This window comes from Parapedobacter sp. ISTM3, from assembly GCF_016533505.1.
In the GTDB taxonomy this organism is placed as follows: Bacteria; Bacteroidota; Bacteroidia; order Sphingobacteriales; family Sphingobacteriaceae; genus Parapedobacter; species Parapedobacter luteus.
In genome coordinates this window covers 1-184,079 of record NZ_JAENGN010000010.1, presented here as the reverse complement: position 1 = coordinate 184,079, position 184,079 = coordinate 1, and the positions used below count along the sequence as shown (strand labels likewise).

The following is a 184,079-nucleotide window of genomic DNA, read 5'->3' as shown; positions in this document are numbered from 1 at the left end:
ATTGCTATCGCAGTCCTTACCGTCAGTAGGCAAGCCATCCGGGCAGCAGTGGCCAATCCGGTGGATAGTTTGAGGGATGAGTGACGGGTAGGTTGCCACCCGGCATGGAAAAACCATCCATCACCACAATCACATACACGGCATTGATAGCATAGTTCCATGCTGCGCGCCTGCCCTTCGGCGCCTGATCGGCTATCAGCTTGCTCGAATAATAGAATGTCTGTGTGAGGGAAAAATGTACAATTGGAAGTGCCTTTTGTATATTCCGCCGCCCCGTACACTGCCCTAACTTTGTTCCATCAAAATCAAACATCGATTAAAGAAAGGAAACAAGTTATGAAACGCAAAGCACAAGCCGTTTGGAACGGCACTATCAAAGAAGGAAACGGACACCTGACATCCGCCAGTACCGTGCTGAACCGCACGCCCTATTCCTTCAACAGTCGGTTTGCCGATGGCGTCGGCACGAATCCCGAAGAGCTGCTGGCTGCGGCCCATGCCGGATGTTTTACCATGAAACTCAGCCTGGATCTCACACAGGCCGGCTATCCTCCCGAAGAACTGGTCACGTCAGCTACCGTAACGCTGGACAACGGTAAAATCACGCAATCGCTGCTGGAGCTGAAAGCCCATGTCCCAAAAATCAGCGAAGCCGCATTTCAGGAAATTGCCAGAAATGCCGAAAAAACCTGTCCGGTGAGTCAGGCATTCAGCTTTCAAATCATTCTCCAGGCACAGTTGGTTGCGTCATAGGCTATTCCGCCATTTTAACGCAAACAACGTGAAACACTCCACGTTTATTTAACATCACTGTTCATTAATTTTTTAGCCATGAGCACAATAGCAACAGCGCAAGAAAGACCTTACAAAGGCGAACAAGATCCACAGATTTTTACGGAAGTCCGATCATTCTTGAATGAACTCAATTCAGGCGACGGGAAACCTATTGAACAACTCAGCCCTGAAGATGCTCGCCAGGTATTGGCCGACGCACAGCAATCCGTAACGGTTGATTATTCGGGCATCGAAGAATCCGAACGCCCCATTTCTCAAAACGGCCATGAGGTAACGATCCATATCGCCAAACCCCATGGTGCAAAGGAAAATGCTCCTGTCTTCATTTTCATCCACGGCGGCGGCTGGGTACTGGGCGACTATCCTACGCACCGACGGCTGGTGCGCGACCTGGTGGTCCATAGTGGAGCGGTAGCCGTATTTCCTGACTATTCACCATCTCCTGAAGCCAAATATCCCATGGCCATCAATGAAATCTATGCCGTATTGCAATGGGTGGCGGACCATGGAGGCGAAATCGGCGTCGACGGAAAAAACCTCGCTGTAGTGGGCAACAGTGTGGGCGGCAATATGAGTGCCGTCATGGCGCTGATGGCTAAAAAGCAACATGGACCACAAATCAAACTTCAGGTGCTGCTCTGGCCGGTGACCGATGCCGACTTTGAAAACGAATCATACCACCGGTATGCCGAAGGCCGGTTCCTCACCAGAAACATGATGAAATGGTTTTGGGATAACTACCTCCCCGACACGGCCAAACGTACCGAAATCTATGCCTCCCCCCTGCAAGCCACGTTGGAAGAGCTGCGCGGACTACCCCCGGCACTGATACAGACGGCTGAAAACGATGTCCTGCGTGACGAGGGTGAAGCCTATGCCAGAAGGTTAAACGAAGCCGGCGTACCGGTGACATTGACGCGCTACGGCGGATTGATTCACGATTACGGCTTGCTCAACCCCATTGCCGATATACCTGCGGTACAGACGGCTATCCTGCAAGCTGCAGCCTTTATTAAGGCTACGCTGAAGCCGTAAAATGATGCCACCAATCCGTCTTCGGCAGTAACCGGTCTAATCGTCTAAAGTTGCGCTAAAAGATAGGGCAACTTTTTTATTGCTCATCACCTGTCCGCTATTGAACAGCAGGTGTCCGATATCGGACACCTTGACAGCAACAATCCCAATAAAACACTGACATACAGAAACTTATATTTTTGGCGCAAAATATGTCTACGTTTTCTTGCGAGGGACTAACACACCGGGTACCTGCACCTGCGTGGGGCGGTCAATAAGGGGTGAGAACAAAAATAAAAAAGGTAAACACATGATACAAAAGTATGATTAAGAACTATTTCAAAACCGCCTGGCGAAACTTGAGAAAGAACCGGATGTTCACTACGTTGAACGTTATCGGACTCGCTCTCGGCTTAACCGGATTTATGCTGATCGCCGGATATGTACTGGACGAGTTGAGTTATGACCGCTTCCATGCTCATGCGGATCGCATCGTGCGGGCCAATACGCACATCAAAATCGGGGAGAGCAAGCTTGAAATGGCTCGTACAAGCGACATGATGGGGCCAGTTCTTCACGACGAATATCCAGAAGTGGAAGCCTTTGCTCGGCTCTACAACTCATCGGGATCAAAACTTATGAAGAAAGGCGACCGTTGGATCAACGAGGCCCGTGTAGCACATGTCGACTCTACATTCTTCCGTTTATTTTCCTATCAAGCATTGCAAGGAGACCTCGCCCATGCACTGGATGCTCCCAATAGCGTAGTCTTAACCCGGTCGGCGGCAAAACGCTACTTCAACGCCGTCGATGTCGTCGGTAAAACCTTGGAAACCGATGATGCTGGAAGCACGGTATACCAAGTGACCGGCGTCATCGAAGACATGCCGAGAAACAGTCATTTTAACTATGATTTCCTGTTTTCAATGGAAAATGCCGAATACGGGGACTGGGGAGCTTTTCTCTCGCATAATTTTACCACGTACTTGTTGTTGAGAAGTGCGGCCGATCGCCCGGTCTTGGAGGAGCACTTGGCGCATTATGTTCAGAAATATTGCCTTCCCGCGGCAAAACAGTTCATGGAGTTATCCAGCATGGAAGAATTCAGGAAACAGGGGAATGTATTCTATTATGATGTGACACCGATTACTGATATTCATCTCCATTCGAATCTCATGGGAGAGCTCAGTCCCAACGGTAGTATGCAATATGTGTATATTTTCGGCGCGGTCTCTGCTTTTATCCTGCTGATCGCCTGCATAAACTTCATGAATTTGTCCACCGCCAGGTCGGCCAACCGGGCGAAGGATGTGGGCGTCCGCAAAATATTGGGGTCGTCAAGAGCCGGTGTAGCCGGGCAATTTTTAGCCGAATCCTTATTGCTGGCATTTGGGGCTACGCTGATTGCGGTAGGCATCGTCATACTGGTTACTCCCCTATTTAATGAATTATCGGGCAAAGCATTCAGGGCGAGCGATTTTTTGACCATCAAGACATTGCCTTTGATTATCCTGTTAGCATTATTCGTCGGGATATTGGCAGGCTACTATCCTGCGGCCTACCTCTCTCGGTTCAATCCGCTCGGGGCACTAAAATCCCGTGCGATTGTTTCATCCGGAAAAAGCCCATTAAGGAGCGGCTTGGTGGTTTTTCAGTTTGCCACATCCATTGTGCTGATTGTCGGTACATTGATCGTCACGGCACAGCTACGGTATATCCAGCATAAAAAACTGGGCTATGACCGTGAAAATATGGTCGTAATCGGTGATTTCAACGTGCTTGGAAATCAAGCCAAAGCGTTCCGTGAAGAAATCTTAAAATTACCGGGTGTCAAGGCGGCTACCATCAGCGGCTACCTACCTGTCTCCAGTTCGAGCCGAAGTGACAACTCGTTTTCGAGCGAATCCGTAATGTCGGCTACCAATTCGGTTTCGATGCAAACCTGGCGTGTAGACGATCAGTATCTGCCTACATTCGGTTTGGAGCTGGTATCCGGACGCAACTTTTCTGCGGCCCGGCCTGCTGATTCTGCTGCTGTCATCTTAAATGAAACCGCAGCTAAACATTTCGGCTACGGCAATGACGCCATCGGCAAGAAAATATACTTCACGTTCGGCGGTGATGTACAATCATACGATATCATTGGCGTGGTGAAAGATTTTAATTTCGAATCGCTACGCGACCCCGTGACGCCACTTGGCTTTTTCTTGGCTAATCACCCTGCGCAAGCGGCATTCAAAGTTGAGACCGCCAACCTTCCCACGCTGCTCAGCCGGATGGAAGACACCTGGAATAAGATGGCGCCAGGGTTTCCTTTCTCCTACCAGTTTCTGGACGACGCGTTTGACAACATGTACCGGACTGAACGCCGTGTAGGCCAGTTGAGCCTGGCTTTTGCAGGGATGGCCATCGTTATTGCCTGCCTGGGTTTATTTGGCCTCGCAGCATTTATGGCTGAACAACGCACCAAGGAAATCGGCATCCGCAAGGTACTGGGGGCTTCTGTGACAGGATTAATCCGCTTGCTTTCCTTCGATTTTCTGAAATTGGTTGGAATCGCCATCATCCTGGCTATTCCGGTGGCATGGTGGGCGATGAGCCAATGGCTGGAAGATTTTGCCTACCGCATTGAAATCAAATGGTGGATGTTTGCTGCGGCTGGGTTGGTGGCGGTGCTCATCGCCTTACTCACCGTAAGCGGACAGGCGATAAGGGCTGCACTGACCAATCCGGTGGATTCGTTGCGGGACGAGTGATGGTGAGTGGTGAGTGGTGAGTGGTGTTTTATGCCCATTGCAGCCATGGCTGGATCCGTGGCGCTCTGCTAACGTCTCCTAGGCCCTGGCTGCAACGGGCATAAAACCGTGGAGGCGGAAGAAGGGATCCGGCAGGCTCCGCTGACGTCTCCCAGGTACTCGCTGCAACGGGCATAAAACCGTGGAGGCTGAGGAAGGGATCCGACAGGCTCCGCTGACGTCTCCCAGATACTCGCTGCAACGGCATAAAACAGCGGAGATGAAAGGAAGGTATGGATGGCGAGTGACGGCAGTAGATAGCGATAAGATAAAGAAACAAGGATAAAGAGGTACGTACATTGTGTAGGTTAATCAGCAGTAACGCCAGACCACCGATCACAGAATACTCAAAGTATGATAAAGAACTATTTCAAAACCGCATTTCGCCAGCTTTGGCGCAACAAATTCTTTTCGCTATTGACCATGCTGGGGCTGTCCATCGGTATCAGTGCGGCATTGGTGATTTCCTTGATCGTTTATTATGAATTCAGCTTCGATATGTTCCTGCCGTATAAGGAACGGATTTACCGCGTGGTGATCGACGCCAACTTCAATGGCGTGGAAGGACATAGTGTAGGCGTGCCTGCACCCTTGGGAAGCGCGATATCGACCGAGCTCACCGGCGTCGAGCAAACTGTTCCTGTATTCCAGTTTCAAGGGGATGCGACTGCCTATGTACGCGTAGACGAGGACATAACTGATAAGCCCGGGGAGTTTAAAAAACAGCAACAGATTGTTTTCACCAACAACGACTACTTTCGGTTGCTCGATTACAATTGGATCGCCGGTGAACATTCAGCTGCCATCGGGCAGCCATATACCGTCGTCTTGACAGAAAGCCGCGCACGCCTTTATTTTCCAACATTGCCACCCGCTGAAGCCATCGGCAGACAGCTTACGTATAACGACCTGGCCGTGACCGTATCCGGTATTGTCCGTGATTTGGACCAACCCACGGATTTCACCGGCAAGGAATTTATTGCCGTCGCGACCATCGAGGCGTCCCCATTAAAAGATAACTTTATGATGGCAGTGTGGGACGACTGGATGGCGTATTCACAGCTGTACATCAAGCTGGAGGAAGGCCATACGGCGATAGCTATCCAAAAGCAATTAAACACGTTGTATCGGAGCCATAATACGGTATCGGGAAGAGACATCACGCTTACCCTCCAGCCCTTGCGTGATGTCCACTTCAATCCTCGCTATCCAAATATCGGCGGGCGCATCGCCGAAAAATCCACCTTATATGGGCTGATGACCGCCGCGGCCTTCTTGTTGTTATTAGGGAGCATCAATTTCATCAACCTGACCACCGCACAAGCCTCGCAACGTGCCAAAGAAATCGGTATCCGTAAAACACTAGGCAGTTCCAAAACACAGCTAATCTATCAATTTCTTGGTGAGACGGTGCTGGTAACCGTCATCTCCACCTTATTCTCGATCCTGCTGGTGCCGCTTATCCTCCGCTTGTTTGCTGCCTTCGTCCCTCCGGGGTTAAATGCTGGTTTTATGATGCAACCGGGATATCTGGCGCTTCTTGCCCTGCTCGTTTTAGTCGTGGGAGTCCTGTCAGGATGCTATCCGGCGCTGATACTTTCCCGCTATCGGCCTACGGCAACCTTAAGAAACCAGGTGTCTTCCCGAACAGGACAATCCCGGCAAGCCACCATACGCCGAATATTGACCGTATCTCAATTTGTGGTCGCTCAATTTTTTATCCTCGCCACGGTCGTTGTGACCAAACAAATCGATTATTCATTGCAGGCCGATATGGGATTCGACAAGGAAGCCGTGATCAAATTCGACACGCCGAGGGAGCAGGAGCAAAAACGGACCACATTATTGCACACCATCCAATCCATCCCGGGCGTTGAGCTGGTGAGTACCGGTTTTTTTGCGCCTGCCGATCAAGGGATGTCGTTTACCAACGTTTCCTACCACAACGGGAAAGAGGAGCTAAAGCCCACCACACAGATTCGATGGGGCGACGAAAATTACCTCGATGTTTACCGGATTGAACTGGTTGCTGGCCGTAATGTACTGCCCGGCGATTCCACCAGGGAGCTGCTCGTTAACGAGCAGTTTGTAAAAACGATCGGCTTCCAACACCCCGAAGCCGCGTTGGGTGTATCCTTGAACTGGAATGGACAGCCGGTACCTATCGTGGGTGTGATGAAAGATTTTCATCATCAATCCACCCGGGCAATGATCGGTCCGCTGCTGTTTGAAAAAAACAGCGGTTCGACTTTCCATGTCAGACTCAAACCCAACGGCGATGGCCAGTCGTGGCATGAAGCCCTGACCCAAATCCACAAGGCTTACAGGCAAGCTTACCCTGGCGAGGACTTTAACTACCAATTCGTTGATGATATGGTTGCGCAGTTTTACGAGCGGGAACAGGCCACGGCAGGTTTATTGGGCTGGGCGATGTCGCTTTCCATACTCATCAGTTGCTTGGGCTTGCTGGGGCTGGCAACGTATACAGTCAACGTACGGACGAAGGAAATCGGCATCCGCAAGGTGTTAGGTGCAACGGTAACGGGCATTGTGCGTCTTCTATCCGGAGATGTCGTAAAACTCGTATTGATTGCCATCGTCATCGCATCACCAATTGCATGGTGGGCCATGAATAATTGGCTGGAGAATTTCGCTTACCATATCGACCTCCAGTGGTGGATGTTCGCCGGAGCAGGGTTGGCTGCCATCATTTTCGCCCTGCTTACTGTAAGTGGGCAAGCCATACGGGCGGCAGTAGCAAACCCGGTTGATTCGCTGCGCGACGAGTGATGGTGAGTGGTGAGTGGTGTTTTTATGCCCATTGCAGCCATGACTGGATCCGTGGCGCTCCGCTGACGTCTCCTAGGCCCTGGCTGCAATGGGCATAAAACCGTGGAGGCGGAGGAAGGGATCCGGCAGGCTCCGCTGACGTCTCCTAGGCCCTGGCTGCAACGGGCATAAAACCGTGGAGGCGGAGGAAGGGATCCGGCAGGCTCCGCTGACGTCTCCTAGGCCCTGGCTGCAGCGGGCATAAAACCGTGGAGGCGGAGGAAGGGATCCGGCAGAATCCGCTGACGTCTCGCAGATACTCGCTGCAACGGCATAAAACAGCGGCGATGAAAGGAAGTTGTGGGGGGTGAGTGACGACAGTAGACAGCGATGAGATAAAGGAACATGGATAAAGAGGTAGGTACATTTATAAAGATTGATCGGTAATAACGACCAATAACAGAACACTGAAAAAATGATAAAGAACCATTTTAAAATCGCTTGGCGCAACATTAAGCGCAATAAGTCCTACGCATCAATCAATGTGCTTGGTCTTTCGTTGGGCATCGCCAGTGCCCTGCTTATTTTCGTGATGATAAGCTACCATTTCAGTTTCGACAACTTTCATTCGCAGCCGGATCGCATTTTCCGCCTGGTCACGGAATGGCATGACGATGGTATAAACCGCTCGGCTGGGGTGCCGCGGCCATTGGGTAAGGCCTACCGCGAGGATTTCAGCTTCTCCGAATACACCGCACGGAAGGTCGATTACCGCCGCGTGATGGTTGCCGTGCCGGAGGCAGGTGATGAAAAACGGTTCGTTGAAGAAACCGGCGTCGCCTATACCGAGCCGGAATTTTTTGCCATCTTTAACTTCCCGTTGTTGCGCGGCGACAGCAGCACAATCCTCCGGCAGCCCAACGAGATTGTTCTCACCGAGCGAATAGCAAAAAAATATTTTGACGAGGCCGATCCCATAGGCAAAACACTACGAATCAACAACCGGACCGACTATGTGGTGAAAGGTGTCCTTCGGGATTTCCCGGTCAATACGGACCTCAATCAGGAAATCTTTGCATCGTACCATGAGTTGCTCAGTGATGGTATGGACACCAATTGGCTGGGTGTCTATTCAGGTTCCAAATGCTATACCCGATTAAAAGATGGCGTAACCGCAGAACAGGTCACCAAAGCGTTGACCGGGCTTTCACACCGCATTTATGAGGGCCGGGATAAAGACATCTGGCAATTTAAGTTACAACCCTTAAGCGACATTCATTTCAATCCAGATTTCGATGGTTATGTCAATAAAAACTACCTATGGGCATTGCTTATCATCGGCTTGTTCCTCATCGTGACCGCGGCCATCAACTTTACCAATTTAGCCACTGCCCAGGCTATCAACCGCGCCAAGGAAATCGGCGTGCGCAAGGTATTGGGAAGCAACCGCAAGCAGCTTTTCTGGCAGTTTATCGCCGAAACGGCTATCATCACGCTGATTGCGCTGGCCTTTGCTTACGGTTTGGCGCTTGCCATCCTGCCCGGCGTCAATGGATTGCTTGGCACCGAAGTACAATTGCGCCTGTTCAGCAATTGGCAGTTGCCGCTGTTCCTGGCAACTATTGCTGTATTCGTGGTCTTCCTGTCGGGCTCCTATCCGGGATTTGTTTTGGCAGGCTTCAGACCTGTACAGGCCTTGCGCAGCAAAATTACCCAGCGCGAAATCGGTGGATTCTCGTTACGGCGGGTGCTGGTCATCGGGCAATTTGCTATCTCCCAGGTACTGATTATCGGCACACTCATCATCGCCAGCCAAATCCGCTACACGCGGGAAACCGATTTGGGATTTGATAAGGAGGCCATCGTAAACCTACCCATACCCGACGCCGGAAATGCGGCGAAGATGAAGACATTGCAGCATCGGCTTTCAGCTATCAACGGTGTGAAACATGTATCGCTCAATTTTCAGCCTCCGGCTTCCGGCTCCAACAACTCCACCGATATCCGCTACGACAACCGGCCAGACACCGAACGGTGGAGCATCAATATGAAATTTGCCGACGACAGGTACCTATCCACGTTCAACATCCCACTGGTAGCCGGCCGGAATTTCTTTCCGTCCGACACCATTAAGGAGTTTCTGGTCAACGAGACCTTTGTTAAAAACCTCAACCTCGCCTCGGCCGAGCAAGTTATCGGCAAACGCATCGCCGTCAATGGCGATGAAAACCAAGGTACGATCGTGGGAGTAGTGAAGGATTTCCATAATTATTCGCTCCACAGCGAGAAAGACGCGATATGCATCATGCCGTCAACGACCAACTATTTCAATTGTTCCATTAAACTCCACGGGCAGCAGCTGGCATCTTCCATGGCTGCATTTGAACGGCTGTGGAAAGAAACGTACTCTGACTATGTATATTCTTATGGGTTTCTCGACGAATCCATTGCCGAATTTTACGAACTGGACAACATCATGCTCAACCTCATCCAAGGTTTCGCCCTTGTGGCTATCTTAATCGGTTGCCTCGGATTATATGGATTAATAGCATTCATGGCGTTGCATAAAACCAAAGAAATCGGTGTCCGGAAAGTACTGGGTGCCACAGTGCCGCAGATTCTCTGGCTCTTCGGCCGTGAGTTTGCCAAGCTGTTGGTGATTGCTTTCGTTATAGCCGCGCCGATAGCTTGGTTGGGCATGGATAGGTATTTAGCGGACTTCTCCTACCGGATAACCGTCGGGCCGGGTATCTTTTTTACCGCCATCGGCATCACGTTGGCCATTGCAGCGCTGACCGTAGCATACCGATCGGTTCGGGCCGCTGTGGCCAATCCGGTAGCAAGCTTGAGGAGCGAATGATGAGTGGTGGGTAAGAGGTGCCGCTGTCCGCAACTGGACAATAGGTGTTCGATATCGAACACCCACCAAGGCTGACTTCGGCACAACCAACTTATAATCAAACCGGTATAAGTTTGGCGCAATAACTGTTTGCGGTATGGAGAATAAATAATTTGTCTTCGATAGGCAGTAAGCCTAAAGCCTATTACATAAAGCGAAAGGGAAAAATGATAAAAAATTACCTTAAAACCACCCTCCGCCACCTTTGGCGCAATCGCCTCTTCACGGTATTGAATGTGTTGGGCCTCGCCATCGGCATCAGCGCATGCTGGATTGTGTACCGCATGGTGGATTACGAATTGAGCTTTGATAAAGCGCATCCCGATGCGGAGCGTGTCTATCAAATCGTGGGGCGCTTCAAGGCGGATGGGCAAGAAAGTGGCTTCGGCGGCGTTCCGCTGCCTTTGGCTCCAACGTTAACCGAAGGGATTTCGGGCGTTGAGTTGGTGGTACCGATATACAATCAATACATCGAAACGCTTACCGTACCGGCTATGGAAGGCCTGCCGGAGAAAAAAGTGGAAGGCCCACAAGTCGTGGCCACACAATCCAGCTATTTCGATCTGGTACCGCACCGCTGGCTGGCGGGCAGCAAGCTGACCGCCCTCGATGCGCCGGATAAGGTGGTCCTCACCGAATCGCGCGCCACGGAATATTTTCCCGGCCTAAAGCCTGAAAACATCATCGGCAAAACGCTGATGTACGATACCGTAGTGCGCACGATAACGGGCGTGATAGCCGATCTGGACTACCCAAGCAGTTTTGAGGAAAAGGAGTTTATCGCGGTACCCGCCACCGAATGGACGTCTGATAATTGGATAGGGTCAAACTCCGACCACATCGTCTTCGTCAAGGTGGTTCAAGGAGGATCCATTCGTCCGATTGTGGATTTCGCCACGGAAACACGGCTGGAATTTGCAGGGGAAGCACAAAGGGAGTATGGGTTTGAGGCGTGGTTTGATGCCGTCCCGCTCACCGAGAAGCACTTTGCTGCCGAGTATGCCACAGGCTCCCGGTCGGCCAGCATGAACACGCTTTATGGGTTGATGGGGATCAGTTTCTTCCTATTGGTGCTGGCCTGCATCAATTACGTCAACCTGAGCACGGCTCAGATGCCGCAGCGCGCCCGGGAAATCGGCATCCGCAAGACGCTCGGCGGCACACCGCGCGCACTTATTGGCAATTTCCTTGTAGAAACATCCGCTATCGCCGTTGTTGCCCTGCTGTTGGCCATCCCGCTCACCAGTTTGTTCATGGCTGTCTTTCCTGAATTTATTCCGGAAGGCCTGGGGGATTTCAAGAACCACACCGGATTAGCGCTATTCCTGCTCACGCTGCTTGCCGCCATCACCCTTGCAGCCGGCCTTTACCCTGCCTGGCTCATCACGAAAGTACAAACCGTAAAAGTGCTGAAAGGGCAGGGAGGAAAGATGATCGTCGGCGCGCGACTTAACTTCAGGAAAGCACTCATTGTCTTTCAGTTTGTCATCGCACAGGCATTTATCGTCAGCGCGCTCATCATCGGGCAGCAACTCAATTACACACTGGATAAAGATCTCGGTTTCACGCACGACGCCGTGGTAAATATCCCGATGCCCTATCGCTCGGATCAGGGTGCGGATATCGACCCGTTCATTTATAAACGAACGCTTACCCAACGCCCCGAAATAGCGGGCATTGCCCTGGGCCATGAACCGCTGAATAACAACCATTTTGGGACAGACCTTCGTTATACGGCCGACACGGGTGAAGTGCGGGTGAACATGCCCCGCAAGTACATCGATGCAGATTACCTCGGTCTTTATCAAATGGAACTGCTGGCAGGCACCAACATCCAGCAGACCGATACGCTCCGGGATATCGTCATCAATGACGCCGCCCGCAAGGCATTCGGTTTCAAAACCCCGCAGGCTGCCGTCGGCCAGATCCTAACCCTGCAGAATAAACAATACCCCATCGTGGGAGTGATCGCCGATTTCCACCAAAAGGACCTCCATGTACAAATCGAACCCATCGCCTTGGTCACCTCCAACCGGAGAAGTAACCTCCAGACGTTCCATATAAAGCTTCCGGCTGACCGCTCCCAATGGAAAAAGGCTTTCGCCGTAATGGAACAGGAATGGAAAACCATCTACCCCAATGCACCTTTTGACTACCGATTCAACGATGAACGGATAAAGGGGCTGTATGAGTCCGAATACCGGATGGCTAAACTCGTCAGACTGGCCACAGGCGTCACCGTCCTTGTCAGCTGCCTTGGCCTGTTCGGCCTCGCTACGCTTACCGCCTTCCAGCGCACCAAGGAAATCGGTATCCGCAAGGTGCTGGGAGCTACCGTAACGGGTATCGTTGGCCTGCTATCGAAAGATTTTGTCAAGCTGGTGTTTATCGCTATTGCCATCGCCTCCCCAATCGCCTGGTGGGCGATGAACAAATGGCTGGAAGATTTTGCCTACCGCATCGATATCCAGTGGTGGATGTTTGCGGTGGCCGGGCTGGCAGCGGTGGCGATTGCGCTGCTCACGGTAAGCTGGCAAGCGATACGGGCGGCGGTGGCCAATCCGGTGGAGTCGCTGCGTGACGAGTGACAGCGAGTGCTTCGCTGGCTGCAGCAAGCAAAAACAAGGAAGAAGGGACAAGGATGAAGGATAAAAATTAACTATTTTTAACGATAACAGACCGCTAAAAATGATAAAGAATTACATCAAAATCGCTTGGCGCAACCTTTGGAAAAACAAAAGCGCCACCACCATCAATCTCGTAGGGCTGATCACAGGAATGAGCTGCTGCCTGCTCATGGTGCTCTACATCCAGCATGAGTTGAGCTACGACAAATTTCAGGAGAATGGCGACCGCATAGCCCGCGTCATTATGGAATACCGCATCGGCGACACCGAGCCACGCAAGGGGAATTATACCAGTACGAAGGTGTTACCGGCCTTTAAACGGCAATTTCCGGAAGTGGAAAGCGGTGTCCGGATGTCCGGCGGCAACGCGCTGGTCAAGGTCAGCGATGATTTATACAATGAAACCCGCTTTCTTTTTGCCGATTCCACCTTTTTTTCCGTGTTTTCGTCCTTCCCGCTCAAGGAAGGGACGCCCGAAGATGTCCTGAATGCACCGAACAAGGTGGTGCTTTCAGCCGCTACGGCCAAGCGCTATTTTAAAGACGCGGATCCTGTGGGAAAGACTATTCAGGTGGGCCCCAGCCAAATGGATTACCTGGTCTCGGGCGTAGCCGAAGATTGCCCTTCTAACTCGCAGATTAAGTTTGACTTTCTGGCCTCCTTTTCCAGCCTTGGCCCGGCGCAGGAGGAAACGTATTGGAATGCCAATTATACCACTTACCTGCTCCTGAATGGCCCGTCGTCCTTCGCCCCGCTGCAGCAGAAGATCAGTGCATTCATGAAACAGGAGATGGCCAGCGAGGCAAGCGTTTCCCTCAATTTCGAACTGGAGCCTTATACGCGAGTCCACCTCTACTCGCCACATGATGGTTTTGAACCCACTAGCAACATCATGTACTTGTATATCGCCGGCGGTGTCGCATTGCTTATTTTATTGATTGCCTGCTTTACCTACATCAACCTGAGCACAGCACGTTCGCTGGAACGGGCGAAGGAGGTCGGTATACGTAAAGTAGCCGGAGCTTACCGACACCAGCTGTTCGGGCAATTTATCGGAGAGTCTGCCTTACTGACAACCCTGGCATTGCTGCTGAGCATCGGCGTCGTAGGACTGGCTTTACCGGCATTCAATGCGCTTGCTGACAGAAGCCTCGCGTTTACCGCATTGTTCCAGCCTGCGATCATAGCGAGCATGGTGGCCATGGTGCTTTGCATTTCGCTCTTGGCGGGAAGCTATCCGGCATTCGTGCTTTCCGGCTTCCAATCCATCCGGGTGCTGAAGGGTGCATTCCACCGTACCGGCTCAGGTGTGTGGCTCAAGCAGTCGTTGATTGTCTTCCAGTTTGTGATTTCGGTATTCCTGATTATTGCCACCCTCATCATGCAGGGACAGCTGCAGTATATTCAACAGAAAAAACTTGGCTATGACCGCGAGCATGTCGTCATCCTGCGCGCTGACCAGAAAATACTGGAGAAAATGGAGTTGGTCAAGGCCGAGCTCAAACAGCATCCCAATGTGCTGGCCACTTCGTTTGCTTACGAAACACCGGTCAACATTCGCGGAGGTTATTCCATGTACAGCGGCAACATGACGCCTGAGCAGGCCGTCGCCGTAACGGCCAACCCAATTGACGAGGAATACATACGGGCCACCGGCCTGGAGCTGATAGCCGGGGAAGACCTTACCATGCAGGATATAAAAGACGCCGCTCCGAAGGATGATTCCAAAAGTTATTTCCATTACATCCTCAATGAATCGGCCGCCCGGCAAATGGGCTGGTCGGCAGAAGAAGCCATCGGTAAGCGGCTTTTCCTCGATCCGTCCCGACCGGGGGAAGTAAAGGGCGTGGTACGGGATTTCCATTTTGCTTCGTTGCATACACCCATTGAACCGTTGGTGTTGTTTCCCGGCGGCTGGTCCAATACGCTGATCATTAAGACCGCGGGCAACAACCTGGCAGGTACCCTTTCGTTTTTGGAAGCCAAGTGGCGCGAGCTTGCTCCACACCGGCCATTTAGCTATCAGTTTATGGACGAGGCGTACACCAATCTTTACGCAAGCGAACTGCGTATTGGCAAGGTTTTCCAAACGTTTGCCCTCATTACGATTTTATTGGCCTGCTTGGGGCTGTTTGGGCTTTCTGCCTATACCGTGCAACAGAAGCGGAAGGAGATCGGCATCCGTAAGGTACTGGGTGCATCGGTGTCGGGCATCGTGGCACTGCTGTCCAAGGACTTCGTCAAGCTGGTATTGATAGCCGTGATCATTGCTTCGCCCATCGCGTGGTGGGCCATGAACAATTGGCTGGAGGATTTTGCCTATCGGATCGACATCGCCTGGTGGATGTTTGGCATCGCAGGGATACTGGCTGTGGGCATTGCCTTGTTTACGATTAGCTGGCAGGCGGTGCAGGCTGCAACCTCGAATCCGGTGGATAGTCTGAGGGATGAATAGTGTTTTAAGCACATTGCAGCCACGACTGGATCCGTGGCGCTTCGCTAACTCTCCCGGGCCCTGGCTGCAATGGGCTTAAAACCGTAGAGGGAAAGGGAACGACGGGATCAGTGGCGCTTCCACTAACTCTCCCAGGCCCTTGCTGCAACGGGTAAAAACAGCGGGGATGGAAGGAGGAGTTTGGAACGAGTAATGTCAGTGAAGTGTTTTTCGGCAGTAAGGTACAAAGCGAAAGAAAAAAATGATAAAGAACTATTTTAAAACTGCGTGGCGAAATCTTTGGAAAAACAAGCGCTATTCCGCCACCAATATTGTCGGACTGGCAATCGGCATGGCGGCCGTACTCATCATCACGCTATGGGTGCAGAACCAGCTGCAATATGACAACTTTTATCCACATAAGAGCGACATCTATAAACTGTGGAATCGCTATGCGGAAGAGGGAAATGTAAGTGTTTATGACGTTACAGCCGGACCTGCTGCTGTTGCGTTAAAAGAAGAATATCCCGAAGTGGAATACGCCGCACGCATGTATTGGTCCACTGACCGCCTTTTCGCCTACGGCGATAAGCGCATCAAATCCAAAGGAAATGAGGTCGATCCTTCCTTTTTGCAGCTATTTGGTTTTCCGTTGGCCAGTGGCACGGTGATAAACGCGTTGGATGGCCAAAATAGCATTGTCCTGACACAGCAACTGGCTAAAAGCTTATTCGGCGATGATGACCCACTTGAAAAAGTCGTAAGGCTGGATGACGAAGAGCCTTATAAAGTTACCGCTGTGCTTCAAGATCTCCCTAGCCATACCGATTTCGATTTCACCTACCTGATACCCCTCGAGAAGACAAACATATACCGAAACAACTGGAATACAAATACATACTACACGTACATACGATTGCGTGCTGGCACGGATGCAGACGCTTTCAACGACAAGATAGCGCCGCTTGTCCGTAAGCATGCACCGGATCGGGAGTTCAGTTCCATATTCCTTTATCCGATGTCCAAGATGCATCTTTATTCCCGCTTTGAGAATGGTGTTCCGGTTGGCGGGAAAATCGAAGAAGTCCGCCTGGTCGTAGCAATAGGTTTGTTGATATTGCTTATCGCCTGCATTAACTTCGTCAATCTAAGTACAGCGAGAAGCCAGAAAAGAGCCAAAGAGGTTGGCGTACGCAAGGTCGTGGGAGCCGGAAAAATCAACCTTATCGGACAGTTTCTGACGGAATCCGTCATGATCGCCATCATAGCCGGAATACTTGCCGTTGTATTTGCTTTTATGGCAATACCACTGTTCAACCAGCTATTGGACAAACCGCTTTCTTTCGCGGGTGCCAGCCCATTCCTATGGTTAAGCCTGCTGGGTTTTGTCCTTGGCACGGGATTGTTGGCTGGGATTTATCCCGCATGCTTCCTCTCATCATTCCAGCCGATCAAAACGTTAAAGGGTATTGCAAAAAAGAACAACTACATACTGAATCTGCGTGAGTTATTGGTGGTCCTGCAGTTTGGTATCGCTGTAGTACTGATTGTGGCCACGCTGATCATACGCCTTCAAATCCGCCACGCCAGTGAGCGCAATGTTGGTTATACGACGTCCCAACTGCTCGAAATCCCGATAGAAGGGGACGCCCTTAAGAACTACGAAGCGATAAAAGTTGAACTGCTGCGTAGCGGGGCTGCCACAGGAGTGACACGCACGGGATGGTCAATCACGATGAATGCGTCGTCCTCCAGCGGTAGTTTTTCATGGGAAGGCGCCACGCCCGAACAGGAAAAAAACATGTCCTTTGAGCTTTTCCGCGCCGAAAGCGACTTCGTTAAAACCTTAGGTTTGACGCTCGTCGATGGCCGCGATCTGGACCTTGCCCGTTTACCGGCAGATAGCAGTTCCGTGATGCTAAACGAAGCTGCCATTAGGACCATGGGGCTTGAAAATCCCATTGGGAAATACCTAAAATGGGGTAACACCAGCCATACCATTGTAGGCGTATTCAATGATTTCATCAGTGGCTCTCCTTACCGCGATGTGACGCCCTTGTTGGTGTCTGCTTCTAAAAACTGGATGCTCAACATGGTTGTTCGCACAGATGAGCATCGCTCCATGCAAGAGAACCTTCAAACCATCGAAGGTATCTTGAAAAGATTCAATCCGGCGTATCCTTTCAGCTACCATTTTGTCGATCAGCGGTATGCCGAGAAATTCAAGGATCAGGAACAGATGGCGTCGTTGTCTTTTATCTTTTCATTACTGGCTATTTCGATTTCCTGTTTGGGCCTATTAGGTCTTTCATCCTACATTGCGGAAACACGCACCAAGGAAATTGGCATCCGCAAGGTGCTGGGTGCATCGGTGTCAGGCATTGTGGGTCTACTGTCAAAAGACTTTGTCAAACTCGTGCTGATAGCCGTGGTCATTGCTTCGCCCATCGCGTGGTGGGCGATGAATAATTGGCTGGAAGATTTTGTCTACCGCATAGACATCGAGTGGTGGATGTTTGGCATCGCAGGGATACTGGCTGTAGGCATTGCCTTGTTTACGATTAGCTGGCAGGCCATCCAAGCGGCTGTAGCCAATCCGGTGGATAGTCTGAGGGATGAATAGTGTTTTAAGCCCATTGCAGCCACGACTGGATCGGTGGCGCTTCGCTAACGTCTCCTAGGCCTTGGCTGCAACGGGCTTAAAAGCGTAGAGGGAAAGGAAAAGTTGAGCTTGGTGCAGAGAAAAAAGACGAAGATAAAGGATTGATGACATTGAAACAAAAGAAATGATAACGACTTATCTAAAAATCACTTGGCGCAATTTGATGAAGAAAAAAGGATTTTCTTTCATCAACATTCTCGGCCTGACCATCGGCATTACCGTGTGCCTGATGATTTTCGTTTATATCGTAAACGAATTCAGTGTAGACCGGTTCCACGCCAATAATGACCGGATTTACCGCGTAATGCGAGGGATGGCGATGGACGGACGCGAAACGAGCGTGGCTTACCTTTCGGGGCCGTATGCGCCGGCTTTGCTGAATGATTTCGGCGATGAAATCGAAGAAGCTGTGCGGGTGGCCCCAACAAAAGGCCTGGTCACCATTGATGACCGCTCGTTCCGGGAGCGGCGGATCTACGGTGTCGATTCCAATTTTTTCAACCTGTTTTCTTTCCCGCTGATACTGGGCGATGCAGCGACGGCCCTCAGTAACCCCTCCAGCGTCGTACTCACAGAAAGCACGGCCAAGAAGTATTTCGGAAGCGCGGATGAGGCAATGGGCCAGTTGATTGAGCTCGACAAGTCCCTCCCGCTGACGGTCACCGCCGTTGCCGGAGATGTGCCGTCCAATTCGCATCTCGAATTCGACCTCCTTGTTCCTTTGGCAAATTACCATGATGCGGGCGTCATGAACGTGTGGATCAACAACGGGCTGTATACATACATAAGGCTTGCACCAGGGGCCACGGAAGCCCAACTCGAAAGCCGGTTCCCTCAGTTCATGGAGAAATACATGGGAGAAAACATGCGGGAATACGGTTATCGGTTTTCGCTTTCGCTTACACCGCTGAAGGATGTTTATTTTGAACGTTCCACTTTTGACGAAGCAAAGCATGGCGACAAAACGGTGGTTTACATCTTCATTTCCGTCGCCCTCTTGATTTTGCTGATCGGTTGCATTAATTACGTAAACCTTTCCGTCGTTCGGTCAGTCGATCGGTCCAAGGAAGTTGGCCTACGGAAAGTGTTGGGGGCTATGCGCAACGGGCTCGCTTGGCAATTTATCGGGGAATCGGTATTCCTGACCCTCATTTCTTGCGTACTGTCGGTGGTTTTGCTATGGCTGTTGATGCCTGGCTATAACCTGCTGCTGGGCTATCCGCTGACCGTTCAGTGGGCATCTTGGCCTATTTGGACGTTTCTTATCGGCGTAGTGTTCGTTGTCGGCCTCCTGGCCGGTGGCTATCCTGCCTTTTTTCTTTCCTCTTTTTCGCCCATACAGGCGCTCAAAGGCAAACTGCGCGTCGGAAAGAGCGGTGTGGTATTCCGGGAGGGATTGGTTATATTCCAGTTCTCTATCTCGATTTTCCTCATCATCGGCACCCTTGTTATCGCGAAGCAACTGCACTATATCAAAAACAAAGAGCTCGGCTATCATGCTGAGCAAACCGTTATCCTGCGCATCGACAATGACGACTTTTATAGAAACCGGAACCTATTCAAAAACACCCTTGAAAGAGCAAGCTCGGTGACTTCGGTTTCCCTCATGTCTGGTGAACCCGGTGGCTATTTCGATGGGCAGATGTTTGAAGTGGAGGGCCGGGCCGAAAAATGGCACAGCCGATCCGAATTCACTGATTTCGAATTTGTGGAAACACTGGACTTGACCGTCATCGCCGGCCGGGATTTTTCTCCCGAATACGCTACGGACAGCACCGCAGCCGTGCTGATCAACCGTACGGCTGCTGCGAGTTTAGGATGGACCCCGGAACAAGCCCTCGGCAAATGGATGAGGAATACCGTACGTGACAGTGAACGCAGACAGGTAGTGGGCGTGGTGGAAGACTTCAACTTCCTGTCGCTCAAAGAAAACATCGAACCGCTGGTCATTGCTCCTATGCCCGATCATCGCGTGGCGCTGGTCAAGACGACCCGAGGGAACATCGCGCAAAACTTGGCTACGATTAAGGAGGCGTATGAACGCGCTGCGCCGGGATACCCCTTTGTATACGAATTTCTCGACCAGCAGTTCGACGAGCTGTACAGGAACGACCTGAGGCAACAACGGCTACTGACCATTTTTGCGGGCTTGGCAATTTTCATAGCCTGCCTAGGGCTGTTTGGGCTGGCTTCCTTCACTGCCGTGAAACGTTTCAAGGAAATCGGCGTGAGGAAGGTACTGGGCTCATCGGCAAGCGGCATTGTCGTGTTGCTTACCAAGGGACTGCTACGGCCGGTACTCATCGCCACGTGCATCGTTATCCCCCTCAGCTACCTGGCGATGAGCCAATGGCTGCAAGACTTTGCTTACAAAACTACGCTAGACTGGTGGGTGTTCGTATCGGCGGCCGTTGTGACATTCGGCATCGCATTGGCCACCGTGGGATTCCAGGCATTGAAAGCCGCACGGGCCAATCCTGTTGACTCGCTTCGGGATGAGTAATTGATGGAATAAAGGTATATAATTTTACCTTTTTGTAAACGAAGATCCGCCGGCAGGCCATCCGGGCGGCTGTAGCCAATCCGGTGGATAGTCTGAGGGATGAGTAAGGCATGGCGTTTTGACGGCTATCCGAAAGCATACCAGACTTCTGGATACAAACAACCGACTTTTGAATACGTTTATACCATGGGGGCAACGCAACTTTGCAACAATGGTTTTTAACGCACTCAAAAGATGAACGTCACATTGATTACAGGTGCTTCGGGTGGAATCGGCGAAGCATTGGCCAGCAGACTGGCTGCACGGAAACACAACCTGTTGCTTGTAGCCCGGAATGCCGGAAAGCTCGAACAGCAATGCAGGCAGTTTGCCCAAGCGTACGGAATATCGGCCCAATACATTGCTGCCGACCTCTCAAAAGCAGGAGCACCACAACAGGTATTTGAGGAGGCTCAGGCACGGGGCCTCGAAGTAGACATGCTGATCAACAATGCCGGCATTGGTTCGGGGGGAGCGTTTTCCGAACTTCTATTAAAGGACGAACTTGCCTTGTTGCAGTTGAACAACGCGTCGCTGGTCGCGATGACGCACCTCTTCCTACTGCCGATGCAAGCGCGCGGTAGCGGAACCATCATCAACGTGGCGTCCATGGCGGCATTTATCCCATTTCCCTACATGGCCACGTATGCCGCAAGCAAGGCCTTCGTACGTTCGTTTACCCAAGCCATCACGGAAGAGTGCAAGCCATACGGCATCCACGTGATGCTGCTATGCCCTGGACTGACCCGGACCAATTTCAATCGAGCGGCAGGCATCGAAAACAACGAGAAGAGCAAAGGATTGAACATCGAATACAGCAGCACGACGCAAACGCCGGAACAAGTGGCCGACGAGGCGATCCGGGCATTGGATCGAAAAAAGCACGTCATCGTATCCGGCAGGATGAATCGCCTTGCCGCCAACCTTTCGGCACTGCTGCCTAATGCGATCGTCGCAAGGGGCTTCGCCAGATCGTATCGCAAAAGAACGGGAAAATAATATATAACTTTGATGCGCTCAGCGCCTGTAAAAAATACTCGCCCCATGGATACCTTACACCTCCAATCAATCAACCAGCTTCACCAACTCTCCGGTATCAGCAAGTCGAAGCACCCGCTGTTCAGCATCGTCCGTTTTGAAGACTTGCGGAAGATTGAAACCAACCGCCGCACCCGGCTGATGACGGGGCTATACCAAATAACGATGAAGAAAGCATGTCCCTGCAAAATGCAATACGGTCAAACCCCGTTCGACTTTGACGAAGGTGTGATAGCCTGCTTTGCTCCCCGGCAGGTGTACATCATCGACAAGGATTTCGCGTTCGCCACGTCGGGATGGCAATTGTCCATTCATCCGGACTTTCTACGGATGCATCCCTTAGCGACCAAAATGAAGTCTTACGGTTTTTTTGATTACAACGTCAATGAGGCGTTGATCCTCTCAGAAGACGAACAGCAAACTATCGAGACGATTTTCGGGCAGATTGAAAAAGAGTACCGCTTGCCCATCGATCAGTTCAGCCGGGAAGTCGTGCTGGCGGGCATCGAACTTCTTCTCACCTATTGCAACCGCTTTTACCACCGGCAATTCATTACCAGAAGCACAAACGCCAACGAGCTGCTGAGTAAAGTCGAGCGGATATTGGATGACCATTTCAGCAATGCAACTGATGGCACATTGCCAACCGCCAGTTACCTGGCGGCCAGATTGAACCGATCCACCAAATACTTGAGCGACTGCCTGAAGCGGCTCACCGGACAGACCGCGCAGCAGCTGATCCACAACAAATTGATCGAACACGCCAAAGACATTCTCACGACCACCGAATTGTCAGTAAGCGAAATCGCCTATCAGCTGGGGTTTGAATATCCGCAATCGTTCAGCAAACTGTTCAAAAGCAAAACCGACCAGACCCCGCTCGCTTACCGCCAATCATTTAACTGATAAATTCATTACGGAAGCCGTCACCAGCTCCTCATCAGCGGGAGTTAATCCGACCGAATCTTCGTGATGCCGCTAAAGCAAAACCTTTACGCGGCAGTGCTGTTATCCTTTCCTGTACATGAAAGGACAATACGCTCAGCAGAACATACTTCGCAACGACGTGCACGACCCGCCGACGGGCAAAGGAAAGGCCAAAATGCTCGGGCCGGGAATCATCTGGATGGTTTCGTCCATCGGCACCGGACAAATCCTTTTTACACCGCGCATCGCCGCACGGTACGAATATTCATTGCTCTGGATGTCTATCCTGGTTGCTGTAGCGCTCTTCTTCATCATCCGGGAAGTCGGGCGGTTTACCGTGGTGAGCGGCAGAAGCATTACGAATGGGCTGCAAGATCTCCCCAGGGGGAACAAATGGGGAATCTGGTTGATGAACGTGCCGCAGCTGGCCTTGGTGCCTTTGGTTGTCGCCGGAGCGGCTGCGCTGCTGGGGAGCGTATTAGCCATGATATGGGAAACGGATATCATGGTTTATGCGCTTATTTTTATCATCGGCTGCGGTCTATTGGTATTAAGCGGCTCATACTCGGCGGTGGAAAAGGGAGCGATAATCCTCGCAGCCCTGCTGATAGTCATTTCAGCAGTCACCGCCATCCGCGTATTGTCATCGCCCGGCGACTTGGCAGCCGGATTGGCCCCCTCGATCCCGGACGATTTTGAAATGACCTTCGTCATGCCGTGGGTGGGATTCTTTTTAGCCGGAGCCTCGGGCATCTTATGGTATTCTTATTGGGTAGGGGACAAAGAATTCGGGGGCACGCCCAACGACCGCTCAGAGACGGTCGAGGTCAACGAAGACGTGGATGATGACCGGGAAAAATTGGCGAAAGTAACGCTATGGATGCGATCGCTTGGCCTCACCAGCGGAACCGGGATCCTGTTGGGCACCTTGGTAAACGTCGCTTTCATGATATTGGGTGCCGAATTGCTCGCCAGCGAGGATGACCTTCCCGAAGGGGCGGATGTCGTTGAAAAACTTACGCAGTCGCTCGAAGGCGTCTGGGGCCCGGCAGGCTATTGGGCCTTTTTGGTCTGCGTTGCCATAGCGCTGGGCAGCAGCATTCTTGCCAATCAGGATGGTGGTGGAAGGATGTTTTCCGATGCAGCCCGTTTGCTTTTCCAACGGCCGAACAACTACCTTTCCAACCGTAATAATGTCAGTAAATTTTTCATTGTCACCGTCGGCATGGTGATACCTTTGCTGATTTACATCATTGAACGCGACCCGGTAAAAATCCTCTCGCTTGCCGGAATCATCTCCGCGATACAGATTCCGGTCATTGTCTTTTTCACCTTTTACCTCAACAAAAAGCTGCTTCCTAAAATCTGCCAGCCCAGTGCACTGTCATCCGGTATCCTCCTATGCGCCGGACTCTTTTACAGTGCGCTTGCCATCATCCAGGTGGTTGACTTCTTTTAGCAGCCAAACCAGCCGTATGTTCGTGTATTTTTTTATTTTAGTAAATAAAATCGGAAATACATGACCAAGCGCCGATCACTCCTATCAAAAATCACCCAACTTTGGTTAGTGAACTACGTCTTTCTCTTCATTGCCACCTCCCAATTTTCTTTTTCGTTCGGCTTTTTCGAGCGATTCATCGAATGGTTCGGGATGGCCATACTGGGGCTGGAAAAAGTCGAAAAAATACACCGTACGGGCAGTGGCGATACGTTGTACGATTATGTGGTCATCATATGCTGCGTCATTTTCTCGTTGATCATCGCTATGGCTGTGTCGGCGATCAAGCGGCGCAAGGACAATTTCGATGAACTCTACCAGTTTACCATAGTGATTGCGCGGTATTTCGTTGCGTACACCATGGTGGTTTATGGCTTTGCCAAAGTATTCGAGGGGCAATTTGCTTCGCCGGGATATTTTAGGCTTGAACAGAAAGTAGGCGACATGTCGCCCATGGGGCTCGTGTGGACATTTATGGGCGTCTCCAGGTCTTACACGGTTGTTTCCGGCCTCCTGGAGTTGACAGGAGGCGTGCTCTTGTTCTGGCGGCGGACCAAAACATTGGGCGCGCTTTTCAGCATGATCGTGATGCTGAATGTAGCGTTTTTGAACTTCTTCTATGATGTGCCGGTCAAGATTTTTTCGTCGCACATCATCTTCCTGTGTTTATTCATCTTGTCTTACGACTTGAAGCCGCTTATCGACTTTTTTGTGTTTCATAGACCAACCCGTCTCCCCTATGCGCTTTACAGACCCCAGAAGCGCTGGAAATTGGTCACCACGCGGGTCATCAAGTATGCTTTTATCTGCGGCAGCATTGTACTGAGTTGTGTGCAAATGTGGTATACGCTAAAAAAAGAGCGGGTGCCCCATGAGGGGGCTTACCTCATTGACACCTTTGTGCTGGATGGTGACTCCATCCTGCAGCACCGGCCGGAAACGGACACGCTGGGCTGGAGCAAAATACTCATTTCGTCAAACCACCACTTCAACTACCTGGACAATGCCGGCAACCGGAAATACTTGGAAACGAAAACCGACACACTGACGAAAACCATCTCCCTATACAGGAACGGCAAACACGCGGGAGGGTTGGTATATAGCTTCCAACAGGATTCCGCCACGTTTACGGGACGTTTCGAAGGCCGGGACATTTACATTAAAAGTCTGCGGAAGCAAAAAAAGGATTACTCGCTTATCAATCGCGGCTTCCATTGGATAAATGACTACCCGCCAAATTGGTAAGCCGGCCGGGAATATCAACTCGGCCAGGCCCTAACGCCAGTTAGCTGATTTTTCAGCAGCAACGCATCGCGGCAAAAAAGCAAGGCTGCTGTAGCAAACGCGTGCCGCACTGCGTTTATAGGTATATCAAACAAACGCATACCAAATGACCAAGAGAACAGCTATCTTCCTGACCATCATTGTCGGCCTTTTCCTATGTGCTTCATGCGAGAAGGGCCAAATCGAACACGAAAATCGTTTCGAACGGAGCTATGAGGCATGGTTAGCCTTCAAGACCGCATCGGGCAACACATACCGCTACGAGGTATCTGGCGGCACATGGGCGGGCTCATCGTGGCTTACCTCCATTACCGTCAGGCAAGGCCGGGTGGTACAGCGGGATTTCCACTACACCGTTTTCAATGATGTGCGTATGCCGGAGGGTGGCTGGGCGACCATGCCCGTGGAGGAACTTCTGACCCAGTTGGGCCTATCCGCGGACGATTTCGTTGAACGGGAAGGCGAGCCATTCCATCAGGCGCTGCAGTGGACGGAAACCGAGTTTGAGCTGGGTACGCACGAACGGACACCGGCGAGCGGCATCCAGACGCTCGACGAGGTCTACCACATGGCGCGGACCGAGTGGCTGAAAAAACGTGCCGATGCTTCGGTATCTTTCGAAGCGAAAAACGATGGTTTGATTTCCTCAGCAGGCTTCTGGCCAAATGGCTGCATGGATGATTGCTTCACCGGTATCTCCATCCGGTCAATTACGGCGATTGATTAGGCGGCCGCCTCAGGAAAAGTCCCTTTGAGGTTTGATTGCCGCAGAGGTATCAATCAGATATTCCACTGCATTTGCTATGTAATTCGGTTAGCTGTTTGTCCAGTTCAACATCTATTTAATCACCAGATCTTCCGGATTTTGCTTGCAAGGCCACAATGTATGGATGACAACTGCATCGTCGATGAATTCATAAAAGAGAATGTAGTCAGAAACAATCAATCCCCTAACACCTTCAATAGAAGTCTTGATTCCCAGTTGTGGATGTTTGAGCAGTAAACGGGTGTTTTTAGTGAAAAGCTTATAGAGTTTTGTCGAGTAGGCTGTACTTTGGCTCCGTTCGGCATAAAACTCCATGATTTCGAAGAGTTTCCTCCGCGCCTTATGCGACCATATTATCTTCTTTTTCGCCATGCATCGTATTCGGTATCCAAGTCATCCTGGTCAACAAACCGGCCTCCCGCGATATCCTCGCGGGAAGCTTGGATTTCCTGCACCTGCGCTTGGATAAGGTTGATTGCTTGGGTTTCCGTTTTCGCATCCAAAATAGTTTTAATGGCTTCAAGAAACTGTACGTCGTCGATCTCAGCAATCCGATGAATCAACATATCCTTTAATTCCAGCGTACTCATAACGAAAAACGTTTATTACCTATCCAACACAAACTTAGATAAATTCCTTCTTATATGCAATTTAATCGCATTGCATATAAAAGGAATTTATCGGTCTCTCCTCTGCCATTGAGAGACAGCTTTTATAGAGGAAATATAGTACAAAATTGTCAAACCGTAAAATGGCTATTGTTCCATCTCATCTGCACTTGGCCCATAGCTTCCCGGTATGGGGATATCCAAGAGGCGCAAAAAAACGCCCAGTTGCGCCCGGTGGTGAATGGTTTGGGCAAAGGCGTGGCGAACCATCCCGTACTTCGTGGTATCCAGGTACACGGCGTCCCCGCCACGCATCACCCAAGGTTTGTCAAGCGCAGCTTCCGGCAAGCGTTGCAGCGCGGCCTTTCCGGCTTGATAGGATTTTTCGAACAAAGCCAATAACTCGGTGGTATTGGCAATGGAGGTAGGCTGATAGGCTCCCTCATTGAAATCCAGCTCGTCCTGATCCACGGCCAGCGCATACCATGAAGGAATTTCGGCCAAATGCGTAGCCAATTGTTTCAGTGTCATGCTTTTGGGGTGCGGAGCCCAATCGAATCGATCTTCCGGCACGAGTGCCAGCATCTTGCGGGTTATCGCTCCTTCGGTTTCCAGTTCGGTCAACAGTTCTTTAATGATATCCATCTTCATACATGTTTGTTGTTATTGAGGCAAATCTACCCACCTCCACTGACAGCCCTATGGCAGCGCGAAACAGCAAATTTAAACCAGTTCGGATTATTTCAGTATCTTGCCTCCCCAAGAAGGAAAACCATGCTGACGTTAGCAAATTTTGAGGATAAGGTAACCAAAGCTGCGTTAAAAGCCGGAAGGCTGATCGCTCAACGGGATGATTTCGATGAACTGGTCGAATACGAACAGGGTGCGTGGCTGGCCTTGGTCCGCGACCAGGATGTCTATCAGGTGGATATTATTTTGCGGGGCGATGCCATCGCCGTCCATGAATGCCAATGCGCCGACGGAAACAAATTGTGCAGGCATAAGGTTGCGGTATGGCTTGAGCTCCGCAGGCAAAAAGGTATCGCCGCCGGGGAACGCAGCCAAAAAACCACAGCCCCCAAGAAGCGCCGGAACCTCAAAAAGCTGGTGCAGGATGTCAGCCTGGAAGAGTTCCGCCAGTTTGTGCTGGACTATGCCGCCCGCCAAAAGGGGTTCAAAGCGGATTTTGAATTGTATTTCGCTGGCCGCGAAGGCAGCGTGGATGCAGGCCAGCACTACGCGGACGCAGCAAAAAAAATCGTCCAGAAATACACCCGCCGGGGGTTCATCGACTACCGGGCATCCGGCAGACTGGCCAAGGAACTGGGCAAACTCGCCTCGGACGGGAAGCAGTTGCTGGAAAGAGGGAATATGCGCGATGCGTACGCTTTGGTATCAGGGACCCTGCCAGCGGCAATGGGTGCCATCACGAAAAGCGATGATTCCAGCGGTTACCTCGGCACGGCTATTCACCTGTTGCTCGACTTACTGGAAAGCCTTTCGGCATCGCCCTTGGCGCCCATCGACCTCAAACAGGAGCTTTTCCGCCTGGTGAATCAGGAACTGCGCAACCCCATTTACCACGAGTACGGCGATTTCTATCCCCGGGCATTCGAGGTATTCAAACAACTGGCCTTACTGTTTGGTGAGCATGACGCTTTCCTGGGGCATGTGGACGAACAATTGCCGCTGGCTGCGGGTTACATAACGGATTACTTGCGGTCTTTCCTACTAACGGCAAAAATAGATTACCTGACGGAAATTGGCCAAGCGAGTGAGGCTGAGCGGCTGCTCAATGAACACCTGAACTTACCTGCCGTGCGGGTGAGAAAGCTCGAACGGGTACTGGCGACAAACGACTTCAAGCAAGCCAAGGCATTGATAGCCGAAGGCATCGCGTTGGCTGAGGCTGCACGGCATCCCGGCGTGACGTCTATCTGGGAAAAGCAGCTGCTCCGGGTAGCCCAATTGGAAAACGATCTGCCCGCCATCCGCCAGCAGGCCAAGAAACTCGCGCTGGACGGCCGCGGGCTATCGCCCGAGCACTACCACGCATGGAAGGCAACCTACCCGCCCGATGAGTGGACGGCGGTTATCAACGAACATATCGAAGCGGTGACCCGGAAGGCTACCGAACAGTGGATGGCCATGCCCGCGCATTACCGCACGGAAGCCCCGCTGCTGCTCATCCCGCTGGGCCGTATTTTTATTGAGGAGGAATACTGGGACCGCCTCCTGCTTGCCGTGCAGCAGGAAAACCGCCTGGATACCACCACCGAATACCATGAAGCTTTGCTGCCGTGGTATCCGGACGAGCTCTTGGAACTCTACATCCACCAATTGGAGGAGTTTGCCGACCAGGCCGGTAACCGCCGTCAATATCAGCAGTTAGTGGGTCTCATGTTGAAAGTAGCTGAAGACATCCCCGCAGGGAAGCCCCGCATAGCCGAGCTGGTGCAGGTGCTGTACCGACGTTACAGTTTCCGCAGGGCCTTGCAGGATGAACTGGTGAAACTGCTATCCGCCATCGGTTGATGAGGGACCGCCACAGACAACCCATGCGCAACGAATAGTCGATGGCGACGATGTACCACCGGTATCATGCATCACGGCATGGGCAGATCATGATGTTTACCGATTCTTGGGGTTGATGGCTTGCTCATCTATCCCGATACCGACAGAATTGACTACAAGCTGTTGGTAAATTAATTGCAGGAACTTATTGAAAAGGTGACGCGGATGAAAGAAATTGTGGAGCGGATTTGCACCGAAAAAGTCACATCAATTAGACGGTGAGTCATTTAATTTTTAGTAGCTTCGTGCTAAAGCAATGGAATATGGAGGCAATTATGATTCATCCGGAAAATGCCGAACAACTCAAGACCGTTAAATCAGTTTTGAAGGCGTTGAAGGTTCCTTTCGAACCGCAGTTCAGTACATTGCCGGATCATGTTATGGCCAGCATCGATAGAGGAATGGAGCAAGCTGCCCAAGGCAGAACCATTGGACTGGAGGCGTTCAAAAAGAAACATTTTTTGAAACGATAAGGTCAACAAGCTAGCTTGAACTAATACTAAACCAACCTAATGCAATACACACTCCGATTTACTCCCGAGGCGGAGGATACGTACGATTCACTATCATCACAATTAATTGATACACCACCCTGAATGGCCAGGGCGTTCTGTTCATTCACATCCACGTATAGCTACGGAGCTTGATGCTAACTCCGAGCGAGCTCCTACTGGACTTGAACTGGACTCGTACTGGCGCGGCCAGTACGAGTCCAGTTCAAGTCCAGTAGGAGTGCCGTACAAGTCCAGTCTGAGCTCCGAAGCCAAGCCAAGACGTGCAGCTTCACACTTTTTAACATCTACGCATCGATTTACCGGGTAGATTTGTATGTATGATCAGGAACTACCTCATAATCGCTTGGCGAAACTTATACAAGCACAAGCTACATTCGCTCATCCATATTGTAGGCCTGTCCACAGGGGTAGCTGCCTGCCTGCTGATTTTCTTGTTTGTACGCTATGAACTGACCTACGACCAGCACAACGAACACTGCGAGCGGATTGCACGGATAACAACCACGCTGCACACGCCCGAATCGGACAACCTGTCACTTGCGACTACTCCTTATCCCCTTGCAGACGCTCTGTTGCGGGAATATCCGGAGGTGGAAAACGTCGTACGCCTCGAAACGTCGCCCGCCACGGTAACCTACAAAAACGAGCTGATTACCGAAGCGGGTTTTTACCAAGCCGACCAAAGTATCTTCTCGATCTTTTCCTTTTCGGTCATAGCCGGAGCTGAAAAAGATGCCCTGACCAAGCCCAATCAGCTTGTCATCACCGAGCGTATAGCAAAGAAGTATTTCGGCTCAGCGGAAGAAGCCGTGGGAAACGTCCTGGTATCCGGCCAACAGCCCCTGCACGTCACGGCTGTGGTGGCCGACCTGCCCGCTAACTCCGATATCCGCATTGAGGGGCTGCTTTCGGCCAACTTCTCGGAAGTGACCAGTTGGATGGAAGATGATTTTCCGGTGTATACGTTTGTGCTTTTTAACGAAAAGCTTGACCTGCGGGGATTTGAACAAAAAGTGCAACGATTGGCCAAGCAATATGTACAGCCTGAGCTGGACGAGATGGGCGCCGTAGACTACCATGCCCGCTTCCTCGTGGAATCACTCGCTGACGTGCATTTCAGCAAAGGCAAACTACTGGACACGCCCAAAGGCAACAAACAATTCAACTACGTATTTTCGGTGTTGGCGCTTGTCATCCTAGTGATTGCACTCCTGAACTATATCAACCTGGCTACGGCGAAAGCGTCGGAACGAGGAAAAGAAGTAGGCATCCGTAAGGTTGCCGGTGCACGTCCGCTGGAGCTCGTCCGCCAATTTGTAATCGAATCATTTTTACTGATTGGGGTGGCATGGGCAGTGGCTATCGGGCTTATGCTGCTGTCCATTCCTTATGTCAATTTGTTGCTGGGCACGCAACTCTCCTTCCATTGGCAAGATCATGCCGTGTTTTTAGCTGGAACATTTATCGCAACCACCTTTTTCACATCGCTTTACCCAGCGTTCGCACTGGCTGGCTACCGCCCCGTTGATGTGCTGAAAGGAAACAGGAAAATCAGTTTAAAAGGGATATCGTTGCGTAAGGGTACCGTGGTCGTACAGTTTGCTGCCGCAATCGTATTGACCATCGGCACGTTGGTGGTACACCAGCAGGTGCAATACATCGCGAATGCCAACCAAGCGTTCAACACCAACCAAGTGGTCAGCATACGCGTTCCTACAGATGACGTGGACCGAAGTAACGTGAATGGCTTTTACGAAGCGCTCTGCCAACTGCCCGCGGTACAATCCATCACATCAGGAAACGGTGTGCAAGGCGAAGATGTGGCGCTGGCAACCACCTTGGCCAGCAATAATGGGGAGCAACGTCATCTGTTCTGCAATTATTTCTTTATCGATGCCGATTTCATTCCCTTTTTCCAGGTCCAGTTGCTGGAAGGCAGAAATTTATCAGATAGTCTCCCGACCGACAGAGAGGCCGCCTTTCTTGTGAATGAAGCGTTTGTACATGCCATGGGATGGTCCAACGCCAGCGCGATTGGCCAGCCCGTGGAAGGGTTTGACCGTAAGGGGAAAGTAGTCGGAGTGGTCGAAAACTTCTTTTACAAATCGATGCATAACCTCGTAGAACCGCTGGCGATGATTTACCACACCGGCGCCCCGTGGTTTATCTCCGTAAAAATATCGCCCAGCAACCTTCCGAAGGTAAAATTGCTATGGCAGCGTTTATTCCCCGACAAGGTATTTGACTACACGTTTCTGGATGAGGCCTATGCCGCTCAATACCGCAAAGACACCGTTACGATGTACCTATTTAGTTGTTTCACGGCTTTGGCTATCCTGATCGCCTGCCTTGGTCTATACGGGCTGGTGTCAATGATGACGGCCAGGCGTACAAAGGAAATCGGTATCCGAAAAGTACTGGGCGCGTCCGTGCGAGGCATCGTGAGCCTGCTGTCCAAAGATTTTGTGATGCTGGTGTTAGTGGCCGTAGCCACGGCCTGCCCCATTGCATGGTGGGCGATGGATAAATGGCTGGAGAATTTTGCTTACCGCATCGATATCCAGTGGTGGATGTTCGCTGCGGCAGGTGTGGCAGCCGTGGTGATTACGCTGCTTACCGTATGCGGACAGGCAGTGCGGGCGGCGACGGCCAATCCGGTGGAATGTTTGAGGGATGAGTGAAGTTCGGCCGCCGGCCTTCAAAATAACTCAGCTGGATTTATCGCCAAAAACGCTTCCCATGGAATACCAGAAGCACCCACCAGCAAGACTTTATCCGGATTAACGGCTTTCCGGAATGCAGGCATACTCGTCCCTGTTTGCGTTTTACCGCTTTTAACTTCGATTCCAATCACTTTCCCACGACGTTCCAACACAAAGTCAACTTCGTGACCACCCTCCCGCCAATAATGTACGTTATAACCTCCTGAATAGGCGCTATTGATCAAATGGGTACCCACGGCCGATTCGACCATATGTCCCCATTTATCCGGAAGCTGGCGGACTTCGCCAAACTGTTCGTCCCGCTGCGCACTGATTAGGGCCGTATTGTGTACCTGGAATTTGGGGCTGGACGACCGCTTACGGATCAGTTTTGGATCAAACTTCTCCAAGCCGCCGAGCAAACCAGCCGTATTCAGCAAGTCCAAGTAGTGTGCCAAAGTCGTCGTGTTACCGGCATCGACGAGCTGCCCCAAGATCTTGGAATAGGCCATAATTTTTCCGGAATACAGACATCCAAGTTCAAACAGCCGTTTCATTAAGGCGGGCTTATCCACGCGGGTCAACATCAGAATGTCCCGTGAAATGCTTGTCTCAATCAGCGAATCGTGCACATACCGTTTCCAACGATCCTCGTCATCGGTCAGCACAGCAGCACCCGGATACCCGCCGAACCATACATAGGTCGATGCATCCCAACCAAATGCATCCTGCATCTCCCCAAAAGACCAGTGGCCAAGGTAAGACGTTTCAAACCTACCCGCCAACGATTCTGTCAGGCCTTGTTGTAATAAGAGCCGAGAAGACCCCAACAGGATTACCTTGATATTCCGTTGCTCACGGGTATCCGTATCCCATAGTAGTTTGACCGTCTCACTCCAGTTTGACACTTTCTGAATCTCATCAATGACTAATAAAAACTCGTCAGCTTCCTGTTGAAGCATCATTAACCTCGCAGCCTCCCATTGTTGCTCCAGCCAAGTGATGCCTGCAGCCGGCACCGCATCGGCCGTAACAAAATGAAAGGGGTACGTGTATCCTGTCGTCAATTGACTGACCAGTGTCGTTTTTCCTACCTGACGCGGCCCCATAATCACTTGAATAAACCTGCGCGGCTCATTTATCCTTGATTTAAGCACTTGTAAATAAGGCCTTTCAAACATATCTTGGAATTAACTCAATATAATGAGTAAAATTACTCAATACATTGAGTAATTACAACATCCGCTGATTAAAAAAAATCCGAGCAACCGCGGCAGCCTCACTTGGTCCATACAAGTTGCGACTGCGTTGGAAAATCAAGCAGATTATTTTTTCACAGAAGCGGACATTAATCTGAAAATTACCCATATCTGCCAATTCAGCCTTTATCAAAAAAGACTTATCCGGCATCCACGTGGACATCAGGATGTACAGGTTATCGCCGGTTACGGACAACGGGTGGAAGTAAGAACTGTACAAAAGTCTCGCCCGCCATCGGCCTTCCCGTCACCCGGGGCGATACGGCTGACATTACGGATGAAAAAAACCTAACGATTGTCAATATTCAGGGAGGTTCATTAGACACGTTTCCATCTCGGTAATGTGCAGTCAGCACCAATTTGAACGCCTCGGGATCAGACGTTTGGATGGCGTATGTCAACACGTAGGATGATTCAAGCTCTCGGCGATAACTACCAATCAAATAGCCCTGTTTAGAATAATTGATCTAAAGTTTTAATGATTTCTCATTTTTTTTATCAATATTTACCGCCAGAATACTCACGCAGCAATTATAAACAAATGTATCGTCAAAAATCAAGTTAACCACCTTAATTCAGTGATTTCGTTTTTCATTATTTTGTAGATAGAATGGTTTTGAGGATTTATCTTCGAAGTGGTTCAACTCTTTTTCGTTAAAGACAAGCAGTCCAAAAGACATTTAGGGTAGACTAACAACAATTAGAATCTAATGAACTGCAAGTACACAACTTACAAAAACAGGAAAAAGAAAGTTGCATTATGCCATTTATTCCTACCAACAGACAAGGCTTCCCAGCCGGCTCAGTTCAGGCGATGGGGTCTCAATGGCGTTTTTTGTTTGTTGACATAGCGAGTATAATACTGTTAAAAGCTTAAATCAGTTAAATAGAATATTCATAGAGATAACCAAACTCCATTATGACCGCATTTCAAGAGCCGGACGATAACAGAGCGCTATTGCTTAGACTGAAGGAGGGTGATGAGGGGGCATTTGAAATCATTTATCGTAAATATAGCATGCGGGTATTCACCTATATCCTGAGGTTAGTCAAGAGCCAAGAATCAGCAGAAGACGTCCTGCAAGAAGTGTTCGTTAAGGCCTGGCAAAGCCACACAACTATCGATCCTGCAAAGAATTACCAGTCTTTTTTATTTACCGTAGCAAAGCATACCGTCTATAATTTTATCCGAAAGACCTCCTTAGAAACCCAAATCGCCGCTTATATCGCATCGCAAACTTCAGAACTCTATCAGCATGTTGAAGAGCATCTTTACTTCAGTGAAAGTAAAGACGCGATACAACGTGCCATAGATTGCCTCCCGCCTAGACGAAAGGAAGTCTATATTCGCTGCAAAATCCAAGGGCTCAGTTATCAGTCCGTAGCTGAAGAGTTCGGCTGTAGCGTCGCAGTTGTAAACGCCCACATCGTTAAAGCAACCAAGGCGATAAAAAGCCACATAGGACTCACCCAGCAAACCATCCTACTCGCTGTCTCGTTAGCACTTATTTCATAAAAAATCGCAACGGAGGTAATGACTACGGTGTGTGCCGTGTATTACATAAAAAGCCGTTGTGAAAAGAGACGAATTAATCGAATTATTTTATAAATACAGACATAACCAATGTTCTGCGGAAGATGTCAAAAGACTGATACAGTATATTAAAAGTGATCATGACCAGGAGTTTGTTCAGCGTCTTTTAGATAGTGCTTCTAACGATGGATTTTCAAATGCTGAAATTAGTGATCCACTTATCCAAAAATCGCTCAATCAAGTTTTTTTTAAAATACAAAAACATAAGAATAAGCCCACTACCGTCCCTTTTTATCGTAAGCGACCAATTCAATGGAGCGCTGCAGTTCTTTTGATTGGTATGTTTTTCACGATTTGGTATGTTGGCAGAAATCCCATTGTAGAGGCTCCCAGAATCGTTGATTTAGAAACACACGATATCGCACCGGGAGGGAATCGTGCAAAACTGACGTTAGCGGATGGCCGAACGATTACCTTGAGTGAAGAACAAACTGGTATTGTTATTGGCAAAGAGCTTATAACTTATACTGACGATAAAAACGCACCCCCGTTATGGCGCCAATCTAATGTCACTGACGGAGCGGCAGAATTAGCTATTACTACGCCGCCGGGCGGCACCTATAGGGTTACGTTAGAAGATGGCACAAATGTTTGGCTCAATGCATCTTCAACGCTGACCTACCCTTTACACTTTTCCGAAGAGGCGCGGTATGTGAAGCTTTCAGGAGAAGGGTATTTTGACGTACAACCTGATCCGAATACCCCCTTTTTTGTAGAAACCGGAAACCAAGTGATAAAGGTATTGGGCACCGAGTTTAATGTGATGGCTTATCCTGATGACGAGGAAGTTAAAACCACACTGGTAGAAGGCTCTGTAGAATTATGGACCGGAAGTCGTGTTACATCGCTAAAGCCTAGCGAACAAAGTTCTTTTAGTAGGGACGGAATCCATATTCGAAGCGTGAATGTAGAGACATATGTGGGATGGAAAAAAGGAGAATTTGTCTTTAGTGGCGCGCAATTTCAGGAGGCGATGAAGCAACTGGGGCGTTGGTATGATATAGCTGTTGTCTACGACGGAGAGGTGCCCGTAACCCAATTTTACGGCAGCTTTAGCCGAGATTTGCCCTTATCCGCTACATTGGAAATTTTAAAAGAGGCAAATATAAACTTTTCTGTCCATCAAACAGGCGATAGAAAACAGCTCATAGTCAAGTCGCAAAAGAAATATAAACTCGATTAAATTGACACAAGTATTACATTAAAAATGGAGGTTCTATGACAATGAAGAAAGCGTAGCCTTTTGAAATGTAAAACTAACATACAAAAAAACCGGAAAGTGTTGGTACCACAATCCGGCAATGTTTGTGTGTTAGTTAACGCTACCAACTTTAATAGAGATAGTTGAATGAAATCAGTTAAATTATAACACCAAACACCACAAAATTATGATTTTTTATCCAGGTGTCAAATGCCCATTTTGGCGATTGGCTAGCCGATTATTATTCGTGATGAAACTTTCCGTTTTTTTGACTTTGATAACGGTACTACAGTTGACCGCTGGGAGCAAGGCCCAAACCATAACCCTTACCGTAATTAATAAACCGCTTACCCAGGTGATGGAAGAGATCAAGAAGCAAAGCGGTTATCATTTTTTCCTACATGGGGAAGATTTAGCGCACATGCCGATAAATGCATCATTCCGTAACATAGACTTGCAAGATGCGATGAATGCGCTCACGCAGAATCGAGGTATTGAATGGTCAATCAAAAGCCAGGTGATCATCCTTCGGGCTGCGGTGCCCAACGAGATTCCTAAATCCACTGCCGATTCTGAGATTGGGCCGCAACAACGCACTATAACGGGAAGGGTTACCGATGAGCGGGGTATGCCGCTCCCAAGTGTTACGGTGAAATTTGCAGGTACGACGATAGAGACAGCGACAGATGATGAAGGCAATTATCAACTCCTTGATTCGTATGATGCGAAGATGGTCGTGTTTTCCTTACTAGGTTATGAGACATCAGAACAACTGATCGGAAACCGATTAATAATTAACGTCCAGATGAAACCCTCATTAAGCGATTTGGATGAGATAGTCGTCATCGGATATGGAGCGCAAAAGCGGGAGATGGTCACCAGTTCTATTGCAACGGTCAAATCAGACGAGTTTAACAAGGGCGTAATCAGCGACCCGTTGACCCTCATAGCCGGCAAGGTCTCCGGCTTGTCAATTACGCGACCCAACGGCGCAGATCCAAACGCAGAAGCTGACTTTTCGCTACGGGGGGCCGTGTCTGTGGAGGGAAACCCCCAGCCATTAATCGTTATAGATGGGGTGCCAGGGGCGGATATTCGCTCCATTGCTCCGGGAGATATAGAGTCTTTCGATGTGTTGCGCGATGGCTCGGCAGGCGCTATTTATGGGTCGAGGGCCAACGCAGGAGTAATCATCATCACCACAAAAAGAGGAATTCCCGGTGCTACACGGGTGAGTTACTCAGGATACGCATCCACCGAGACCATTGCAAAGAAATATGATGTGCTCACGGGCAACGACTTCAGACAGCAGCTCATCGCATTGGGCGGCGATATCAGCGCCCGCGATAAAGGCAGTGACACCGATTGGTTTGAACAATTGACACGCACGCCCACCAACCACGGGCACAATCTATCACTAAGCGGGGGATATAACAAAACCACATTCAATGCCACGCTAAATTATCAAAAATTCGAAGGGATTGATCTAGCAACAAGGCGTGAACTCATCAACGGTCGCCTGCAACTGAACACGAAAGCGCTTGACGACAAGCTCGACTTTTCGCTGATGCTTGCCAACTCATACGAAGACAAATCCTTTGCTCATTACTATGGTTTTGGTCAGGCGCTTAAAATAAACCCCACTTATCCGGTTTACGATGAAAACGGTGACTATTTCGAGTCTCCAGAATTTGGCGATCAATGGAACCCATTGGCAGACACCCGGCTTACCACCAATGACCAAAAAGAAAAACGGCTCCTGGGCACGGTAAACCTAAAATATGCAATATTGCCCTCGCTAACCGCCGGAGTCAATTATTCGCTGACCAAAACCGATTTGCTGGGAGGCAGCTATACCAATACTGCGTTACGGTGGATGCAGACCAGCGGTTTGAACGGACAGGCTTCCCGCAGCGTAGATAATACCACAAATAATATTTTGGAGACCACACTGGCGTTTACCGAAGATTTCGACGATCATCACGTAAACGCGGTAATAGGGTATTCCTATCAAAATGAGTTCAATGAAGGGGTAGGCGCCGGAAACAACAACTTTCTGACCGACGTCTATCTCTACTATAATCTCGGCGCTGGGGGTGCATTATTCAATTATACTCCCGGAGCGCAGCGTGGAGGTGTTTTTGTAAGCAGTTATGCGCAAGAGCAGACCTTGCTTTCTTATTTTGCCCGTGTTATTTATGATTATAAAGATCGTTACCTGCTAAACGGTTCGATAAGACGGGAAGGTGCGTCCAAATTTGGGGATGACCATAAGTGGGGAACGTTCTGGGCATTATCGGGTGGATGGATTCTCAGCCGCGAAGCATTTATGGACGGTGTTGACGTTGTCAAAAACCTGAAGGTGAGGGCTGGTTATGGAGTGACCGGCAACCAACATAGCTTACAGCCCTATCAGTCGTTGGCCACAATCGGTCGACTCGGACGTGCTTACTTAGGTATACCCGGCAGTGGCTATTGGCTGGACACGTACGGGCCTGATATTAATTCCAATCCCGATCTCCGGTGGGAGACCAAAAAAGAATTAAATGTCGGTGTCGATTTCACCTTGTTCAACAATGGATGGTTGAACGGCGCTTTTGATTATTACAATCGGAAAATCAGTGCGTTGGTAGGCAATTATTACGCGCAAGTACCCGCCGCTATTTGGCCGCTGATATTTGCCAATGCCGGCGAACTGGTCAATGAAGGTTTGGAACTCACACTAAATGGAGCACTTATCAAAAACGAATCATTTGATTGGCAGTTGACATTGGTAAGCGCGTATAACCGCAATGAGGTCACATCAATCACCAGCGAACAGTTTCAGGGCACAGCCCATGATGTTTCCGACATTGGTATCGGAAACATCCAACGGATCGTGAACGGTCAACCCATAGGTGTCTACTACGGTAGGCGGTATGCAGGTTTAACGGATGACGGTAAGTGGCTTTTTCTGAATCGTGCCGGTGAGTCAGTCACCGCAGATCAGATCAGCGGCGATGACTATGCTTATTTGGGTAACAGCATTCCGAAATTCAATTTATCGCTTACCAATAACATCACGTACAAAAGGTTTGACCTTTCGGTGTTGCTTCGTAGTGCATTGGGATTCAGCGCAGTCAATGCCAACCGTATTTTCCATGAAAACCGGACAGCATTTCCCAGCAGCAACGTATTGCGAACAGCATTCGACTCTCCACTGAATGATGCGCCACTTTTTTCAGACTACTACCTGGAAAACGGCAGCTACCTGAAAATCGATAACGTGACGCTTGGTTATTCCATCCCGGTCAGAGCAAATTCGTATCTACAAAGACTAAGGGTATCGGCCACGGCAATGAACCTTTTCACCATCACTGGCTTTTCAGGAATGGATCCGGAATTAGGCATTAATACATTCAACTATCCCGGTATCGAACAAAATTCCAACTACTATCCGCGTACGCGCAGTTTCACTTTCGGAGTGGCCGCTGATTTCTAATACCATAACAAGAATAGTCATGAACCATCATGATTTATTCAATCACACAGAGGAATGAATAAATCTGATAGCTTCATCACCTTAAAAACAAATTATATACTGATGAAAACTGCAATAGTTAAAAAATGCGGCTTTTTCGCCGCAGCTACGATAACCTTGATGTACATGTCGTCATGCAGTGAGCTGGATGAGAAAGTATACAGTAAAGACACATCATCCAATTTTTATTCAACACCCGGTCAAATCATAGCTGCTTGGAACCTGCCTTACAGCTTTTTGCAAGGGATAACCTATAGTGTGCATTTCGCAATGGAGGAATTCCCAACGGATGAGGCGGCTGCAACGACCAAGTCTGGCCAAGGCTATGAAAACGGTACGTGGGAACGCTTTCACAAGCACACCTGGACATCGCAAGAACCGTTTATCAAGTATGAGTGGAGTAATATTTTTCAGGGAATCGGCTATTGCAACAGTTTTCTGGACGCAATGGAAGACAGGGATCTGAGTAAATTTCAGCTGCCCGTTAGCAAAGAGCAGATGGTTGCGGAAGTCAGGCTGATGAGGGCGTTCTACTATTATTGGGCGATCAATGCCTTTGGAAACGTACCTATCGTAACACAGGTGGGGATACCGTCGAGTCCACAGACGACACCTCGGGCTGAAGTTTTCGAATTTATCGAAACCGAAATCTTGCAAAATATCGATCAGCTTGGAGAGAAAGGCGATCCGATGTGGTATGGACACTTCACACGATCTGCAGCCAGGGCGCTACTCGCCAAATTGTATCTGAATGCCGAAGTTTTCTCGGGGACGCCCCGCTGGGAAGATTGCATCGCCCAGTGCGATGCCCTTATCAATGATGGTTTTTATTCACTCGATGAGACATGGGATGCTCCTTTCATGGCATATAACGATAACAGCTCAGAAAATATCTTTGTAGTCGTATATGATGCCAATAATGCACCGGGATTCAACGCGCACGAACAGCAGCTGCATTCCGCTCATAACCAAACATATAACCTGTTATACTGGCCTTGGAATAAAATTGTCACCCAGGAGTCGTTTTACAGGCTGTACGGTGAAAACGACTTCCGTATTAAGCAATGGCTGGTAGGCCCCCAATATTATACCGGAAACGGCCAACAGCAACCAATTTATGGGTGGGACGGCCAGCCCCTGGTCATCACACCAGAGATCACCCGATTTGTCAATATGGCAGGAGGCGACGGTCAGGGCGTGCGTAATATCAAATACGAAATAGAAACCGGTGTTCAAGCTAATATGAACAATGATCTGGTCATCTATCGCCTCTCGGATATTTATTTCATGAAGGCCGAGTGTATCATGCGGCTAAATAACGGCGTTGCCACAGCAGAAGCGGTCGATCTCATCAATGAAGTAAGGGCACGGAGTTTTGCCGGCGGCGATCCCGATGCATCTTATACCATCGCCACACTGACGATGGACGAGCTGCTGGACGAACGCGGACGCGAATTTGCGTACGAGATGAAACGCAGGGAAGATCTGATACGTTTCGGCAGGTTCACTGATGCCTGGTGGGAGAAAGCAGCGAGCGACAAAACAAAGCAGTTATATCCAATCCCACTTGAGATCTTGACAACAAATCCGGGCTTGGTACAAAATGACGGCTATTGAGCGCATAATTAACTGAATAACTAACTAACTGAATAATCATTATTGCATGCATCAGCACATCAAATCTTGTTTCTGTATTGCCCTATTTGGCGTCTTTTTTTTGTTTATGAATTCCTGTTCGGAAGGCACCAGGCCGGATTTTAATGGTTGGAAGGTCGCCGGCGGGAATGCGACATTAAACAAATACTCCACGCTTGACCAGATTGACACAACCAATGTACACTTGCTTGAAATCGCATGGCAGTATCATACCGGCGATGCGGACACGGCTGCGCATTCACAGATCCAATGCAACCCCATCGTTGTCGATGGCATATTATACGGCACTTCGCCGCAGCTGAAATTGTTTGCCATTGACGCCGGTACGGGCGAGGAAAAATGGACCTATTCACCTTTTGAAACGATCGAGGGCGACCGCGAGAGTCATTTTGGACTCAACAACAACCGAGGGGTTGCCTATTGGACCGATGGCAAAGGAACCGGACGGATATTTTACGGTGCCGGACCTTTCTTGCATGCGGTTGACGCCGAAACCGGTAAACCGGTTGAAACGTTTGGTGTCAATGGCAAGAAAGATTTGCATGACGGTCTTGGAGAGGAATTTGCCGATCTGTTCATTACCAACACGTCTCCGCCTTCGATTTATAAAAATCTAGTGCTCTCCGGTACCCGAGTATCAGAAGCCATGGATGCAGCCCCCGGGCATATCCGGGCATACGATGTACATACCGGAGAAATCAAGTGGATGTTTCGTACCATACCCCGCGCAGGGGAGCCTGGGTCAGAGACCTGGGACGATCAGGAGGTACTGAAATGGACCGGTGGGGGCAATAACTGGATGGGGATGACCGTCGATCACGAGCGCGGAATCGCCTTTGTGCCCACTGGATCGGCCGCGATGGATTTCTATGGAGGCAAACGTACCGGCTCAAACCTGTATACTGACTGTTTATTGGCGCTTGATGCCGCTACCGGCAAGTTACTTTGGCATTTCCAATACATCCACCATAATACGTGGGACTGGGACCCTTCGTCCGCACCAGTACTTGTGACGGTCAAGCATGATGGCAAAGACATTGATGCCGTAGCGCAAACCACCAAAACAGGCTTTGTTTTTGTCTTCAATCGCGAAACCGGCGAATCACTTTTCCCGATAGCGGAAATGCCGGTTGATACGGATACCGAATTGGAGGGCGAAAAGCTGTGGCCTACCCAACCGTTTCCGCAGAAGCCCGCTCCTTTTGTCCGCCAGTCATTTACCGAAAAGGACATCAATCCCCACTTATCCAAGGAGGAGTACGAAGATGTACGACAGCGGCTTTCATCCTACAAAACCGGAAAAATGTTTCTGCCCCAATCTAAACAGGGTACCGTTATCTTTCCTGGATTCGATGGCGGCGCTGAGTGGGGCGGACCGGCAGTGGATCCCACCACGGGTATTCTCTATGTCAACGCAAATGAGATGGCATGGATATTGGAAATGTGGGAAGCCGACGAGGAAGAACAGCAAACCCGTACTTATAAAGAGGCCGGACAGGCCCTTTATCAGCAAAACTGCATGTCCTGCCATGGAGCGGACCGCAAAGGTAGCGGCAACTATCCAACGCTGATTGATATCGGTGCTCGTTATGATACCAAGACATTTACCGAATTCATCGAGGTGGGCCGGGGAATGATGCCGGCATTCCGGCATCTCGGGGGCGAGGAGAAGGAAGCAATTGCTGCTTACGTGCTAAACCTGCACGATGATCTCAAAAAGCCCTTTCAAAGAAAAGAGGCCTCGCCGATAGAGGCGTTTCGCAAGCTCCCTTACAACATCTCGGGGTATAATAAATTTTTAAGTAAAGCGGGGAATCCGGCCATTGCGCCACCATGGGGTACGCTGAGCGCCATCAACTTGCATACCGGCGAACTGGTGTGGAAAACGGTACTTGGCGAAGAAGCTTGGCTCAAATCGCAGGGCGTGGAGGTGACCGGTACGGAAAACTATGGCGGCCCCGCCGTTACCAAGGGCGGTCTCTTGTTTATCGGTGCCACCAAGGACGGCAAGTTCAGGGCCTTCAATAAGCGTACGGGCGAGTTGCTCTGGGAAACCACACTGCCGAATGCGGCCTTTGCCACGCCGGCAGTTTACGATATAGGGGGCAAACAATTTGTCGTGATCGCTTGTGGTGGTGGCAAGCTGGGCACGAAATCCGGTGACTCATACGTTGCGTTTGCTTTGCCGGATAATGTAATGAAACAATAGCATGGGATTACTTCACCGTCAGAGCCGCAGGGCGTTTATCCGTTCAACAGCAATGCTGTCGGGAGCGATGCTGTCGCAACCCCTGCTTTCAGCCGCGGCTAAAGGTCAGAAGACCGTATTGAGTGGGCATCTATGGGTATACGCAAGCCGGTTCCCGCCGGACTGGGATTGTACGCCGATTCTTGACGAAGTGTTCAGCGAACTGAGTAGTGCAGGCCTGCAGGGTGTAGAACTCATGGAGTCCGTCCTCCGGCGGGATGATGCCGTTCCCCGGCTAAAAGCGTTGGTTAGCAAGTATACGCTTCCCGTTACAGGCACCTCGTATTATGCCGACATGTGGGATGCCTCGCAGCGACAGCGAATACTGGAAGATATGGAGATTGTCGTCATGCGTCTTGCGAAATTAAAGGCTGCGCATATAGGATTGTCGGTGGGTGATGCCGGCCGCCGAAAGACGGACCACGAGCTGGACGCCCAGGCGCAGGTACTGGGTGACGTGCTCGATATCTGCAAGCGCCACGGCGTACAGCCCAACATGCATAATCATACCGTAGAGCTGATGGATGACGGGCGTGATCTGAAGGAGATGATACGCCGGGTACCCGACCTCAAACTAGGGCCGGATATCAACTGGCTGATACGGGCGGGCGTAGACCCCGTTGCTTTTATCTACGAGCATGGGCATAAAATCACATACCTGCACCTGCGCGACCAAGACAGCACCGGGCGATGGACCGAAGCAGTAGGCGACGGCGTGACCGATTTCCCCGCAATTGCCAATGCATTGCGCGAGGTGGGATTCACAGGAGATGCCGCAATAGAGCTTGCGTTTGAGGGCACACCCACCGCGCCGGTTAAAACCAGCTGGGCACGGAGCCGCCGGTATGTGAAGTCGATTTTTAATTGGTAGTAGAAAATGAATATGAACATAACAGGAGATAAGGAAGGCCGGTCAATTAGCGTACCCCAAGTGAATGTAGGCGCCAAGGACAACGTTTACGATGCCATTGTAATCGGATCAGGAATTTCGGGAGGATGGGCCGCAAAAGAACTGTGTGAGAAAGGACTTAAGACATTGGTGTTGGAACGAGGCCGAAATGTTGAGCATGTCAAGGACTACCCAACGGCCTACCATAATCCATGGGAGCTTCCCCACCGCGGTTACGTGCCGCAGAAGGTGCTGGAGGAAAATCCGATAGCCAGCAGCTGCTATGCCTTCAACGAATCCACAGCACATTTCTTTGTGAAGGATAAGGAGCAGCCCTATACGCAGGTCAAGCCGTTTGACTGGATACGTGGTTACCAAGTAGGAGGCAAGTCGTTGTTGTGGGGGCGGTGGACGCAGCGGTGGAGTGATCTGGACTTTGAGGCCAACGCCAGGGATGGCATTGCCATAGATTGGCCCATACGTTATAAAGACATTGCGCCTTGGTATTCCTACGTAGAACGTTTTGTTGGGATCAGCGGCAACCGGGATGGTATTCCCCATCTACCTGATGGCGAATTTCTGCCACCGATGGAAATGAATATTGTGGAGAAGCACTTGAAAAGACGCATAGAGGAAACATACCGAGACAGACACGTCATCATATCCCGGACGGCCAATTTGACAAAAGGCCTGCACGGCCGGGGGCCGTGCCAGTACCGTGATCTTTGCGCACGTGGATGTCCGTTCGCCGGCTACTTCAGCAGTAATTCGGCCACGCTTCCGGCTGCTGCGGCCACGGGAAACTTGACACTGAGACCATTTGCTGTTGTCCATTCATTGATCTATGACGATGAGCGGCAGCGCGCTACAGGTGTACGGATTATTGATGCCGAAACAAAAGAAACATTTGCGTATTATGCCAAGGTCATCTTTATAAACGCAGGTACACTCAATACTACCTTGCTGCTAATGAATTCCATCTCTTCGCGGTTTCCAAATGGCTTTGGAAACGATAGCGGTGTGCTGGGACATTACCTGATGGACCACAATTACCGTGGACATGTAGAGGGGCAGTTTCATGGGTTTCAGGACCGTTACTACTACGGCAGAAGACCAACTGGGATTTATATACCCCGGTTTCGTAACGTGGGTAACGATGTTCAGCAACGCTACATACGTGGTTTTGCTTTCGCTGCCGGCGTGACGCGCAGAAGTGGCAATGTCCGGGAAGATTCAATCGGAGCGGCATACAAAGATTCACTTACTGAGCCGGGCGTCTGGGATGTTTGGATGAACGGAATGGGGGAGTGCCTGCCAGATTACGATAACTGCGTTACGATGAGCCCTACGAGAACAGACATGTGGGGCATGCCAGAACTCGAAATTGATTGCGAATACAAGACAAATGAGTTGGCCATGCTGGATGACATCCTGAATTCAGGGAGTGAGATGCTCGAAGCAGCAGGTTTTTCCAATGTATATGCATACGACTCGAATCAGCATCCCGGACAAGGCATCCATGAAATGGGGACTGCCCGGATGGGGCGCGATCCGAAGACCTCGTTTTTAAACAGCAATAACCAGCTGTGGGCTTCGCCAAATGTATTTATTACGGATGGTGCTTGCATGACCTCAAGCGCTTGCCAGAACCCCTCCTTGACCTATATGGCGCTAACCGCTCGCGCGGTGGACTTTGCAACGTCCGAGCTGAAAAAAGGAAATATTTAAACATAGATACAATCATGAAAAATCTAAGCACCTATCACGTTGGTTTACTGCTTATGTGTATTACGGGCATGGGATGGTTATTCGCTGGATGCGATGGGAAATCAGGAGGTTCTGATGCACCGCTGGTGGTGTTCGTAACGGGAGATCATGAATACAGTAGCGAATTGACGATGCCGCTGATTGCTGCTGAACTTGAAAAAAACTATGCTATGCGGACATTGGTGTTGAAGTCCCATCCGGATCACAATGCCGAAGAGGATATACCTGGCCTTGAGCAACTTCAGGATGCCGATTTGGCGGTTTTCTTCCTGCGTTGGCGGCGCCTACCGGCTGAGCAGTTGAAGCACATTGAGGACTATCTGACGTCCAAGCGCCCGGTGATCGGCTTTCGCACGTCCACACACGCATTTAACTATCCGGTGGGCCATCCACTCGAAAAATGGAATGCGTTCGGTGAACTTGCATTTAATGCACCTCCGGGGTGGGAAGGCGCAGCCAACCACGTTCATTACGGACACCGTTCGAGCACAGATGTGCGTGTGATACCAGCGGCCCGAGATAACCCGCTCTTGATGGGAGTCGATTCGTTGTTTCATGTACGATCGTGGCTTTACAACGTGCTGCCCCAATACCCGGTAGCCGGTTCGCAATGGCTGTTAATGGGCCGGGCAGTTGACCCGGAAGACGAAGCAGTGGATAATCCGGTGGCTTGGACGGGTGTCAATTCCTTTGGCGGTAAGCTTTTTATGACTACGCTTGGCCACCCGGAGGACTTTGATGTTTCAGCGGTTCAACGGCTGGTTGTCAATGCCGTGCATTGGGGCTTAGGCAGGCCCGTACCCGAAACGTGGGCTGGCCCATTTGCTATGAATGTGACGTACGATTCGCACGAATAAGTCCTCGCCGCATTTTATACCGCAAAAGCAATGAACTAATTACAAATTATTATAAACTAATGCTAAAGAAACTACTTGATAGATTCGCTTCATGCCGGTACCTATACACGCCAGCACGTGGCCCTCTTTATATAATACTCCTATTGGTATCTGTTGGCCCCAATTTTGGTTTTTGCAATTCGATCACCATCAACAAAGAAAATGCCGTTGTCTGGTTGCCCAAGCAAGACATCTATGGCTATGCGGAAGGTTTCGGGGGTGCAGACCTCACCGTACACCACAATGATTCATCATTTACCATAAGGGCTTTACCCGATGGCACGTTTTCGTTCCTCGTAGAAGTCGTGGAACGAAGCGTTATCTCCGTGTCGGCTCACAAAGATGGCCAGACCTATCGCTCTGATGCACTGGTGCTCAAGCTTGGCTATGCACCTTTTCCGTTGGTCCGCCCGGTAGCTCAGGTAAGGGGTGATACGGTGATCTTAAGTGCGGAAGTCATCGAATCTTTCCCAACACCGGTTTCTTACCGTTGGGAGGCTGCATCCGGCAATCCTGCTACCTGTGCCATCTACAGCGCACACGACGGCGAGGCGAAGGTGCGTATACCGGATCATTTGGGAAATTATTATTTCAATCTATGGGCGATACGCGGTAACGATTCGTTGCGTTTCCAGACCTATGTCACTCGAAATGCTGACGGCATCGCTGCATTTGAATTATTTAAGACCAAGCCTGCGTGGCTGGAGCAGGCGATTGTCTATCAGGTTACCCCTTCCGCTTTTACCGAAGGGGGAAGCCTGGCGGATGTTACTGCGAAGCTGGACGAGATCGCCCATTTGGGGATCAATACGATTTTGCTTCAACCGGTGTTCTCCACCCACGATGGCGGCCAAGGGTATGACATCATTGACTATTTTTCAGTACGCGATGATATCGGCGGTGAAAGCCAGCTGCAGCAGTTCATTGCCCAGGCCAAGAAAAGGAAAATGAGGATAGTACTGGATTTTGTTCCGAACCATACATCCGTGCACCATCCGTATGCACAGGATGCAATTACCCACGGTGAACGTTCACATTATTATACGTTTTACCAGCGCGAGATGGATGGTGCGCTCTACGGATCGAATTACCACCGCGATCCAAACGGATTTATCTATTATTTCTGGGAGGGCATGATCAACTTGAACTACCATAATCCCGAGGTACAGCGGTGGATGATAGCCGCTTGTACCCATTGGGTGCGCATGTTTGATATTGACGGTTACCGTTTCGACGCCATCTGGGGCATAGCCGCGCGCAATCCCGACTTTCCGAAACGCCTGGTTGCTGCACTGAAGAGCGTCAAACCCGATCTGTTGTGTCTCGCCGAAGACAAAGCATCAGTAAAAGAACCGTTCCAAATGGGGTATGATGCCGCATATGACTGGACGACAGATACCAGCTGGGTATCCCAGTGGTCATGGGAAACAAATCATCACGAGCGCCGCAGCCAAACGGTGTTCAACTACCCCACTGAAAACAGGAGGACAACGCTTTTGAGGAATGCGCTGTTTAATCAAAAAATGTATGGGCCGACAGTCCGGTTTCTTGAAAACAATGATCTGCCATCATTTTTGTCTTCCCACAATCTGGAACAGACGAAAATGGCAGCAGCCTTGCTGTTTTCATTGCCGGGAATTCCAATGGTTTACAATGGGCAAGAAATTGGAAATCTTAACCACCCATATGATGATAAACCGATTTTCCGTTTGGGATGCACCATCAGCAAGTTGGACAGCGTGGGGTTGTTTCCATTTTATACCAAGCTCGCCAAGTTGCGGACAGAACATGCCGTGTTGCGAAGCGAAAATATGAGGGAATGGGACCCTTCGCATGTAGCAAGCCTATTGTGTATTTATCGGTGGACAGATACACAACACGCTTTTACGATAGTTAACCCACATGAAAACGCTTCCGCATTCCAATTTGAAATCGATGCATTAACGTCTATTGCAGACAACGCCGGCAACCTCAGCTTGATAGATCTAATGACCGACGAACGCTTTACTTCGATAGAAGGTAACGATAGCCGATTTTTGAATATACCGATACCCGGCTATACTACCAGGATATTATATCTTTCCAAATAAGCGAATTGATTTATTCCTTTAACAAAACAAATGATCATCGGTTGGCCGATGTTAAAGAAATAGCAATCATTACGTTACATGATTTATAACGTATCATACCGGCTTGATGGTTTTTCTTACCGCTCTACAGGTTTATTTCTACCCAACATCTATGGTGGCATAACTATCCCTGTAGACAGCCGTAAGGGGATATTAGTTAGCCTTTACAACCTTCCCCAGACACCCCGCCCCCTTTTGGACGGGATGGCCGTAGCAAAGCCCGGATAAACGAACTCACGCTTAACGTGGCAACCAAATTGCGTGCGGATGAGCTTTACCTGATTGCCAAAGCCATTGATATGGACCCGTGCGAGCTGCTCACACTTTTATACGGCCACTTGACCTTGATACCACAAGTGGATTAGAAGGACGAGCGTTTCATTGGGCAGTGCACGAAAGATTGACGTCGTACTTGCGAATTACGTGATAATATGTTATTTTGCACGTAAATCAAAATTATTTCAATCACAAGTTAGGTTACCGTGGATTCGCTGAGGGATGAATAAAGGGAAGCATGAAGTTAGCGATATATTTGATACACATTTAAAATGGCTGTTTTCCGCCCCCTAAAACTCCCTGCTCTCAGTCTCCTCCACCGAAGGGTCGTTTACCTGACCGAGAAACAAGATAAGCCCGGTCTCCATCTCACGGATGGCAAACAGGAATGGCCGGTCAACTAAGAACGGGTATACGGATGGAGCAGAAGAATAGGTATTCATTTCGACGGCGGTGACAGCTGCGGCTTCTGTTCCTTCCTCATTTACTTCGACAAAGGTTTTGTGCAGTACCCGATTGATGTAGAGCGGTTCACTGCTTATTCCCGAAAAATCAGCTAAACCGCGTATGAAAGCGATGCCCATACCCATGTCCGTTAATTCGTTTTTAAGCTCGTTCTCATAGCTGAACTTGAATTTCGGGAGCGCTAACTGGGCCTTTCGAGGCTGGAAGCCAGAAATTAATGCGTTCCAAGTACCTGTCTCCATTAACTTTTCCGCCACTTGCGATGGGGTACGCTCACCCCGGGGCTTAAGTACAACCATGCTGTATTTCTTATTGCCGTACGGTAGTTCAATGGCCTCAACGTCTTCCGTTGCCGAGATATTGAACGTATGCTCTATCTGCATAAAATCCGTATTCAATGGGGAGGCGTCCGGTCTTCTGAATTCACGTTTTTGTGTGTTCGCTTTGTCAAAGCGCTGTTCCCAAGCACCTTTGAAGTACAGGGCGTTGATGAGATACATCACGGCAGCCGCCGGAATGGGGCCGTCTATGATGGTCGGTATCTTTTCCTTGGTTTTATTGCTCACCCAGTCGTTGATCACGTTGGAGGCATTGGGGTCATTAAAATCCAATGCAGCGACCTCTGCTTTATAAATGGCACGGTTTATTTCCTTGAAATCAGGAAACACACTGAAATCCCTGTGATGCCAAATAGAGTTAGCGATTTCCAAGGTAGTTTTCGGATCAAGCGCGGGCAAATCAGCTATTAACTTTTGGTAATACCCGTTAATTTCTTCGGTGGTCAGGCTTCCAAACTTCAATACGTTTTCGATTGTTTTGCGCGTCTCCCCGGCAGCGCCGCTATTGGTCATGGCCAGGGCCATGCTGATGCTTAGCGGCGAGAGTAGAGCATTTTCATCGCTATTCAAATCTGCAGTTGCCGTGCGAAACAGCTCGAAAGTAAACAGGTTGTCGTTTCCGGCCCTTTCCAGTTCCGTAGCGGTCAATATTAAATCTTTGCCCGGCCCTAATTGATCTGAATCGGCTTTGTCGCAAGCCGTGAGACCAAATATACCAATAGCCGAGAGGACGGTGTAATGGGTAATCAAGCGATTCATAATGGTGTCGTTTTTTCAGGAGACGAGTCCGGGCAGCAAAACGCTACAGGTGGTATTGCATTGATGAATCTCCTTTTCGCACTTACTTTTGAACACACGGTGTCCGTTTCTGAACGGAAGGTGTTCGATATCGAACACTTTGCAACAGCGAACACCTAATTAGTTATCTGACTATTAATACGTTATTGTTTTGGCGCAGTAACTGCGTTTGAAAGCCTGAAGACATCTGCTGAAAGTTCGGGTGTCAAGGGTAAAAGCGCTAAGAATAAGGACAGGCCAGTCTGACGGCTAAGTACAATTGTATACGCTATAGGCTGTAACCGACATACCTAAAGCAAGAAAAAATGATCAAACACCACCTCAAAACCGCATGGCGTACGATGGGCAAAGACAAGACCTACGCCACCATCAATATTCTTGGGCTCACCATCGGCCTTGCGGCCTGCATGCTGGTCTTTACCGTGGTGATTGACGAATTGTCGTATGATAAGTTTTGGAGCCGGTCCGATGATTTGTACACCGCCTATGAAGATCGGAAAATGGGTGATGGCTTATACCAAAAACATCCCCATACGACCGCCCGGCTTGGCAAAGCCTTGAAAGACAATTTTCCAGAGGTAGAACAGTTTTCCGAAATCTCGGCCCGCGAACAACGCTTCCGCATCGGCCCGGAAAACCCAGATGGCATTCTTGCAAGGGTACTGGAAGCCGATACCAATGCCCTTGCGATGTTTGACTTCGAATCCGTCGACGGTCGCCTGCCAACCTTCGTATCCGGGCAAAAGAACTTACTAATTACCGAAAGTTTCCGCGACAGGCACTTCAATGGCCAGGATCCCACCGGGCAAATCATCGACGATGTACCCTCATGGAGTGACGAAAAGGAATCCTTCCTCATCACGGGGGTCATTAAAGACATTCCCCAGAATACGCACCTCCGTGCAGACGCCATCGCACTCACCAAACCCACCAGCACCCAATTAAGCAAAGACGGGGTTTGGGGAGGCCAAAAGGTGTACTACCTACTCAAGCCCGGAACGGATGTACAGGCATTTACCCAAAAAATGAATGATTGGGTACAGCAATATATCGACAATCCGAAACAAAAGGAAAAAGTATTCGGTTTGCAACCGCTCACTGAGATTTATCTCAACTCGGATCACGACAGCAATATCGCCGTAAAGGGCAACCGCAATACCATCTATATCCTCACTGGGGTGGGTGCCTTACTCCTACTTATCGCCTGTATCAACTTCGTGAACCTAAGCACCGCGCGGGCGATGAAACGGCTCAAAGAGACGGGCGTACGCAAAATCCTTGGTGCACAACGTGGCCAACTGGCGGGGCAGTTCCTTACGGAATCGCTCCTGTTTTTCTTGGTAAGCACGCTACTGGCTATTGGACTGTATGCACTGGGGCTGCCCGTAGTGGAAAGCTTCATCGGACACCCGTTGGTGTCTTCGATGCTGACCAATCCGGGAATCTTTGGTGCTGCATTGCTGCTCATTTTCTTTATCAGTATCATTACCGGCGCCTACCCCGCCTGGTTATTGTCCGGCTTCAACCCTTCGAACACCTTGAGAGGCAGACTCTTCCAGGGCACCATTGTCAGTGCAGGCAGTCTGCGGAAGGCACTCGTGGTGATTCAATTTGCTATCGCTGTGGTGGTATTGATAGCACTGCTGGTCGTAACGAACCAGGTAAATTACTTAGCCAATAAGCCGATTGGTTACGATAAGGAGAACCTGTTGCATATTGGTCGCCGTACTTGGGAAGGTAAAGGGGAAACGTTCAAAACCGAACTAAAAAAGCTGCCCGGCATCGAAGCCGCTAGCATCGCCAGTTGGAGCCCAGTAGACGGTAGCGGCTCCTTCTACTATACTTCGTTTTATCACCCCCTAAAAGACAATGAAAAAATAGACGTACACTTCATTGTTGCCGATTTCGACTTTGCGTCGACCCTTGGTTTCGAACTGCAGCGCGGCCGACACTTAGATGCCGCTTACGGAACAGACGCTTATGACATGGAAGCGTCCTGGCAGATGGACAGTCTCGAACTAAGCCAATATGTCAACTCACGTTCGGCACTCGTCACGGCGTCTGCGGCCAAAATGCTCGGCATTCAGGAATTGGGTATGCCCATCCCTAAACTGGGCTATCCGCCCGTGGGCGTTCTCCAAGACTTCCACCGCGAATCCCTACACCATGCGCTTGGCCCGGTATTTATCCTCGGCGGACAAAATCCTGATTACGCAATGATGTTCATCCGCACCACGCCCGGTATGGAAAAGCAGGCGCAGGAATCGCTCATGAAGCTATGGCGGGAAATCTATCCAAATCGACTGTTGGATGCCCAATGGGTGGCGGATATCCTCGACAGGCAATACGAGGCCGAGCAGAAACAGCAAACGCTGTTTTCTTTCTTCAGCGGACTGATGCTGTTCCTTTCGGCCATGGGCGTATTCGGCCTGATTGTGCATGCCACACAACAGCGCGTAAAAGAAATCGGTGTCCGTAAGGTGCTGGGCGCTTCGGTAGCCGGTATCGTGCGGTTGCTTTCCACGGATTTCGTCAAACTTGTACTGATCGCCGTAGTGGTGGGCTCACCCATCGCATGGTGGGCGATGAACAAATGGCTGGAAGACTTTGCCTACCGCATCGAGATCCAGTGGTGGATGTTTGCTGCGGCGGGTGCAGTGGCTGTAACTATTGCACTATTTACCGTAAGCTGGCAGGCTGTGCGGGCGGCGTTGGCGAATCCGGTGGACTCGCTGAGGGATGAGTAATTTTAAGTCGGAAATCAGAAAGTCTAATATCTGTTGTCTGTCGTCTAATGGCTAAACAATGATACGAAATTACCTCAAAACCGCTTGGCGTACGATGGTCAAGGACAAGACCTACGCCACCATCAATATCCTCGGGCTCACCATTGGCCTTGCGGCCTGCATGCTGGTCTTTACCGTGGTCATCGATGAGCTGTCTTACGATAAGTTTTGGAGCAGGGCCGATGACCTATACAAGGTAAATAGCTCCAATAAAATGGCCGATGGCTTATACCAAAAGAATCGCTATACCCCGTTGGGATTAGCGTATATGTTGAAAGAACGTTTTCCGGAAATGGAGCAATTTGCCACCATCAATTCTTCGGAAGCACGTCTGCGGATTCGTAATGACGATCTGGACGGCATCGCGTTAACCGTAATAGATACCGATACAAATGCTTTGGAGATGTTTGATTTCCAAGTGGTATCCGGTCAACTCACCCCATTCGTAGCCGGACAAAAGAACCTGGTGATTACCGAAAGCTTCCGTGATCGGCACTTCAAGGGTGAAGAACCCATCGGCAAAATTATTGAGGATGTGCCTACTTGGAGCAAAAGCCCAACGTCTTACCTCATAACGGCAGTTATTAAAGACATTCCCCAAAACACGCACCTAAGGGCCGATGCTATTGCATTGACAAGACCCCCAGCGGATAACGGCGAACTGACCAAAAAGGGTATTCGGGGCGGACGCAATATCTACTACATGCTTAAGCCCGGGACGGATGCAGTAGCTTTTAATGACAAAATCAACAGCTGGTTTCGGGATTTTATGGAAAATCCGAATGAAAAGAAAAATGTCTCATTTGAATTGCAGCCCGTTACTGAAATATACCTTGATTCGGACTTCGACAGTGAACTCACCGTACGGGGCAACCGCAACACCATCTATATCCTCACTGGGGTGGGTGCCTTACTCCTACTTATCGCCTGTATCAACTTCGTGAACCTCAGCACCGCACGGGCAATGAAACGGCTCAAAGAGACGGGTGTACGCAAAATCCTTGGCGCCCAGCGCAGCCAATTGGTGGGGCAATTCCTCACCGAATCGCTCCTGTTTTTCTCCGTCAGCACCATATTGGCCGTCGGCCTGTACAGATTGGCTTTGCCGGTGATCGAAAGCTTCATCGGGCACGGGCTTGCTCATTCGTTACTGGCCAACGTCGGTACATTTGGCGTTACGTTGGCACTTGTTTTTGCCATGAGTATCGTTACCGGAGCCTATCCCGCTTGGTTGCTTTCGGGCTTCAACCCATCGAACACCTTGCGCGGGAAATTATTCCAAGACCGCATCGTCAGCGCGGGCGGTATGCGGAAGGCATTGGTGGTGGTCCAATTCACTATCGCCATCGTGGTGCTGGTGGCGTTACTGGTGGTCAGGTATCAAGTCGACTATTTAGCCGACAAACCACTCGGCTACGACAAGGAAAATCTCCTGCATATTGGCGTTCGCAATTGGGAGGGCAAAGGCGAAACGTTCAAAACCGAGTTAAAAAAGCTACCGGGCATTGAGGCCGCCAGCATTGCCGGATGGAGCCCGGTGGATGGAGCCGTCACGTTCAGAATGCTCCCATTTGATCACCCCCTAAAAGACGACGAGAAAATCGAGATACAATGTATTGTTGCCGATTTCGACTTTGTGCAAACGCTGGGTTTCAAACTCCAAGAGGGGCGACACCTGAATGCCGCTTATGCAACGGATGCTTTTGAACTAAATGCTACCTGGCAAATGGACAGTCTTGAACGTCATCAGTATATCAATTCACGCGCTGTACTGATTACGGCGTCTACTGCCGAAATGCTCGGTGTTCAGGAACTGGGCGTACCCATCCCTAAACTTGGCTACCCGCCCGTGGGCATTCTCCAGGACTTCCACCGGGAATCCCTACACCATGCGCTTGGACCGGTATTCATCCTGGGAGAACAGAACCCCGATTACACCCGGATGTTCATCCGCACCACGCCCGGTATGGAAAAGCAGGCGCAGGAATCGCTCATGAAGCTATGGCGGAAAATCTATCCAAACCGCCTCTTGGACGCCCAATGGGTGACGGATATCCTCGACAAGCAATATGAAGCCGAGCAGAAACAGCAAACGCTGTTTTCCTTTTTCAGCGGACTGATGCTGTTCCTTTCGGCCATGGGGGTATTCGGATTAGTCGTACATGCCGCCCAGCAACGCGTAAAAGAAATCGGTATCCGTAAAGTGCTGGGGGCCTCCGTTTCAAGCATTATGCGGTTGCTCTCGGCTGACTTCGTGAAGTTGGTACTGGTCGCCGTTGTCATCGCCTCCCCCATTGTATGGTGGGCGATGAACAAGTGGCTGGAAGACTTTGCCTACCGCATCGATATTCAGTGGTGGATGTTTGCTGCCGCGGGGCTGGCGGCCGTGGTGATTGCGTTAGCGACGGTAAGCTGGCAAGCGCTCCGGGCGGCAGCGGCTAATCCGGTGGATAGCCTGCGGGATGAGTGAAGGAAAAAATAGCGGTAGGTATTTCTTGACAACTTGACAAGAAATACCATATCTTTGTTGTATGGAGACTATGGCAGTCGGTGAATTCAAGGCACATTTCGCAAAAGTGCTTGAGCAGGTTAAATCGGGAGTAGGATTTGCGGTGACTTATGGACGCAAAAAAGAAATTGTGGGTTATTTCCTTCCGGAGTCACAAGTCACTAAATCTGCACGCAAGCTGGGATTGTTGGAAGGAAAGGCGAAGGCCGTGTTTAAACCCGATTATAAAATGACAGAAGAAGAGCTGCTCGGATAAGTTACCTTCTGGATTCGCATACGTTCATTTGGGCGGTATTGGACCGCAAAAAACTTTCGGCCAAGGTTTCCCGTTTGTTGGAAGACGCCACTAACCGTGTATTTATCAGCTCGGTGAGCTTTTGGGAACTTTCATTGAAACATAGGTTGGGCAAGCTCGACCTAATAGGGGTTTCCCCGGAGGAGCTGCCGATAATAGCCCAGGAAAGCGGCTTTGAGTTTCTTCCGCTCATCCCATCAGAAGCCGCAGGATATCATCTTCTGAAAGCCGACTGGCATCGGGATCCTTTTGATCGGATGCTTATCTGGCAAGCGATTACCCATGACTTAACCTTGCTGAGCAAAGACAATACCATCAGTCAATACCGATCTGTTGGATTAAAGCAACTATGGTAACTCGTTAATCAAACCGAGCAATTCCTGCCCACTTTCGAACAATTGGTGTTCGATATCGAACACTAATGCCACACAACATACCAATAAAACACTAACCATCAATCAGTTGAATTTATGGCGCAGAAAATGTACTGCGTCACCTATCATATTGATTCGTATATACAAAACTGACGGCTATTTGCGCAGCGCAGGCCAATCCGGTGGATAGCCTGCGGGATGAATAAGGAAAAAAAACAGAAGAAACAAATCAATTGTGCAAGATGACCAACCCATTTAAAATTGCATTCAGGAACCTACGGAAACGGAAACTATTTTCGTTTATCAATGTCACGGGACTGACATTGGGACTAGCCTTTGCGGGCATCATCGGCGTGTACGTATTCGAGCAGCTCCGCGTAGACCGTACGCAGCCGGAAAACCTCTACCGCGTTATCACCGCCTACACGTCCAAAACCACCGAAGGCCATTTCCAGACGGTAGGCCGCGCGCTTATACCGACCATCGCGCGGGATGTCCCCGAAGTGGAATATGTGGTACCGCTGATGAACGCCAATGAATTTTCCATTACCCAAGCTAATGAACGCTATTTCGACCGTATCGCCTATGCGGGCGACCAATTCTTAATGGCTTTCCGTTTTCCTGTATTACATGGTGACAAACACACGGCCCTTGCAACGCCCTATTCCGCTGTACTGACCGCCCCTATGGCCGAAAAGTATTTCGGCAAGACCGACGTGGTGGGCGAAACGCTGGTGCTGAGTGATACCATCCCCTGCACGATCACGGCGGTATTGCAGGAGCTACCACCCTCACACGTGGATTTCGACGTGCTGCTCTCCTTCAGCACCTGGGCACAACAGGGCGACATGGAACCTTGGTTTGTCTGGGACATGAATTGCTATGTACGTCTGAAAGATGGCACTGATGCCCAGGCGGCAGCGCGGAAGATCGCTGCACTTTCCATGCAATACAATGGCGATGAATACCGCAGCAATGGCTACGATGTAGGGCATGAACTGGAGCCGGTGCGTTCCATATACCTACACTCACCGGTCTCCGGTTTTAACCGGGCAAAAGGCAATGCCACGCAGTTGTATATCTTCGGCGCCATAGGGCTGGCACTGTTGCTGCTGGCTTGTGTCAATTTCATCAACCTGACCACAGCTTTCCAAGCCGACCGCGGAAAGGAAGTTGGCGTAAGGAAAACCCTTGGCGCGCCCATGGCTTCGCTCATTGGACAGTTCATGGCGGAAACCTTTTTGGTGGTATTGCTGGCCGCCGTACTAGCCATCGGACTCATGGCGCTTTTGCTGCCGGTGGTATCCGAAATCTCTGGCCAGCCGCTTTCCCTGCGTGTGCTCGTGCAGCCCCGCATCATTGGCGGAGGCCTCCTGCTCATCCTGTTTACTACACTCGTGGCTGGCGGCTACCCCTCATGGCTGCTGTCCAAACTGCGGCCCGTGGCATCCATCAAGAGCCAACGCCCCACCGGCGGCAAAGGTATCAGCCTCCGGCAAGCACTGGTGGTTTTCCAATTCACGGTCTCACTCGCGTTGGTGATGGCCACATTGGTGGCCGCTAAGCAGCTTGCTTATATCCAAAACAAGGAACTGGGATTCCAACGCGGCGGCGTGGCCGTAATCAGCCTGGCCAATACACCGTTCAAGGAAGTGATAACGAACTACGAAAGCATCAAGCATGACCTATCGCAGGTGGCTGGTGTTTCGGCCATCACGGCATCTGCAGCATTGCCAGGCAGAAGTGGGTGGAATGGCCAGTTGGTGCGGCCCGAGGGATTCAGCCAGGATAAAAGCCTTACCATGGAAGTCATCCCATCTGACCCCGACTATGTGAAAACGTTGGGCATTACCATCCGGGCGGGAAGGGACTTTTCCCCGTTGCACGCCACGGATGCGACCAACGGTGTACTCATCAACGAGGCCGCCTGTCGGCTCATCGGCTGGAAGCCGGAAGAAGCCATCGGAAAAAAAATCAATACCGCCGGGCGGGAAGATGGGCAAATCGTGGGCGTGATGGCCGACTACCACCAACACGGCCTGCAGGAGGCCATCAATCCCATCGTGGTGTTCAACGCACCGTATGCTTACAACTATATTGCGGTAGCTACTCAGGGGGAGTCCATCAAGGCAACTATGGACGGCATCGCCCGTTATTGGGAGTCGCGCTTCCCAGGCTATCCACTCAACTACGTCATGCTGGATGAAGACATCGACCGGCAATACCGCCAGGAACGGCATGTGGCGCGCGTCATCTCCCTCTTTTCGGCGCTCACCATCGCCATCGCCGCGTTGGGCCTGTTTGGCCTGATCACCTACATCGTGATGCAAAAGAAAAAGGAAATCGGTATCCGCAAGGTGCTGGGCGCTTCGGCGCAGGGCATCGTAGGCCTGCTGTCCCGGGATTTCGTTAAGCTGGTACTCATTGCCGTGGTCATTGCTTCGCCCATCGCATGGTGGACAATGAACAATTGGCTGGAGGGTTTTGCCTACCGCATCGAGATCCAGTGGTGGATGTTTGCTGCCGCGGGGCTGGCGGCCGTAGTCATTGCCCTGCTCACGGTAAGCTGGCAGGCTGTGCGGGCAGCGGTAGCCAATCCAGTGGACTCGCTGAGGGATGAGTGACTGGTAAATAGTGATGGGTGGTCGGAGACCGGCCGGTGGTCAGTGAAAAAGAAGTAAGATAGGAGAATAAAGACGTTTAAAAATGATAACGAATTATTTCAAAACAGCATTCCGCCACATCGAGAAGAATAAGTTAATCACCGCGATTAACATTTTGAGCCTATCCATTGGCATCTGTGCCACATTGGTCATCTTCCTGATGATTCGCTATGACTACAGTTTCGATAAGCACCTGCCGCACGGCGACCGCGTGTACCGGGTTGTGAGTGACGGCGGTTTCAAAAGTCCAGCCGTACTGGTTCCACTGGTTCGCACGATGGAAGAAGAGGTCAGCGGACTGGAGGCGGTGGCGCCGCTTTTCCAAATCCACGACGCGAAGATAAAGGCGGAGCAAAAGGGACAAAAGGGACAGGATAACCTACGGGTCTTTCCAAAAGAAGAAGGGCTCATCTTCACCAACAAAAACTATTTTACCATCTATCCCCACCAATGGCTCGCCGGGAATGTGCAGTACCTAACGCAGCCCAACCAAGTCGTACTAAGCGAAGCATATTTCCAGCGCTATTTCCCACAGACGCCCGTAACGGAATCCATTGGCAAAACCATCCTATACGCCGACAGCATACCCTTGCAAATTGCCGGAGTGGTCGCCGAAATGAAAGAAAACTCAGATTTCAAATATAACGGCTATATATCCACGGCTACCATTTCGGCCAGCGAAAGCTTAAAGAAATTCCACAGTTGGGACTCATGGGGCAACTACAATGATAGCTACCAATGCCTTGTACTCCTCTCCCTCGGCACCAAGCCCGCAACCGTGGAAAAAAGCATTGCCAAGGTCGTTTCCCGGCACGCGAAGGCCCCTGCCGGAACCCCGAAAGACCAATTCGCCCTGCAACCTTTGAACGATGTACACTTCAATACGGAGTTCAATTACGAGGCTGTCAAACCCGCCACTTTACGGAATCTCGTCCTATTGGCGGTTTTCCTTTTGGCACTGGGTGCCATCAACTTCATTAACCTTTCCACGGCACAATCCATCGAACGCGCCAAAGAAATCGGCGTCCGCAAAACCCTGGGCAGTAAGAAAAGCAGTTTGATTGGGCAGTTTTTAATGGAAACATTGGTTGTTGCCGGCTTTGCCACACTATTATCTGTACTGTTACTCCCGATATTGCTGCATGCCTTTGAAGGGTTCATGCCCAAGGGATTTTCAGCGAACAGTATTCCGCTTTTGCCGACGGTGGCGTTTCTGCTTATCCAGCTCATAATTGTCACGCTGTTGGCGGGTTTTTACCCCGCCTGGATCATGACGGGCTATGCGCCGATCCTGGCGCTAAAAAATCAAGTGTCCGGCAATTCCAACCTTTCCCGTAGCGCGTGGATACGGAAAGGACTGACCCTATTCCAGTTTGTATTGGCGCAGGTCTTCCTGATAGCCGTTCTTTTTGTCAGCAAGCAAATCAATTTCGCCACGCAGATGGATATGGGTTTCCGTAAGGATGCCATTATTAATTTCTATATCCCGGACTTTAACCGTGCGAACAAGGGCGATGTACTCAAAAACAAGCTGATGGAAATCCCCGAAATAAAGGCGGTTAGTTTCGGCAACCAATCGCCCGCGTTCCAGGGTTCGATGTACTCCCGGTTTCATTACGATGCTTCTTTGAAAGAAGATAAGCAGCTTTCATTCGATATCCGGCACGGCGACGAAAACTACATCCATGTCTATGACATCCCCTTGGTCGCCGGACGGAATGTCCGTGTATTGGATTCTACATACGAGGCATTGGTCAACGAGAAGATGCTTCCGTTGATGGAAGTCGATTCGCCGGAAGAAGCCATCGGCAAAACCTTTAATGACGGAAAATATACGGTTGTCGGCGTGATGAAAGACTTTAACATTGCTTCAGCCCATCACGAAATCCGTCCCGCGATGTATTGGAGCCGCAAAGGGGGCTACGTCATGCACGTTGCCTTAGACCAAATGCATCCCACCACGTGGAAAGCAGGCATAGCCAAGATGGAAAAAGCTTTCCTGGAAGTTTACCCCGAAGAGCCATTTGAATATCGGTTCTTGGATGAGACCATCCAGGGCTTCTACCAAACGGAGCTCAAACTGTCCAAATTACTAAACTGGGCTGTTGGGCTCTCCATCACTATAGCATCGCTTGGTCTGTTTGGCTTGGCACTTTTCACGGCAAACCAACGCACCAAGGAAATCGGCATCCGAAAGGTCCTGGGCGCTTCTGTGGCACAAATCATCATCTTACTGACCAAAAACCTGGTATCGCTGGTGGTGGTAGCCTGCTTGATTGCTATCCCCGTAGCTTACTATTTTATGCACAAGTGGCTGGAGGATTTTGCGTATAAGACACCACTCAACTGGTGGGTATTTGCGGTTGCCGCAATGGGCTTGCTCATCGTAGCCGTAGCGGTATTGGCCGCCAAGACATTTTATGCCGCCAGGGCTAATCCGGTGCATTCGCTTAGGGATGAGTAATGGGTGGTGGGTGGTCAGTAATGGGTGGAAAAAGAGAAAGTTACAGGAACAGAGATCGAGGAACAACGATAAATGAATAAAGACGTATAAACGACTACAGGCAATAACGGCAGGTCACCGGACACTGTTCATTCGCCACCGAACACTAAAAAAATGAAGCGTAACCTGAAAATCGCCTTTCGCACGCTGCTGAAAGGAAAGCTGTACACCATCATCAATATTTTAGGGCTTACGTTAGGCTTGACGTCTTGCCTGCTGATCGGTGCGGTCGTATTTGACGAACTATCTTATGATACCCATTGGAGCCATTCGAAAAACCTGTACAGGCTACTCTCCATCCGAGAGAACAGTGGAGATTACAGCCAAAAGGGAGGAACCGTATTTGCTACGCTTGCTCCAACTTTAAAGCATCAGTTTCCGGAAGTGGTAGATTACAGCGAAATCTACCCCGCACCCATCCACCTGAAAATCGACAAAGCAGGTCCAGTACCGCTCAAAGCGACAATGCTCCATGCGGATAGTGCCGTCATGCAGTTGCTTGACATCCGGCTCCTTTCCCATCAGGACCTGACGCCGAGCCGCGACATCAAGAAAATTGTTATCTCCGAACAATTCAGCAACACCCATTTTTCGGGCACCAATCCCTTGGGTAAGCGTATCTACGATGTACCACAATATGACGAACCCAATGAATATGTCATAGCAGGAGTAATGAAAGACCTGCCGCCGAATACTCACCTACGCGCGGATGCGCTTTTGCTGCATGAACGCACCGAGCAGGAACTGACGAACGGCGGCCGCGGTGCGCATTATGCAAGGCACTACGTCCTGCTGCGCGATGGAACCGACCCAACGGAATTTGAGCGGAAGATCAATGCCTGGTACCGGGATATCCCCGAGAACGACAAGGGATTGCAGTTCGGGTTACAGCCCATGGAAGACATCTACCTGAAAACCGATTTCCCCGCTTACCAATTGGTTAAAGGCAACATAAGACACAGTTATATCTTCATGGCGGTTGCGGCCATGCTGCTTTTGATTGCCTGTATCAACTACATCAACTTAAGTACAGCGCGCGCCAGCAGTCGGCTAAAGACAACAGGCGTCCATAAAATATTGGGTGCATCGCGACGCCAAATCATGGGACAGTCATTGATTGAATCGCTGCTCACGTTCAGTGCAGCGGGGCTAATCGCCTGCTTATGTTATCAGCTCGTGCTTCCTTCATTGCAGCATTTCATCGGACATCCGCTGGCATTCCGTTTCGGTGCGGGCTGGCCCTACCTCACCGCAGCTTTTTTGGTTTTCTTGCTGATTTGTCTGTTTAGCGGCCTATATCCTGCGTGGCTTGTATCCGGATTCCGCGCAGTAGGGAGCATCAACCAGGTATTGAAAGAACGAAGCACGAACCAAAAGGGGTTGCGCGAAGCACTGGTGGTCACACAGTTTGCCCTATCCATCGGTATCCTGGTAGCGCTGTTTGTCGTACAGCACCAGGTAGACTTCCTGAAAAACAAGGATGTAGGCTTCGATACGGAAGGGCTGCTTAGCCTCAATCACGTATCGTGGGACAATAAAGCCAGCGTGTTGAAAGCTGAGTTGGCGCAACACCCCGACATCCTCTCAGCGAGCTTTAGCACGTGGCTGCCAACCGATGGCGCGGGCTACATGACCAGGCTCATTGACGACCCGCGTGACCCAGGAAATAAAACCGACCTCTGGTATATCGCAGGCGATCCGGATATGGCTCAAACCCTAGGCCTGCGGCTGAAGGAAGGGCGCTTCCTGAACGGATCGAAGCCCGGCGATGCTATTGAGGCGACAGACTTGGATGCAGCGTTCAATAGCATACGCCCCTGCCTAATAACGGCCAGCACCGCACATATGCTCGGCATAACACAATTGAACGTACCGCTGCATGAAGCCAAGATCATACCCGTGGGCATCATTGACGATTTCAACAGCGAGTCGCTGCATAACGCCACGGTACCCACCGTGATCGTCGGGCAGCGAAATCCCTCGTACGGCGCGTTGCTCATTCGCAGTCGGCCGGGAACATCCCAGCGTGTCATGCGGTCTGTAGCGGCCACCTGGAAAAGCCTTTACCCAGACAAATTAATCGACATGCAGATCGTCAGGGAAACGTTGGCGAAACAATACGAAGCGGAGGAAAAACTCCAGGAAATATTTGGCGGATTTAGCCTCCTCACCATGCTTTTGGCGGCATTGGGCGTATTTGGACTTGTGGTACATGCCACCAGTTTGCGCGTAAAAGAAATCGGTATCCGTAAAGTGCTGGGGGCCTCCGTTTCAAGCATTATGCGGTTGCTCTCGGCTGACTTCGTGAAGTTGGTACTGGTCGCCGTTGTCATCGCCTCCCCCATTGCATGGTGGGCGATGAACAAGTGGCTGGAGGGTTTTGCCTACCGCATCGAGATCCAGTGGTGGATGTTTGCTGCGGCGGGTGCAGTGGCTGTAACTATTGCGCTATTTACCGTAAGCTGGCAGGCTGTGCGGGCAGCAACAGCCAATCCGGTGGATAGTTTAAGGGACGAATAGTTTTTGCTATATAAAGACAGGCATTTTCATCATAAGGCACGATCCAAAGCAAATAAAAAACATGAACATGAACGATCTCAAGCTCACCCTCCGCCACCTGTGGCGTAACCGACTGTTTACAGCGTTAAATATCCTGGGGCTGGCCATCGGCATCAGCGCGTGCTGGGTCATTTACCGGATCATTGATCATGAATTCAGCTACGATGCCAACCTACCGAATAGTGACCGCATTTATAAGGTGATCAGCGCATTCAGCCGAGAAGGCAGGGAATCAAGGATGGGCGGGGTGTCGGCGCCGCTGTATCAGGGCATCGAAGAAGAGCTCGCGGGGGTGCAGCATGTGGTGCCGGTATTCGGCCAATGGGTAAGCAGCGTTGAAATCAAGCGGCAAAACCAGGCCGCTTTTATCCAGGAAGACCCAAGTGACATTGTAGCCACCAATGCTTCTTATTTCAAGATGCTTCCGTACACCTGGCTGGCCGGTGATAAGCATACGGCATTGGATGCCCCGGAAAGCGTGGTACTCACCCAAAGCCGGGCAACCATATACTTCCCGGATATCCAAACGGAGGACATGCTTCATCGGACCATCACCTACTGCGGGCAGGATACTGTGGTGCGCACGGTTACGGGAATAGTGGCCGATTATTTTACGCCCTCGGAGTTTACGGCACAAGAGTTTGTCGTACTGCCGAGAGTGGCCTATGATACCTACGTATGGACCAACACCAACGGGAGCGACCGGCTTTACCTGCAACTCCAGGGCGGCGTGGATGTTCGCACCAAGCTGGATCAGATCAACGAACTGGATGCGAGGCATTGGAAAGCCTTTGAAGATGAACGGAAAAGCGGGGGGAATGCCAATATTCCCCCCCGGATACGGTCATATGAACTCCTGCCCATCAGGGACGTCCATTTTTCGACCAACGTGTCTGATGGTGCAAACGTAAGCAAAACCAGTAAACCCGTGCTATATGGACTGCTCGGTATCGGGGCGTTCCTGCTCATCCTCGCCTGCATCAACTACATCAACATGAGCGTTGCACAAATCCCGCAACGTGGCAAAGAAATCGGCGTGCGGAAAACGCTCGGCGGCGGCTCCCGGCAACTGATCGGCCAGTTTCTCAGTGAGACGTTGCTGACGGCCTTGATTGCCTCAGTAATGGCTTTCGGCCTCGGCCGCCTGGCGTTCTGGCTGCTGGACGACATCATCCCCGCTGGCGTCACAGCGGCAGACAACATCTTCCTGTTCACGGGATTTATGCTGGGCCTGGTGCTCCTGACCACCCTGCTGGCCGGGCTATATCCCAGCTGGCTGATTACCAAAGTAAAGACGGTAGATGTATTCAAAAACTTCTTCGCGTCTCCATCAGTCCATCGCTTCAGCCTACAGAAGGTCCTCATTGTGTTCCAGTTTACCATTGCACTGATATTCATCATCTGTACCATTATTGTCGGGGCGCAGCTCCGGCATACCATGAAGGCCGACATGGGTTTTGATAAAGACGCCACCGTGCTGGTAAACGTGCCGTGGAAATACCTCTCCGACCCGCGCTACCAGGACAAGCAGTTTACGCTGTTGAACGAGCTCCGGAACCTGCCGGGGGTTGATCAGGTAGCCATGGGTACCGCCCCGCTGTCATCGGGCTATTCGTCCAGCCCTTTCGGGTATACGCCCCAAGGTGAGGCCCCCGTGGAAATCATCAGTTTCAAAAAGACCATCGATACGGCTTATCTGGCGTTGTACCGGATGGAGCTGCTGGCGGGCCGGAACATCCGTGCCTCGGACACCACTTCCGAGTATATCATCAACGAAACCGCAGCCCGGGCCTTCGGTTTCACCACTCCTGAAGAAGCCCTCGGGCAATTCATCGGCCAGCGGGGAAACAGTAAATACCCCGTTGTCGGTGTTGTCAAGGATTTTCACACGCAGGACTTTTACACATCGATTACGCCGACAGTGCTGTCGACCTATAAAGGAGATCTTTCTTCATTCAACATTAAACTGGATGGCCACGATCCTGCACGGTGGCAGGCCACATTGAAGCGGATCGGCGAAAAATGGGCGCAGTTTTATCCTGCCGATACTTATCAGTACCGTTTTTATGATGAAATGCTGGAAGCGATGTACAAGCAGGAACGGCAGATCGGAAAACTCATCAACCTGGCAACGGCGATCACCATTCTTATCAGCTGCTTAGGCCTTTTCGGCCTGGCTACGCTCACTGCTTTCCAGCGCACGAAGGAAATCGGCATCCGGAAAGTGCTGGGAGCAACGGTGTCGGGCATTGTAGGGTTGCTTTCCAAAGATTTTGTCAAATTGGTTTTGATAGCCGTGGTCATTGCTTCGCCCATGGCATGGTGGGCAATGAACAATTGGCTGGAGGGTTTTGCCTACCGCATCGAGATCCAGTGGTGGATGTTCGCGGCAGCGGGATTGGTGGCCGTAGTCATTGCGCTGTTCACCGTGAGCTGGCAGGCGATACGGGCGGCGATCGCCAATCCGGTGGATTCATTGAGGGATGAATGACTTTTTGCTATGATAAAGAACTATTTCAAAATCGCATTTCGCAACCTTTGGCGTTACAAAGCGTATTCGCTCTTAAATATTTCCGGGCTATCCATCGGTCTGTTATCAAGCATCCTGATACTGCTATGGGTTGCCAACGAACGGAGCTACGACCGTTTCCACGAAAACGCGTCGAAAATCTACCGGATTACAAGCAGTCTATCCGAAGACTTCAGGGCTGCAGTGGCGCCTCCCCCGCTTGCTCCGGAGCTGCTCGAAAAGCTGCCCGCTGTCGACAATTACTTGCGGTTTAGCCATCCGGTAAAGTACACGTTTGAACATGAGGGCAATCGCTTTGAGGAAAAAGGGGGCTTTTACGTCGACAGTACATTCTGGGACTTTTTTTCATTCGCATTGGTAGACGGAGAAAAACAACACTCGTTCAACATGCCAAACGCCATCCTGATCACAGAAAGCATGGCCAGAAAGTATTTCGGGCATACCGAGGTCGTTGGCCAATCCTTGATACAGGAAAATAAACGGCCGTTGACCATCACGGCAGTACTCGCCGACCTTCCCAGCAACTCCCACCTGCAATTCGACTACCTGCTCCCGATGGAACAGATCGAACACGACAGCTGGATGCACGATGCGAAACAGGATTGGCGGAATTTTGTCAACTATGCATACCTCAAGATGGATGACTCGTTTGTCCATACTGAAGCTTCCGTTGATCATATCGAGCGGCAAGTACAGGAAATCTTCTGGGCACACGTGGATGGCTCGATGCTAAAAACAACGTTCAAACTTCAGCCATTGGGCGACATCCACTTGCACTCCACCAACCTGCAGGTAGACTTGGCAGGACGTAGCAACAGCCGGTATGTGGATACCCTGTTCATGGTCGCGGTCTTCATGCTGGTCGTTGCGTGCATCAATTTCATGAATCTCTCCACGGCGCGATCGGCCCGCCGGGCAAAGGAAGTAGGACTAAGGAAAGTCGTTGGTGCCGAACGGGTGCAACTCATCGCCCAGTTCATGGGTGAGTCACTCCTGATCACGTTCGTGTCTCTTTTCATTGCAATAGGGTTGGTGTGGTTGGCATTGCCCGGCTTCAATACACTCATCGGCAAGACGTTGGAAATCCGCCTGTTTGATATCAACATATTAGCCGCTATGTTAGGCATCGCGCTGCTCACGGGATTGATCTCGGGAAGTTATCCGGCTTTGTACCTATCGGGCTTTGTCCCTGCGAGCGTACTCAAAGGCGCGCCGACTGCGGGCAAAAATGGTCATGCCGTGTTTAGAAACACGTTGGTGGTTGTGCAGTTTGTCGTGTCCATATTCCTCTTGGTTGGAACAATCGTCATCTATAAACAGCTCAGCTTTGTGAAGAACCGAAACCTTGGTTTTGACAAATCCAACCTGGTCTATGTAGAAATGAACGGTGAAGTGTGGGGTAAGCAGGCTGCCTACAAAGATGCATTGGCCAACCATCCGCTAACATCGGATTTCACCGTCATTGATATGCTGCCATCGAATCTGAAAAGCGGCACCGTAGACTTTCAATACGAGGGAAAGGATCCCGATTCGGAGCTGATTGTGCCCATGATGGACGTAGGGGAGAACTTTATCGAGGTATTTGATATGGAAATGGTGGCAGGGCGGCCTTTCTCCAAACAACACAACGACTCGAGCAATTACATCATCAATGAAAAATTGGCGGGCATTATCGGATATGCTCCTGAAGAGGCGATCGGCAAGCCGTTCGCTTTATGGGGGAACAAAGGGCAGATCATCGGGGTGGTGAAGGACTTCAATTTCAAGCCCGCTACCCAAGCCATCGAACCCCTGATACTTTCTTATAACAATTGGGGCGGAATGTTCGTGGTCAAGGCAAAACCACAGCAACTGGAGGCTACCCTTAGCGCATTGGAGAAAATCAACGCTGATATCAATCCCAATTTCCCTTTTTCGTACGGGTTTGTTGACCAGGAGTTGGACAAACTATACGAAAGTGAACACCGGCTGAGCAACCTGTTTTACCTATTTGCCGCGTTGGGTGTTTTTATTTCCTGCCTTGGCCTATACGGGTTATCTGCTTTCATGGCCGAAAAACGCATCAAGGAAATAGGCATCCGTAAGGTATTAGGGTCGTCGGTCACTGGCATAGTCTATTTGCTGACAAAAAATTTCATCGGCTTGTTGGCTTTGGCCGTGGCCATCTCGATTCCCTTGGCATGGTACGGTGCATCCAAGTGGTTGGATAGCTTTGCCTATCGGATCGACATCAACTGGACGATTTTCGGCGTAGCAGCTTGCTTGGCTTTCATCGTCGCGCTGGTGACTGTCAGTTATGAATCCATCAAAGCTGCAACGGCCAATCCGGTGGATTCGTTGAGGGATGAGTGATTGGTGACGGCCGGCCAGCGGTGAGTGATGGATTGCCGTTGGCTGGTGAGAACGGAGAACGATACTGGAACAACGGGCGAAGGAACAAGGATAAATGAACAAAGACGTTTGCGACTAATGACGAACAACGGCAGGTCACGGAACACTGTTCATTGACCACCGAACACTGAACACTGAATAAAATGATCAAGAATTATTTCACAATCGCCCTGCGAAATCTCTGGAGGACCAGGGGCTACAGCGCACTCAACGTTTTCGGCCTTGCCGTGGGCATAGCCGCGGCATCGCTTATTTTCCTTTGGATTGCCGACGAAATGGGATACGACAACCATTTTCTCGACAAGGAACATATCTACATCACCAAATCAAAACAGGGCGGGGATGCCCACTCCGGCCTCTTAGGTCCGGCAATGAAGGCCGATATCCCCGGAATCAAACACGTTGCACGGGCAAATTGGAGGGGCTCATATTTATTCACGGTAGGCGACAACGGCATTTACCAGAACGGTCACATTGCCGACCCCGAATTTATGGATATTTTCTCTTTGGAATTTGTAGAAGGCAGCAAGGCCACGGCCATGGATAGCCCTAATGACCTGGTCATCTCGCAATCTGCCGCCAAACGTCTCTTCGGCGACGTGCCCGCACTTGGCAAATCGGTGCGCGTCAACGGGAAGGAGGACTATATGGTCTCCGGCGTGGTAAAAGACTTGCCTACCAACAGCACGATCCAGTTTGACTGGCTTGTGCCATTCGAAACGTTTGAAAAAGAAAACGCCTGGGTAAGGGATTGGCGCAATGCCGTGGTCATGACTTATGTCCGGCTGGAACCCACAGCAGCTATAGCTGACGTAAACCGCATGCTCAATGATTTGGTCTCGCGTAAAACAGGTAATGCCGATGCTGGCAATTTCCTCTATCCGATGGAGCGCTTGCGGCTGTACAATAGTTTCGACGAGGAGGGCAACGAACAGGAAGGCCGCATGAAGTATGTCCGGCTGTTTAGCCTGATTGCGTGGGTGGTACTGGTGATTGCCTGCATCAATTTCATGAACCTTGCCACCGCACGTTCTGAAAAACGCGCCAAGGAAGTCAGCATGCGCAAGGTCGTCGGTGCATCAAAAGTCTCGCTCATCGGCCGTTTTCTGGGAGAGTCAATTATCCTGGCGGCGATAGCCGGCTTGCTGGCGATTGGACTCATTTTTTTAACTATCGGCGCGTTCAACAGCCTGGTCGAGAAGGAATTGGTGGTCGACCTGCTTAAACCCTCTCACCGCTACTTTCTCATCAGCATCGTTTTGGCCTGCGGCATCCTGTCGGGCATATATCCCGCATTTTACCTTTCCGCATTCAATCCGATAACGACGCTGAAAGGGGCCAAACAAAATGTGGGCGCGACAGGGTTTATACGGCGTGGGTTGGTGATATTGCAATATACCGCCTCGATTACACTCATCATCTGCACGGTCGTCATCTTCCAGCAGATCCAGCATGTGAAAGGCCGCGACCTGGGGTTTGAACGCAGCCAGGTGGTCACCGTGCCGTTACGTGGTGAAATGACCAAGCGCTACGATGCCATTAAACAACAACTCATGGCCACGGGTAATGTGGAAAGTATCGGGTTGAGCAGCGGAAGCGTCCTTCATATCGGGGTACGGACCGGCATGGACTGGGCAGGGAAGGACCCAAACGAACAGGTGACGTTGTACTACCAATGGGCCGATGATGGTTTTATCCCGACGATGGGCATGGAACTGGCGGATGGCCGTAACTTCCGGCCAGGGATGCTGGGCGACAGCAGCAGTATCATCATCAATGAAGCTTTCGCTAAACATATAAGCCCTGACGGCAAGGCCGCCGGGAAAACGGTATATTGGGACGGCGATCCGTACCTCGTCGCCGGGGTGGTGAAAGACTTTATATACAATGATGTTTATGCGCCTGCGGCACCGGTTTTCTTCCGTCCTTTTAACCTATCGGGAGGGCTATTGAACATCAAGACGAGTGTGGGTGCGGATCTCCCGAAAACCGTTTCCCAGATTGAAGAAATCATGAAGGTGAATAATCCGGGTTACCCGTTCGAATATGGTTTTCTGGATGAACAGTTCAATGAGATATTCAAGTCCGAGATGCTTATCCAGAAACTGGCGGGCGTATTTGCCATGCTGTCCATCATCATCTCCTGCCTCGGCCTGTTCGGCCTCGCGGCTTTCACTGCCGAACGGCGTACCAAGGAGATGGGCATCCGCAAGGTGCTCGGTGCATCCGTTGCGTCCTTGGTGGGATTGCTCAACCGTGAATTTGTCGTGCTCGTACTGATTTCGTGCACCGTGGCATTTTCGGTCGCGTGGTGGGTCATGAGCGATTGGCTGGGCAACTACCAATACCGCACCGACCTGCATTGGTGGGTGTTCGGGCTGGCAGGTGTGGGTGCACTGCTTATTGCCCTTGTTACCGTGAGTTCGCAGGCCGTCAGGGCGGCACTTGCCAATCCTGTGGAATCATTGCGCGATGAGTGATGAAATGGGATAAAGAATAGGAAAACCATCCGCCAAAGCGGATAGCTAAAATCTCAAAAAGTAAACAAAATGCTTACAAACCACTTCAAAATCGCCTGGCGCAACCTCGTGCGGGGCAAGGTATTTTCTGCCATCAACATTATGGGCCTAGCCCTTGGGTTAACCGCCTTTCTCTTGCTTGCGCTATACGTAAACGACGAGCTGAATTATGATCGCTTCCATGAAAAGGCCGATCGGATTTACCGGGTGTCCCGGGAGTTCCTGTCCGACGATGGGTCGACAAGCCTGCACCTGGCCCAGCTGGCCCCACCTTATGGGCCGTTAATTGCGCAGGATTTCCCCGAAATAGAACGCGTAGTGCGGACGCTGCAGACGAGTGCAACCATTCGGTACGGCGAAAACGTGTTCAACGAAGATCGGATATTTTTTGCCGAGGATGGCTTCTTTGACGTTTTCACCGTGGATGTGACCCGAGGGGATGCCCATACGGCCCTGAAAGATCCGTATACTATACTCATGTCGGCTCCCACGGCCAAAAAATATTTCGGCGACACGGATCCTGTAGGTAAGACCGTGCGTGTAAACAACCAGGCGGAATTCATGGTATCGGGGGTATTCGCCTCCCTGCCGTCCCAGTCGACCATGCACCCTGATATGCTGATATCGTTCGCTACACTGAACGACGAGGCCATCTACGGCACGGAGAACCTTCGGACCAACTGGGGCAATAATGCCTTCAACACCTACCTGCTGCTCCCTGAAGGGTACACCCCCCAGCGATTAATCGATGCCTTTCCGGCCTTTCAGGACAAACATATGGGCGAACATACGTCGAAGTATTCGTTATTGCACCTGATGAAGCTAACGGACATCCACCTACATTCGCATACCGACTCGGAAATCGAACCTACATCGGATATCCGGTACGTATATTTCTTTTCGGCCATCGCGCTTTTCATCCTCATCATCGCCTGCATTAATTACATGAACCTCACCACGGCCCGTTCGGCCAAGCGGGCCAAAGAGGTGGGCATGCGCAAGGTGGTGGGCGCCCTACGCGGCCAACTAATTCGGCAGTTTCTGGCCGAATCGCTCTTGTACACGATTATTGCCACTGCGCTGTCGGTTGCGTTGGTGGCGATTGGCTTGCCGTTGCTGAATGACCTTTCGGGGAAGAGCCTTTCCTTTGCGGAGGTGCTGACACCTACCTTTGCGTTGGTCCTCCTGGGCATCTCGGCGTTTACCGCACTGGTGGCGGGCAGCTACCCTGCTTTTTTCCTCACGGCTTTCCAGCCCATCAAGGTGTTCAAGGGCAAAGTGGCTACGGATGTCAAGAAAGGCGTGCTGCAGCAGGTACTCGTCACCGTTCAGTTTTCCATAGCCGTGCTGCTGATTAGCTGCACCATCATTGTATACCAACAGATGCAACATATACAAGATTTCAAGCTGGGCTACTCCAAGGAACAGGTGGTGCTGATGCCTGCTGCCGGCGACTCAACGTCCTTTGCGTCCTTCAGGCAGCAGTTGCTCCAGCATAACACCGTTATGGATATCGGCCGTTCTTCACGCATCCCCACCAGCAGGTTGCTGGACGGCCAGGGGGCCTCGGTAACGCGGGGCGGCGAGCTGGCACCGGTAGGTGCCATCATCAAGGGATTGGCCATCGATGAACGGTTTATTCCTACCTACCAAATCGAGCTAGCGGCTGGGCGCAATTTCTCCAATGCGCGTCCGTCTGACCGAACCGGCGCCTTCCTGCTCAACGAAGCGGCTGTAAAAATGCTGGGATGGGCTACTCCCGAGGAGGCCATTGGGAACACGTTTGCCTATGGCGACGCGAAGGGTACGATTATCGGCGTGACCAAAAATTTCCATTTTGAATCGCTGCACCAGCAGGTGGTGCCGTTGACGATGGGTATGCAGACGGCGGGCTATTCCTGGTGGACAGTTCGTCTCACGGAGGGTGACGCCAGAACCGCCCTGAGCCATCTGGAAGCCGTCTGGAAAGCCCACTTTCCGGACAACCCCTTCCGCTATGAATTTCTGGACGACCGGTTCGGCGCGCTGTACGAGCGGGAACAGACACAGCAACTGCTTTTCGGTATTTTCGCCGGTATCGCCATCTTTATCTCATGCCTGGGGCTTTTGGGACTATCCATGTACATAGCCGAACTGCGCACCAAGGAAATCGGCATTCGCAAGGTGCTGGGCGCTTCTGTAAGCAGTGTCGTGCAATTGCTCTCGAAAGATTTCCTTAAGCTGGTGTTTTTTGCCATCGGCATCGCGGCCCCTCTGGCTTGGTGGCTCATGAACAAGTGGCTGGAAGATTTTGCCTACCGTATCGACGCCCAGTGGTGGATGTTTGCCATGGCCGGAGCCGTGGCCGTGGTGATTGCATTGGCGACAGTTAGCTGGCAGGCCATCCGCGCAGCGGTGGCCAATCCGGTGGACAGCCTTAGGGATGAATGATTTTTGCAATAAGCCAGAAAGATGATCAAGAACTATTTCAAAACCACATTGCGCCACCTCTGGCGCAACCGTCTCTTTACCGCATTGAATATGCTGGGCCTCGCCATCGGCATCAGTGCCTGCTGGATGATTTACCGCATCGTTGACCACGAGTTCAGCTATGATGCTAAATTACCCAATAAGGAAAACATCTATCAAGTCATCTCCGCTTTTTCCAGCGATAGCAAGATGGGTGGGGTGGGCGCGCCACTGTACCAGGGGATACGCGCGGAAATCCCGGGATTGGAACAGGTGGTCCCCGTATTTTACCAATGGGTGAACAGCGCTGAAATCAAACGTGATGACAATGAAATTTTTGTAAAGGAAGATCCGCAAAAGGTGATCGCCACGGATGTTTCTTATTTTAACATGCTGCCGTATACGTGGCTTGCGGGAGACAAGGCAACAGCGCTGAATGCACCGGGAAATGTGGTGCTTACCCAAAGCCGGGCCAAAGAGTATTTCCCAGGAGCCAATCCGGAGCACATCGTGGGCCAAACCATCCAGTATTACGGACGGGATACCGTGCGGCGGACCGTAACCGGCGTGGTGGCCGATTACGACATGCCTTCCGAATTTACCGCGCAGGAGTTTTTTGCTTTGCGTGAGCAAACGTACGAAATGTATATGTGGACCAACACCAACGGCAGTGATAAACTTTTCCTGCAACTCAAACCGGAAACGGATGTGGAAGCCACATTGCAACTGATCAACGAGCTTGATACGCGGCATTGGAGAGCTTTTGCGGAAGAACGGGGAAGTGAGCTGCAACGGGGTAAAACCTATGAGCTGCTGCCCGTAAATGACATTCATTTCGCGACCGGTGTAAGCGACTATTTCGGTGTCCCCAAGACGAGCAAGCCGGTGCTGTACGGCCTGGTCGGTATCGGCGCCTTTCTGCTGATCCTCGCCTGCATCAACTACATCAACATGAGCGTGGCGCAGATTCCTGTGCGGGCGAAGGAGATAGGCGTACGGAAGACGCTTGGCGGAGGCCGGTCGCACCTGATCGCCCAGTTTCTAAGTGAAACAGCGGTAACCGCTTTTATCGCCTCCATCCTTGCTTTCGCGTTCAGCCGATTGGGGTTTGTGGTATTGGATGACATCATTCCGGCAGGCGCGACACCCTACGGTGGCGTTTTGCTATTTTTTGTCTTCACGCTCGGCGTGGTGTTGTTCATCACCGTGTGCGCCGGCCTCTACCCGAGTTGGCTCATTGCGAAGGTAAAAACCGTCGTCGTCTTGAAAAATTCCAAACTGAGCGCACTGCCGGGCCGGTTCAGCCTGCAAAAAGTGCTGATTGTTTTCCAGTTTTTCATTGCGCTGGTCTTTATCACGTGTACGATTATCGTCGGTGCGCAATTGCGTCATACACTGAAAGCCGATATGGGGTTCAACAAAGACGCTATTGTGCTGGTGAGTGTCCCCTGGAAATACGTGAGCGATCCACGCTACCGCGACAAGCAATTCACGTTATTGGGCGAGCTCCGGAACATCCCGGGGGTCGAAAATGCTGCATTGGGAACAATTCCGCTCGCTCCGGGAGGTTCATTTGCGCCGTTTCAGCATGACGCCGCCGGAGAGCATATGGTGGAAAGGAAATGGATAGACTCGGCCTACCTGGGTTTGTACGGGATGGAACTGCTGGCCGGGCGCAACATCCGCCAGACTGACACCGTCAGTGAATACATCATCAACGAGTCTGCTGCCAGACTCTTTGGCTTCGCCACGCCTCAGGATGCCATCGGCCAGCCATTTGCGCAACGAGGCAACAGCCAGCACGCCATCGTAGGGGTGGTGAAAGATTTCCATACGCTGGATTTTTATACACCGATCGGGCCACTGGCATTGATGTCGGAAAAAAGCCAGCTGTATACGTTCAACATCAAGCTGAACGGCCGGAGTCCGGGGCAATGGCAGGCAACGCTAAATGCCGTGGCGGAGCAATGGAGCAGTTTTTATCCGGCCCATTCGTTTCAATACCGCTTCTATGACGAAGCACTGCAGGCGCTGTACCAGCAGGAACGGCAGATCGCCAAACTGATCAACCTGGCCACGGCAATTGCGATCTTTGTCAGCTGTCTTGGCCTGTTTGGCCTGGCTACGCTCACGGCCTTCCAACGCACCAAAGAAATCGGTATCCGCAAGGTTCTGGGCGCGTCCGTAGCAAGTATCGTCCGATTATTTTCGCTGGACTACGTAAAACTGATTGCCATTGCGCTGGTGATCGCTTCACCCCTTGCCTGGTGGGCGATGAGTGAATGGCTGGAGGATTTTGCCTACCGAATCGACATCGCGTGGTGGATGTTTGCCTTGGCTGGTTTGTCCGCAATAGTGATTGCCCTACTCACGGTGAGCTGGCAAGTGATACGGGCGGCCGTGGCCAATCCTGTGGATGCACTGCGGGATGAATAAATGGGTCGGCAGCGACGATTTATCTTCACCATGAAGGCTTTATCGGCTCTCCTTGCATATTGTCGAAAAACGCCGAACCCGTAGCAATATCCCTTTAGCTTTGCTAAAAATGGATACGATAATGAAAAAGAAAGCTATTGACTCGCCCAGCGATTATATGGAGATGTTTGCGCGCTTGGCTGAAGCACGTGCGTCCATGCATAAGCAACAGGAGGCATCAGCGATGCCCAAGCACGATGTCCCCGTTAAGCAAATCAACGCAGAGCGGTTCCACGACTTCCCGCCATTGGAAGCTCATTTATTTTCTTTGCTTGCCCTCGACTAGATGAGACACTTCATAAACGTCTTGGCTTCGTTGGCGAGGGCGACGAAACCGGTTTGGGCTGGCCTCTGCCTATTGCTGCCCCTTTTTGCCGTGACCGGGTACGGGCAAACGAAGGAACAGGGCACCAGGGGAAACTATCCTATGCAAATTGACCTCCCCTTGCTGGATATGCCTTTCCAACGGGATGCGACACTGGCCGGGGAACTGTTTGATAGCTACTCCATGCAGCAGGCACTTGCCGTAACCCAGAACCTGCACCGTGTAAACTACCACTTCAACAACAAGCTCTGGCACGGCATCATCCGCCCTGACAGCAAACGGAAGCATGTGTATAACCGCATTGCTGCCAATGTTACTTCGGGGTTGGTTGACTATGTATTCACTTATTACGGGGTGGTATTTTCAGCCCAATGGCTGCATGAGGAGTTTCATCGAGCCGGATTGACCATACGGGGCCTTTCCTCGTACGACGAAACGTATAACCGCCTCAACGGTGGATTGGCCAACGGCTCCGTAAGCCGCGTAAAAGACGAAGACCTCATCCGGATGAAAAAAGATGCTCCCCAAGAGTTGGTACGCAGTTTTGCTGCTGGAATCGAAAGTGAATTTTTACTGTTACGGGGGCTGCAAAAGGATAATTTTTTCGGTGGCGCTAAGCATGCTAACATTGCACTGAACATCCTACTGACAAAGCACGCCATCGACTATGTAAACCAGTTCAAACGGATCGGCTACAATGCGAGCATCGACAGTATGAACGCTCATGGGCTGGCGGTGGCCGACCGCGACTTCGTGGGATGGGACTTTACGCCGTGGGTGTACGACCTGCACCGCCCGGACGAACCATATGAAGCACGGGGACGGCACCCGAGCGGGGTGGGAATAGACCGCGCTATCAAAACGACGGCGCTGACCGGCGAAGAACTCCGGTATTTGAAGCGAATGGGCAATCTGCAATACCTCAACTTCGTCTCACCCTTCCTGATCGGCATTAACCGCATCCGGTTAAATGACCAGACCGCATTCAACGTTGCGGTAAGGCACTACCTCAATTCGTTTGGATATGACCTGACGGCCGACTTTTTTATCGACCACCGGGATAAACAATATCTCTTCAGCCTGCATGGGTACCGCAATAAACATCGCTTACTACCGGGCATTGAGATGGAACGGAGCCCTCATGCGTTTGACCTAATGGGTGACGACCGCTTATTACTGCAGCCGATGGCAATGCTGTGGCTGCAACCAGGTGAATTTTATGACCGTAGGGCTAGGCCGGGCGGACTGCTGCGGTTGCAGGGGGCTTATTCGCTTGGCAACACCTGGCGTGTGGTCGCTACGGCCGAAGCCAAAACCGCGGGCTGGGTGGCGGGCAATCCTTACCTCGACGCGAAAGCGAGCCTCCGCCTCGGGATAGCGGCCTTTTTCCATGCCAACAACAGGCGCACTACAGTGTTGATGTGATGCGTATCGCTTCGAATCCGGGTGGTCGTCCAGCCAATATTACGAGGCGTCTTTATCCACCAGTCAGAAATTTGGCCAAGATACGTTTCAGTTCAGCAATATCGCCGAATTGCCGCATCAGCCGATCGAGATAATCCGCAGGCACACGCTGATAGGTTTGAACATGCTGGGCTTCGGACCAACCCTGTTTTGCCGTCTCGAATGCTGCGGGATGGCTTCGGTGCAGGTTGGTAAATGCGGCAGCCATCTGCTCCTGCTCCGCATCAGAAAACCGGCTACTCACCAACACCGGACCCAGCGGTATCTCCGGAGATTTCCAGACCAGCCGGATAGGGCGATTGGTGGTATCGCGCACAAAATCGGCATAAGCAATGCTACCGATTGCGCCAAGATCGGCTTTGCCCATGGCTACTTGCCCGGCTGCGGCCTGATGGGTGCCGCCGTATACCACCGTCTTGAATTGCTGCTCGGGGTACGCGATGCCCAAGGCAGATAGTGCCATACGCGGCACCAGGTTGCCTGAGGTGGAGCCTTCGCTGACCAACAGCAGCGAAAGTTCGGAAGCATAACGCACGATATCGGCCGAGTCAGCTATAAGACCGCCCTGCGGTGCGATGAAAATGCAGCGGTAATTGTCTCCCACGCCACCCGTGGGTGGCTGCCACACGACCAACGGCGGCATGCCTGTCGCAGCCGCGGAATCGGCCGCCAGCAGCAGGTACCCGAACGTATTGATAAATGCCAGGTCCACTTCATCCCGCTGGATGGCATCCACCAACTCGCGGACGCCTGCGTAGCTGGCCACCTTTGCGGTCTGGCCGATGGCTGCGGCGACGACATTAGCCGCCGGACGGATGTTGTTCTCCCGGCTGTTGCCGGCATATTGATAGGTTGCGACGCGCAATTGGGCGATCCCCTGCATGGGGGTTAAACACCACAACAGAAACAGTAGGTGACTAATCCGTGACATGTAACAAATCTTCAATGACATCCTTGCGGTTCCCACCGCCATAATTGGAAAACAGCACGACAGCCATCTGCCGGTCGGGAAAATAAATCAGATTGGCATCTACGCCCAGCGAGCTGCCATTCATCCCGTAACCGGAAAACGGTCCCACTTTCCACAGCTCGATACCCAAGCCATATCCGCAATCATCGCAACCAGGAGCTTCAGCAATCGTGGTCATCGCCTCCAGCGACGGCGCGCTTAGCAACCGGCCGTCAAACAGGGCTTGGCTGAAAGTGAGCAGATCTGCCGCCGTGCTGATAATGCCGGCGGCAGGATCACCGTCGCCGTCGGCCGCATCCCAACGTGTGACGTCATAGATGCGGTTTCCACTGCGATTATATCCCCGGGCGACATTGGGGTCGGCTCGCCTGGCCAGGTAGGTATCCACAAGCCCCAAGGGCACGAATACTTGTTCCTGCAGGTTTTCAGCAAACGGCTTGTCCGTAGCGGCTTCCACCATCCACTCCAGCACCCAATATCCGGCATTGCTGTAATAAGTGCTGCTTCCGGGGGGATGTTTAAGCGGCTTGCCATAAATAAACTGCTGCAGGCGTTGCCGTGTGGTGAGATCTGCAAAATAACCCGGATTATTGATCAATCCCAGCTGGTAGTTCATGTCATCATCGGTAGGGTGTCCTAATCCGCTGGTATGGTTCAGCAGCTGCCGGATGGTTATTTCATCTGCCCGGGGAAGCTGGCCGCGCAATCCAGGCAGGTGCGTAGTGATCTTGTCGTCCAGCCCGAGCAGCCCGGCCTCCGCCAGCTTTAGGACAACAGTGGCTGTAAACAGCTTGGTAACGCTACCGATCCGAAACGGTGTACAGGCATCCATCGCCGACTGATGGGCCAGGTTGCTGTATCCCGCTGCGCCTACCCAAGGGGCTTGGCCGATTTGCTTGACACCGACAATACTTCCGGGTGCTGCCGTCTGTTCTTGATATGTATGTAGCAGCTGGCTATACTGCTGGTGCTGGGGATGGTTGGTGTATCGTGCCGAGCATGGGCTGTAATCCGGCAGCGGAATCTCTTCCTGCTGGCAGGACATAACCCCCAACACCGTACAAGCGACCATCCTCCATGAGTTAAACCGTCGGATATTCATTATAGGCTATTCATTTTTAAGCCGACCTGAAAAAGCTGGTGCGGCAGGATGGTGGAACTGGAATTAATGAATGGCGAATCGACATAAAATCCGTAGCTGGCATAAGGCACAAATTTCCCGAACCGATGGCCATAGCTGGCGGCGGCGGCCCCGACCCATTTTCCCTGGAATATCTTTGCGTGATAATGGCCTCCGCCGGTACGATAGACGGGGCTGGCAGGGCGGAATAGGTTATATCCCCCGCCTACGCCTAAGCTGACGACGGCGTTCCCGTGTACATACTTAGGGCCAAATTGCGTGGTCAACATGTTGCTCGTGCCGAACGATCGGTTCGTTGAAAGTGCATAATCTACCGAATGGAAAAAGGCGATACGTCCCCGACTGCCATAATGATATTCTGCGCCGATTTGTATTCCGGGATTAATGCCGTACTTGAAGCCGGAAACTCCGGGCAAGGCAATCTGTTCCATGAACAGTCCGACCTTCAGCCAGACTCCCCTTTGGGACATTGCTTGACCTGAAGCCCCTGTGCCGCTGATCAAGCAAGCCAGTACAGAGGCTGTCATTACCCGGATGCAGCGGCTTATGCGGTGATATCTCATCGTATTAAATCATTCCGGTTATAACGATGCCGAGATTTGCTTACTTGTAAGGCTCCAGCGCCGCGACCAATTCGCGGTAGTCTTTTCGCGTCAGCCCCGGCCCATCGGTAATTTCCCATAGCGCACCCTGAATCAGCGTATAGATAAGCTGCCACTCGGGAGTTTCATAATCTTCGTCGAAGAGTTCCTGCGGATTGTAATGCTGGGTAAGCCGTAGCTTGGGGTAGTCTTTCAGCAAATCCAGCAGCTTGCGGATGTTCGGGTCTGTGGTGACCACGCCGGGTTCGTACATATCCTTACCGATGGGATAGTCCTGCGTGTCCCACTGCTGGTTTTCTTCCCACGGGAAGGCCATGGAATAGTTGAGGCACCCCAAGCCGAGGTACACGGTGGTGGTGTCTGCGGGCGTGCTTACGTCTACATAGGTGGGCGGCACCTGGAGACGCACAGTGGATGTGAGGATACCGTTCTGCGTGCGTCCTTCGTGTTTGAACAGGCAAATGAGCCCTCCCGGTATCTCAACGGTCACCGTTACATTCAAGCGGTTAATAAAATTTACGTCTGCATAAAACGTGTTCAGGCTGCCGTGCAGCAGTCCGAGGTCCGGATTGAACGGCTTGTCCGGCCGGGCTACCACCTCGATGCCTTCGGGCAGCTGCCAGGGCGTCCCTGCGGGAATGCCTTCCGTATCGCCGAATCCCGGCTGGTCTTTCGATGAAGGGATGACGATATCCCAATCGTTTCCCTCTTCCAGTGGATCAGGCAAGTCTGGCCCCTCCCCTTTGCTGCACCCTGCCAGCAGCAACAGTACCAAAAGATAATGCGGCACCCTATTCATCTTCATTAACGTAATCATGCTATTTTACAATTTGATAAATTCTACCCTTCTGTTTTGTGCGCGGCCCGCTGCGGTTTGGTTGTCAGCTACCGGCTCCACCTCGCCCTTGCCACTGGCTTCCAGCCGGGCGCCGTCTATTTGGTGCTGGGCCTGCAGCGCTTCTTTCACCGCGGCAGCTCTCCGCTCACTCAGCGCCTGGTTGGCGGCGTCGTCACCCACGGCATCGGTATGGCCCACAATGTGAACACGGATATCCGGGTGCTGCGTAAGCACCGCAGCGATGGATTTGAGCACCCCGGCGGATTCAGGCTTGATGGTGGCCGAACCGGTGTCAAACAAAATGCCTGTGGTGCTGAACCTGCCCTCTTCTACCAGCTTGTGCCGGGTATCTGGCAATCCCCTGGCTATTTTGATGTTGCCGACGTATACGCCTATCTGTTCGTCTTCATACGGGCTGCTGCCCAGTTGGAAAAACAATTGGTTGAGCTGGCCATCTTTCGGAATGCCCTTGGGTACATCGTATAACTTCTCGCCATCCACCCAGAGGCGCAGCCGCTCCTTTTGCACCTGAATCGCCACGTGCGATGATTTGCCGTACCAGCTGCGGGCGACCTTGTTCTTGTTAGGCGGACTGTAAAAGTGGCGGGTATACTTCTCATAACTCTCCAGCATCAGGTTGGCGGCATCCGACAACGGCGATATTTCCAAGTAAAATGACTTGTCGCCCTTCGGGTCGGACAGCAGCTTGTTGGCGGTTGTCGACTCGGCCCCGGATGCCAACAGACCAAGTTTGAATGAGGGAGGCAGCCAGCCCTTGAAATCAATTTGCAGCACCATGTCAAACTCCACCGTAAAATCGGGCCCGAATGCCTGCTCGTTGTCCGTCAATACCACGGTGCGCTGCGCCATGCGCAGCCATTGGCCCCGCAGTCCATCCAGCGAGACCACCACCGAGCTGCCGTTGCTGTTCCATCCGGTTGGCAATTCGCCGATGGCCTCCCCGCTGAAGTCGTTGGCGTACAATACCGAGTCACCAGGCACGAAATCGTACCTGCTGAAGGCGTGGATGGCAGTCTGCTTGTTGGCAGCCGTATCCGGCCCGGGCGCAGCGGATGCGCCGTCTGTTCCGGGGGTATTTCCATCCGGCTTAGCCGTTGCCGATTCGATGGCTTTATCCATCCCTTTCGATACCGCCTTGTCGGTCTCGTTCAATACTTTCTGGGTGGCGGTCTGCTCCGCTCTGTTCTTTATTTTGTTCAGGATAGACTGGGCCTGTATAGGAAGGGGCATGATGCCGAATACGATTCCTATAGCTGCGGCAATCGCCGCTGTTGTTCGTTGTAAACACTTCATAACACGGATCATTAATCGGCACAAAGTTACCTCCGCTGCCTTATCGCCTTTGTCCGTTTCGATGAACAGCAATATAGCGGCATGAATGCACCATAGCTTCGACGAAAGTCATGGGATTTTCTATCGCGGTTTAAAGCGGTTCATCGGCGCTATCGGCGATTCGTCGAAAGTGTTGTTCAGTAAAGACAAAAACCGGCGATACTTGCGCCAAAAATTGATCATGGAACGACATAAAACATCCTTGCTCACCTTGGCCGGGTACCTAACACTTGTGTTGGCTTTGTCTTGCAACAAGGATACCCCTGCGCCGGCAGATGATGAGGCGCCGCCGGTTTTCGGCGAACCGGTAACCAAGCCAAAAGGTCAACCTTCGGCCAGTGCCGCTTCAGCGATTATCGGGCCCGCTGGTGGCGTTCTGCAATATGAGCAAGCTGTACGGCTGGAGGTTCCGCCCGAAGCGGTGGCGCAGCCGACTACCTTTGCCATCCAGCCCATTAGCAACACGCTGGACGATGGTTCTGCTGCACAAGCGTTTAGACTCATGCCGGAAGGTGTCCATTTCAAGAAACCCATCAAGATATCTTTCCCGTATATACCCGGCAATGGCGACAACCCGACAGCCCGCATGGTGGCTTTCCAACGGAATGACGGTATATGGTGTGGCGTGCCTACGGCACTCGATGCGCAACAGGGCCTATTGACGGTAGAAACGAACCACTTCAGCGACTGGGTGTGGTTCGATATGCTGTCGCTACGTCAGGACAAAGAAACCGCACGGGCGGGAGAAACGGTGAACCTCAAGCTGATGGAACAGGTGCTTGGCGCATTGATGCCCGCAAGTACAATCGATAGTGTGCCATTGGCCGCGATGGACGACATTGGTTTTTCAAAGGATGTCACGGTAAGCGGCTGGCGGATTGTGTCTGGCCCCGGCACGCTGGAACCGAAACTCAACACCAATCTGTTGCTCGGCGACGCCATTTACACCGCCCCTACAACCGTCAACGAAGCAGCGAACGTGGAAATCCAGGTGGAGGTGGAAAGCAGGAACGGTTACATCAGCGACCCCACCGCCCCCAACGGCCGGCGTAAGCTGGGCAAAATGATCCTCTTGACAACCATCCGCCTGATGCCCGAAAACTTCGTGCAGCTCAAGCTAAACGGTGCCGAACAAGACTTCGCTCATTTAGGCAATGCCCGCGTGGTAAACGGCACGCTGTACATCCGCACGCACAACGAGCAGATAAACCTGACCTTGCAGTGCAACGGCGCCGGACGGGGCACGTATCCCGGTGGGTTTGGAAATGGCCAGTCGCTCTTTTCGCTGACCAGATCCCAGGGACAGACCCGCCGCAGCTTCGCCAATTTCTATCGCTCATGTGATACCAACAAAGAGGTCTTCAACGGCTCGGCCGTCATCAGTACGGTGGAGGATTATGTCGAAGGAACGTTTACGGGCAACCTGTATCCGGTTGACCACCAAAGCTGTGATCTTCCGGAAGCAACGGCCGTGGAGTTTAAATTCAGAATTAAACGTAGTTGATAATTTTTAAAAAAGATAACCACCATGAAACAAATGAGCACGCAGATGAAATGGACTTTCTTTGTGCTGACATTCAGCTTTGTCATTCAACTATTTACCAACTGCTCAAAGGCCAACGATGGCCCCGAAGGAGATGACGATGGCACGCCACAGCCCGGCTACCTGACCGGAACGGTGAAAGACCAGGCGGGCAACCCGCTGCAAGGCGTGCATATCCTTGTGGACCACAGCATTTTTTTCAATTCGAATCTCTCGACATATACCGATGCTGAGGGCAGGTATAAAATTAAGTTACCCAACGGTTCCTGGTATGCTTTTGCTATGCATGACGTCAGCTACCAAGGCAATACGTTTTCATTGTACCTCCACCCGGAGAATCCGGCTGGATTTGGCGCGGAAGGCGGTGTCCGCAACTTTGTATGGAAGCTTTCGGGTACCATGCCACAACCGCTATCGGGTATTTACGGAGGATGGGTGACCATTGACAATTTCCCCGGAGTGTACATAGAGGAAACGGCAATTGACTTTGTCTTTACGCCGGTAGGCCCGCTCATTGACGGCAGCGCGGGGGAAGTCATACGCCGCCGTGCGGAAGATGCACATAACATCAAGGATATTCCCATCGGTCGCTACCAACTTACCGCCACTTACGAAGGGCGGCCCGTAAAATTCAGGGCGTGGAACTCGGACGCGGAATTCCGTGAAACGTACGATCTGCAGTTCAAGCCGCAAATCGCTGAACAATGCGACAATTGCGCGATGGTGGAATACTATTGGGAACCACTATAAGATTAGCGACTTGATGGGATTCATGTAGTGCTTGCCGACACTGATTTCCTGGCCGTTTTCCATAACCAGGTATAGCTTACCAATGTCCCGGTAGCAGGCATCGATACGTTCTATATTGACAATAAACGACCGATGCACGCGGACAAATAGCGCGGGGTCGAGCTTCCGCTCGATAGACCCGATACCTGATGAGCTCAGGAATTCCCCTTGCTCCGTGAACACCACGGTGTAGTCGCCGGCGGCTTTGAAGTACCTCACGTCATTCACGGCAATACGCCGCAAACGCCCACCATCTTCCACAAAAAGGTTTTTTGGATAAGGGTAAGAAGCAAACGTATGGTCCGGCAGCCTATCCGCCGGAGGGCGGCTAACCACTTTTTGCAGGGCAGCATCGAGCCGCGCGGCGCCGTAGGGTTTCAACAGGTAATCCAGCGCTTGATGGTCAAACGCCCGCAGGGCATGGGATTCGTTGCGGGCCGTGAAGATGATCTTGGGTAAATGGTCGGCCTGCTGTATCAGATCAAACGCTCTTTCCCCTCCGAGCTGTACATCAAGAAAAAGTACATCCGGCTCCAGCGCATTGACATAGCGGATGGTCTCGTAGGGGCTACCGCACTCGCCAACCACACGAAATCCGGGACGGCCGCCGATATGTTGCCGGATTTGCTGGCGGCATACCGGCTCGGGGTCGGCAATTAAAATGGTGTTCATGTTATCCTCCTTTTTTCAAATGCTACGTGCGGTGCTCGTAGCGCACCGCAGGCACACAAAAGTAAGCGGCAGGCCTTGCGCAATTCATCGAAGTTATGCGATAAAGCGCATTTACGTAGTACTACGCAAGCCCGTCAAGCGTCTTCGCCGCCACGCAAACGGCCAGTGTAACATTCCGCATCGTTCTATCGTCTACTCTGCGTATTTTTACGGAAATGACTGACTAACCATGAAACAGCTTAGCTTTCTGTGCTTTTTGATTTTCGTACTTGCCAGTACCAAGGGACAGGTAGCACAACAGGATACGGCCAGGGTGTTCCAGCTTATTGAAGCTGCTAACGAAAAACAACAGCAGGGGCTGGCCGATGCTGCGGAAAGGGATTTCCGCAAAGCGGGAGAATTAGCGAAGCGGCTGAATTTCGACCGTGGACTTCTGATGTTTGCGGGCTACTATTGTGTATTTCTTTACCACCAAATCCGGTACGAGGAGGCGATGACAATGGCTGAATTGCAATTGGAAGTAAGTGAACGCATAGGCGATAAGCAACGCATAGGATATGCCTACAACAACATATCCCTGCAACACCAAGCACAGGGGAAGTTGCAGCAAGCCGCCGAGTCTTTGATGAAAGCACTGGAAATTTCGTCGGAAATCGAAAGCCCCACCCCTCGCGATCTCTCGGATCGCCGGAAATACTACAACAACCTCAGTTCGCTGCTGCTGGATATGAACGATCTGAAGAAGGGTAAGGAATATGCCGTGAAAGCGCTCGAAATCGCTGAGCAGCTGCAAGACACCTTGGCTATCGGATGGAGCCTGATAAACCTACTGGTAGCCGAAGCGATGGCCGGTGAGCTGGCTGACGCGGAGAAACATGGCATGCAATTGCTGGCCGTCGGCCAATCGCAGGGCGACGCCGAGATGGAGCTGAAAGCTTACAATAACCTCGGCGATATCTATCGTATGCAAAAACGGTATCCACTCGCGCTGGAAACCTTTAAAAAAGCCCAGCGGCTTCTGGCCAAAGCGCCTCCCGGCAACGAAGTGTATATCCTCATGGGCATTTCCTCGGTGTACAACGGCATGAAGCAATACGGCCAAGCCAATACGTATTTCGATCGCGCACGTATGCTGGCCGAACGGGAACTAGCCAAACCTCAGCTTATTGAACTGTACCTTTCGGGCGCGGAAATCAAGGAAGCTATGGGTAACTATAAAGAAGCGCTCGCGCTTCGGAAGCAGTATGAACAAATCAACGATTCGCTACGCAATCAGGAAACCCACAATGCCATACAGGAGCTCGAAGTGAAGTACCAGACATCCGAGAAAGAGAAGGCGCTTGCTGAACGCGACCTGCAAATCAGCAAACAGCGCGGCGAACTGGAACGCAAGAATAAGTGGGTGATTTTATCTGTCTCCCTGGTTGCAATATCGGTCCTGTTATGGGTATTCAACCGTCTAATCAGCCGACAGAAACGGAAAACTGAGGCGACGGAGCAGGCCAACCGCCTGCTGGAAGCGCAACTGCGCGGTGAAGAAAAGGAGCGGGCGCGCACCGCCCGCGAACTGCACGATGGCGTCGCCAGCATCTTGTCCGCGGCTAAACTCCACATTAACGCAAGGCCGGGAGGAGACACCAAAACCGACCTACTCGTGGGGCAGCTGATCGAAACCGCCGTACAGGAAATCCGCAACCTCTCCCACAACCTGGCTCCGGAACGGGTACTTAACGACGGGTTTGAGCAGGCCGTGCAGGAGTTTTGCAGGCGTGTGAACCATCCGGGGTTGCAACTGGAGTGTTATGTGGCAGGGGTACTCCCGAAACTGGATAAAGACGCCGAGCTCTTGCTATACCGAATCATCCAGGAAGCCGTGACCAATATCGTGAAGCATGCCGAAGCCACCGAAGGTATCGTGCAGCTCGTGGGCGACGGCCCACGGCTCTCCATCACCATTGAAGACAACGGCAGGGGATTTGAGCCGGATGCCTCGAAAAGCACCGGCCTGGGACTGAAAAACCTCGCCTCCAGAATACAATTACTGAAAGGCAGCCACGAAGTACGTTCCGCACCCGGAAAAGGGACGTCCATCTACATCGAAATTGATGCGGCTACTGCGATGCAACTTACAGATACCGGATTGGAAACGCACTTTTCCGGATAACGCAATCTTCCGTAGTGATACGGATACGACAGCGCGATAATTGCTTTAAATTTGCATAAAACTTTAGGAGATATGCACTTATGATTACCATTGGAATCGTGGACGACCACTCGCTGATCATCAGCGGACTGGCCCATATGCTGAGTGATCAGCCGGATTGCCCTATCCTGTTTACCGCCGGCAATGGCAAACAGCTCGTCGCCGAATTGGAGCGCCAGCTGCCGGATGTCTTGTTGCTTGACATCGAATTGCCGGACAGTAATGGGATTGAGTTATGTGCAGAAATCTTGAAAAAATACCCTGCCTTGCCGATTATTGCGCTCACAAACCATGACGAGGTCGTTTACGTCAGGAAGATGATACGCAGCGGTGCAAAGGGCTACTTGCTCAAAGGAACCGACAAACAGAACCTCCTGAATGCCATCCAGGCGGTATACAACGGCCAGCAATTTTTAGACCGCCAGATTGAACAGGCCATCTTGCAGCAAGCCATCTCGGGCAAACGGCCATCAACAATCATTAAACTAACCAAGCGGGAGAACGAAATTCTGGCGTTAATAGCCAATGAGTATTCCAATCAGGAAATCGCTGATAAGCTGTTTCTAAGCGTGCGCACGGTGGAGTCGCATCGGCACAGCCTTAATCAGAAGCTGAACATCAAAAACCCAGCAGGCTTGGTCAAGGAAGCGTATCTACGCGGGCTGATTTAGCTTTACTTCTGGCCGAGGGTCTTCCGTATCCGGCTGAGGCTATCCTGATGAATGCCCAATAATGAAGCAATATATTTTAAAGGAACCTGCTGGATGACCTCCGGCTGTTCGGCCATGATTTTTTGATAACGTTCTTCCGCAGTCATGCACACCGCATCGATTTGGCTATCTTGTATCCAATTGAGCAGCCTATCCATAATTGCCAGCTCCATGTCGTACATTCGGGGAATCCGCTGCTTCATCGCCTCTACACCGGGCCTATCCCACACCAACACATCGATATCGGTGAGCGATTCCAACGCACAGGAGGACAGCTCGCCATTCAGCAAGTATAGCGGGGTAGACAGGAAATCATTCACCGAGACGATACCCAGTGTGTAATCCACGCCGTTGTGTAGCCGGTACAAACGGGCAATGCCGCTGTTCAGAAAATAAAGTGTCCTGACGACCTTACCTTGTTCCATGATTACCGTATGGGGCGGCAGTAACTTATGGCTGGTAAACGATTTGATGATCTCGAACTCTGCAGGCGTAAATAACACCCCTCTACGCTGCGCGTAGTGGCATACTTTTTTAAAATGGTCAGGCGGTATCATGACTAAGCGAGACCCTAACGGCCAATCCGTTACGAAAATAATAAAAAAATCGAGGCAACAATTTCTGACATATGTCAGTTGAACCGGAGGCGCTGCCACACTAATTTTGTCTGCCATGAAAAGAATAGGGCTATGAGAAAGTCGACATTATTAATTGCGGATAAGGACGGCGATTTCCGCGAGGAACTTCAGCGTCTAATCAAACAACAGGGATTTCCGGCTGTATGTTGGGCGTGCTGCAACGGTCTGGAAGCGCTCAAATACATCAACGCATTGCAACCCGATCTGGTCTTGATGAATGCCGAGTTGCCCGGTAAAAGTGGATTTGAAGTATTGGATGCCGCCATTGATGTACCTGCCGCCATTTTACTCGCCGATTCGCCTGCGTATGCTGCCAAGGCATTTGAGTACCATGCCGTGGATTATCTCCTAAAGCCGTTTACCGCAGAACGTCTGGAACTGGCACTGCGGCGCTCCGAGCTGCGAAGCAGCCCAATGGCTGGTACCCGCCATCTCCATGCCCCGAACACCGGCTTCCCCACCCGCATATTGGTCGAAAAGGGGAGACGCCTCACCAGCATTCCGGTCGATAAAATCACCCACTTTAAGGCAGATAAGGATTACACCTGGATTCATACCATCAATGGCGAGTCGTACCTCAGCACGAACGGCATCGGCCAACTTGAGCGCAAGCTAAACCCAGCGCACTTCATCCGCATCCATCGCTCATATATTGTCAATATCGATTATATCCAGGAACTTTACCGCGATATCAGCAAACTTTTTGTAGCGCTGCCCAATGCCATCGAAATCAATGTCGGACGAAACTATATGCCCGCTATAAAAGAGCTGATGTTTTAACCACCACTTTATCGATCGCCCGGCCGCTCAACCGGATAGCCCAAAAGGTAACTGACGGGCATCAAACGGCCCTTTGCCTTGCCGACCTCCCAAATATAGGACCTGTCTAAATCAGCACCGTAAGCCAAGTCAAGCATTTCATCCGACGTATAAGTACGGCACACGCTAACTAACCCATCCCACAGCAAATAAGCCGGTATGAGCGGTATAAAATAGGTGAAAAGTATTCTTTTCCACCGAAACGGGCGGATGCCCGGTGTAAGCAGCCAAACGCATAGTGGTGAAAGTACCAAAAATTTCAGCAGGTTAAAAGCATTTCGTTCCTGCGCTTCCACCACCAGAATAGGCGAACGTTGCACCACGGCGTCTGCCAGCAAACGTTGCGCTGCTCGCGGGCGGAAGTGATGGAACGACATGAACTGTGTACGCACTCCCCGCAGGTGCGAGGGCACATTCAATGCATCTACCGGATAGGCACAGAAGGTCACGTGCGCGGGAAACCGGCTCGCCAGCTTGGCAAACGCCTCCCGGTTTGGGAAAATGTCTGTAAGCGTGACGTTCATGTCCGGTCTTAAGGGAATCATCCGTTGCAGGATTTTCTCCCAGCCACCGCCTCCTCCCGCCGCAATATCGACGAATGCGGATCGACGGCTTCGATCCAACGCATCCAACAGGACGGGAATAAGCTGTTCATAATAGTCAGCGCGATCAGCGATAGCGCGTAAGAAGTCTGTTCCGTAGTCGCGAAGCCAAGCGGGAAACCAGGGCATGTCTTCAAATTCAAATAAATGTAATCGTTTCATTGGCCCGCAAATCTAGCGGTCAACGTAATCGATCCGGATCAAAGCCGTCCAACGATTATATACGGCGACAAACGGCCGGATAAAGGAGATGAAGAGAAAACTGAGCTGGCATTTGCGAGCAAAAGGATACGTATTACTGCCTAAACGTTCATTACCGTACTCCCCCGGTGGATTGACCAAACGGCTAAAGCTAACTTTGTCTTCGCATTAAAAACATAATACACAGCAGAATGAAACAACGATTTATAGTGGGGCTCGCCTGTATGGCATTAGCCGGCTGCACAAAAGACAGCCCAAGAGACGACTCGCCGTCAAGTGCAACCAAACACCTTCAACGTTATGTAACGACCTCGGATGGCGAGTCGGTTACTTACATATTGACGTATGACACCAAAAACAGGTTGATTGCCTACAACAGCCAGGAGGACGATTACCGTAGTAGGATAACGTACGACAACAATGACAATCCAATCCGATTTGAGCTTGAGTCAACGGGAGCGAAACAGGTATTCGAAATCACCTATAACAGCGCCGGGGTGCCCTTGCGTGCGATTTCTGTGCTGTCCGATCTGGACAATCCTGACGAGGAGCTCGAAACGGAGATTACTTACGAAGTAACCGGTGGCAAAATCAGTAAAATGCACTTCGCCGACGAGACAGGCAACGAAGCCGTTTACACACTCAGCTACATGGGCAATAACCTAACCCGGGTGGCTTATACGGCGAGCGACGGCGAACTAGTACTGACATGGAACTATGGAAACAAGAAATCTGCCTACAGCGCGGCCCGCTTTAACTACCTGGTTATTCCGGACCTCTTTTCTGTTTTTTCGAGCGAAAACGAAATCATCCAAAGCCGCTTGGAAATAGCCGGGTTAGGGTCGTTTACCACGACGTACACTTATCAATTTGACGCCACAGGATATCCTACGGCAGCTACCGAGAAGGACCAGGACGGCAACGAATCCCAAATTGCCTTCTTTTACAATTAAAGCTTTCGGCCAGATAAATTGCGGTAGCTATCAGACCGAAAAGGGCATGCCTATGCGTGCCCTTCTTCATTTACCGGAAAGTTCTTCCGTAATTAACTTTGCTTTCGCAGGTACTTCGTGAGGATAACGATTAGCTGCCCTTCTACCCTACCTTCTATTTGTTCGGGGTTGTCCTCGACGAGCCGAATATTTTTGACCACCGTGCCGAGCTTGGCGCTGAGGTTGCTACCTTTCACATCGAGCGTTTTGGTAAGCACCACGGAATCGCCATTTTGAAGGACGTTGCCATTCGCATCTTTGTGCACGACGGCTTCACCAGCTTCTACTAGCTCACCTACGGCCTTGGCCCACGCAAGGGTCTCGTCGTCAAGATACAGAATATCCAGCGCTTCTGCCGCCCAGCTTTCACCTTTCAAGCGGTTGAGCATGCGCCACGCCAGTACCTGCACAGCACGAACTTCACTCCACATCGCATCCGGCAAAAAGCGCCAAGCATCGGGGTTAAGCGGCTTAACGCCTTCGATTTGACCAACCAATGTCTTACAAACCGCCACTTCATTGTCGGCATAAGCCTCGGGCTGTACGGTGTAGACCACCAGCTCCGTTTCCTTCTGGCAAAGCTCGCATTTGCCGCCACTACGGGCCATCAGCTTTTCGTTCATGGCCGCAAAGATACGGTTTTACCGTCGTATACGGAGCACGCGGGGTTGCGCCTTCGGCCAGCAACAGCGTGTACCGGTAGCGGCGAGTCGATTAATCGACCGCCCCGAATACCTTTTTCAATAACGATGTGGTACGAAAGACCGAATTGTCGCGAATGTCGCGCTCCTTATCAGCCACCATCTTGAACACACCGTTGACAGTCTCTTGCGTCACGTAAGCGTTTAGGTCTGTCTCAATGGATTGCCTGGTCAGTCCGTTATACTTGCTGATGATTTGCTCCCAGATCCGGTCGGCTCCGACTTTGCCCAACGACCCTTCCACCTTGGGCCCGAAAGCCATAAACAGTTGTTCTGAGGTCTTACCTTTCAGGTAGTTCGTGGCGGCCACGCTATCACCCAGCAGGATGTTTTTTGCATCGTCAAACGTCATGGAGGTGATGGCATTTGCAAAGATAGGCACCCCCTCTTTTACGGCGTCTTCCGCAGCGCGGTTGAGCAACAACAGTCCCTGATCGGCCAAGTTGCCGAGGCCGACACCACGCAGCGCGGCGTCCACTTTCCGCAACTGCTCGGGCAGCAGGATCTTGACCAGTTCATTTTTGAAAAAACCGTCTTCAGCACCAAGTTTTTGTATGCCTTCTTTAACACCAATGTTCAAAGCCTCTTTAAGTGCACCGGACACTTCGCCGGTAGATAATCCTGATAGGTCTACATTTCGCTTTTCGTCACCATTCGAAGCCTGGCCTCCCGATTTTTCGGTCACGGCATTCTTTACCCGATCGAGTAAACCCTGCGCTGAAGCCGTTGAATAAACCAGCATGCACGCCAATAAAAGTACGCCTATAAATTTCTTGCTTAATCCCATGATCTGCTATTTAATGAAACAACTGCAGCAAAAATAGCAATATCCTGGGGGTTGTTGGCAGAAATCGGCACTAAATCGCCCGCGGTATTAACTTACTCCTGTCTAGGGCAGCGATGAGTGTTCGCGCGAGGATCCGAACAGGGTCCAAGAGCGGTACGCCCCTATAGGTTGCTTCAGCGATACACAGGGGTATCTCCGTACAACCTAAGATAACACAGGTTGCCCCGTTGTCAACTAAGACATCCAGTGCGGCGTACAGTTCGCTTCTGGCTCGCTCACTTATGGGTTTGCCATGCGCTTTTATTCCGTAATCGGGATGATAGATCGCTCGGTGGACACGTTCGGCCCACGGCTTGGGCAAATTAAGTGGCTCAAAACCTCCGTTTTCGAGCTCTTGGCTATAGAGCCCGAATTTCCATGTGCCCAAGGATGAGAGTATGCCCACTTGCCGCCCGTTATGGTTGTTTCCCAAAAACGCCACTGTGCTTCGGATTAAGTGATTCAGTTCCAGCTGGCTACTTGCCGCTTGTAACCGGTGCCCAATCTCATCGAAGATTGGGGCGGCATGCGCTGTGTTGCAGGCAATGGCTGCCACTTTCACGCCCATCTTTTCTATCCGTAATAACAAGCTGCTCAACGCAATCGCCGGATTGACAGGTTCCCGACCGAGCAGGTATTCCGTTCGGTCGGGAACCGCTTCCGGAATGGATATCAGGACGAAAGGGAGATGCTCCTGATCGGTGGTGGCACGGGTCTCCTCGACGATTTTCGCGGCTAAGTCTATGCCGGCCAAGGGGCCCACGCCACCCACTATGCCAATCATTTTATTGGTGAGCTTATCAGTATCCTTCATTCTGTTGCCCCTGAAGACCTACGTTATTGTCTATCTCTTGTTGAGGGATAGGCAAGATAGTCCGGAGGTGTTGGCTGCTGCGTCCGGGATAATCGACAACGAAGCTGTTTGGCCGGTCAACAATAAGCGGTGAAATGTAATGCGTAAATGCAAGATTATTCCGTGTCAAATCATAAAGGCGGTGACCTTCAAATGCCAGCTCCCGGCGCCGCTCGGCCAAAATCTCAGCAATCAGTGCATCTCCACTTAGCGTGATGTCTTCTGCTTCGGGGTTCGCACGCTTGCGGATCAGGTTTAAATCGGCCAAGGCGCCCGTGACATTTGCGCCGCCGAGCTTAGCCAACGCTTCTGCCCGCGTAAGATATACTTCGGCCAGACGAATCACTTTGATGTGCTCATTAAACGTAGAAATGTTGTCGTATTTATTCACCAAGTAAGCCGGATTTTCCGCGCTTGAACGTATTCCCTTCGTAATAAACTCCCTGCGCACATCACCCTCGGCATACTGGTTGTAGCTGTCTTCCGTGGCCAAAGCATCGCCATAGTTCGACTGGTGGAACATCGCCGCTAGGGAATTGCTACCCTGATGATCGGATTGGTTATTCGCTATTTCGAAAATGCTTTCGCTACTGTTAAGGGACTTAAATCCAGCAATAAGGCTGTTGGTGACCAAGAGGCTATATTGCTGCGATTCGATGACTTCTGTTGCCAGATCGGCCGCCAGCTGATATTTACCCATGTAGAGATACACACGCGCGAGCAGGGCTTTGGCACCGTTGAGGCTCAGCCGTGTCTTGGATGATGACACCCGTCCCTGTACAATCAGCCTCGGTGGCATGATGGCGATTGCGTGCTGCAAGTTTTCTACCACCCAGTCGTATCCTTCCTTCACCGTACTGCGGCCGGGATAGACCAGTTCGCTCAGTTGCGTGGGCAGCTCCCGCACGATCGGCACACCGGGATGACTGGCATCTGCCGTATAAGAATAGGGTTGGGCATACATTTTGAGTAAATCAAAATAGGCCAATGCACGGACGGCATAAGCCTCGCCGATGATCTGGTTCCGCTCGTCAAGCTCCGATTCCGGTATGTTAAGCGGCTCGCCGTATTGGATGATCATGCTGGCGTTGGCCGCGGTGATATATTGCTGCCGCCATTGATCACGGGAAAAGGCTTCTTCCGGGACAATAGCATAATCACCGTAGGAAATGTAACGGCCGGTGTTTCGTGTGCTGATGAATGCATTGTCAGAAAGCAGCTCAGGGACCAACATGGTCGTACGCCCATAGTAGTTGAAGTCTTTCATCTGTGCATAGGTGCCAGCGATGGCCGTACGCATGGAAGCCACATCAGTGATTGCCTCCGTGGTAGACACCTCCGTTGTAGGCGTGATTTCCAAGAAACTTTTACTGCACGACCATGTAGCGATTGCGCTGGCCGTGAGCACCATAAACGATAGTTTTGTACGAATCTTCATTGTATGAATATATTGTGCTTATGCATTATAAGGTTAAATCGATTCCGAATACGACTGTACGGGGCACAGGCGGCTTATTATCCAACTGTCCGGTCACAGACACTTCGGGGTCGTACGGCAGGCGCTTATCTCTGACATAGGTATACAGGTTGCTTGCCCGCACATACAGCCGTGCACCGCCCAACTTGCCCATCCTTTGTAGCCAAGCAGCGGGCAGGTTGTATGCCAAGGTGACATCACGCAGGCGGATGTACGAGCCGTCATATAAATAACGCGTACTGCGAAAATCGGGCGTAGAAGATTGGGTACCGAGGTAAACCACTTTGGGCAGCAGGGCGTCATCACCGGGTTGCTGCCACCGATAGTTGTAAATCTGCCGGCTCATCTTGCCGCGGATGTTGGTACCGAGGTTGCCATCGGTATCCGAGTAGCGCGCCCAGTTGTCGAACATCTTATTGCCCCAGTTGAAGAAGATGTTGACCCCCAAATCGAAGCCTTTGTAGCTAAAATTATTATTAAAACCGCCGTAGAAATCCGGAATTGCACTTCCTTGCAGGAAGCGTTCTGCTTCTCCATAGACCGTAGTCGTTGCCGTTTTGGTCTCGTCGGTATACCACAGCGCGTTGCCTGTATTGGGGTCTACACCCGCATAGCCCACCAAATAGAACTGATAGAAATCCAGCCCTTCTTCCCGATAGGTTGAAATGTCGACCAAAGGAGAAGGGAGCTTCGTAACGACATTTTTAGTGGTCGTGATGTTGAAGCTGGTGATCCAATTGAAACCCCCAGCTTGCTCCGCCACGATATTGCGTGTAGACAGGCTCAATTCGACACCTTTGTTCTCCATGGCGCCAATGTTTTCGAAATATTCCAGCAGACCATTCGGAGAGGGAATGGGCATGTTATATAGCAAATCAGAGGTGATACGCTTGTAGTATTCGAATGTACCGCTCAGGCGATTGTTGAACAGGCCAAAATCTAACCCGATGTTAAACGGCTTGTTTTTTTCCCAAGTCAATAGGTCGTTGTTGATTTGGGAATAATATAGACCCGTGCCACCGTCATAGGCTGTCATCGAATAGAGTCCAAGCGCGGCGAAATTGCCAATGTCCTGATTACCGTTTTCGCCGTAACTCACCCGCAGGTTCAGGCTAGAGATGACGTCAACATGGTCCATGAACCCTTCTTTATCGATGTTCCATGCGCCACCGACCGAATAGAAATTGCCGTACATATTTTGGCTGCCGTAAAACCTGGACGAGCCATCGCGCCGTAAAGAGAAGCTGAGGTGATACTTTTGCCTGAACGCATAGTTTGCATTAAAAAACAAACTGGAAATGGCGTTATTGAGCAATGCGGATGTAGCCCCGGTAGGCACCGATGCGCCATCAAGATACGTTGTATTGGGCAAGAAATTATTGGCCTCCGCCTCGCTTTCGACAAACGTTGTTTTCTGCGCCTCTGTACCGGCGATGGCCTGAATGCCGTGGTCGCCAAAGGTCTTATTGAAACGGAGGATATTGGTGTTAATCCATGATACCATCCGGTTATTCCGGTGAGAGCCTATACCGCCACTTGCCGCCGAACTTGAAAAGTTGTACGGACGATATACGCGTGATTCAGCGAAATTAAGGTTCAGGCTTCCCTTCGTCTCAAACGACAGGTAGTCCGTAAATTTAAGTGATGCCGAAATTCCCGGCAAGACGTTATAGGTTTTTCCTTGACGCAATGCGGCTTCGGCAAGCGCCTTGGGATTGACATCCGAAGAACTCGATGAGTATTGAAGGACATATGTGCCATCTGGATTCCGGACTGGCGCCCAAGGCTGTATGCGTTGCAGGTAATAATATGGATTTTCAAAACTCGATGCATCCGGCCGTGTATTGGCCTTCTGGTAGCTGAACAGCATATTCGCGTCAAATGAAATCCAATCGTTGGGCTTATTGGCAATCTTCATCTTGCCGGTAAACCGATCGTAATCTACCCCAATCAATACGGATTGGGACTCCATATATCCGGCAGATAGATAGAAATTGCTCTTGTCATTTCCGCCGCTTGCATTGATGTCGTATTGGCTGAAGCGGCCGGTACGCAGTAGCTCCTTCGCCCAGTCGGTATTGATGGTCGTATCAATATTATTGGCCTCAATAACGCGCTCGTTGAACGTTGACAGATCCTGACCCGCATTGGCCCATCCCTCACGCAGCAGTTCCAGCATCTCAGGCGTGCTTAAAGGCTTGTTCCGGTCGTTCAGCGCATCGCTGTTAAATCCTTGCTGAAACCCGACATTGAGCTTTGTCCGGCCGGAAGCGCCACTTTTGGTGGTGATCAGCACCACACCGTTGGCTGCGCGTGAGCCATACAGCGAGGCGGAAGAGGCGTCCTTTAGTACAGATATGGATTCGATATCATTAGCCGATATCCCGGCAATGGTGTTGGTACCGTAGCCCGTCAAATCGAAGGTTTCGATGGGTACACCATCAACCACGTACAACGGTTGGCTGCCCGCGTTGATCGATCCGATCCCCCGGATCCGGATATCGGGCACAGACCCCGGCTGGCCGTTGCCATTGCTGACCTGCACGCCGGCAAGATTGCCTTGGAAACTTTCCTGCACGCTCACCCGCGGCGTGCTGGCGATGTCTTCCCCTTTGAGTGTACTTACCGCCCCCGTAAACGAAGAACGCTCCTGCTGGCCATAGGCGACGACCACGACTTCACTCAGCTCGCTTAGACGCTCCTGCAAAGTAATGTTGAGCTGAAAATTGGTATTGCTTGCCTGTAGTTCAACGGTAGTCTGCTGCTCCACATAGCCCAAGGACGAAATCGTAACCTCATACGTGCCAAAAGGCACGCCAGTGAACGAAAAATTCCCTTCCTGGTTGGTAGACTGGCTGAAATCGCGCGGCCCCGCCATTTTTACGGTCGCACCTGAAATAGGTACGCCCGTGGCGTCGACGACTTTGCCCGATACGCGTCCGTCTTGCCGATGGGCTGCCATCGTAGCGGCTGCATCCGCCGCTGCACGGGTTTGACCGGCGCCGACCGGAACGATGAGCACGCGTGAATCGACCTGCTTAAACTCCAGCTTGGTATTGGCAAGCATGGTTTTCAAAAGCGCGGCGACGGATTGCCGCTTGCCGCTGACGGTTAGGTGTTCGACGCCTTTAACATCTTCAGGGTTGTACATAAAGAAAATGGGGCTCTGGCGTTCAATCAACTGAAGCGCTTGGATAAGCGATCCATTTTTTAGCTCAATCTGAACATATATTTTTTCTATGGATTGGACCGCCGTATTGTTCCGGCCGAATAGCGCGCTATTCGACAACATGAACAACACCGTGAGTAACTGGGTTGCTATACGTAGTAAATACCAATTCATCTTGTTATTTATTGTTTTTGTTGTACCTAATTGTCGCAAACTTTTTCTGTCGTTAACGCCACCAAACGTCAAGTACGTCTTGTCTGGCTCCGTCTATGGTGGCAAGCAAATACGAGTGAACATCGCGCTATTCTTTATCTTGAAAATCGTTAAAAATAATGCGGCATGCAGTGGGCGACCACCGTCTTGTCAACGGGAGGAAAAGATTACCTTTTTGCCTGCGCTGTCAAACGTATACGTCGCATTGGTAAATGCACAGATGCTGGCTAATACTTTTTCCATCGGCTCGTCACTCGCGAAGCGTGTAGTAAACCGGTAGTCACCGATATGGCTGTCCTTAAATGCAAAGTAAACACCGAAATTGCGCTCGAATACGCCACACGCTTCCTTCACACTGATGTTCTCGAACTTCAAATCGCCCACATGCTGCCAATCAAGGTATGCCGAAGAATGGACTTGCTGCTTTTTATACGTCTTACGCCGCACGTCATAGCCCAATTGTTGCGCAGGAAGCAACGTTTCAAGCGGCTGCTGTTGCTCATCCACGCGCACGCGCCCACGCCTAACGGTGACTGTCACCTGTTCTTCACGGTCTATGGCCTTTACATTGAACGCTGTGCCCAGCACATGTACCTCCAACTGGCCGGCATGTACCACAAAAGGCTGTTGCTCGTTTTTTCGGATATCAAAAAACGCCTGCCCTTCCAATATCACCACTCGCTCATTTTCCTCTGCCATCGTTGCCGCGTACCCCAGCCGGCTGCCCTTGCTGAGTAAAACCGAACTGCTGTCAGGAAGCATAATCATGCTGTTTGCATCCGCATCATAATAAACAAGGTCGGTACGTTTGACAATATCTACTTCGCCTCCGTACCTCATCAAGTACATCATTAGGGTAAAGCCGATGACCACCATGGCTGCTGCTGCCAGACGTATCGCCCACTTCTTGGGTGGCCACAACCGAAACCGCCGCTCCCGCTGATCAACAAGCTTCCATATACCGGTATGAATGCTCTCTTTCAGCCGGTTTTTCGCTGTCTCCTCCAATGATGGAGTAAAATCCGGCGCATGGTCAAACTCATCATAGTGAGCGATAATGTCGCGGATTTCCTCCTTGGAGGCCGTTCCTTTCAAATATTTCAAAATCAGCCGCCTGATTTTTGCACGTTGCATCTTCCTTAGTTTACTTACCCTGTATGCTGCTATCCGAAATCTGTTGAATCATCCTCCTTAGCTATGGCCAGATGACTTTGATCATGTAAACGAGTATTGGCAACTGCACCAACCCCCCGCGTATATTTTCCATTGCCTTTCCGAGCTGATTCTGTACCGTCTTTTGGGTAATCCCCATACGTTCAGCAATGGATTTGGTACTTAGGTCTTCTTGGAAACGCAACCGGAAAATCTTCTGCCGCTGAGGCGGCAGATCGGCCAAGAGCCGTTCAAATGCGACATTGAATTCGTCGGCGCGCACGAGTTGATCAGCCGCTAAGTGTGTCGCCAGTTGATCGTCCATCCCCGTTGTCAGCGGGCAGGTTGCTTTCAGCTTCTTCGCCAACTTAAAAACCCGGTTCCGGACAGCTGTCCTGATATACGCTTCCATATTGTCAATGGGCTTTTCTCGATTCAGCCAGATAGCCGCAAAAATTTCCTGCAAGATATCCTTTACCAATTCGGGATCCCTTACACGCTTATATGCATCGTTATAGGCCCGTTCCCAATAGCGTTCATACAACGTGTTAAAAGCTGCTTTATCGCCTTGCTGAAGTGCGCTCATTAGCTGCTTTTCATCTGCGATCGCTATGTCGTCTGGCTTCATTTTTGAAATTTGATTGAAGAACGTACAACGTATTCAGGTTGCGGTGAAGTTGCTACCAATCGCCGTCCCCAAATGGATAGAGTTTGTCCACTGGTGTGTGCTGATAATCGAGTGCCCCTAATCGGGTTGTCCCAAACCAGTCACCGGGGGCATCGACCAAGATGATTTCTTTTGCATAACCATTTTCGTCAAATCCGCGCCGGAAATGCACGCGCGACTTCAGCACAACTACGTCAAAGTCGTCGACGTTGAACACATCGTTGCGTAGCCGATGTGCTTCGATAATCTGTGTGTAAGTTGGTGCGATAACCAGCACATTGTCTTTACCGAAATCAACGGCAGCTACATAATCGTAGTTCCACATCGGGCCGAGGTAACGGATGATCCCTGTAACGCGGACCGGCTTACCCGCCTGTTCGCCGGTATAACCACCGACTTCCATATCGAAGGCGTCCCCTGCTTTTGCACCGCCTTGCTTCAACTTTTCAAGGGCATTGGCATCAGTCAGTGCGGCATATAATACGCCGCTAGTTTGCTGCTTGATCAACTCATCCAGAATCCACGTGGCATCACCGGGCCGGTCGGAATAATCCCCCAGAACGACGGGCGTCTTGCCTCCGGCAATCGCTTTATTCGTCTGCTGCACCGCTTCCCGCGGCATCGGATACTCGCCCCGGGCGAAATCTTCGCGGACACTCCAAATGTAATCGTACATATCCTTGGCAATGGAATCGGCCAAAGCTTGGTCATTATTCGTCATCACCTGCACGAGCATGCCCCCGTCAGGCGTATCGGCCCATGCAAATCCGTAGAACACGCTTACGAAGGCATCGGGCACCCGTTCCTCCCAACGCCGTGCGCGCTCCATGATATTCATCGACGGCGACTGGCCGGTCCACTGTACCACCGATGCGGTGAGGATAGGAGGCTTGACAGAAGCCGTTGTGGGCTGGTAATCGCCCTTCAGCATCCGCCGGAGATAGTGTGCCGAACGCTCGCCCTGAAGGTATGAATCGTAATGTGGATATTGTTTGGTGACAAACGAGCCATCCGCCCAACGCAGGAATTCTTCGTCTTCGTTGCCGTGTAAATCAAATGATGCCACGATGGGTACATCGTCTCCGACCAACTCTCGGATACGTTTGGCTATCTCCGCTTCAGGCTTGGGTACATCCCGTACAGCCATTGCGCCATGAAGTGCCAAGTACACGCCGTCAATGGGCATATGCGCTTCGATATCCGAAAGGATAATATCCATGAAATGTTCAAAGCTGGCTTTGGAATTCCAGCTCCGGGACGAACCGCCGAACACGTCAGACGGGCTTTTGATGCCGACAAGTTCCAAATCATCATACCGCCTGGCGGTATTGACGAATCCACGCACGTAACTATCGGAGGAGAGCAATTCCTCATCTTCGATATAAGGTTTTTTCCAGGTCCAGTCTTCAATTTCCGTATCCCCACCCGGACAAAAGGTACAGGTTTCATGCTGATAGGCCACTACGGCCACGCGGTAGGGTTCATCTGATTTACTGCCACAACCGGCCAAAAGGAATGAAGTAGCGGCAATGCCGCAGAGGTAACGCAGTGTTGAATACATTAGTTATTTGTGTAGATTTTTAAGCATTGACGATCATTACATCCGGGCATCGAGAATCAACCCTAATAGTCTTCCGAAGTCTTCGTATGAAACGCTGTTGCCTCGGATATCCGTGTTGACACGATGTACCACAACCATGTTGAAATCGGGGATGACAACAACGAGGTGTCCGCCCGAACCACGGGCCGAATACGAACCTTCCGGTACATGCACGTGTTGCAGATGCGGGTATTTGTTGAAGTCCCGCGCTACCCACCACAGGTAACCATAGCCCGAGGAGCTGTATAACGCTGCATCTGAATGGTAGCGCGTGCTTTCTTCAACCCACGCACTGTCAATGACTTGCTTGTCAAGCCACTTTCCGTGGTTTAGCATTAACCATCCAAAACGGGCCAGATCGCGCGCCGTGACCCGGAAGGGATAGGCATTGTGCTTGGATTCCTCGCCGCTGACATAAGACCCATCTGCTGCAGTATAGTCTTGCATACCGATTGGTTTAGCGATATCGGATTCGATGGTCTCAAAAATCTTTTGTTTAGTCTGCTGCTCGAAGATCGTTCCGAGCACATTAAAATCCCAATTATTATAGTACCAGTGTGTGCCGGCTTTTTCCGAATGCCGTGCTGGCTTGAGCCGCTTCATGCCTGCTGATTCGTACAGTGCAGGATGATATACACCTGAGCGGGCTTTGAGGCAATCCCGCACGGTGGCTTTCAGCTCTTCCTCCGATAAGCCTTCGACATCGTCAATACCTAAATCAGCCATCGTGGCATCCAAGTCGATAAGCCCGGCCTGTACATATTTTCCATAAATTGCACTCAAAAAGCTTTTCCGTATCGAATGCGTGTTAAATTTTTTGTCGACATCCCCCCATTGGTAGGCCACTTTTCCGTCGACGACGACCATTACGGCAGCGGTGTTTATGGTCCCTGCATATTCCTTTGCCTTTGCTAAACCGGCGCTGGACAGCCCGAGTACTTCCGGTCTATCGACCACTTCCCATTGCGGTCCTGGATAATAAACCGCCTTGGGCTTGAGCTCCTGTCCTATAGTGAACGATGTAAACCCGACAATGAATACAAGAAAAATCCAATACTGTTTGTACATATAAATCAATTTTTTAACATTTTCTTTCAAAAAGACACAGACAACACACATTCTACACAATAATAGACCCCATTTTCTAAAAAAATCCCATTCAACGTTTAAATTTTATTAAAAAAACATAAGTTAGATTAACAAATATGCGCGTAATCCAATTTATATTGATAAATAATCAATATTTATCTGTATTTTTTTCATTTTTGAAAGCACTTAACGTCAAAAAAAACATTATAGCCATGAATCTTCAGGTCAAACACGCTTTAGCCCTATTTTTTATCAGCTTAGCCCTTCCTGTCATTAGCCATGCTCAACCGGCAACCGACTTTGCTCTCCGGATCGACTCGTTGCTGTCTTCCTACCAAGCGGCAGATCCCGGCCTGTCGCTCACCATCAGTCAAGGCGGACAGACCATCTACCACAAACATATAGGAATGGCCAACCTCGAATATGGAGTCCCAGTCACAGACAGCACCATCTTTGAAGCGGGCTCCGTATCCAAGCAGTTTACGGCGACCGCCATCCTGCTGCTTGCACAAGATGGCCAACTTACGCTTGACGATCCGGCGCGGAAGTATGTGCCGGAATTGCCCGAATACGCTCATACCATCACCATAAGACACTTACTGAACCATACCAGTGGACTAAAGGACTGGGGTGCGCTCGCCGGACTGGGGGGATGGCCCCGTGGCAGTCGGGAATATACCAACAATCTCGCATTGGGGTATATTGTCAAACAACCCACGCTCAACAATGTACCCGGCGATGAATACATCTACAGCAACTCCAACTATACGCTGCTCACCATTATCGCAGAACGTGTGTCCGGTCAAAAGCTTCCTGAATTTACGCAAATGCGTATTTTCGACCATCTCGGCATGCGCAGCACGTCCTGGCGTGACAACCACCAACGGGTAGTGAAGGGAAGAGCTACCGGATATAGCCGCTCACAGGAGGGCTTCGCTACCGACATGCCTTTCGAAAACACCTATGGTCACGCAGCACTACTGACCACCACCAAGGATTTGGATAAATGGAACCGGAGCTGGAGGAGCACGCCCCTTGGCGCCCCCAATCTGCTGAAACTACGGACCGAAACGGGCGTACTGAATGATGGAACACCCATCACGTATGCCAGTGCCGTGATGGTGGATGAATACCTATCTCATCCTCGTGTCTACCATACGGGATCCACAGCGGGGTACCGAGCCCTACTGACCTATTATCCAACTGAAGACCTCTCCATCGCACTGCTCTCCAATAACGGCAGCACCAACGTGGGCAATATTAATAACGGCTTGGCGGCCATTTTTTTTGGCAATCGGAGGGACACGGATATTCCCACCGAAAACAACCGGGACACTGCCGCTGATCAGGTTCTAGCGCTACCCGCCGATATTGCGGGATATTATGAAAGCCCCGAATGTGGAGGGGCCATGCAGGTGATTACCGAAGGCGGTTCGGCGCAGGTGATATGGAAAGAGGGCCGCCAGCGCCCACTGCAGTTGAAACAGACCGGCGCAAATTCCTTTCAAGCGGCAAATCAGCAAAGTACGCTTGCCTTCAAACGCAACGACGCCGGACACGTGGTAGGCTTTTACATCAGTGTCCCCCGCGCACGGAATGTATGGTTTGGCCGGACTTCGCCATAGCGATTTCAGGCGCCCCAGCCAAGCTTTCCCTGCGTCCTGTACCAGCTCCTGAATCGGCCAATGACGGTATCACAACTGTACGTATCTGGGCAACAGGTGTACGGAATCGAACACCCTTCGCAACTAGAAGCATCACAAAAAACTGATTATGAACCCTTTGTTTTTTTGGCGCGTAACGTGCGGCGTATTTCGGGTTATCCTTTAATGCCAAAAGGCCATGATCAGAAACTACCTAAAAATCGCTTGGCGAAACCTCATCCGCGATAAGCGGACATCCCTTATCAACATCTCCGGCTTATCCCTGGGGATAGCTGCGGCATTGATACTCTTCGTCGTCATCCAATACGAATGGAGCTTTGATAGGTTTCACAAAAACTACCAGCGCGTCTATCGCGTCGTCACAGAAACACAATATGGAAATTCATCCGATTATAACCAAGGGGTGGCTGCCCCGCTGGCCAAGGCGCTCAGCGTAGACATGCCGCAGCTTGAAGCGGTTGTACCCCTATATGCTTCGGGTGGCCAAGTCAATGTAACCAATAATGCCAATCACATAGACAAGTACTCCGAGCTCGCACTCTTTACCTCAGCTGGTTTCTTCCACCTCTTTGACGCCACCTGGCTGGCCGGCAACGCTGAGGTATTGGCGAATCCCAACCATGTCGTGCTGGACCGCGAAACGGCGTCACGCTATTTCGGTTCCTGGCAAGCGGCTGTCGGCCGCGATCTTGTGTTCGCCAACGAGATCCCACTAAAAGTAGCTGGAGTAGTGGAAAATGCCCGTGAAAACAGCAACTTCCCCTATCGATTGCTTGTTTCTTTTCCTACGCTTGAAGCAAATACCCACTTATTTGATTACGGGCCTGATGACTGGAAAAGTGTGAGTAGTAGTACGCAGCTTTATATACTGCTCGGCCCCCAGCACGATGCCCACGCCGCAGCAAGGCAGTTGGACGTGCTCACCAAGAAATATTTCGACAATCAGGGGGCCTCCACCCGGATACTTCACCTCCAACCACTCAGCAACATTCATTTTGATGCACGGTATGGGACCATTGACCACCGTCAAATCAATCGATCGACACTGACGACACTGGCGCTTATCGGGGTGTTTATTTTGCTGATGGCTGCTATCAATTTCGTGAACCTGAGTACGGCACAGGCACTAGGAAAGGGCAAAGAAATCGGTGTGCGCAAGGTGCTGGGTGGCAGCAGGGGGAGCCTCATTGCACAATCCTTCGGCGAAACCTTCCTGCTGGTTTTGATAGCCTTGCTTGTGGCCGTAGCCTTGGCTTATGGCGCACTACCCTACATTCACCACCTTTCAAACATGCCGGATAACCCGGATTTGCTCCAGACGGACACGCTGATTTTCTTATTGCTTTCGTTACTGGCGCTCACCTTCCTCTCGGGACTTTATCCCGCTTTGGTCACCTCTGGTTTTAAGCCTGTGATAGCACTGAAAAACAAAATCAACACTTCCCAGATTGGCGGGGTGTCGTTGCGCAAGGGGCTGGTTGCCGTGCAGTTTGCCATTGCCCAATTGCTCATGATAGGCACCCTGGTAGCGGTCAAGCAGATGGCTTTTATCCGCGATGCCGATCTGGGCTTTGACCAGTCTACACTGTATACGATACAAGTACCGTCAGACGGCGAACAGCAGCGCATGCCGGTATTCAAGCAGCAATTGTTGCAGCTGCCCAACGTTAAATCGGTAAGTTTTGCCAGCGATGTACCATCATCAGACAATAAATGGTCGTCCAACTTTTACGTTGACGGCGATACGTCGGACGACATCGACTTTCCTGCATTCTTGAAATTCGCTGATGCAGATTATTTTGAAAGCTATGGCTTATCCATGGCAGCCGGACGGCCTTACGTAGCCAGCGACACTTTGCGGGAAGCTGTCATCAACGAAACCATGGTGCAGCGGCTTGGCTTGGCTTCGGCAGCGGACGCTATTGGACGGCGTATCCGCATCGGTTTTGCATCGCCATGGATGACAATCTCCGGTGTGGTCAAGGACTATACCCCAAATTCCCTGCGCGAAGAAATCAGCCCGATCATTATGGGGACGGACAAAAGCCGCTATTATGTTGCCGGGGTAAAACTTGAAGCAAATGCGGGTAGGAAGACGCTGAATGAGATTAAACAGCAATTTGAAGCCCTTTATCCAGAACACTATTACGAGGCATCTTTTTTGGATGATACCATCAACAAGTTTTATGAGCAGGAAGAGAAAATGGCCACAGCCTATCAATTCTTCGCTATCCTGTCCATCATCATCTCCAGTATTGGTTTGTATGGGATAGTCTCGTTTATGCTGGGCCAAAAGGTTAAAGAGATCGGTATCCGGAAGGTACTTGGTGCAAGTGTGACCAGTATTGTGTATCTTTTCTCGAAAGAATTTATTTACCTCGTGGGCATTGCCTTCTTTGTTGCGATGCCATTGGCGTATTACTTTATGCAGGATTGGCTCAACGGTTTTGCTTACCGTATCGATCTATCGGCATGGTTGTTTCTGGCCGTTATGCTAGCGGCATTGGCGATTGCCCTGACCACCATCGGCGTCAGGGTATACAGGGCCGCTATAGCCAATCCTGTTGAATCGCTGAGGGATGAATGATATTGCATAAAACTCAACGCGTAACGCATAATGATATGATAAAGAACTATTTTAAAACCGCTTGGCGAAACGCCGTTCGGAATAGGGCCCAAGCCCTCATTAACGTGTTCGGCCTAACCTTGGGCATGGCCTGCGTCATGCTGATTGCACTTTTCATCAAGCATGAATACCAATATGACCGGCATTTTGCGGATGCCGACCGCATTTTCCGTGTAAATATCAATGGTAAAATGGGTGAAGAGGAATTTTACGCTGGCTATACGCCGCCGCCTGCCGGTAGGACGTTGATGGAAACATTTCCCGAAATCGAAAGCTATACACGGCTCTATCGCCCCGGACAAAAGATCGTCCACACAGGCGAGGGGGCCAATCGGGAAAACCGGTTCAATGAACAGGGTATATTGGGCGTCGACTCCAACTTCCTGCAGGTGCTTGCCTATCCGTTACGAACAGGTGACCGCCGTACCTGCCTGACCGATCCGCACAGCATTGTACTGACGGAGGCCATGACCAAGAAATATTTTGGCGATGCTAACCCGATAGGCCAGGAGCTGTACATTGAAGGCGACGAACAACCTTATACGGTCACCGGAGTGGTGGACTTCCCGTCTACCCCCAGTTCGCTCACGTTTGACTTTCTCATTCCCATTTCCAATGCTGAAAATGTCCGTTATTTTGACTGGAGCTGGGTGTGGTTGAATGTAGCCACATACATCAAATTCAAACCCCAGGCAGCCACCGATGCTGCAGCCATCAAGCGCTTGGAAGCCAAATTTCCGGCGATGATGCGCCAGCATGCAGTCAGCGCTTTCCAGCGCATTGGCCAGCCTTACGATGAGTTTCTAAAGAAAGGAGGCAAATGGGATTTGAGCCTCCAGCCGTTGCTCGATATCCATTTGCATTCTGCCGACATTACCTCGCTGGTCACCGATCAAGGCAGTATCAAGACCGTATACTTCTTTGCCGTCATCGCCCTGTTTATCCTGTTGTTGGCTTGCGTAAACTTCATGAACCTTTCTACCGCCGGCGCTTCCAAACGTGCAAAAGAGATTGGGGTACGTAAGGTCATCGGCTCCACCCGCTTGCAAGTGGCCCGGCAATTTTTTGCCGAAGCAACGATATTAAGCAGTTTTGCTTGCCTGATGGCACTGGTACTGGTCTATTGGACGCTCCCTTATTTCAATCAAATAGCCGGTAAAACAATCGTTTTTGAAACGTTGTGGGCAGCAGGCAGCTGGGTATACTTGGCGCTGCTCGTATTGGTATGCGCATTGCTTGCGGGTAGCTATCCGGCCTTTTACCTCAGTGCATTCAAGCCGGTAGCAGTGCTAAAAGGGCAGAAAATTCCAGCCGCTTCAGGAAGCAATGGCAGTATCCGAAGTGGCTTGATTGTTTTCCAGTTCACGATTTCGATTGCGTTGGCCATCTGTACACTTGTTGTCTACCAGCAACTGAAATACACACAACTGCACGATCTGGGGCTGGATAAAGAAAACGTGCTGGTGATTTCAAACAGTGAGCGCCTCGGCAATCAGCAAAACAGCTTCAAGGAGGAGCTGAAACGCCTCTCGGCGGTAAACAATGCTTCGATCACGTCCAGCCTACCCGGCAGGGGAGGCCATGGAGACTTCTACGTGCCGCTACCAAGTGCCGGAGATGAACCGGTAGTCAAAGACATCACGCTCGTTTCGTACTTGACGGACGCAGATTTTATCGAAACCATGGGCATCTCGCTGGTCGCTGGCCGGAACTTTGCGGACGGGTATGACGACTCCCGTACGGTGCTCATCAATGAGACGGCCGCCAAACGTATGGGCTACAAACAACCGGTGGGCAAATTTATCAATTATCCCGGCGGCAACGCCGCGGAGTCATACCAAATCATCGGGGTAATGAAAGATTTTCATACGGAATCGTTGCACGTCCCCATCCAACCGTTTGCGTTATTCCATGAATCCTCACACACCTACGATGGTTTTTTTTCAAACATCGTCATCCGCGTGAAACCCGGAGGCTTATCGCCAGTACTCCAGCAAATCAGCCAACTATGGCAATCTTTTTCGCCTGACTTGCCTTTTGAACATAGCTTCCTTCGGGAGGAACTGGCCATGCAATATGCTTCGGATCAGCGCACGGCCGAAATCATCGGCATCTTCAGCATGTTATCCATCGTAATTGCCTGCATCGGTTTACTGGGATTGGTCATTTTCGCAACGCAACTCCGTACCAAGGAAATCGGCATACGGAAAGTACTGGGCGCCACCGAAGGCAGCATTGTCCGTCTACTTTCCAAAGACTTCATGAAACTGATAGGCTTGGCCGTCCTCATCGCCTCGCCCATTGCGTGGTGGGCCATGAATAATTGGCTGGAAGATTTTGCCTACCGAATCGACATGGCATGGTGGATGTTTGCCGTAGCGGGATCGATGGCGCTGGTCATTGCACTGGCAACGGTAGGCCTCCAGGCAATGAAAGCGGCGACGGCCAACCCGGTAGATTCCCTGAGGAATGAGTGATTGTGAGTCATGTGTACCGGTGAAAGCGGATTGAAGGAATAAGGTTTGCCTTATACGACAAACAATTATATTGGATATAAAAGTGAATTTATCTAAGTTTGTCGAAAAACCTGACTATGCACAAATTATTACCCGTTTTGCTCTTTGGGATTGTCATGGCGTGGGGCTGTACGACGGCCGATCAATTGACTGAAGCCGAATACATCCAACGCCATTACACAAAAATCGAACGGCAGATCCCGATGCGGGATGGTATAAAACTCTTCACCGCCATTTACATCCCAAAAGATACGAGCCAGCAATATCCGCTGCTCATCAACCGGACGCCCTATGCCGTTGCCCCTTACGGGGAAGACCAGCTCAAGGCGACCCTGGGGCCGGACTCCAACTTTGCTCGTGAAGGTTATATCTTCGTATACCAGGATGTCCGTGGTCGATGGATGAGCGAAGGAGTGTACAAAGACATCCGGCCACACGTGGCTGATAAGAAAAGCGACCGTGACATCGACGAAAGTAGCGACACGTATGACACCATCGACTGGCTCATCAAAAACGTACCGCACAACAACGGGCGGGCGGGGATTTATGGCATTTCTTATCCTGGCTTTTATTCTACCGCCGCCCTGCCTGATGCTCACCCAGCATTGAAAGCGGTGTCGCCACAGGCTCCGGTGACCGACTGGTTTCGAGGTGACGACTTTCACCACAATGGTGCGTTCTTCCTGATGGATGCGTTTAATTTTTACAGCCGCTTTGGTGTACCCCGGCCCAAGCCGCTTACGCCGGACCAATTCAATAACGCTGTACCGTTTTCCTACCGTGACAACTACCAGTTTTTTCTGGAACTCGGTGCTTTGCCGCATGTCAACGAGCGGTATTTCGGCGATAGCGTAGCGTTTTGGAATGACCTCATGCGGCACGGCACACTGGACACCTTCTGGCAGGCCCGCGAAATTGCCCGCCACCTGCACGATGTGAAGCCCGCTGTGATGACCGTAGGTGGGTTCTTCGATGCCGAAGATGCGCTGGGCCCTTTTGTCGTTTATGACAGCATCAAGGCCAATAATCCCGATGCAGCCAATCATCTCGTGATGGGCCCGTGGTTCCATGGGGGCTGGGTACGTAGTACGGGCGACTTTTTTGGCGACATCCAATTCCACCAACCCACCAGCGCTTGGTATCAAGAACAGCTCCAGCTCCCTTTTTTCAACTATTACCTGAAGGACAAGGGGACGTTCGATGCTGCGGAGGCCACCATTTTCTTAACGGGAAGCAACGAGTGGAAGCACTTTGATAGCTGGCCGCCAAAAGCAGCAGCACCACGGCAGCTGTATCTCCAAGCAAATGGTCGACTGAGCTTCGAAAAGGCTCCCGCCGAAGGCTATGATGAATATGTAAGCGATCCGGCTTCACCGGTGCCGTACCAAGCCGGCGTACACGAGCGACGTAGCCGTGAATACATGATAGACGACCAGCGTTTCGCTGCGCAGCGCCCGGATGTAAAGGTCTACCGTTCGGACGTACTGACCGAAGATATCACCTTGGCCGGTCCCTTACTGGCCAACCTATTTGCATCGACCTCCGGGACGGACGCCGACTATATCGTGAAACTCATTGATGAACATCCCGAGGATACTACCTCCGCAGGGCTGGGCTATGAAGGAAAAAACTTGAGCGGCTACCAGATGCTGGTGCGTGGCGAGGTGCTGCGCGGCAAGTTCCGAAACAGTTTCGAGCATCCGGAGCCGTTCGTGCCGGGCAAGGTAACACCCGTTAATTTCAGTCTGCCTGACGTGGGCCACACCTTCAAAAAAGGCCATCGTATCATGGTGCAGATTCAAAACTCGTGGTTTCCGCTCGTTGACCGCAATCCGCAGCAATTTATGGACATCTATCATGCGAAGGACTCGGATTTCGTCAAAGCTACTCATCGCGTCTATCACGGTGGCGACCATGCTTCGCACCTGACGGTGCACGTGCTGGAGCCATAAGGGCATTGCCCATATGCGAACAAGCGGTGTCCGATATCGGACACCCACCGGACAATACAGACAACAACACTGCTGATTATAAACAAATTGTGTTTTTGGCGCAGTTACTGCACGTCCGTTGGCAGGGGCCTTGATAGGACACTTGAGCGACTTGCAAGGTACCCGCAAAACGCAAGTTCATGGTTTATCATTCCTTCAAAATCGCTTGGCGCAATTTGCTGCGCAACCGGATATTCGCGGCCATCAACATCGTTGGCTTGGCCATAGGCCTGGCCGCATGCCTGCTCATCGGCCTTTATGTGTACGATGAATGGAGTTATGACCGCTTCCACGAAAAAGCAGACCGCATTGTGCGGGTGGTGTTCGGCGGAACGGTGCCCGGAGGGGAAATTAAAGAAGCCAACGTCATGCCGCCCACGGCCCAAGCGATGGTGGCAGCGTTTCCGGAAGTGGAAATGGCTACACGCTTCCGTACCGCCGGTCGGCCCATTTTTGAAATCAATGGCAAGCTGTTTCAGGAAGAAGAAATGGCTTTTGCCGATGCCAACTTCTTTGATGTCTTCAGCTTTCAGTTGATACAGGGGAATCCGCAGCAGGCACTGGCTGCGCCCTACACGGCCGTTGTTTCTGAAGATGCGGCCCGTAAATTTTTCGGCACAACTGATGCACTGGGCAAGGAAATAGCCGTCCGTGACGACGCCACCCCCATCAAAGTGACGGGAATCATGGAAAACATGCCCCAGAATTCGCATTTCCACTTCGATATTGTCGTTTCAATGGCCAGTTTCACTGGATCAGCATCTACGTCCTGGATGGAATCGGGCTACTACACCTACCTCGTACTCCGACCAGGGACCGACTACCGTACGCTCGAAAGCAAACTGCCTGAACTGTTTGAAAAATATGCCGGCCCGCAGTTTCCGGCGGCCTTCGGCATGACCTATAGCGAACACCGGAAGGCGGGCAACGACATTGGCCTGCACCTACAGCCCCTCACCGACATCCACCTGCGCTCGGACGTCGCCGACCACCTAAGTACTCCCGGAAACATCCACTATGTGTATATTTTCGGAGTTGTTGCCCTATTCATTCTCCTCATCGCCAGCATCAATTTCATGAACCTCGCTACAGCGAGTGCCTCCAAGCGGGCCAAAGAGGTAGGCATGCGCAAGGTCCTTGGCTCCACGCGGGCAGCCCTGACCGGCCAGTTTTTCGTGGAGTCACTGCTCCTGGCGTTTGTCGCCATGGCAATGGCCATCGGACTGGCCTATGGGACGTTGCCGCTATTCAACCAACTTGCGGGGAAGGCCTTGTCATTTGACTTCCTGCTCCACTGGCAGGTGTGGCCGGCAATCCTGCTGGTGGGAGTGGCCGTGGGCCTGCTTGCCGGGGGCTACCCTGCCATTTTCCTATCGGCTTTCAAACCGGCAGCGACCTTAAAAGGCAAGTTGACGCCTGCCGACAATCACCTCGGGTTGCGGAGTGGCCTGGTCATCTTCCAATTTTTTATCTCCATCGGGCTGATGGTCGCCACCACGGTAGTGTACCGTCAGCTCCACTATATGCAACATAAAAACCTCGGATATGACAAGGAGCACTTGCTGGTGTTGCAGACCTGGCCATTGGGCAAAAATGAAGCGGTGTTCCAACAACAGCTCCTACTGGATCCGCATATCGCGCAGGTGACCAACTCTCCCTTTGTGCCTGCGGGAGCTTCTTTCAGCAACAATTTCTTCGTGCACCCGCTGGATGCCCCGTCCCAGTGGGTCAAAACGCTGCGCTACGACGTAGACGAGCATTATATCCCCACGCTGGGCATCGAATTGGCGGCCGGCCGGAATTTCTCCAAAGCGTTTGGTACCGACTCCCTGAGCGCTATCGTCAATGAAGCGGCGGTCCGCGCTTTTGGCTGGGCGAACGGCGCACTGGGCCAAATACTGGTCAATGGCGATAACAGGCACCTACGGGTAGTCGGTGTCGTCAAGGATTTCCATTTTCGGTCGCTGCATGAACGCATTACGCCGCTGGTCATGGTGATGAACGATAACTTCGGTAACCTCATCGTGAAGGCCAAGCCGGGCAACCTGGCAGGGCTGCTGCAGACCATGGAAGAACGGTATGATGCACTTCACCCCGATTTGCCTTTTTCGTATTCGTTCTTGGATGAGCGGATAAATAACATGTATACCGTAGAACGGAAAACGGGCACCGTACTGGGCGTATTCGCAGGCCTTACGATTTTCGTGGCGTGCCTGGGGCTGCTGGGACTGGTCACCTTCATGGCGCATCAGCGGACCAAAGAAATCGGCGTCCGCAAGGTACTGGGCGCGACGGTCGGCGGCATCGTCCGCCTGCTAATCAGGGACTTTGCGAAGTTGATTGGCATTGCATTAGTCGTTGCTTCCCCTATTTCGTGGTGGGCAATGAACAACTGGTTGGCCGATTTTGCGTATCGTATCGATATCCAGTGGTGGATGTTTGCCGTAGCGGGACTGGCCGCAGGGGTGATTGCACTGCTCACCATAAGCTGGCAGGCCGTCAGGGCAGCGATGGCCAATCCGGTGGACAGCCTTCGGGATGAGTGAAGCGCCACACCCGTCATACCATAAGACGACATACGTCTCAAATGTAGCGGACGGGCCATCCAGTGCTGACATCGGCACAATGTCCGCATCCGAACAACAACTGTACGACATCGAACACTTATCCGCCCAACAACCAACATAAAACACTGTTTATCAAAATGTTATTTTTTTGGCATAGTTGCTGCGTAAGTGGTTTGAGGTATGTGGCACTGAATACGATGAAGATCCCAGCTACGGACCCAATCACCGAACACGAAAAAAATGATAAAAAACCACATGAAAACCGCGTGGCGCAATCTTTGGAAGAATAAAACTTCAGCCATCATCAGCATTTTGGGTCTTTCGTTGGGAATTGCTTGCTTCCTACTCCTTGGCACCTACGTGCTCAACGAATCGCGGGTAGACCGATTTCATCCATATGCCGAGCGAATTGCATGGGTAACCGCAGGATACCAATCACCGGAAGACCCTGAAATGCGGTATATGGAAGTCACCCCAAATGCCGTGGCCCCTACATTTAGTGAGCAGTTTTCGGAGGTCGAAAAGGCAACCCGCATATACCGACGCGGTACCATGGCCGTGAAGCATGGTGAGCGGCTTTTTAATGAATCCGGCATTATCTACGCAGACAGTACATTTTTTGAAATACTAACCTACCCATTTGTGGCGGGAGATCCACATACCGCGTTAAGCCAACCGCAATCGGTCGTCCTCACAGCGGCCATGGCCCAAAAGTATTTTGACGGCAAAAATCCTATTGGCCGGACCATCCTGCTCAATGAAAGTCCTTGGCAAATCACCGGGGTGGTAGAAACACCACCTACATACACGCAACTGCAGTTTTCCGCCGTGCTTCCTTACCACAGCATGACTCGCGCCAGCGACCTTATCTGGCATTCAGCCAATGATGTAACGCTATTGCTGCTGAATGACCAAAAGTCGTTCGCCCCCCTGCAACAACAGGTAAATAGCTTCATTGGAGAACTGTTTGCCGAAAGCATCAAGACAGGATACCAATACGTTATCAACATCGAGCCGCTTGCCGATGTGCACCTCCATTCCAAGGCTGCCGGTACAGGCAACATCACGTACTTGTACATCCTTGGTGCTATTGCAGTAGGTTTATTGCTGATTGCTTGCATCAACTTCACCAACCTGGTGACGGCACGGTCAGCCGAAAGGGCGCAGGAAATCGGGGTGAAGAAAGTATTGGGCGCAGGCCGCGGACTGTTGTTTCGTCAGTTTCTGTTTGAATCGGCGCTGATGGTCTTACTTGGCATAGGTATCGGCCTCTTGTTTGCCGTAGTGGCGCTCCCGGTATTCAACAACTATGTGCATATGAATATCAGCATGGCCCATTGGGGGGACATCAGGTTCTATCTGGGCGCTGTCGTGCTGTTCGTGGTCATCTCGCTCGTTGCTGGCGGGTGGCCCGCCTTGGTTTTATCCGCTTTCAAACCTATCAGCGTATTGAAAGGCAAGATTACCCGCACGCGCGATGGAGGTACATTGCGCAAAGTGCTGGTGGTGTTCCAGTTTTGCATATCACTGCTCTTCATTATCTGCACGGTCATTGCCGGAAGGCAACTACATTATATCCAAACGAAAGACACCGGACTCAACCGGTCGCAAGTGGTCGTACTGGACGGCGCCTCCCTCTCCAGCCAAACCATCGAAACGTTCAAAAGCGACGCGCTTGGCCGGGCAGGCATCCAGAGTGTGACGGCTTCTTATGACTCTCCGGTGAATGTACAGGGCGGATACACGATCATGGGTGCAGATGGCAAAGATTCGGACTTCAGGCTTAGCATTACGGCCATTCCGGTTGAAAAAGACTTTGCGCAGGTGTTCGAATTGCCCGTGCTGGCGGGGAGCACTCTTACGGATGCTGATGTCCAGCGGGCCAATGTGCCCGATTACGAAGCGCGGGAATACGCCTTCATCATCAACGAGCTGGCCGCTCAAACCATGGGCTGGACCGCAGAAGAGGCCATCGGCAAATGGATAAACATGAATAACCGGAAAGGGCGCATCAAGGCCGTAACGGCGAACTTCAACTTTGCGTCACTCCACACGGAAATACAACCCATTGTGCTCTTCCCCGAATACAATTACTTTGGCAAGGTATTCGTCAGGACGGCTGAAGGCACATCCATGGCGCAAAATATCGACGCCATAAAAACGGCATGGGAAACGGTGAACCCCAATAAACCTTTTGACTTCCATTTCCTCGATCAAGAATACGATGATCTTTACCAGCAAGAAATGCGAACGGCCAAGGTGTTGAACCTTTTCGCACTCGTCACCATCCTGGTGGCGGCCATGGGCTTATTTGGCCTCGCAGCGTTCACCACACAGCAACGCGTCAAGGAAATCGGCATCCGTAAGGTGCTCGGCGCTTCCGTGATGGGCATTGTTCACATGCTGTCGGCCGATTTTGTAAAACTGGTTGTTATTGCCACCGCCATTGCTTCACCTATCGCATGGTGGCTCATGAGCAATTGGTTGACGGCCTTTGTCTACCGTATTGACATTGAATGGTGGATGTTTGCGTTGGCAGCAGTGTTTGCCTTGACAGTGGCTATCCTGACCGTCAGCTCCCAAGCGTTAAAAGCAGCCTTGGCCAATCCAGTGGATTCGCTTAGGGATGAGTGATGGCGAATTGCAACGGATGGCCCAAAACAACAAAAAATAAAAAGGATATAAAGACAATAACGGTAACGGTCAGCGATAGGCGGTGGATACCAATCTCCGGCACCGTGCACTGACTACAGAACACGAAAAGATGCTTAAAAATTTCATCAAAGTCACCTTCCGCAACTTACGCAAGCGCACGGTATTCACGGCTATCCACATCCTCGGGCTGAGCGTGGCTTTTGCCGCCGCCATACTGCTGTTCCTCACGGCCATGTTTGAATTGTCTTTCGATGACTTTCACGAGAACCGCGACCGTATCGGACTGGTCTATGATGTGTCCAACCCCACCAGCGGAAAGGAATACGGAGAAACGAAACCCGTGCCCTTCGGTCCGGCGCTGAAAGCCGAACTTCCAGCCGTGGAACGCATGAGCCGGTTCGGAAACGGGGGCGTCGTACTCCGCAAGGGCGACAAGCAGTTCGCTGCGTCGACGAAATTTGTTGATCCGGATTTCCTCCACATGTTCAGCTTCCGGCTGCATTGGGGCAGTGCCTCAGCATTGGATGCTTTGGATAACATCGTCATCAGCGAAACCATGGCCAAGAACCTTTTCGGCCGTACCGACGTGGTCGGCGAACCCGTCGAAGCACAAATCAACGGGCAATGGCAAAATAAGGTCGTGGCTGCGGTCATGGCAACCCTCCCTGCCAATTCCAGCCTCACCGTCAACACATTGCTGCGCTTTGAGCACATGGTGCCCGACTACCATAGCTACCTGGATAAATGGGGGCATGCCAACCATAGCGTGTTCATTCAATGGGCGGGCGATAAACTCGATCCGGTGGCTTTCAACAGACAGGCGAGACCCTTTATGGCCACGCATTACGAGGGCGAAATCGCCAACCTGAAACGCGACGGGGCCGCCCCGGATGAAAATGGTGAGTACCTGGCATTGAAGGTGCTGCCAATGAGCGAATACCACTTGAATAGCCTGGGTATCGGCGGGGGTGGTCCGCCAATGTTTCCATGGATGCTGCTGCTTATTGCTGGGCTGATCCTCTTCATCGCGGGTTCTAACTTCGTCAACCTTTCGTTGGCGGGCTCTTTCATGCGTAGCCGGGAAATCGGCATGCGCAAGACGTTGGGCGGCCGGCCCTGGCAGCTGATGGCCCAACTTTGGGCCGAGTCGTTGCTCGTGTGTATCTTTGCGTTGACCCTGGGCGGCGTGCTGGCATGGGCATTGCTGCCGCAATACAACGCCAACATGAACTATTCCCTGGCCATCGGCCAACTGTTTACCGGATGGAACTTTCCCATATTTTTCGTTGTATTTCTCCTCCTTACCGCCATTGCGGGTGGGTATCCGGCTTGGTCCATGGCGCGCGTCAACACCATTCAGACATTGAAAGGCAAATTACGGCTTAGCACGGGTGGTGGCTTGCGCAACGTGCTCACGGTGGTGCAATTTGCCATCGCTGTGGTGCTCATCATCGGCACCTTGGTGATGAGCAGCCAATTACATTACCTCCATACCCGCCCACTGGGATTTAATAAAACGGAAGTCATCAGCATCCCTGTCGGCGATGAAATAGACGGGGAAACGGCCTTGAAGCGCATGCGGGCAGCGCTGGCTTCGCTCCCACAGGTGGAAAGCGTAAGCGGCTCGGATATCAACCTCGGCAGGGGCAGTGACGGCAGCACAGCCACTTCACGCGTCGGCTTTGGCTATGAAGACCGTACCATCCGCACGCATTGGCTGCGCGTAGATTATGATTACCTCAGCACACTGGACCTCCAGCTTGTGGCAGGCAGGGATTTTTCCCGCGATTTTGCCACGGACACGAATGCCGTACTCATCAACGAACAGATGGCTGCGCAGCTGGGTGGTATCGAGAAAATACTGGGACAAACGATTCCAATCAATGACGGTATGCAAGTGATCGGTGTGGTGAAAGACTACAACTTCAAGGATCTGCGGCAACAGATAGAGCCGCTCACGATGTTTATCAATCCGAATGAATTCGCCGTGGAGTACCTTTTTGTAAAAGTACGGCCCGAAAACTTAGCGGCTTCGCTTGCTGCAGTGGAAGCTGTATGGAAAAAAGTAAACCCGCGGGCAACGGATGGCGGGTCGTATCTGGATGAAAATACGGACAACCAATACCGGCGCGACCGGCGCTTTACCAACATCATCATCAGCGGCGCGGCACTGGCCATCCTCATTTCCTGCATGGGCCTATTTGCCATTGCGCTGCTGTCCATCAACCGGCGGGTCAAGGAAATCGGCATACGCAAGGTACTGGGGGCCAGCGTATCGGGCATTATTCTCTTGCTATCGCGTGATTTTATGAAGATGGTGGTCATCGCCTTCGCCATTGGCGCTCCGATAGCTTGGTGGCTGACAAATAAATGGCTCGAAAGCTTTGCGTACCGCATTGATGTTCACGCGGGGCTGTTGCTCCTCGGCGGCTTCATGGTATTGATGGTTGCGCTGGCAACAGTAATTACACAGTCGCTTCGTGCCGCGCTAGCCAATCCGGTGGAGTCGTTGAGGGATGAGTGATTTCAGCTTATGGGTTATAACCGTTAGGCTTAAAAGCGTATTGCTTATAACCTGACGCTTGCTTCATAAATCTAAAATGTAAAAAATGATCAAGAATTATTTCAAGACTGCCATACGAACTTTGGTCAAAAACAAATCATATGCTGCCATCAATATCGCCGGCTTGGCCGTAAGTCTCACGGCGGCCATGCTGCTGCTACTTTGGGTATGGGATGAATTGAGCTACGACCGTATGCATGCCAAAGGCGACCGGATTTATTCCGCAAACGGCGCCATTGACCGAGAAATGCAGAACATTTGGGCAACTTCGGCGCCCTTGGCCGTCTTCGGTAAGGCGGAAATTGCCGCAGTCGAAGAGGCTTGCCGTGTGAACGAATGGGGAGGCTCCGTCTTGCTCTCCCATGGCCGTAAAACATTCAACGAGCGGGCAATTTACGCCGATTCTACGTTCTTCCGCATATTCGATTTCCGCCTGTTGGAAGGGAACCCGCTCAAGCCTTTCGCTGATAACAACTCCATCGTGCTTAGCCGAAGTACAGCGAATAAGTACTTTGGCAGCGAACCGGCAATGGGCCAGGTGTTACAAACAAAAGACGGCAGGAACTTCAAGGTAACTGCCATCATGGAAGACATGCCGACCAATTCTTCGCTGCGCTATGACCTGTTGCTACCGGTTGGCATGCTCGCCGAAAACCGGAATGATATGGACAATGATTGGGGCAACTTCTATTTGAAGACCTATTTTTTGCTTAAGCCCGGCACAGATGCGAACGCTGTGGGTAAGCAATTGGCAGCAATACATCTTAAACACCGCCCATCCGAGTTTTTCAAGGATATCAACTACTTGATGCAGCCGTTGGAAAAGCTACATCTTTATAACGAAAAAGGCGACGAGCAAGGGATGCGCCAAGTCAAGATTTCTCCTTGGTTGCACTCGTTATCTTACTGATTGCCTGCATCAATTACGTCAATCTGGTGACTGCACGGTCTACCAGGCGTAGCAAGGAGGTAAGCGTTCGCAAAGTAGTGGGAGCTAATAAAGGCCATTTGTTCTGGCAGTTTATAGCAGAATCGTTTGTTGTCTTTTTCATCGCGCTGATCGTCGCCATCGGGTTGATTGCGGCGCTGATACCGATTTATAATAGTCTTTCGGGCAAGGAAATGGTGTTCAGCCTGTTGGATAGCCGTGTGTGGATAATCTTTGGTCTTGCACTGATAGCCGTGCTATCGATGGCCGGTGTGTACCCGGCCTGGATGCTTTCGTCGTTCAAGCCGGCGACGGCCCTCAAAGGTAAACTACCTGGATTCGGAAAAAACGGCAACTTCCGCAGGGTTTTGGTGGTGGTGCAATTTTCATGTGCCGTGGTATTGATTGTGGCTACGCTTGTTATCGCTAGCCAACTCAATTATATCCGCAACCTCAACTTGGGGTATACCAAGGAGAATATTTTTACGTTTAACAGCTATAATTTCCAGAAAAATTATGAAACCATCCGGGACGAGCTTCAAAATCAACCCGGCATTGCCGGCGTGACGGTTGCCCAGCAGTCTATTCTCAATGTTGGGAGCGCCACAGGCGATATCGAGTGGGAAGGCAAACCTGCTGGCATGGAGAATTTCATGATTAACCAGTTGTCTGTAGATCGCAATTTCCCCGAAGTGATGGGCATGGAGCTCATGGCGGGAAAAGGGTTTACGGGGACAGCGGCGGATAGCGCTCATTATATTCTTAATGAGACGGCCGTCAAACAAATGGGCCTCGAAAATCCCATCGGCCAGACGATATCCTTTCATGAGGTGCCGGGCACCATAGTGGCTGTTGTAAAGGATTTTCATTTTAAAAACATGAAGACGGCCATTGAGCCCTGCATTTTGTTCATAAATCCAAACTGGGGGTGGAGTACCCTGTATGTGAAAACTACCGGAAGCGAAGCACAACAGGCAATTGCGGCTGTAGAAAAACTTTGGAAACAATATAATGCCGACTATGATTTCAACTACCAGTTCATGGATGAGTCGTTTGACAACATGTACAAAAGCGATATGCGGTCTGGAAAATTGTTTAATATCTTTGCGGGAGTCGCCATCTTCCTATCGTGCCTCGGCCTTTTCGGCCTGGTGACCTATGCCGCGGAAACACGATTCAAGGAAATCGGCATCCGAAAGACATTGGGCGCTAGCGCCAGCAACATCATCATACTGATTTCCAAAGATTTTCTTGTCCTGGTAGCCATTTCCTTTTTGGTGGCCTTTCCGTTGGCCTGGTGGATGATGAACGGCTGGCTGAACAGCTATGCCTACCGTACGGATATCGCTTGGTGGATTTTTGCTGTCTCGGGCTTTGTCGCTTTTGCCATTGCGGCCATCACCGTTTGCGGCAAATCACTTCGCGCTGCGCAACAGAATCCTATCAAGGCGATCCGAACCGAATAAGCCGCGGTGACAACCTGTACGCAGCAGCCAGTTTGTTGCGTACAGGTACACAAAATTTCATGCCGTAAAAAAAACAAAACCAGCAGGCCGTTGTTCTCTATGAAGTTGCAGTGTAATCCTTTTGCACCGCGGGCTAACTAACACAGATATGAGACAACAAGTTATTGACAATGCGGCATCTCTTTATAAAGATCCTATTCCTGTTCCATTTCTCTTCCCCAGATATCCAGAGAAAATCCATTACCCATTAATCGAAGGGACATCCTACCGTTATGACGGCATTGCCGAAGGCTTATTTACGCTTGACAAAAACTGGCGATGCATCTATGCCAGCACAAGCTTTCTCCGTCTTTTGGACAAGAAATCGCATGATTTGGTAGGCAGCCAAGTGTGGGAGATATTTCCGGAACTTGAAGCTACTGCGTTAGGCAGTATTTATAAACGTTCGATGCACGATGGCATGCCCCGTATTCTCGTCGATTACATCCCCGCCTTCTCCGGATGGTTTCGCGTAAGCATCACACCTACGGCAGAAGGCATTGATACCATCATACAGCACCATATAAAATCGACATCCGAAAGACGCCCTTCGTATACATCGGAAGAAAAGTACCGTACATTGTTCAACTCAATTGACGAAGGCTTTTGTTTAGTTGAGGTTTTGTTTGACACCTACAATCGTCCCTATGATTACCGCTTTCTCGAAACCAACGAGGCCTTCAAGCAACAAACGGACATTGAAAATGCAGTCGGCCGAACCATGCGAGAAATAGCCCCGCTACACGAAAATCACTGGTTTGAAATTTATGGCCACGTCGCACTTACTGGAGAATCCATCCGCTTTGAAAATCATGCTGAGCAGCTGCACCGCTGGTATGAAGTCTATGCATTTCGCATGGGAGCTGCCGAACAACGACAAGTGGCTATACTGTTCAAAGACATCACTGAGCGCAAGCGAATGGAGCACCTCAAAGATGACTTTATCAGCACAGCGAGCCACGAGCTTAATACGCCGCTTACTGGAATCAAGGCATATACGCAATTGCTGACGCGGGAATTACAGAAAGCAGGAGATAAAAGGAATACTGCATTGGCTAAAAAACTTCACCACCATGTGGAACGGATGGTCAACCTGGTCAATAATTTGTTGGACACTTCCAACATTACCAAAGGAGAGTTCCCCCTTACGAAGGAACGCTTCGACATCAACGACCTCGTTGGAGAACGCATCAACGAATTCAGGCTGCTTAACCAATATCATCAAATCATCCTAAACACAAAACCCGTAAGGCCGGTTTTCGCCGACCGCCAGCGCATAGGGCAGGCGTTGGGCAATATCATTACGAATGCTATAAAATACTCCCCCCCGACCGGAAAGATTACGGTCAGTGTCTCTGATGTAGACGAAAAATTCCTAAAAATCAGTATCGAAGACCATGGCGTTGGCATTCCAGCCCCTTCGTTAACTAACGCGTTTGACCGCTTTTTTCGTGCCGGTAGTGCCGATATGCCGACTTATCCCGGTATGGGACTCGGACTATACATTACCGCCCAAATCATTAAGCACCACGGAGGAACCATCACGGCCGATAACAAACCGGACAAAGGCGCGGTCTTTTCTTTCACGCTGCCCTATGACTAATTGACATTTGTCCACGTGTTCCACCTCGCCGCGAGCGAGAAACTTATATGCCCATGACGGACTATGCGATTGCATAATGTCCACTGAAATCAACCGCCAGTAAATACCATTTCAAAGCATACGAACGTTTTAAAAAAAACAAAATTTGTTTGCCAACCTAAAAATTTGGCACCCTTTTCGCTAACAAAGGATAGGTTTAGGTTGATAGCCCCTAACCCCATTGGGGCGGCCGTCCCGATGCATATTGGGACGGCTTTTTTATTTATAGCTGCTATTTTACACCCTAAATAGCTATTTTGACGATGATTCCTTAACTTAGACGCGTATCCCACTTCATTTAAAATTAATTGCATCTCATGAAGAAAATGATTACAATCATCGTAATGCTGTGCAGCATTTTGGTCACTTCGGCACAGGAAGAGGCCCGTTTATTGCGCTTTCCCGCCATCCATGGCAATCAGGTTGTTTTTACGTATGCGGGCGACCTCTACGTTGTATCGGTAAACGGCGGCGTAGCGCGCAAAATCACCAGTCATCCCGGTTATGAAATGTTTGCACGATTTAGCCCGGACGGTAAGCACATTGCATTTACCGGCCAATACGATGGCAACACGGAAGTGTTTGTCATTCCGGCAAACGGGGGTGAGCCTAAACGCATCACCTATACACCTACATTGAGCCGCGATGACTTGGCTGATCGCATGGGCCCCAACAACATTGTCATGGGTTGGACACCCGATAACCAACATGTAATTTACCGTAGCCGAGGCACTTCGTTCAATGCCTTCAAAGGCAAGCTTTATTTGGCGCCCCTCAACGGGGATCTCAGCCGGGAGTTGCCTTACTCAGTGGCCTCTTGGGCCTCGTACAATGCCGACGGCTCGAAGCTGGCGATGAATCGCGTATTTCGTGAATTCAGGACATGGAAATATTACCGGGGAGGGATGGTTGACGACATCTGGCTTACCGACCCGAAAACCGGTGAAACGGAAAACGTGACCAACCATCCCGCCCAGGATGTCTTCCCGATGTATTACAACGATAAAATTTACTTTGTAAGTGATCGTAATCGTATCGCAAACTTGTTTGTGTATGACACACAAACAAAGCAAACACGACAGGTGACCGACTTCAAGGACTACGACGTCAAGTTTCCCTCGTTGGGAGGTGACGCCATCGTGTTTGAAAACGGGGGATATATCTACCACCACGACCTCCTTAACGGACAGACCAAAAAGCTTAATATCGTTATCGCCGAAGACTTTGCCTCCGGACGCACCAAACAAATAGACGCAGCCAAATTTATCTATAGCGCTGACCTGTCGCCAGATGGAAAGCGGGTGGTATTTGGTGCGCGCGGAGACGTGTTTACTGTCCCGTCGAAAGCAGGCGTGACGCGTAACCTGACGCAAAGTAGCGGCGTACATGACCGCAATGTAGGATGGAGCCCGGATGGCCAGTGGGTAAGCTTTATTTCGGATCGTACAGGAGAAGACGAATTATACATCCAGAAACAGGACGGTACCGAACCGGCAAAACAACTTACCAAAGGGGGCGGCGCTTATAAATTTAACGCAGTCTGGAGTCCGGACAGTAAATATTTGCTATATGGCGACCGGAACCAAGATTTATATGTCGTAGATATCCAGTCTGGCAACAAAACACTTGCTGCTCATTCGGACGAAAGCACCATCGGCGCTTATACTTTTGGGCCCGACAGCAAATGGATTGCTTATAGCATGCCCGGCAAAGCCCGCGAATTTACCGTCATCAAGCTATACAACATCGAGACCAAGAAAACCATTACGGTCACCGACACGTGGTATAACAGTGGCCAACCGGAATTCAGCCCTGACGGCAAATTCCTGTATTTTGTATCGCAGCGCGACTTCAATCCGACATACAGTAGTACAGAATGGAATCACGTTTATAATGACATGAGTCGTCCCTATCTGGTCAGGCTCAGCGCTTCGACCAAGTCTCCGTTTACCGAGGAAAGCGACGAAGTAACGGTGAAAACGAACAAAGAAAAGGAAGAAAATGAAGACAAAAAGGCTGAAAACGCTGCAAAAAACGGTGTAATAATCACTGTCGACGAGGAAGGTCTGGCCGACCGAGTAGAGAGCTTGCCGGTATCGCCCGGTTCGTATTTCGGACTTGTTGCTACAGAAGATGGGCTCTATTATTCCAGTGCCGGTACCGATGGACGAGGATTCAAGTTTTTTAATCTCTCGGACAAGAAAGAAACAGAAATCGGGACTTTTGGAAGTTATGCGGTAAGTCCTGACAGAAAAAAAATCCTAATCCGCAGCGGCGGCGGATTCTTCATCGAAAACCTGGCCAAATCAAAAATTACGCCTACGAATAAGGTGGATTTGACAGGGCTGAAAACGACCGTAGATCTAAAAGCGGAATGGAAACAAGTCTATGACGAGAGCTGGCGGCAGATGCGTGATTATTTTTATGATCCGGATATGCACGGAGTAAACTGGAAAGCCATGCACGACAAATATGCGCCATTGCTCCCTTACGTCAACCATCGGGACGACCTCACTTACCTCATTGGCGAGCTGATAGCCGAGCTCAACGTTGGGCACGCCTACGTGAACAGCGGCGACCGCCCTGCAGTGGAACGTATACCTATGGGGCTTTTAGGTGCAACGTTCAGCCGTGACAAAAGTGGCTATTACCGCATCGACAGCATTCTTTCGGGCCAAAGCTGGAACAAAACGCTCGTATCCCCCTTGCGCGCTCCTGCTGCCGGGGCTAAAAAGGGCGAATACATCATCGCCATCAATGGCGTATCCATGAAAGACGTAGACAACCTCTATCAGGCGCTTATTGGCAAAGCCGACCAACTCATCGAAATTGAAATCAACACGAATCCTGCACCCAACGGAGCGCGAAAGGTCCTTGTAAAGCCGATAGCCGATGAGTCCGCCCTTTATTACCATGAATGGGTACAGCAAAACATCGCAAAGGTAAACGCCGCAAGCAGCGGCCGGATTGGTTATGTACATATTCCAGATATGGGCCCAGATGGTCTCAACCAGTTTGCTCGTTACTTCTATCCGCAGCTGGACAAAGAGGCCCTCATTATCGATGACCGCGGAAACGGTGGGGGCAATGTGTCGCCGATGATTATAGAACGTCTGCTTCGCAAACCTGGCTTAGGGACCATGCGGCGAAACAGTAAAACAGCATCCATCAAGCCCGACGCGCACGTAGGGCCTAAGGTATGCCTCATTGACCAGTATTCTGCTTCGGATGGCGATCTATTTCCCTGGCAGTTCAAGCATTACGGGATCGGGCCACTCATTGGCCAACGTACTTGGGGCGGCGTAGTGGGCATCAGCGGCACCCTACCGTTTATCGACGGCGGCGACATGCGAAAACCCGAATTTGCGCACTTCGCGGCGGATGGGTCATCGTTTATCATTGAAGGAGAAGGCGTGCACCCCGATATTGAGGTCATAAACGATCCCTATGAAGAGTACCAGGGTACCGATGCCCAGCTAACCAAGGGCATTGAGATATTAATGGAGCAATTAGCTAAAGGAGAGGCTACGGGTGTACCGAAAATACCCCCCTTTCCAAATAAAGCAAAATAGCTAACTATTCAAAGAGGTTATTCATGACGAATAACCTCTTTTTTTATTACTAAGAACCAAAACCAAACCAAAAAAAAGCCAACAACACCAAATAATCATCTATAAAAACTTAAAAAAAATATAAAATAAACAAGAAAACACCAGTTTATTTGACAAAAAACATATTTTTATAAAAAATTACCACAACAACGATAACAACAAACACTTCTTTTGCCCCCAAACCAACAGCCATGACAGCAAAAACGAACCATTTTTTAAAACATTACGCGTACACTCCCAATAATTGGGATGAAATGTATGACTCAAAAGCAGTAAGAAAACAATACGCGTCAGTTTTTGCTAACCTCCTACAACTGGATACTGATAGTTTAGTCAGCAAGCATGATATAGCAAGTGAGCTATTCATGAACCAGGGCATTACCTTTACCGTCTACGACAATGATGAAGGCATCGAGCGCATTTTTCCTTTCGATATCATTCCCCGCATCATTACCGGAACGGAATGGCAGCAGATAGAGCAAGGTATTGCCCAGCGCTTGAAGGCACTCAACCTATTTCTCAAAGACGTGTATAATGAGCAACAAATCATACGCGATCATATTATTCCTGCCAGCCTTATTGCCTCTTGCCCGCACTACAAGCGTGAAGTATTTGGCATCAAGGTACCCTACGACATCTATGTACACATCTCCGGAATCGATTTAATCCGAGGCAATGACGGAGTACTTTATGTGCTGGAGGACAACCTGCGTACGCCGTCCGGTGTGAGCTACATGCTAGAGAACAGGGAAGTAACGAAACGGATTTTCCCTGACATGCTCGCTTCGAATAATGTACGGCGGATCAGCCATTATCCGGTACTACTCCACGAAATACTCCTTGAATTAGCTTCCACCCAGGTATCTAATCCGCGCGTGGTATTGCTTACGCCAGGCATTTATAATTCTGCTTACTATGAGCATTCTTTCCTTGCACGGCAAATGGGCATCGACCTCGTTGAGGGTAGAGACTTACTTGTAGACAATCACAAGGTATACATGAAGACGACAAAAGGTTTAGAACAGGTGCATGTTATTTACAGACGTTTAGATGACGAGTACCTTGATCCATTGGTCTTTATGAAAAACAGTGTATTAGGGGTGCCTGGGCTCATCGGTGCCTATCGCAAAGGCAATGTAGCCATTGTCAACGCCCTGGGTAATGGTGTGGCAGACGACAAAGCGGTATATGCTTATGTTCCCGCCATGATTAAGTATTACCTCAATGAAGACCCAATTTTGCAAAATGTACCCACCTACCAATTGAGTAATCCGGAAGCCATGCATTATGTATTTGAAAACTACCGGAACATGGTCATCAAAAACACCAACCAATCGGGCGGCTACGGCATGGTAATGGGCAACACCATCAGCGAAAAAGAATGGTTAAGAGCGAAAGTTATCATTGAAAACAACCCTCGTAATTATATCGCCCAGCCTATTGTCCAACTGTCAACGGTGCCCTGCTTCATCAACGGCAACATAGAACCCCGCCACGTGGACCTTAGACCCTATGCTCTTTATGGCCCCAAAGGCATTAAGCTGGTCCCCGGAGGGTTGACCCGTGTAGCGCTGAAGGCCGGTTCACTGGTCGTCAATTCTTCCCAAGGCGGTGGCAGCAAGGACACATGGATTGTAGATGAGTAACCTAAATCGATAAGACAGCAATTATGTTAAGTAGAATAGCCGACTCGCTTTTTTGGTTAAATCGATATATGGAACGTACGCAAAGTATCCTTCGTGTTATACGCAGCCACTATATCATCTCGTTGGATAAAGATGCCATTGGAAGCACCACGTGGAGACCTATCCTTGAGATTTTTGCGCAACTGACTGATTCGGAAATCACCCAAATTGAAGCGAAACCCGATATCGTGCTGCAAAAAATATTAACGGAATCCACTAACCCTAACTCAATTAAAACAATCGTGGCTCGTGCAAGGGAAAATGCACGTGGCGTCCAAAATCACATTACCAAGGAGCTGTGGGAAGCGGTCAACTCCATGTATCACCTGACCAACAAACCGTATCTCAATCAAAAACTATCCGGCCCCGAAGCCCTGGAAGTAGTCGACCAACTAATGCGCCAGAGCGTATTATACGCCGGTATCGCCGACATTACCATGCCGCGTGGAATGGGGTGGGACTTTATGAAACTTGGCAAATACCTTGAGCGAAGTATGGAGACCATCGTCATCACAGACAAACAGTGCCAGCTATTCGGATATGACATGCAACAAGAAAGCGATATTACAAAATGGCGCTTTCTCCTCATGTCACTTGCCGGATACGAAGTCTATCTTAAAACCTACCAAACATTTAGACACAACAACAATATCTTGCATCAGATGTTGCTTAATGAACATTATCCACATTCGGTGATTTTTTCGCTCACCAGGATAAACCGCTATTTGCGCGATGTAATCAAAGACAATGAGTCAAACGAAAAATTAGCATTAATACGTACATTTGGCCGTTTATACAGCAAAGTCAACTACATGGATCCTGAACGTTTGGAAACCATGGACTCGCGGGCTTTTTTTAAGGAATTGCGCAATGAGTTGTTGGTATTTCATAACCAATTGGAAAAAGTGTTTTTTTCTTATTAGTGCTCAAAAAATTGACAAATGGCAATTTTCAAAATCCACCATATCACCAAATACGAATACGACAATCCAGTAATGGATAGTGTCAATGAAATCCGGATTTTCCCCTATGCCTGCGCAGAACAAGAGCTTTTGCAATTGGAGCTGACCATCACCCAGACGCCGGACGTCTATCTATTCCGGGACTATTGGGGAAATAAATGCGGTCAATTTTCGCTTGTGGCCCCGCATCGAACACTGATGATTGCAAGTAAAGCCATCATACGTACAACACTCTCCAACCAATTGCAAATTGAGTTCCACAGCGATTTCAATCGGCTCCACACCGAAGTAGCGAACAATCTCCATCTTATTGAATTGACCTATCCCGACCAGATCAGTAACCAGTGGGCAATCGACCAGATAGTCGACCAACTTATGAAGGGAGGCGGAAGTGTAGCAACCGTCGTTGAAAAATGCTGCGAGTACATTTACAAGCGGTTTAAGTATGTAAAAGGGATCACCACCATCGAAACCACGGTAGATGAGATTTTGGAACACGAATCAGGCGTCTGCCAAGATTTCGCGCACTTGATGCTACAAGTATTGCGGACCATGGGGGTACCAAGTCGTTATGTCAGCGGGTATATCTGCCCAAATAAAAACGGTATGAGAGGCGAGGGAGCTACGCATGCGTGGGTGGAAGCGTATATACCCGGTTATGGTTGGGCCGGTATTGATCCAACCAACAATGTTTGGGTCACAAACACACACGTCAAATTAGCGATAGGGCGCAATTTCAACGATTGCAGTCCGGTAAAAGGTACATTCAGGGGTAATACAAGGCAACACTTGTCTGTGTATGTATCGGTAGGTTACGAAGACGGCCACGTATTTGAGGACACCAATGCCGTAAAGCAAGAGCCCTTGCTTGATACCCAAGCGGTAGAAGCTTCGGACCATATCAGTACCCAACAACAGCAATAGGGCTTAGATAAGCCCGGCCAGCAGTGTTGGAAATACGCCTAAAACTACCGTCAGTAATACCGCAACCCATATGGCAGCTTGATATTGAGCCGTCATCGTCACCTCGTCACGATCTGCCGGCTTGAAATACATCGACACAATCACGCGGAAATAATAAAAAATACCCATTGCCGCATTGATAGCTGCAAGTACGACTAATAGCACTTGATAATCGGCCAATGCGCTGCTAAACATCATAAACTTTCCAATGAAACCGGCTGTGAGCGGAATTCCAGCCAGCGAAAGCATCGCAATAGTAAGCGCAGCGGAAAGGTAGGGGTTTTTCCGCGCCAAGCCGTTAAATGCCTCGAAATGGTCACTCCCCGTTGCCCGCTTTACCAAGATAAGTATTCCAAACGCCACTACCGATGCTAATGAGTAAGCTCCGGCGTATACCAGCACAGAGCTGGCAGCAGCCGGCCCAATCGCAACAATGGCAAACAACATGTATCCGGCGTGTGATATACTGGAATAGGCAAGCATTCGTTTGAAGCTTTGCTGAGCGATTGCCGTAATATTGCCAATAAACAAGGTAATAATGGTGATGACCAATAAGACCGGCTCCCAAAAGTCGTGCAACGGTATAAAGCAAAAGTAAAACAAGCGCAGAAATCCGGCAAAAGCAGCCGTCTTAACCACGGTACTCATGAATGTCGTAATTAGTATTGGGGCACCATCATAGACATCAGGCGTCCAAAAATGGAAAGGAGCAGCGCCTACCTTAAAGGCCAGCCCCACAATCAGCAGCAAGATACCTGCATAAAACAAAGGCGACACTCCCTGCGGATTGGCTATCACATACGCCTTGATTGCCGCCAAGTCGAAAGAGCCGCTTGCTCCATACAGGAGAGTAATGCCAAACAGGAGAAAGCCTGTTGAGAAAGCGCCCATCAAGAAGTATTTAAGTGCCGCTTCGTTTGAAGCGAAATCCTTTTTTCTAATACCAGCAAGAATATATAGGGCCACTGACATGATCTCGATGCCGATAAACAGCATGGCCAGGTTGTGAAAAGAGGTCACCAGCAATGCACCAGTCAGTGAAAAAAGAATCAGCGCATAGTATTCAGCCACATGCACGCTAGCCGCATCGAAATAGCCCTTAGACAACAACATGACCAGCATGGTCACCAAAATGCATAATACCGAAAACGCAATAGCATAATGGTCAAAAAGCACCATGCCACTATATATGGGCGTTGCGTCTCCTGCCCATTGCATGACATACATTACCAGCGCAGCGGCGAGCCCCAGGAGTGAAATAGGTAAAAGCGATCTCCCGGCTTTGAACAACCCCAAATACAACAATAATATGGCTAATAAAGACAGCGTAATAATCGCACTCATGTTTTGTTTATTATCTCTTTAATCCCTCCGGCTAATCTAATAACCTTCGGCATATACTATATTAGTTTTTACCTATCAATCCAACTTTATCGACCAATTCTGCTACCGCCGCTTCTGATATATTCAATAGCGGGCCGGGATACACACCAATGCCGATGATAAGTAGCACAATGACTGCCAGCACCAGCCATTCAGAACCTCGAATGTCTGGGAAAGCAGCTGTTTGCTCATTGACATCTCCAAACATTACCTTTTGATACATACTCAGCATGTAAACAGCGCCAAGTATCAAGGTAAGCCCCCCGAAGACTGCATACCAGACACCGTACTCGTACACACCAAGCAATAGTAGGAATTCGCCCACAAAACCATTGGTAAGGGGCAGTCCCACCGCCCCCATGACAATGACTAAAAAAACGATTGCCAATATCGGAGCGGGTTTAGCAATACCGCCCATGGCAGCTAAATCCCTGGTACCTAGCCTACGGGCCACAATGTCCAGCACAAAGAATAACCCAACCACACTGATTCCGTGGTTGACCATCTGAATAATGGCCCCCTGTACGCCTTGCACATTCCAAGCAAAAACACCCGCGCCGATGAGTCCTACGTGAGCTATCGATGAATACGCAACCAAGCGTTTGGCATCACGCTGTTTAAACGCGATAATCGACGCATAAACCACACCTATGATACATAATACCAAAGCGAGTTGTCCATATGCAGCGACACCGAGAGGCGCTACGGGAATCAACCAGCGGATGACGCCATATACCCCCATCTTAAGCATGATTCCCGCCAACAACATCGTTCCAGCCGTAGGAGCTTCCGTATAGGTGTCCGGCTGCCAAGTATGGAACGGGAATATGGGCATCTTAATGGCGAACGCAAGGAAAAATGCCCAGAAAATCCAACGTTGCGTGCTGGAGTCCAAAGCCAACTGATAAAACGACGACAACGCATAGTCATCTGTGGGTACTTGCAAATGCAGGTAAATAATAGCCGCCAACATAAGCAAGCTTCCCAAAAAGGTATAGATAAAAAACTTAAGATTGACGCGAATGCGATTTTCGCCGCCCCACAAGGCACAAATAAAGTAAATGGGTATCAACGCTACTTCCCAACCGACGTAGAATGCAAAGGCGTCCAACGCGGTGAATACCAGTAGCAACCCCGCCTGCATAAACAAGACCAGTGCATAAAACCCGCCTTTGTAATCATAACTAAATGCCGCCAGAATAATCAAGGGTACGAGCCCATTCGTCAGCAATACCAACGGTAGGCTAATTCCGTCGATTCCAACATGGAAATGGATGCCAAGAGACGGAATCCAAGCAAACCGTTGCTCGAATTGCATACTGGCATCCGGCACGAAATTCACTAAAAATGGAATAGTAAACGCCAGCGAAACCAATGATACCAAGAGCGCAAACTGCCTGGCGGCTTTCGCCTGCTGCACAAAGGCAAGCACCAATGCCCCAAAGACCGGAAGTAATAATAGTATAAATAGATTGTCCATGTACGCGATATAACTTCGTCTCGATTAACCGTTAAAAATACCATAGGCCAAAAGCACCACCGCGGCGATGACCATCATGAAGATGTAAAACCCGACGTTTCCACTCTGCAACAACCGGATTCCCTTACCAGATTCGCCAACACTTCTGGCCAGGCCATTGACGACGCCATCTATACCCGACTTGTCGACCACACGATGCAGGAATACAGATAAGGCATTCAATGGGCGCACAATCAACGCATCATAGACCTCATCCACATAGAACTTACGGTAGGAAAGCCGCGCCAACAGGCCACGGGACACCTCATCGGCAGCCGGTATGGTAACCTTACTCACATATTGCCGGTAGGCCACGACAGCCATAAATACAGCAGCTAGCGACGAAACTCCCATTAGGATATACTCCGTGCTGTGATCCAGATGGAATGTGCCGGTTTGAGCAACCGAATCAGCAAATACGGGAGAAAGGAAATCAGCCAACGCGTGACCGCCTCCCAAAGTCGACGGCACATTGATAAATCCACCGATGGCTGCCAATACCGCAAGAATAATCAACGGAACAGTCATTGACGCCGGCGACTCATGTAAATGGCTTGCCTGCTCCGCGGTGCCCCTAAACCGGCCGAAAAACGTCAGGAATAACATCCTAAACATATAAAATGCTGTAAACAACGCGCCGATAAAGCCGAGCATCCACAACAGTTTGTTATCGGCAAATGCATGGGCCAATATTTCGTCTTTGGAAAAAAATCCGGAAAGGGGAGGAATCCCTGCTATGGCGATGGTACCGATGAGCATCGTCAGGTATGTGATCGGCAACTGTTTCTTAAGCCCTCCCATGCTCCGCATGTCCTGTTCATTGCTCATCGCGTGGATCACAGAGCCTGCCCCCAAAAACAGCAACGCTTTAAAAAATGCGTGCGTAAGGACATGAAAAAATGCGCCGGTAAACGCCCCGACCCCCAGACCTAAAAACATGTACCCCAATTGCGAAACCGTTGAATAGGCCAGTACTTTCTTGATGTCGTTTTGCGTGATGGCGATCGCCGCAGCTAATAGAGCGGTACAAATGCCGATGGCTGCCACCACCTGAAGCGTGATAGGCGAAAGTGTAAATAGGATGTTGGAACGGGCAATCATGTAAATACCAGCTGTAACCATTGTAGCGGCGTGTATCAACGCCGACACCGGCGTCGGGCCAGCCATGGCATCTGGCAACCAGGTAAACAACGGTATTTGAGCCGACTTACCGGTAGCGGCGACAAACAACAGTAATGTAATCAACAACAACGTCGTATCGCCCATGGGCATATTTGCCGCCTCGGGAAATATGCCTGCAAATTCCAAGGTTCCAAACGTGGCAAAAATCAGGAACACGGCAATGAGGAAACCTAGATCACCTATCCGGTTCATCACAAAAGCTTTCTTGGCCGCACTGGCATACACCGAATTTTTAAACCAAAAGCCTATCAGCAAGTACGAGCAAAGTCCGACGCCTTCCCAACCGATAAACATGACGATATAGTTTGATCCAAGCACCAACAGCAACATGAAAAAAACAAACAGGTTGAGGAAGGCGAAGAACTTCGCGAATCCTGGATCATGTTTCATATATCCTGTTGAATAGATATGGATAAGGAAGCCAATGCCCGTGACGATGAGCAACATGATAGCACTCAATGGATCGACCAAAAACGAAAGAGAAACATGTAAATTCCCCGCACTAATCCAATCGAAAATCAATTGTGTGAATGTTGCCGCCTCCCCGGCTTGCCGGGCGCTATATACCACCGAGAACACGCCGCAGCTCAACAGAAACGCCCCCAATACCACACCACTACCGATAATTCCGACTAACGATTTTGGCAACACATTCCTACCGAGCCCGTTGACCAGAAAACCAACCAAGGGGAGTAGCGGAATCAACCAAATTAACTCTATCATGTTTATTGTTTAAAATAAGTTCAGTCTTAAAATTTCAAACCAATGTTATGCTATATGTCAACAGCCCGCTATTACACAGCGGGATATACCAGCGATACCACACTTATCCCCGTAAACGGTTTAAGGCATTAATATCTACCGAACGAGTATTCCGATACACCATCACGATAATCGCCAACCCGACTGCTACCTCTGCCGCTGCCAAAGCCATGATGAAAAAAACGAACACTTGCCCAGAAGGATCACCACTATAGGCCGAAAAAGCCGTCAACAATAGGTTAACCGAATTGAGCATCAACTCAATGGACATCATGATAATAATTACGTTTCGACGAATCAGTACACCAATGACACCGATGGCAAAAATAACACTACAAAACAGGATATAATGGTTAAGCGGAATACCCTGCATATTTTGTACGATAGTTTCCATTTAAGCTTTTTTTGGATCGTTTTTGGCCAACAATACCGCTCCTACCATGGCGGTTAACAAGAGAATAGATGAAATCTCAAAGGGAAGGAGGAACTCACTAAACAATACCCTACCCAAGTTGCCGACTAAGCCAATATCCGGGTCTTTTAGGATGATGGATTCTGATGCCTCCAACGCTCTGAACGAACCCGCCAATGTGACCACTAAGCACATACCTGCAATCACCCCCATAAATTTCACCAGATTCGACTTCAGTGGCTCGGTATCCTTATTGAGGTTGAGCAGCATCAGTACGAATAGGAACAGTACCATGATTGCCCCCATATACACAATAAAATTGACTACGGCTAAAAACTGAGCATTCAGTAAAATATAATGCACAGTAAATGTAAAAAAGGTAATCACCAGATACAGGACGCTATGTACCGGATTCTTGGTGAAGATAGTCATTAGCGCAAAAAATACCGACAGGAAGGCTACAAAATAAAAAACGCTCATGCTGTTTTTGTAAGGTTTTTCAGCTGATTAGGCTGTGGTTTCATGCTCTTTTTTTATATTCAAACCGCGGTTCCACCAGTTTGTCTTTACCATAAATAAAATCTTTACGCAATTGTTCGGGCGGCACGTGCGGGCCGTCTAAGAAGATGGCTTCCTTGGGGCACGCCTCCTCGCAAAGTCCGCAGAATATGCACCGCAGCATATTTATTTCGTATACAGCAGCATATTTTTCTTCCCGATAAAGGTGCTCCTCGCCCTTCTTACGTTCCGCCGAAATCATCGTAATTGCTTCCGCAGGGCAAGAAAGCGCACATAGCCCACAAGCCGTACACCGCTCCCGCCCTTCCTCGTCACGTTTAAGCGAATGTTGCCCTCTGAAATTTTTTGAGTAAGGCCGTTGCACCTCAGGATATTTATATGTTGCCTTAGGTTTAAAAAAATGCCTTATGGTGATACCAAGTCCCCGTGCAATGGCCGGTAGATACATCCGCTCCCAAAAATTCATGGGTTTCTGCTCCAGTACCTTCTTTCTATTACTTAGTGATTGCATAATCTCTTTCCCTTCCATTCTCATTAAAAATAAGTGTCTTTCACAATGGTGATAATGCCAGTCAACACAATATTAGCCACGGCCAAAGGTATTAAAATCTTCCATCCTAACCGCATCAATTGGTCATAACGGAAACGAGGGATTGTCCACCGTATCCACATGAAGAAAAAGATGAAGGCGAGGATTTTCGCAAAAAACACCAATACTCCGATGATGGTAATCCAGTTTTGAGATAGCCCCAAATCATACATAAACGGAAAATTATAACCACCAAAGTAAAGTGCCGCCATCAGGGAGGATGACACGAACATATTAATGTATTCGGCAAACATATAAAAAGCCAGCTTCATTGAAGAATACTCAACGTTATAGCCCCCAATCAGCTCCGTCTCACACTCAGCAAGGTCAAACGGCACGCGATTACATTCGGCAAATGCGCAAACCAGGAAAATCAGAAAGCCTATGGGTTGTACCCATATATTCCAATTCACAAAGCCTTCCTGTTGTGCAACGATTTCACGGAGCGAAAGTGTGCCAGTCACCATCAACAATGCAATTAAGGAAAGCCCCATGCCGATTTCGTAACTGATACTCTGGGATGCCGCGCGTACAGCGCCCATCAACGAATATTTGTTGTTGGAGGCCCAGCCGCCAATCATGATGCCATACACGCCTAATGCAACGACTCCAAAAATATAAAGGACGCCCACATTAATATCAGCAACCTGCAGCGTAATCACACGATCACCGATTGTTAGCTCTTGCCCCCAAGGAATCACCGCGCTGCTGATACATGCCGTGAACATCGCTACCGCCGGCCCAATAATAAATAGAAATTTATGAGCGCCCGCAGGGATGATTTCTTCTTTAAAGAAAAACTTTCCGCCATCACAAAGCGGCTGCAAAATACCAAAGGGGCCGGCGCGATCCGGGCCGAAACGCGCCTGCATAAAGCCAGCCACTTTCCGTTCTACCAACGTAGAATACATGGCTATTACTAGCGTAATGGCAAACACTGCCACCACCAAAATCGTTTTTTCTACCAATAAAGCAGACTCCATAGTTAAAAAATATGTTCCGTTTATCGCATTGCGCGACGTTATACCAACTTATAGCAACTCCTTGGCCCGTTCGAATTGTTCCTTATTTGCCTCCTGCAGCATCAGGTTTTTCTTAACTACGGCAGGCGGATTCAGCTCTGCGTAGTGATTGAGGGAAATTACCGAAGTACGTTTTACCTCGCGGGGCCCTTCTATCACCCAATCCGATGTTGCCTTCTTTTCAAACCGGCAGGTATTGCAGATAAATTCCTCTACCTCGCCGTACTCGTCTTTACGCGCCGTGACGCGAAGCACCTCTTCCCCTTTGTACCACAAGGTCACCTTTCCGCTGCATGTCGGACAATCGCGGTGGGCCTCAACCGGCTTCGTAAACCATACGCGGTTTTTAAACCGGAAAGTCTTATCCGTCAATGCCCCAACCGGGCACACGTCGATGACGTTACCCGAAAACTCGTTGTCGATAGCCTTCTCTATATAAGTTGAAATCTCCGCTGCATCTCCCCTTCCCAAGATACCATGCACACGCTGGGGGGTAAGTTGGTCAGCCACAAACACACAGCGATAGCAAAGGATGCAGCGCGTCATGTGCAACTGCACTTTATCTCCGATATCAATTTTATTGAACGTTCTCCGCTCAAACTCATAGCGGGTGCTGGCTAGCCCATGCTCATAGCCTAAGTCTTGTAGATGGCATTCACCAGCCTGGTCACATATCGGGCAATCCAGCGGGTGGTTGATAAGCAGCATTTCCACCACCCCTTTTCTGGCCTCAATGACCTCGGGCGACGTGATATTCTGCACCTCCATTCCATCCATGACCGTGGTACGGCATGAAGCCACTAGCTTCGGCATAGGGCGGGGATCCTTGTCCGACCCCTTGCTTACCTTCACCAGGCATGTACGGCATTTACCCCCACTGCCTTGTAATTTCGAATAATAGCACATGGCTGGGGGCACAATATCACCTCCAATCAGCCGGGCGGCATTCAATATGGTCGTCCCTGGAGGGACTTCCACCGGGATACCGTCAATATTTACCTTGAATTTTACGTCTTCAGCCATCTTCTTCAGCTTTGGGTTCGGTCTTAATCAGCTTCCAGCCGATCATTAGCCTACCGTTAAGTATTTTGTTCTATACGCACGTACGTCCAGCTTCTGCATTACTATGTGCAATCCGGCACGTCGCGTAGCTTACATCACCGGTTCAAGAGGGTCTGCATAATGCGCCAAACCATAATTACGGCGCTGTGCCTCATGCCCATTGGTGATGTGCCATTCAAACTCGTCTCTAAAATGGCGGATAGCACTTGCTACCGGCCAAGCCGCTGCATCGCCCAACGGACATATGGTATTGCCCTCGATTTTCTTGGATACATCCACCAACAAATCAATATCGCTGTATGAACCATGACCAAACTCGATTTTGTGAAGCACCTTTTCCATCCAGCCGGTACCTTCTCGACATGGCGAACATTGCCCACAACTTTCATGATGATAAAACCGTGTGAAATTCCAGGTATTGCGCACAATACACTGATCCTCGTCAAAAGCGATAAATCCGCCGGATCCCAACATCGTACCGCTTTGGAACCCACCATCAGCTAATGATTCGTAGGTCATCAAGCGGGATTCGCCTTTCAGTGTCTTCAAAATCAAGTTCGCAGGTAATATTGGCACTGAAGATCCCCCGGCCACGACCGCCTTCAAGCGTTTGCCATTGGCAATACCTCCGCAATACTCATCCGAATAAATAAACTCTTCAACAGGTAATCCCAATTCGATTTCGTAGACGCCCGGCTTGTTCAGATTGCCACTAGCAGAAATCAGTTTCGTGCCGGTGCTACGTTCGATACCTATTTTTGCATACTCTTCCCCACCTTCATTGATAATTGGCACAGTAGCCGCGATAGATTCAACGTTATTCACTACCGTGGGACAATTATACAATCCCGAAACTGCCGGGAATGGTGGTTTTATTCTCGGATTGCCGCGCTTACCCTCCAGCGACTCCAGTAAGGCCGTTTCCTCCCCGCAGATGTAAGCTCCGCCTCCAGGCTGTACATACAGCTCAAGGTCATAGCCGCTACCCAAAATATTCTTACCGAGGAAGCCGGCATTTTTTGCCTCGGCAATTGCCCGTTCGAGAATCCGTATCTGAGGCATCATTTCTCCCCGTACGTAGATGTAGGAAGTATTTGCTCCCAACGCATAGCTTGACACAATCATGCCTTCAATCAACGCATGCGGGATATGGGTCATTAAATAACGATCCTTGAATGTTCCGGGCTCCGATTCATCGGCATTGCAGACCAGATAGCGCGGCACACCTTCCGGTTTAGCTAAAAAGCTCCATTTCATACCGGTCGGGAAACCTGCCCCACCACGCCCGCGCAGTCCTGATTTCTTCACCTCTTCCACCACTTCTTCGGGCGTAAGTGTCTTCAAGGCCTTTTCCACGGCACGATACCCCCCTTGTTGGCGGTATACTTCGAAGGTATGGATACCAGGAACATGAATATGTGTCAATAATAACTTACGTGTCATAATATCAGCTTTCAACCTTGGCTTTCCGATGGTCAACCGTTTACCTTGGCTTTTTCTGTTAATTCTTCAATCAGTTTGTCTACGCTTTCTTCGGTAAGGTTTTCGTAAAACGTATATTCAGGTCCGATTTGCAGCACAGGTCCATAGCCACAAGCCGCCAAACACTCCACTCCACGCCAACTAAACAACCCGTCGGGAGTCACTTCACCTTCCTTTACACCGAGCCTGTGTTCAATGTGCTTCATGATGCGTTCGGCACCTACCAGACAGCACGGCCCTGTACGACAGACCTCCAATACATATTTCCCTTGCGGTTGCAGGAAAAACATGGTGTAAAACGTCGCGACCTCGTAGACCTCGATTGACTCAAGATTTAGGTATGCGGCTACGCTATCCATGGCAGGAACGCTCAACCACCCATACTTGGCCTGTACTTCGTGCAAGATAGGCAGCAACGCCGATTTCTGTCTTCCCTCCGGATAACGCGATACGATTTCGGCAAACTTGCCGAGCATTTCTTCCGTGAACTCCACGGGTTCGTTATGTTTCACACTAAGCATCAAGTTCTCCTGCTATAATGTTTAAACTACTCATGTTGATGATAGCATCAGATAACAACATCCCACTGCTCATGGGTGCGTACATCTGGTAATTGATAAACGAGGGTCTCCGGAAATGCAGGCGATAAGGTGAGCGGCCACCGTCACTGATTAAATAAAAGCCCAGCTCGCCATTGGCCCCCTCAACACAGTGATACAATTCCTTCTTTGGCGCATCTATTTCACCCATCACAATTTTAAAGTGGTAGATAAGCGCCTCCATGTTATTGTATACCTGCTCTTTTGGCGGAAGGTAGAAGTCTGGAACGTCCGCGTGAAATACACCCTTAGGTTCCCTTTCTATTTTAGCCAAGGCCTGTTCAATGATTCGCAAGCTTTGCCACATTTCATGATTACGCACCAAAAACCGGTCGTAAACATCCCCATTTGTACCTACAGGAACCTCAAAATCAAATTCCTCGTACGAAGAGTAAGGTTCGTTGGCGCGCACGTCATAATCTACGCCTGTGGCCCTCAGAATTGGGCCGCTCCAGCTGTAACTAAGCGCTGTTTCGGCATCTACGGCGGCCACACCTGAAGTCCGATCAATAAATATACGATTGCGTTCCAACAGTGCTTCAAACTCCTTCAACACTGCGGGAAATTCGTTAACAAACTCCCTGATCTTCGCAAAAGCCACCTCATTGAAATCCCGTTCAAACCCACCGATACGCCCGATATTAGTCGTCAGTCGCGCCCCACATATTTCTTCGAATATTTCATAGATAAATTCGCGTTTTACCATCATCGGAATAAATCCGGCAAACGTGCCGGTATCGACCCCAAGGATGCCGTTGCAAATGATATGATCGGCAATACGCGACAACTCCATGATGATTACGCGCATGTATTGGACCCGTTTGGGCAGCTCGATATCCAACAACTTTTCTACCGTCATATGCCATCCCATGTTATTGATAGGCGAAGAGCAGTAGTTCAGCCGATCGGTCAATGTCGTAATCTGATAGTAAGCGCGCCGCTCGGCTATTTTTTCAAACGCCCGATGGATATAACCAATGGTCGACACCCCACTAATGATTCGTTCGCCATCCACTTGCAATACGTTCTGGAATACACCATGTGTAGCAGGGTGCGTAGGCCCGAGGTTGAGCGTAAAAAGCTCGTCCTGCGGATCATTGTCGATAAAGATCGGCCTGTTGTCTGTTAATTTAATCTTGCTGATAGCATCACTCATATCGAAACCGTTTATCTACCGAAAAAATAATCCCCTTTATCCATTCGGTTGGGGTCCTCCAATGGATATTCTTTCCGCATCGGGAATACGTCCATATCATCAACATTCAATATCCGACGCAAATCGGGATGCCCCACAAACTGGATTCCAAAAAAATCATACGTTTCGCGTTCCATCCAGTTGGCACCATCCCATAGTACCGTAGCGGTGGGGATAGCCGGATATGCGCCATCCAGAAACACTTTTATACGTATCCTCACGTTATTTACCAAACTATGCAGGTGATAGACCACCGCAAATTCCTTGGGCAAATCGGGGTAGTGTACGGCCGTAATATCCGTAAGGTAATTAAACTGCAGTTCGCCATCGGTTTTTAGAAACTCGAGTATATCCAGAATATCCTCTTTCCCTGTCTCAATGGTAAGCAACCCATAAGAGTCTTCAATTTGATTGAACCGATTTTCAAAGCGCGTATTGAGTCGCCCGATAACGCTATCATTGCTCAGTTTAGCCATTCGTATGGAATCCGTATTTTTCCAGCAACGCCTTATACTCGGGCGTTTGCCTTCTGTTTAATGGTTCGTTCTTTACAATCTCCTGCAGCCGCATTACGCCGTCCAGGATGGCTTCCGGTCTAGGCGGACACCCCGGCACATATACGTCTACAGGAATGATTTCATCAATCCCCTGTAACACCGAATAAGTATCGAATATTCCCCCGCTTGACGCACATGCGCCAACAGCAATCACCCACCGAGGTTCGGCCATTTGCGAGTACACCTGCCGGAGCACGGGCCCCATCTTCTTTGCGATGGTCCCCATTACCATCAGCATATCTGCTTGTCGAGGAGAAAAGCTGTTTCGTTCCATCCCAAAACGCCCCGCATCGTAAGTTGCGGCCATTGTAGCCATAAACTCAATGCCACAACACGATGTTGCGAATGGCAACGGCCACAGTGAATTGGCTCTCGCCAATCCGATAGCTTTATCCAATGATGTTGCGAAAAAACCAGATCCTTGAATACCGGGAGGAGCTTCCGCCATTTTTATATCACTCATGCTAACCCCTTACCTTTCTTAATAAAAAAACTCATCAGTCACACACTGATGAGTACAAATCTACAATATATTGCCCTTTTAAACGGCTAATTATATTATTTAGAAACGTTCTAAAGGTGTTTATTCCCAGTCCAATACCCGTTTTTTAATCACATAGATAAACCCGAGAAGAAGCAGTGCCATGAACACAAACATCTCAATCAAACCTGACAATCCAAATTCACGGAAATTAACGGCCCAAGGATACATAAAAATGACCTCGATATCAAAAATCACAAATAGGATTGCCACAATGAAGTATTTGATTGAAAAAGGTTGCCTGGCATTTCCTATCACCTCAACGCCCGATTCGAATGCACCGAGCTTGGTTTCTGTCTTTACCTTGGGACCAATGAAATGGGTCAACAGAATCACGCCTGCGGAAAAAAGGATAGCAACCCCAAACTGAATTAAAATCGGTAAATAATCACTGGGCATACTTTGTACTTCTGGTTCCATACTACGCTAATTAAGAGATGCCACAAAGCTAAAAAATAAAGCGCTAATTTTAAAAATTAGCGCTTTATACATTCAATTTATTAGTAATTAACCGGAAATTTACTGACCCGTCGAACCACCTGTTGAAGCTGCTGACGCCTGCTCAAGATATTGCAATGTTTGCTTAGCATACTCGTTTGCCGGATCCAACTTCAACGTTTCGTTTAGGTAATCGCGGGCTTGTTGGTATTCACCGTTCTTCGCAGCGATAGCCGCCAGGTTGTTATATATTTCAATGAAATTGTTCTTCGCTTTTTGCACCTCAGCATCGCCCTTTTCTTTTACCACTTCGATATATTTCAAAAAGTAAGGGGCAGCCAATCCTTGTGGCTTTTCACTATCGTCCAACAGATTGTTTACCCGAGCCCTGAACAGGTAAGCATCCTGAGTGGTCGGTGCCTTTTCGATAACCAGTCCGAGCGCTGTATCGGCTTTTTTGAGCCATTCAGTACGGGCCGGCTCCTCGGCCAATTGCTTGGTTGCCGCACCGTAATAGGTAGCGAAGCCAAGATAAAAATTGTCGTAAACATGATTCCGCGAAGTGGGTGTAGTCGCAGGTATTTCAAACACCTTCGCCGCCAACGCATACTTCTTTTTATTGGTAACAAGATCCATACCTACCTCATGTAAGTCATCGGCGATAGAAGAATCGATAGCTACCGCCTTTTCCAATTGCGCAATCCCCTTATCGAAAAGGGCTTCATCTACCGGATCCTGTTCTACGGCGATATTAATGTCTGCCAGCCCTAAATGCAGGTAATCAAGCGAAATAATCCGCTCTTCCTCCATGCGGGTGAACATTTTCTCCAACGCCTCTTTACTTTCTTGGTACTGCTTGTTTTCATAAGCCGAATAACCCAAGTAACGTAATATCTTTGGATTTACATCCTCCAATTGGGCCAGTTCAGCGGCTTGCGCCTGCAGCTCTTCGTAGTCTTTTACGTACACCAAGAAGTCGGCGTAGCGAATCCGTGAATCTACCGTATAATCGGTTTTATCCATGTATTGCTTGTAGAATGCCACAGCTTCTTTATTCCGTGCTGCGTAGTCCTCACTCGTAGTAGCCGTATTGGCCCACGCGTGGTACGTCTCTGCCAGTTCCCTATAGGTCGGTGCGTAGTCCGGCACCTCGGAAGCAATTTGTTTCAAGCCGTCAATAGCTTCCTGCCACGCATGTGACCCCCGGGTGATCACTTGCATCTGCACACGGGCACGCGTAAGCGTATTATCAAGCACTGTAGCGTCCCGATAGCTCTTGTATGCCATGCTGTTGTTCTTCAGCCCAAAATAGGCATCACCCAATGCCAAAGGAATCAACGGATCTTGGTTGTTTTTGGCTTTGGCCTGATCGAGATATTCCACCGCCTTTTGGTAATCTGGCTGTGGTGCATCGATATAAGCCCTTCCAATGTGGTACAGCTCCAAATAATCTCTCCGTTTCAATCCCGAAGTCGCTTCGGCAAATTTTGTTGCAGCTGCACTCGCATTCTCGTTGTACAAATCTACGATCCCTTGCCCTACTTTATTCAGGTTGTTTTTGGGATCAGCTGCCAATCCTTGATTAAAAACGTTTAATGCGGAATCCAAATGTTCATTATGTATATAGACAAGCCCTAAATAAAAATAGTTCTCTCCAGCTTTGGGCTTGTTTTTTACAAGTGTTTCCAACATTCCTTTGGCCTGAGCGAATTGTTCGGCATCTATGGCCTTCCTCGCATCGTCCAAGCTCTGCGCACGTACTCCCGTAATCACAAAAGCAAGGGATATACCCCATATCATTGCTTTTTTCATCATTTTCATTTTATTTAGTGTTCAACCTTTATTACTATCTGATAATCAATTCCCTTGGTGGTAAACTATCCGGCATCAAGCCGGATTTTAAAACTACCCGTTGACCGGACTCACCCGTTAAGAACGCGGCAAACCCCATGCCTAAACTCTTTCGGGGCTCAGCATTGATGATGTACACCGGGCGGGCAAGCGCATACAGATTCTCCGCTAAGTTTGACTGCGACGGCTTGTAATATCCATCGCCACCAATCTCACCCTGCCGCCCTTTTAGCGCCAAAACCTTAACCCCATCGATGTACTTCTGTATACTGCTATCGGGCCGCGCTATCCAGTTGATCCCCACCACTCCCACAGATTGCGGCGTTTCGTATACATACTTGAGCACCTCCGGATTAGACTGCATTGCATAAACACCCGTCGTCGGTAGGGAATCTATGCCTGCTATTTCCTTAAGCAGCCGAACGGTGCTTGAATTCGGATTATCAAACACCAGCCTGCTCAGCGAACCAATGCCGGCATTACCCCGCAGGATCTCCGTAATGTGATCCAATGTAATGGTTGAATCGGAAACCTGCTTATTCACTACAAACGCTATCGCATCCGTTGCAAACTTATATACCTGAGGCACAAACTTACGGGCTTTAAAGAACGCTGTCTCTTCTTCGGTCAATAATCTCGTCAATACAACCACCTCCACTTCCTTATTCAAAAGCTTACTCACGACCTGGCTTTCCCGGGCGCCCCCCAACTCTACATCAGCCCGGCGGTACAAGTGCTCAAACACCGTCACCTGCTCTTCCATGATAGGGAGCAGCGTTTCATCTGCAAGCACCTGCAATTGTCCGCTCACGATGGTCCGGCTTTCGCCTGACTGACTATTATTTTCACGATTGCTACATGACCACAACGAAGCAGCAAGACCAAAAAAGACGGGTAATAATACTAATTTTTTCATTGTTATGAAAAAATATCATGTTTTTTTTAAATTAACTGCTTCGAACTATCGACTCTGCCAAAGTCGGATAAAACGAAAGAAAGAATAGACCACCAATAATATCCCAAACAACGTCCGCAGGGTACTATCCAATTCTAGCGGAAAATTTTTCCAAAAAATGATGGCCAGGCCTAATGCAAAGTAAAAACCAAACATAAACAGCCCCAAAACAGACAGAAACCGCTTGGTGGGCGATTTCTGTCTGCCATTATTATCCCTATAGTATCTAGCGGCCAACTTACCTATTGCTGAAGGTTAAGTCGGATAGGCAATGTATAGGCTACGCGAACCGGCCGTCCATTCTGGATACCGGGGCTCCATTTCTTAGCTTTCTGCAAAAGCTTTAAAGCTGCCTCGCCCGTTCCATATTTCAAATCCCGCACAACTCTCAAGTCAGTTAAGCTTCCGTCGCGTTCTACCACGAACGAAATCTGCACCTGACCATTCACGCCCGCCTCGATAGCCGCCTGCGGATAATCGTAATTCTTAGCAATCCACTCCATGAATTCCTTCATCCCACCTGGCGGTTCTGGATTAATCTCTACTGATTGGAAGACCTGATCACTGGATGTTTCTGTTACCTCAGCGTCGATCTCACCTTCGCCGACAGGCAGATCAATACGGATTTCTGCATTGGGGTCACCTTCTATGGTCTTTGACCCGGGATCAGCCAATTTAAGCTGTTCTACCGTAGGAGGTTCCTCGTCTTGCACCTGCTCGGCGGGAACAACCTTCGGCTCAGGCATCCGCACCTGGTCTACCCGAGGCGGAGGAGGCTCAACCGGAGGGGGGGGAGGAGGTTCCTCCTCGTTTACAGGTGGCGGCTCTGAGAGCACAACCTCTGTTTCAATAATTTGTTCAACTGGCCCATCATCGCCCATTTCTATTCCCATCCACCGTGCAATCGCCGGCGACATTAGAAGTAGTACGAATACGACGGAAGCCGAAAACAACCCGATATTGGTGGCCTTAGGCGACAACTTACGGAGATCGTATGCTCCATAAGACTTGTTCCGACCGTCAAATACCACATCGAGCCATTCTTTCTTAAAAATATCTAATTTTGAACCTATCATAGCTATCGTATTCTGTGGTTATTGTCAATCATTATACAGGTTGTCCCGTTGCAACACTTCTATTTCCGCATCGCTGATGGTACCAATCATATATATTGGTGCTTTGATAATATTCATTTCATCCAGAATATCTACCAAATTGCGGTGAGTAGACTTATCACTGGGACGCACAACAATGATCAGGTCTTTTCCTGTCTGCTGTCTCACCTGTTCCATCTTTTTGATCAGGATAGGCCGAACCCCATCCTTACCATAATCCACGATCTCTGGCCCTTCTAGGGGATTGCTGTAATCGCCGTGATACCATTCGATCTTATTGTTGCTACCCAGCAACAACGTCAGCGTCCGGTTGTCGGCCACCTCAAGTCTATCTTCCGGATTGTCTTCGTTTTTATCCGGCATGGCCACGTCCATGGCATTGGGCTTGTTGATGGAAGTGGTAAGCATGAAAAACGTGATCAAGAGAAACGCCAAATCCACCATGGCTGTCAAGTCTACTCTCGGCTGCTGCTTACCACCGGTATTTAATTCTGCCATTTTTTTATCCTTTATGTTTAAATTGCATTGCTACTAAAAATCCTCGCTACGAAGACTGGTGATCAAACTAAACTTATTCACCTTTTGGCTTTGCAACACATCCATTACTTTCTTGATCTCGGGATACTTTTCATTGGCATCCCCTTTTATTGACACCCGCATCTCGGCATTCTTCAACTCCTTCGTCGCAACGCGAGCCGAATAAATCCAATGGAACAACTCATTGCTGAGTGCATCGGTAGAATCGATGGGAATACCAGGTTGCAGACCGGGCTTTACACGATCATTAGTACCCAGATTGATCAGTTGTTTCAAATTGCCCATCGGCACGCCGAAACTCTCCATCGTCGAAAACTCGGCCTTTTCTTCAGGGGTAAATGCGATGGAATATTTTTCTGACATAAGCTCTAGCATCCGGGCTCGTGCATTCCTGTTTACCACACCAAAGAACACTTTGCCTCCATCGCCCACCGTAATCAACCCCAAATCATCGTCTGGCAATTTTACTTGTGTAGCCGACGCCGGCGTATCTACCGGCATCGGTTCGGGTTGCCGGGCTGTGGCTGTCAATATAAAAAACGTGAGCAGCAAGAACGACACGTCACACATCGCGGTCATGTCTATCGTCGTACTGGCTCTTTTAACTTTTACCCTTGGCATAATTTATAATTTTAGTTGCCTACTTCGTATTGATAAGATGCACATTCATCCGGCATTCCATAAGCCGGATGAAATTTTTTACTATTTGTGCGTAGCTGCGTAAGTCTGTACGATAGAAAACCCAGCTTCGTCAATCGAGTAAGTTAATGTATCTATCTTAGATGTAAAGATGTTATAGAATACGATGGCTACCGTCGAGGTAGCGATACCTGTAGCCGTGTTAATCAACGCCTCAGAGATACCGTTTGCCAGTGCAGCAGAGTCCGGAGCACCACCGGTAGCTAATGCGGAGAACGCCCTGATCATCCCTGTTACCGTACCTAATAGCCCTGTCAATGTACCGATAGAAACCAGCGTAGCGATGATGGTAAGGTTCTTTTCGAGCATTGGCATTTCCAACGCGGTCGCTTCTTCGATTTCCTTTTGGATAGCTACAGTAGCTTGATCGGTATCAAGGTTTGGGTTTGCCGATACATCTTTATATTTAAGCAGACCTGCCTTGATAACATTTGCTACCGATCCTTGTTGCTTATCGCACTCTGAGATGGCCGAATCAATGTTGCCTCCTCCGATAAGAGACTGAATTTTCCGCACGAAGTTGCCCACATTGCCTTTTCCAGAAGCCCTTCCAATCACGATGAAGCGTTCAACCGCAAATACCCATACCATCAGGAACAACCCCAGCAATACCGGCACCACATATCCGGCATGGTATACCATCCCTAAGTAATTGCCCTCTAAAGGCCGATTCTCCGGATCGCCATCGACAAAGTTATTCGGATCGCCCATGATGAATCTCCAAACCAATGCGCCGATGACGAAACAAATAATAATTGCCAGACTTGCAAAAACGTTGGATGTTGAGTTGCTCTTTTCCTTTTTTGCTGTACTTGTTTTTGGTGCGTTTGCCATTTTTTTTGAATTTTTAGATTTTAACGTTGTTAAATATGATTTTTAAGTAATTTGTGCAATTTAATCCACTACTAACCACTAAAAATGGTTAAAGCAAATATAGTGTTTTATACTAAAAACAAAATCTTTGTCAATAATTGTTTAGTAAAACTTATTTACATGCCGGGGTGCGCAGCAGCAGCATCAACACACCTTAAACAAACATCGCTTCTGTAATCCAAAAGCAATTTTTTTACAATGAAAACTATTTTTTTTTGTAATTGCAAATTAAACATTCAAATAAATAGCTACCGAGTAGTGTATAATAGCGTTTAAACATGAATGGATAGTGTATACCAACGCTACGCCAACATACAACTAACTAATAATAAATGATTTAATGAAACAAGACTTCGCCGCTTTTATTAATCAATATATTTTTTTTGTTACTTCCGGTTAGGTTGATTGTTATCCCCCTGCCAATTTAGCTCGATATCCTTCATCAATCAACAATTGCAACACTCGCTGCCTAAAATCACCTTGAATAATAATCTCACCCTGCTTAGCGCTTCCTCCCACTCCGCATTTTTGTTTTAACAGTTTGCCTAACGCCTCCAAATCTTCTGGCGTTCCCACAAAGCCCTTGACAAGCGTTACCATTTTCCCGCCCCGCATTTTCTTATCCAGCATCACGCGCAAGTCCTGTTTGTTTTTTGACAGTGTAGATTCTTCGTTCGGTTCCTCTTCGTGGTATACGAAGGCATCGTCTGTGGAATACACAATGCCGCTATACCGCTGTTTCTTCTTCATGCTTTAGTAAACGGTTATTTTGCGAATAAATTACGTTCAATAACAAAATTACACTACGTTCAACAAAGAATTGTCAATGTACTGGGATTTACTGCGATATCCAGCACTTTGCCCATCGCTTTGGGTTCGCCATCCACGTGCACGGACCCGATATACGTCCGCTCAATGTGGATCCGCCTGCCAGGGATAATCTCTACATATTCGGATTGATCCGCTGTCTTATTAAACAGGTGAAACACCATCATCGGAATGGTATATAAGGGAAACTTATGAACGATGCAAACATCCAATAGACCATCGGTTACTGAAGCCTGCGGTGCAACATATGCATTATTACCATATTGCGGTGAATTCGCCACACTTATCATAAATGCCTCGCGTTCGAAACGATCCCCATCAATATCCAGCACATATTGTTTTGGTTTATAGGTGCTAATTTCGGTCAAAACCGCCTTTAGATACCCTATTGGCCCTCGAAGCGAATCATTCGCAAACCGATCGCTTACCGAAGCGTCAAACCCTATGCCGGCCATATTAAAAAAAAACAGGCCATTGATAACGCCACTATCGATGGTCATGTGCTCAAACCGATTCAGCCGCTTCACTGCGGCGCGTTCATTGAGTGGGATACCCAGGTATAAGGCCAGCCCATTGCCTGATCCTTCGGGAATAATACCCAATATCGTATCGGTACCATTCAGGGCCGATGCGATTTCATTGATCGTACCGTCTCCCCCCACCGCCACAACTACCTCTACGTCATCGGCTACGGCTTTTGTAGCCAACTCGTTGGCATGGCCGATATGCCCCGTTAAAACAAACTCGGGATCATATAACGCCAAGTCAAGATCTTCCATGACGCGCTTCTCGAAGCCTCTTTTTTTCTTGCCGCCAGATATTGGATTAATAATAAATAAAATGCGCTTCCTTTTCCCCATGCCTCTTGGCGTGTTTACCATGACAAATGTATCAGCAATATTGGTATATTTCTATGTATATGGCAACAATTTATAAAAACTTAACATCGGTCGACTCGGAATAACGAATCGCCATCCGCCTGTTTTGAAAACAACAAAAGTATTGTAGCTTTGCAGCGTGAAATGTGGATTGATTTGGATATGATAGCCGTCCAGAGCCTTCATAGGATTGCAACCACGATAAAAAAGTGCTAAAAACATGCTTTCCCTCATTTCAGCCATTTGATATTTATACATTATAGATTAATACAAATAATACAGTATGCCTTATTTATTCACTTCAGAGTCCGTTTCCGAAGGACATCCAGATAAGATAGCTGATCAAATTTCTGATGCGCTTATTGACAACTTCTTGGCATGGGATCCTGACTCGCGCGTTGCCATTGAAACACTGGTCACCACGGGGCAGGTGGTGCTTGCGGGGGAGGTTAAGTCTAAAATATACCTCGATGTACCAAAAATCACCCGATCGGTAATCGAACGTATCGGGTACACCAAGTCCGAATACATGTTTGAAGCCAATTCGTGTGGCATCCTCTCCGCTATACATGAGCAGTCTCCAGATATCAATCAAGGTGTAGACCGTAAAGAAAAGCAGGAGCAAGGCGCCGGGGATCAAGGAATCATGTTTGGGTACGCCAACAATGAAACCGAAAACCTGATGCCTTTAGCCCTCGACCTAGCCCATAAGCTGCTTTATGAACTAGCCGCATTGCGTCGCGAACATGACCAGATAAAATACCTAAGGCCTGATTCAAAAGCACAAGTAACGTTGGAATATGATGACAATCATAGGCCCATCCGAATTGACGCCATTGTGATATCTACACAGCATGACGAGTTCGACAACGAAGCCGCGATGCTTGACCGGATCAAATCTGACATGGTAAATATCCTTATTCCCAGAGTAAAAGCCCAATTGAAGCCCGAGTTGCAACAGCTTTTTACCGACCAGATCACATATCATATTAACCCCACTGGGAAATTTGTGATTGGCGGCCCACACGGAGACACCGGATTAACCGGAAGGAAAATCATCGTCGACACGTATGGTGGTAAAGGCGGCCATGGCGGCGGGGCCTTTTCTGGCAAAGATCCATCCAAGGTAGATCGATCAGCGGCCTATGCGACGCGTCATATCGCGAAAAATCTCGTGGCCGCAGGTGTAGCTGATGAGTTGTTGGTACAGATTTCTTATGCTATCGGCGTAAAGGATCCCATTGGCATATACGTCAACACATATGGTACCTCAAAAGTAGAACTATCCGATAGTGAAATTGCCCGCAAAATCCAGGAATTGTTTGATATGACACCTTACGGCATCGAGACCCGCCTCAAACTGCGCAATCCGATTTATTCGGAAACGGCTGCATATGGTCACATGGGACGCGAGCCACGTACGGTGACAAAGACCTTTGAAAACAGCAACGGCGAGACCACCTCACAGGACGTAGAACTATTTACCTGGGAAAAGCTCGATTATGTAGACCGTGTGAAAGCCGCATTCGGCCTATAAGGCTGCAGCGGCTGTTTGCACCTGGCGGTTAATCTTTTTGACCAGCCCTTGCAACACATTGCCTGGCCCTACCTCCGTAAACGATGTAGCCCCACTTTCAATCATGTGCAGAATGGTTTGCGTCCAACGTACCGGCCCAGTGAGCTGTTCGATAAGGTTGTGCTTTATCGCCTCGGGGTCGGTATACTGTTTTGCATCGATGTTTTGATAAATCGGGCAAACCGGTTCGTTGATAACCGTTGCTTCTATAGCCGCTTGCAACGCCACTTTGGCAGCTTCCATCAAAGGTGAATGGAATGCCCCACCTACATTAAGCTTCAGCGCCCGTTTTGCCCCGGCCTCCAGCAGCAATTCGCAGGCTTTGTCTACACCTTCAATCGACCCTGAAATTACCAATTGCCCAGGGCAATTGTAGTTGGCTGGCACTACCACGTCACTGACGCGCTGGCAAATATCCTCCACGATAAAATCATCGAGCCCTAAGATAGCGGCCATTGTAGACGGCTGGATCTCCGTAGCTGCCTGCATCGCATTGGCACGTGCGGCCACCAGCTGCAACCCATCTTCAAAGCGCAACGCTTGGGCCGCTACCAACGCCGAAAATTCACCTAACGAGTGTCCGGCTACCATGTCTGGATTGAACGTTTTCCCTAATGCACGCGCCAGGATAACGGAATGTAAAAAAATAGCGGGTTGGGTGACCTTGGTCTGTTTTAAATCTTCGTCTGTGCCCTCGAACATCACATCCGTAATACGGAATCCCAGAATCTCATTAGCTTGTTCAAACAAAAACTTAGTTTCTTCATTATGGTTATACAGATCGTTGCCCATACCTACAAATTGGGCGCCCTGTCCGGGAAATATATAAGCATGCTTCATCTCGTTGTTCCGTTTAATCTATGCATATAGGTAAAAAGATATCGGCAAAGATATCATTTGACAGCAAAAAATTAAGGCAATTTAGCTAAGTTTGTTTTCCATGGTCAAGCGAATTGCATGCATCGTTATGGGCTGTTGTTGGGTCGTCGCCGTTGCCTGCGCGCAGTGGACCGACAGCACGCACTATTATGTGCAGCTTTCGGCTACCAACTCGATTAATAAGACCAATAATCAGAGTGCCTTCCTTTTTAATAACGGATTGCGGTTTTCTATTCAAAAAGAGCGGATACGCCTCAATCTGAATAATAACTGGCTTTATGGGCGACAAGACGGTGCAACGACGAACAACGACTATTCAGCCAGCTTCGACGCCAACTTTTACCGCACCAGTGGGCGTTTCTTTTATTGGGGGCTGGCAAATTACAACACCAGCTATTCATTGCGGATCAAAAACCAGCTCCTTACCGGCGCTGGCGTGGCCTATAGCATGCTGGATAGTGACGTAGCCTACCTCAACATCAGTGATGGTTTGCTTTTTGACGCCAGCAGTATTCTTGAAAACGATATTCCTATACACTACCAGACCATACGCAATTCATTCCGCCTCGTTTATAAGTTTACGATCAGGCAATTTGTCGTCCTGCAAGGCACCAATTTTTACCAACCTTCGCTTACCAAAGGGTCCGATTTCAACATCCGGCTGAATAATGACATTTCCTTTCAACTCAACAGAGGGCTAAGCCTCAAAGCAGCGTTGACGTACAATCGAATCAACCGTACGGACAGCGAAAATCTCCTATTTACATACGGGCTGGCTTTTGAACGGTATTTTTGAATGTATTGTTGCGTTATTCGGGCACGAAGCTCAGGCTTGAGAGGTGGTCATCTGCGAAAATCTCATTCGCAATCGCTAATAATTGATCGGCCGTAACGGCATCGATTTTGGCAAACACCTCATCCAACGTCTGCACGCTACCATAATCCAATAGGCTTTTGGCCAACGTGATGATTAAATTAAGCCTGTTTTCTTCGCCCAACGCTATCTGTCCCTTAAACTTCTTTTTCGCTTGATAAAGCTGCATCACCCCGAGCTTTTGTTCGCGCATTTTTTTCAGCTGTTGTCCTACCAACCGTCGCGCCTTGTCCGCTTTCTCCTCATCGGTACCAAAGTAGATATGAAACAATCCCGTGTCAGAAAGCGGTGTATAATTGGATTCAATGGTGTATGCAATACCATGCCGTTCGCGCACGACCAAATTGAGTCTCGAGCTCATGCCCATCCCCCCCAGTATATTGTTGAGCAGCAATAACCCGGTCTTATATTCATGATGAATGTCGTAAGCCAACCCACCCATCACATAATGTGCTTGGTTTATGGGTTTCTTAATGACCGCATGGTGGTTTCCGTATTGGGTAGGAGCCTGCCGATATCGCCGGTTTCGACTTTCCGGAATCTTGCCCAGAATCCGGTTGGCAATACCTCGTACCTCCTTTAGGGAATAATCACCGGTGACGCCAATCACAATCTCATGCGTATTGTAATTCCGCTGGATAAAATTAACGATATCGGCCTTGGTAAGTCGTTTCAGATCATCAACCGTACCCAATATATTATGTCCAAGTGCATGTCCTTGAAAGAGTAGGTCTTCAAAATCATCCATGATGGCCTCTTCGGGACTGTCCCAATAAGAAGCCATCTCATCCAGAATTACCCCTTTTTCTTTTTCCATCTCGCTTTCCGGAAAAACCGAATGAAAAAACAAATCTTCAAAGAGATCCAACGCTCGTGCCAAATACGGTGTTAGGAAAGACGCGTGAACACAGGTATACTCTTTGGTAGTGTAGGCATTCAGATCGCCCCCTACGGCCTCAAGCCTATTTAATATTTGTGTAGTATTGCGTTTTTCCGTTTGCTTAAACAACAGATGCTCGATGAAATGAGCCAACCCGTAATGCCCCTCTTGCTCATCCCTTGCTCCGGCATTGATGATCATACATGCATGAGACACCGGCGATGTGGAGTGATGTTGGATTACCCGGATGCCGTTGGGTAACTGAATAAGATCGTATTCCATTGCCACGCAAGATAACAAAAACCTGCTGGGTTTTCAGAACCCAGTAGGTTTTTTAGCCTCCACCTCCGGGTCTGCGATCGCCTCTCCAGCCTCCTGGACCTCCGGGCCCACCGGGACGGTCAAACATGTTTCCCCCAGCAAAATTTGAAAAGCGGTAAGACACCGTAAGCATAAAATAGCGTGCCAAGCGATTGCTGCGGCTATCGACGATCATATTTTCGGTCACATTCCGTGAAACGTTGATCTGTTCATTAAGCAAATCGAAAGCTTGGAATCGGATTGCGCCAGTCCTGCCTTTAAAAAACTGCTTTTCGATATACGAATTGATGATAAATGGATTAGCCTGCACCGAAGCACTGTAACCGTTGTTGGTTGTTTTTGCCAAATCCGCTCCGAATATCCAGGTAGGGGAGAGGTTGACCGAACCATTCAACGTAAAAGCCCAAGTTGAAATATTATTATCCGCATTATTGCGGGATACCACGGTATTGGTTGTGGTGTTGTACGTATAACGTATTCCGGGTACGACCTCTACAAATTCAGAAGGGTTATACCGGAAATTAATGTTTTGGCTTATCAGCCAATTTTTTGCAATATTGCGCAATGTCTGGAAGTCCGGTTCAGCGCCCGGGGTAGCAACGTCCGAAGTTGTGAATGAGACATTGTTATTGTACATGACCATCCCACCATAAGAGATGGTATAGGTCCGATTCGAAAACGGTTTTGAGAAGTTGTAAAAACCCCGTGCGTTATAAAATCCGCTGGTATTGAGATACTCGGTTTCCTGCACGACCCCTAACGTTGGGTGATTGGGGATTGTTGTCCGATTGGTCACAATTTTATCTTCCGCCAACGACCCGGTAGCGCCGACGAAGAAAGACGTCCCATTACTGATGTCAAAATTACGGTAATTGATACGGAGTTCGTGTGTGAACTCTGCATTAAGGTTCGGATTACCGGTCACGGGCGCATTTGGATTCGAATAGTCCGTGAAAGGTTGTATTTGAGTCACACTCGGCTCGGTGGCCCGCCCGGTATAATTTACATTAAACCGTTTGGTGCGGGACATCTCATACTCCAACCGTGCCACCGGCATCCAGTTAAAGCCGTCTCGGCTAATGGGAACATACTCGCCGTTGACATTCGCAGCCCCCCTTAGTAGATTGGGCTGTGCCGCCACACCGAGCGAGTAATTCCATTTATCTTTACGGTACCGATAGGTTAGGGATCCACGGTGTGTATAAAACGTGTAGTCGTACTGCTGATCCACGTTATACCCCGGCTGGTCAATAATTGCCCCATCCAAATTATAAGCGTTGGCCCTCCTATTATTGTCATATGACGCAAAATTAAAATCATAACTTGCCTCTACCGTGCTGTTCTTGCCAACTGGCTCGATATAAGAAACGGTCGTCCCGCCATTGAGGCTTTTGTTCTGAAGATCCACTAAATGCTGTTCATATTCGGCAAGGTAATCTTCTACCGAGCCTTGAAACACGATCGAATTAATGATCCGTTCCTGGTCCTGTTCAGTACTCGCCGTATTAATGGAGAAATTTACAAAGATGTTACGGCCGTTGTCGCTCAATCGACGGTTATACAAGCCACTGGCACCGTAGTTCGGTGAGTAAGACCGATTAGTTTGATTATTTTCAAGATCATTTACAAGTACATCGCCCAACCTATTTCTGCTCAACGATAAGTTATCTCCCCGGTTTTGCCGATAACTGAAATTAGGTGAAAACTTAATGAAGTTTTTCTGATCTGGTTTGTATTCAACATTCCAACTGAACCGATGGTCGTTACCGATACTTCCATTGTTCATGTTACTTGATATAAAGGTATTTTCTCCCGAAGCGATAACTTCTTCCAACCGGTCGCTCAGCGTCGTGTTATCGGTATGACCGAAACTATAATCACCGTACATCAATAATTTGTCATTGATATCTTGGCGGTAGTTGATACCGATAGACTGTGTATTGGTGATCCCGTCGCTGCCACCGAAACCGCCGCCGCCCATCCCGCCTCGGGCAAAACCACCACCGCCCATGCCACCGAAGCTGCCGCCACCGGGTCCGCGACGGGCACCGCCACCTCGTATGTTGAAATCAAACATATTCGCGTTTACATTATTCAAGTTTCCCAAGACCGATAATTGCATGCCATCTTTAAATTTGCCATACGATCCTGTTGCCTGATAGCGTTCTTCCGTACCGCCGCCCACACGGAAATTGCCGTATTCACCATTATTATTCTCGGGAGCGATTTCCAGGTTTAATACCCGCTCGGGGCTGCCGCTACGGTTACCGGTCAGGTTGGCCATATCGCCATAGTCATCCACAATCTGGATTTTTTCGATGATTTCCGCTGGCAGGTTCTGTATAGCAGCCTTTATATCCCCACCGAAATAGTCGCGGCCATTAATCCGAGCACGCGTTACACTTTCGCCCTGAGCGGTAACATTGCCGTCCTTATCGACTTCCACACCGTCGAGCTTTTTCAATGCATCCTGTACCAACGCCCCTTCGCGAAGCCTTAGATCTTTAGTTGCGTATTCGAGTGTATCTTCCTTAACCGTCATTGCGGCGACACCCGTGACGGACACCTCTGCGAGCATTTGGCTCGATTCGTTTAGGCTTACGGGCAGCATCAGCTCATTTTTCCCTGCTTCGAAAGCAAAGCTCCGCTGAAGCGTGTCGAGGCCCAGACTGGTTACCGTAAGGACAAAACGATCGCCTTTTATATTGGTGAACGTAAAAAGACCTCCTGCACCGGAGCTTGTGTGCACAGAGTCGAGGGGCGAGACGAGTTTAATGGAGGCGCCTACAACGGGTTCACCTCGCTGATTGCTTAACGTGCCTTGCACCCGTTTGTTGGTTTGGGAAAATCCCAGAACGCTGAGCGAGGTCAATAAAACGCTCAAAAGACTTACTGTAAATGTTTGTCTAATACCTGATTGATTGCTAATTGTCATTATTAATAAATAAAAAATTATTCTTTAGCCAAAGGTGCCACCACCCACACGCCGGGTTCTTCTCTTGGTTTTGACGGTGTCGGCTGTCCATATCCGTAGGGATATCCGTAGCCATATGGATACCCATAACCGCGTCTCATCGTACTGGCTGAGCTACCACTGCCGGGTATCATCACGCCGTTGATTTTGATGTTGAAAGCCAACTCTCCGGTGTCGCCGACAGACACGCCCAAGCGATTCAATGGAATTGCCATTTCAACACACAGCGCATCGGCCGTATCCAATGTGGCTTGTGCTTGTACTCCGTATGTATTTTCGAGGGAAATTTGGCCGTCGAGTATGTCTTCAAACCGCATTACGTAAATCGCCCGTATAGCTTCAAGGGCCCCTTTTCGCATGTCATCGGGACGATTGTCGTTGTCTGCAGACATAATCGAACGGAATGCCAAGCGGTCCGCAACGGGGAAATATACCGTAGGCCCCTCCCTTTTTTTGCCCTTAATGTTAACCATACAGGCGAGCCCCTGTGCAAAAATTTGCATCTGCCGATCCTTATCAAGTACCCGCATCGCGATGTACAGGTTTTCCGTATCGTTCTTGATGTGATAACGAAATTTCTGCGTGGTGTGTTCATAGGTTAGTGTGTCTCCCCATTCGTCAAGCTTGCCGTCAATGACAATGGAGGCCGCCCAATCCAGCGATTGTTGGACATTACCTTTGTTGCGCTGCGCGAATATTGGATTCACTGCAACAAAAACAAACAGCAATAACGTACAAGTATTCTTAGTCATTTGTACTGTAATGTGTGATTTTGACACCATCATACGTGATAAGTTTAATTGTATAAGAATTATTACAACCGAAGTATTAAACCGATTTAATCTTGAAAAAATGGCTATCTTCCCTTGCTCTTCCGCTAATAAAGCAAACCGCTTTCCAACAAAACGCATCGAATCAAACGTATGCACCTGCTTCGCAGGAAAGAAAAACCAATACGTGTAAAAGCTTAGCACAGCGATTTCATAAACGCTGCTGAAAATAAACACTTGTGAAAAAAAGTCAACTTATCTAAGTTTGCTACCGGTTTAACGAAACTGTTTGGAATAATGCTACTACCTAGGTATCAGGATATACTTCTCGAAGCGGGCTGCGATGAAGCAGGTAGGGGGTGTTTAGCCGGCCCTGTCTTTGCCGCCGCTGTCATCTTTTCAAAAGACTTCAGACACGAGGTACTCACGGATTCTAAACAACTTTCTGCTGCCCAACGCCAAGAACTGCGCCATATCATCGAATCGAACGCCCTGGCTTTTGCAGTGGCAAGCGTGGCGGCTGAGGAGATCGATCGGATCAATATCCATAACGCTTCCTATTTGGCAATGCATCGGGCGCTCGACACCTTGGCGTTAAAAGCCGAATATATCATTGTCGATGGTAACCGGTTTATCCCTTATCAGCAGGTCCCGTATTGTTGTATTATAAAAGGCGACGGTAAGTATTTATCGATTGCTGCAGCATCCATACTTGCTAAAACCTATCGCGACGAATACATGGAAAGCCTCGCTACCGAGTTTCCGGAATACGGCTGGTGCCAAAACAAAGGTTATCCAACCATCCAGCATAGAAACGCCATCCTACAGCATGGGTTTACACCTCATCATCGCCGAACCTTCCGCGTCACTGACCCCCAGCTTAAGCTTTTTTGACCGGTGCGGTTCCTTTTCTTACCTCCAGCCAAATGGCCAAACCGATACCGAACAATAAGACGATGGAGCCAACCAACGAAATCGTTTCTCCCAGATGGTAGGATTGCGGTTCAAATTTAAACTCGACTTTATGGTTTCCTCCTGGCAGTTGCAAAGCACGCAAAAGGTAGTTTGCCCTTAGAATCGGCAGCTCTTCGCCATCTACAAACGCCTTCCAACCTTTGTCATACCATATTTCGGAAAATACCGCCAATGCATCATTGGGCGTAGAGTATTCATATACCAGCCGATCAGGTCGATAAGAAGTTAGTTCAATGGTGGCGTTCACTGGAGTTCGCAACCGTTTTTCGTCCAACCATGGTTTGAATTCTTCATGGATAAAAGCCTCTTTGCGCGGATCAAACCCATTGATAGCTTGCATTTCTTCTTCATTGTCTTTCACTAAGGTGACTTTCTCTACGAACCATGCATTGCCAGCCGCTGTATTGCGCCGTTGGATGCGTTCACTGTTCTGGTTATTGTCCCGCGTGATGATGTATCGGGTGTTGAGCATATCGAGTACATCTTCGTTGATGGCACCAGAAAACTGCCGTTCAATAACTTCCTGATAACGCATAAGCTTAGCGGCATGATAGCCACCGATGGATTTGTGAAAATAAGACGTACGGGAATCCGCAAAAGGATTCGTCGTCAAGTCAAACACACGGTAATTGGGATCCCTATCCATCAAAATAAGCCGATCTACCTCACGCTCCTGTATAAATTGGCGATTTAGCTGCAATTTGTCTACAAACCGATCTGCATTCAAGTACCGCTTGTCTACACTCCATAGATCTATCAACGTAACAAGACCTAACAGCATAACGACTGATTGCACTTTTAGCTTGTTTTTGACGAGTAACCATACCAGCCCGAATGTAATAACGATGAATAACAGCGACCGGAACGCGTCGGCCCTTGCCAAGGCGGCGCGGTCTTTCACCAATGCAGACACCAGTTCGTTGGCTAAGGTATTGTCCCGTAGCTGTTGCGCATATTGCTGAATCATCGCTTGGTGGTTGGAGCTCTTGAAGCTCAGGAATACATCGGGCAACAGCGCAATAAGCAGCACGGCGCCTCCTACACCATACAAGACATATAGCAGCTTTTTATCCAATTTTTTGATCTTGTCACCTTGCGTGGCGATTTCGCTCACGGTCAAAACCGCCAGAATAGGAACCGACAGTGTTGCTATAATCAACACCGATTCAACGGCCCTAAACTTATTGTACATTGGAAAATAATTGAAGAACAAATCTGAAACCAATGGAAAATGCCGTCCAAACGACAGTAGCAGCACCAAGGCTGTCGTCGCGAGTAGCCACCACTTAAGCTTACCTTTTACAACAAATAATCCCAATATAAATAAAAAGACTACTCCGGCACCAAAATACCACGGTCCCGAAGTAAAATCTTTTTCTCCCCAATAAGTCGGAAAGTTAGCCGCGGCTTCGGGTGAATATGCGTGATTCATTAATACCTTAGCCACGTTAGAACTCGCATCCAGTTGGGTTGAAGTTCCCCCGCCATAGGCATTAGGTATTAAAAATGTCAGGCTTTCTCCCACCCCCTGGCTCCATTGGTAAGCGTATTCGCGGCTTACGCCATTATCTGCCCGTTGCGCATTTTCGGTTTTTAAATTAGCCCTTCCTCGCAACGTTTCTTTACTGTACTCATAGGTCGGCCACAATAAGGAAGCATTTACCGCCAAAGCCACGAGTACAGCCACTGCTTGGTATACGATAGCCCTGCCGAAGCCTAACAATCGTTTTTCTTTGACTGCATGGTATAGCTCGATGCCCACCAATATCAACACGGCCAGAAATAAATAGTACGTCACCTGAATGTGATTTACCCGAATTTCAAGCGCCATGGCTAATGCCAGTAATACAGCACCCCATAGGTATCTGCCTCGAAACGCCAGCAATATGCCCGCCAATATCGGTGCCATGAAGGCTACAGCGTAAGTCTTATTGGCATGCCCTGCTTCGATATAAATAAAATTGTAGGACGAAAACGCAAATGCAATAGCGCCCACGGCGGCCAACCACGGCCTTACCTTCAAAACAGTGAACAATAGATAAGCCCCCAACAAATATAACAACACAACGTCGATGGGATGTGGAAATACTGCTTTAAACCCCCGCAGCAAATACGTGGTCAGGTTATTGGGCAATTCCATCAGCACTTGATACGACGGCATTCCGCCAAACATGGAATTGGTCCAGAGCGGCATATCGCCATCACGGGCCTTGATATCTACTATCTCCTTCTGCCCCGCCTGAGCGAGCAACACATCTTGCTGATACAGTACTTTCCCTTGCCAGGCAGGAGTAAAATACAGAAAACAGATGGCGATGAAAACGCCAATCACCGCCAAGTGAGTCGAATTGTTGTTGAACCAGGTCTTCATTTATCGCAATGGTTGTAATAACAAAGTGCCAAACTTAGATAAATTGCCTCGTATTCACGAACTCCTATCCAATAAAATTTACTGTCCTTATCACCTTTCGGTCGCACGGCCCTGTTGAGCAATTTGCCTGATACCCACATGCAGCATATCTTGGGATAAAGTCGGAGTGATTCGTTTCTACGATGGTGACTGCCACCCACCTACTCAGCTAACACGGAATATCGCAACACTGGTAATGGCGATATTAAGCGACCCGGCTTAGCGCGGTTGAAAAGGTCTTTTTCGGGTAAGGTATGATACCGCGAGCGTATAATATTGGTTTAAAGATTAAGTAGGATGCCGCAAATGCACAATTGCTTTGCGGCATCCAATGCCTTTTCGAGTTTACCGAAGTGGTAATTCGCCCGATTGAAAAAACGCCAATGGATGGCCGTCTGGATCGGCAATTTCGGCACTCCAGCCACCGGGAGCTTCTGTAACGGGGGTGACTATCTCAACACCTTCATTCGCCAGCTTTTCCAATACAGATTCCATATACCCGTCCTCGAGCTCGAATACCACGACAGGTGACCGGCCGGCCTTTTCTGTTCCTTGAAAAAACAGCAATTCAACATGATCTTCCCACTTTGCAATCAACCAATCGGCCTCATCCCCGCCAGATTGGCGCACTGTTTCAATTCCCAAAACGTTTCGGTAAAAGTGTTCTGTACGGTCGATATCGCTTACGTTAAAAATTATGGCAATACCTTTTTTCAATTTTAAATCCATATTAGTCCTTGTTTTTACGTTTAACATTTCGCGCAGGGTTATTTCCCTTTGTCTTTACTAGTGTTGCCACCGGCGTGCTTTTTGTGAGCAAGAAAAGTACGAATTGCAAATAAATGTCCATCTGGATCGTGGCTACCAATAATCCTGCCCGACAGGTGTTGTGTCCGATTCGTATTGTGCCTGAATGCCTGGATAAGCGACCTCCGTATCAATCCGCTGGATAATAGATGATCGGGCTTATCTTGAGGCTCAGGATGTTGCTCTCCCGTCCTATCACAGTAGGCTTTCCACTCCCGGCGTAATGCCACCAGGCGTTGGCGCAGCGCCGTATCGGTTAGGTTCAGGATGTATAGCATCTCCTTTCGATCTAAGCCGCAGTTGATCAAGCGGGCGAGTATACGGAGCGATGGACGAAGGCCAACAATAAGGGTATCAGGAAGCTGCAGCCGGGAATACTCGACATCCACCTCGGTATTATGATACACCGCTTCCCTTTTGCGGCGACGGCCTTCCGTACGGGCAATGAACGCTGCGCGATTGCGAAGAAAGCCCCGTCCCCATGCCATGAAACGGGCGTCTGTAAAATCTTTTCCCGTTCTGACTGCTTCGAGAAGTAAATCCTGTACTAAATCGTCGGCCTCAGCTTGCCGGCGGGCATACTGCTTTGCGATACGATACATCTCCTCAAAGGGCGGTTGAACCCTGTCTCGTGATTGAAATTCCATTGGCTTAAACAATAGATGGTTCCCATTCTTTGGCGGCATTCCCTCGCTTTATTTCTCAAACAAGCTGTTGCGGATCGCTCATATTTCGGTTATAAAGTTAGTGTTTTTCTTGATGGCGGCGTTAGTTGCCTGAGAATCGTCCCATTTGGCTTTCCATGCGCATGCTCAAAAACGATCTGAACAAATAAACAATAACTGTAACAACAATTATTACAATTAAAAATACTTACTTACCTTTGAATCATATGAACAACACCCGATTTGCGACAGTGGTACATGTTTTGGCGATATTAGCCGATAATGACGGCGAATGGCTGAGTTCCGACTGGATTGCGAACAGCATCAATATTAATCCGGTGATGGTAAGGAAAGAGCTGGGAACGCTGCAACAACGTGGGTTGGTAATTACCCGCAAAGGCAAGGAAGGAGGCTCCAGACTGCAAAAGTCCAGCACCGAAATCTCGCTTGCTGATATCTATCTGCTTGTAAAGAATACAGAGGTACTGGGCAAGAAAAACCTCAACACAAACCCGCAATGCCCGATAGGAAAACAAATCAACAAGGCACTAGATGGCCTATTTGCAAAAACCGACGAATTGATGCTGGCTTACCTTCAAAGTATCACATTGGAGAAGTTTGTCAAGCAGTTCCGCTGATTGTTTGAATAATATAATGCAACTGAATAAAAATGGCAAAAATAGGAATAACAGGAGCGACAGGACAACTGGGTCGTCTGGTCGTAGAAAAGTTGAAAGCAAGGATAGCTGCCGACAATCTTGTAGCATTGGTACGTAGTCCTGAAAAGGCCGTTGACTTGGGCATCGAGGTCCTCGCTTTTGACTACAGCAAACCGGCATCGCTTGCTGAACCCTTGCGAGGGATCGAGCACCTACTATTGATCTCTTCTAATGAGGTTGGACAACGTAAAACACAGCACGAACATGTCATCCGAGCGGCACAACAAGCTGGTGTGAAATGGGTGATTTACACGAGCTTACTACATGCTGATACGTCCACCTTGAGCCTAGCTGCTGAGCACTTGGCGACGGAAGAAACACTGAAGGGGTCCGGCATCCCGTATACGATTTTGCGCAATGGGTGGTATACCGAAAACTATTTGGGGTCGATCGCCACAGCAATGACCACAGGGGCGGTCACCGGCAGTGCAGGTACAGGCAAAATTGCTTCTGCTGCCCGTGCCGATTATGCCGAGGCGGCCGCTGTAGTGCTGACCAGCGAAGACCATCAAGGAAAGGTATACGAATTGGCGGGCGACGAGGCCTACACACTGGCGGAACTCGCAGCTGAAGTATCCCGGCAGACTGAGAAAAATATCTCCTACAACGACCTTCCGGAAAAGGAGTATGCTGAAGTCCTGAAATCACTGGGTGTACCTGAGCATTTTGCCCAAGCCATTGCTGGATGGGATGCGAGTGCTGCCAAGGGCGACTTATTCGATGACAGCCACACGCTTTCGCGATTGATAGGCCATCCAACCACGTCGCTGGCAGCGTCTGTCAAAAATGCGATAGCAAAATCGGCTTGAGATTTAGGCTGTATTTTCTCGCGCCGAAAAGCAGGACGAAGAATCAATCCTTGTCCCACCTACATAGGCAAGGATTGATTGGTATCTCCGTGATATCATGCTCATCGCCTCACAAAGAAGGGAATATTTGCTGTGGCCACGTTATTATTGCCATCCGAGACATACAAGAATAGCCGATAGGCACCTGCTTTGGAAGGTGCTGTCAACGTGGCTTGGTCTACCGCCATACTGCTGACCAGCCCGGGAATAGCCTCCGGTCTGCGCTCACGATCGCCGCCCTCCTTGAGGTCCGTGCTTTCAGGCAACAGCTCCCAACGCGTCGTAAGCTTGTCATTGTCCGGATCGGATGCATATACGACCGCCGTGTATGATTGCCCTGGTTTTAGGTAAATGAAGTCCAAGGTCTGCTTACCATCCAATACCACCGAATCCAGGTGTGGAGCCCGATTTTTGGGCCATTGACCCGTCCACAAATATTGCATCACATCGACGACCTCACTTTCCTCTCCCGCTTCGGTAAATAGGCCGTACCACGTAGGGGTGCGTTCCTGTTTTTGCCCCCACAAGAACACATACGAGCCCAAGCAATGCGTGTCTTTTGCGATGGAGGCTTCATATCGGCTTTTATAGACGGCCGCTTTCTGACTGCTTGTCTCTTCTACCGAAGCACCCCATGGCGTTTGGGGCCCCTCCCAATGGCCGGTAGGCCCCCACTCGGTAACAATGTACGCCTTATCCCAGCCTGTAGCTCTGATCTGTTCGGGTACCGATGCGAGGCCGCCGTATACCTGTACCGCAATCAGGTCGAGTGCCGGGCACTTGGTTTTGATATAGTCGATTTCCTTTTGGTTGATTCCCGCAAGCATCGTAGTAACAAGGTGGTTAGGATCGATTTCATGGATCAGCTCAGCCACGGCATTGACGGCATCCCACACCTTTGGGTTCGTATAGTGCAGGTTCAGCTCATTACCTATCCCCCAGGCAAGCAGCGCCGGGTGGTCTTTATATTTAAGCACCTCTGCACGAATACGTTGCAATTGTTCGGCAACGGCCTTCGCATCGTCATAATCAAAGCCATGGCGCTCGTTGCCCATACTAAGCCCCATGGTCACCGTAAGCCCTAACCGCTGCGCCTCATCCAGCACTTGCTGTCCGTCGCTCGTGCTCCACGTGCGGATGGAATTTCCACCGTAGGCTTTCAACCGATCCAAATAGCTGGTGCCACCTGCCCCCTTTATAAAATAAGGTTTGCCGTCGCGCAGCAAGGTATACCCTCCTTCTTGCTCAACAATTTCGGTTTTTATCGGCTTGCCGGACTGCGCGGAAACGCTGAGCGCCAGCGAAAGCAGCGCGGCAATCGTCAACATCGCTAACTTAGAAAAACTCATAACAATCATTTTTTTAACTACAAAAATCGTCTACCTGAAATTCGAATTGGCATCTATCTGCGTCTGCGGTATAGGTACGTACTCACTTTGCCCAGGAATGAAATTCGACCCAAACACTTGCTGCGCTCTGCCCGTGCGCACAAGATCATTGAAACGCTCACCCCACCACTCACAGGCAAACTCAGCCCTGCGCTCGTCAAGAATCTGCTCCAGCGTCACACCAGTAATAGGCGCCATATTCACGCGTTGGCGCACCAGCCGGAAGGGCTCATCGCCGCTCTGTCCCTTGCGTACCTTAGCTTCGGCATTCAGCAATAGGACATCGGCATAGCGCAGGATGCGCACATTGTTATTAGCCCCGTACTCGAAACGGCCTTCGGTCATCTGTGATGTTGGCAGGTAGGTTTTGCCATTGAAATACTTTGTGCCAAAGTCATTGCCATATACACGATCGCCACTGGGTGTTTCGACAAATGTAGCCGGATTGCCATCCACACCGCAGTACAGAATGGTGGTTCGAAGCCGGGTGTCGTCACCGCGATTTGTCAGGAAATCAATAATATCCTGCGACGGGGGAACCCATCCTGCCCCCGAAATAGGGCTTCCGCGCTGATCGCCCGCGGGTCCCTGCCAACGGAAGAAGGTACCCCAATCTACTCCAGGACGCACAATATCGCCCGCGGGGAGACCAAAATCGGAATATTGCAACTCAAAAAGCGACTCGTTTGAAAGCTTGCCGGGAAGTTTAAAGAGCTGGTAGAAATCTGGGTAAAGCGAGAATTTATTGCTAGTGATGATCTCATTGGTTGCCTCCAGTACAGTATCCCAATAGGGACTTGCGTTATCGTTGCCTGCCAGATCAGCGGCAGCTTTGGCTTTCAGCAACAAGGCCGAGTACCGGGTGACAGCTCCTACATGTCTGGATTCATTCGGTCTGGCATCTTCCAAATCAGTAACACACGCATCCATCTCTGCGATGATAAACTGCCGGACCTCCGCGGCAGTGCTCTTTTCGATGGTGGTAAGCCGAGCAATGTCGCCGCTATCTGACAAGATGGGTACATCGCCAAACAGACGTGTGGCCATTAAGTGTGCATAAGCCCTTACGAACCTGACTTCTGCCTGATACTGTCTGTTAAGTGCAGCATCAGCGGTATTGCCTGTAGGGATAGTCTCGGCAAAACGGTCCAATTCCATCAGCGCATTGTTGGCCGCAATGGCTAAGCTGTAGTAGCTGATCCACGACTGGTTGAGCCCCCAATACGACTGTATCGTCACATCGCGCTGGAAATTCTTGATGCTCATCAGTTCGGGGTTATCGTTGGGGTTTGGCGCACCTTGCTCGTAGTCATCTTCCCGAACACAACGGATTGAAAGGTCTATCCAATGTACGAGGTTGTCATCCGACGCGGCCCGATAAACACCCGATACCGGCGCATACATCAACGAAAGATTGGTATAATCAATTTCTTCAGACCGCTGTTGGTTTTCCAGGGGCTTATCCAAGAACTTTTCGCACCCACTCAGCAGGGATGCCACAGCGATACATCCACTGATTGCAATATATTTATAATGATTCATAACTATCTTATTAATGTCCGTTTAAATTAAAAAGTAACATTCAGGCCTAAACTATAGGTGGCCGACACCGGATACACATTTGCATCGTATCCCATTCCGGATACTTCTGGGGTAAACCCGTTGTAGCCGGTAAAAATAAACGGCCTGTCTGCCGTTGCAAAGACGCGCACAGGTATAGACTCTCGGATATTGAAGCTGTATCCCGCCTGGATATTCTGCACCCGCAGGTAGGCACCACTTTCTACGAAGAACGAGCTCGCCTGCAGGTTCCAAGAGGCTACACTTCCTTGTGCCGAAGGGTATTTGTTTGTAGAGCCTTCGCCTGTCCAAAGACCGGTGATAAAGGCTTCGTCTGCATTCATCTGCGGATATTTACGCCGCATTGCCCGATTGAGGTTGTGTATTTTATTGCCAGCCACGCCTTGTAAGGCCAAATTGAAATCAAATCGTTTATACGTCAGGCCAATATTGAGACCATACGTCAACTTAGGTAAATAATTGCCCAGGTTTATGCGGTCCTCCTCATCCAGTTCGCCATTGCCATTTTGATCTTTGTATTTCAGGTAACCCGGCTGTATAGGCGACCCAGGGTTTGCTGCGTTGTATTGACGCGCTATTGGATCTGCGTCGATCTCGGCCTGGTTTTGATATACGCCAACCACTTCGTACCCATAATAGTAGTTGATTGGTTGATTTTCTTCGATACGTGCCGGGAATTCGGCAGTCCACTCTGGGAACCCGTTCATGATGTTGTCTAGTCCACCTAAGTCAACGACCCTGTTTTTCAGTGTAGTTGCATTAATCCCGATGGTATATCCAAGCTCGCCAGCTTGGTCTTTCCAGTCTAATCCGATCTCCCATCCGCTGTTGGCCACGCTGCCCCAGTTGCCGTATACACGGTCCCACAGGAATGGTATCGGACGACTAAAAGCCAGGTCCTTGGTACGACGATAGTAATAGTCTACTGTGCCATTCAACCGATTGCCAAGTAGTGCAAAATCGACACCGCCGTCCCATTCTTCGACCACCTCCCAGCGTACCTGAGTAAAAAACCGGCTCACTCGATATCCTGGGACGCGGCTTCCGTAGCTTGTGCCCACACTGCCGAATATCGCAGAATTATTGTTACCTGAATTGATAATGGCATACCCCGCGTTGGGCTGGATGCCGTCATTGCCCAGAAGCCCCCAGCTGCCGCGGATCTTCAAGAGGTCAAACAACGATTGGTTTTCCATAAAGCCTTCACGACTGAGCACCCACCCTAAACCTACCGATGGAAAATAACCCCATTTGGTTTGGTATTTCGAGCTGCCATCCGCCCGGAATGTGGCCGTAAGCAAGTATTTATTGTCATAATCATATGTACCCCGCGTAAAGAACGAAACCCCCGCATTGCGGAAGCCACCCTCGCCATAGCCGGTAGCCGAACCAATACCTTGGGCGCCCTGGCCGACATACCAGAATTCCGGCGACTGCGGCACATCGTTAGCAGATACCCAGGTTTCCCGCCAGCGCTCTTCGCGTACGGACTGCCCCAGCAACATGGTCCAATGGTGTGCACCTGCTTCATCCCGATAGGTCAGAAGGTTGTCAAGGATATAGTTGGTGTTCCGTTCTTGAGCCGAGCGCAAATATGAGCGATCACTCCGCTGGTCATTGTCAATGTAGTATACCGGCGTATAGGCTATCGCATGTGTAGACTGATAGCGCTGGCTGAGCTGCGACCGGAAGGTTAGCTTCTTTCGCCAAAATTCTGCCTCTACGTAAGCACTTGGCAATATCTGGAATCCTTTGTTTTCATTATGATTGTAATACGCCGTAGCAATCGGGTTATTAAACCAGAAGCCTGTCGGTATACCAATGGAAGCACTGGTACCAAACTTGACAGGGTTTGCCAATTCAAGGCTTGGATCGTAAACCGGATACAGTGGCGAAGCGAAATACGCCTGACGGAAAGCTGCGTTATTCGGCGAAAACTGGTTAAAATTATTCAGATGACCGGTAAACCCGATTTTCAACCACGGAGCTACCCGCGCTTCAGCTTGCATGCGAATGTTGTACTTGCGGTGATAGTTTTCTGCATCCATAATGCCATCTTGATCCAAATAGTTTACCCCAAAAGTATAGGAGATCTTATCGCTGCCCCCCTGTACATCCACGTTGTGGTTGGTAATTAGCGCCTGAGACCGCAGTAACTCGTTATACCAATCGGTATCCATCGCTGGTCTGGTATCCTGTCCGCCAAATTTTTCTACCGAGTTATCGACAACATACCGATCGCCCTTCGCTAGCGAATAAGCTGCAAATTGCGCTCCATCGGCCATCTTCAACACATTATTTGGGGTCTGAACACCTACATAACCGTTGTAGGTGACGCGTGGCTTCATATTGAGGCTGCCTCGTTTTGTGGTGACGATGATCACACCGTTTGCCGCCCGTACACCGTAAATGGCCGCACCCGAAGCGTCTTTCAAGACCGACATATCAGCGATGTCATTCGGGTTAAGGAAATCAATATTATCCATAAACATCCCGTCTACTACGTATAACGGATTTTCATTGTTGAGAGAACCAACGCCCCGGACACGTACTGTCGGCGTAGAACCCGGTGCGCCCGAGCTCACCACCTGTACCCCAGTCACTGCTCCCTGCAAAGCATCCATCGGCGTGGAGACAGTACGCCTCGTCGCATTCTCCATATTGACCGAAGCAACCGGTGCCGTAAGGTCGCCCTTGCGTTGCGTACCATAGCCAACTACAACCACCTCATCCAAATTGAACCCACCATCTGGAGCCAACCGAATGTCCATCACTGTGCCGGAGATTACTAAGGTCTGTCGCGCGTAGCCAACGGCAGAAACAATCAACGAATCAGCCGTCTGGGGAACAGACAAGCTGAACGATCCCGTCTCCGTACTTGTGGTGCCGATGCCTGGAACACCCTTTACCGTTATTGAAGCAATCACGGGATTTCCTGCTTCATCAGTAACACTTCCAGTTACTGTCCTACTTTGTGCCCGTACGTATCCGTGTACGCAGGACAAAAGTGTAATCATGGCAAGTATTAATACACACTTTTTCATTTAACATGATTTTTTTAAGGCTATGAAACTTGCATGCGCTATTTATTCGTATTCCCTTGGCAGCTCACGCAGGTCTCATTGCATAATGAATTAATTGGAATTTGTTGTTTACAACTAGTGGGGCCAAAAGTAACGTTACCGCATGAAAAACCCGAAACATCGCACTACATCATTTCTACATCAATAGCCCGAAATCGACGAATTTCGCTATATTTGGGCACTTCGCTGTGACAACAAACGGTGTTTAAAAATCTCTGATGAAGGTCTGTCGATTGCTTGCTGTTTTATTCGCTGTCCTGCCTTATGTTGTATTCGGCCAGAACAGCCTAGGCATTCCCCCGGTCTTTAACTATAACAAATCCGTGTTTCAAGGAGGAAGTCGCACTTGGGACATCAAACAGGACAGCAGAGGCATCATGTACTTTGCCAATAATGAAGGGTTAATAACCTTTAATGGCCGCTATTGGAACCCGTATCCGCTTCCCAATAGTACCATACTACGTTCAATTTTTATCGATGAAAACGATCGAATATATGTTGGGGGACAGGGCGAATTTGGCTATTTTGAAGGAGGCGTCCATACAAAACTGAGTTATACCTCATTAAGTGGCCGCGTGCCGCAAGCCTACCAGAAATTTGCAGATATATGGAATACAGCAGCAACCGGGCGGTCGGTTTTTTTCCGGGCTACCGATCGCATTTTTGAATGGACCAATGGCGGCATCACGGTACATACTCCTGTCTCAGAATGGTTATTTCTAGGTGAAGCAGCCGGGCGGCTATTTGCACAGGATAAAAACCGCGGCCTACTGGAGTTCAGGAATAAGCAATGGGTGCCTCTCAACAATGCAAACATCATGGAGGAGGCCATCGTCGCCTCGGTCCTCCCCATTGGCACAGACAGTGTCTTCGTGGCAACAATTACCAACAAGAACTATCTTTTGCATAACAATACACTCCAGCGCCTAAACACCGGCCCTTGGCAAGACCTATATACCCCATCGTTCGCAAAATTAAGCAACAATGCATACGTAATGGCCACTTCTACAGATGGCTGCGTGATACGTACGCTGGATGGCTGCGTGATTCAACGTATCGCTGCTGCGGAAGGACTGCGGAACACTAATGTCACCCGCGTATTTGTTGATCGTGACCAGAATATCTGGGCAGGTGTCGATAATACGATTGCCGTGATCGGCTATAACAGTGCAGTGAAATTTTTCCGACCAAACACAGAAAACGACGTGACAGGTTTCTCCACCAGAATTTTGGGGAACAAGCTTTATGTTTCCTCTTCCAATGGCGTATACGTAGCCCAGTTGGCCGGAGGAATAGCTGACCATAGCCTTTGCCAGGGTAAATTTTCTTTAGTAAATGGTAGCGACAGAGGGGAAGCATGGCGCCTTGAGGAAGTAAACGGGCAGTTGATTCTTGCCCATAACAACGGTATTTTCTTAATAAACGATGAGCTTGCCAAGCCTGTCGCGACGGGTACGGGATCTTGGATGTTTTTACCGCTTTCATCTGGGTACCCAATACAGGATATGCTGGTAGGCACATATTATGGTGTAGATATGCTACGCTATTCAAACGGCAGATTCAAACGTGCTGGTACGCTCGCGGGTCAGGCCGACTCATATCGCTTTTTGGAGCGCGATGAAGATGGCACTATCTGGGCGTCACACCCATACCGTGGCATTTATCGGTTAACTTTATCGTCCGATAGTACAGCGTACGCTGTGCGCCTCTTTACCCGAGATGATGGTCTACCTTCATCTTATCAAAATTTTGTCTTCAGGATCAAGAACCGTATCGTATTTGCAACCGAGGCAGGTGTGTACGAGTTTGACCGGGCGGCTGGACGGTTTATGCCTTCCCAATCGTTTGCTCTTTTCGCCGGAATTCCAATAAAATACTTAAAGGATGACGCCGATGGCAACGTGTGGTTTTGCAGCGGAAAAAAAATCGGCGTAGCAAAGTCAGTGGCAGACAGTATTTCGGGTGGCATTTTCTATTTCCCCGAAATAGAAGGGTTGAATACCTCAGGGTTCGAAAATATCTACCCATATGACAAAAGCAACATATATATCGGCTCCGAAACGGGAATTATCCACCTTAACTATGAAAAATACCGGACAAATACACCACACCCCAGGGTATTGCTCTCGGTTGTAAATATTTCCGGCAAAAAGGACAGCACCATATTTGGTGGATACCCTTCGCAAAACAGTGCCGGATCCTATACACAGCAAGGGCTGCAAATCCCCCTGTTGCATGCCGCTTTTAATGCCTTTCATTTTGAGTACAGCTCACCAAACTACGGCATACAGGGCCAAATAAGCTATAGCTATTGGTTAGAAGGCTACGACACCAAATGGTCGGCTTGGAGTACGAATACAGAAAAAGACTACACTAACCTACCAAGCGGCACGTATACTTTTAAACTGAAAGCGCGCAACAGCTTAAATGTCGAATCTGACCCTGTTGTGTACACGTTTGTAATACGCCCGCCTTGGTACCAAACAAAATGGGCCATACTTATATACGTAATCGTTGCATTGATAGGGTTATACCTGTTCATCCGATGGCAGCAACGCGCTTGGCGCCTCCAACAGAACAAATACGAGGAAAAGCTGGCGCAATTGCGTTATATCCACCAATTGGAGATCGAAAAAAATGAAAAGGAAATTGTAAAACTCCAAAACGAAATGCTGGAAAATGAAGTACTAATGAAAACGAAGGAACTTGCCAATACCAGCATGCAATTGATGGAAAACACAGGCGCGCTCAGTAAGGTCAAGCTTGAATTGGCAAAATTGCACCTCAGCGCTGAAGACGAAAGCGATCTAAAACGGATCACGTCGCTGCTCAAGGATATCGAAAAGAACAGTGCCAACTGGGATCAGTTTGCCACTCATTTTGATGAGTTGAACGACGGTTTCCTTAATCGATTGAAAGCGAAATATCCAACGCTCTCACGCAACGACCTAAAAGTATGTGCCTATCTGCGGCTGAACTTTTCGTCCAAACAGATTGCGCAGCTTCAAAATATTTCCGTCCGCGGGGTGGAAATACACCGATACCGTCTCAGGAAAAAGCTAGGCCTACAAACCGAAGTACCTCTAAATGAATACCTGGCAGCAATTTAGACCAGCCATGGTCTTTTTATTCAGACAGGGCATGCCCTTGTATATAAAGAATATCGAAAGTTAATCGCCTTTTTGAATTAACCGATTGATATTCTTCAGCTCTCCGAACAACACGAGGATATCGCCGGCCTCCAATACCGTGTCTGATTGGGCAATCCCTGTTGCCTCTTTGTTGATTTTTACCTTGCCATTCTCCAACGCCTCCGTCGACTTAATCGTGGTCAGCACAATGACCCTGTATTTGTTGGTCAGGTTGGCTTCTTTCAAGGTCATTCCCACGTATTTGCCAGGCACTTTGGTCTCCACAATGCTGTACCGATCGGATACTTTGAAAGAATCAACAATATCGAGGTTGTCCAAACGCATCGCCAACCGCGCAGCTGACTCCTCTTCGGGCATAATATACTCGTCAATGTTCATTGCCTCTAGCACCGTCCGCTGGAGGTCAGACACGATCCGCCCGATAATACGCTTCACCGGAAGTTGCTTCAGCAACGCTGTTGTCAACAACGAAGCCCCTTCGTCCTCTCCGATAGCTACAATCACTGCGTGGGCATCTTTCAGTGGTAACGCACTTACGGCATCAATATCCGTACTGTCCATACATACCGTATGTGTGATTTTTTCCTTCAGTTGTTCTACCTTGGCCATGCGATTGTCTACGCCAATAACCTCATGCCCCAGTTCGGTAAGCCGGATGGCCAGTGATTTACCGAAATTTCCGAGGCCCATAACAATGTATTTCATAGTCAGTCTACATCTTAAAACAATACCTTCTCCTGCGGGTAGGCAAAGTTTCTGTTTCTAGTATTTTTAATCAATGCAACTAATAGCGTAAGCATACCAACCCGCCCGATAAACATGGTGAGGGTAATGATTACTTTACCGCCGTCACTAAGATGAGGCGTAATGCCTAAACTAAGCCCGCAGGTCGCATACGCCGAAAAGCACTCAAATGCGATGTCCAACAGGTTTTTGTCGCCATCGGTAATTGTGAGTGCGAAAACAGACACCCCCATGGCCAGTAAAGACAACATGATAATGGCGAATGCCTTATTGACGGTATCGTTTGAGATCTTCCGTTTGAAGATCTCCAGGTCATCTTTGCCCCGCGCCAAACTGACGATATTAAGAAAAGCGATAGCAAAGGTGGTGGTTTTGATACCACCTCCCGTCGAACCCGGGGAGGCTCCTATCCACATGAGCAGCATGATAAGCATGATCGTAGGAAACGTAAAAGCATCCATATCCGCAATATTGAACCCTGCAGTACGGGAAGAAGTGCCTGTAAAAAAAGCAGAAACCAACTTAGCCCAAAACCCCTGATGCTCTGCAAGTGTGTGTTCGTATTCTAACACGAAGGTACTCAACGTTCCGAAAACGATTAGTATGGCGGTCACCCAGGCAATCAAGCGCGAGTTAAAACTGATGACCCAAGCCCGGTAAACAAATGGCCTGCCGTAAAAAATGCGCTTGAAAATATTGACGACCCACCGCTTGATAAACGTATAGGTGTTCAATACAATGGAAAATCCAAACCCGCCCAAAATAAAGAGCAAAGCAATAATCAATTGCACATTGTAATTGAATCGAAGAAGGGGATGAGACATCCCATCACTTACCGTGGAAAACCCGGCATTACAAAAGGCGGACACAGCGTGGAATATAGCGAAAAATAAGCGCTTTCCACCGGACTCAAAATCCTCTGCCGATACACTCGCATAGATCAATACCGCTCCTATGGCCTCAAAAAATAAGGTGATAAACACTATCTTAAACAACGTATTGATGACCGACCCCACCTTATTGTGCCCCAGGATTTCGCTATACATCAATTGGTTTTTAAAAGAAAATCCGCCGGAAAAGAAATAGCCGAAAAAACCGGTAAAAGTCATGATACCCAATCCACCCAGTTGGACCAGTATCAGCAATACGGTCTGGCCAAATACGGTAAGCCTACTAGCGACATCAATGACCGATAGCCCCGTGATGCAAACCCCACTCGTGGCCATAAATAGCGCATCAACAAAACCCAACGACTGCTGTCCAGGCGTTGTACGTGGCAGCATCAACAGCAGTGTACCGATAAGGATAAGGGCAAGGAAGCTAATAACGAATAAAATAGTCGGGTTGAAATAAAAATTATCAAAAAAGAGGCTGCTTTTGGAAAGCTCGGTCAGAAAGACAGCGAAAATCCCCAAATGCAACCATTCAGCCTGCCGCAAAAACGACAACACACCGACGTCAGTTTGCCGCGCTAAAGCAACTATTACAAAATACAATAGCAAGGCCAGCCCTCCGTAATGCGCTACCATCACGCGTTTGGCAATCCAAATAGACAATACGGTACGCAACACGCTTAACAAATACAGTCCATAAAACAGCCATGCTGTAATCACTGTGAATCGCTGGGCTGTGAATACGTCCGTGTTATACCCCAGGTGAAAAAGCACCGCCAACGCACAAAGCAAGCTGACATACAGCATAACCCGGTCTACCGCTTTTTCGCGATACTTGAAAATGTACTTTATTGCGCTCAGCATAGTCGTCGTTAGCGTTCGACCAGCTCAATATGATAGAGCTTACTCCATAGCTTTCCGGTAATAAAAAGCCTATCGCCCCGCCTATCATAGGCGATTCCGTTGAGCTCATTATTATGGTCTTTTTTATCGGCATAAATGCCGATGAGATTAATCTCACCTTCAATGGCACCAGTCTCCGGATCGATGATAACAATGATGTCTTTGGTATAGATGTTGGCATATACTTTGCCATCGATGTATTCCAGTTCATTGATGCTATCCACCGGCCCTTTATCGTTATACACCTCGATAAAACCTTCTTCGGCATAAGTATCCTTATTGAGAAAGTATAGGCGACTGCTCCCGTCAGACTTAATAAGACGATTGCCATCGTAACACAGGCCCCAGCCTTCGGCACTCTGCCCGTATGCAAACTCTCCAATCTTGGCAAATGTGTTCTTATTGTAGACAAAGCCCACTTTTTCGCGCCAGGTAAGCTGAACAACTTTGTCGCCTACAAGCGTAAGCCCTTCGCCGAAATACCGATCATCCAAGTCAAGCCGCTGTATTACCTCGCCAGTGCGATAATCGACTTTCCGCAACGAAGATTTGCCATTTTGGCCGGAACTCTCATTTCCGGTGCTTTCATATAAGATATTGTTTTCATCAAATTCCAATCCTTGTGTATACGCCTTTGGATCATGTGGATATTCGTTGATGACTTTGAAGCTGTAACGCTTTGGGGGCGGCGGCACGACAATAATATTACTGTAGGCAACTTGCTCTTCGCCACCATAATAGAGCTTGGCACTGAGCGTACGGCTGCCGAACGCCGCTTTTTCAGTATCAAGCGTTACTGGCGTACTGTCCGTTCTCCGCGCGAGAACTTCGCCGTCCATGGCATACACTACGGAATCAAAGGTTGACACTTCCGAGGGGAACACCAACTTTAGCGGGATGGACTCGCCTATTTTGACAAGGGTGCCTGCTTCAGGTGTAGCAAACCGAAATTTTGATGCCTGTTTCTGCGTATTGCAGGATGCAATAAAAGCAATCAGCACTGTAGCGCAGTAAATGAGTTTGTTCATGATTGCAAACTTAACTATTATTTTGTAACCCGTTTAATCCGGCCAAAAAGCATCTTTTATCAAACGGGTATAGTATTTATCATTTTCTTCAGCATAAAGGATGGAGACTATATCAAATCGGATTTCACCGCCATACTTATTTGCGGCTATATAGTGATTCGCTGCCCGGACCAGTTTGGCTTGCTTCGCTGGGTCGACAAACTCATAGGGCATACCGAAAGCTGCACTTGTACGGGTTTTTACTTCAATAAAAACAAGCACATCACCTTCCTCAGCGATGACGTCTACTTCAAGATTTTTATAACGCCAATTTTGGCAGCGGATTCGATAGCCGCGTTTTATCAGTAGCTGGATGGCTAGGTTTTCTCCGTTTTTGCCTTTTTCAAGATGGGTCAGCATTTATTTGATAACTATGGTGCCCAATTTGTCCGCTATTAGCTTCGAAACGTCCTTCAGTTTCTGGTAATTTGCCAACATCACTTCCATATTGGCTGCATCAGTTTCTGTCTTCAGTTCTTCTCGGATCCGGTGAATCTGTTGTTCTACTTTCCGCTTTTTAATGCGGTAAATCGCACTGTATACCAAATCTTCTAACCGCTCAGACTCATGTGTAACATATATCTTGCGTTTCTCGTCATTCCAGTTGGGACTGAGATTATATTTGGTAGCGAGCAGATCAATCGCCAGATCGGCGATACGCCGATCGGCATGCCCTACGAATACCCGCTCCTCTGGAAGCTCATTATGCGCAATATAATCCTTATACGTATTGATGATCGCCAGGCAGGCCGGATCGTCAAAAGAAAGGTCACTCAATCCACTTAGCAGGAGTGGTGCGATGGGAATGTCGCTGTCGGTTTCCCATGTCGCAGGTTGATTGCCATAGTGTAGCAGGATGCGGACGATTTCGCGCTCTTGTAAGATATCCGATGAGAGGCTTTCTTCCGCCGCACCGTTCGCCGCGTCTGGCACAGCCTTGGGGGCACCTGCCGGTGTCGGCAAAGATTCGGGCTTCCGGTCAGCTTTCCGTGCTTGACCGACTCGAATTTTATTGAGCTCAGCTATCAGGATCCGCTCTTCAATGTCGAGCAGGGCACTGCATTCGCGCACAAATACGGATGCTTTGATCGCATCAGGAATCAACGCGATACTCTCTACCACGTCATGGATGACAGCCGCTCGCTTTACAGGGTCGCCACCTGCATCACGCAAAAGCACCTGGGTCTTATAAAAGATAAAGTCCCGTTGGTGCTCGGCAATATACTTCTTAAAGGCAGCCGACCCAAACCGCTGTACATATGAATCCGGGTCGTTACCGTCAGGAAAAAGCAGCACCTTCACGTTAAGCCCTTCTTCCAAAAGCATATCCGTACCCCTCAATGACGCTTTGATGCCGGCCTCGTCACCATCATATAAGATGGTCACATTCTTTGTATAGCGCGCAATCAGCCGAATTTGCCCGCTTGTAAGCGAGGTACCTGACGAGGCGACCACATTCTCCACGCCAGCCTGATGCATGGACAACACATCGGCGTAACCTTCCACCAAGTAGCAATTATCGGCATCCAGAATGGGCTTTTTAGCGAAATATAGACCGTATAATACGTCCGATTTGTGATATACTTCGCTTTCCGGGGAATTAACGTATTTAGGGGTTTTCTTGTCCGTTTTCAGTGTACGGCCACCGAAGCCCAAAATTCTTCCGGTAAGGTTATGAATAGGAAACATAACCCGGCCACGAAAGCGGTCATATACACTGCCGTCATCCTTACGGATAACCAACCCCGTGGCTTCCAGAAACTCATCGTTATAACCTTCTGCTTTGGCTTTGTCATAAAGGGCGCTCCATGCTTCGGGCGAATAACCCAACTCGAATTTCTGAATAATGTCCTCTCGATAGCCCCGCTCTTTGAAATAATTAAGACCAACCGTACGCCCTTCTTCAGTGTCCCACAGTGTTTCTTTGAAAAATTTGCCTGCCCAATTAGTTACGATAAAAAGGCTTTCGCGTTTATTTTGAGCCGCAAGTTGTTCCGGTGTGCGTTCGGTCTCCTCTACCTCAATGTGATATTTCTGGGCGAGATATTTAAGCGCTTCGGGGTAAGAGTACTTTTCGTGCTCCATGACAAACCGCACGGCATCCCCACCGGCACCGCAGCCAAAACATTTGTAAATACCCTTACTTACCGACACATTGAAAGACGGGGTCTTCTCGTTATGAAATGGACATAACCCTATCAATGAGGTGCCCCGTTTTTTTAAATCCACAAAATCACCTACCACCTCTTCGATCCTGGCAGCATCAATAATTTTGTCGATTATTTCTTGTTTAATCACACACTATCCTATTTGGCAAGGTAAAATTAAAGAATAATGGAGAAGTAGCAATAAGATATCGCGATTTCCTGAAATGAATGCACGCAAAACTTTAGTGCAAAAAATTATTTTAATTACATTTGCTCCACAAAACTGCGTTCATCATCTTATTTTTCATTACGAATGAAGATTTCTAAAATCTGCTGCATCGGTGCGGGATACGTTGGCGGCCCCACCATGTCTGTCATTGCCCAGAAATGCCCACACATCA

At 49.8% G+C, this 184,079-nt stretch carries 127 protein-coding genes; 67 read left to right on the top strand and 60 right to left on the bottom strand.

From position 1 onward, the window contains the following. Positions 1-22: 22 nt before the first annotated feature. The gene (locus JHJ32_RS14660; RefSeq protein WP_200121452.1) at positions 23-313 is read right to left on the bottom strand and encodes a hypothetical protein; all 291 of its coding nucleotides are present in this window, start codon (positions 311-313) and stop codon (positions 23-25) included. 23 nt (positions 314-336) lie between these two features. Here JHJ32_RS14660 and JHJ32_RS14655 point away from each other — a divergent pair, with 23 nt between their 5' ends. The 14 genes from JHJ32_RS14655 to JHJ32_RS14590 all read left to right on the top strand — a co-directional run bounded on the left by JHJ32_RS14655 (position 337) and on the right by JHJ32_RS14590 (position 26,011). Further along, a complete protein-coding gene (locus JHJ32_RS14655; protein WP_079717984.1) occupies positions 337-753 on the top strand; it encodes an OsmC family protein in 417 nt (138 codons plus the stop codon). 78 nt (positions 754-831) lie between these two features. Further along, positions 832-1,830: an alpha/beta hydrolase gene (locus JHJ32_RS14650; protein ID WP_200121451.1), complete on the top strand. Its 999-nt coding sequence runs from the start codon at positions 832-834 to the stop codon at positions 1,828-1,830. Between the two features lie 302 nt (positions 1,831-2,132). Beyond that, positions 2,133-4,565, top strand: a complete 2,433-nt coding sequence (locus JHJ32_RS14645) for an ABC transporter permease (RefSeq protein ID WP_200121450.1) — start codon at positions 2,133-2,135, stop codon at positions 4,563-4,565. A gap of 393 nt (positions 4,566-4,958) precedes the next feature. Then, positions 4,959-7,394, top strand: a complete 2,436-nt coding sequence (locus JHJ32_RS14640) for an ABC transporter permease (protein ID WP_200121449.1) — start codon at positions 4,959-4,961, stop codon at positions 7,392-7,394. A gap of 454 nt (positions 7,395-7,848) precedes the next feature. Continuing rightward, complete coding sequence (locus JHJ32_RS14635; RefSeq protein ID WP_200121448.1) at positions 7,849-10,233, top strand: ABC transporter permease; 2,385 nt, start codon at positions 7,849-7,851, stop codon at positions 10,231-10,233. Positions 10,234-10,439: 206 nt separating this feature from the next. Then, the gene (locus tag JHJ32_RS14630) at positions 10,440-12,860 is read left to right on the top strand and encodes an ABC transporter permease (protein WP_200121447.1); all 2,421 of its coding nucleotides are present in this window, start codon (positions 10,440-10,442) and stop codon (positions 12,858-12,860) included. Positions 12,861-12,960: 100 nt separating this feature from the next. After that, positions 12,961-15,354 (top strand): ABC transporter permease, encoded by a 2,394-nt coding sequence (locus JHJ32_RS14625; RefSeq protein WP_200121446.1) that lies wholly within the window; start codon positions 12,961-12,963, stop codon positions 15,352-15,354. Positions 15,355-15,595: 241 nt separating this feature from the next. Next, complete coding sequence (locus JHJ32_RS14620) at positions 15,596-17,956, top strand: ABC transporter permease (protein ID WP_200121445.1); 2,361 nt, start codon at positions 15,596-15,598, stop codon at positions 17,954-17,956. Positions 17,957-18,158: 202 nt separating this feature from the next. Then, complete coding sequence (locus JHJ32_RS14615; protein ID WP_233632671.1) at positions 18,159-20,498, top strand: ABC transporter permease; 2,340 nt, start codon at positions 18,159-18,161, stop codon at positions 20,496-20,498. A gap of 234 nt (positions 20,499-20,732) precedes the next feature. After that, positions 20,733-21,536: an SDR family oxidoreductase gene (locus JHJ32_RS14610; RefSeq protein WP_200121443.1), complete on the top strand. Its 804-nt coding sequence runs from the start codon at positions 20,733-20,735 to the stop codon at positions 21,534-21,536. A gap of 45 nt (positions 21,537-21,581) precedes the next feature. After that, the gene (locus JHJ32_RS14605; protein ID WP_200121442.1) at positions 21,582-22,481 is read left to right on the top strand and encodes an AraC family transcriptional regulator; all 900 of its coding nucleotides are present in this window, start codon (positions 21,582-21,584) and stop codon (positions 22,479-22,481) included. Positions 22,482-22,599: 118 nt separating this feature from the next. Beyond that, positions 22,600-23,961 carry an Nramp family divalent metal transporter gene (locus JHJ32_RS14600; RefSeq protein WP_200121441.1) on the top strand — a complete coding sequence of 454 codons (1,362 nt, stop codon included), beginning with the start codon at positions 22,600-22,602 and terminating at the stop codon, positions 23,959-23,961. 60 nt (positions 23,962-24,021) lie between these two features. Beyond that, entirely contained in the window at positions 24,022-25,245 is a 1,224-nt protein-coding gene (locus tag JHJ32_RS14595; protein WP_200121440.1) for a DoxX family protein, read from the top strand. A gap of 145 nt (positions 25,246-25,390) precedes the next feature. Beyond that, positions 25,391-26,011, top strand: a complete 621-nt coding sequence (locus JHJ32_RS14590) for a hypothetical protein (RefSeq protein ID WP_200121439.1) — start codon at positions 25,391-25,393, stop codon at positions 26,009-26,011. Positions 26,012-26,122: 111 nt separating this feature from the next. Here the strand turns inward: JHJ32_RS14590 and JHJ32_RS14585 are convergent, their stop codons facing one another. The 3 genes from JHJ32_RS14585 to JHJ32_RS14575 all read right to left on the bottom strand — a co-directional run bounded on the left by JHJ32_RS14585 (position 26,123) and on the right by JHJ32_RS14575 (position 27,303). Continuing rightward, positions 26,123-26,365 (bottom strand): type II toxin-antitoxin system RelE/ParE family toxin, encoded by a 243-nt coding sequence (locus tag JHJ32_RS14585; protein WP_233632670.1) that lies wholly within the window; start codon positions 26,363-26,365, stop codon positions 26,123-26,125. 38 nt (positions 26,366-26,403) lie between these two features. Then, positions 26,404-26,640, bottom strand: a complete 237-nt coding sequence (locus tag JHJ32_RS14580) for a hypothetical protein (protein ID WP_079717881.1) — start codon at positions 26,638-26,640, stop codon at positions 26,404-26,406. A 165-nt stretch (positions 26,641-26,805) separates the two neighbouring features. Continuing rightward, positions 26,806-27,303 carry a DinB family protein gene (locus JHJ32_RS14575; RefSeq protein ID WP_200121458.1) on the bottom strand — a complete coding sequence of 166 codons (498 nt, stop codon included), beginning with the start codon at positions 27,301-27,303 and terminating at the stop codon, positions 26,806-26,808. Between the two features lie 129 nt (positions 27,304-27,432). On the opposite strand from JHJ32_RS14575, the gene JHJ32_RS14570 reads away from it, so the two are divergent. From JHJ32_RS14570 to JHJ32_RS14560, 3 genes are all read left to right on the top strand, one after another. Further along, entirely contained in the window at positions 27,433-29,193 is a 1,761-nt protein-coding gene (locus tag JHJ32_RS14570) for an SWIM zinc finger domain-containing protein (protein ID WP_200121437.1), read from the top strand. Positions 29,194-29,495: 302 nt separating this feature from the next. Further along, a complete protein-coding gene (locus tag JHJ32_RS14565; RefSeq protein WP_079717883.1) occupies positions 29,496-29,705 on the top strand; it encodes a DUF2683 family protein in 210 nt (69 codons plus the stop codon). Between the two features lie 359 nt (positions 29,706-30,064). Beyond that, the gene (locus tag JHJ32_RS14560) at positions 30,065-32,428 is read left to right on the top strand and encodes an ABC transporter permease (RefSeq protein WP_200121436.1); all 2,364 of its coding nucleotides are present in this window, start codon (positions 30,065-30,067) and stop codon (positions 32,426-32,428) included. Between the two features lie 17 nt (positions 32,429-32,445). Here the strand turns inward: JHJ32_RS14560 and JHJ32_RS14555 are convergent, their stop codons facing one another. Next, positions 32,446-33,558 (bottom strand): ATP-binding protein, encoded by a 1,113-nt coding sequence (locus tag JHJ32_RS14555; protein ID WP_233632669.1) that lies wholly within the window; start codon positions 33,556-33,558, stop codon positions 32,446-32,448. A gap of 1,108 nt (positions 33,559-34,666) precedes the next feature. On the opposite strand from JHJ32_RS14555, the gene JHJ32_RS14550 reads away from it, so the two are divergent. From JHJ32_RS14550 to JHJ32_RS14505, 10 genes are all read left to right on the top strand, one after another. Continuing rightward, entirely contained in the window at positions 34,667-35,224 is a 558-nt protein-coding gene (locus JHJ32_RS14550; RefSeq protein WP_200121434.1) for an RNA polymerase sigma factor, read from the top strand. A 58-nt stretch (positions 35,225-35,282) separates the two neighbouring features. Continuing rightward, on the top strand, positions 35,283-36,485 hold the full coding sequence (locus tag JHJ32_RS14545) for a FecR family protein (protein WP_200121433.1): 1,203 nt from the start codon (positions 35,283-35,285) through the stop codon (positions 36,483-36,485). 286 nt (positions 36,486-36,771) lie between these two features. Beyond that, positions 36,772-39,984 (top strand): SusC/RagA family TonB-linked outer membrane protein, encoded by a 3,213-nt coding sequence (locus JHJ32_RS14540; protein ID WP_200121432.1) that lies wholly within the window; start codon positions 36,772-36,774, stop codon positions 39,982-39,984. A gap of 102 nt (positions 39,985-40,086) precedes the next feature. Next, a complete protein-coding gene (locus tag JHJ32_RS14535; protein WP_200121431.1) occupies positions 40,087-41,640 on the top strand; it encodes a RagB/SusD family nutrient uptake outer membrane protein in 1,554 nt (517 codons plus the stop codon). 106 nt (positions 41,641-41,746) lie between these two features. Then, positions 41,747-43,888 carry a PQQ-binding-like beta-propeller repeat protein gene (locus JHJ32_RS14530; protein WP_200121430.1) on the top strand — a complete coding sequence of 714 codons (2,142 nt, stop codon included), beginning with the start codon at positions 41,747-41,749 and terminating at the stop codon, positions 43,886-43,888. Position 43,889: 1 nt separating this feature from the next. Next, positions 43,890-44,798, top strand: a complete 909-nt coding sequence (locus JHJ32_RS14525) for a sugar phosphate isomerase/epimerase (protein ID WP_200121429.1) — start codon at positions 43,890-43,892, stop codon at positions 44,796-44,798. A 6-nt stretch (positions 44,799-44,804) separates the two neighbouring features. Next, positions 44,805-46,544, top strand: a complete 1,740-nt coding sequence (locus JHJ32_RS14520; protein ID WP_233632668.1) for a GMC oxidoreductase — start codon at positions 44,805-44,807, stop codon at positions 46,542-46,544. Between the two features lie 14 nt (positions 46,545-46,558). Next, entirely contained in the window at positions 46,559-47,440 is an 882-nt protein-coding gene (locus JHJ32_RS14515; RefSeq protein ID WP_200121428.1) for a ThuA domain-containing protein, read from the top strand. Between the two features lie 59 nt (positions 47,441-47,499). Continuing rightward, positions 47,500-49,569 (top strand): alpha-amylase family glycosyl hydrolase, encoded by a 2,070-nt coding sequence (locus JHJ32_RS14510; protein ID WP_200121427.1) that lies wholly within the window; start codon positions 47,500-47,502, stop codon positions 49,567-49,569. Positions 49,570-49,647: 78 nt separating this feature from the next. Beyond that, on the top strand, positions 49,648-49,836 hold the full coding sequence (locus tag JHJ32_RS14505) for a hypothetical protein (RefSeq protein WP_200121426.1): 189 nt from the start codon (positions 49,648-49,650) through the stop codon (positions 49,834-49,836). Positions 49,837-50,174: 338 nt separating this feature from the next. On the opposite strand, the gene JHJ32_RS14500 is transcribed toward JHJ32_RS14505, so the two are convergent. Next, complete coding sequence (locus tag JHJ32_RS14500) at positions 50,175-51,446, bottom strand: serpin family protein (protein ID WP_200121425.1); 1,272 nt, start codon at positions 51,444-51,446, stop codon at positions 50,175-50,177. 344 nt (positions 51,447-51,790) lie between these two features. Between JHJ32_RS14500 and JHJ32_RS14495 the strand changes: the two genes are divergently transcribed. From JHJ32_RS14495 to JHJ32_RS14430, 14 genes are all read left to right on the top strand, one after another. Further along, positions 51,791-54,232 carry an FtsX-like permease family protein gene (locus JHJ32_RS14495; protein ID WP_200121424.1) on the top strand — a complete coding sequence of 814 codons (2,442 nt, stop codon included), beginning with the start codon at positions 51,791-51,793 and terminating at the stop codon, positions 54,230-54,232. Between the two features lie 58 nt (positions 54,233-54,290). Next, on the top strand, positions 54,291-56,741 hold the full coding sequence (locus tag JHJ32_RS14490; RefSeq protein ID WP_200121423.1) for an FtsX-like permease family protein: 2,451 nt from the start codon (positions 54,291-54,293) through the stop codon (positions 56,739-56,741). A gap of 61 nt (positions 56,742-56,802) precedes the next feature. Continuing rightward, entirely contained in the window at positions 56,803-57,036 is a 234-nt protein-coding gene (locus tag JHJ32_RS14485; RefSeq protein WP_233632667.1) for a type II toxin-antitoxin system Phd/YefM family antitoxin, read from the top strand. Beyond that, complete coding sequence (locus JHJ32_RS14480) at positions 57,033-57,431, top strand: type II toxin-antitoxin system VapC family toxin (protein ID WP_079717903.1); 399 nt, start codon at positions 57,033-57,035, stop codon at positions 57,429-57,431. The genes JHJ32_RS14485 and JHJ32_RS14480 overlap by 4 nt, the downstream gene beginning before the upstream one ends. A 260-nt stretch (positions 57,432-57,691) precedes the next feature. Continuing rightward, positions 57,692-60,073: an ABC transporter permease gene (locus JHJ32_RS14475; protein ID WP_200121421.1), complete on the top strand. Its 2,382-nt coding sequence runs from the start codon at positions 57,692-57,694 to the stop codon at positions 60,071-60,073. Between the two features lie 82 nt (positions 60,074-60,155). Beyond that, on the top strand, positions 60,156-62,576 hold the full coding sequence (locus JHJ32_RS14470; RefSeq protein ID WP_200121420.1) for an ABC transporter permease: 2,421 nt from the start codon (positions 60,156-60,158) through the stop codon (positions 62,574-62,576). 153 nt (positions 62,577-62,729) lie between these two features. Then, positions 62,730-65,135 carry an FtsX-like permease family protein gene (locus JHJ32_RS14465; protein WP_200121419.1) on the top strand — a complete coding sequence of 802 codons (2,406 nt, stop codon included), beginning with the start codon at positions 62,730-62,732 and terminating at the stop codon, positions 65,133-65,135. Between the two features lie 67 nt (positions 65,136-65,202). After that, entirely contained in the window at positions 65,203-67,665 is a 2,463-nt protein-coding gene (locus JHJ32_RS14460) for an ABC transporter permease (RefSeq protein ID WP_200121418.1), read from the top strand. Between the two features lie 9 nt (positions 67,666-67,674). Further along, on the top strand, positions 67,675-70,056 hold the full coding sequence (locus JHJ32_RS14455) for an ABC transporter permease (RefSeq protein ID WP_200121417.1): 2,382 nt from the start codon (positions 67,675-67,677) through the stop codon (positions 70,054-70,056). Between the two features lie 182 nt (positions 70,057-70,238). Beyond that, positions 70,239-72,575, top strand: a complete 2,337-nt coding sequence (locus JHJ32_RS14450; protein ID WP_200121416.1) for an ABC transporter permease — start codon at positions 70,239-70,241, stop codon at positions 72,573-72,575. 69 nt (positions 72,576-72,644) lie between these two features. Further along, positions 72,645-75,044: an ABC transporter permease gene (locus JHJ32_RS14445; RefSeq protein WP_200121415.1), complete on the top strand. Its 2,400-nt coding sequence runs from the start codon at positions 72,645-72,647 to the stop codon at positions 75,042-75,044. 21 nt (positions 75,045-75,065) lie between these two features. Then, complete coding sequence (locus tag JHJ32_RS14440; protein WP_200121414.1) at positions 75,066-77,498, top strand: ABC transporter permease; 2,433 nt, start codon at positions 75,066-75,068, stop codon at positions 77,496-77,498. A 121-nt stretch (positions 77,499-77,619) separates the two neighbouring features. Next, entirely contained in the window at positions 77,620-77,823 is a 204-nt protein-coding gene (locus JHJ32_RS14435) for a hypothetical protein (protein WP_139378737.1), read from the top strand. Next, positions 77,824-79,287 (top strand): hypothetical protein, encoded by a 1,464-nt coding sequence (locus JHJ32_RS14430; RefSeq protein WP_200121413.1) that lies wholly within the window; start codon positions 77,824-77,826, stop codon positions 79,285-79,287. A 52-nt stretch (positions 79,288-79,339) separates the two neighbouring features. On the opposite strand, the gene JHJ32_RS14425 is transcribed toward JHJ32_RS14430, so the two are convergent. From JHJ32_RS14425 to JHJ32_RS14405, 5 genes are read right to left on the bottom strand one after another with little or no spacing between them, the layout of a single operon-like run. Next, positions 79,340-80,257: a phosphate/phosphite/phosphonate ABC transporter substrate-binding protein gene (locus JHJ32_RS14425; RefSeq protein WP_200121412.1), complete on the bottom strand. Its 918-nt coding sequence runs from the start codon at positions 80,255-80,257 to the stop codon at positions 79,340-79,342. Beyond that, positions 80,244-81,398, bottom strand: coding sequence for a serine hydrolase (locus tag JHJ32_RS14420; protein WP_233632666.1), 1,155 nt, complete (start codon positions 81,396-81,398; stop codon positions 80,244-80,246). Before JHJ32_RS14420 ends, JHJ32_RS14425 begins: the two co-directional genes overlap by 14 nt. Continuing rightward, a complete protein-coding gene (locus tag JHJ32_RS14415) occupies positions 81,398-82,000 on the bottom strand; it encodes a hypothetical protein (protein ID WP_090974364.1) in 603 nt (200 codons plus the stop codon). Before JHJ32_RS14415 ends, JHJ32_RS14420 begins: the two co-directional genes overlap by 1 nt. A gap of 40 nt (positions 82,001-82,040) precedes the next feature. After that, positions 82,041-82,856: a hypothetical protein gene (locus JHJ32_RS14410; protein WP_139378738.1), complete on the bottom strand. Its 816-nt coding sequence runs from the start codon at positions 82,854-82,856 to the stop codon at positions 82,041-82,043. A 6-nt stretch (positions 82,857-82,862) separates the two neighbouring features. Beyond that, positions 82,863-84,191: an OmpA family protein gene (locus JHJ32_RS14405; RefSeq protein ID WP_200121410.1), complete on the bottom strand. Its 1,329-nt coding sequence runs from the start codon at positions 84,189-84,191 to the stop codon at positions 82,863-82,865. Between the two features lie 220 nt (positions 84,192-84,411). Here JHJ32_RS14405 and JHJ32_RS14400 point away from each other — a divergent pair, with 220 nt between their 5' ends. Together JHJ32_RS14400 and JHJ32_RS14395 are read left to right on the top strand one after the other, a co-directional pair. Continuing rightward, entirely contained in the window at positions 84,412-85,734 is a 1,323-nt protein-coding gene (locus JHJ32_RS14400; protein ID WP_200121409.1) for a hypothetical protein, read from the top strand. A gap of 24 nt (positions 85,735-85,758) precedes the next feature. After that, positions 85,759-86,523: a carboxypeptidase-like regulatory domain-containing protein gene (locus JHJ32_RS14395; protein WP_079717918.1), complete on the top strand. Its 765-nt coding sequence runs from the start codon at positions 85,759-85,761 to the stop codon at positions 86,521-86,523. Here the strand turns inward: JHJ32_RS14395 and JHJ32_RS14390 are convergent. Further along, on the bottom strand, positions 86,518-87,234 hold the full coding sequence (locus tag JHJ32_RS14390) for a LytTR family DNA-binding domain-containing protein (RefSeq protein WP_200121408.1): 717 nt from the start codon (positions 87,232-87,234) through the stop codon (positions 86,518-86,520). The genes JHJ32_RS14395 and JHJ32_RS14390 overlap by 6 nt on opposite strands. Before the next feature lie 229 nt (positions 87,235-87,463). On the opposite strand from JHJ32_RS14390, the gene JHJ32_RS14385 reads away from it, so the two are divergent. Next, a complete protein-coding gene (locus tag JHJ32_RS14385; RefSeq protein WP_200121407.1) occupies positions 87,464-89,398 on the top strand; it encodes a tetratricopeptide repeat protein in 1,935 nt (644 codons plus the stop codon). Between the two features lie 80 nt (positions 89,399-89,478). Next, a complete protein-coding gene (locus JHJ32_RS14380; protein ID WP_079717921.1) occupies positions 89,479-90,108 on the top strand; it encodes a response regulator transcription factor in 630 nt (209 codons plus the stop codon). Between the two features lie 2 nt (positions 90,109-90,110). Here JHJ32_RS14380 and JHJ32_RS14375 read toward each other — a convergent pair whose 3' ends face one another. After that, on the bottom strand, positions 90,111-90,704 hold the full coding sequence (locus tag JHJ32_RS14375) for a Crp/Fnr family transcriptional regulator (protein WP_200121406.1): 594 nt from the start codon (positions 90,702-90,704) through the stop codon (positions 90,111-90,113). A 132-nt stretch (positions 90,705-90,836) separates the two neighbouring features. Here JHJ32_RS14375 and JHJ32_RS14370 point away from each other — a divergent pair, with 132 nt between their 5' ends. After that, positions 90,837-91,565 carry a LytTR family DNA-binding domain-containing protein gene (locus JHJ32_RS14370; RefSeq protein ID WP_200121405.1) on the top strand — a complete coding sequence of 243 codons (729 nt, stop codon included), beginning with the start codon at positions 90,837-90,839 and terminating at the stop codon, positions 91,563-91,565. An 8-nt stretch (positions 91,566-91,573) separates the two neighbouring features. On the opposite strand, the gene JHJ32_RS14365 is transcribed toward JHJ32_RS14370, so the two are convergent. Beyond that, on the bottom strand, positions 91,574-92,368 hold the full coding sequence (locus JHJ32_RS14365) for a hypothetical protein (RefSeq protein ID WP_200121404.1): 795 nt from the start codon (positions 92,366-92,368) through the stop codon (positions 91,574-91,576). A 230-nt stretch (positions 92,369-92,598) separates the two neighbouring features. Between JHJ32_RS14365 and JHJ32_RS14360 the strand changes: the two genes are divergently transcribed. Beyond that, positions 92,599-93,360: a hypothetical protein gene (locus JHJ32_RS14360; RefSeq protein WP_200121403.1), complete on the top strand. Its 762-nt coding sequence runs from the start codon at positions 92,599-92,601 to the stop codon at positions 93,358-93,360. A 92-nt stretch (positions 93,361-93,452) separates the two neighbouring features. On the opposite strand, the gene JHJ32_RS14355 is transcribed toward JHJ32_RS14360, so the two are convergent. From JHJ32_RS14355 to JHJ32_RS14315, 9 genes are all read right to left on the bottom strand, one after another. Then, positions 93,453-94,022: an alkylphosphonate utilization protein gene (locus JHJ32_RS14355; RefSeq protein ID WP_200121402.1), complete on the bottom strand. Its 570-nt coding sequence runs from the start codon at positions 94,020-94,022 to the stop codon at positions 93,453-93,455. A 91-nt stretch (positions 94,023-94,113) separates the two neighbouring features. Beyond that, on the bottom strand, positions 94,114-94,887 hold the full coding sequence (locus tag JHJ32_RS14350; protein ID WP_233632665.1) for a DUF4197 domain-containing protein: 774 nt from the start codon (positions 94,885-94,887) through the stop codon (positions 94,114-94,116). Positions 94,888-94,957: 70 nt separating this feature from the next. Further along, positions 94,958-95,710 carry an aspartate/glutamate racemase family protein gene (locus tag JHJ32_RS14345; RefSeq protein ID WP_200121401.1) on the bottom strand — a complete coding sequence of 251 codons (753 nt, stop codon included), beginning with the start codon at positions 95,708-95,710 and terminating at the stop codon, positions 94,958-94,960. A 16-nt stretch (positions 95,711-95,726) separates the two neighbouring features. After that, positions 95,727-97,217, bottom strand: coding sequence for a RagB/SusD family nutrient uptake outer membrane protein (locus JHJ32_RS14340; protein WP_200121400.1), 1,491 nt, complete (start codon positions 97,215-97,217; stop codon positions 95,727-95,729). A 25-nt stretch (positions 97,218-97,242) separates the two neighbouring features. Next, a complete protein-coding gene (locus JHJ32_RS14335; protein WP_200121399.1) occupies positions 97,243-100,599 on the bottom strand; it encodes a TonB-dependent receptor in 3,357 nt (1,118 codons plus the stop codon). Positions 100,600-100,788: 189 nt separating this feature from the next. Then, positions 100,789-101,772 (bottom strand): FecR family protein, encoded by a 984-nt coding sequence (locus tag JHJ32_RS14330; protein ID WP_200121398.1) that lies wholly within the window; start codon positions 101,770-101,772, stop codon positions 100,789-100,791. Between the two features lie 61 nt (positions 101,773-101,833). Continuing rightward, positions 101,834-102,418 (bottom strand): RNA polymerase sigma factor, encoded by a 585-nt coding sequence (locus tag JHJ32_RS14325; RefSeq protein WP_200121397.1) that lies wholly within the window; start codon positions 102,416-102,418, stop codon positions 101,834-101,836. A 52-nt stretch (positions 102,419-102,470) separates the two neighbouring features. After that, a complete protein-coding gene (locus JHJ32_RS14320; protein WP_200121396.1) occupies positions 102,471-104,018 on the bottom strand; it encodes a M81 family metallopeptidase in 1,548 nt (515 codons plus the stop codon). Between the two features lie 36 nt (positions 104,019-104,054). Further along, entirely contained in the window at positions 104,055-105,125 is a 1,071-nt protein-coding gene (locus JHJ32_RS14315) for a serine hydrolase (protein WP_200121395.1), read from the bottom strand. A gap of 233 nt (positions 105,126-105,358) precedes the next feature. On the opposite strand from JHJ32_RS14315, the gene JHJ32_RS14310 reads away from it, so the two are divergent. The 14 genes from JHJ32_RS14310 (at position 105,359) to JHJ32_RS14250 (ending at position 132,985) form a co-directional block, all read left to right on the top strand. Next, entirely contained in the window at positions 105,359-106,771 is a 1,413-nt protein-coding gene (locus JHJ32_RS14310) for a serine hydrolase (RefSeq protein ID WP_200121394.1), read from the top strand. Positions 106,772-106,988: 217 nt separating this feature from the next. Next, a complete protein-coding gene (locus JHJ32_RS14305; RefSeq protein WP_200121393.1) occupies positions 106,989-109,397 on the top strand; it encodes an ABC transporter permease in 2,409 nt (802 codons plus the stop codon). A 35-nt stretch (positions 109,398-109,432) separates the two neighbouring features. Then, positions 109,433-111,913 carry an ABC transporter permease gene (locus JHJ32_RS14300; RefSeq protein WP_200121392.1) on the top strand — a complete coding sequence of 827 codons (2,481 nt, stop codon included), beginning with the start codon at positions 109,433-109,435 and terminating at the stop codon, positions 111,911-111,913. A gap of 116 nt (positions 111,914-112,029) precedes the next feature. Further along, positions 112,030-113,904, top strand: a complete 1,875-nt coding sequence (locus tag JHJ32_RS14295; RefSeq protein WP_200121391.1) for a CocE/NonD family hydrolase — start codon at positions 112,030-112,032, stop codon at positions 113,902-113,904. Positions 113,905-114,083: 179 nt separating this feature from the next. Further along, positions 114,084-116,489, top strand: a complete 2,406-nt coding sequence (locus tag JHJ32_RS14290) for an ABC transporter permease (protein ID WP_200121390.1) — start codon at positions 114,084-114,086, stop codon at positions 116,487-116,489. Between the two features lie 276 nt (positions 116,490-116,765). Beyond that, complete coding sequence (locus JHJ32_RS14285; protein ID WP_200121389.1) at positions 116,766-119,144, top strand: ABC transporter permease; 2,379 nt, start codon at positions 116,766-116,768, stop codon at positions 119,142-119,144. 82 nt (positions 119,145-119,226) lie between these two features. Then, complete coding sequence (locus JHJ32_RS14280; RefSeq protein ID WP_200121388.1) at positions 119,227-121,689, top strand: ABC transporter permease; 2,463 nt, start codon at positions 119,227-119,229, stop codon at positions 121,687-121,689. A gap of 85 nt (positions 121,690-121,774) precedes the next feature. Continuing rightward, positions 121,775-122,638, top strand: coding sequence for an ABC transporter permease (locus tag JHJ32_RS22885; protein ID WP_233632664.1), 864 nt, complete (start codon positions 121,775-121,777; stop codon positions 122,636-122,638). After that, a complete protein-coding gene (locus tag JHJ32_RS22880; protein WP_233632663.1) occupies positions 122,614-124,122 on the top strand; it encodes an FtsX-like permease family protein in 1,509 nt (502 codons plus the stop codon). The genes JHJ32_RS22885 and JHJ32_RS22880 overlap by 25 nt, the downstream gene beginning before the upstream one ends. A gap of 148 nt (positions 124,123-124,270) precedes the next feature. Next, complete coding sequence (locus JHJ32_RS14270) at positions 124,271-125,764, top strand: ATP-binding protein (RefSeq protein WP_200121387.1); 1,494 nt, start codon at positions 124,271-124,273, stop codon at positions 125,762-125,764. A 356-nt stretch (positions 125,765-126,120) separates the two neighbouring features. Beyond that, complete coding sequence (locus tag JHJ32_RS14265; RefSeq protein WP_200121386.1) at positions 126,121-129,375, top strand: S41 family peptidase; 3,255 nt, start codon at positions 126,121-126,123, stop codon at positions 129,373-129,375. A 230-nt stretch (positions 129,376-129,605) separates the two neighbouring features. Continuing rightward, entirely contained in the window at positions 129,606-131,060 is a 1,455-nt protein-coding gene (locus JHJ32_RS14260; protein ID WP_079717937.1) for a circularly permuted type 2 ATP-grasp protein, read from the top strand. A gap of 23 nt (positions 131,061-131,083) precedes the next feature. Continuing rightward, positions 131,084-132,022 carry an alpha-E domain-containing protein gene (locus tag JHJ32_RS14255; protein WP_079717938.1) on the top strand — a complete coding sequence of 313 codons (939 nt, stop codon included), beginning with the start codon at positions 131,084-131,086 and terminating at the stop codon, positions 132,020-132,022. A gap of 18 nt (positions 132,023-132,040) precedes the next feature. After that, positions 132,041-132,985 carry a transglutaminase family protein gene (locus JHJ32_RS14250; RefSeq protein ID WP_200121385.1) on the top strand — a complete coding sequence of 315 codons (945 nt, stop codon included), beginning with the start codon at positions 132,041-132,043 and terminating at the stop codon, positions 132,983-132,985. Between the two features lie 3 nt (positions 132,986-132,988). Here the strand turns inward: JHJ32_RS14250 and JHJ32_RS14245 are convergent, their stop codons facing one another. From JHJ32_RS14245 to JHJ32_RS14140, 22 genes are all read right to left on the bottom strand, one after another. After that, positions 132,989-134,368, bottom strand: a complete 1,380-nt coding sequence (locus JHJ32_RS14245) for an NADH-quinone oxidoreductase subunit N (protein WP_200121384.1) — start codon at positions 134,366-134,368, stop codon at positions 132,989-132,991. Positions 134,369-134,429: 61 nt separating this feature from the next. Beyond that, complete coding sequence (locus JHJ32_RS14240) at positions 134,430-135,887, bottom strand: NuoM family protein (protein ID WP_079717941.1); 1,458 nt, start codon at positions 135,885-135,887, stop codon at positions 134,430-134,432. Between the two features lie 24 nt (positions 135,888-135,911). Next, on the bottom strand, positions 135,912-137,831 hold the full coding sequence (gene nuoL / locus JHJ32_RS14235) for an NADH-quinone oxidoreductase subunit L (protein ID WP_200121383.1): 1,920 nt from the start codon (positions 137,829-137,831) through the stop codon (positions 135,912-135,914). 103 nt (positions 137,832-137,934) lie between these two features. After that, on the bottom strand, positions 137,935-138,264 hold the full coding sequence (gene nuoK, locus JHJ32_RS14230) for an NADH-quinone oxidoreductase subunit NuoK (RefSeq protein ID WP_079717943.1): 330 nt from the start codon (positions 138,262-138,264) through the stop codon (positions 137,935-137,937). Continuing rightward, positions 138,265-138,762, bottom strand: a complete 498-nt coding sequence (locus JHJ32_RS14225) for an NADH-quinone oxidoreductase subunit J (protein WP_200121382.1) — start codon at positions 138,760-138,762, stop codon at positions 138,265-138,267. A gap of 40 nt (positions 138,763-138,802) precedes the next feature. Further along, a complete protein-coding gene (locus JHJ32_RS14220) occupies positions 138,803-139,312 on the bottom strand; it encodes an NADH-quinone oxidoreductase subunit I (protein ID WP_200121454.1) in 510 nt (169 codons plus the stop codon). Positions 139,313-139,335: 23 nt separating this feature from the next. Further along, the gene (nuoH, locus tag JHJ32_RS14215; protein WP_079717945.1) at positions 139,336-140,373 is read right to left on the bottom strand and encodes an NADH-quinone oxidoreductase subunit NuoH; all 1,038 of its coding nucleotides are present in this window, start codon (positions 140,371-140,373) and stop codon (positions 139,336-139,338) included. A gap of 48 nt (positions 140,374-140,421) precedes the next feature. Next, positions 140,422-141,435, bottom strand: coding sequence for a 2Fe-2S iron-sulfur cluster-binding protein (locus JHJ32_RS14210; protein WP_200121381.1), 1,014 nt, complete (start codon positions 141,433-141,435; stop codon positions 140,422-140,424). A 129-nt stretch (positions 141,436-141,564) separates the two neighbouring features. Next, complete coding sequence (nuoF, locus tag JHJ32_RS14205; RefSeq protein ID WP_200121380.1) at positions 141,565-142,917, bottom strand: NADH-quinone oxidoreductase subunit NuoF; 1,353 nt, start codon at positions 142,915-142,917, stop codon at positions 141,565-141,567. Between the two features lie 32 nt (positions 142,918-142,949). Continuing rightward, positions 142,950-143,477 (bottom strand): NAD(P)H-dependent oxidoreductase subunit E, encoded by a 528-nt coding sequence (gene nuoE / locus JHJ32_RS14200; RefSeq protein WP_079717947.1) that lies wholly within the window; start codon positions 143,475-143,477, stop codon positions 142,950-142,952. Next, a complete protein-coding gene (locus JHJ32_RS14195) occupies positions 143,470-144,711 on the bottom strand; it encodes an NADH-quinone oxidoreductase subunit D (protein WP_200121379.1) in 1,242 nt (413 codons plus the stop codon). The genes nuoE and JHJ32_RS14195 overlap by 8 nt, the downstream gene beginning before the upstream one ends. Positions 144,712-144,722: 11 nt before the next feature. Continuing rightward, entirely contained in the window at positions 144,723-145,226 is a 504-nt protein-coding gene (locus JHJ32_RS14190) for an NADH-quinone oxidoreductase subunit C (RefSeq protein ID WP_200121378.1), read from the bottom strand. Next, complete coding sequence (locus JHJ32_RS14185) at positions 145,219-145,770, bottom strand: NADH-quinone oxidoreductase subunit B (protein WP_079717950.1); 552 nt, start codon at positions 145,768-145,770, stop codon at positions 145,219-145,221. The genes JHJ32_RS14190 and JHJ32_RS14185 overlap by 8 nt, the downstream gene beginning before the upstream one ends. 120 nt (positions 145,771-145,890) lie before the next feature. Next, complete coding sequence (locus tag JHJ32_RS14180; RefSeq protein WP_079717951.1) at positions 145,891-146,268, bottom strand: NADH-quinone oxidoreductase subunit A; 378 nt, start codon at positions 146,266-146,268, stop codon at positions 145,891-145,893. Between the two features lie 99 nt (positions 146,269-146,367). Further along, the gene (locus JHJ32_RS14175) at positions 146,368-148,101 is read right to left on the bottom strand and encodes a tetratricopeptide repeat protein (protein ID WP_200121377.1); all 1,734 of its coding nucleotides are present in this window, start codon (positions 148,099-148,101) and stop codon (positions 146,368-146,370) included. A gap of 31 nt (positions 148,102-148,132) precedes the next feature. Beyond that, positions 148,133-149,053 (bottom strand): PstS family phosphate ABC transporter substrate-binding protein, encoded by a 921-nt coding sequence (locus tag JHJ32_RS14170; RefSeq protein ID WP_200121376.1) that lies wholly within the window; start codon positions 149,051-149,053, stop codon positions 148,133-148,135. A gap of 281 nt (positions 149,054-149,334) precedes the next feature. Next, positions 149,335-150,168: an energy transducer TonB gene (locus JHJ32_RS14165; protein ID WP_079717955.1), complete on the bottom strand. Its 834-nt coding sequence runs from the start codon at positions 150,166-150,168 to the stop codon at positions 149,335-149,337. A 24-nt stretch (positions 150,169-150,192) separates the two neighbouring features. Continuing rightward, complete coding sequence (locus JHJ32_RS14160; RefSeq protein ID WP_079717956.1) at positions 150,193-150,705, bottom strand: biopolymer transporter ExbD; 513 nt, start codon at positions 150,703-150,705, stop codon at positions 150,193-150,195. A 33-nt stretch (positions 150,706-150,738) separates the two neighbouring features. Beyond that, positions 150,739-151,365: a biopolymer transporter ExbD gene (locus JHJ32_RS14155; protein ID WP_079717957.1), complete on the bottom strand. Its 627-nt coding sequence runs from the start codon at positions 151,363-151,365 to the stop codon at positions 150,739-150,741. An 81-nt stretch (positions 151,366-151,446) separates the two neighbouring features. Beyond that, entirely contained in the window at positions 151,447-152,277 is an 831-nt protein-coding gene (locus JHJ32_RS14150) for a MotA/TolQ/ExbB proton channel family protein (protein ID WP_079717958.1), read from the bottom strand. 447 nt (positions 152,278-152,724) lie between these two features. After that, the gene (locus JHJ32_RS14145) at positions 152,725-153,066 is read right to left on the bottom strand and encodes a translation initiation factor (RefSeq protein WP_079717959.1); all 342 of its coding nucleotides are present in this window, start codon (positions 153,064-153,066) and stop codon (positions 152,725-152,727) included. A gap of 59 nt (positions 153,067-153,125) precedes the next feature. Continuing rightward, the gene (locus tag JHJ32_RS14140) at positions 153,126-154,004 is read right to left on the bottom strand and encodes a diacylglycerol kinase family protein (RefSeq protein WP_200121375.1); all 879 of its coding nucleotides are present in this window, start codon (positions 154,002-154,004) and stop codon (positions 153,126-153,128) included. 301 nt (positions 154,005-154,305) lie between these two features. Between JHJ32_RS14140 and metK the strand changes: the two genes are divergently transcribed. Then, a complete protein-coding gene (metK, locus tag JHJ32_RS14135) occupies positions 154,306-155,559 on the top strand; it encodes a methionine adenosyltransferase (RefSeq protein ID WP_200121374.1) in 1,254 nt (417 codons plus the stop codon). On the opposite strand, the gene fabD is transcribed toward metK, so the two are convergent. Beyond that, complete coding sequence (gene fabD / locus JHJ32_RS14130) at positions 155,554-156,438, bottom strand: ACP S-malonyltransferase (RefSeq protein WP_200121373.1); 885 nt, start codon at positions 156,436-156,438, stop codon at positions 155,554-155,556. The two genes, metK and fabD, sit on opposite strands and share 6 nt — an antisense overlap. A gap of 100 nt (positions 156,439-156,538) precedes the next feature. On the opposite strand from fabD, the gene JHJ32_RS14125 reads away from it, so the two are divergent. Next, entirely contained in the window at positions 156,539-157,273 is a 735-nt protein-coding gene (locus JHJ32_RS14125; RefSeq protein WP_200121372.1) for a DUF481 domain-containing protein, read from the top strand. A 13-nt stretch (positions 157,274-157,286) separates the two neighbouring features. Here JHJ32_RS14125 and JHJ32_RS14120 read toward each other — a convergent pair whose 3' ends face one another. From JHJ32_RS14120 to JHJ32_RS14110, 3 genes are all read right to left on the bottom strand, one after another. Beyond that, positions 157,287-158,513, bottom strand: a complete 1,227-nt coding sequence (locus tag JHJ32_RS14120) for a pitrilysin family protein (RefSeq protein WP_200121371.1) — start codon at positions 158,511-158,513, stop codon at positions 157,287-157,289. Between the two features lie 52 nt (positions 158,514-158,565). Beyond that, positions 158,566-161,436, bottom strand: a complete 2,871-nt coding sequence (locus JHJ32_RS14115; protein ID WP_200121370.1) for an outer membrane beta-barrel protein — start codon at positions 161,434-161,436, stop codon at positions 158,566-158,568. Between the two features lie 68 nt (positions 161,437-161,504). After that, the gene (locus JHJ32_RS14110) at positions 161,505-162,278 is read right to left on the bottom strand and encodes a sulfur globule family protein (RefSeq protein WP_200121369.1); all 774 of its coding nucleotides are present in this window, start codon (positions 162,276-162,278) and stop codon (positions 161,505-161,507) included. A gap of 315 nt (positions 162,279-162,593) precedes the next feature. Between JHJ32_RS14110 and JHJ32_RS14105 the strand changes: the two genes are divergently transcribed. Beyond that, entirely contained in the window at positions 162,594-163,190 is a 597-nt protein-coding gene (locus JHJ32_RS14105) for a ribonuclease HII (protein ID WP_079717968.1), read from the top strand. Here the strand turns inward: JHJ32_RS14105 and JHJ32_RS14100 are convergent. The 3 genes from JHJ32_RS14100 to JHJ32_RS14090 form a co-directional block, all read right to left on the bottom strand. Then, positions 163,177-165,642, bottom strand: coding sequence for a YfhO family protein (locus JHJ32_RS14100; RefSeq protein WP_200121368.1), 2,466 nt, complete (start codon positions 165,640-165,642; stop codon positions 163,177-163,179). The genes JHJ32_RS14105 and JHJ32_RS14100 overlap by 14 nt on opposite strands. Positions 165,643-166,026: 384 nt before the next feature. Continuing rightward, complete coding sequence (locus JHJ32_RS14095) at positions 166,027-166,410, bottom strand: VOC family protein (protein WP_079717970.1); 384 nt, start codon at positions 166,408-166,410, stop codon at positions 166,027-166,029. A 38-nt stretch (positions 166,411-166,448) separates the two neighbouring features. After that, on the bottom strand, positions 166,449-167,135 hold the full coding sequence (locus JHJ32_RS14090; RefSeq protein WP_200121367.1) for an RNA polymerase sigma factor: 687 nt from the start codon (positions 167,133-167,135) through the stop codon (positions 166,449-166,451). Between the two features lie 245 nt (positions 167,136-167,380). On the opposite strand from JHJ32_RS14090, the gene JHJ32_RS14085 reads away from it, so the two are divergent. Further along, a complete protein-coding gene (locus JHJ32_RS14085) occupies positions 167,381-167,791 on the top strand; it encodes an Rrf2 family transcriptional regulator (protein WP_079717972.1) in 411 nt (136 codons plus the stop codon). A gap of 32 nt (positions 167,792-167,823) precedes the next feature. Next, the gene (locus tag JHJ32_RS14080; RefSeq protein ID WP_200121366.1) at positions 167,824-168,681 is read left to right on the top strand and encodes an SDR family oxidoreductase; all 858 of its coding nucleotides are present in this window, start codon (positions 167,824-167,826) and stop codon (positions 168,679-168,681) included. Positions 168,682-168,782: 101 nt separating this feature from the next. Here the strand turns inward: JHJ32_RS14080 and JHJ32_RS14075 are convergent, their stop codons facing one another. Genes JHJ32_RS14075 through JHJ32_RS14065 form a run of 3 tightly spaced genes read right to left on the bottom strand, consistent with a single transcriptional unit; the run spans position 168,783 to position 174,706 of the window. Beyond that, the gene (locus tag JHJ32_RS14075) at positions 168,783-170,069 is read right to left on the bottom strand and encodes a glycoside hydrolase family 2 TIM barrel-domain containing protein (RefSeq protein ID WP_200121365.1); all 1,287 of its coding nucleotides are present in this window, start codon (positions 170,067-170,069) and stop codon (positions 168,783-168,785) included. Positions 170,070-170,099: 30 nt separating this feature from the next. After that, the gene (locus tag JHJ32_RS14070; RefSeq protein WP_200121364.1) at positions 170,100-171,650 is read right to left on the bottom strand and encodes a RagB/SusD family nutrient uptake outer membrane protein; all 1,551 of its coding nucleotides are present in this window, start codon (positions 171,648-171,650) and stop codon (positions 170,100-170,102) included. Between the two features lie 26 nt (positions 171,651-171,676). Beyond that, positions 171,677-174,706, bottom strand: a complete 3,030-nt coding sequence (locus JHJ32_RS14065) for a TonB-dependent receptor (RefSeq protein WP_200121363.1) — start codon at positions 174,704-174,706, stop codon at positions 171,677-171,679. A 284-nt stretch (positions 174,707-174,990) separates the two neighbouring features. Between JHJ32_RS14065 and JHJ32_RS14060 the strand changes: the two genes are divergently transcribed. After that, complete coding sequence (locus JHJ32_RS14060; protein WP_200121362.1) at positions 174,991-177,882, top strand: triple tyrosine motif-containing protein; 2,892 nt, start codon at positions 174,991-174,993, stop codon at positions 177,880-177,882. 60 nt (positions 177,883-177,942) lie between these two features. Here JHJ32_RS14060 and JHJ32_RS14055 read toward each other — a convergent pair whose 3' ends face one another. The 5 genes from JHJ32_RS14055 to dnaG are packed head-to-tail and all read right to left on the bottom strand — an operon-like array spanning position 177,943 to position 183,829. Next, entirely contained in the window at positions 177,943-178,629 is a 687-nt protein-coding gene (locus JHJ32_RS14055) for a TrkA family potassium uptake protein (protein ID WP_079717978.1), read from the bottom strand. 14 nt (positions 178,630-178,643) lie between these two features. Then, the gene (locus tag JHJ32_RS14050; protein WP_200121361.1) at positions 178,644-180,425 is read right to left on the bottom strand and encodes a TrkH family potassium uptake protein; all 1,782 of its coding nucleotides are present in this window, start codon (positions 180,423-180,425) and stop codon (positions 178,644-178,646) included. Positions 180,426-180,433: 8 nt separating this feature from the next. Further along, complete coding sequence (locus JHJ32_RS14045; protein WP_200121360.1) at positions 180,434-181,492, bottom strand: glutaminyl-peptide cyclotransferase; 1,059 nt, start codon at positions 181,490-181,492, stop codon at positions 180,434-180,436. A gap of 33 nt (positions 181,493-181,525) precedes the next feature. After that, positions 181,526-181,891, bottom strand: coding sequence for a YraN family protein (locus tag JHJ32_RS14040; RefSeq protein ID WP_079717981.1), 366 nt, complete (start codon positions 181,889-181,891; stop codon positions 181,526-181,528). Further along, complete coding sequence (gene dnaG / locus JHJ32_RS14035; RefSeq protein WP_200121359.1) at positions 181,892-183,829, bottom strand: DNA primase; 1,938 nt, start codon at positions 183,827-183,829, stop codon at positions 181,892-181,894. Positions 183,830-184,079: the final 250 nt, after the last annotated feature.

Bases quoted from the DNA above. Each gene is read 5' to 3' on its own strand.
- JHJ32_RS14660 (WP_200121452.1), bottom strand. From the start codon at position 313: ATGTTTGATTTTGATGGAACAAAGTTAGGGCAGTGTACGGGGCGGCGG.
- JHJ32_RS14655 (WP_079717984.1), top strand. From the start codon at position 337: ATGAAACGCAAAGCACAAGCCGTTTGGAACGGCACTATCAAAGAAGGA.
- JHJ32_RS14650 (WP_200121451.1), top strand. From the start codon at position 832: ATGAGCACAATAGCAACAGCGCAAGAAAGACCTTACAAAGGCGAACAA.
- JHJ32_RS14645 (WP_200121450.1), top strand. From the start codon at position 2,133: ATGATTAAGAACTATTTCAAAACCGCCTGGCGAAACTTGAGAAAGAAC.
- JHJ32_RS14640 (WP_200121449.1), top strand. From the start codon at position 4,959: ATGATAAAGAACTATTTCAAAACCGCATTTCGCCAGCTTTGGCGCAAC.
- JHJ32_RS14635 (WP_200121448.1), top strand. From the start codon at position 7,849: ATGATAAAGAACCATTTTAAAATCGCTTGGCGCAACATTAAGCGCAAT.
- JHJ32_RS14630 (WP_200121447.1), top strand. From the start codon at position 10,440: ATGATAAAAAATTACCTTAAAACCACCCTCCGCCACCTTTGGCGCAAT.
- JHJ32_RS14625 (WP_200121446.1), top strand. From the start codon at position 12,961: ATGATAAAGAATTACATCAAAATCGCTTGGCGCAACCTTTGGAAAAAC.
- JHJ32_RS14620 (WP_200121445.1), top strand. From the start codon at position 15,596: ATGATAAAGAACTATTTTAAAACTGCGTGGCGAAATCTTTGGAAAAAC.
- JHJ32_RS14615 (WP_233632671.1), top strand. From the start codon at position 18,159: ATGAAGAAAAAAGGATTTTCTTTCATCAACATTCTCGGCCTGACCATC.
- JHJ32_RS14610 (WP_200121443.1), top strand. From the start codon at position 20,733: ATGAACGTCACATTGATTACAGGTGCTTCGGGTGGAATCGGCGAAGCA.
- JHJ32_RS14605 (WP_200121442.1), top strand. From the start codon at position 21,582: ATGGATACCTTACACCTCCAATCAATCAACCAGCTTCACCAACTCTCC.
- JHJ32_RS14600 (WP_200121441.1), top strand. From the start codon at position 22,600: ATGAAAGGACAATACGCTCAGCAGAACATACTTCGCAACGACGTGCAC.
- JHJ32_RS14595 (WP_200121440.1), top strand. From the start codon at position 24,022: ATGACCAAGCGCCGATCACTCCTATCAAAAATCACCCAACTTTGGTTA.
- JHJ32_RS14590 (WP_200121439.1), top strand. From the start codon at position 25,391: ATGACCAAGAGAACAGCTATCTTCCTGACCATCATTGTCGGCCTTTTC.
- JHJ32_RS14585 (WP_233632670.1), bottom strand. From the start codon at position 26,365: ATGGAGTTTTATGCCGAACGGAGCCAAAGTACAGCCTACTCGACAAAA.
- JHJ32_RS14580 (WP_079717881.1), bottom strand. From the start codon at position 26,640: ATGAGTACGCTGGAATTAAAGGATATGTTGATTCATCGGATTGCTGAG.
- JHJ32_RS14575 (WP_200121458.1), bottom strand. From the start codon at position 27,303: ATGGATATCATTAAAGAACTGTTGACCGAACTGGAAACCGAAGGAGCG.
- JHJ32_RS14570 (WP_200121437.1), top strand. From the start codon at position 27,433: ATGCTGACGTTAGCAAATTTTGAGGATAAGGTAACCAAAGCTGCGTTA.
- JHJ32_RS14565 (WP_079717883.1), top strand. From the start codon at position 29,496: ATGGAGGCAATTATGATTCATCCGGAAAATGCCGAACAACTCAAGACC.
- JHJ32_RS14560 (WP_200121436.1), top strand. From the start codon at position 30,065: ATGATCAGGAACTACCTCATAATCGCTTGGCGAAACTTATACAAGCAC.
- JHJ32_RS14555 (WP_233632669.1), bottom strand. From the start codon at position 33,558: ATGGGGCCGCGTCAGGTAGGAAAAACGACACTGGTCAGTCAATTGACG.
- JHJ32_RS14535 (WP_200121431.1), top strand. From the start codon at position 40,087: ATGAAAACTGCAATAGTTAAAAAATGCGGCTTTTTCGCCGCAGCTACG.
- JHJ32_RS14530 (WP_200121430.1), top strand. From the start codon at position 41,747: ATGAATTCCTGTTCGGAAGGCACCAGGCCGGATTTTAATGGTTGGAAG.
- JHJ32_RS14525 (WP_200121429.1), top strand. From the start codon at position 43,890: ATGGGATTACTTCACCGTCAGAGCCGCAGGGCGTTTATCCGTTCAACA.
- JHJ32_RS14520 (WP_233632668.1), top strand. From the start codon at position 44,805: ATGAATATGAACATAACAGGAGATAAGGAAGGCCGGTCAATTAGCGTA.
- JHJ32_RS14515 (WP_200121428.1), top strand. From the start codon at position 46,559: ATGAAAAATCTAAGCACCTATCACGTTGGTTTACTGCTTATGTGTATT.
- JHJ32_RS14510 (WP_200121427.1), top strand. From the start codon at position 47,500: ATGCTAAAGAAACTACTTGATAGATTCGCTTCATGCCGGTACCTATAC.
- JHJ32_RS14505 (WP_200121426.1), top strand. From the start codon at position 49,648: ATGATTTATAACGTATCATACCGGCTTGATGGTTTTTCTTACCGCTCT.
- JHJ32_RS14500 (WP_200121425.1), bottom strand. From the start codon at position 51,446: ATGAATCGCTTGATTACCCATTACACCGTCCTCTCGGCTATTGGTATA.
- JHJ32_RS14495 (WP_200121424.1), top strand. From the start codon at position 51,791: ATGATCAAACACCACCTCAAAACCGCATGGCGTACGATGGGCAAAGAC.
- JHJ32_RS14490 (WP_200121423.1), top strand. From the start codon at position 54,291: ATGATACGAAATTACCTCAAAACCGCTTGGCGTACGATGGTCAAGGAC.
- JHJ32_RS14485 (WP_233632667.1), top strand. From the start codon at position 56,803: ATGGAGACTATGGCAGTCGGTGAATTCAAGGCACATTTCGCAAAAGTG.
- JHJ32_RS14475 (WP_200121421.1), top strand. From the start codon at position 57,692: ATGACCAACCCATTTAAAATTGCATTCAGGAACCTACGGAAACGGAAA.
- JHJ32_RS14470 (WP_200121420.1), top strand. From the start codon at position 60,156: ATGATAACGAATTATTTCAAAACAGCATTCCGCCACATCGAGAAGAAT.
- JHJ32_RS14465 (WP_200121419.1), top strand. From the start codon at position 62,730: ATGAAGCGTAACCTGAAAATCGCCTTTCGCACGCTGCTGAAAGGAAAG.
- JHJ32_RS14460 (WP_200121418.1), top strand. From the start codon at position 65,203: ATGAACGATCTCAAGCTCACCCTCCGCCACCTGTGGCGTAACCGACTG.
- JHJ32_RS14455 (WP_200121417.1), top strand. From the start codon at position 67,675: ATGATAAAGAACTATTTCAAAATCGCATTTCGCAACCTTTGGCGTTAC.
- JHJ32_RS14450 (WP_200121416.1), top strand. From the start codon at position 70,239: ATGATCAAGAATTATTTCACAATCGCCCTGCGAAATCTCTGGAGGACC.
- JHJ32_RS14445 (WP_200121415.1), top strand. From the start codon at position 72,645: ATGCTTACAAACCACTTCAAAATCGCCTGGCGCAACCTCGTGCGGGGC.
- JHJ32_RS14440 (WP_200121414.1), top strand. From the start codon at position 75,066: ATGATCAAGAACTATTTCAAAACCACATTGCGCCACCTCTGGCGCAAC.
- JHJ32_RS14435 (WP_139378737.1), top strand. From the start codon at position 77,620: ATGAAAAAGAAAGCTATTGACTCGCCCAGCGATTATATGGAGATGTTT.
- JHJ32_RS14430 (WP_200121413.1), top strand. From the start codon at position 77,824: ATGAGACACTTCATAAACGTCTTGGCTTCGTTGGCGAGGGCGACGAAA.
- JHJ32_RS14425 (WP_200121412.1), bottom strand. From the start codon at position 80,257: ATGTCACGGATTAGTCACCTACTGTTTCTGTTGTGGTGTTTAACCCCC.
- JHJ32_RS14420 (WP_233632666.1), bottom strand. From the start codon at position 81,398: ATGAATATCCGACGGTTTAACTCATGGAGGATGGTCGCTTGTACGGTG.
- JHJ32_RS14415 (WP_090974364.1), bottom strand. From the start codon at position 82,000: ATGAGATATCACCGCATAAGCCGCTGCATCCGGGTAATGACAGCCTCT.
- JHJ32_RS14410 (WP_139378738.1), bottom strand. From the start codon at position 82,856: ATGATTACGTTAATGAAGATGAATAGGGTGCCGCATTATCTTTTGGTA.
- JHJ32_RS14405 (WP_200121410.1), bottom strand. From the start codon at position 84,191: ATGAAGTGTTTACAACGAACAACAGCGGCGATTGCCGCAGCTATAGGA.
- JHJ32_RS14400 (WP_200121409.1), top strand. From the start codon at position 84,412: ATGGAACGACATAAAACATCCTTGCTCACCTTGGCCGGGTACCTAACA.
- JHJ32_RS14395 (WP_079717918.1), top strand. From the start codon at position 85,759: ATGAAACAAATGAGCACGCAGATGAAATGGACTTTCTTTGTGCTGACA.
- JHJ32_RS14390 (WP_200121408.1), bottom strand. From the start codon at position 87,234: ATGAACACCATTTTAATTGCCGACCCCGAGCCGGTATGCCGCCAGCAA.
- JHJ32_RS14385 (WP_200121407.1), top strand. From the start codon at position 87,464: ATGAAACAGCTTAGCTTTCTGTGCTTTTTGATTTTCGTACTTGCCAGT.
- JHJ32_RS14380 (WP_079717921.1), top strand. From the start codon at position 89,479: ATGATTACCATTGGAATCGTGGACGACCACTCGCTGATCATCAGCGGA.
- JHJ32_RS14375 (WP_200121406.1), bottom strand. From the start codon at position 90,704: ATGATACCGCCTGACCATTTTAAAAAAGTATGCCACTACGCGCAGCGT.
- JHJ32_RS14370 (WP_200121405.1), top strand. From the start codon at position 90,837: ATGAGAAAGTCGACATTATTAATTGCGGATAAGGACGGCGATTTCCGC.
- JHJ32_RS14365 (WP_200121404.1), bottom strand. From the start codon at position 92,368: ATGAAACGATTACATTTATTTGAATTTGAAGACATGCCCTGGTTTCCC.
- JHJ32_RS14360 (WP_200121403.1), top strand. From the start codon at position 92,599: ATGAAACAACGATTTATAGTGGGGCTCGCCTGTATGGCATTAGCCGGC.
- JHJ32_RS14355 (WP_200121402.1), bottom strand. From the start codon at position 94,022: ATGAACGAAAAGCTGATGGCCCGTAGTGGCGGCAAATGCGAGCTTTGC.
- JHJ32_RS14350 (WP_233632665.1), bottom strand. From the start codon at position 94,887: ATGGGATTAAGCAAGAAATTTATAGGCGTACTTTTATTGGCGTGCATG.
- JHJ32_RS14345 (WP_200121401.1), bottom strand. From the start codon at position 95,710: ATGATTGGCATAGTGGGTGGCGTGGGCCCCTTGGCCGGCATAGACTTA.
- JHJ32_RS14340 (WP_200121400.1), bottom strand. From the start codon at position 97,217: ATGAAGATTCGTACAAAACTATCGTTTATGGTGCTCACGGCCAGCGCA.
- JHJ32_RS14335 (WP_200121399.1), bottom strand. From the start codon at position 100,599: ATGAATTGGTATTTACTACGTATAGCAACCCAGTTACTCACGGTGTTG.
- JHJ32_RS14330 (WP_200121398.1), bottom strand. From the start codon at position 101,772: ATGCAACGTGCAAAAATCAGGCGGCTGATTTTGAAATATTTGAAAGGA.
- JHJ32_RS14325 (WP_200121397.1), bottom strand. From the start codon at position 102,418: ATGAAGCCAGACGACATAGCGATCGCAGATGAAAAGCAGCTAATGAGC.
- JHJ32_RS14320 (WP_200121396.1), bottom strand. From the start codon at position 104,018: ATGTATTCAACACTGCGTTACCTCTGCGGCATTGCCGCTACTTCATTC.
- JHJ32_RS14315 (WP_200121395.1), bottom strand. From the start codon at position 105,125: ATGTACAAACAGTATTGGATTTTTCTTGTATTCATTGTCGGGTTTACA.
- JHJ32_RS14310 (WP_200121394.1), top strand. From the start codon at position 105,359: ATGAATCTTCAGGTCAAACACGCTTTAGCCCTATTTTTTATCAGCTTA.
- JHJ32_RS14305 (WP_200121393.1), top strand. From the start codon at position 106,989: ATGATCAGAAACTACCTAAAAATCGCTTGGCGAAACCTCATCCGCGAT.
- JHJ32_RS14300 (WP_200121392.1), top strand. From the start codon at position 109,433: ATGATAAAGAACTATTTTAAAACCGCTTGGCGAAACGCCGTTCGGAAT.
- JHJ32_RS14295 (WP_200121391.1), top strand. From the start codon at position 112,030: ATGCACAAATTATTACCCGTTTTGCTCTTTGGGATTGTCATGGCGTGG.
- JHJ32_RS14290 (WP_200121390.1), top strand. From the start codon at position 114,084: ATGGTTTATCATTCCTTCAAAATCGCTTGGCGCAATTTGCTGCGCAAC.
- JHJ32_RS14285 (WP_200121389.1), top strand. From the start codon at position 116,766: ATGAAAACCGCGTGGCGCAATCTTTGGAAGAATAAAACTTCAGCCATC.
- JHJ32_RS22885 (WP_233632664.1), top strand. From the start codon at position 121,775: ATGATCAAGAATTATTTCAAGACTGCCATACGAACTTTGGTCAAAAAC.
- JHJ32_RS14270 (WP_200121387.1), top strand. From the start codon at position 124,271: ATGAGACAACAAGTTATTGACAATGCGGCATCTCTTTATAAAGATCCT.
- JHJ32_RS14265 (WP_200121386.1), top strand. From the start codon at position 126,121: ATGAAGAAAATGATTACAATCATCGTAATGCTGTGCAGCATTTTGGTC.
- JHJ32_RS14260 (WP_079717937.1), top strand. From the start codon at position 129,606: ATGACAGCAAAAACGAACCATTTTTTAAAACATTACGCGTACACTCCC.
- JHJ32_RS14255 (WP_079717938.1), top strand. From the start codon at position 131,084: ATGTTAAGTAGAATAGCCGACTCGCTTTTTTGGTTAAATCGATATATG.
- JHJ32_RS14250 (WP_200121385.1), top strand. From the start codon at position 132,041: ATGGCAATTTTCAAAATCCACCATATCACCAAATACGAATACGACAAT.
- JHJ32_RS14245 (WP_200121384.1), bottom strand. From the start codon at position 134,368: ATGAGTGCGATTATTACGCTGTCTTTATTAGCCATATTATTGTTGTAT.
- JHJ32_RS14240 (WP_079717941.1), bottom strand. From the start codon at position 135,887: ATGGACAATCTATTTATACTATTATTACTTCCGGTCTTTGGGGCATTG.
- nuoL (WP_200121383.1), bottom strand. From the start codon at position 137,831: ATGATAGAGTTAATTTGGTTGATTCCGCTACTCCCCTTGGTTGGTTTT.
- nuoK (WP_079717943.1), bottom strand. From the start codon at position 138,264: ATGGAAACTATCGTACAAAATATGCAGGGTATTCCGCTTAACCATTAT.
- JHJ32_RS14225 (WP_200121382.1), bottom strand. From the start codon at position 138,762: ATGAGCGTTTTTTATTTTGTAGCCTTCCTGTCGGTATTTTTTGCGCTA.
- JHJ32_RS14220 (WP_200121454.1), bottom strand. From the start codon at position 139,312: ATGCAATCACTAAGTAATAGAAAGAAGGTACTGGAGCAGAAACCCATG.
- nuoH (WP_079717945.1), bottom strand. From the start codon at position 140,373: ATGGAGTCTGCTTTATTGGTAGAAAAAACGATTTTGGTGGTGGCAGTG.
- JHJ32_RS14210 (WP_200121381.1), bottom strand. From the start codon at position 141,435: ATGGCTGAAGACGTAAAATTCAAGGTAAATATTGACGGTATCCCGGTG.
- nuoF (WP_200121380.1), bottom strand. From the start codon at position 142,917: ATGACACGTAAGTTATTATTGACACATATTCATGTTCCTGGTATCCAT.
- nuoE (WP_079717947.1), bottom strand. From the start codon at position 143,477: ATGCTTAGTGTGAAACATAACGAACCCGTGGAGTTCACGGAAGAAATG.
- JHJ32_RS14195 (WP_200121379.1), bottom strand. From the start codon at position 144,711: ATGAGTGATGCTATCAGCAAGATTAAATTAACAGACAACAGGCCGATC.
- JHJ32_RS14190 (WP_200121378.1), bottom strand. From the start codon at position 145,226: ATGGCTAAACTGAGCAATGATAGCGTTATCGGGCGACTCAATACGCGC.
- JHJ32_RS14185 (WP_079717950.1), bottom strand. From the start codon at position 145,770: ATGAGTGATATAAAAATGGCGGAAGCTCCTCCCGGTATTCAAGGATCT.
- JHJ32_RS14180 (WP_079717951.1), bottom strand. From the start codon at position 146,268: ATGGAACCAGAAGTACAAAGTATGCCCAGTGATTATTTACCGATTTTA.
- JHJ32_RS14175 (WP_200121377.1), bottom strand. From the start codon at position 148,101: ATGATGAAAAAAGCAATGATATGGGGTATATCCCTTGCTTTTGTGATT.
- JHJ32_RS14170 (WP_200121376.1), bottom strand. From the start codon at position 149,053: ATGAAAAAATTAGTATTATTACCCGTCTTTTTTGGTCTTGCTGCTTCG.
- JHJ32_RS14165 (WP_079717955.1), bottom strand. From the start codon at position 150,168: ATGATAGGTTCAAAATTAGATATTTTTAAGAAAGAATGGCTCGATGTG.
- JHJ32_RS14160 (WP_079717956.1), bottom strand. From the start codon at position 150,705: ATGGCAGAATTAAATACCGGTGGTAAGCAGCAGCCGAGAGTAGACTTG.
- JHJ32_RS14155 (WP_079717957.1), bottom strand. From the start codon at position 151,365: ATGCCAAGGGTAAAAGTTAAAAGAGCCAGTACGACGATAGACATGACC.
- JHJ32_RS14150 (WP_079717958.1), bottom strand. From the start codon at position 152,277: ATGGCAAACGCACCAAAAACAAGTACAGCAAAAAAGGAAAAGAGCAAC.
- JHJ32_RS14145 (WP_079717959.1), bottom strand. From the start codon at position 153,066: ATGAAGAAGAAACAGCGGTATAGCGGCATTGTGTATTCCACAGACGAT.
- JHJ32_RS14140 (WP_200121375.1), bottom strand. From the start codon at position 154,004: ATGGGGAAAAGGAAGCGCATTTTATTTATTATTAATCCAATATCTGGC.
- metK (WP_200121374.1), top strand. From the start codon at position 154,306: ATGCCTTATTTATTCACTTCAGAGTCCGTTTCCGAAGGACATCCAGAT.
- fabD (WP_200121373.1), bottom strand. From the start codon at position 156,438: ATGAAGCATGCTTATATATTTCCCGGACAGGGCGCCCAATTTGTAGGT.
- JHJ32_RS14125 (WP_200121372.1), top strand. From the start codon at position 156,539: ATGGTCAAGCGAATTGCATGCATCGTTATGGGCTGTTGTTGGGTCGTC.
- JHJ32_RS14120 (WP_200121371.1), bottom strand. From the start codon at position 158,513: ATGGAATACGATCTTATTCAGTTACCCAACGGCATCCGGGTAATCCAA.
- JHJ32_RS14110 (WP_200121369.1), bottom strand. From the start codon at position 162,278: ATGACTAAGAATACTTGTACGTTATTGCTGTTTGTTTTTGTTGCAGTG.
- JHJ32_RS14105 (WP_079717968.1), top strand. From the start codon at position 162,594: ATGCTACTACCTAGGTATCAGGATATACTTCTCGAAGCGGGCTGCGAT.
- JHJ32_RS14100 (WP_200121368.1), bottom strand. From the start codon at position 165,642: ATGAAGACCTGGTTCAACAACAATTCGACTCACTTGGCGGTGATTGGC.
- JHJ32_RS14095 (WP_079717970.1), bottom strand. From the start codon at position 166,410: ATGGATTTAAAATTGAAAAAAGGTATTGCCATAATTTTTAACGTAAGC.
- JHJ32_RS14090 (WP_200121367.1), bottom strand. From the start codon at position 167,135: ATGGAATTTCAATCACGAGACAGGGTTCAACCGCCCTTTGAGGAGATG.
- JHJ32_RS14085 (WP_079717972.1), top strand. From the start codon at position 167,381: ATGAACAACACCCGATTTGCGACAGTGGTACATGTTTTGGCGATATTA.
- JHJ32_RS14080 (WP_200121366.1), top strand. From the start codon at position 167,824: ATGGCAAAAATAGGAATAACAGGAGCGACAGGACAACTGGGTCGTCTG.
- JHJ32_RS14075 (WP_200121365.1), bottom strand. From the start codon at position 170,069: ATGAGTTTTTCTAAGTTAGCGATGTTGACGATTGCCGCGCTGCTTTCG.
- JHJ32_RS14070 (WP_200121364.1), bottom strand. From the start codon at position 171,650: ATGAATCATTATAAATATATTGCAATCAGTGGATGTATCGCTGTGGCA.
- JHJ32_RS14065 (WP_200121363.1), bottom strand. From the start codon at position 174,706: ATGATTACACTTTTGTCCTGCGTACACGGATACGTACGGGCACAAAGT.
- JHJ32_RS14060 (WP_200121362.1), top strand. From the start codon at position 174,991: ATGAAGGTCTGTCGATTGCTTGCTGTTTTATTCGCTGTCCTGCCTTAT.
- JHJ32_RS14055 (WP_079717978.1), bottom strand. From the start codon at position 178,629: ATGAAATACATTGTTATGGGCCTCGGAAATTTCGGTAAATCACTGGCC.
- JHJ32_RS14050 (WP_200121361.1), bottom strand. From the start codon at position 180,425: ATGCTGAGCGCAATAAAGTACATTTTCAAGTATCGCGAAAAAGCGGTA.
- JHJ32_RS14045 (WP_200121360.1), bottom strand. From the start codon at position 181,492: ATGAACAAACTCATTTACTGCGCTACAGTGCTGATTGCTTTTATTGCA.
- JHJ32_RS14040 (WP_079717981.1), bottom strand. From the start codon at position 181,891: ATGCTGACCCATCTTGAAAAAGGCAAAAACGGAGAAAACCTAGCCATC.